Source organism: Cronobacter muytjensii ATCC 51329, from assembly GCF_001277195.1.
In the GTDB taxonomy this organism is placed as follows: Bacteria; Pseudomonadota; Gammaproteobacteria; order Enterobacterales; family Enterobacteriaceae; genus Cronobacter; species Cronobacter muytjensii.
This window is the reverse complement of the sequence record NZ_CP012268.1, coordinates 3,376,595-3,601,078: the sequence shown is the minus strand read 5'-3', so window position 1 is coordinate 3,601,078 and position 224,484 is coordinate 3,376,595. Positions and strand designations below refer to the sequence as shown.

Below are 224,484 nucleotides of genomic sequence, written 5' to 3'. Positions count from 1 at the left end.
GGCGTAAAGACGGCCACCCGTCGCGCCATACAGGCAGGTATTGCCAATTATGCTCGCTTCATAGCTTTTGAACGACGACCCTACCGGCGGACGAATCGCGAGCAGACCGCCCGCCATGCCTTTACCGACGTAGTCGTTGGCATCGCCGGTCAGGTGCAGCTCCACGCCGCCTGCGTTCCAGACGCCGAAGCTCTGACCTGCGGTGCCGGTGAAATACGCTTTAATCGGGTCGGACGCGAGGCCCTGATCGCCGTGCGACTGCGCGATATACCCCGACAGCAGCGCGCCTACAGAGCGGTCAGTATTGCGAATATCAAACCAGAACGTTTTGCTCTGGCGACTTTCCACATACGGTTTCGCCTGCGCCAGCAGTTGCGCGTTCAGGTCGCCTTTATCAAACGGCGGATTACTCTCGGTGCAGTAGACCGCTTTGCCTGGATGCGGCTCGGCGGTTTCCAGCAGTTTCGCCAGATCCAGCTTCTGCTGCTTCGCCGTAAAGCCTTCCAGCTCTTTCAGCAGGTCGGTGCGGCCAATCAGATCCACGAGGCGCGTCACGCCAAGCTGCGCCATGAGTTCGCGCGTTTCACGGGCAATAAATTCAAAGTAGTTGGTCACTTTGAACGGCAGGCCGTGATAGTGGTTTTTACGCAGTTTGTCATCCTGGGTCGCGACGCCGGTGGCGCAGTTGTTCAGGTGGCAAATACGCAGGTATTTACAGCCGAGCGCCACCATCGGGCCGGTGCCGAAACCGAAGCTTTCCGCGCCGAGGATGGCTGCTTTAATGATATCGAGGCCGGTTTTGAGACCACCGTCCACCTGGAGACGAATCTTATGACGCAGACCGTTCGCCACCAGCGCCTGCTGGGTTTCCACCAGGCCGAGCTCCCACGGACAACCCGCATATTTCACGGAAGAGAGCGGGCTGGCGCCCGTGCCGCCGTCATAACCGGCAATGGTAATGAGATCCGCATAGGCCTTCGCCACGCCGGTCGCGATGGTGCCAACGCCCGGCTCGGAGACCAGCTTCACGGAGATCATCGCCTTCGGGTTGACCTGTTTTAAGTCGAAAATCAGCTGCGCCAGATCTTCAATCGAGTAGATGTCATGGTGCGGCGGTGGGGAGATAAGCGTCACGCCCGGCACCGAGTAACGCAGTTTAGCGATGTACGGCGTCACTTTATCGCCAGGCAACTGACCGCCTTCGCCAGGTTTTGCGCCCTGCGCCACTTTAATCTGAATCACATCGGCGTTGACCAGATACGCTGGCGTCACGCCGAAGCGCCCGGAAGCCACCTGTTTGATGCGCGACACTTTGTTGGTGCCGTAGCGTGCCGGGTCTTCGCCGCCTTCGCCGGAGTTAGAGAAGCCGCCGAGGCTGTTCATCGCCTCCGCCAGCGACTCATGCGCTTCGGGGCTCAGCGCGCCGATAGACATCGCTGCGGTGTCAAAACGTTTAAACAGCTCGCTTGCCGGTTCGACATCCTCCACGCGAACGGCTTCGCCCTGCGGGTTCAGCGCCAGCAGATCGCGCAGCGTTGCCGCCGGGCGTTCGTTCACCAGCGCGGCATATTGCTGATAATCACTGTACTCGCCGCTCTGCACCGCCTGTTGCAGCGTGCGCACCACGTCCGGGTTATAGGCGTGGTATTCGCCGCCGTGCACATATTTCAGCAGCCCGCCCTGGGTAAGCGGCTTACGCGCAAGCCAGGCGCGTTTTGACAGGTTTTGCAGATCCTGCTCGAAATCCGCAAAGCCCGCGCCGCCGATGCGGCTGACCACGCCCTGGAAGCAGAGCTCAGAGACATCACGATGCAGACCGACGGCTTCAAACAGTTTGGAGCAGCGGTACGAGGCAATGGTCGAAATGCCCATTTTGGACATGATCTTGTACAGCCCTTTGTTGATGCCGTTGCGGTAGTTCAGCATCACGCTGCGGTAATCTTTTTCGATAGCGCCGGTATCGACCAGTTTCGCCAGCGTTTCGTAGGCGAGGTACGGATAGATGGCGGTCGCGCCGAAGCCGAGCAGTACGGCGAAGTGGTGCGGGTCGCGGGCGCTGGCGGTTTCCACAATGATGTTGGCGTCGCAACGCAGGCTCTGTTCCACCAGACGCGTCTGGATAGCGCCGACGGCCATCGGCGCCGGAACCGGCAGACGGTCTTTGGCGATATTACGATCCGACAGCACCAGCAGCACAGTGCCATTGCGTACCATCTGTTCCGCTTTATCGCACAGCGCTTTGACGGTCTCTTCGAGCGTCGTCTGCGCCGGTTCGAAGGTGATATCGAGCGTATCCGCGCGATAGTGCTCTTCTTCAAGCGTGGTGAGCTGTTTAAAGTCAGAGTAAAGCAGGATCGGTGATTTAAAGCTCAGACGATGCGCCTGACCTTCGGCTTCGCAGAAGACATTCATCTCGCGGCCAATGCTGGTGGCAAGCGACATCACGTGCGCTTCGCGCAGCGGATCGATAGGCGGGTTAGTCACCTGCGCGAACTGCTGGCGGAAGTAGTCATAGATAATGCGCGGCTGGCTGGAGAGCACGGCGAACGGCGTATCGTCGCCCATCGAGCCTACGGCTTCCTGGCCGTTTTCGCCCAGCACGCGGATGACGGCGTCCAGCTCTTCATTACTGTAGAAGAACTGTTTCTGATAGCTTTCCAGCAGCGCGTCGTCCATCTCACGCTGACCCACCTGATCGTCAGGCAGATCTTCAAACGGCACCAGACGGCGGACGTTTTTCTCCATCCATTCTTTATACGGATGGCGGCTTTTCAAATCGTTGTCCGTTTCCGCCGAGTGCAGAATGCGCCCGCCGCGGGTGTCGATAACCATCAGCTCGCCCGGCCCGACGCGGCCTTTTTCCACCACTTCGTCAGGCTGGTAATCCCAGATGCCCACTTCAGAGGCGCAGGTGATGAGCTTGTCTTTGGTGATCACATAGCGCGCCGGGCGCAGGCCGTTGCGGTCGAGGTTACAGGCGGCGAAACGGCCATCGGACATCACGATGCCCGCCGGGCCATCCCACGGCTCCATGTGCATAGAGTTAAAGTCGAAGAACGCACGCAGCTCCGGGTCCATATCCGGGTTGTTTTGCCAGGCCGGCGGCACCAGCAGACGCATGGCGCGCACGATATCCATCCCGCCCGCCAGCAGCAGTTCAAGCATGTTATCCATGGAGCTGGAGTCGGAGCCGGTTTCGTTAACAAACGGCGCGGCGTCGTGCAAATCAGGAATAAGCGGGGTCTGGAATTTATAAGTACGCGCGCGCGCCCACTGGCGGTTGCCCGTGATGGTGTTGATTTCACCGTTATGCGCCAGATAGCGGAACGGTTGCGCCAGCGGCCAGCGCGGCACGGTGTTGGTGGAGAAGCGCTGGTGGAACAGGCAGATGGCCGACTCCAGACGCAGATCCGCCAGGTCCAGGTAGAAGCGCGGCAGATCCGCCGGCATACAGAGACCTTTATAGATGTTCACCAGATTCGAGAGGCTACAGACGTAGAACTCTTTATCATCAACCAGACGTTTTTCAATGCGACGGCGAGCGATAAAAAGGCGGCGCTCCATATCGCGTGGACGCCAGCCTGCCGGGGCGTTCACAAAAATCTGTTCAATGCGCGGCATGGAAGAAAGCGCAATTTCACCCAGCACGCCTTCGTTGGTCGGCACGACGCGCCAGCCCACAATAGAGAGGGTTTCCCGCTGTAACTCTTCTTCCACGATACGGCGCGCGGCGCTGGCTTTCTCAGGATCCTGATTCAGGAACAGCATACCAACGGCATAATTCTTGGCTAAACGCCAGCCGAGCTCCTCGGCGACCATGCGGAAAAAGCGATCCGGTTTTTGCAGCAGCAGGCCGCAACCGTCGCCGGTTTTACCATCGGCGAGAATAGCGCCGCGGTGTTGCATGCGCGCCAGCGCATGGATCGCGGTACGCACTACCTTGTGGCTAGGTTCGCCTTCTATGTGGGCGATCAGGCCGAAACCACAGTTATCCCTCTCAAGGGATTTATCGTACAACATATCAGTGAACCTCCCCAGGCTCTGCGGGACTCCCTCCTGTACCGATGGCGCGCGGGCGCAAAAAGGGTGTGGCGACAGGGTATTGCGCGTCATTCGCATACCTTGCGTGTCGCCCTCCAGATATCCTTTTTCATCGGTACATCGTCGTTGAGGACTTACTTAAGAGGGAATCTCATTTACTGCATAAATATGATGAGCAGAACGCTCATCGAGAAAGCTTCCAGCGAATTTCCAACTTATCGGGAATCCGCACACAGGTCAAATGTCATTCTTATTTATTCAAAACTGTGCTAAAGCGAACTTATCGCTTTGAAAAACAAATACATTTAACCTTTTTTACATTGCCTTTTCCGGGTGATAAGCGGCGTTGATGTGTGATCTGACTCACTATAAGAAAGCGGCTATATGTGGATAGCACGCTGTTATTGCGTTTTAAAGCAGCACGATCTGTTGCTGAATGCCCGCGAGCCGCATAAACGCTCTGTTTTTTACGGTCCGTCATAATCCTTAAATAATCGCCGCGATCATAAGGAAAAGTAATTAGCATTTAGGTGACTAAATCGTCGGTTATGTTGAATGGTTATTCAACAGATAAAGGCAGGGCGAGGCGCTTGATCCATGTCATCGCCGGAAAGATATAAAAATGGCAGGCTGACGCCCTTTCGCTGGGCGGCTTTTCAGATTATGCAGTTACAAAAATTAGTCAATATGTTTGGCGGCAACCTGACGCGTCGTTACGGCCAAAAAGTTCATAAACTCTCTTTGCATGGCGGCTTCAGTTGTCCTAACCGCGACGGTACGCTCGGGCGCGGCGGCTGCACCTTCTGCAATGTCGCCTCGTTCGCCGATGAAACCCAGCAGCATCTCTCTATTGCCCAACAGCTGGCTCAGCAGGCCGTGCGGGTGGATCGCGCGCGCCGCTATCTCGCTTATTTTCAGGCCTATACCAGCACGTTCGCCGAGGTTAACGTACTGCGGGAGATGTATCAGCAGGCGATAAGCCAGGCGGATATCGTCGGGCTGTGCGTCGGCACCCGTCCCGACTGCGTGCCGGAAAGCGTGCTGGATCTGCTGGCGGGCTATTGTGAGCAGGGGTATGAAGTCTGGCTGGAGCTGGGGCTGCAAAGCGCACAGGATAAAACTCTGCACCGAATCAACCGCGGGCATGACTTCGCCTGTTATCAGCATACCGCGCGCCGGGCGCGGGCGCGGGGGCTGAAAGTTTGCACGCATCTGATTGTTGGCCTGCCGGGCGAAACCGGCGCCGACGCGCTGGCGTCGCTTGAACGCGTCGTGGAGACCGGCGTGGACGGCATTAAATTGCATCCGCTGCATATCGTCGAAAGCAGCATCATGGCGAAAGCCTGGCGGGCCGGGCGACTGGCCGGGATCGCGCTGGAGGAGTACGCCGTCACGGCCGGGGAGATGATTCGCCACACGCCGCCTGAAATCATCTACCATCGTATCTCGGCCAGCGCTCGCCGTCCGACATTGCTGGCGCCGCTGTGGTGCGAGAACCGCTGGACCGGTATGGTGGAAATCGATCGTTACCTTAATCAGCATGGCGTTCAGGGCTCGGCGCTCGGACGACCCTGGCGCGGCGCGCCTGACGCGCCTTAAGCGCTGCTTTTTCCGCCACTCGCCATTTTACCCCGCACTTTTTTGCCTGAATTGCCGCCTCAGGGGCGGATTTAGGTATTATTGAACGGAATATCAGTACAGGAATCCTTTATGAAACAGATCCGCATGCTGGCGCAGTATTACGTTGATTTGCTGGTAAAGCTTGGCCTGGTGCGCTTTTCGCTGCTGCTGGCTCTCGCGCTGGTGGTGCTGGCGATGGCGGTGCAAATGGCCGTGACGATGGTGCTGCATGGTCAGGTTGAGAGCATCGATGTTATCCGCTCAATTTTCTTCGGTCTGTTGATTACGCCCTGGGCGGTCTATTTCCTGTCGGTGGTCGTGGAACAGCTGGAGGAGTCGCGTCAGCGGCTCGCGAAACTGGTCGATAAGCTTGAAGAGATGCGCGAACGCGACCTGAAGCTTAATGTGCAGCTCAAGGACAATATCGCCCAGCTCAATCAGGAGATTGCCGATCGCGAAAAAGCGGAAGCCGAGCGTCAGCATATGCTGGAGCAGTTAAAAGTGGAGATGAAAGAGCGCGAAGTAACGCAAATTCAGCTGGAGCAGCAATCTTCCTTCCTGCGTTCGTTTCTCGACGCCTCGCCGGATCTGGTGTTCTACCGCAACGAAGATAAAGAGTTTTCCGGCTGCAACCGCGCGATGGAGTTGCTTACCGGTAAGAGCGAGAAACAGCTCATTGGCCTGAAGCCGCATGAGGTCTATGCGCAGGAAGCGGCGGAAAAAGTGCTGGAGACCGACGAAAAAGTCTTCCGCCATAACGTCTCGCTGACCTACGAGCAGTGGCTCGATTACCCGGACGGGCGCAAAGCCTGCTTTGAGATCCGCAAAGTGCCGTATTACGACCGCGTGGGCAAGCGTCACGGGCTGATGGGCTTCGGGCGCGACATTACCGAGCGTAAGCGCTACCAGGACGCGCTGGAGCGCGCCAGCCGGGATAAAACCACGTTTATCTCCACCATCAGCCATGAACTGCGCACGCCGCTCAACGGCATAGTGGGCTTAAGCCGCATTCTGCTGGATACCGACCTCAGCGCCGAGCAGGAAAAATACCTGAAAACAATCCACGTCTCCGCGGTGACGCTCGGCAATATTTTCAACGATATTATCGATATGGATAAAATCGAACGGCGTAAAGTGCAGCTCGACAACCAGCCTGTCGATTTCACCAGCTTCCTGGCGGATCTGGAAAACCTCTCTGGCCTGCAGGCGCAGCAGAAAGGGTTGCGCTTTGTGATGGAACCCGTTCGGCCAGTGCCGCATAAGGTACTGACTGACGGCACGCGTCTGCGTCAGATCCTCTGGAACCTCATCAGCAACGCGGTGAAATTCACCCAGCAGGGCCAGGTGACAGTGCGCGTCAGCTATAACGAAAACGAACAGCTACGCTTTGAGGTGGAAGATTCCGGCATCGGTATTCCGCAGGAGGAGCAGGACAAGATCTTCGCCATGTATTATCAGGTGAAAGACAGTCAGGGCGGCAAACCGGCCACCGGAACCGGGATTGGTCTTGCGGTATCGCGTCGCCTTGCGAAAAGCATGGGCGGCGATATCACCGTATCCAGCAAGCCAGGTCTGGGGTCGACATTTATCCTGACAGTGCAGGCGCCGCGCGTGGCGGAAGAAGTGGAAGACACGCTGACCGATGACGAAATGCCGCTGCCGGCGCTGCATGTGCTGCTGGTGGAAGACATCGAACTTAATGTGATCGTCGCAAGTTCGGTGCTGGAAAAACTCGGCTGTAGCGTCGAGGTGGCGATGACCGGCAAAGCGGCGCTGGAGATGTTCAGCCCCGGCGAGTTCGACCTGGTGCTGCTGGATATTCAGCTGCCGGACATGACTGGCCTTGATATCTCGCGCGAGCTGCATCGCCGCTACGCCCGCGAGGCGCTGCCGCCGCTGGTGGCGCTGACGGCCAACGTGCTGAAAGATAAAAAAGAGTATCTGGAGGCCGGCATGGACGACGTGCTGAGCAAACCGCTGGCGGTGCCGGCGCTCACGGCGACGATTAAAAAGTTCTGGGATACGCAACCTGACGATGAGGAGCATGACGTGACGACAAGCGATGACGGCAAGCAGGAGGCGCTGCTGGATCTCCCGATGCTGGAGCAATATCTGCAGCTGGTTGGCCCGAAACTCATCACCGATGGTCTGGCGATGTTCGAAAAAATGATGCCGGGTTACCTGAGCGTGCTGGAATCTAACTTCACCGCGCGCGATCAAAAGGGCATTGTGGAAGAGGGGCATAAAATCAAAGGCGCTGCCGGCGCGGTAGGGTTGCGTCATTTGCAGCAGCTGGCGCAGAAAATCCAGTCGCCCGATCTGCCGGCATGGTGGGATAACGTTGGTGAATGGATCGAAGAGCTGAAGCAGGAGTGGCCGCACGACGTAGAAGCGCTGAAAGCGTGGGTTGCCAGTGCCGGAAAAAAATGACCCCGGCTATACCGGGGTGCGCGAATACTGCGCCAACACCAGGGAAATCGTGGCCTCGCCATTGATTAGTGATGTTGATCTTTTTAACTACGTGGCGCGGCCTGAGTAATCAATGCGCTCGTACAATAAGATAGCAAATCTTAAATGATTTGTTATATGAATCAGTAAAATGTGTGAAGCATAGCGTTTAAATAACGTTTTAGTCACATTTTCAACGGTTTAACTTAAGGGTAAATCATGAAAAAAATCGGCGTGGTGTTAAGTGGGTGCGGCGTTTATGACGGATCGGAAATTCATGAGGCGGTAATTACCCTGCTTGCGCTGGCCCGCAATGGCGCGCAGGCAGTCTGTTTTGCGCCCGATAAACCACAAGCAGATGTGATTAATCACTTAACGGGCGAACCGACGGGCGAGACGCGCAACGTGCTGGCGGAAGCGGCTCGTATCGCACGCGGCAAAATAGCGCCGCTTGAGCACGCGCGCGCGGAAGACCTCGACGCGCTGGTCGTGCCTGGCGGATTCGGCGCCGCGAAAAACCTGTGCGACTTCGCAACGCGTGGCAGTGAATGCGCGGTCGATCCGGCGCTGCACGCGCTGGCGACGGCCATGCATGCCGCGGGCAAGCCGCTCGGCTTTATCTGCATCGCGCCCGCCATGCTGCCGAAAATTCTCGCTGCGCCGCTGCGCCTGACCATCGGCACTGATATCGACACGGCCGAGTTGGTGGAAGAGATGGGCGGCGAGCATGTGCCGTGCCCGGTGGACGATATTGTGGTCGATGAAGAGAACAAGGTTCTGACCACGCCCGCCTATATGCTGGCCGAAAGCATCGACGAGGCGGCGGCAGGGATTGAGAAGCTGGTGGCGCGTCTGGTGGCGATGTGCCCATGAGTAAAGCGCGTGGCTCGCTGTTTGCTCGCCTGCGGCCTCTGCTGCTGCGGGCGTTTCTTATCGTGGCGGGCGTCTGGCTTGCCGGTATTTTGCTGTTTAGCGTTATACCGGTGCCGTTTTCCGCGGTGATGGTCGAGCGGCAGCTCTCCGCCTGGTTTAGCGGCGACTTCAGCTATGTGGCGCACTCCGACTGGGTGGGCATGGATGAGATTTCGCCGTGGATGGGGCTTGCGGTGATCGCCGCGGAAGATCAGAAATTCCCGACGCACTGGGGTTTTGATATGGCCGCTATCCAGAAAGCCGTCTCTCATAACGAGCGCAGCAGCCGCATTCGCGGGGCTTCCACACTGTCGCAGCAAACGGCAAAAAACCTGTTTTTATGGGACGGGCGCAGCTGGTTGCGCAAAGGGCTGGAGGCGGGTTTAACGCTCGGCATCGAAATTGTCTGGAGCAAGCGCCGCATCCTGACGGTCTATCTGAATATCGCAGAGTTCGGCGAAGGCGTGTTTGGCGTGGAAGAGGCGTCGCAGCGCTATTTCAACAAGCCAGCCCGCCGCCTTAGCGCATCGGAAGCAGCATTGCTCGCGGCCGTTTTGCCTAACCCGATACGTTTTAAAGTGAGCGCGCCGTCAGGCTACGTGCGTACGCGTCAGCAGTGGATTTTGCGCCAGATGCGCCAGCTTGGCGGGGAGTCCTTTAGTCCGATCCTCATGAACCGCCAGTAGAGACGCCGGATAAGCCGGGCGGAATGAGGGAACGGCCATGGCTATCACCAGGCTGGAGCAAACACTTATTGACAATGCCCGCGCCCATCAAGAGGCGCTGGCTACCTAAAATTACCGACTCCAGCAACACCAGGATGCGACCTATGAAGAACATCGCCAATATCACCTTGCACGTCTCCGGCATCGTGCTGTTCGACCCTCTGACGCTGCAGGCTTTCCTGCAACGTGTCGGTTACCAGGGCAGCGATGTGTTCGACCTGTTCATCGACGATCAGGCGATAGGGGCTCAGGCCATCGGCGAAGGGGTAGTCTTCCCCATCTACCAGATACCCGACGACGACTACGCGGTATTTCTTGAGCAAGGCGCCCTGCCGCCCGCCGGCGCACAGCGGCATTTCACCTACCAGGGCGCGCCACTGCATATGACCTCGGGTGTGCTCGTTGCGGCGGACCTCGGCGCGCTGATGGACTGGGACGCAGCGTTCTTCTGCAACTACCTGGAGAACTACCCGCTACGGCTGAAGAACAACGACTACCTGGAGGTGGCTCCGGGCCGGTATCTGGTTGCCATCAGCGGATACAGCGCACTGGCAGCGCCCCTGAATCCATTCGGCTACGGCTTGCGATTGGAGGCGGTGCAGCAATTGCCCCCAGCCCTGCCAGACGAAGACTTCGACTTCTCGCTCGAGCGCGTGATGGGCAATCCGTGAACCGGCGATTGTACGAGGAAATGACCATGCACATCGATGAACTGATTACCCTGGCGCATTACCGCAGCTTTCTCGACAGGCTGGAGCAGCAACTGGGCCAGCCGGTCGGCAGGGTGCCGTTGGAAGAAGGTCTGAGCGACTTCTACGACCACTGCCTGGAACTGGCCGGATTCGACGCCAGCGCACTGCTGGCCATCACCGAGCAGCAGCGCGAGGCGAGCCTGCGCTACATTGGCGCTAAGCTCGAGATGTTCGCCGAGCCCGAAGGCGGCAAGGACAACATCGTCAACGAGCCTCTGCCGTTGACGCTCCCGCTCGGGCACTTGATCGAGTTTGCCCTGCTTGGGCAGGGCCATGAGATTGCCGCCTACCTCAAGCAGCTGCGCATCCCCAGGGCCCAGCAATACGGCAAGCAGATTAGCGCGCTGTTCGCCCAGTTACGCACACACGATCAGCCCACCTGACCCTGGCCAGGCATGAGGGCGTCGAAAATGGAACGCTTGAAGTGGGTTGCCGAGAAGGATTGTGAAGGCTGGCTGCTTGTTCTGCCTTTGATATGGGTTTTGTACGAATTTTGAGGGCGGTTTGGGTGAGCTGCCTGTCACTGGAAAACGACCATGAACACTATCACCGGAAGGACGTAATTTATGGCCCTGATCATTGCTCACGAAACCCCCACTGAGTACGCCCCGACAGTCTCTTACAACTATTGCGGCTGCATGCCGTAGAGCGGCCGACACGTCTCGGAATTTTCAGGAAATGAAGTCGTGGAACTACTGCAGTTCTGCGAGCAAGAAGGCCACCGCCAGGGCTTGAATGATGCCCTCTGTGACCGTGTAGGGCAGCGTGAACATGCACCATTTCACCCCGCGTTCATGGGAGGCTACCCCGAGCAGACCTGGCATGATGCCTGCTGGACAGGCGTTCAACAGAACGAAGACACAGCGCCCGAGGCAATTAACGCAGAAATTCAGGAGACGTTGGTCAACCCTGACACCAGCTTTGGGTTGCGCGATGCATTGACCAGTGTCCTTGAGCGCGACCGTGCAGATGCTGTCAGCGACGCTGACTTTCTCAACGACATTATGAAGTGTCAATTCACGCGTACGCACTCAACAATCACTGACATGGACGGTATTCTCGCACGCGAGAATTACCGGCACTGCACCTTCCATAGCTGCTGTCAGCTGGTCATATAGCTCGGGCTTAACAGAGCGCGGCGCAATAGCGCAGCACGCGCTGCGCTGAGAGTAGGGCGGTCAGTCTTCGTCAAAGCCGGCGTTAAACAGCGCGATGACGGCCGCCAGCGCTTCTTTTTCCTGCGGGCCGGTGGCTTCTATCTCAATATGGCCGCCCTGGGCGGAATCGAGCATCAGCAGGGCTATCACGCTGCTGGCTTCCGCTTCGGTGCCCGCTTCATTACGCAACAGCACTTCCGCGTCAAAGCTCTGCACCAGTTCAAACAGCTTCATCGCCGGGCGGGCATGCATCCCGAGCTTATTGGTGATTTCGACAGTCTGTTTTACGGTCATGATTTGCGTTTTTCCAGCGTGCGATGGCGGGACTGAACGTTTTTGCCGCGCGAGCGGAAGTAATCCGCCAGCTGTTCGGCGATGTAGACGGAGCGGTGTTTACCACCGGTACAGCCGATGGCGACAGTCAGATAACTGCGGTTGTTGGTTTCCAGCATCGGCAACCAGAGTTCCAGATAGCTGCGCGTCTGGTAGATGAAATTGTGCACTTCGGTGTGGCGGTCGAGAAACGCCGCGACGGGCTTATCGAGACCGGTCATCGGGCGCAGTTTCGGATCCCAGTGCGGGTTTGGCAGAAAACGCACGTCAAAGACGTAATCGGCATCGATCGGAATGCCGTGCTTGAAGCCGAAGGATTCAAACACCATCGTGAGTTCACGCTCGCGCTTGCCAAGCAAGCGGGTGCGCAGCATTTCCGCCAGTTCATGCACCGACATTTCCGAGGTGTCGACAATCAGATCCGCGCGCGATCGCAGCGGCTCCAGCAGATCGTTTTCTTCATCAATGGCGCTTTCGAGCGACAGGTTTTTGCTGGAGAGCGGATGCAGGCGGCGCGTGTCGCTGTAGCGGCGAATCAGCGTGTTGCGATCGGCGTCGAGGAACAGCAGTTGCGGAGAGAACGCGTCCGGCAGGTTATTCATCGCCTGCTCAAACACCTCCGGGGATTCCGGCATATTACGAACGTCGATGCTCACCGCGGCGGATATCTGCCTTTCTGAAAGCGTGCGCGCCAGTTCAGGCAGCAGCACGACAGGCAGGTTATCGACGCAGTAGAACCCCATATCTTCCAGTGCACGCAGGGCGACCGATTTCCCTGACCCTGAACGTCCACTGACGATCATCAGAACCATCTGCTGTTTCTCCACACTTCAGACCGGTTAACCGGCGCCTCCTGGATTGTGCCTTTCAGCACGGTCATTCACTCTCTTCACTGGTTTCAGTGATTATCTGGTAGAGCTCTTCATCGCTTTGCGCGGCACGCAGACGACGGCAAATCGTTTTGTCCGCCAGTCTTTTAGCCACCAGCGACAGCGTATGCAGATGCGTTTTGGTTTGATCCGCCGGCACCAGCAGCGCGAAGAGGAGATCGACAGGCTGGTTATCGATGGCGTCAAAAGCAATCGGCGTTTCGAGCTGGACGAAAACGCCTACGGCGCGCAGCGTATCTTCTTCAAGCTTGCCGTGCGGAATGGCGATGCCGTTGCCGATCCCGGTACTTCCCATCCGCTCACGGGTAAGGATCGCTTCAAACACTACCTGCGGCGGCAGGCTAAGCTGCTTTGCCGCCAGCTCGCTGATAATCTCCAGGGCGCGTTTTTTACTCTGGCAGTGTACGCCGCTGCGGGTGCATTCCTGGTTTAAAACATTGCTCAATGGCAGAGCGGAATCATTATTCATCATAATTTCACCTAAGCGTTCTCTGGTGCGACGACCCGCCAGACGGGCCGGGCCGTCGATGTCCCAGCGAAACGCCCGGACAATTAATGTTGTTTCAGTTTATCTTTGTGTTTAGTGAGCTGCCGCGCCAGTTTATCAATCAAACCGTCGATGGCGGCGTACATATCCTGGCCTTCCGAACTGGCATGCAGCTCCCCGCCGTTCACATGCAGGGTGGCGTCGGCGATTTGCGTCACCTTTTCCACCTTCAGCACAATATAGACCTGATTAATCCTTTCGAAATACTGCTCCAGCTTGGCGAATTTGGTGGTGACAAACTCGCGCAGCGCTTCGGTGATTTCGACGTTATGTCCTGTGATGTTGAGCTGCATAGTGTCTTCCTTATCGGTTGAGTCAGACCAGCTGTTTGCGCTGGTTTGACGGCGGTATGGATAAAGACTCTCGATACTTCGCAACGGTACGGCGGGCCACCATGATCCCCTGCTCTGACAGCATAGACGTCAGTTTGCTGTCGCTTAAGGGTTTCGCGGGGTTTTCCGCTGCAATCAACTTCTTCACCAGCGCGCGAATAGCCGTGGACGAGGCTTCGCCGCCGCCCTCGGTGTTCACGTGACTTGAGAAGAAATACTTCAATTCGAAAATGCCGCGCGGGCTGTGCAGATATTTTTGGGTAGTAACGCGGGAGATAGTGGACTCATGCATCTCCACCGCCTGGGCGATATCCGCCAGCACCATCGGCTTCATATACTCTTCGCCCTGTTCGAAGAACGCCTGCTGCTGTTCAACGATGCAGCGGCTGACGCGCAGCAGCGTGTCGTTACGGCTTTCCAGGCTTTTAATCAGCCATTTCGCCTCTTGCAGGTTGCTGCGGATGAACTGGTTGTCAGATTCATTACGCCCGCTATTAGACATCGCGGCGTACTGCTGATTGATTTTGAGCCGGGGAATGCTGTCGGAATTGAGTTCCACTACCCAACGGCCATTATGCTTGCGCACCAGCACGTCCGGGATGACATATTCCGGCTCGCCAGTCTGGATAGACTGGCCGGGACGCGGATCGAGCGACTGGATCAGGTTCACCGCTTCTTTCAGCACATCCTCTTTCAGGCGCGTGACGCGCATCAGGCTGCGAAAGTCATGATTGGCTAACAGGTCGAGGTGATCGCTGACTATCTGCCGCGCCTGCGCCAGAAAGGGCGTGTCGGCGCTGAACTGCGAAAGTTGTATCAACAGGCAGTCGCGCAGATCGCGGGCGGCGACGCCGACCGGATCGAAACGCTGCACGCGCTTGAGCACAGCCTCAATCTCTTCGGGGCCGATATCGTCATCGTTGTCGCCCATGCCGTCGAGAATATCCTGCACCGTGACGGTGAGGTAGCCGGTGTCGTCCACCGCGTCGACGATCGCTGTGGCGATCGCGCGGTCGGTATCGGAAAAGGGCGTCAGTTGCACCTGCCACATCAGGTAATCCTGAAGGCTCTGGGTCGTTTCGCCCTGATAGACCGGCAGTTCGTCGTCGATATAGTCGGTGCCCGTGCCTGACGGCGTGCCGGCGGTGTAGATTTCGTCCCAGCTGGCGTCAAGCGGCAGCTCGTCCGGCATCTCTTTTTGCTCCAGCGCTTCGGCGGTATCCAGCCCTTCGTTGTCCTGCGTTTCCTGAGTGGCAATTTCGTCGTGAATGTCGGTTTGCTCAAGCAGGGGATTAATTTCCAGCGCCTGTTGCAACTCCTGCTGGAGTTCCAGCGTGGACAACTGCAACAAGCGAATGGCCTGCTGCAACTGCGGCGTCATGGCGAGCTGTTGGCTAAGCCTTAGTTGCAAACCTTGCTTCATATTCAGAGCAAAAATCCTCAGGTGTAAACGTCAAATAAGACCTGTCGCGGCGGGGCGCGCTGGGTGGCGCGCCGTTTCTGCCTGTTGCTCTACCCTATCAGAGTCTGAACTCTTCCCCAAGATATACGCGTTTAACCTGTTCATCCTGCAGAATATCGTCGGGCGTGCCGTGGGCGATAAGGTGCCCCTGGCTGACGATATAGGCGCGCTCGCACACCGCCAGCGTTTCACGCACGTTATGGTCGGTGATAAGCACGCCAAGGCCGCTGTCGCGCAGATGCTCAATGATACGTTTGATATCGATAACCGAAATCGGGTCGACGCCCGCAAAGGGTTCGTCAAGCAGGATGAATTTCGGGTTCGCCGCCAGCGCGCGGGCAATCTCCACGCGACGGCGTTCGCCGCCGGAGAGCGACTGGCCGAGGCTGTCGCGCAGATGGTCGATATGGAACTCTTCCATCAGCTCTTTGGCACGATCTTCGCGCTGCTCGGCGCTGAGATCGTCGCGAATTTGCAGAACGGCCATCAGGTTGTCGTAGACGCTCAGACGGCGGAAAATGGACGCCTCCTGCGGCAGATAACCGATGCCGCGACGCGCGCGGGCGTGCAGCGGCAGCAAGCTGATATCTTCGTCATCAATAATGATGTTGCCGGCGTCGCGCGGCACAATGCCCACGACCATGTAGAACGTGGTGGTTTTACCCGCGCCGTTCGGGCCAAGCAGGCCGACAATCTCGCCTGAGTTCACCGTCAGGCTGACATCTTCCACTACGCGGCGGCCCTTGTAGGCTTTCGCCAGGTGTTTCGCAATGAGTGTTGCCATAAGGGTTTAGTTGCTCTTGTTCTGATTCGGCGCCTGAGCGGCGTTGTCTTTATTCTGCAGCTGCGACGGCACCAGTACGGTGGTCACGCGTTTGCCTTTCTCGCTGAACGCCTGCATTTTCTGCTCTTTCACGAGATAGGTGATTTTGTCGCCTTTGATATTGCTGTCGAGCTGCTCAAGGTAGGCGTTGCCGGTCAGCACGACGAAATCGTTTTGCAGCTCGTAGTGCATCGTTGAGGCATGGCCTTTAACCGGTTTGCCGTTGTCCTGCATCTGGTAGAAAGTGGCAGGATTACCGTAACCGTCAATCACCTCTTTGCCTTTCTCACCGCCAGGGCGCGTGACGACGACTTTGTCAGCGTTGATTTTAATCGTGCCCTGCGTCACCACGACATTGCCGGTAAACGTCACCACGTTGCCCTGCATGTCCAGCGACTGCTGGTCAGATTCTATATGGATAGGCTGTTCGGTATCGCCCGTCAGCGCGAACGCCGGGAAGCCTGCCGCCAGCAGCGTACTGGTCAGTACGACATTAAGGCTGAGTTTGTTTATTCTGGATTTCATAGGAGGTTCTAACCTTTTCAATCAGCTCGGCATTTTTGCTGCGAAGGTTCCCGCGCATTTTCAGGCCGCTGGAATTAAAGCTGGTGCCGTAAAGAGTGACAAGCGTATCAGAGGTAACATCCTGGGTGACCAGGTTGATCTCTGCCTTGTCGGTCGTAATTTTGCGCAACTGCGAATCCGGCGTCAGCGCGTTCACTTCCACATGACCGGTCAGGTAGAGCATTCTGTCATTGGTCAGTTTGGCACGATCCGCTTTGACCGACCAGGTCGGCACTTTGTTGGTATCAAAGGTGGTCATCACCGGCTGTGTAAACCAGGAGACGCCGTCTTCTGAGAAATACTCGACGTGCTGTGCGACTAAGCGATAGTTCAGCGCGCCTTCCGGGCTGTAAACCACCGTGTTTGACTGCTCGCTCTGGTATGTCGGCTCATTGCTGTTTACTGTCAGCGGGCCGCCTTCATCCTGATCGGCGAGGTTAATGCCAATCAGCACCAGCGCGGCCAGCGCCAGCAGGATGATTATCCAGCGTCTGGTCTTACTCATATGGATTGCCCTATGGCCTCATCTAATTTTCCCTGCGCCAGCAGCAGAAGATCGCAGACTTCGCGCACCGCGCCGCGGCCGCCCGGGATATGGGTGACGTAATCGGCCTTCGGCGTCAGCAGCGGATGCGCATCCGCTACCGCCACGCTCAGCCCGACTTGCGCCATCACAGGCCAGTCAATTAAATCATCGCCGACATAAGCGACATTTTCCGGAGCAAGCGCCAGTTTTTCCAGCAGTTGGCGGTAAGCGATGAGCTTATCGGACTGGCCCTGGTAAAGATGCGTAATGCCAAGCGTTTCACAGCGGTCTTCAAGCAATTTCGCTTTGCGCCCGGTGATAATCGCGACCTCAATGCCGGACGTCAGCGCGCAGCGTACGCCGTAACCGTCGCGCACGTTAAAGGCTTTCAGCTCTTCGCCGCTGTTGCCCATGTAAATGAGGCCGTCGGACATTACGCCGTCGACATCCAGGATCAGCAGGCGGATTTGCGCCGCCCGCTCAATGATCTGCGCGCTCACCGGCCCATAGCAGGTAGAGATGGCGCCATCAGGGTTACTCATTAAACCTTTCCTTTGTTACACCACGCCTGCGCGCAGCAAATCATGCATATGTATCACACCGCGCAACTGGTCGCCATCAGCCACCATGACGGAAGTAATGTGACGCGTCTGCATCAGGTTAAGCGCATCGACTGCGAGCGTGCCCGGACGCACGCGAATTCCGCCCGGCGTCATCACGTCGACAATCTTCATCTGATGCAGATCGCCGCCCATATCGAAGACGCGGCGCAGGTCGCCGTCGGTAAAAACACCCTCAATTTTCATCAGGTCGTCGCAAATCACCGTCATGCCGAGATTCTTGCGGGTGATTTCCAGCAGCGCATCACGCAGCGACGCCTCTTTGCTGACGTGCGGGATTTCATCGCCGGTGTGCATGATGTCATTGACGCGCAGCAGCAGCTTACGTCCAAGCGCGCCGCCCGGATGGGAGAGCGCAAAATCTTCAGGCGTAAAGCCGCGCGCTTTCAGCAGCGCGACCGCGAGCGCATCGCCCATCACCAGCGTCGCTGTGGTGCTGGTGGTCGGCGCGAGGCCGAGCGGGCAGGCCTCCTGTGGCACTTTCACACACAGGTGGATATCCGCCGCTTTCGCCATCGCGCTCTCCGGACGACCAGTAATGCAGATAAGCTGCACCTGGAGACGCTTAAGCACCGGGATCAGCGCCAGAATTTCGTTGGATTCGCCCGAGTTGGAAATCGCAATGACGATATCCTGCCCGCTCACCATGCCTAAATCGCCGTGGCTCGCCTCCGCCGGGTGCACAAAGAACGAGGGCGTGCCGGTGCTGGCGAACGTCGCCGCCATTTTTTTACCGATATGGCCCGATTTGCCCATTCCCATGACCACGACTTTGCCGCGGCAGTAGAACATGCTTTCGCAGGCGCGTGCAAAATCGGCGTTGATGTACTGATCCAACTGGGCCAGACCTTCGCGTTCAATGGTCAGGACATCCTTCCCTGCCTGTTCAAAGTCAAAACCCGGCGGTAAATCTAGTTGTGACATAAATGCGCTTCCGATTCATCCAACGAGACGCGGCGACGCCCAGAACAGCATCACCATCCAAACGATAAACCCACATAATAATCCGGCGCCGGTTTTTTTACCGAGATACTGCTCAGGACGCCAGCACAGCACCACGAAAATGACGCTGACCAGCAGCATCACGCCATAATCGCGTGTAAACGCCAGCGAATCGAAACGTCCGGGTGCCAGCAGCGCGGGCAAGCCAGGCACGATCGCCAGATTGTAAACATTCGAGCCGATAATATTGCCGATGGCGATATCGTCTTCGCCCTTGCGCGCCCCGGCAATGGCGGTAGCCAGCTCCGGCAGACTGGTGCCGATAGCGATGGCGGTCAGGCCGACGGTCAGTTCGCTGATGGCAAAACCGTGAGCGAGCACCGTGGCGTTATCGACCACCATGCGCGTCGCCATCGGCATAATGATTAGCGCAACGCCTAACCAGAGAAACGCCACCGAGCGACCGCCTTCTCGCGGCAGTTCGGCGAGCTGCTCGCGTGTCAGGCTGTCGTTGCCCTGACGTTCCGCCTGGCGCGCCATGCGGATGATAAACCATAAATACGCGGCGGCGATGAGCAACAGAAAGAGGCCTTCAGCGCGCGCGAGCACGCCATCCCACAGCACCAGCGCGGCCAGCGCGCTGACCAGCAACATGGCGGACAACTCGCGGCGCAGCATGGACGAGTGCGCCGCGAGCGGGCGGAGCAGCGCCGTTAATCCGGCTATCAGCAGAATATTGGTAATATTCGAGCCTATCGCCGTGCCGACAGCGAGACTGGTTTCGCCATGCAGCGCGGCGGCGACGGAGACGATGATTTCGGGCAGGGAGGTGCCGATACCGACCACGGTAATGCCAATCAACAGCGGCGGCACGCCAAGGCTACGGCAGAGAAGCGAGGCGGCGAAAACCAGACGATCGGCGCTGTATACCACCAAAAGCAAACCAATAATCAACAGCGCCGTAGCTAAAAGCATGCAAAGTCCTTTCTTCAGGTATAATCGCCGGTCCACTGTGCCTGAGTCGCTGGCCGCGCATACAGATCGTTAAAGAACGAAGTAAACTCTTAATTTTGACCAGATGCGCGCCAAAAGTAAAACAAATGCCAGCTTTCGCTAACCTCATCCGGGGATATTCTGTAAAAATAGCCCCTTTGCGGTGTCGACTGGCGCCATTATGAACAACTCTGCGAACGATAAAGGATGCGTTGATGAGCCAGATCGGTGACACATTGATTGACGTGCGTGGCGTGAGCTTTACGCGCGGCAACCGATCTATTTTTGACAATATCTCGCTTACCGTTCCGCGCGGTAAAGTGACCGCCATTATGGGGCCGTCGGGGATTGGTAAAACCACGCTGCTGCGCCTGATTGGCGGGCAAATCGCGCCGGACTGCGGCGAAATCCTCTTCGATGGTGAAAACATTCCCGCCATGTCTCGCTCGCGCCTCTATGAAGTGCGCAAACGCATGAGCATGCTGTTTCAGTCCGGTGCGCTGTTTACCGATCTGAACGTATTCGAGAACGTCGCCTATCCGCTGCGTGAACATACCCGTCTGCCGGAACCGCTGCTGCACAGTACCGTGATGATGAAGCTCGAAGCGGTGGGGTTGCGCGGGGCGGCAAAACTCATGCCGTCTGAACTCTCTGGCGGTATGGCCCGCCGCGCGGCGCTGGCGCGCGCGATTGCGCTGGAGCCGGAGCTGATTATGTTTGACGAGCCGTTCGTCGGTCAGGACCCGATTACCATGGGCGTGCTGGTGAAGCTGATTTCCGAGCTGAACAGCGCGCTTGGCGTCACCTGCGTGGTGGTGTCGCATGACGTGCCGGAAGTCCTGAGCATTGCGGATTATGCTTACATCGTCGCCGACAAACGGATTGTCGCGCAGGGCAGCGCGCAGGCGCTGCAAGAGAATACCGATCCGCGCGTGCGTCAGTTCCTCGACGGTATCGCCGACGGGCCGGTGCCTTTCCGCTATCCCGCCGGGGATTATCACCACGATCTGATTTCGCCAACAGGGAGTTAGTCTGCTCATGCTGTTAAATTTACTGGCGTCGATGGGGCAACGCGGACTGAAATTCAGCGCCTCCTTCGGTCGCGCCGGGCTGATGTTATTCAATGCCATCGTCGGCAAGCCGGAGTTTCGCAAACACGGCCCGCTGCTGATGCGCCAGCTCTATCATGTGGGCGTTCTGTCGATGATTATTATCATCGTCTCGGGGCTGTTTATCGGCATGGTGTTAGGGCTGCAGGGCTATCTGGTGTTAACCACCTACAGCGCCGAAACGAGCCTCGGGATGCTGGTGGCGCTGTCGCTGCTGCGCGAACTCGGGCCGGTAGTGGCCGCACTGCTGTTCGCAGGCCGCGCCGGATCGGCCCTGACCGCGGAAATCGGGCTGATGAAAGCGACCGAACAGCTCTCCAGTATGGAGATGATGGCGGTCGACCCGCTGCGCCGTGTGATTTCGCCGCGCTTCTGGGCGGGCGTGATATCGCTGCCGCTGCTGACCATTATTTTCGTGGCGGTGGGCGTCTGGGGCGGTTCGCTGGTGGGCGTCAACTGGAAAGGCATCGATGCTGGCTTCTTCTGGTCCGCCATGCAGGACGCCGTCGACTGGCGTATGGATCTGATTAACTGTTTGATAAAAAGCGTGGTGTTTGCCATTACGGTGACCTGGATTGCGTTGTTTAACGGTTACGACGCGATCCCGACATCGGCGGGAATTAGCCGGGCAACTACACGTACCGTTGTGCACGCTTCGCTGGCCGTGCTCGGCCTTGATTTTGTGCTTACCGCATTGATGTTTGGGAACTAACGCATGCAAACGAAGAAATTTGAGATTTGGGTTGGCGCTTTTATGCTGGTGGCGCTGCTGGCCGCGCTGTTCATCTGTCTGAAAGTGGCGGATGTCACCTCGCTGCGGGCCGAACCGACATACCGGCTGTATGCCACCTTTGATAATATCGGCGGCCTGAAACCGCATTCGCCGGTGCGCATCGGCGGCGTGGTGATTGGCCGGGTTTCCGACATTACGCTCGATCCGAAAACTTACCTGCCGCGTGTCGCGATGGATATCGAACAGCGCTACGATCATATCCCGGATACCAGCTCGCTGGCGATTCGCACGTCTGGTCTGCTGGGGGAGCAATATCTGGCGCTGAACGTCGGTTTTGAAGATCCTGAGCTGGGAACCACTATCCTTAAGGATGGCGGCACGATTCAGGACACGAAATCCGCCATGGTGCTTGAAGATCTGATTGGCCAGTTCCTCTATAAGAGCAACAGCGGCGACAACCAGAAAGAGGGTGGTGAGCAGGGCTCTGCCGCCGAACCGGATAACGCGACGCCGCCTGCCGGCGCGACGAACTAATCAGGAGAAACGGATATGTTTAAACGTCTTTTAATGGTCGCCATGCTGGTGATTGCGCCGCTCGCTACGGCGGCGGATCAGTCTAACCCGTATAAACTGATGAATGAGGCGGCGAAAAAAACGTTTGATCGCCTGAAAAACGAACAGCCGAAAATCCGCCAGAACCCTAACTACCTGCGCGATATCGTCGATCAGGAACTGTTGCCGTATGTGCAGGTGAAATACGCCGGTGCGCTGGTGCTGGGCCGCTACTATAAAGAAGCGACGCCGGCGCAGCGCGAAGCCTACTTCGCCGCGTTTCGTGAATACCTGAAACAGGCTTACGGCCAGGCGCTGGCGATGTATCACGGCCAGACATACCAGATAGCACCGGAGCAGCCGCTCGGCGATGCGAATATTCTGCCGATTCGCGTGACCATCGTCGACCCGAACGGCCGCCCGCCTGTGCGTCTGGATTTCCAGTGGCGTAAAAACAGCCAGACCGGCAACTGGCAGGCGTATGACATGATCGCCGAAGGCGTGAGCATGATTACGACCAAACAGAACGAGTGGAGCGATCTCCTGCGCCAGAAAGGCATTGATGGCCTGACCGAGCAGCTGAAATCTATCTCTCGTCAGCCGATAACGCTGGATCAGAAGCAGTAATGTCTGCGGAACTGCACTGGGAACGTCATGAGGCGCAGTTGCGCTTACGCGGTACGCTGGATCGCGAAACGCTGACGCCCCTGTGGGAGCAACGGCATCACGCGACCGATGGGCTGCAATGCATCGATCTTAGCGGTCTTATGCGCGTCGATACCGCCGGGCTGGCGCTGCTGGTGCAACTGGTCGCGCTGGCGCAGACCTGCGGGCGTCGTGTGACGCTTGAAGGCATGAGCGATAATCTGACGACGCTTGCGAAACTTTACAACCTGCCGGAAAGCCTGCTGCCGACCCCGACAAACTAATATTTTCAGCACGTTACTGACAAAGCCCCGTCCGGCTACACGGCGGGGCTTTTTTGCTTGTTTAAGACAGCGCCACTTTGCTCTAAGATGTTGGGCTGTTTTCACTGAATAATGAATAAAGCCCATGGAAAATCATGAAATTCAGACGGTGCTGATGAACGCACTGCCTCTCCAGGAAGTCCACGTCTCCTCCGGCGATGGCAGCCACTTTCAGGTCATTGCTGTGGGTGAGCTGTTTGCCGAGATGAGCCGCGTGAAAAAACAGCAGGCGGTCTATGGCCCGCTGATGGAGTTCATCGCCGATAACCGCATTCACGCGGTCTCCATCAAGACGTTTACGCCCCAGGAATGGGAACGCGAGCGCAAACTCAACGGTTTTTGAGCTGTGGGCGCTACGCCGGCAGCAAGTGATTGAATAACAGAGAACAGTTCTGATGGATAAATTTCGTGTGCAGGGGCCGAGCCGCCTTTCTGGCGAAGTAACGATCTCAGGGGCGAAAAACGCCGCCCTGCCGATCCTTTTTGCCGCCCTGTTGGCTGAAGAGCCTGTAGAAATTCAAAACGTACCGAAGCTGAAAGATATCGATACCACCATGAAGCTGCTGAGCCAGCTCGGGATGAAAGTGGAGCGTAACGGCTCCGTCTGGATCGATGCAAGCCAGGTGAATATCTTCTGTGCGCCATATGAGCTGGTGAAAACCATGCGCGCCTCTATCTGGGCGCTGGGCCCGCTGGTGGCGCGTTTCGGCCAGGGCCAGGTGTCCCTGCCGGGCGGCTGTGCCATCGGCGCGCGTCCGGTCGATTTACACATTACCGGTCTTGAGCAACTGGGCGCGGAAATCAAACTGGAAGAGGGCTATGTCAAAGCATCCGTCCAGGGCCGTCTGAAAGGCGCGCATATCGTGATGGATAAAGTGAGCGTTGGCGCGACCGTGACGATTATGTCCGCCGCGACGCTTGCTGAAGGCACCACCGTTATCGAAAACGCCGCGCGCGAGCCGGAAATCGTCGATACCGCGAACTTCCTGAATACCCTCGGTGCGAAAATTACCGGTCAGGGTACAGACAAAATCACCATCGAAGGCGTTGAGCGCCTCGGCGGCGGCGTTTATCGCGTGCTGCCTGACCGCATCGAGACCGGGACTTTCCTGGTGGCCGCAGCGATTTCCGGCGGTAAAGTGATGTGCCGCAATACCCGTCCTGATACGCTGGACGCCGTGCTGGCGAAACTACGCGAAGCGGGCGCTGATATCGAAACCGGCGAAGACTGGATAAGCCTTGATATGCATGGCAAACGCCCGAAAGGCGTTAACGTGCGTACCGCGCCGCACCCGGCGTTCCCGACGGATATGCAGGCGCAGTTCACGCTGCTGAACCTGGTGGCTGAAGGAACCGGCGTTATCACCGAGACCATTTTTGAAAACCGTTTCATGCACGTGCCGGAGCTTATCCGTATGGGCGCGCATGCGGAAATCGAAAGCAATACCGTTATCTGCCACGGCGTTGAGAAACTCTCCGGCGCTCAGGTGATGGCGACCGATCTGCGCGCTTCCGCAAGCCTGGTGCTGGCGGGCTGCATCGCGGAAGGCACTACGGTCGTGGATCGTATTTATCATATCGATCGCGGTTATGAAGGCATCGAAGATAAGCTGCGTGCGCTGGGCGCCAACATTGAGCGTGTAAAAGGCGAATAATCTTTTCTCCGCATCGCGGAGCAGAGCGTTAAGCCTGCCGGAAATCGCTGAGAATCAGCGGCTTCCTGCAGGCTTTTTTATTGGCTGGCACATGAACGTCATACTGTGACGAGCGCAGAACAACCGGGGCGAGACCCCGGCGCTGTCAGCGATGACGGATCAGACGTGAGCGATCGATAAATTCATGCGTGACCGGATCGTGATAGCGCGACGGCCAGATGATCCAGGGTTCGGTACCGAGCGCTTCGGCAATGATCTTCTCGCCTCTCGGCCAGGGGCGCGTTAGCGCATTGGCGAGCGTTGAAGAGCTAAGACCCGCTTTGCGGGATTCCGCTGCCAGCGATGACCCCTTTTTGCGTAGCGCGGCGACGATATCGGCGGGGTGCCAGTCGATAAACTTACGTTCCATGCTTCCTCCCTGTTACGGCATTGAGACCCCCTGAACAGCTCCTGCAGGAGCTGATTGATCATTTATAGCACAAAATTTTCTAAAACGTTCCAGTTACTTTTGGTTGTATCCAGAAGTGTGGCAGTAACCACAAAGCGAATGTAAGTGCTGTAACTGCCTGCGTCAGAGGCGATCCCTGACCGATCGTGTCGTGACGCAGGGATCGAGGCATTAAAAGAAGGCCAGAAAGAATAAGGTTATCTGGAAAGCAAACGGGCTACAGACATGCAAAACGCGCGAATAAGCGCAGAAACTTTCCGCGCCGACGGGCGCGGAGAAGGATTAATGGTCGCGCTGGACCGACATATGCGCAAGCGCGATCAGCGCGTCGCGCCAGGGGGAAGGGGGAATAATTTCAAGCGCGGCGATAGCTTTATCGGCCTCTTCTTCAGCACGGGTGCGTGTCCACGCGAGCGAGCCGCAGGCTGCCATCGTTTCGAGCACGGGATCCAGCAGATGTCGCCCGTTGCCCTGTTCGATCGCTTCGCGGATCATCTGCGCCTGCGCAGGCGTACCGTTATGCATCGCATGCAGCAGCGGGAGCGTCGGTTTGCCTTCGTTGAGATCGTCGCCCACATTTTTGCCCAGACGTTCGCCGTCAGCGCTGTAGTCCAGGAGATCGTCGATCAACTGGAAAGCGGTGCCGAGATAGCGCCCATAGTCCTGCAATGCGCGTTCCTGCGCCTCGCTGGCGCCTGCCAGGATGCCGGAACACTGCGCCGCCGCTTCGAAAAGCCGCGCGGTTTTGCTGTAAATCACGCGCATGTAGCTCTCTTCGGTGATATCGGGATCGTTGACGTTCATCAGCTGAAGGACTTCGCCTTCCGCGATGACGTTAACGGCTTCGGACATCACTTCAAGCACCTTAAGCGACCCCAGGCTTGTCATCATCTGAAACGCACGGGTGTAAATAAAATCTCCCACCAGAACGCTGGCGGCGTTGCCAAATGCGGCATTCGCCGTCGCTTTGCCACGACGCATATCGGATTCATCCACAACATCGTCATGCAGCAGCGTGGCGGTGTGAATGAACTCAATAAGCGCGGCGATAGTGATATGCGCTTTTCCCTCGTAACCGAGCGCGCGCGCAGCGAGCACCGCAATCATCGGGCGAATGCGTTTACCGCCGCCGCTGACAATGTAATAGCCCAGCTGATTGATAAGCTGCACGTCGGAATTGAGCTGTTCAAGGATGGTCGCGTTGACACCGGCCATATCTTGCGCGGTTAACTCATTAATTTTTTCTAAATTCATCGCAAAAGTCTGGCTATCGTCCTGTTTACCACAGTCTGTAAGGGAGAAGGTAAGGATAGTGGATTCTAAATGTAGTACAGATTGTACCGGAAAAACGCGGCAGATAAACGCCGCCGTCACGGTTGTGTTTTTTTTCCGCACTGAACAACAAACGGGCTTGTCAAAGGCTCGCAATTTGCGTAATATTCGCGCCCTATTGTGAATATTTATAGCGCACTCTGATCATGCAAAAGGCGTGCGCGGAAGCGGAGTTCTATATGTACGCGGTTTTCCAAAGTGGTGGTAAACAACACCGAGTAAGCGAAGGTCAGACCGTTCGCCTGGAAAAGCTGGACATCGCAACTGGCGAAACTGTTGAGTTCGCTGAAGTTCTGATGATCGCAAACGGTGAAGATGTCAAAATCGGCGTTCCTTTCGTTGATGGCGGCGTAATCAAAGCTGAAGTTGTTGCTCACGGTCGTGGCGAGAAAGTTAAAATCGTTAAGTTTCGTCGCCGTAAACACTACCGTAAGCAGCAGGGCCACCGTCAGTGGTTCACTGATGTGAAAATTACTGGCATCAGCGCCTAAGACCTGAGGAGAGATTTAAATGGCACATAAAAAGGCTGGCGGCTCCACACGTAACGGTCGCGATTCAGAAGCTAAACGCCTGGGCGTTAAGCGTTTCGGTGGCGAATCCGTTCTGGCGGGTAGCATCATTGTTCGTCAACGTGGTACCAAATTCCACGCTGGCAACAACGTAGGTTGCGGTCGTGACCACACTCTGTTTGCTAAAGCAGACGGTAAAGTGAAATTTGAAGTTAAAGGCCCGAACAACCGTAAATACATCAGCATCGTTGCTGAGTAAGGTTTTCTCGGTCCGGTAACGGATTAAAGCCCCGCAACCTGTTGCGGGGCTTTTTACATTGGAAACCCGGTAATTTTTCTGTAGGGAAACGGGCATGAAGCAGCAGGCCGGCATTGGTATTCTTTTGGCGCTCACGACCGCAATGTGCTGGGGTGCGCTGCCAATTGCAATGAAGCAGGTACTGGAAGTGATGGAGCCGCCTACAGTGGTGTTTTATCGTTTCCTGATGGCAGGCATTGGGCTTGGGCTGATCCTTGCTATCAAAGGCCGGCTGCCGCCGATGGGCTTATTTCGTAAACCGCGCTGGCTGGTGTTACTGGCGATAGCGACGGGGGGCCTGTTCGGCAACTTCATCCTGTTCAGTTCTTCCCTGCAATATCTCAGTCCGACGGCTTCCCAGGTGATAGGGCAGCTCTCGCCGGTCGGCATGATGGTGGCGAGCGTTCTGATCCTTAAAGAAAAGATGCGCGGTACGCAGATCATCGGGGCATTGATGCTGCTTTGCGGGCTGGTGATGTTTTTCAACACCAGCCTGATAGAGATCTTTACACGTCTGACCGATTACACCTGGGGTGTGATTTTCGGGGTGGGCGCGGCGACGGTCTGGGTCAGTTATGGCGTCGCGCAGAAGGTGCTGCTGCGCCGTCTGGCCTCGCAACAGATCCTCTTTTTGCTGTACACTTTATGTACTATCGCGTTGTTGCCGCTGGCGAAGCCGGGCGTGCTGTTCCAGCTCAGCTCATGGCAACTCGCCTGCCTTATTTTCTGCGGCCTGAATACCCTGGTGGGGTATGGTGCGCTGGCAGAAGCGATGGCGAGATGGCAGGCGGCGCAGGTTAGCGCCATTATTACGCTTACCCCACTGTTTACGTTACTGTTTTCAGATTTGTTATCTGTTGCCTGGCCCGATTTCTTCGCCAGACCGATGCTGAACCTGTTGGCTTATCTCGGTGCGTTTGTCGTGGTTGCGGGTGCGATGTATTCCGCCATTGGTCACCGTCTTTGGGGACGGTGGCGCAAAAGCGAAGCGGCAGGAGTACTCCCCCGCTCGGGCGAATGAATTACGGAGAAGTAAAATGAAGTTTGTTGATGAAGCTACGATCCTTGTCGTGGCAGGTGATGGCGGTAACGGCTGCGTAAGCTTCCGTCGTGAAAAATATATTCCGAAAGGCGGCCCGGACGGCGGTGACGGCGGCGACGGCGGCGACGTCTGGCTTGAGGCCGATGAAAACCTCAACACCCTTATCGATTACCGTTTTGAGAAATCCTTCCGCGCCGAGCGTGGTCAGAACGGCCAGAGCCGCGACTGCACCGGTAAACGCGGCAAAGATGTGACAGTCAAAGTGCCGGTCGGAACGCGCGTTATCGATCAGGGTACGGGCGAGACGATGGGCGACATGACCAAACACGGTCAGCGCCTGATGGTCGCCAAAGGCGGCTGGCATGGCCTCGGCAATACCCGCTTCAAATCTTCTGTTAACCGCACTCCACGCCAGAAAACTATGGGCACGCCGGGCGAGAAACGCGATCTGCAGCTGGAGCTAATGCTGCTGGCGGATGTCGGCATGCTCGGTATGCCGAACGCCGGTAAATCCACCTTCATTCGCGCAGTCTCCGCTGCGAAGCCGAAAGTGGCGGATTATCCGTTTACCACGCTGGTGCCAAGCCTTGGCGTTGTGCGTATGGATAACGAAAAAAGCTTTGTGGTCGCGGACATTCCGGGTCTTATTGAAGGCGCAGCGGAAGGCGCGGGCCTCGGTATTCGCTTCCTGAAGCATCTTGAGCGTTGCCGCGTACTGCTGCACCTGATCGATCTTGATCCGATCGATGGCTCCGATCCGGCAGAAAACGCCCGTATCATCGTGGGCGAACTGGAGAAATACAGCGAGAAGCTGGCCTCTAAGCCGCGCTGGCTGGTCTTCAATAAAATCGACCTGCTTGATCGCGATGTCGCTGAAGAGAAAGCGAAAGCCATCGCTGAAGCGCTGGGCTGGGACGATAAATATTATCTTATCTCTGCCGCAAGCCAGATGGGCGTGAAAGATCTCTGCTGGGACGTGATGCACTTCATCATTGAAAACCCGGTGGTTCACGAAGACGAAGCGAAGCAGCCTGAAAAAGTCGAGTTCATGTGGGATGACTATCATCGCCAGCAACTCGAAGAGATGGAAGCGGAAGCGGAAGAAGAGTGGGATGACGACTGGGACGAAGATGACGACGAAGGCGTCGAAATCGTGTATCAGCGTTAACAAAAAGGGCCGGGAAACCGGCCTTTTTTATTTCTGTTCTGAATGTTTGAGATGTATTTATTACTGATTCATTACCTCTGGCAGCCAGCATGACGCCGCCAGTCCTCCGTCAGGGGCATCTTCCAGCATTAACCTGCCGCGGTGCAAATGCACGATACGCTGCACGATACTGAGCCCCAGACCACTGCCACCGTATCGCTGATCCAGCCGCCGGAATGGTTCGGTGATGGCCTGACGCTGCGCCTGCGGAATGCCTGGCCCTTCATCAATCACGTTCAGGCGACTACCACTGGAATCAGGCACAAGCTCCACTACGATGCGGCTGTTCTCCGGGCTGTAACGCGAGGCGTTTTCCAGCAGGTTGCGCAGCATGAGGCGCAGCAGCACTGCATCTCCCTGAACATCCAGCGCCATCTCATCAGCGGGCCAAATGATATTCTGCCCGCGTTGTTCCGCCAGTTCGTCCAGCTCGCTGCGCAGCGGGGCAAGAATATCCTTGCACCAGCGTAGCGTTTCATAATGCCCACTGGCGAGCGCCTGGCCTGCGCGCGACAGCATCAGCAGCTGCTCAACGGTATGCATCAGCCGATCGATGCGGGCGAGCAGCGGCGTCGCCTGCGCGATACCTGACTGTTCCATTAGCTCCAGATGTAGCCGGATACCCGCCAGCGGTGTGCGCAACTCGTGCGCGGCATCGGCGGTGAACAGGCGTTCCTGCTGAATGGTGTGGTCGAGGCGTGAAAAGAGCTGATTAAGCGACAGCGTGACCGCGCTTATCTCTTCCATGGCAGAATCGACCGGGACAGGGGAGAGATTATCCGCTGAACGGTTAGCAAGCGTGCGGCTGAGCTGGCTGAGCGGACGTGTGATCCACGTTACCGCCCAGAAAGAGAAGAAGAGCGTAAACCCGACCATCACCAGCGAAGGCACCAGCAAAGAGGCGATAGCCTCGCGGATTTCTTTTTCGACATGAACGGTACGGGATTTTGCCGACAGCGTCTCATTTACCAGAAAACTGATTTGCTCGCGGCTTTCATGCCAGAGCCAGATAACGCTCACTAACTGACAGAAGAGAAGGATTAGCGCCAGCATCAGCATCAGCCGACGGCGCATACTGTTCATAACTGACGCTCCAGCCGGTAGCCTACGCCGCGAACGGTGCGGATGCGGGTTTTGCCGAGCTTGCGGCGCAAATTATGGATATGCACTTCGAGCGTGTTGGAACTGGGGTCGTCCTGCCAGCTATAAATATCCTGTTGTAAGGTTTCGCGGTGCACCGTCTGGTCGATACGCATCATCAGACGCGCTAACAGTGCGAACTCTTTCGGCGTCACTTCCACAGGCTGACCCCGCAGCAGTACCTGCTGGGTTTGCAGATTAAGCGTAATGTCGTCGTGCTGCAGCAGGTTATCGCTATGACCCTGATAGCGGCGGATCAGCGCCCGTACGCGGGCGTGAAGTTCCGCCAGCGCGAAGGGTTTAACCAGATAGTCGTCGGCGCCCGCATCAAGGCCGCTCACGCGATCCTCAAGCGCGTCGCGCGCCGTGAGGATAAGCACCGGCGTGCTGATGCCGCTGCGGCGCCACTGGCGTAACAGCGTCGCGCCGTCTTTATCTGGCAGGCCTAAGTCGAGGATAATCAGGCTGTATTCGCCACTTTGTAGCAGCGCATCGCCCTGCGCCGCGCTACCGGCGCAATCCAGCGCATAGCCCTCGTTGCCGAGCGCCATCGCCAGCCCTTCCTGTAACAGCAGATCATCTTCGACTATCAGCAGCTTCATCGTTAGTTATTCTGGTATAGATCGCGGTAGAGCCGGCTTTCGAAACGCACCAGCGGAATACGGCGGTTGCGCTGGTCGGCAGGCTCCACGGCGTAGCCGGAAAGATACTGAACGAACGCCATCCGTTGTCCGCTGGCCGTGGTAATAAAGCCTGCCAGGTTATAGACCCCCTGCAGCGAGCCGGTTTTTGCGGATACTTTGCCATCGACACCCGCCTCGTGCAGGCCTGCGCGATAAAGGAGCGAACCGTCGTGCCCTGCCAGCGGCAGCATGGAGATAAAATTCAGCTGACTGTCGTTGCGAGCGATGTACTGCAGCACCTGCATCATTGTCGCGGGCGCTATCAGATTATGGCGCGACAGGCCGGAACCATCCACCACGATAGTATTGCCTAACTCCACGCCCGCTTTCTGGCGAAGGATCTGACGGACCGCATCGGCACCCGCGCGCCAGGTGCCCGGCACGCCGTAAAAGTTACGTCCAATGGTACGAAACACCGTGTCGGCGATCATATTGTCGGATTTTTTTAACATGACGCGCAAAAGATCGTGCAGCGGCGGCGACTGTCGGCTGGCGATGACTGTACCCGGGTCGTTGGTTTGCGTCTGGCGCAGCAGCGTGCCGGTATAAGCGATGCCCGCTTGTTTAAGCTCCGCTTTGAGTATCGCGCCAGCATAGCCCGCGCCATCCTGGATTGCGAAAGCCAGCGGTAAAGGATCGGCGCGCTGCGTCATACAGCCCGTGAGCGTATAGCGGTTAAGATCGCCCGTCACGACGTCAAGCTCGCAATACTGGGCTTCCGAGGAGCCGCGCGGCAGGGTTTTTACCTGGCTGTAGACGTTAACAGGGTAATAAGACGCAATGCGCACAAATGCCGGTTCGCCCGCCTGCTGAGCGCTATAGAGCGACACGGAAAAACAGTTGCGGTCGACGATAGCGGCGGAGGGCGGCGCGCTGAAGCACTGGGTCATATCATTCCACGGCCAGCCCGGCGCTTTGTCGTGGCTGGCGAACGCAGAGGTGTCGATCAGCACGTTTCCTTTTATTTGCTGAACGCCTGCTTTTTTTAGCGTCGTCACCATATTGCGCATATCCTGGCGCTTAAAGGTGGGGTCGCCCGTGAAACGCGCGATCAGATCGCCATCAAGCACGCCATTCCGCACCTCGCCGCGGCTTTCCAGCGTCGTGGTGAAGCGATAGTCCGGGCCAAGCTGCAACAGCGCAGCCAGTGCCGTGATCACTTTTTGCGTACTGGCGGGCAACGCCATCTGCTGGCTGTGAAAATCAATCTCAGGGGAGCTGGCTCCGACTTTTTGCACCATCAGGGCGAGATTCGCGCCGGCGGGTAACTGATTGATATACTCTTCGACATTGGCGGCACTGGCATTCAGGGCTACACTGGTGGTCAATCCGACAGCAAATCTGGAAAATCGCATAATCTCGCGGTAACAGCTGGAAACGTGCCGTCATACTAAGGCGCATCACCCTGCAAAGTAAACGATGACCCTTCGGGAACTTCAGGGTAAAATACGTATCAAATTGCAAAATCGTTCCTGACCTGGGGCTTCGTCTCCGGGTCAGTTTTCTTTTGTTTGCCGTCCGGGGCTGGAAGGTTTTCCGGACTGGCGTGCAGCCGGAGCGGGCTGTGAACCGTTCTTAACAGGACAGTGAGAGGTATAACAAATGCAACCTATTCCGATGACCTTACGTGGCGCTGATAAACTTCGCGAAGAACTGGAGTTCCTTAAATCCGTTCGTCGCCCGGAGATCATTGCCGCTATCGCCGAAGCCCGCGAGCACGGCGATTTGAAAGAGAATGCGGAATACCATGCCGCTCGCGAGCAGCAGGGGTTCTGCGAAGGGCGTATTAAGGATATTGAAGCTAAGCTTTCGAATGCCCAGGTGATTGATATCACCAAAATGCCCAACAATGGTCGCGTGATCTTTGGCTCCACCGTGACGGTGTTGAATCTGGATACCGAGGAAGAGCTGACGTACCGTATCGTTGGCGACGACGAAGCGGATTTCAAACAGAATCTTATTTCTGTGAATTCGCCTATCGCGCGCGGTCTGGTAGGTAAAGAGCTGGACGACGTGGTGACCATAAACACCCCGGGCGGTCAGGTCGAGTTTGAAATTATCAAAGTCGATTATCTGTAAGAACGGCCGTTTTTGCGTTATGAGGCGCGTCTGACAGACAGATCCGCTCTGCAACGCGTTAAGCCTCAATCCGCATGACAGCCATGTCGTTCAGTTTGTAAAGAAAGGAAAAAGGCCGCTAAGCGGCCTTTTATCAACAAACGGAGCGTGGCATTTTGCTCCCTTGCCTGTAGTTTGCGACTTCTGCGATGGTTCGCAGAACCCACAGCTTAGCGGGGCAGCGAAATTTTACGTTCCTTTGACGGGCGGTAGAGCACCAGCGTTTTCCCGATGACCTGTACGTTACAGGCGCCGGTTTCACGCACGATGGCATCCACAATCAGGGTCTTGGTTTCGCGGTCTTCAGTGGCGATCTTCACCTTGATTAACTCATGGTGCTCAAGCGCTTGTTCAATCTCGGCCAGTACCCCTTCGGTCAAACCATTGTTGCCAAGCATAACCACCGGCTTGAGCGGATGGGCGAGACCTTTCAGGTGCTGTTTTTGTTTAGTACTCAGATTCATCGTATTTTTTGCTTACGTTGGGATTGAAAACGGGTCATTCTACCGCCATCTCCCAATTATCGCCAAATGGCAATACGTGGGTTTTTGAGCCTGCGGCTCACGATGAACCCGGATGGAATGTGAAATGACAGGTAAAAAGCGTTCTGCCAGCTCCAGTCGCTGGCTACAGGAACACTTTAGCGATAAATATGTTCAACAGGCGCAGAAAAAAGGGTTACGTTCCCGTGCCTGGTTTAAACTTGATGAAATACAGCAAAGTGACAAAATTTTTAAACCGGGAATGACTGTCGTCGATCTTGGCGCGGCACCCGGTGGTTGGTCACAGTATGTGGTCACGCAAATCGGAGGAGCAGGCCGTATTATCGCTTGCGATCTTTTACCAATGGATCCTATCGTTGGTGTGGACTTCCTTCAGGGCGACTTTCGTGATGAATTAGTTATGAAAGCGTTACTGGAACGCGTGGGCGACAGTAAAGTACAGGTTGTCATGTCAGATATGGCACCGAACATGAGCGGGACTCCGGCTGTAGATATTCCCCGCGCCATGTATCTGGTGGAACTGGCGCTCGAGATGTGTCGAGACGTGCTGGCACCGGGCGGTAGTTTTGTAGTTAAGGTGTTTCAGGGCGAAGGTTTCGATGAGTACCTGCGGGAAATTCGCTCCCTGTTTACGAAGGTGAAAGTTCGTAAACCGGACTCTTCTCGTGCCCGTTCACGTGAAGTGTACATTGTAGCGACCGGGCGCAAACTATAGTACCCTGACGCTGTTTGTTAACACAGTTGTAATATGAGGTTAATCCCTTGAGTGACATGGCGAAAAACCTAATACTCTGGCTGGTCATCGCGGTTGTGCTGATGTCAGTATTCCAGAGCTTTGGGCCCAGCGAGTCGAGTGGCCGTAGGGTGGATTACTCTACCTTCCTGCAAGAAGTTAACCAGGACCAGGTTCGCGAAGCGCGTATCAACGGACGTGAAATCAACGTTACCAAGAAAGATAGTAACCGATACACGACTTACATTCCCGTAAACGATCCCAAACTCCTTGATAACCTGCTGACCAAAAACGTAAAAGTGGTTGGTGAACCACCTGAAGAGCAGAGCCTGCTGGCCACTATCTTCATCTCCTGGTTCCCGATGCTGCTGTTAATTGGGGTCTGGATCTTCTTTATGCGCCAGATGCAGGGCGGCGGTGGCAAAGGCGCCATGTCGTTCGGTAAAAGCAAAGCGCGCATGCTGACCGAAGATCAGATTAAAACCACTTTCGCTGACGTAGCCGGTTGCGACGAAGCGAAAGAGGAAGTCGGCGAGCTGGTGGAATACCTGCGTGAGCCGAGCCGTTTCCAGAAACTGGGCGGTAAAATTCCGAAGGGCGTCCTGATGGTTGGCCCTCCGGGGACCGGTAAAACCCTGCTGGCGAAAGCCATCGCGGGCGAGGCGAAAGTGCCGTTCTTTACGATTTCCGGTTCTGACTTCGTTGAAATGTTCGTGGGTGTGGGCGCGTCCCGTGTTCGCGACATGTTTGAACAAGCTAAAAAAGCGGCGCCGTGCATTATCTTTATTGATGAGATTGATGCCGTGGGCCGTCAGCGTGGCGCCGGTCTTGGCGGTGGTCACGATGAACGTGAGCAGACGCTGAACCAGATGCTGGTTGAGATGGATGGCTTCGAAGGTAATGAAGGCATTATCGTTATCGCGGCGACTAACCGTCCTGACGTACTTGACCCAGCGTTGCTGCGTCCTGGCCGTTTTGACCGCCAGGTCGTGGTTGGGCTGCCGGATGTGCGTGGCCGTGAGCAGATCCTGAAAGTGCATATGCGTCGCGTACCGCTGGCGCCGGATATCGACGCGGCAATCATCGCGCGCGGTACGCCAGGCTTCTCTGGTGCGGATCTGGCGAACCTCGTCAACGAAGCGGCGCTGTTTGCCGCGCGCGGCAACAAACGTGTCGTTTCGATGGTGGAGTTCGAGAAAGCGAAAGATAAAATCATGATGGGCGCGGAACGTCGCTCCATGGTAATGACCGAAGCGCAGAAAGAATCCACCGCATATCACGAAGCGGGCCATGCGATTATCGGTCGTCTGGTGCCTGAGCACGATCCGGTCCATAAAGTAACGATTATCCCACGTGGTCGTGCGCTGGGTGTGACCTTCTTCCTGCCTGAAGGCGACGCAATCAGCGCCAGCCGTCAGAAGCTGGAAAGCCAGATTTCGACACTGTACGGCGGTCGTCTGGCGGAAGAAATTATCTACGGGCCGGAGCATGTCTCCACCGGGGCGTCCAACGACATTAAAGTTGCGACTAACCTGGCTCGTAACATGGTGACCCAGTGGGGCTTCTCCGACAAACTCGGTCCGCTGCTGTATGCGGAAGAAGAGGGCGAAGTATTCCTGGGCCGTAGCGTGGCAAAAGCCAAGCATATGTCAGATGAAACGGCGCGTATTATCGATCAGGAAGTGAAGTCCCTGATTGAGCGTAATTACAATCGTGCTCGTCAGATCCTGAACGATAACATGGACATCCTGCATGCCATGAAAGATGCGCTGATGAAGTATGAAACTATCGACGCGCCGCAAATCGATGATCTGATGGCTCGCCGTGATGTTCGCCCGCCTGCGGGCTGGGAAGATCCGGGTGCTAACAATAACTCTGACAGCAACGGTACGCCGCGCGCGCCGCGTCCGGTTGATGAACCACGTACGCCGAACCCGGGCAACACCATGTCTGAGCAGTTTGGCGATAAATAATTGCCTGCTGTAGTATCGCTGCATTAATTAAAACCCCGGCCTGTCCGGGGTTTTCTGTTTTCGTTCATTCAAGTTTATAAGGGAATGGCAATGAAACTTTTCGCTCAGGGCTCAACGCTCGAACTTTCTCACCCGCATGTGATGGGGATCCTGAATGTCACGCCTGATTCCTTCTCCGATGGCGGCCAGCACAATACGCTGGTTGAGGCGGTGAAACACGCGAATGCGATGATTAACGCTGGCGCGACAATCATCGATGTGGGCGGCGAATCGACTCGTCCGGGTGCGGCGGAAGTGAGCGTGGAAGAAGAGCTTTCCCGCGTGGTACCGGTTGTGGAAGCGCTGGCGCAGCGGTTTGAAGTCTGGGTATCGGTAGACACGTCCAAACCGGAAGTTATCCGCGAGGCGGCGCGGGCAGGTGCGCACATCATTAACGATATCCGCTCCCTGACAGAGCCCGGCGCGCTGGAGGCGGCGGCACAGACCGGCTTACCTGTTTGTCTTATGCATATGCAGGGCGAGCCGAAAACGATGCAGCAGGCGCCGCATTATGACGATGTGTTCAACGACGTCGCGCAGTTTTTTGAACAGCAGATCGCGCGCTGCGAGGCGGCCGGGATTGCAAAAGAAAAAATCATACTCGACCCGGGATTCGGTTTCGGTAAAAATCTGACCCACAATTATCAGCTTCTCGCCCGGCTTTCAGCGTTTCACCGCTTCGGAATGCCTTTGCTGGTGGGAATGTCGCGTAAATCGATGATTGGACAACTTCTTAACGTCGGACCCGACCAACGACTGCCCGGTAGTCTTGCCTGTGCGGTGATGGCAGCCATGCAGGGCGCGCAGATCGTGCGGGTTCATGATGTGAAAGAAACCGTCGAAGCGATGCGTGTGGTGGAAGCAACTCTTTCAGCGAAGGATAAAAAATACTATGAGTAACCGTAAATATTTTGGGACAGATGGCATTCGCGGCCGCGTAGGCGATGCGCCAATTACCCCTGATTTCGTCCTGAAGTTAGGCTGGGCGGCAGGCAAAGTGCTGGCGCGCCACGGTTCGCGTAAGGTCATCATTGGTAAGGACACCCGTATTTCCGGTTATATGCTGGAATCCGCGCTGGAGGCGGGCCTCGCCGCCGCCGGGCTTTCCGCGCTCTTTACCGGGCCAATGCCGACTCCTGCAGTGGCGTATCTGACGCGTACTTTCCGTGCTGAGGCCGGGATTGTTATCTCTGCGTCCCATAACCCGTTTTATGATAATGGCATTAAATTCTTTTCCATCGACGGCACCAAACTGCCGGACGACGTGGAAGAGGCTGTCGAGGCGGAGCTGGAAAAAGAGATCAGCTGCGTCGATTCCGCCGAGCTCGGTAAAGCGAGCCGTATCGTTGACGCCGCCGGGCGCTATATCGAATTCTGTAAAGGCACGTTTCCTAACGAACTGAGCCTGAACGGCCTGAAAATTGTGGTGGACTGCGCGAATGGCGCGACGTATCACATTGCGCCTAATGTGCTGCGTGAGCTGGGCGCGCGGGTTATTACCATCGGTTGCGAGCCTGACGGGCTTAACATCAACGAGAAATGCGGAGCAACCGATGTGCGCCTGTTGCAGGAGCGCGTGGTGGCCGAGAAAGCCGATCTGGGCATCGCGTTTGACGGCGACGGCGACCGCGTCATTATGGTTGACCATGAAGGCAACAAAGTCGACGGCGACCAGATCCTGTATATCATCGCACGTGAAGGGCTGCGTCAGGGCCAGCTGCGCGGCGGCGCTGTCGGTACGCTGATGAGCAATATGGGCCTTGAGGTCGCGCTGAAACAGCTTGGTATCCCATTTGCGCGTGCGAAAGTGGGCGACCGCTACGTGCTCGAAAAAATGCAGGAAAAAGGCTGGCGCATCGGGGCTGAAAACTCTGGCCACGTCATTCTGCTTGATAAAACGACAACCGGCGACGGCATCGTGGCTGCATTGCAGGTGTTAACGGCGATTGCCCGTAATCACATGAGCCTGCACGACCTCTGTAGCGGAATGAAGCTGTTCCCGCAGATTCTGGTCAACGTACGCTTTACGCCGGGCAGCGGCGATCCGCTGGAGCATGCGTCTGTCAAAGCTGTTACCGAAGAAGTCGAGCAGGCGCTGGGTAAACGCGGACGCGTGCTGTTGCGTAAATCGGGCACTGAGCCGCTGATTCGCGTGATGGTAGAAGGCGAAGACGAAGCGCAGGTGACGGATTTTGCGCATCGCATCGCAGATGCGGTGAAAGCGGTTTAATGACTCTGGTGCTTAAAAAGGCGACGAAAGTCGCCTTTAAAATCGCCATTTTAGCGCAATTTGCCGTTTTTTTCCGCAGTCAGCATTCGGCGTTAAAATTGCGCTTGCGCACCCAGAACACTTTCGTTAGTATTCACACCCGCTTCAGTAGGGAATGACAAATGCCCTGCTTTATTGGTTTGAAGCAATTGGCTGCGGTAGCCCCGCAAGGAACAGGTTGATTATGTACGAAGCTCTTTTAGTAGTTTTCCTTATTGTAGCGCTGGGCCTTGTTGGTCTTATTATGCTGCAGCAAGGTAAAGGCGCTGATATGGGAGCCTCTTTTGGCGCAGGCGCTTCTGCCACGCTGTTCGGTTCAAGTGGTTCTGGTAACTTCATGACCCGTATGACAGCTGTGCTGGCAACCCTGTTCTTCATTATCAGCCTGGTGCTGGGTAACATTAACAGCAACAAAACCAATAAAGGAAGCGAGTGGGAAAATCTGACTGCGCCAGCAAAAACTGAGCAGACTCAGCCCGCAGCGCCGGCTAAGCCGACCAGCGATATCCCGCGTTAATTTGTCAGCTTCGCGCAGTAAACAGAAACTGCGCACTATAGTGCCGAGGTGGTGGAATTGGTAGACACGCTACCTTGAGGTGGTAGTGCCCGATTGGGCTTACGGGTTCAAGTCCCGTCCTCGGTACCAAATCCCAGCAGAACTTGCAATTTAGACGTTTAAGGCGTAGTATTTGCCACGTTTTCGGACGCGGGGTGGAGCAGCCTGGTAGCTCGTCGGGCTCATAACCCGAAGGTCGTCGGTTCAAATCCGGCCCCCGCAACCACTTTCCCTGAGAGTTGTTTTTCAAATATACTGTGAAGTGCAGTGAATGCCTTCCTCTCCGTTTTGAAAGAAAATTCCCTGGAAGGTGTTCCGGACCGCGCATCGCGGTTTACAGGGTTCAGTTATTAAAAGCCCCGATTTATCGGGGTTTTTTGTTATCTGGCTAAAGAATAACTGGGCTTTATGCCCTTTTTTTATGTCCTGGGGGTGGGCTTGTCCACATTAGAGCAAAAATTAACAGAGATGATTACGGCACCGGTGGAAGCGCTGGGCTACGAACTCGTCGGCATCGAATTCATTCGCGGTCGCACATCGACGCTGCGCATCTATATTGATAGTGAAGATGGCATCACTGTTGACGATTGTGCTGATGTCAGCCACCAGGTTAGCGCCGTTCTTGATGTCGAAGACCCGGTTACGGTGGCTTATAACCTGGAAGTCTCCTCGCCTGGCCTCGACCGTCCTCTCTTCACTGCCGAACATTACGCCCGTTACACTGGCGAAGAGGTGACGCTGGTACTGCGTATGGCGGTACAGAATCGTCGTAAGTGGCAGGGGATCATTAAAGCCGTTGATGGTGAAATGATTACCGTTGCAGTTGACGGCAAAGATGAAGTGTTCGCGCTGAGCAACATCCAGAAAGCGAACCTGGTACCCCAATTTTAACAGTCTGGATTGAGGCGAAGGCCCCTGATGAATAAAGAAATTTTGGCTGTTGTCGAAGCAGTTTCCAACGAAAAAGCGGTTCCGCGCGAGAAAATCTTTGAAGCGCTGGAAAGCGCCCTGGCTACGGCAACCAAGAAAAAATATGAACAAGAGATCGATGTTCGCGTGAGCATCGACCGTAAAAGCGGTGATTTCGATACGTTCCGCCGCTGGGTAATTGTTGAAGAAGTCACCCAGCCTACTCGCGAAATCACGCTGGAAGCGGCGCGTTATGAAGATCCGAGCCTGAATGTCGGCGAATACGTGGAAGATCAGATCGAATCCGTAACGTTTGACCGCATCACGACGCAGACCGCCAAACAGGTCATCGTACAGAAAGTCCGTGAAGCTGAACGCGCGATGGTCGTTGACCAGTTCCGCGAGCATGAAGGTGAAATCATCACTGGCGTGGTGAAGAAAGTTAACCGCGAAAACATCACGCTGGACCTCGGTAGCAACGCCGAAGCTGTCATCCTGCGTGAAGACATGCTGCCGCGTGAAAACTTCCGTCCGGGCGACCGCATTCGCGGCGTGCTGTACGCTGTCCGCCCTGAGGCGCGCGGCGCTCAGTTGTTCGTCACTCGCGCCAAGCCGGAGATGCTGATCGAGCTGTTCCGCATCGAAGTACCGGAAATCGGCGAAGAAGTGATTGAAATTAAAGCGGCGGCTCGCGATCCGGGTTCACGCGCTAAAATCGCGGTGAAAACCAACGACAAGCGTATCGACCCGGTCGGCGCCTGCGTAGGTATGCGCGGCGCACGTGTTCAGGCGGTATCGACCGAGCTTGGTGGCGAGCGTATTGATATCGTGCTGTGGGATGACAATCCGGCACAGTTCGTTATCAACGCTATGGCGCCGGCAGACGTCGCGTCTATCGTGGTGGATGAAGATAAGCACACCATGGATATCGCCGTCGAGGCGGGTAATCTGGCGCAGGCTATCGGCCGTAACGGACAGAACGTGCGCCTTGCTTCACAGCTGAGCGGCTGGGAACTCAACGTGATGACCGTTGAAGACCTCCAGGCCAAGCATCAGGCTGAAGCGCATGCCGCCATTGATACTTTCACGAAGTATCTCGACATTGATGAAGAGTTCGCCACGGTTCTGGTGGAAGAAGGCTTCTCCACGCTCGAAGAACTGGCCTATGTGCCGATGAAAGAGCTGCTGGAAATCGACGGCCTGGATGAGCCGACCGTGGAAGCATTACGCGAACGCGCTAAAAACGCGCTCACCACCCTGGCGCTGGCTCAGGAAGAGAGCCTCGGCGATAACAAGCCGGCTGACGATCTGCTTAACCTCGAAGGTATGGATCGCTCGCTGGCTTACAAACTCGCTGCTCGCGGTGTGTGTACGCTTGATGACCTCGCCGATCAAGGCGTGGACGACCTCGCGGATATCGAAGAGTTGACCGATGAGAAAGCCGGTGAGCTTATCATGGCCGCTCGTAACATCCGCTGGTTTAGCGACGAAGCGTAATAAACTGTAGCAGGAAGGAACAGCATGACTGATGTAACCGTAAAAGCGCTGGCCGCAGAGATTCAGACCTCCGTGGACCGCCTGGTACAGCAATTCGCTGATGCAGGGATCCCGAAGTCCGCTGAAGACTCTGTGACGGCACAAGAGAAACAAGCCTTACTGGCGCACCTGAACCGCGAACATGGTTCAGGGCCGGATAAGTTGACTTTACAGCGCAAAACGCGCAGTACTTTAAATATTCAGGGTACCGGCGGGAAAAGTAAGTCGGTACAGATCGAAGTCCGCAAAAAACGCACCTTTGTAAAACGTGATCCGCAAGAGGCAGAGCGTCTCGCCGCGGAAGAACAGGCGAAGCGTGAGGCGGAAGAGCAGGCCCGTCGTGAAGCAGAGGAAGCTGCCAAACGCGAGGCAGAGGAAAAAGCCAAACGTGAAGCTGGCGATAAGGCTAAACGTGAAGCTGAAGAACAGGCTAAACGCGATGCCGCTGATAAAGCGAAACGTGAAGCTGCGGAAACGAGCAAAGTGAGCAATCAACAAACTGACGAAGTGAGCAAAGCTGCTCAGGCGGAAAAAGCCCGCCGCGAAGCCGAAGCCCTTGAACTTAAGCGCAAGGCCGAAGAAGAAGCGCGTCGCAAGCTGGAAGAAAATGCCCGTCGCGTAGCGGAAGAAGCCCGTCGTATGGCTGAAGAGAACGCGACAAAATGGGAAAGCGGCAGTGAAGAAGAATCTGAAGACAGCAGCGACTATCACGTCACTACTTCTCAGCACGCGCGTCAGGCAGAAGATGACAGCGATCGCGAAGTAGAAGGCGGCCGTGGTCGCGCGCGTCCGGCGAAAGTCGCACGCCAGAAGAAGAGCAACAAGCATTCCGAATCCAAAGCGGATCGTGAAGAAGCCCGTGCTGCTGTTCGCGGCGGCAAAGGCGGCAAACAGCGCAAAGGCAGCTCCCTGCAGCAGGGCTTCAACAAGCCGGCTCAGGCAGTTAACCGCGATGTCGTTATCGGCGAAACCATCACCGTCGCTGAGCTGGCTAACAAGATGGCCGTAAAAGGCTCTCAGGTTATCAAGGCGATGATGAAGCTGGGCGCGATGGCGACTATAAACCAGGTTATCGATCAGGAAACTGCGCAGCTGGTTGCTGAAGAGATGGGCCACAAGGTTATCCTGCGTCGTGAAAACGAGCTGGAAGAAGCGGTAATGAGCGACCGTGATATGGGCGCTCAGGCTGAGCCGCGCGCGCCGGTCGTGACCATCATGGGTCACGTTGACCACGGTAAAACCTCACTGCTCGACTACATCCGTTCTACGAAAGTGGCTTCGGGCGAAGCGGGTGGCATTACCCAGCACATCGGCGCGTACCACGTACAGACCGATAACGGCATGATCACCTTCCTGGATACCCCGGGCCACGCCGCGTTTACCGCAATGCGTGCTCGTGGTGCGCAGGCTACGGATATCGTGGTTCTGGTTGTCGCGGCGGACGACGGCGTGATGCCGCAGACCATCGAAGCAATCCAGCACGCCAAAGCGGCGAAAGTGCCGGTTGTTGTGGCAGTGAACAAAATCGATAAGCCAGACGCCGATCCGGATCGTGTTAAAAACGAACTGTCTCAGCATGGCATCATCCCGGAAGAGTGGGGCGGCGATTGCCAGTTCGTCCACGTTTCGGCGAAAGCGGGCACCGGTATCGATGAGCTGCTGGACGCCATCCTGCTGCAATCCGAAGTACTGGAACTGAACGCTGTGCGTAAAGGTATGGCGAGCGGCGTGGTCATCGAATCCTTCCTGGATAAAGGTCGTGGGCCGGTCGCTACCGTTCTGGTTCGCGAAGGTACGCTGAACAAAGGCGACATCGTGCTGTGTGGCTTTGAATATGGCCGTGTACGTGCGATGCGTAACGAACTGAACCAGGAAGTCCAGGAAGCGGGTCCGTCCATTCCTGTCGAGATTCTGGGTCTCTCCGGTGTACCTGCCGCGGGTGATGAAGTGACTGTCGTCCGTGATGAGAAGAAAGCGCGTGAAGTTGCTCTCTATCGTCAGGGCAAGTTCCGCGAAGTAAAACTGGCGCGTCAGCAGAAATCCAAACTCGAGAACATGTTTGCGAACATGACCGAGGGCGAAGTTCACGAAGTCAACATCGTGCTGAAAGCCGACGTTCAGGGCTCCGTAGAAGCGATCTCCGACTCCCTGCTGAAGCTCTCCACCGACGAAGTGAAGGTGAAGATTGTGGGTTCGGGCGTGGGTGGCATCACCGAAACCGACGCGACGCTGGCTGCCGCATCCAACGCGATTCTGGTTGGCTTCAACGTTCGTGCCGACGCCTCTGCGCGCCGCGTGATCGAAGCGGAAAGTCTGGATCTGCGTTACTACTCCGTCATCTATAATCTGATCGACGAAGTAAAAGCGGCTATGAGCGGCATGCTGTCGCCTGAGCTGAAACAGCAGATTATCGGTCTGGCCGAAGTTCGTGACGTGTTCAAATCGCCGAAATTCGGCGCTATCGCGGGCTGTATGGTTACCGAAGGTACAATTAAGCGTCACAACCCGATCCGCGTTCTGCGCGACAACGTGGTTATCTATGAAGGCGAGCTGGAATCCCTGCGCCGCTTCAAAGATGACGTTAACGAAGTCCGTAACGGCATGGAATGTGGTATCGGCGTGAAGAACTACAACGACGTTCGCGTTGGCGATATGATCGAAGTGTTCGAAATCATCGAGATCCAGCGCAGCATCGACTAATCCTCTCACGCCCTGCGCATGGCGTCGCAGGGCTGGGGGCAGGCGCACATTTGTAGGCCGGGTTAGCGAAGCGCCACCCGGTATGAATATTCAAAAGGGGCTAATAGCCCCTTTTTTGTCTGGAGAATTTATTATGGCGAAAGAATTTGGTCGCCCTCAGCGTGTCGCGCAGGAGATGCAAAAAGAGATTGCCATCATCCTGCAGCGCGAAATCAAAGATCCGCGCGTAGGTCTGATGACCACCGTATCGGGCGTAGAAGTCTCCCGCGATCTGGCGTATGCCAAAGTGTTCGTAACGTTCCTGAACGATAAAGACGAAGCGGCTGTAAAAGCGGGCATCAAAGCGCTTCAGGACGCGTCAGGCTTCATCCGCTCTCTGCTGGGCAAAGCGATGCGCCTGCGCATCGTGCCGGAATTGACCTTCTTCTACGATAACTCGCTGGTGGAAGGGATGCGCATGTCCAACCTGGTCAGCAGCGTAGTAAAACACGACGAAGAGCGTCGCGTGAATCCGGACGACAACAAGGAGGAATAATGAGTCGTCCTCGTCGTCGCGGTCGCGATGTGCATGGCGTATTGCTGTTGGATAAGCCGCAGGGGCTCTCCTCCAACGACGCGCTGCAAAAAGTAAAACGTCTCTATAACGCCAATCGCGCCGGACATACTGGCGCGCTGGATCCGCTGGCGACCGGCATGCTGCCTGTCTGCCTCGGCGAAGCGACCAAATTTTCCCAATACCTGCTTGATTCAGATAAGCGTTACCGGGTGGTTGCGCGGCTTGGGCAGCGCACCGACACCTCTGATGCTGACGGCACCGTAGTGGAAGAGCGTCCGGTCACGTTTAGCGAGCAGGCGCTGCAGGATGCGCTGGAAAGCTTTCGCGGCGACACCCTGCAGGTGCCGACCATGTTCTCGGCGTTGAAGTATCAGGGTAAACCGCTCTACGAATATGCGCGTCAGGGCATCGAGGTGCCGCGTGAAGCGCGCCCGATAACCGTCTATGAACTGCTGTTTATTCGCCATGAGGGCAATGAGCTGGAGCTTGAGGTGCACTGCTCAAAGGGCACGTACATTCGCACCATTATTGACGATTTGGGCGAAAAGCTCGGCTGCGGCGCGCATGTAACCTATCTGCGCCGTCTGACGGTCAGCAAGTATCCGGTTGAGCGCATGGTAACGCTGGAGCAGCTTAACGCGCTGCTTGAAGAGGCGCAGCAGCAGGATATCGCGCCCTCTGAGCTGCTTGATCCGCTGTTGATGCCGATGGACAGTCCCGCTTCGGACTATCCGGTCGTGAATCTTCCGCTTACGTCATCCGTTTACTTTAAAAACGGCAACCCGGTGCGTACCAGCGACGCCCCTTCGGAAGGCCTGGTGCGAGTGACGGAAGGCGAAGCGCAGAAGTTTCTCGGCATGGGGGAAATCGACAGCGAAGGCCGCGTAGCGCCCCGCCGCCTGGTGGTGGAATATCCGGCTTAACCCTCGTCGCTACCTTGCGATAACAGGCCGTGACAGGTAGAATATTGCGGCTTAACACTACGCCCGTCATCTCTATGCAGGCGTAGCCCCGGGTGGCTGAATTAGAGATCGGCACCCTTATTTTTTATAAACTGGAGTTGAAAATGTCTCTAAGCGTTGAAGCTAAAGCTAAAATCGTTTCTGAGTTTGGTCGTGGTGAGAACGACAGCGGTTCTACCGAAGTTCAGGTTGCTCTGCTGACTGCGCAGATTAACCACCTGCAGGGCCACTTCGCAGAGCACAAAAAAGATCACCACAGCCGTCGTGGTCTGCTGCGTATGGTTTCTCAGCGTCGTAAACTGCTCGACTACCTGAAACGTAAAGATGTAGCACGCTACACTGCGCTGATCGAGCGCCTGGGTCTGCGTCGCTAATCATTGCGAGTTTCAGAAAAGGGGGCCTTTACGGCCCCTTTTTTCGACCAGACGGCAGCAATTGCGAGTAAACTCATGTATTGTTGCTGGGTATGATCTTCGTTGCAGAGGTTCGCGCGGCTAATGAGAGGCTTTATCCGCATAAGCGGGTCAGGGTTGTCATTAGTCGCGAGGATGCAAAGAGGATCGGGTACTGTCAGCACGGCTTTGGGCGTGCTGTTCTTCATTTAGAAAGGGTATAATTTTGCTTAATCCGATCGTCCGCAAATTTCAGTATGGTCAACATACTGTCACTCTTGAAACCGGTATGATGGCTCGTCAGGCCACGGCTGCCGTTATGGTAAGCATGGATGACACCGCCGTATTCGTGACCGTGGTAGGCGCTAAAAAAGCGAAACCGGGTCAGGACTTTTTCCCGCTGACCATTAACTATCAGGAGCGTACCTACGCTGCTGGCCGTATCCCTGGCGGTTTCTTCCGTCGTGAAGGTCGTCCGAGCGAAGGCGAAACGCTGATCGCGCGTCTGATTGACCGCCCGCTGCGTCCGCTGTTCCCGGAAGGCTTCGTTAACGAAGTTCAGGTTATTGCGACCGTCGTTTCCGTTAACCCGCAGGTTAACCCGGATATCGTGGCGATGATTGGCGCTTCCGCTGCGCTGTCTCTGTCTGGTATCCCGTTCAACGGCCCGATTGGCGCCGCGCGTGTGGGTTACATCAACGATCAGTACGTACTGAACCCGACTCAGGATGAACTGAAATCCAGCAAACTGGATCTGGTCGTTGCCGGTACCGAAAGCGCCGTGTTGATGGTGGAATCCGAAGCTGAACTGCTGAGCGAAGATCAGATGCTGGGCGCCGTAGTGTTCGGCCACGAGCAGCAGCAGGTTGTTATCCAGAATATCAACGACCTCGTGAAAGAAGCGGGCAAACCGCGCTGGGACTGGCAGCCAGAAGCCGCTAACGAAGCGCTGAATGCGCGCGTTAAAGCGCTGGCAGAGTCTCGCCTGAGCGACGCTTATCGCATCACTGACAAACAAGAACGTTACAGCCAGATCGACGCTATCAAAGCGGACGTTATCGCGGCACTGCAGGCTGAGCAGGCAGAAGGCGATCAGCTTGACGAAAATGAGCTGGGCGACATCCTGCACGCTATCGAGAAAAACGTTGTACGTTCTCGCGTGCTGGCGGGCGAACCGCGTATCGACGGTCGTGAAAAAGACATGATTCGTGGTCTGGACGTGCGCACTGGCGTACTGCCGCGTACTCACGGCTCCGCGCTGTTCACCCGTGGTGAAACCCAGGCGCTGGTTACCGCGACCCTCGGCACCGAGCGCGACGCGCAGAACATCGACGAGCTGATGGGCGAGCGTACTGACCGCTTCCTGTTCCACTACAACTTCCCTCCGTACTCTGTCGGCGAAACCGGCATGGTCGGTTCTCCGAAGCGTCGTGAAATCGGTCACGGTCGTCTGGCGAAGCGTGGCGTACTGGCAGTTATGCCGGCAGCCGATCGCTTCCCGTACACCGTACGTGTCGTGTCTGAAATCACCGAATCCAATGGTTCTTCTTCCATGGCTTCCGTGTGTGGCGCTTCTCTGGCGCTGATGGACGCAGGCGTGCCGATTAAAGCCGCAGTCGCCGGCATCGCGATGGGTCTGGTGAAAGAAGGCGAAAACTTTGTCGTACTGTCCGACATTCTGGGTGACGAAGACCACCTGGGCGACATGGACTTCAAAGTGGCAGGCTCTCGTGAAGGTATCACTGCGCTGCAGATGGATATCAAAATCGAAGGCATCACCAAAGAGATCATGCAGGTTGCACTGAACCAGGCTAAAGGTGCGCGTCTGCACATCCTTGGCGTAATGGAACAGGCTATCAACGCGCCGCGTGGCGATATCTCCCAGTTCGCACCGCGTATCCACACCATCAAGATCAGCCCGGACAAGATCAAAGACGTGATCGGTAAAGGCGGTTCTGTGATTCGTGCGCTGACCGAAGAAACCGGCACCACCATCGAAATCGAAGATGACGGTACCGTGAAAATCGCAGCGACCGACGGCGAGAAAGCGAAACATGCTATTCGTCGTATCGAAGAGATCACCGCAGAAATCGAAGTGGGCCGTATCTACAACGGTAAAGTGACCCGCATCGTTGACTTCGGCGCCTTCGTCGCTATCGGCGGCGGTAAAGAAGGTCTGGTGCACATCTCTCAGATCGCTGACAAACGCGTTGAGAAAGTGACCGACTATCTGCAGATGGGTCAGGAAGTACCGGTTAAGGTACTGGAAGTTGACCGCCAGGGTCGCGTCCGCCTGAGCATCAAAGAAGCGACCGAGCAGACTCAGGAAGCAGCAACCCCTGCTGCGCCGGAAGCCGAGTAAGGTTTGCCATTTAGCTCTCCGTGGCGACACGGAGAGCCATTTGATACGGGGCAGGATGTCCCGTTTGCAGCCGGGGGACAGGACGTTCATCCAATTGTTGTCTTCGGGAGTGGGAAATGAAGCCTTTATTGCGCTGGTGTTTCGTTGCGACAGCACTCACGCTGGCAGGATGCAGCAACTCTGCCTGGCGTAAGAGTGAAGTCCTGGCGGTGCCATTGCAACCGGCCTTGCAGCAAGAAGTGATCCTCGCACGCATGGAGCAGATCCTCGCAAGTCGGGCTTTAACCGATGATGAACGCGCGCAGCTTTTATATGAGCGCGGAGTGTTGTATGATAGTCTTGGTTTGCGGGCACTGGCGCGGAATGATTTTTCACAAGCGCTGGCTATCCGCCCCGATATGCCTGAAGTATTCAACTACTTAGGCATTTATTTAACGCAGGCAGGCAATTTTGATGCTGCCTATGAAGCGTTTGATTCTGTACTAGAGCTTGATCCAACTTACAACTACGCGCATTTAAATCGCGGTATCGCCCTCTACTACGGCGGACGTTACCGATTAGCGCAAGATGATCTGCTGGCGTTTTATCACGACGATCCCAATGATCCTTTCCGTAGTCTGTGGCTCTTCCTTGCTGAAAGCAAACTGGATGAGAAACAGGCCAAAGCGGCCTTGCAAGAACGCTTTGAGAAATCGGACAAAGAACAGTGGGGATGGAACATTGTCGAATTCTGGCTCGGCGACATTAGCGAAAAAACGTTAATGGAACGCCTGAAGGCAGACGCAACGGATAACACCTCGCTCGCTGAGCATCTCAGTGAAACCAACTTCTATTTAGGTAAGTACTACCTAAGTCTGGGGGATAAGGACAGCGCCACGGCACTGTTCAAATTAGCGGTTGCTAACAACGTACACAACTTCGTTGAGCACCGTTATGCATTGTTGGAATTAGCGCTCTTGGGCCAGGAGCAAGATGACCTGGCAGAATCGGACCAGCAATAGCTGACGAACATTTCAGCCCACGGATTTTTTACTAAAAAGTCATCACCTTAGCAGGTGAGGGCTTGTTTGTTCGTTAATACACCTACTTTGAGCCGGTTCACACTTTTAATGAAAATTGCAGAAAATTTTCACGATGAGTTATGTAGACTGGCCGCCATTAATTCTGAGGCACTCGTACTACATGGCTGAATTCGAAACCACTTTTACTGATCTGGGCCTGAAGGCTCCTATCCTTGAAGCCCTTAACGATCTGGGTTACGAAAAACCATCTCCAATCCAGGCAGAATGTATTCCGCATCTGCTGGGTGGTCGCGACGTTCTGGGTATGGCCCAGACCGGTAGCGGCAAAACCGCGGCGTTCTCTCTGCCGCTGCTTAACAACATTGACGAAACTCTGCGCGCGCCGCAGATCCTCGTGCTGGCACCGACCCGCGAACTGGCGGTTCAGGTTGCCGAAGCGATGACGGATTTTTCTAAACATATGCATGGCGTAAACGTCGTGGCCCTGTATGGCGGCCAGCGTTATGACGTGCAGCTGCGCGCACTGCGCCAGGGCCCGCAGATTGTGGTCGGTACGCCGGGCCGTCTGCTGGATCACCTCAAGCGCGGTACGCTGGATCTTTCTAACCTGAAAGGTCTGGTACTGGACGAAGCCGATGAAATGCTGCGTATGGGCTTCATCGAAGATGTCGAAACTATCATGGCGCAGATCCCGGCTGAACATCAGACCGCGCTGTTCTCCGCGACCATGCCGGAAGCGATTCGTCGCATCACCCGCCGCTTTATGAAAGAGCCGCAGGAAGTGCGCATCCAGTCCAGCGTTACCACGCGCCCGGACATCAGCCAGAGCTACTGGTCTGTATACGGTATGCGTAAAAACGAAGCGCTGGTGCGTTTCCTCGAAGCGGAAGATTTTGATGCGGCGATCATTTTCGTGCGCACCAAAAACGCGACCCTGGAAGTGGCTGAAGCGCTGGAGCGCAGCGGTTACAACAGCGCCGCGCTGAACGGTGACATGAACCAGGCGCTGCGTGAGCAGACGCTGGAGCGTCTGAAAGACGGTCGTCTGGATATCCTGATTGCAACCGACGTTGCGGCACGTGGTCTGGACGTTGAGCGTATCAGCCTCGTGGTGAACTACGACATCCCGATGGATTCCGAGTCTTACGTTCACCGTATCGGCCGTACCGGCCGTGCAGGTCGTGCTGGCCGCGCGCTGCTGTTCGTTGAGAACCGCGAGCGTCGTCTGCTGCGCAACATCGAGCGCACCATGAAGCTCACCATTCCGGAAGTTGAGCTGCCGAACGCAGAGCTGCTGGGCAAACGCCGTCTGGAAAAATTCGCCGCGAAAGTACAGCAGCAGCTGGAAAGCAGTGATCTGGATCAGTACCGCGCGCTGCTGACCAAGCTTCAGCCGGAAGGCGAGCTGGATGTGGAAACGCTGGCTGCCGCGCTGCTGAAAATGGCGCAGGGCGAACGTCCGCTGATCCTGCCGCCGGATGCGCCGATGCGTCCGAAGCGCGAATTCCGCGATCGCGACGATCGTTTCGAGCGCCGTGGCGACCGCAACGACCGTGGCCCGCGCAGCGATCGTAACGGTGAAGACCGTCCGCGTCGCGAGCGTCGTGACGCAGGCGATATGGAACTGTACCGCATCGAAGTGGGCCGTGATGATGGCGTTGAAGTACGTCACATCGTGGGCGCAATCGCCAACGAAGGTGATATCAGCAGCCGTTACATTGGTAACATCAAGCTGTTTGCGTCGCACTCTACGATCGAACTGCCGAAAGGCATGCCGACCGAAGTGCTGCAGCACTTCACCCGCACGCGTATTCTGAACAAGCCGATGAATATGCAGCTGATGGGCGATGCACAGCCGCGTGGCGATCGTCGTCCTGCTGGCGGCGGCCGTGGTTTCGGCGGTGAACGTCGTGAAGGCGGCGAGCGTCGTGAAGGTGGTCGTGGCGAAGGTCGTCGTTTCAGCGGCGAACGTCGCGAAGGCGGTCGTAGCTTCGGCGGCGAGCGTCGTGAAGGTGGCCGTGGCCCGCGTCGTGATGACGCAACCGGCCGTCGTCGCTTCAGCGATGCATAAGCACCGTTAATCTGATAAAAAGCCCCGACACGTTCGGGGCTTTTTTTATGGGTGCTATTTTATAAAATGCATTTTACTGAACGATTTTAAGCTGACATTGTTCTTTTGTGGAATCAGTCACGGATAAATATCCATTAACGGATATTTTTAACAGACCTGTAACCCGCAGAGGACGATGTAATGAATGTGTTGTCTCTGTCGTATCGCCTCATTCAGCGAGGCGGTTTGAACGCCTGGTATAATCTCGATCACCGCATTTCTGACGACTTCCCGCGTTAATTCTTCTCCGCATTTTTTATACCTCTCTTTTTTAAAATTATTGCCCTTGCGGGTAAGGTCTTTCTGACGCTGTTATTCGGACCACCTGCGGGCGACGTATGCCGGAGAATTAACATGAAACGTATTCCTGAGCCTTTTCGTATTAAAATGGTCGAAACCATCCGCATGACCACCTGGCAGGATCGCGTAAACGCGCTGGAAGAGGCGGGTTACAATCCCTTTTTATTAAACAGCCAGGATGTCTATATTGATCTGCTGACTGATTCCGGCACCGGCGCCATGAGCGACCGCCAGTGGGCCGGGTTGATGATGGGCGACGAAGCCTACGCCGGGTCGCGAAACTATCAGCATCTGTGCGAAAAAGTAAAAGAAATCATCGGTTATCCATACACTATCCCCACCCACCAGGGGCGCGGCGCAGAGCAGATCCTTTTCCCGAGCCTGATAGCCAGAACGCAGTCCCGCCGCCCGGTATTTATTTCTAATTTCCATTTTGATACTACCGCCGCGCATGTGGAATTAAACGGCGCACGCGCTATTAACGTCGTGACACCGAAAGCCTTTGATACCGTCTCCTGGTACGACTGGAAAGGCAATTTCGATATCGACCAGCTTAAAGCCACCATACAGGAGCACGGCGCGGAAAACGTGGCGGCCATTATTACCACGGTTACCTGTAATAGTAGCGGCGGGCAGCCGGTCTCGATGCAGAATATGCGCGAAGTCTATGAGATTGCGCGCAAGCATAATATTCCGGTGGTCATCGATTCGGCGCGGTTTTGTGAAAATGCCTGGTTTATTAAGCAGCGCGAGCCGGGCTATGAAAATAAAAGCGTGAAGGAAATTATTCGCGAGATGTACCAGTATGGCGACATGCTGACGATGTCCGCCAAAAAAGATCCGATGGTGAATATCGGCGGCCTGTGCTGCTTCCGGGAAGATGAAGCGCTGTTTAACGATGTGCGTATTCGCTGCGTGCCGATGGAGGGCTTTGTCACCTACGGCGGGCTGGCCGGCCGTGATATGGAAGCGCTGGCGATTGGGCTGGAAGAGGGCACCAACGAAGATTTCCTCGCCTACCGCATTAATCAGGTGGAGTATCTCGGCGAGCGGCTGCGCGCGGGCGATATTCCGATCCAGTACCCCACCGGTGGACACGCGGTGTTCGTCGACGCGAAGCTCCTGCTGCCGCACATTCCACCCGAGCAATTTCCGGCGCACGCGCTTAATAACGAACTCTATCTGGAAGCGGGAATACGCAGCGTGGAAATCGGCTCGCTACTGCTGGGGCGCGACCCGCAAACCGGTCTTCAGAAGCCATCGCCGATGGAATTGCTGCGCCTGACCATTCCCCGCCGCGTTTACACCAATGATCACATGGACTACATCGCTGATGCGTTGATAAGCGTGAAGCAACGGGCGAGCAAAATCAAAGGACTGACCTTCACTTATGAGCCGCCCGTGTTGCGCCACTTCGTCGCGCGGCTCAAACCGGTCGCCTGACTCTCACCGGGCGCGCGTCGCGCGCCCTCTGTACCGTCGCGACAATCAACGTGCTGCGCCAGGAAATACTGGCTGATTAATACGCTGTTGTACTGCGACAACCCAGCGAAATACATCACGATTCGTGTGAGGCGTAATTTTTTCTCCTCTGCGTACTATTGTACTGGTACAATGAATCGTTCGGGTAACATTTTTCACAGGAAAACATTATGGCCACACTTATTGCCCGCAGCGCCTCGCCTTCTCTGGTCAGCGGCGTTGTGATTATCGCCGGTACAATCATCGGCGCGGGAATGTTCTCCCTGCCCGTGGTGATGTCCGGTGCGTGGTTTTTCTGGTCGTTGCTCGCATTGCTGTTTACCTGGTTTTGCATGCTCCATTCCGGGCTCATGCTGCTGGAAGCCAATCTCAACTACCACATCGGCGCCAGCTTCGACACCATGACTCGCGACCTGCTCGGCAAAGGCTGGAACGTGGTTAACGGCGCGGCGGTCGCTTTTGTGCTCTATATCCTGACGTACGCCTATATCTCGGCGAGCGGCTCGGTGATCCACCACACGCTTGCCGGCATGGCACTCGACGTACCGGCGCGTCTGGCAGGGTTTGGCTTCGCGCTCGTCGTCGCGTTTATCGTCTGGCTCTCTACCCACGCGGTCAGCCGGATGACGGCGATTGTGCTTGGCGGCAAGGTCATTACCTTTTTCCTGACGTTCGGCGGCCTGCTGGGCCATGTCGAACCCGCTACGCTAATGAACACGCTGGAGGCGAGCCCGAGCTACACGCCGTACGTCCTGATGACGCTGCCATTTTGTCTGGCGTCGTTCGGCTACCACGGCAACGTGCCGAGCCTGATGAAATACTACGGCAAAGAACCCGGCACAATTATTCGCTGTCTGGTCTGGGGAACGCTGATCGCGCTGGCGCTGTACGCCGTCTGGCTACTGGCCACCATGGGCAATATTCCGCGTCCGGAATTTATCGGCATCGCGAAAGCGGGCGGCAATATTGACGTGCTGGTGAGCGCGCTGAGCGACGTGCTGAACAGCCGGACGCTCGACGTACTGCTGATCGTGTTTTCTAACTTTGCAGTGGCGAGCTCGTTTCTTGGCGTGACGCTGGGGTTGTTTGACTATCTGGCCGATCTTTTCGGGTTTGACGATTCACCGCGCGGACGGCTGAAGACGGCGCTGCTGACCTTTTTGCCGCCGATGGCGGGCGGCCTGCTTTGGCCAAACGGGTTTCTGTATGCGATTGGTTATGCGGGGCTCGCCGCGACGATCTGGGCGGCCATCGTACCGGCGTTGCTGGCGCGCGCGTCACGTCAGCGCTTCGGCAGCCCGCGTTTTCGCGTCTGGGGCGGCAACGGCATGATTGCGCTGATCCTGCTCTTCGGGCTGGGCAACGCGCTGGTGCATTTGCTTTCAAGCTTCGACCTGCTGCCGGTCTATCAGTAACTCGCGTTTTTCGCCCTCTCCTGCGGGAGAGGGCGGGGTAAGGCTATGAGTTTAGTAAATCCTCTCTCACCTGCATGGCGAGATCGAACGAATGCAGACGCGCGTCGTGGTCGAAAATCTGACCGTTAACCATGATTTCGTCCGCATCGGTTTCACGCAGCACCGACATCAACCCGTGGCGGATTTTCGCTTTATCGCCTACCAGCGACATGCTGAGCGCCTGCTGAACCCCGTACTGCTCCGCCGGGCTCCAGAAGCTCTCCATCGAGTCAATCGGCGGCGGCAGTTGACCGGTTTCGCCACGGCGCAGCTTCACAAACGCCTGTTGCATCGAGGTAAAGAGAAACTCCGCGTCGCGGTTGCTGTCGGCGGCGACGATATTGATGCATACCATCGCGTACGGTTTCTCCAGCCGTTCAGAAGGCTGAAAATGCGTACGGTAGAGATGCAGCGCCTGGAACAGCATATCCGGCGCGAAATGCGAGGCGAATGCGAACGGCAGCCCCATCTGCGCGGCGAGTTGCGCGCTGTAGAGGCTGGAGCCCAGCAGCCATACCGGCAGTTTCGCGCCGTAGCCTGGCACCGGGCGCACCGCCGGGTGCGGATCGCGGGCGTCGAACCAGTCTGTCAGCTCTTTCACATCGCGCGGGAAGTTGTCGATGTCATTATTCATATGGCGGCGCAGCGCCATCATGGTGCGCTGATCGCTGCCCGGCGCGCGGCCCAGGCCCAGTTCGATACGGCCCGGATAGAGCGCGTCAAGCGTGCCGAACTGCTCGGCTATCACCAGCGGGGCATGGTTCGGCAGCATCACGCCGCCAGAGCCCAGGCGCAGCGTCGTGGTGTTAGCGGCCAGATAACCAATCAACACCGACGTCGCCGCGCTGGCGATGCCGGTCATATTGTGGTGCTCCGCCAGCCAGTAGCGATCATAGCCGCGCTTTTCTGCGAGGCGCGCTAAATCGAGCGAGTGATGGAACGCCTCACGGGCGGAGGCGCCTTGCGGGATCGGCGCGAGATCGAGCACCGAGAAAGGCACAACAGATTTATCAGACATAACGGCTCACTTAATTACAGCATAGCTATCAGATTGAAGGTCTTCTTCCAGCCTGGCGCATTTGGGGAATTTTGCCCGCGGGCCAGCCGGAAAGCTGTCCATTCATACTGCATGAACCCGCGCGAAATGCTGTTAACAAAGTGAGCCTTTTCTTACGCCTGAAGCGCCATCCCGGCGAGCCTGCGCCAGTAGCCGTTGCAGTCGCTGTGCGCGGCCAGCGGCAGCGGGGCGGTGCCGTTTTCATTGGCCCGGAACGTGTCGAGCATCGTGAGCGTCTCCATGCCCATCGGCGAGAGGCGCACCATATCCACCAGCCCCGCCATTGAGGCGAGTTCATTGCCGAGGTTATAGACATAGCCGCTCATGGTCTGGATGCCGTTTAGCACAAACACCTGGCTATTCTCCTGCGAGCGCATGCTGCGTCCGGTGGGGTATTTAATGCAGCAGGTTTCGCACTCGTCTTTCGGGCGGTCTTCCGAACGTGCGGTAAAACAGCGCGCGGAGTAAGCGAGCGGCAGATGGCCATAGCTCAGCACTTCCACTTCAAACGCATTGCGGATACCCAGCGTATCGCACTGATCGAGCAGGTTTACCAGCCAGTCGCGCGACAGCTCCACCGGCATACACCAGCGCGTCATGCCCTCTTTTAGCAGCAGGCGCAGCGTGACGGCGTTGTAGCAGTTCAGCGCATGGCCGGCCACGAACGGCAACCCACGCTCCGCCGCCAGCCCGACGGCGCCAAAATCATTAGCTTCAATCAGAAACTCGCCATTGTCGATATACCGCTTCAGTTCGTTCAGTTCAGACGGCGCCTGTACCAGCGCCAGCGTTGAGAGCACCACCTGTTTGCCGCTGGCGGCGAGCGTTCTGGCGAGCGCCAGCCAGTCGGCGGCTTTGGTTTCGCGTCGTTTGCTGCACACCGCTTCGCCGAGATAAATCACATCGGCGCTGCTCTTCGCCGCCGCTTCATAAAAGCTCTCCAGCGTGGCTTTCGGCCAGTAGTACAACACTGGTCCTAACGAATATTTCACTCTGCTCTCCTTACTGCCATTTGCGGTGATACGCGCCAAGCGTCGTCTGCGTGCCTTCGGCCATCGCGCCGAGCGCATCCATCCAGGCCGGTTGCGGCGCAAAATGTTGCGGGTCGTCTTTGCAGCGGTCGATGGCCTGACGCCAGACCTTCGCCACCTGGCTTACATAAGCCGGGCTGCGCTGGCGCCCTTCGATTTTCACCGAGGCGATATTGGCCGCCAGCAGCTCCGGCAGCAGTTCCAGCGTATTCAGGCTGGTGGGCTCTTCAAGCGCGTGATAGCGCTGCCCGTCCACCACATACCGGCCTTTGCACAGCGTCGGATAACCGGCGTTTTCGCCTTCCTGATAACGGTCGATCAACACGTCGTTAAGGCGCGATTCCAGCCCGTTGTTCGTCTGCTGCCAGCGCACGAAGCGGGCAGGCGAACAGGCGCCCACGGTATTGGGCGATTCGCCGGTCAGGTAAGACGAGAGATAGCAGCGGCCCTCCGCCATAATGCACAGGCTGCCGAAGGCGAATACTTCCAGCGGCACCGGCGTGACGCGCGCTAACTGTTTCACCTGATGAATGGATAACACCCGGGGCAGCACCACGCGGGCCACGTCGAAATGACGCTGATAAAAACGGATGGCGGCTTCGTTAGTGGCGGATGCCTGCACCGACACATGGCGCTCCACATGGGGGTAGCGCGTCGCGGCGTATTCCAGCATCGCGATATCGGCGAGGATCAGCGCATCGGCGCCGAGCTGCGCGGCCATATCCACCGCGCGCTCCCAGCGGTCATAACCGTCCGGGTGGGCGAAGGTATTGATGGCGATATGCAGTTTGCGGCCATGCTGATGCACATAGCTCACCGCATCCTGTAGTTTTTTCTCGGTAAAATTCAGGCCGGCGAAGTGGCGGGCGTTGGTATCGTCTTTCAGACCGATATAGACCGCATCCGCGCCATTATCGATGGCCGCCTTCAGAGCCGGAAGGTTACCGGCGGGGCAAAGCAACTCCATAGCGTGTCCTGAAAATAAAGCAGGCCATGTCTGGCCTGCACGCTGCGCAAAGGCAGCGGAATTGTTAACGAACGGCGATTTTAGTTAACCCGTCCGCGACAATTTTTGATTTAAGGCAGCTAATGTCGTATTGATGGCATCTATAAAGGGGTACCTGCGAAGGCGCAAAGCTTGATTTGAGCCGCTATCTCATCTGGTTGATATGGCACAATAACGGCCACTGTGATTTGGCAAGGAGAAAAGCCCGTGTTGAAGAATCTGCGTTCCTGTCTGGTACATCTTGGCCCTTCGCTTCTCAGAGCGCCGGTTGCGCTGACGCCGTTCGCGCTCAAGCGTCAGGCGCTGGAGCAACTGCTCGGCTGGCAATTCCGTCAGGCGCTGGCGGACGACGAGCTGGCATTTCTCGAAGGCCGCTGGCTCGGCATTGAAGTGCGCGACATCGGCCTGCGCTGGTTCACGTCAGTGGAAAACGACGCGCTTATCGTGCGCGAACAGGCCGAAGCAGATGTCATGTTCCGCGCCGACGCCGCCGATCTGCTGATGATAGCCGCGCGTAAGCAGGATCCCGACACGCTTTTCTTCCAGCGTCGTCTGGTGATTGAAGGCGATACTGAATTAGGGTTATATGTGAAGAATCTGATGGACGCCATTGAGCTCGACGCCATGCCAAAACCGCTGCGCGTGCTGCTGCTGCAACTGGCGGACTTCGTTGAAGCCGGGCTTAATGTCTCGCCGCTAACCAAAGCAACTTCCATAGGTGAACCATGCTGATTCGTGTAGAAATCCCCATTGATGCGCCGGGCATCGACGCTTTACTTCGCCGCGCGTTCGGCCGCGACGGCGAGGCGGAGCTGGTGCACGCGCTGCGTGAAGACGGGCTGCTGACTCTGGGGTTAGTCGCGACAGACGATGAAGGTCAGGTCGTCGGTTACGTCGCCTTCAGCCCCGTCACCGTGGCGGGCGAAGAGCGTCAATGGCTGGGCCTTGCGCCGCTGGCGGTCGACGACGGCTGGCGCGGGCAGGGGATTGGCCGACAGTTAGTTTACGAAGGGCTCGATTCGCTGAATGAATTCGGCTACGCGGCAGTGGTGACGCTGGGCTCGCCGGAGTTTTACAACCGTCTGGGCTTTGAGCCCGCCGCACGCTACGATCTCCATTGCCGCTGGCCGGGCGCCGAAGCGGCATTCCAGGTGCATCGTCTCGCGGATGACGCGCTCGACGGCGTGCATGGCCGCGTGGAATACCACGACCACTTTAACCGCTTCTGATTTCACGGCGTTTGCGGCGCGTCAGTCATCGCTTCAAACGCCAGCTCCCCCGCGACCAGTTGCTCTTTCTGCCGTTTTGTCAGCTGCTTGATGCGGTATTCGGCGCGCAACGCCGCGGAGCGAGTGCCCGCAGGCGCGCTGAACACCAGCGTCAGCTCGCCTTTGCCGCGCAACGCTTTAGCCCCCTTACCGCGTTGATGCTGGGCGAAGCGGCGCGCCACATCGGTGGTAATGCCGGTATAGAGCCGGTTATCGGGGCTGCGGATCAGATAAAGAAACCATTCTTCCATAATGAATATCAGCGACAGTCACAACTGGGCGCACCTTAGCACGATTATTCCTGACAGGAGAACCAATGGACGCTCTCGACGCCATCAGCAAATGGCTGGCTAAGCAACATGTCGTCACCTACTGTGTTGGCCGTGAAGACGCGCTCTGGTGCGCGAACGCGTTTTATATCTACGATCGCGAGCGGGTAGCCTTTTATCTGTTAAGCGATACCAAAAGCCGACATGGTGAAATGGCCGGGCGGCTGGCGCGCGTGGCGGGCACGGTCAACGGACAAACCAAAACCGTGGCGCTGATACGCGGCGTGCAATTTGCAGGTGAGTTACGGCTGGTGGAAGAGCCGGAAAGCGAGGCTTTGCGCGAGCGCTACAACCGCCGCTTTCCGGTCGCCAGGGTGATGTCCTCCCCGCTGTGGGAGATCCGTCTTGATGAAATCAAGTTCACTGACAACACTCTGGGCTTCGGTAAAAAGCTCGTCTGGCTACGCGCCGAGCAGGCGTAACGCCTCACGGTTAAACGCAGGCAGGTCTTCCGGCGTGCGGCTGGTCACCAGCTGATCTTTATCCACTACCACTTCCTGATCGTGGAACTCCGCCCCGGCGTTTTTCACGTCGATAACAATCGGCTTCACGGCGGTGAGCTTACGCCCGCGGATCACATCAGCGCTGATCAGCAGTTGCGGCCCGTGGCAGATGGCGAATACCGGTTTACCGCTGTTAACAAAATCACGGGTGAAGGTGACGAAACGATCGTCGCCGCGCAGGCTGTCCGGCGAATGGCCGCCAGGCAGCAGCAGGGCATCAAAGTCTGCCGGGCTCACCTCATCGATTGCCTTATCTATGGTGACTTTCGCCTCGCCCTGTTTGCCGGTGACGGTTTTACCGGCCTCTTTCTCGATGGTTATCACTTCATGACCGGCCTTGCGGTACTCGGCTGCGGGGGATGTGAATTCTGAATCCTCAAATTCATCAGTAATTAAGACTGCGATCTTCTTGCTCATTACGCCTCCCTTGGTGTCTTTGCAGAACGGTGATGTGCAGTAATGGCTTTTGCCAGAAATGGTAAATACTTAAACCACACAGACTATTAAGCTTGGTTCAGGGCGCTGACATTGCAAGGCAGAAGATTCTGCAAAGGAGCGATCATGAGTCGAGTACTGATAACCGGCGCCAGCGGGCTGGTAGGCAGCCATCTGCTGCGTATGCTGGTTGACGAGCCGCGCGTCTCGTCGATTATTGCGGCGACCCGCCGCCCGTTACAGGTGCCGCTGCGCAAAGTGGAAAACCCTCACGATCCGCAGCTGTCCGATGTGCTGACGCAGCTCAATACGCCGCTGGACCTGGTGTTTTGCTGTCTGGGCACTACGCGGCGCGAGGCGGGCACCAAAGAGGCGTTTATCCTGGCCGATTACACGCTGGTGGTGGATACCTCGCTTGCCGGGCTGCGGCTCGGCGCAAAGCATATGCTGGTGGTCAGCGCCCTCGGGGCAAACCCCAATTCGCCCTTTTTCTACAACCGGGTGAAAGGCGAAATGGAGGCGGCGTTAAAGGCGCAGGGTTGGCCGCGGCTTACCATCGCTCGCCCGTCGCTGCTGACCGGCGAGCGTGAAAAGCGCCGCGCCGGGGAATCTTTCATGGCGCCGCTCTTTCGCCTGCTGCCGGGTAAATGGAAGGCCATTGAGGCGCAGACCGTGGCGCAGGCGCTGGTGAATGCGGCGCTGTCGCCCGCGAAAGAGGACATCGCGGTGCTCGACTCCGCGCAATTACGTGAAATAGCCGCACAAAGGGTGCGCTGAACGCCGTTTCAAAAAACGTATCGCGGGCGTAGTATTGACCGGCAAAAATTTACCCCTTGTTTCCCAGAGGAATGTTATGACTGGTCAGTCTTCATCTCTGGCGCCGAAATCCCCCGCATGGTGGAAGCCCGCGCTGTTCTTTCTCGTTCTGTTTATCGGCTTATGGTATGTCAAATGGCAGCCTTATTACGGCAAAGCCTTTAGCGCCGCGCAAACACACAGCATCGGCAATTCGATTCTCGCTAACGCCCAGGATAACCCGCTGCGCGCGGCGCTTGATTACGCCGCCGTCTATTTTCTTGCCGTCTGGAAAGCCGCCGTGCTCGGCGTGCTGCTGGGCTCGCTGATCCAGGTGCTGATCCCGCGCGACTGGCTGCTGCGCACGCTGGGTCAGCCGCGCTTTCGCGGCACGCTCCTGGGCACGCTGTTTTCGCTCCCCGGCATGATGTGTACCTGCTGTGCCGCGCCGGTGGCCGCGGGCATGCGTCGTCAGTCGGTGTCGATGGGCGGCGCGCTGGCGTTCTGGCTCGGCAATCCGTTGCTGAACCCGGCGACGCTTATGTTTATGGGCTTTGTGCTGGGCTGGGAGTTTACGCTTATCCGCGTCGCGGCGGGGCTGGTGACGGTGGTCGGTATCGCGTCGCTGGTGCAGCGCTTTGTGGCCGATACGCCAGCGCCTGCGCTCCCGGAGGCCGCACAGCCTGCCGAAGCCCCGCAGGGCGGCTTTATGGCGCGCTGGGGACAGGCGCTCTGGGCGCTGTTCTGGAGCACGATCCCGGTCTATCTGCTGGCGGTGCTGGCGCTGGGTGCCGCGCGCGTCTGGCTGTTCCCGCATGCCGACGGCGCGGTGGGCAATACACTGTTCTGGGTGCTGGCGATGGCGATTGCCGGTTGCCTGTTCGTTATCCCGACCGCCGCGGAAATTCCGATTGTGCAGACCATGATGCTGGCGGGCATGGGCCTTGCCCCGGGGCTGGCGCTGCTGGTGACGCTCCCTGCGGTGAGCCTGCCGTCGCTTATCATGTTGCGTAAAGCGTTTCCGGCCAAAGCGTTATGGATGACCGGCGGCATGGTGATGCTCGCAGGTACCGTGACGGGCGCGCTGACGCTGTTGTAATTTTTGGCCCGAATGTGACGGGGCGGGTGCGGTGCGCTGATCCGCCCGACACGGTCTGTTTTGCCTCGACGCACGTATACGCAGGGTGCGTAAACGCCGCGCCAGTCGCCCTGAGAAAAGTGTGAAGGTGTGGCAGAAACCCTCTCCCCGTGGGGAGAGGGTCAGTGTGAGGAATTACTTGATGTAGGTAAACGCGGTGGTGACGTGCTTCACCCCGCTCACGCGGCTCGCGGTATCTGCCGCCGCGCGGCCTTCACGCTCCGTGACCAGACCGAGCAGGAACACTTCGCCGTTCTCGGTCGTCACCTTCACGTTAGACGATTTCACCTGATCGCTGCCGAGCAGCTGCGAGCGCACCTTGGTGGTTATCCAGGTATCCGACGACGCGGTGCCAAGCCCAATCGGCTGGCCGTTGCGGATCTCGTTAAACACTTCCGTCGCGCCTTCCACGCCCATCGCTATCTGTTTCGCGCGGGATGCCAGCTCCGGGTTCGGCGACTGGCCGGTCAGCAGCACTTTGCCCTGATACGCGGTCACATTGATGCGCGCCTCTTTCTTCAGCTGCTCATCTTTGCCAAGCGCGGTATTTACGCGCAGCTCCAGCGTACCGTCATCAACCTGAGTACCCACGCTGCGCGGATCGGTTGCGGCTTTGGTGCCGACCGCCGCCGTTCCGACGACCGCCGCCGCGACGCAGCCCTGTAGCACAAGCGCGGTCATCACCACCGCGAGGGGTTTAATGGCCTTCATGAGCACTCCTTAGTCATCCTGGTGTGGAAACAATGTGTTATCGATTAAATCGCACAGGCAGTTTACCGTCAGCATATGCATTTCCTGAATGCGCGCGCTGCGATGGGAAGGTATACGGATCTCCACATCCTGCGGGCCCAGAAGCCCGGCCAGCTCGCCGCCGTCGTAACCCGTCAGGGCCACGATAGTCATATCGCGAGTCACCGCGGCTTCCACGGCTTTGACGATATCCCGGCTGTTGCCGCGAGTGGAAATCGCCAGCAGCACATCGCCGGCATGGCCCAGCGCACGCACCTGTTTGGCATACACTTCGTCATGCAGCCTGTCGTTGCTTATCGCCGTTAAGACCACATTATCGGTATTAAGTGCAATGGCAGGTAAACTGGGCCGCTCGGTTTCAAAACGATTAATCATGCTGGCCGCGAAATGCTGCGCGTTGGCGCCGGACGTGCCGTTGCCGCAGCAGAGGATTTTGTTGCCGTTAAGGAGAGACTGAACCAGGGTCATGGCCGCACGAGAAATCGCATCCGGGAGTGCTTCCGCCGCCGCAATCTGGGTTTGAATGCTTTCCGTAAAGCAGACTTTGATTCTTTCTAGCACGATTATCCTTTGAGCGTTGCGTCAGTTCAGGCGTGGAGCGAAAAGGCGTTCGCAATCCACTCGATTTCATTGCCGGTGAAGGCTAACACATCGAACCGGCAATCCACAGTATCAAAGCTCCCATTATGGCGCGCGAGCCACAACCGGGCGGCATGTAATAATTTCTGCTGTTTGCTGCGGGTAACGCTGGCGGCCGCGCCGCCGTAGAGGCTGGCGCGCCGGTAGCGGACCTCGACGAAAACCGTCACGCCGCGGTCATCCATAATGAGATCGATTTCGCCGCCGCGCTCATGCGCGTTGGCGGCGATAAAACGCAATCCCTTGCGCTCCAGAAAGGCGCGCGCCTGTGCTTCAAAGGCGGCGCCGGTCTGTCTGCGACTCAGTTGGCCGGAACCAACTGTCCCTGCTGGTATTTGAGCCACGTTAACTTCCTGTTAATCACGCAGTCCTGCGTCGCGCTGAGCGCGCCGGTGTTGCCGCTGAGCTGGAAGCCGGGCACCTGACGCATCTGGGAGAAATGATTCGCCAGCGACCAGGCATCCACGCCCATCGCATACAGGCGCGCCAGCGAGTAGTCATTATTCACTGCCGAAAGCGCCTGCTGCATCAGCGCCGGGTTGCTGCCCGCGAGCATCGGGATATCACTGAACTCCAGGCCTTCCATCTCGAGACGGAAATCCGGGCCCGCGCCGCCCTGGGCGCTGCGGGAGCTGGCGTACAGCGCCGCGCCGCTATGGCTGCCCGCACGCATGGCGATCATCGGCTTGATCAGCGCGATTTCCGATGGCGTGGCGACGATGTAGACCGCGTCCACGTTGCCGCTCGTTCCTGAGGTTATCTGTGCGTCGGTCGGCGGGGCCGGAATAGTGAGACCGCCAATCGTCACCGGCTGCTGCTGAGGCAGGCTGGCGGCGACAGGCGTGCCGGTCAGCGCGATGCCGGTGCCGCCGTTGATGTTCATTTTCAGCTCATTAACCGAGCCGAATTTCTGCTGCAACACTGTACCGCCGCCAAGCTGCGCCCAGCGGTCGGCGAAGGCTTTAGTGACGCGCTCGCCGAGCGCGCTGTACGGCACCAGCAGCAGCGGCGCGCGTTTGCCTTCCTGCCAGATGTGCGCCGCGGCGTCGGCGGCTTCATCTTCCGGCGACAGGGCGAAATAACAGACGTTCGGGCGGTTTTGCACGGTTTCCGGCTGGTTAAGCGCCAGCACGTTCAGCGGCGTGCCGCTCTTAAGCAGACCGTCGACGCTCTCTTTCAACAGCGGGCCGACCACCAGGCTTGCGCCGTCCTGCTGGGCCTGCGCGAGGATCTGCGTAATGGGCTGCTCGCTGGTGTCATAGACCTTAATTTCGGCGGACGGATTCGCAGGCGCGGCAGCCACAGGCGTCGCGTCGACAGGCGGCTGCGCCGGGGGCGCAGTTTCCTGGGCGGCAGGCTGTGCGGCCAGATCGTCGACCGGCGCGGCTGCCGGGCTTGCGACGCCATCGGCGGCGGTGGTCTGCGTTTCCGGTGCGGCCTCACTGTTCTGCGCGGCGTTACCTGCCGGTGTCTGGGCCGGCGTCTGCATTGCAACCGGGCTGGTGCCCGCGTTTTTCGCCGCTTCGAACCCCTGCTGAATGGCGCGGCTGAAAACGGCCGCCTGGCCGTTCAGCGGCAGCAGCAGCGCGATTTTATCGGCGGAGGCAGGCTTGTAGTTTTGCAGGTTGGCGAGCTGGGTTGGCAGCATTTTCGCGCCCGGGTTTTGCGGGTAGCGGGTCTGCCAGTCTTTCACGCCGGCCTGGAGCATTTTCGGATCGTTGCGGTTATCGAACCAGACTCGCTGGAGATCAAGCCAGCCTTGCAGCGTATTTTCATCGGCGTTGATAACCAGCGCCTTCGCCTGATCCTGCGACATCTGCGACAGCGCCTGCCAGGTGGCGTCGATGTTTTTCTGCTTCGACGGCCCCTGCAGCAGCGGCTCCTGGGCTATCAGCGCGCGTAGCAGTTCCAGCGACGGGCGGCCCTGGCTGGCGTCGATTTTCGCCTGCCAGTATCGGGCTTTCTGCTCGTCATTGAGATCCGCCGCGTTGATTTTCTCAAGCAGCCCCGCTGCCCCCTGATAATCCTGCTGCGCCAGTTTGATCTGCGCTTCAAGCAGCGACGCTTCACGGCGCTGCGCATCCGTCAGGTTTTGCGGCAGCTCGCCGTAGAGCGTAATAGCGCGCTCGCGTTTGCCTTCGCCGAGCAGTGCACGTATGGCGAGTAATTGCCAGTTGGTCTTGCTATCATCACTGCTTTGTTCCATCTGGTGCAGATAAAAGCCGGAATCCGCTTTGGCTTCGCCCTGCATATGCGCAGTGCTCTGGTCATGCGTCTGCGTGCCGCAGCCTGCGAAAAACAAGGCTGCCAGCAGGACAGGCAGACAACGCGCGGCTTTAGAGCCGGAAAATTTAGAAGGTACCATGCTGTATCCAGTGGTTTTTTCTGGTGAATGTTCAATTTTAAATCGGCAATACGGACGAAACAATGAAACATAACGATTCGGCGCAGAATTCTCAGGGCCAGCTCTATATCGTCCCGACGCCTATCGGCAATCTCGGCGACATTACGCAACGCGCCCTGACAGTATTGCAGTCCGTCGATCTTATCGCCGCTGAGGATACCCGTCATACCGGTCTGCTGCTGCAACATTTTGCTATCAGCGCCCGGCTTTTTGCGCTGCACGACCATAATGAACAGCAAAAAGCGGAAACCCTGATAGCCAAACTGCGCGAAGGGCAAAATATCGCGCTGGTCTCTGACGCCGGCACGCCGCTGATTAATGATCCTGGCTACCATCTGGTGCGCGCCTGCCGCGAAGCCGGGCTGCGCGTGGTGCCGCTGCCGGGGCCATGCGCCGCTATCGCCGCGCTGTCGGCCGCCGGTCTGCCTTCCGACCGCTTCTGTTATGAAGGCTTTCTGCCTGCGAAATCCAAAGGCCGCCGCGACGCGCTGAAAGCCCTCGAGCAAGAGCCGCGCACGCTGATTTTCTATGAGTCTACTCATCGCCTGCTGGAAAGCCTGGAAGATATGGTCGCGGTCTGGGGCGAGTCCCGTTATGTAGTGCTGGCGCGCGAACTTACCAAGACCTGGGAGACTATCTACGGCGCGCCGGTAGGCGAATTGCTCGCCTGGGTGAAGGACGATGAAAACCGCCGCAAGGGCGAGATGGTGCTGATCGTCGAAGGGCATAAAGCGCAGGAAGACGCGTTGCCGCCGGACGCGCTGCGCACGCTCGCGCTGTTGCAGGCCGAGTTGCCGCTGAAAAAAGCCGCAGCGCTGGCGGCGGAAATCCACGGCGTGAAAAAGAACGCGCTGTATAAATATGCGCTGGAGCAGCAGGGGTGAGGCCGTAACGGACTCGCTTGCCGTCGCGCCCGTCAGCGCGACGGCGTTACCTGCCCGACATCACACGATCTTTAGTTCCACGCCGGTTTTCCTCAGTGAGGCTTTGTCTTTTTCGCCGATACCTTCATCGGTGATGACACAGTCTATTTCGGACATCGGCAGGACCTGGTTAAACCCGCGACGGTTAAATTTCGTCGCGTCCAGAACGGCGATCACCTTATGGGCCGCCGCTGCCATCGCACCGCTGACTGAATAGCCTTCGTTAAAGGTGGTTATGCCGTTAGTGGCGTCAATGCCGTCAGCGCCAACAAACATCAGATCCGCGCTGATGCCCTGCAGTGAATGCTGCGCAATCACGCCATGCATGGAGAGCGTCTTATGTCGCACCGTGCCGCCGCAGACCACCAGCGTAATATCTTTATTATTCGCAAGGGCGGAAGCTGCCGGCAGGCTGTTAGTGATGACCGTAATGTTCGCCATCTTCACCAGTTCGTGCGCGATGAGCAGGGTAGTGCTGCCGCTATCAAGAATGATGGTCATCCCTTCGTTGATCATCGCGGCGGCGGCCTGTGCGATGCGTTTTTTAGGATCGCTCGCCAGTTGGTAGCGTTCCTCCAGCCTGACCTCCTGATTGTCGTTTTCTGCAAGATTGCTGCCCGGCTTGCCGGCCCCGCCGTGAAAGCGCGTCACCAGCCCTTTTTCTTCCAGAAAGCGCAGATCGGCGCGGATGGTGACTTCAGAAATGCCAAAAGTATTCGAAAGATCCAGTACCATCACGCTACCTTGCGTATTAACCAGATCGAGAATTCTGTTCCTTCGCTCAAAAGAGTTCATATCGATTTGCCTGATAATTAACTGCCGTCAGTGTAAACGAAGGAATGTGAAAGATGAACGTCGGATTTCGAAAGCAAATGTGAGCCAGCTCAGGTTGCTGGCTCATTGTTTCAGGCGAATCGCAGCAGGATTTTGCCCTGCATCGGTGCGCCGTTCAGCGCCTGGACTGCGCCGACGAAGCTTTCAGCATCTCCCTGATGCGCAATCAGCGGCTTGAGCGACAGCCGCTTTTCGGTAAGCAGCCGCGCGGCGGTTTCCCATTCTTCACCTGGCCAGGGCGCAGAATAGTTCATCCAGCTACCGAGTAACGTCAGTTCATTGCGCAAAATTTTGCCAAAAACCGTGGCGGAGAGTGCAAGGTCATGATGCAGCGTGCCGACCAGAGCGACCTGCGCGCGTGGCCCGGCGATTTCTATCGCCAGTGATACCGTCTGCGGAGTACCCGCGGTTTCCAGCACCAGTTGATCGAAGCGCTGCGTCTCCAGCGCAGCGGAGATGGCCTGCGAAGACAGCTCCCGGCTGTTCAATACCCGATCCGCCCCGAGCGCGTGCGCCAGGCGGAGCTTTTCCGGGTTGATATCAATGGCCGTCACGCTGTTCGCGCCCAGCGCCTGCGCGCACTGCATCGCCAGCAGACCAATCGTGCCGGCGCCAACGATCACAACGTTTTTGCCTTCACATCCCTGGGCCTGATGAAAGGCGTGTAGCCCGACGGTGACAGGTTCGATAAACGCGCCGTCTTCAACCGGCATCTCTGGCGGCAGAAGAAACAGGCTGGCGCGCCTGACCACAATATATTCGGCGTGGCCGCCCTCGCTGCGGGAGCCTACAAACTGATAGTGCCGACACAGTGAATAGTAACCGCGGGCGCAGGCTTCACATTCAAAGCAGGGCTGTAGCGGAACGCAGGCCACCGCATCGCCAGGCGACAGATCGCTCACGCCCTTGCCGCAGCGCTCCACATAGCCGCTAAACTCATGGCCCAGCGTGATGGGATAGTAGTGCGCGCCGCGGGCGAAAATGCGGGGAATGTCCGAGCCGCATAAACCTGAGCTAACGACTTTTACCAGCACCTCGTCGTCCGCATTGACAGTGGGCACAGGGCGTTCTTCAACGCGCACGCTGCCCTCAGCATCAATTACCACTGATTTCATTATTCCTCCAGAAAATGAAGGGAGAGCCACGCTCTCCCGTTGTCATGAAATGGTCGGGCCTGCCTCGCTGACAGCGGCTTTTTCCACCGCGACAAACGCCCGCGCCCGACGCCAGGTGAGTAACACGCCGGTAAAATAAATGACGCCGATAACGGCAAACCCCGCCACGTTCTGCCAGGTGCAGAGCTGAATGAGCAGCCACGTCACCGGCGAGCCGCCCTGATCCATTGAGGCCACCTGACCGCCAGCTTTAAGCGCGCCCGCGTTGGCGGCAAGCTGCGTGTGCAGGCCGATGGTTTGTGTCGCTATCCAGAGCGTAATGCTCATGATGATGACGCCGGAAATCAGTGTGCGGAACAGGTTCCCCTGGTGCACCGCGACGGCCATCGCCACAAAGAACCCGATGGTGGCCAGATCGCCAAACGGCAATACCTGATTCCCCGGTACGACAACCGCAATAAGGATCGTTAAAGGAATAAAGATCAGGCTCGCGGAAACGACCGAGGTATGACCCAACAGCAGGGCCGGATCGAGGCCAATCAGAAACTCCTGGCTGCCGAATTTCGCCTGTAGCCGTTTACGCGCCTGCTTCGCGATGGGCGTCAGGCCATCCATGATAGGTTTAATGACACGCGGCATCAGGAGCATCACCGCTGCGGTTTTAACCGCCAGTTGCAGTACACCTTTGACGTCATAACCGGCCAGCAGCCCGATGGCGAGCCCCATGACAAACCCCACGGTGACCGGCTCGCCAAAAGGCCCGAACCGCTTCTGCACATCGTCGGCGCTGAAATGAATGCGGTTAAGCCCCGGAATTTTATCAATAACGGTATCCACCAGTACCGCGATGGGACCAAGATAAGCGGACGTGCCGTGAGGGATAGCCATCCCTTCCAGGCCAAAATAGTCGCGGGTATCTTTGGCAAACCAGTCGCCAAGTTTGTAGACAAAGGCGGCATGGGCTACCACGCCCAGAATGCCAATCCAGTAGGAACCCGTGGCGAGATGCAACAGGGCGCCGGTAAATGTCATATGCCAAATATTCCAGATATCGACATTCACCACGCGCGTCATACGCGTCAACAGCATGGCGATATTGACGACAATAGCGACAGGGATCGCCACCAGCGCGATTTGCGACGCCCAGGTCATAGGCGAAGAGCCCGGCCAGCCGACATCCACTACATGAAGATTAATTTCAAACTGCTCCGCCATTGCCTTGGCCGCCGGCCCAATCGAATCCAGCATCAGGCCAATGACGAGCCCGATACCCACGAACCCGATGCCAATATGCAGGCCAGACCGGAAGCATTCGCCTGCCTTCATTCCCAGCAGCTTTGAGAAGATGATAATGACCACCGGCAGCATGACCGTTGGGCCGAGATCGAGAATGTAACGCATGATTTCGCTAAACATGGCGTCACCCCATCAGTACAGTCAGGATTTTCTGCTGGAGCGCCTCAATGCCGACGCCGGAAACGAAGGGCATGCCGTGCACCACAGGAATATCGCCAAACGCGCGTTCGACTTTTGCCGTGGTGCAGATAAGATCGGCGCCATCCATATAGGTTTCAATCTCGTTGACCCTGCACTGCACCAGATCCAGCTCAATGTGGTGAGCTTCGCACAGCTCTTTGATCTCTTCTGCCGCCATTGTCGACGTGGCGACCGCGCCGCCGCAGGCCACGATGATTTTTCGTTTCATAAGGTATTCCTTTTATTATCAGTGGATCATGAAGCCTGGTCGCAGTGTTCAGGCTCAAGGATGGTCTGCTGAAACCGCGTGGCCAGCTCCGCTTCGGAGGCCTGCAACAGCTCGTCCAGCACGTCAGGGTCTTGCAACTTGCCAAAGAGACGGCGCAGCAGAGTCAGTTGCGCCGTCGGGTTGTCGACAATCAGCGCGATAATGAGGGAGACCGCTATTTCTCCCTCGTCGTCTGCGCGCTGGAACCGTACCGGAGAGTCAGGACGGATAAGGTAAATCGCTGGCGACACGGCATGTATCGCCTCGCAGTGCGGGATGGCGACCGCATGACGCTCAAGCGCAATGCCTGTCGGGAATGCCGCCTCTCGCGCCAGTAGCGCGGCGGGATAGGTGTCACGCACCACCCCTTTAGCCAGCATGGTTTCGCCAATATGCGCCAGCGCATGCTGACAGTCGGAAAAGGCGATGCCGGTACGTACGAATAATTGGCTCATGGGTTCCTCTGTGTTATTCGGCGCAGGGGGAGCAGCCGTAACGGTAGGCGCGCAGCACATCCTGAATTTTGTCGATAATCAGGTTGTACGGCGTGGCTGCCAGCGTCCCGGTGTTGACCCGCTCAAACTGCCCCGGCAGAAACTGGCTGATAAGACCGGGCGGAAGCGGTGTCTCTTCCAGATTGGCGATAAGTTTGCCGACGCTCTGGCTGATGCGCGGGTGCGGCCAGTAGTAACGGATGCGATCGGAGAGGCTGAAATGAATATCGACCATCGCCTGGCTCCAGGTGGGGCGGTAATACTTTTTCCAGTACTCCGGCTCGTTCAGCATCACTTCGTCAATGACGTCCCGCACGTGGCTGCGACGTTCCGGCGGCATCAGCGCGTCTTCCATATAGGCCAGCCCGAAAAGGGCTTCGCGCAGCGCGAAGGTGAGCGCAGGGCCTACTTTAAGAATGGCAAAATGGTCATGAACCAGCGCCCGGTATGCCTGGCGGGACTGGTAGTCAGTTGAGTGGGCCTCATACACCAGCGGCGTCTGGTTAATCCATGCCGAAAGCGACTGTGCTTGTTGCGGCTGATAGTGAACGATCTGGGTATGGTCAAACTCCACGCCGGGCTGCACCACCATGGCGATGACTCTGGCGAATGCTTCCTCCAGCCCCAGCCGGTAAAACGCCTCGCGGTGGGTTTCAAGCGTCAGCGAGGCGTCTTCCACGCGCGTGACGTGAACACTGCCGATAGTCGTGGCCTCGCCGCCCGGCACGGGCACTTCCGTACCGATGACATACGTTAACCGTTGCCGTTGCTCTGCGGTGGCAGCGCGCTCCGCCGCCTCACACAGCCGGGCTGCACGCTCGGCCACCGTATGCGGCGCAAGCGGCACAGGATCGCCTTCGCAGGACATCGATGCGTCGAGATGAATTTTGCTGAAACCCGCCTTCACATACGCGGCGACCAGCACGACAGCTTTTTCCATTGCCGCTTCTGCGCTTTCGTTTTGCCAGCAGTTAGGCCCCAGGTGATCGCCGCCCAGAATGAGGCGCTGGTGGGGAAAGCCAAGCCGATCCGCTATCTCATGGACAAAATCGCGAAACTGGTGAGGCTGCATACCGGTGTAGCCGCCAGTTTGATTCACCTGGTTTGAGGTGGCTTCGATCAGCACCTTTCTGTCAGTGTGAAGATCGAAACGCAGCGCCGCTTCTATTACCAGCGGATGGGCGGAGCAGACGGAACATATCCCATAATGTTCGCCAGCTTTGTGTCGGGCTATCAGATCCTGCATATTCCCTCCATTTTCATTTAATTTCATAAAGTGTTGTTTGCGTGACAAAGGCCATGCTTCGCTTTCGCGAGCTGCCTCGTGAATATTTCGAAAATTGTCAAAAAGCGCTTATGGCAGGGCGCGCCGGACGTAGCCCGAAACGCCTGCGCGTGTTGTCAAAGCTTCCCTTCGCAGCCGCAACGATGAATCACCTGACGCACGACCTCTTTCATTGCGGCTTTAGCGGGTTGCATGTAATGGCGGGGATCGCTCGCGTCGGGGTTGTCGTGAAAATAGCGCTTAAGCCCGGCGGAGAAGGCTGCCTTAAGCTCCGTCGCAACATTGACTTTGCAAACGCCCAGAGAGATCGCTTTTTGAATATCGCCTGCGGGTAACCCGGAGGCGCCATGCAGCACCAGCGGGATGTCAACCACAGCGCGGATATCAGCGAGCCTTGCGAAATCGAGCCGGGGCTCCGCGTGATAGAAACCGTGCGCGGTGCCTATGGCGACGGCAAGGGAGTCGATACCGGTCTGCTCAACGAAATCGCGGGCCTGCGCCGGATCGGTGTACAGCGCGTCGTTATCGCCGACGACCAGATCGTCCTCCTGGCCGCCGAGCCGCCCCAACTCTGCCTCGACGCTGGCGTCATAGCGGTGACAAAACGCGGTAACGCTTTTCACCAGCCCGACGTTTTCTTTGAAGGGGAGATGTGAACCGTCAATCATGACGGAGCGCGCGCCTGCTACTACCTTATTCTCGATATCCGGCAGCGTTTCGTGGTGGTCGAGATGCACCGCCAGCGGATGGTTATAGTGCCGCGCCATCGCGGCGGCGAGCGCGAGCAGATTACCCGTTCCGGCACTGGAGAATGTGCCCGGCGTACCTGCGACAATCAGGGGAGCGCGCATGTCGCAGGCGGTTTCCACCACTACTTGCAGGGTTTCGAGGTTATGAATGTTAAAAGCCGGCACCGCATAGCCTTCCCGCTGCGCCTTAAGAAGCTGGTTTTTACTGGAAATAATAAACATCTTTTACGCCTTTCTTTCGGAATGTTTTGTTTGAAAGGAATGTATATATTATCGAAAGTTTCGGTTGTGATTTCGATCGCAAAAGGGATATTTCGAAGGCTATCGAAAGGAATCGAAGGAAAGATTGCGAGGAAGGTTCTAAGAATGCGGGCTACGCGTGACAGGCGAGCATAAACCCTCTATACTCCGCGCCGAAGCTGACCAGACAGTCGCCGCTTCGTCGTCGTCCTTTCGGGGAGACGGACGGAGGGGAGGAAAGTCCGGGCTCCATAGGGCAGGGTGCCAGGTAACGCCTGGGGGGCGCAAGCCTACGACCAGTGCAACAGAGAGCAAACCGCCGATGGCCCGCGCAAGCGGGATCAGGTAAGGGTGAAAGGGTGCGGTAAGAGCGCACCGCGCGTCTGGCAACAGTTCGCGGCACGGTAAACTCCACCCGGAGCAAGGCCAAATAGGGGTTCACAAGGTACGGCCCGTACTGAACCCGGGTAGGCTGCTTGAGCCAGTGAGCGATTGCTGGCCTAGATGAATGACTGTCCACGACAGAACCCGGCTTACCGGTCAGCTTCACACATTAGAAAACCCCGCTCCGGCGGGGTTTTTGCTTTTTGGGCATAGCCCAAATGTATGACTTACCACGACGCTTTCTGTGAAAAGCACGCGGCTTACCGGTCAGCTTCACACTTTAGAAAACCCCGCTCCGGCGGGGTTTTGCTTTTTGGGCAGGGCGAAGATGAATGACTGTCCACGACGCTCTCTGTGAAAAGCACCCGGCTTACCGGTCAGCTTCACACATTAAAAAACCCCGCTCCGGCGGGGTTTTGCTTTTGGGGCAGGGCGAAGATGAATGACTGTCCACGACGCTCTCTGTGAAAAGCACGCGGCTTATCGGTCATCTTCACACTTTAAAAAACGCCGCTCCGGCGGGGTTTTGCTTTTTGGGCAAAGCCCAAATGTATGACTTACCACGACGCTCTCTGTGAAAAGCACGCGGCTTATCGGTCATCTTCAACATCGTTAAGTAAGAACTCCGCTTTATGCGGGGTTTTTGCTTTGAGAGCAGAAGATCGATTGCTTAAAGGTGCTCTACGGAAACGGTCAGGGACGACTGCACCTTACCGGTAGTGGGGGTATCATTGACTTTGACCATTCCGATAAAGAAGGGGAACTGGCCATCACTTAAAGGGATATTTCTGTTGATTTTAAACCGAACGCCCTCGATCGTATACAGACCAACGGCGATACCTTTTGCGGCGGTGTCATCACTGGCTGTATTGGCAAGAACGGTGCTGTCATTGCTGTCTGCAACGCCGCTAAACTGGATCGCCGTACGCGCGTAGTAATTCTTGATATTGGTGTAATCTTTACAGCCTGCGCCAGTAATGGAGGCTACCACCAGGACGGACGACGTCGTGTTTATTGGGCTGGTTGCGACTTTAGGTATTCTTCCAATTGCCTGGGTCTTTAAATCGACCGCAGGGCGGCTCAGGGAAACGGTACAACTTAAGGACCGATGCACTAATCCGTTGACAGACAGGGTAGCCGCTTTATCCTCCGCTGCGAGGCAGGTTGTGCTCAACAGCGTTAACCCCAGGAGTACGATTTTTTTCATATTTTACCTCTGATAATCCTCATCATCTTTTCCATAATCCAGATCGTGTCCGGCATGAGAGGCTATTTTCATGCGCGGCGCAAAGGACGTTATGCTTTTGATGCGAAGAGCCGGTAAACGAGGGGAAAATCGGAAACTGACAGGGTAAAGATATTTTTGTGGACGCGAATCTGCTGGCGTGGATGGCGCCCGGTATGTTAGCAGACGGCAGGATAATTTTCGTCAGACCGGGAGAATTACGCTGCGGCAAATAAGGGGGGGCAGGAGCAGGCGAGCCATAAGGCCCGCCCGGAGAGCGTACGTCAGGCGGCTTCTTCCTCGGCCAGACGGACTTCGGCTTCAGCGATAATGGCTTCCAGCTCGCTGAGCATACAATCGTAGGTAAACTCTGAATGCGCTCCGGCGCGTGTAGACGCTTCCTGCGGGGCGGGTGAAACAGTCAACTTCGTGACTTTATTTTGCTGTGTGATAGTACTCATTTTATGACTCCTGGTGCAGCGATCCGCACCTTCTTGTTACACCGGCAAATCTACCAGTAAAGCGCGCAGCGGCGAATCGGCGATGAGGGTTATGTTAGCCTCGTCACGAATAAAAGCGCCGTCTCCGCAGGTTAATGCCTCTTTGCCTTCCGTTTCGGTCTTCGCGTGCACCGTGCCGTGGATCGACTGCAGATACGCGCGCGGCCCGTTCAGCGACATGCTCACGGATTCTCCTTCGTTGAGGGCTATATGCCATAACCAGACCTGCTGACGCAACTGCAGGCTGCCCTCGGCGCCGTCCGGGGAGGCGAGGAGCTGGCGCGCCTGCGGGCCGACCGCGATTTTCTGCACCGCCGGGTTTTCGCGCTCAGGGCAGGCGTCGAGCCAGAGCTGCATCCGCGTCAGCGAATGGTCTTTGCTCAGGTTGTGTTCGCTGTAGCTCACGCCCGGCTGAGTGGACAGCAGCAGCGCCTCGCCCGCTTTCGCGCGCAGGTGGTTGCCCTCGCTGTCGCGGTATTCCGCTTCGCCATCGAGGATCAGATTGAGGATATCCACTTTGGGATAGGTACGCGGCTGGAACGCGGCGCCGGGCGCCAGCACTTCCTGGTTCAGCACGCGCAGCGAGGCGTAGCCCAACAGTTTCGGGTCGAAGTAGTGTCCAAAGGAAAAGGTATAGCGAGCCTGCAGCCATCCATAGTCAGCTTGCCCACACTGTTTGGCTGTTCTCGTAATAATCATAATTTTACCTCTCTTGACAGGCTTTTATGTTAAGGGTGTGGACGCTGCATTGTTAGCCAGTTAATCTGCTTGGTATATTCAAATTTACTGAACGAGAACCTGATGGCTAAAGAAAGGGCATTGACGCTGGAGGCGTTGCGCGTCATGGACGCTATCGACCGGCGCGGCAGTTTCGCCGCCGCCGCTGACGAACTCGGCCGCGTGCCGTCGGCGCTGAGCTACACCATGCAGAAGCTGGAAGAGGAGCTGGATGTAGTGCTGTTCGACCGCTCCGGCCACCGCACCAAATTCACCAATGTGGGCCGAATGCTGCTGGAGCGCGGGCGCGTGCTGCTGGAGGCGGCGGATAAACTCACGACGGACGCCGAGGCGCTGGCGCGCGGCTGGGAAACGCACCTGACGATTGTCGCTGAGGCGCTGGTGCCCACGCCGTGCCTGTTCCCGCTGGTGGATAAACTTGCCGCGAAAGCCAACACGCAGCTCTCGTTCATCACCGAAGTGCTGGCGGGCGCCTGGGAGCGGCTTGAGCAAGGGCGCGCCGATATCGTCATCGCGCCGGATATGCATTTTCGCTCGTCCTCAGAGATAAACTCCCGCAAGCTCTATACGCTGATGAACGTCTATGTCGCGGCGCCGGATCACCCCATCCATGACGAGCCGGAACCGCTTTCCGAGGTGACGCGCGTGAAATATCGCGGCGTGGCGGTGGCGGATACCGCGCGTGAGCGGCCGGTGCTGACGGTGCAGTTGCTCGATAAACAGCCGAGGCTGACGGTGACGTCCATTGAAGACAAGCGCCAGGCGTTGCTCGCCGGGCTTGGCGTGGCGACGATGCCGTATCCGCTGGTGGAAAAAGATATTGCCGAAGGGCGTCTGCGCGTGGTGAGCCCGGAGTCCACCAGCGAGGTGGACATCATCATGGCCTGGCGGCGCGACAGCATGGGCGAGGCGAAAGCCTGGTGCCTGCGCGAAATACCGAAACTCTTTAACGTGAAGCGTTAATCCGCCGGATGACGCCATTGCAGCGTGGCCGGGAGGTAGCGCTGCAGCGGCGTCGGTTCATTGTCATCCACCAGTTGAGTGATCATCTCAAAGCAGTCGAGCGCCAGCTGGCGGCAATCCTGCTGCACGGTATCGATGCGTACCGACAGCGAATCATACAGATAGTGATCGTCAAAGCTCGCCAGATGGATGTCGCTTTCCAGCAGGCGATGCTGGCTCATATAGCGCAACACCCCTTCCAGCAGGCCGCAGGCGGCGGTAAATAACGCCTTCGGCGGACGGCCCAGACGGGCGCAGAGCGCGGCGAACATCTCATAGCCGCTGCTCGGATGATAATTCCCGTGAATGATCCACTCGGGGCGCAGCGCAACGCCCGCCTGCGCCAGCCCTTGTTTAAAGCCTTCCAGCCGGTCGCGTGTGGGAGAGAGGCGTGGCTGCCCGCCGAGAAAATAGAATTCGTCCGGGTGCTGGCGCGCGATGCGCTCGACCAGTTCCGCCGTCGGCGTGATGGAATCGGTGATCACCAGCGGCAGCGCGGTGTCGTTCATATGACGGTCGAACAGCACCACCGGGAGCTGTTCGCTGAGCTTCACATAGTCGCTGTCGCTCAGCATGCTGGAGGCGACAATAAGCCCGTCCACCTGGCGTGATACCAGGTTATTGACCACGACGGTCTCCTGGCCGGGGTTTTCATCGGTACAGGAGATAAGCAGTTGAAGCCCCGCCTCGCGGCACAGCGTCTCCAGCTCATATGAAAACACGGCGAAACCGTAGTTGGTAATCTCCGGCACCACCAGCCCCAGCGTATGGCTGCGGTTATCGCGCAGCAGGCGGGCGTGAATGCTCGGCTGATAATGATGCTGCGACGCGATAGCCAGAACGCGCTCGCGCGTCTCCTGCGCCACGCGCAGCTCTTTGCCTCGTCCATTAAGCACCAGACTGGCGGTGGCCTTCGAGACCCCCGCCAGGGCGGCGATATCACTGATGGTAACGCGTTTGGTTTTTCGCACGGCTTCGGTTCGGTTAGTGGTCAAACCCTCATTCTACCATGCAAGGGCGCAACGACCAGTAGCGCAGCCGGAGTTGCGCGCCGCCGTCAAAGGCGAGCATCGCGCTGGCCGCCGGGAAATAGCGGCTGCTCATGACGCCTTCGCCGTCGTTGATGAAGATCTCGACGCTGGAGCTGTCGCACAGAATGTGCAGGCGTTTCGCCTCGCCCTGCCAGTAGCGGTAGAGCCACTCGCCGCTTTTCAGGCTGCGGCGCGAAAGGCGCAGGCCGTCCCGTGTCCATTCAAGGCGCAGGGTTCCGGCGAAATCAAGCGTGACGTCGCCCTGGGCCTCCAGCATCAGCTCCAGGCTTTGCGCCGCAATGGGCGCAAGCGCCGATGCCGCGCCCTCGACGCGCTGTTCATCGCCGCGCAGCGCGGCCAGTTCGCGCGCTGGCTGCTGGCAGAGCAAGCCGTCGCGAAGTGAGAGTTCGCGCGGGCAGGTCATCTGATGGATCCAGCCCTGCGCCACGGTCGGTTGCAGCATCTCCTCGCCGTCCGGCACGCCCATCCAGCCGATAAGCAACCGGCGGCCATCTTCTGCAAGCGTCGTTTGCGGCGCGTAAAACTCAAAACCCGCGTCCAGCTCCACCAGCGGGCCGTGGCGGTATTCCGGCTGTTCGTAATCGAGTTCGCCGCACAGATACGCGCTCGGGTACGTATTAAGAAAGCGTTTCTCTTCGCGCGCCACGCCCTGCGGGCAGCAGAGCAGAATGGCTTTGCCGTCCAGCATAAAGAGATCCGGGCACTCCCACATGTAACCCGCATCGCCGAGTCCGCCGAGCGTGCTGCCCGCTATCTCGCCGAGATTTTCCCAGTTCCACAGGTTTACGGAGCGTAGCAGCAACACTTTGCCTTGCAGCTCCAGGTCCTGCGCGCCCAGCACCATGTACCAGTGTTCTGCGTGACGCCAGACTTTCGGGTCGCGCACGTGGCCGGTGTAGCCGCCGGGCAGCGGCATCACCGGGCCGAGCTTGTCAAAGCCGCCATCGGCGTTCTGTACCGCCAGACACTGCCACGCGGTGCGCGTGCCGTCGTCAAACTTCACGTTGCCGGTGTAGCAGAGCGTCAGTTTGCCGGCATCATCCACCGCGCTGCCGGAATAGCAGCCGCTGCGGTCATACTCTTCATCCGGCATCAGGGCCAGCGGCTCGTGACGCCAGTGCGTCAGATCCGCCGAGCTCCAGTGCCCCCAGCACTTATGCTGATGCTGACAGCCCAGCGCATTCCACTGATAAAACAGGTGATAACGCCCCTGAAAATGGATAAAACCGTTCGGGTCGTTCATCAGGCCCGTAACGGGCGCCAGATGCCAGCGCGGGTAGTGGCGATCGCTAAGCGCGACCGGCTGGCCTTTCATCACGGCCTGTAAAATGGCGGGCAGCAGCGTACGGGTAGTCATTATTCAGCGTCCGTTTTGTATTTCCACAGGTAAGAGACCGCAAAAGCGATGCAGAAAGCGATAGCCATGCCGATGGCGTAGTTCAACAGAGAGCTGGCCTGAACAATCGCCATGCCAGGAATGCCGGTCAGGCCGACCGCGGTCATGCCCACATGCGTGGAGACAACCCATGCGCCGCCTGCCGCGCCGCCAATAAGCCCGGAGATAAACGGCTTCACGAAGCGCAGGTTTACCCCGAAAATCGCCGCCTCGGTAATGCCGAGCAGCGCCGAAAAGCCTGATGGCAGCGTAATCGCTTTCACTTTCGGATCTTTGGTTTTAAACCACACCGCGAGGCATGCGCCGCCCTGCGCTACGTTCGCCATCGCCCAGATGGGCAGCAGGAAATTCACGCCGATAGACGGGTTGCCGAGCAGCCCGGCTTCAATCGCATGGAAACTGTGGTGCACGCCGGTAATCACAATCACCGAGTAAAGCCCGCCGAACAGCAGCCCCGCCAGCCAGCCGGCGTGCGCGATAAGCGTGCTTAACACCAGTGAAATGCCGTCACCGAGCGCGCGGCCCGCCGGGCCAATCACCAGCAGCGCCACGAAACCAGAAATGATCACGGTAAAGAACGGCGTCAGGATCAGATCCAGCGCGTCCGGGATAATCCGGCGCAGCTGTTTTTCAAGAAGGCTCATGAACCACACCGCCAGCAGCACCGGGAATACGGTGCCCTGATAGCCAATCATTGCGACTTCGATCCCGAAGAAATTCATCGTGTGGAAGCCTGCCGCCACGCCCCAGGCGTTGGTCAGCGCCGGGTGGGTGAGGATGCCGCCAAGCGTCGCGCCCAGGTACGGGTTACCGCCGAACTCACGCGCGGCGGTAAAGCCTATCAGGATAGGCAGAATGATAAACGCCGCCGAGCTGCACATATCCAGCATGATATAGAGCGCGTTATCCGGGCTTACCCAGCCGTAGGTCTTCACCATGCCGAGCAAGCCCATCAGCAGGCCGGACGCCACAATCGCCGGAATAATCGGCACGAAAATGTTGGAGAGCAGGCGGGCGATGCGCTGGAACGGGTTCAGCTTGCGGGCGGCGACGCTCGCCGCTTCCGATTTGCTGGATTCGCTGATCCCGGCGACCGCGATAAACGCGGCATACACTTTGTTGACCACGCCGGTGCCGAAAATTATCTGTAGCTGTCCGGCGTTGCGAAAGCAGCCTTTGACGCCTTCGACATTGCCGATGGCGGCGGTGTCGGCTTTGGCGTCCTCCACCAGCACCAGCCGCAGACGCGTGGCGCAGTGGGCGGCGCTGGCGATATTCTCTTTGCCGCCAAGCAGCGGCAGGAGCGAGCGGGCAATCTGTTCAAAATCCATAACAACCTCAGTCTTGTGGTTTTTGTATTGTCAGCAAAGCGCAGTCCCCCGCGCGGCGGGGGCCGTTATCATCAGAACCAGGTTTCCATCTGGACGCCGAAGTTCCACTCGCCGCCAGCGGTGAAACCGCTGCTGCCGAAGGAATCGCTGCTGGCGTAGTTATCCAGACGGTGATCCCAGTCCATCCAGGTAGCGAACAGACGCAGCTCAGGACGCTTGAGGAATTCGCCGACGTCGCCCGCTTTCAGCGTGGGCGCGAAGGTCAGCTTATAGAAGTTACCGCTGACCGCGTTGCGGTTGTTATAGCCTTCCGGGCGCAGGTCCATGTACTGATAACTGCCTTCATACTGCAATTCGAAGTTCTGGTTAATCTCCTGGATAAGGCGCAGGTTAGCGGTCGCCCACTGGTAGCTGTCGCCTTTCACGTAGCGATCCTTACTGCTTTGGGCCAGCAGCGCCGGCGCGATATGCCAGCCGCCGCCAAGCGGGGTCATGCCGTAGCTCGCAAAACGCCAGGTGTCCGCCTGCGACAACAGCGCGCCGTCGGAGCCGATAGATTTCACTTCCGCGCCAAGACCGTGACCATACAGCAGCGCGGTTTTCGACGAGCCTTCGCGCAGGCCGTAGAAGCTGTCGTTATGCAGGCCGAGCAGCGCGTGCACGCCATCTTCCGCCGCATCTTTCTTCACGCGGTTGCCCTCGATATCCACGCGGTCTTCGTTATCTTTGGCGCGCATCCCGCTCACCATCAGCTGCACCGGCCCGACATAGTTGTTCAGGGTCAGCACATAGTTCTGCGCCGTGTTTTCGCTGTTTTCGATATCGCCGAACGTGCGGCCATAGAGCGAGAAGTTGCTGCGCGCGTTATCGCTCCAGCGCATGTCATAAATCCCCGCGCCGGTGCCCGCCAGGAATACGACGTCGGAGTCTATCCAGTGGATATCGAAGTTATCACGATCGAAGCGTTTACCGGCCCAGACGGTGGCATCTTTAAACGCGCCGGTGAAGGTCGGCAGGTGACCAAGCTCAGTAAACGCCTGGCGCACGTTGAGATCGCTGGTGTCGGCAGTCCAGTCGTTATAGCTGCGCTGCCCGTCGGCCACCATCACTTTAAAGCGCGTAGTGGCGCCGTTGGCCAGCGTCTGTTTGTGCTCCAGGTTCATCTCAAGGTAGGTGTCCGGCTCATTGCCAAGACGGCCCACATGGCCGCCGGTTTCACCGGCAGGCGTAAAGGACGGGCCACCCTGGGTTTTGGCGGCGGAGTCGCTCATCAGCAGGCCGGAACGGGCGTAGCCGTGGAATTCAAACCCGTCGGTGCTCGCTGCCTGCGGGGCGGGCTTTGCGGCGCTTGCTGCGACCGGCTGCGCCGCCGCCTGCATTTTTTGCTGTGAGGCGGCCAGGTCGCGGGCCTGACGCTCGGCGGCTTCTGCGCGCGTCTCAGCGGCGCTGGCGCGCTGCTCTGCGGCTTGCAGACGCTGTTCAAGCGCCGCCAGACGCGCTTCGATGCTGGTCATATTGCTGTCGGCAAAGGCGGCGGGCGCACCGGCCAGTAAGCCAATGGTGAGGGCAAGAGTGCTTTTTCTAATCATGGTATGGCATCCCTGAGAAGGCGTTATCATCATTTTGCTAACTTGCTAAACCGGTTTAGTGCGCAATCATAATCACGGCCCATTTTTACTCGCAATAAAATTAGCTAAACCGGTTTAGTGATTGTGATGAGGTTCGCAAAACGGGCCGCGGGCGCGGCCCGCAGGATCAGGCGAGGCGTTGCTGAAGATCGTTCAGGCGAGGCAGGGCTGTCATGGCGCCTTTGGCGGTTGTGGCGAGCGCGCCGCAGGTCTGGGCGTCCGCCAGCCGCGGCGCGAGCGCGGCGGCGTTATCCGGCAGGCCATGCGCGGCAAGGCCCCACAGCAGCCCGGCGACAAAGGCGTCGCCCGCGCCGGTCGTGTCGACGCATTCAACCGGCACCGCCGGGTAATGATGCAGCTCCCCGTTAAAGCAGGCGTCGACGCCTTCTGCGCCGCGGGTGATCAGCAGCAGCGGGATCCCGTGGCGGCGCGCCAGCGCCAGGGCATCTTCTTTATCATCGCCGCCGGTCATAAACGCCAGCTCTTCCAGCGAGAGCTTCACCACATCGGCCTGCGCCAGCGCGCGCGCCACGCATTCACGCAGCAGCGCGGCGTCCGGCCAGAGATCTTCACGGATGTTCGGATCGAAGCTGACAAAGCCGCCCGCGCGTTTTATCCGTGCCATCGCTTCAAACGCGGTATCGCGCGACGGCTGGGCGCAGAGCGCAATCGAGCAGACGTGCAGCCATTCTCCCGCAGAGAATGCCGGGAGATCGTCCTCGGTGAGAAAAAGATCTGCCGACGGGCGCACCATAAAGGTAAACGAGCGTTCGCCGCGATCGTCGAGCGCGACGACCACCGTCGAAGTGCGATGCGCGGGATCCTGATGCATCGCGCCCGTATCCACGCCTTCCTGGCGTAGCGTCTGGGTCATAAATTCCCCGAACGGATCGCGCCCGACGCGGCCAATAAACCCGCTCACGCCGCCGAGCCGCGCCACGCCCACCGCCACGTTGGCCGGCGCGCCGCCTGGGCATTGCAATAACCGGCCCTGGCCGTCGGGCAGCAGATCGACGACCGCGTCCCCCAGAGCCCATACTTTTGCTGACATGCATATCTCCTTCGATTCATCCTGCGCTAAACAATAATTAAACCGGTTTAGCTAATCAACAGACTTTGTGCGCTTATGGTGTTTGCGACGGGAAAAGGAAAGGGCGACGCCGCGCCGGAGCGCGGCGAAAGATCAGTGGTGGTGCTTTGAATCCGGGCCGAAGCGGTTTTCGCCGTGGGTGCCTTCCTGGCAGTTGAAAATCAGAATGACCAGCCAGCCGATAACCGGCACCAGGAGCAACAGCAGCCACCAGGCGGTACGATCGGTGTCATGCAGACGGCGAAACTGCACCGCCCAGGTGGGCAGCAGCACTATCAGCCCATAAAGCGCACTAAGGAGGCCGCGTTCATCGGTGATGCGCAGCCCGAGCATTTTATCAAGCGCCACCATCACGCCCGCCAGGATGAAATTCACCAGCGCGAACATCCAGTACTCTTTACGACGCGCCCGGCCAGTGAAACCGAGGTAATTTTTGAACGCTTTGATGTACCAGTACATACGTGTTCGCCTCCCTTGCCATCAATCACTTGTTTTTAAAGCGATCTGCTTGTGTAAATGCTAGCTGTCGGCGGGCGAAACGACCTGGGGGAAAACAGAAAATGTGAGCGCCGTCGGAACGGCGCATTTTTCAGAAGAGGCTTAGGGCGAAGCGGATTAGCGGAAGCGCTCGTCGCGCCCGTGCGGCTCATCAAGATCCTGCCACGGGCCGATAGAGATTATCCCGGTGGGGTTGATAGTTTTGTGGCTGCAATAATAGTGGTGGCGGATGTGCCCGAAATCGACCGTCTCCGCGATGCCCGGCATCTGGTAGATCTCGCGCATAAAGCCATGCAGGTTCAGGTAATCGCTGATGCGGTGCTTATCGCACTTAAAGTGCGTGACATAGACCGGATCGAAACGCACCAGCGTCGTCCAGAGACGAATATCGGCTTCAGTAAGCTTATCGCCAGCCAGATAGCGCTGCTGGCCGAGGATCTGCTCCAGCCGTGACAGCGAGGCGAACACCTGTTCCACCGCTTCATCATACGCCTGCTGGCTGGTGGCGAAGCCCGCCTTATAGACGCCGTTATTGACGGTGTCATAAATCCAGCCGTTCAGCTCGTCGATCTCCGCGCGCAGCGCCTGCGGGTAGTAATCGCCGGCACGCGCGCCCAGGGCGTCAAACGCGGTGTTAAACATGCGGATGATATCTGCGGATTCATTGCTCACGATGGTCTGGCGCTCTTTATCCCAGAGCACCGGCACGGTCACGCGCCCGGAGTAGTGCGGATCGGCCTGGAGGTAGAGCTGATAGAGAAAATCGTGCTGATACAGCGTGTCGCCGGTCGCCGCCGGGAAATCGTCGCCAAACGTCCAGCCATTTTCCAGCATCAGCGGATGCACGACCGAAACGGAGATAAACGGCTCAAGACCTTTGAGCTTGCGCATAATGAGCGTGCGGTGCGCCCAGGGGCAGGCGAGTGATACATAGAGATGGTAGCGATCTTTTTGCGCGGCAAAGCCGCCTTCGCCCGTCGGGCCCGGCTCGCCGTCAGCGGTTACCCAGTTACGGTAGGCCGCTGAGGTGCGCTTAAAGCGCCCGCCGGTAGATTTGGTGTCATACCAGGTGTCGTGCCAGACGCCGTCGATCAGTTGTCCCATGATGTTCTCCTGTTAAATAACTTCCCTGAGTATGGCAAAAAGCAGGCGGTGAAGGCCGCCTGCCGGGTCATCAATTACCAGTTCTTTTTCAGAAGGCGATCCAGGCTGTATGCGCCAGGCCCCATCAGCGCCAGCAGCAGATAACCGCCTGCGATGGAGAAGTTCTTCATGAACATAATGGAGTTAGCGCCTTCCGCGAAGTTGCTGTGGAACAGGAACGCCGTCAGCAGGGTAAAGACCGCAGTGATGAGCGCCGTAGTGCGGGTCAGGAAGCCGAAGATAATCGCCAGGCCGCCGCCGAACTCAAGCAGGATAACCAGCGGCAGCATAAAGCCCGGTACACCCATTGCTTCCATATACTGCTGCGTGCCCGCATAGCTGGTAATTTTGCCAAAGCCCGCCACGATAAACAGAATCGGCATCAGAATACGTGCCACCAGTACGCCAGCATCTTCGAATTTTTTCATTTTACTCTCCAGGAAAACCCGCTTCATGACGAAACGCTATCAGTGTTTAAAGGGTTGCTTTGCGCGGGGTTATCCGCGTTCCGCTGTTGATGGAGAGAATCATAGGGCGACTGTGATGGGAATGTAAGCAAGGAAAACTGGCAAACTTATTCAAAAATAATGAAGGATATGGAAGGGATAAAAAAACGCCTCTCCGGGGAGAGGCGTGAGCGTCAGGGAAGCTGTTGTCGCATTGTGGTCTTCACCAGGCGCCAGGCGCTCCAGGCGGCGAAGGCGCGCTTGCCCCAGCGCATCAGGAAGTTCGGGTTACGAACGGTCCAGATGGCCATGATGCTACTGCCGACCACGGCCCATGAACGCAGGCTAATTAACGTATTCCAGCTGCGGTCGTAGGAGCCGGTGACAGCCAGCCAGTCGCGACGACTGGCGGCCATATCCAGCCGCTGCTGCTGGATTTGACTGAGCAGCAGCGCTTTGCGCCTTTCGCGCTCGGCTTTGCTCATGCTCATGACTTGTCATCCTCCAGCAACTGGCGGTCGTTAGAGAGCTCATGTCGCGTATGGCGCAGAAGCGTCGACTGACGCGATTTCTTAAGCGTCCAGATACCGCCAATCAGCGCCAGTACGAACAGCGTGACGGTGGTGCCTATCATGACGTTAAGGCGATACTGCGGATCCACTGCCCAGATGAGCAGCACCATCAGACTCATCAGTCCAAAGGCGGCAAACAGCATCGTCAGGCCAGTCATCAGCAGCAACTGAAAGAGATTCGCTTTCTCCTCTTCCAGCTCCACCACGGCGAGCCGTAAACGGGTTTCCACCATCTCAACAAGCACGGTGACGATACGTTGTCCGATGCCGAGAACGCTTTTACCCGGCCCTTGCGCGTGACGAGGCTCCGTCATAATCAGCGCCGCGTCAGCAGTACGCCCAGCACGACGCCGATGGCCGCACCGATACCTACGCCGGTCCACGGGTTTTCACGCACGTAATCTTCCGCACGCGCCGCGGCTTCACGGGTCTGTTTGGCAATCACATCGCCGGTTTCGGTTAAGTGATAGCGAGTGTCTTTCAGCGCGCGCTCTGCTTTATTGCGCAGTTTGCTCATCTCTTCCTTCGATTTATCCCCGGAGGCGGTCAGCACTTCTTCCAGCGTATCGGCAAGCGATTTCAACTCAGCGCGCAGGTGATCGGAATTTTCTTTTGACATAATGCTCTCCTGATAAGTGAGGGTTATCCATAAGCTCAGTAATCTTGAGCTTTCAGCGCCTTAAGCTCTTGCTCAGCTTCCGCAAGCTTGTGGCGACGTTTGGCAATTTTATCGGCATCGCCTTTTTGCGTTGCCTCATGCAATTCGGCGCGGCGCTCGGCCACTTCCGCTTCCTTCTCTGCCACTTTCTGTCGATGCGCGGCGATAACGTCGCCGTCGCGGCAGTTGTTGCGTACCTGACTTAGCGCTTTTTTCAGCCCGTCAATGCGGCCCTGGTTCTGATGCTGCTCCGCGTAGCGGATCTCTTTTTCAATCTCCTGCGCTTTTTCTTCGCAGGGAGAGGCGGCCAGTGCCGCGGCGTTCCAGGAAAAAAGGGCTAAGGCCAGTACTGTGCGGTAATTCATGGTCATACCTTCCATTGTGTTGCGTCAGACGCAGGCCAGACGCGGTTCCGGTGTTAATAGCGCGGACAAGACAATGGGTTGCGCTTACTCAAGCATAGTAAGTAATGACGCAAACCCCAAAGTCTGTGAAAAGATTCAGATTCCTGGAAGGGTTATCCCAGGCGCTGAAAATCGTGGCGCAGGCGTGAGAGCCAGGCGGGGGTGAGGCTTTTTTCTTCCTGCTGGGCGATAACAAAGCCGCGCGGCAGCGAGCGGTAGAGCACTTTGCGCGCGGCTTCGCTCTGATCGCTGGAGTCAAACTTAATCAGCAGGATGTTATCCTGGGGCGTAATGCTTTTAAAACGAATGCCATTGGCGTCGAGATGGTGCCAGACGGAAAAGCCGTCCGGGATCATGGCGCCCTGCGACACCGCGCGGATCTCAAGCGTGGTTTCATGCTTTTGCAGCGCAGCCCAGCAAAGCAGCGCTGCCGCCAGCAGCGTACCTGCCGCAAGCGTCAGCGTAAGACGACGGGAAAGTGGGGGGGTGAACGCCATCCTTTAGCTCCGGTTTCCGTGTTTTTTCTTCCATAGCACAACAAGCGAGCCGACCAGGCCAATCACCAGCAATACTACCGGCAGCAGCATCAGGCAGGACATCAGGGCGTCTTCATATTTCAGGAATACCGGCGTTTTGCCGAGCAGATAACCGAGCGTGGTAAGAATCAGCACCCACAGCAGGCCGCTCATCCAGTTGAAGAACTGGAAACGGGCGTTATTGAGGCCGGAGAGACCCGCGATGGTGGGCAACAGCGTGCGCACAAACGCGATAAAGCGGCCAATCAGCAGCGCCGACAGCCCGTGTTTATGGAACAGATGATGTGCCCGCTGGTGATAATGCGCGGGCAGATGCGACAGCCAGTTCTGTACAATGCGCGTGTTGCCAAGCCAGCGCCCCTGGATGTAGCTCACCCAGCAGCCGAGGCTTGCGGCGGCCGTCAACAGCAGCACCGTTTGCGGATACCCCAGCGCGCCTTTGGCGATAAGCACGCCCACCAGCACAAGCAGGCTGTCGCCCGGCAGAAAGGCGGCGGGCAGCAGACCGTTTTCCAGGAACAGGATCATAAACAGCACAAAGTAGAGCATGCCGATCATGCCAGGGTTGGCCAGCGTTTCGAAGTCCTGGCTCCAGAGCGCGGTGAGTAATTGTGTCAAAAGTTCCATTCAGTGATCCTGGCACATCGGTTAAAGCCAATGGGGTAGAACAGATAGCATTGCGACATTTCTGAGGTATGAAGGACGTCAACAGCGCTCTGTGCATTCCTGGTACCAGCACGGCTCCATGTGCGATGAGAGAAGTTAGCAAGTGCTAACTTTTTAACCAGGAAATGCGTCTAATTGTAACAAAGCTCTGCCTGATGCGTCACAGAAATCATGCTTTGTTGAAGAATGATTTTGCTTTCCGACAGTAACGCTGGCGAGGGTATTTACACACGCTGACACTATATATGGTTTGCTTACCCTCGCGCCAGGAAGGGATTACTTTTCGCTGTTTGCCGCCGCGTCGAGGTGAACCACCGGATTTTCCGCAAAAAGGTAGCGGTCGGCGTTGAATTCAAAGTCGTCGCTGGTTTCGTTAAACAGCATCTGTTTGGTGTTCTCAAGATGTTGCCACATGGCGAGTTTGGCGCCGTGCGGGTCTTTACGAATCAGCGCCTTAAGGATGTTATCGTGATCGTCGCACCAGTTATCGACGGTGCGCAAATCGATATGTTCGTGCAGTTTTTTCCAGTACGGGTTATGAACGCGCTGCGTCCACATTTTTTCGACAATCGCTGCGAGCGCGCTGTTCTGCGTCGCGAGCGCCACCTGAACGTGAAACTGCAAATCCCATTCGGAGTCGCGGAAGAATTTCTCATTACGCGCTTTCTCCTGGATCTCCATCAGTTTGATAATGTCCTGCTTGGTGACCTGCGTGGCGGCGAATTCGGCGATATTGCTCTCGATAAGCTGGCGGGCCTGTAACAGTTCAAACGGGCCATAGCTTGCGAATTCAAACTCCTGCTCGGGGGCGGACGCATGGTGTTTGGCCTGGTTTGCAATCACATGAATACCGGAGCCTTTACGCACCTCAACGTAGCCTTCGACTTCCAGCATGATGATGGCTTCACGCACCACGGTGCGGCTGACGTTTTTCTCATCGGCGATAACGCGCTCGGCAGGCAGTTTTTCACCCACCTGATAAACGCCGTTTTCAATGCGTTGCTTAAGCTCGGCGGCGAGTTGTTGATACAGACGACGCGGTTCTGCGATTTCCATGTGCGACTCCAGTGAACACAATACTGCTTAGATTTGTTATACCACTTTTCCGGTGTACCCTCCACTCGACGCCCATGAAAAAGCCGCCCGCAGGCGGCTTTCAGAAAGATTAATCAGTGTTGTGTGACGGGGGTGCCACTTCGCGCTTCTTGTTCAAGCTCGCTGGCGGGTTTGTTTTTCAGTACCGTCCAGATAACCAGCGCGCCCAGCAGGTCGAACACCGCCAGAACGGCGAACAGCGGGCTGAAGCCAAGCGTATCGGCAAGCGCGCCGACCACCAGAGCGAACAGGGTGCTTGCCGTCCAGGCGGCCATGCCGGTCAGGCCGTTGGCGGTCGCTACTTCGTTACGGCCAAATACGTCGGAAGAGAGCGTAATCAGCGCGCCGGAGAGCGACTGGTGCGCGAAACCGCCGACGCACAGCAGCGCAATCGCGACATACGGGCTCGTAAACAGGCCAATCATGCCAGGGCCAATCATCAGCACCGCGCCCATGGTGACGACCAGTTTACGGGAGACAATCAGGTTCACGCCAAACCAGCGCTGGAACAGCGGAGGCAGGTAGCCGCCGACGATACAGCCGAGATCCGCGAACAGCATTGGCATCCAGGCGAACATGGCGATCTCTTTCAGGTTGAAGCCGTACACTTTAAACATAAACAGCGGGATCCAGGCGTTGAATGTGCCCCAGGCCGGTTCCGCCAGGAAGCGCGGCAGCGCGATGCCCCAGAACTGCCGGGTGCGGACTATCTGCCACGGCGACATTTTTTTGGAATTGTTGGTCTGATGCTGCGCTTCCTGACCGCCAATGATGTATTCGCGCTCTTCTTCCGTCAGTTTTTTCTGATCGCGCGGATGTTTGTAGAAAATCAGCCAGGCCATCGCCCAGGCGAAGCTCAGCACGCCGGAGATAATAAAGGCCATTTCCCAGCTGTGCATGACGATGGCCCACACCACCAGCGGCGGCGCGATCATGGCGCCAATAGAAGAACCCACGTTGAAATAACCCACCGCGATGGAGCGCTCTTTCGCCGGGAACCACTCAGAACTGGCTTTCAGGCCCGCCGGGATCATCGCCGCTTCGGCCGCGCCCACTGCGCCGCGCGCCAGCGCCAGGCCGCCCCAGCTGCCTGCCAGCGCGGTTGCGCCGCAGAACACCGCCCAGGTGACAGCGAAGAAGGCGTAGCCGATTTTGGTGCCGAGGATATCCAGCACGTAACCTGCCACCGGTTGCATGACGGTGTACGCTGCGGAATAGGCCGCAATGATATAAGAGTATTGTTGCGTGGAGATGTGCAGCTCTTCCATCAGGGTTGGCGCTGCGGCCGCCACGGTGTTACGGGTCAGGTAGCCCAGCACGGTGCCCAGCGTCACCAGTGCAATCATGTACCATCGTAACCCTTTAATTTTACGCATTGGAAACCTCATCGTTTAATCGTTCGCCCCGCAGGCCAGCGTGTCGCCAGGTTTACGGGCTACTCATTCAGTAACGGGAGGCGCGCCGGAGGTGTTATCGGTGCCGCCCACGCCTTGCCATTCAGTATTCATGGGATCAATCCGGTATCCGTTCCGGCTAATGGGATGAATGCTCATCCCTCAATACATTCCGTGGGTTTATATGTTGCGACGGCAGAAAGATAACTTGTCATACAGCTTTAAAAGTTGAGAGCCATCACAAAAGCATCTTTCTTTGTAGGGTTACGTCAGGGGCGGCGCGAAGCCAGAGGTGGCGCGGGCTGGGGCGGTGTTTACTCCGAAAAGGGTACTTTATTTGTGTGCTTTTATTGATCTGACTCACGAAAATAGCTTCGGTCACTGGAAATTGGTGTGATAACTTTGTCAGCATCATGCTAACGCATCTGAAATACTGGCTCAGAGGAAGCATAAAATGACCCCGTTTATGACCGAAGATTTCCTGCTCGATACTGAATTTGCCCGCCGCCTGTACCACGACTACGCTAAAGACCAGCCAATTTTCGACTATCACTGCCACCTGCCGCCGCAGCAGATTGCCGAAAATTACCGTTTTAAAAACCTGTATGACATCTGGCTGAAAGGCGACCACTACAAATGGCGCGCGATGCGCACCAACGGCGTGCCGGAGCGTCTGTGTACCGGCGATGCGAGCGACCGCGAGAAGTTCGACGCGTGGGCCGCCACCGTGCCGCATACCATCGGCAACCCGCTCTATCACTGGACCCATCTGGAGCTGCGCCGTCCGTTTGGTATCACCGGCAAACTGTTGTCGCCGAAAACCGCGGATGAAATCTGGGAGCAGTGCAATGACCTGCTGGCGCAGGACGCGTTCAGCGCGCGCGGCATCATGCAGCAGATGAAGGTGAAAATGGTCGGCACCACCGACGATCCGGTGGATTCGCTGGCGCATCACGCGACCATCGCGCAGGACAGCAGCTTCAGCGTCAAAGTGCTGCCGAGCTGGCGTCCGGATAAAGCGTTCAACATTGAGCAGCCGACCTTTAACGATTACATGGCGAAGCTCGCTGAAGTCTCCGATACCGAGATTCGGCGCTTCACCGACCTGCAAACCGCGCTGACGAAGCGTCTCGATCACTTCGCCGCCCACGGCTGTAAAGTGTCGGACCACGCGCTGGATGTGGTGCTGTTTGCCGAGGCGAACGAAGCTGAACTCGACAGCATTCTGGCGCGCCGTCTGGCGGGCGAGACGTTAAGCGAGCATGAAGTGGCGCAGTTTAAAACTGCCGTGCTGGTCTGGCTGGGGGCGGAATATGCCCGTCGCGGCTGGGTGCAGCAGTACCACATCGGCGCGCTGCGCAATAACAACCAGCGCCAGTTCCAACTGCTGGGGCCGGACGTCGGTTTTGACTCCATTAACGACCGTCCGCTGGCGGAAGCGCTGTCAAAACTGCTGAGCAAACAGAACGAAGACAACCTGCTGCCGAAAACCATTCTTTACTGCCTGAACCCGCGCGATAACGAAGTGCTCGGCACCATGATCGGCAACTTCCAGGGCGAAGGGATGCCAGGCAAGATGCAGTTCGGCTCCGGCTGGTGGTTTAACGATCAGAAAGACGGCATGGAGCGTCAGATGACCCAGCTCGCGCAGCTTGGCCTGCTGAGCCGCTTCGTCGGCATGCTGACCGACAGCCGCAGCTTCCTGTCCTATACCCGTCATGAATACTTCCGCCGCATTCTGTGCCAGATGATCGGCCGTTGGGTGGAAGCCGGCGAAGCGCCCGCGGATATCGACCTGTTGGGCGAGATGGTGAAAAACATCTGCTTCAACAACGCCCGCGACTACTTCGCCATTGAACTCAACTAAGGCCCTTTGAGGTTGATATGCAATACATCAGGATCCATTCGCAGGATAACGTTGCGGTAGCGCTGGCGGATCTGGCCGAAGGCACGGTCATCGTCATTGACGGGATCTCCGTCATGCTGCTTCAGCCAGTGACGCGCGGGCATAAGTTTGCGCTGCTGCCCATCGCGCAGGGAGAGAACGTCATTAAATATGGCCTGCCGATAGGCCATGCGCTGGCGGATATCGCGCCAGGCGAACATATTCACTCCCATAATACCCGCACCAATCTCAGCGATCTGGACGAGTATAGCTATCAACCCGAAGCGCCCCACACCAGCCAGCAAATGGGCGACCGCGAGGTGCAAATCTACCGCCGCGCAAGCGGCGAAGTGGGCATTCGCAACGAACTCTGGATCCTGCCGACCGTGGGCTGCGTCAACGGCATCGCGCGGCAGATCCAGAACCGTTTCCTTAAAGAAACAAACGACGCCGAAGACATCGACGGCGTATTTCTCTTCAGCCATACCTATGGCTGTTCGCAGCTTGGCGACGACCACATTAATACCCGCACCATGCTGCAAAACATGGTGCGTCACCCGAACGCCGGGGCGGTGCTGGTGATTGGTCTGGGCTGTGAGAACAATCAGGTGGACGCGTTTCGCGACACGCTGGGCGCTTTCGACCCGGCGCGCGTGCATTTTATGGTTTGCCAGCACCAGGACGATGAAGTGGAGGTGGGCCTTGAGCATCTCCACGCGCTGTATGAGGCGATGCGTCATGACCGACGCGAGCCGGGTAAACTCAGCGAGCTGAAGTTTGGGCTGGAGTGCGGCGGCTCGGACGGCCTGTCCGGCATCACTGCCAACCCGATGCTGGGGCGTTTCTCCGACTACGTGATTGCCAACGGCGGCACCACGGTGCTGACCGAAGTACCGGAGATGTTCGGCGCGGAGCGTATTCTGATGAGCCACTGCCGCGATGAAGCGACGTTTGAGAAAACCGTCACCATGGTGAACGACTTCAAACAGTACTTTATTGCCCACAACCAGCCGATTTACGAAAACCCGTCGCCGGGCAACAAAGCCGGGGGCATCACCACGCTTGAAGAGAAATCGCTCGGCTGTACCCAGAAGGCCGGGGCAAGCCAGGTGGTGGACGTGCTGCGCTACGGCGAGCGTCTGCATACCCCGGGGCTTAATCTGCTGAGCGCGCCGGGTAATGACGCCGTCGCCACCAGCGCGCTGGCGGGCGCAGGCTGCCATATGGTGCTGTTCAGCACCGGACGCGGCACGCCTTATGGCGGCTTTGTGCCGACGGTGAAAATTGCTACCAACAGCGAGCTGGCGGCGAAAAAACCGCACTGGATAGACTTCGACGCGGGTCAGTTGCTGCACGGCACCGCGATGCCGCAACTGCTGGAGAAATTTGTCGACAGCATTGTGGAGATTGCCTCCGGCAAGCCGACCTGTAACGAGAAAAATGACTTCCGCGAGCTGGCTATTTTTAAAAGCGGCGTCACTTTGTAGCATGCCTTCGCTCTGCTAAGATAAAACGGCGTTTCATTATTTGAAGCGCCGTTTCTTTTTTCGACAAGGATCCTTCATGACCGCGTATTGGCTTGCCCAGGGCGTTGGGGTCATCGCCTTTCTTATCGGCATCACCACCTTTTTCAACCGCGACGAGCGGCGCTTCAAGCTGCAACTGGCGCTCTATAGCGCCGTTATCGGCGGTCACTTTTTTCTGATGGGCGCAACGCCTGCCGGAATGAGCGCGGAGCTGAACGCGCTGCGAACGGTGATTTCGCTGCGTACCCGCAGCCTGTGGGTGATGACGCTGTTTATCGTCCTCACCCTGACGCTCGGCCTCGTAAAGCTGCATCATGTCATCGAACTGCTGCCTGTCATCGGCACCGTCGCCAGCACCTGGGCGCTGTTTCGCTGTACGGGGCTGACCACCCGCTGCGTGATGTGGTGCTCCACCGCCTGCTGGGTCACGCACAACTTCTGGATTGGCTCCATCGGCGGCACGCTGATTGAAGGCAGTTTTCTTATCATTAACGGCCTGAACATCATTCGTTTCTGGCGGATGAAAAAACGCGGCATCGATCCGTTTAAGGTCGAAAAAGAGGTAGTGGAGAAGGGGTAAAACACCGGCGGCCCGCAGACCGCCGGCGAGGCGTCAGTTACGCAGCGCGTTGCTTGCGAGACGCGCATCTTCCGCCTGGCACGCGGCCGCGGTGAAGATGACGTCGGTGGAGGAGTTCAGCGCGGTTTCGCAGGAATCCTGCAATACGCCGATGATAAAGCCCACCGCCACTACCTGCATGGCGACGTCGTTCGGGATGCCGAACATATTGCACGCCAGCGGGATCAGCAGCAGCGAACCGCCCGCCACGCCCGACGCGCCACAGGCGCACAGCGACGCCACCACGCTCAGCAGCAGCGCGGTCGGTACATCCACTGCAATACCGAGCGTATGCACCGCCGCGAGCGTCAGCACCGTAATGGTGATCGCCGCGCCTGCCATATTGATGGTCGCGCCAAGCGGGATCGACACCGAGTACGTATCGCGATCCAGATTGAGCTTCTCGCACAGCGCCATATTAACCGGAATATTCGCCGCCGAGCTGCGGGTGAAGAACGCCGTCACGCCGCTTTCACGCAGGCAGGCGAACACCAGCGGATACGGGTTGCGGCGAATTTTCGCAAACACGATCAGCGGGTTTATCACCAGCGCCACCAGCAGCATACAGCCGACCAGCACCACCAGCAGCTGCGCATAGCCCCACAGCGTGTCGAAACCGGTGGTGGCGAGCGTGGACGCGACCAGGCCGAAAATACCGATGGGAGCGAAGCGGATCACCAGCTTCACCATAAAGGTGACCGCGTCGGACATATCGTTGACCAGGTTTTTGGTCGTCTCATTGCCGTGGCGCAGCGCGAAGCCGAGACCCACAGCCCAGACCAGAATGCCGATGTAATTGCCCTTCAGCAGCGCGTCTACCGGGTTTGCCACCATGCTGAGCAGCAAGTCACGCAACACGCCCACGATGCCTGTCGGCGGCGTGATTTCCGTCGCGCCCGCCACCAGATGCAGCGTCGAGGGGAAGAGGAAGCTGAACAGCACGGCGGTCAGGGCCGCGGAGAATGTGCCCAGCAGATAGAGCCAGAGGATCGGGCGGATATTGGTTTTCTGCCCGTGCTTGTGGTTGGCGATGGACGCCATCACCAGCATCAGCACCAGCACCGGAGCCACGGCCTTCAGCGCGCCGACAAACAGCGTGCCGAGCAGCCCGACGGCGACGGCGGCGGGTTTAGAAACCCAGGCGAGCAGAATACCGAGCACCAGGCCCACCAGGATCTGTTTTACCAGACTGCCCTGCGCCAGGCGGCGCAGCAGACCGCCGCCCTGAGATTGCGTCGTCATACCTATTTCCTTCAGAAGTGATGTGGTTGCATCCACGTCGTGTTCTTAAGCCACGTTTATTCAGGATGTAACAAAAGTTTGCACGGACGAGTATAGGGATTTGTCGGCCCGGAGGAAGGGGATAGTGCTGGATTTTCTGAAGTGCTCCCGTTTTTTAACTATCTATTAACGGTATTGTGACAAAATCAACAATTCCATCATGGCGCGCATTGCAAAAGCGCGGGCAGTACTCACTGATAAAAAAACGCCGCCCGCGTCATCACGGGCGGCGTCGTTAGCCTCAGCGCAGCGAATTACTCCGCCAGTTTTTTCCTGTCATTGCGATGGTTCACCCAGGCGTTAATCAGCAGCGTCACGACCAGAATGCCGCCCACCACGCTAAGCGAAATCGCGATCGGGATGTGGTAGAAGTCGACAATCAGCATCTTGATACCGATAAACACCAGGATGACCGACAAACCATATTTCAGCATTGAGAAGCGCTCCGCCACGCCCGCCAGCAGGAAGTACATGGCGCGCAGACCGAGGATGGCGAACAGGTTAGAGGTCAGCACGATAAACGGGTCGGTCGTGACAGCAAAGATAGCCGGGATGCTGTCCACCGCGAAAATCACGTCGCTCAGTTCGACCATTATCAGCACCAGCAGCAGCGGCGTGGCGTAGAGCAGGCCGTTTTTACGCACAAAAAAGTGCTCGCTTTCGATGCTGTCCGTCATGCGCAGATGCCCGCGCAGCCAGCGCACCAGCGGCTTATCGCCGATTCCGCCTTCATCTTCTTTCGCCAGCGCCATTTTCACGCCGGTAAAGAGCAGGAACGCGCCGAAGACGTAGAGCAGCCATTCAAACTGCGTGATAAGCCAGCTGCCGGCGAAAATCATAATGGTACGCAGCACGATAGCGCCCAGTACGCCGTAAATCAGCACCCGGCGCTGCAATGCAGGCGGCACGGCGAAATAGCTGAACAGCATCAGCCAGACAAAGACGTTATCCACCGCGAGGGCTTTTTCGATGAGATAACCGGTCAGGAAGGCAAGGGCCTGCGTATCCGCAACCTCACGTCCGGCGGTGCCGGTGAGATACCACCAGAACGCGGCGTTAAACAGCAGAGAAAGCGATACCCAGACGATAGACCAGGCGGCCGCCTGCTTCATGGTCATAGCGTGCGCGCCGCGACGCCCCTGAAGCAGAAGGTCGATAGCCAGCATAATCACCACGACGACGGCGAAACCGCCCCACAGCAAGGGAGTGCCGACAGTATTCATAAGCTAAATCCTCAAAAACAAAAAAGGCTAACGTCAGAAGACGTCAGCCGCTTTGCTTAAGAGCACCGCACAGACCTCGCCTTCCGGCAAGGTCTCACTTACAGCCGCCGCGTTATCCGCGCGTCGCAAGCATTGCTGCCAACGTGCTGATAACGGACTCGCTGCCCGACGACCGGATGCATGGCATCGTAATGACGACCGTCGACAATGAAGTTACTCCCCTTTGCAAGTAACAAAATATTACAGGACATTTATGCGGTCAATGTCTTGCCGGGGCGCTTTTACAAAGCTTTACGCCGGGAGCGGCGCGCTGACGTCATCGGCCGGGAATCTTACGCCGGTCTGGGCGCGAATTTCCGTGAGCAGTTTGGCTGTCGTACGGCTGACCGCAAGGCCCGGATGATTGACTTCGTGCTCTTCCACCAGGCGGGCGAACGTTTCTGCTTCATACAGCATAGTATTAATATGCTGCGGCAGGGTCAGTTCCTGCGGTTTTCCGCCGCGCGGAATAAAGGTAATGCGCTGGCATTCTGAGAGTTTTTCAATGACCAGCGCGCCCGCTTCGCCCTGAATTTCGCTCGGCAGCGTCGAGTCGCTCACTTTGGAGTGCAGCAGCGTGACGCCGAAATCGCCGTAGTTCATCTGGACGGTGCCGTGCGCGTCTACGCCGCTCTCCAGCAGGCTGGCGGTGGCTTTCACGTCATGCGGTTCACCCCACAGCGCGACGGCGCTGGCGAGCGTATAAAAACCGATATCCATGACAGAGCCATTTGAAAACGCCGGGTTAAAGGTATTCGGGTTTTCGCCATCAAGATAGCGCTGGTAGCGCGAGGAATACTGGCAGTAGTTAAACAGCGCCTTGCGCAGTTTGCCCACTTTCGGCAGCGCCTGTTGCAGCGCGATAAAATTCGGCAGGCTGGCGGTTTTGAACGCCTCGAACAGCACCACCTGATTTTCACGCGCGCAGGCGATAGCCGCTTCCACTTCCCGCAGGTTAGAGGCCAGCGGCTTTTCGCAAATCACATGCTTTTTATGGTTCAGAAACAGGCACGACTGCGAAAAGTGCAGCGCGTTGGGGCTGGCGAGGTAGACCGCGTCGACGGCGTCGCTCTGCGCCAGGGCCTCAAGCGAGGTGAAGAGATGCTCCACCGGGTAATCGCTGGCGAACGCCTGCGCCTGTTCGAGGCTTCGGGAGTAGACGGCGGTCAGCGTGAATTTGCCCGTCTCGTGGGCGGCATCGACAAACTGGCGGGTGATCCAGTTCGTTCCAACAACGGCGAAACGTATCATAAAGGCGTGTCTTCTCCGGCAGTGAATATCTTTTCAGAGTAACACGCGTAAATGACAAAACCAGTGCGCGCGAGCGCAGAACGCTACGGCGTGGCGGCGTAAATATTGCACCCGCGCGGCGCGTCGTTGGGGCCTATCGCCACCTTCGGGCCGAGAAAATGCGGCTCGCGGCGAAGCCAGCGCGCATCCAGCACCGCACGCACGCGGGCGAACCGTTCGCGCAGCAGCGTGTACTGAGTATGCCGGAGTGCCGGATCTTCGGCGTTAAAGCCGATGGCGTCGATGCCGTAATGTTGCGCCAGGTAAACCGCGCGCGCGTTATGAAACGCCTGCGAGATAATCGTGATGCGGGTCTCCTGAAACACTTCGCGGGCGCGCACCACCGAGTCGAGCGTCGAAAAACCGGCGTAGTCGCAGAAAATCGCCGTGGCAGGCACGCCGCGACGGTTCAGCGCTTCGGCCATCGCCGTCGGTTCGTCGTAATCGGCGCGGCTGTTATCGCCGCTTACCAGCAGCCAGGAGACTTTCCCCGCGTGGTAGAGCGCCGCCGCAGCCTCGATGCGTCGGTTGAAAAAACGGTTGTCGGGGCGGGCGCCCAGCACCAGCCCGACCTTGCGGGCCGGCGTGTTCGCGACCGCTTCATACAGCCTGCCGTCAGCGGCGCGTGTGACCGTGCGGTCGGCGGCGATAATCGCGATAACCGACAGCAGCGCGCCGGTGAACGCCAGCAGGGCGGTCACGGCGAAAAAGCGTTTCCAGCGGGAAGGGATTGTCATGATGCATCCTTGCAAAAAAGTTCGCGCTACGGCGTCTGGCCGCCGCTTTGCGCAAGCGTCAGTTGAGTCAGCCACAGGCGGGTGTCGAATTCGAGCTGATGATACTGCGGCTCCATATGGCAGCAAAGCTGATAAAAGGCTTTGTTATGCGCTTTCTCTTTAATATGCGCCAGCTCATGCACCACGATCATCCGCAGAAAATCCTCCGGCGCCTGGCGAAACACCGTAGCGACGCGAATTTCCGCCTTCGCTTTCAGCTTCCCGCCCTGCACGCGTGAGATGGCGGTATGCAGCCCGAGCGCGTGTTTCATCACGTGGATTTTGTTGTCATAGGCCACTTTATTCAGCGGCGGAGCGCTGCGCAGATAGCGGTTTTTCAGCCCCTGCGCGTAGTCGTACAGCGCTTTATCGGTGGTAATCAGATGCTTGTGCGGATAACGCTTTTCCAGCACCTCGCCGAGGCGATTCTGGTCTATCAGCGTGCGCACCTGGGCAAGCAGCGATTCCGGGTAGCCCTGGAGATACGTCAGTGTGGTCATCACGGCCTCAGCGGGTGAAAAAAAGGTTTACTCAGGGGTGTAATTAAGGGATAAAACGCGCGGATTTTACCATTCGGGAGGGCCGATGAGCCAGGTGGAGTTACTTAATCAAACACTGACGCTGCAGCGTTTTCCGCCAATGCCGGAAGAGACGCCGCTGCAGGCCTGGGAAGCGGCGGATGAATACCTGCTGCAACAGGTTGAACAGCCTGGCGGCCCGGTGCTGATTTTCAACGACAGCTTCGGCGCGCTCGCCTGCGCGCTTGCGCACACCCGCCCGGTCAGCATCAACGACTCCTTTATCGCGCATCAGGCCACGCGCCATAACCTGCGCCTGAATGATATCGACGAATCACGGGTGACGATGCAGGACAGCCTGAGCCCGCTGCCCGCCGCGCCGGCGCTGGTGTTAATAAAAATCCCCAAACAGCTCGCGCTGCTGGAGCAACAGTTGCGTGCGCTGCGTAAGGTTGCGACGCCGCAAACGCGCATTATCGCGGGCGCCAAAGCGCGCGATATTCATAACTCTACGCTTGCGCTGTTTGAGAGCATTTTAGGGCCGACGACCACGACGCTCGCCTGGAAAAAGGCGCGTCTGATCCATTGCGCGTTCAATGCCCCGGCGCTTGACGACGCGCCCGAGACTTTAAGCTGGAAACTCGACGGCACCCCGTGGACGATTCATAACCACGCCAGCGTGTTTTCCCGCGCATCCCTGGATATTGGCGCGCGCTTCTTTATGCAGCATCTGCCGGAAGCGGTGGAAGGGGAGATGGTGGATCTCGGCTGCGGCAACGGCGTTATCGGTATGACGCTCCTGGCGCAGAACCCGCAGGCGCGGGTGCGGTTTGTCGACGAGTCGTATATGGCCGTGGCCTCAAGCCGACTGAATGTTGAAAGCAACCAGCCGGACGCGCTCGCGCGCTGCGATTTCCAGGTCAATAACGCGCTGACGGGCGTTGAGCCGGAAAGCTTTCACGCGGTGCTCTGCAACCCGCCGTTTCATCAGCAGCACGCCATTACCGATCATATCGCCTGGCAGATGTTTCAGGATGCCCGCCGCTGCCTGAAATGGGGCGGCGAGCTGCGCATCGTCGGCAACCGCCATCTCGATTATTTCCGCAAGCTGAAGAAGATTTTCGGCAATTGCACGACCATCGCGACCAACAATAAGTTTGTGGTCTTGAAAGCGGTGAAGCTGCGTAAGAGCCGGTAAGGGCACGCCCGCCGTTGTGGCTCTGTAGGCGGGTAAGCGAAGGCGCATCCGCCGTGTCGGAGTGAAGGAAATATGTGCGCGCGGTGAACACGTTCCGTTCGCCATCACGCCGCGTTTCTATGTGCGCTTCTCTCACGCGAACGTGCAAAGGGGGCTCGCCGCCGCCCCCTTTGCAATCCCGGCTCCCGGCGGAAATCGGCCCTCATGGGCCGATTTTTTTAGCCGGAGTAAAACCATCGGTTTAAAGTCAGCTTCGCCAGAGCTAAAAATGGTGGGTGCGCATTCGCTTACCCACCCTACAACGTAATGTCTGCTTCGCCTGCGCAAATAAAAGGTGGGTGCGCTTCGCTTACCCACCCTACATCCTATGAGGGAGCCTCAATCGTAGGGCGGATAAGCGCAGCGCACCCGCCGTCACAGAACGTAAGAGGACCGGCGAGGCAGGGTAAATATATGAGGGTCGTGAACACGTTCCGTTCGCCATCACGCCGCGTTTCTATGCGCGCTTCTCTCACGCGAACGTGCAAAGGGGGCTCGCCGCCGCCCCCTTTGCAATCCCGGCTCCCGGCGGAAATCGGCCCTCATGGGCCGATTTTTTTTAGCCGGAGTAAAACCATCGGTTTAAAGTCAGCTTCGCCAGAGCTAAAAATGGTGGGTGCGCATTCGCTTACCCACCCTACAACGTAATGTCTGCTTCGCCTGCGCAAATAAAAGGTGGGTGCGCTACGCTTACCCACCCTACATCCTATGAGGGAGCCTCAATCGTAGGGCGGATAAGCGCAGCGCACCCGCCGTCAGGTTTTCCCTTAAATCTCCAGCGCCAGCTCGGTGCCCTGGGCGATGGCGCGGCGGGCGTCAAGCTCCAGCGCCACATCGCAACCGCCAATCAGATGCACCGGTTTCCCTGCCGCGCGTAGCGGCGCCGCCAGCGCCTGCTGCGGCTCCTGACCGGCGCAGATAATGACGTTATCCACTTCCAGCAACTGCGGCTCGCCGTTGACCAGAATATGCAACCCGCGCTCGTCGATACGCTCATAGCTCACCGCCGCGACCATCTTCACGCCGCGCGCCAGCAGCGTCGCGCGATGGATCCAGCCGGTGGTTTTACCGAGGCCGTCACCGGGTTTGCCCGCCCGGCGCTGCAACATCACTATCTGTCGTGGGCTTTTCGGCAATACCGGCCCTTCCGGGCGCAGGCCGCCAGGCGCGTTCAGGCTGGTGTCGATGCCCCATTCCACGCAAAACTCGGTGATATTCTGGCTGGTGGCTTCCCCCGGCTGGCTCAGGTACATCGCGGTATCAAAGCCGATACCGCCGCAGCCGATAATCGCCACCCGCTGGCCTACCGGGGTTTTATCGCGCAGCACATCGAGATACGTCAGCACCTTCGGGTGAGCAATGCCCTCTATCTGCGGCACGCGCGGCACAATGCCCGTCGCCAGCACGATTTCATCAAACCCCGCCAGCGTCTCAGGCGTGGCCCATTCATTCAGGCGCAGCGTCACGCCGGTCACCTCCAGCATCCGCCGAAAATAGCGCAGCGTCTCGTAAAACTCCTCTTTGCCGGGGATCTGCTTCGCGATATTAAACTGCCCGCCTACCTCCGCACTCGCGTCAAACAGCGTCACCTGATGGCCGCGCTGCGCGGCATTCACCGTGAACGCGAGCCCGGCGGGGCCGGCACCCACCACCGCCAGCCGTTTCGGGGCGCGGGCAGGAGCGGCTATCATTTGCGTCTCATGGCAAGCGCGCGGATTCACCAGGCACGAGGTCACTTTGCCGGCGAAAATCTGGTCGAGGCACGCCTGGTTGCAGCCGATGCACGTGTTGATCTCCGCCTCGCGCCCGCTGGCGGCTTTGGAGAGCAGTTCGGCATCGGCGAGAAACGGACGCGCCATCGACACCATATCGGCATCGCCCGCCGCGAGGATCGCCTCGGCGACGTGCGGATCGTTAATGCGGTTGGTTGTCACCAGCGGCAGACCAGTCTGCCCGCGCAGTTTACGCGTCACCCACGTGAAGGCGCCGCGCGGCACCGGCGTGGCGATGGTTGGAATACGCGCCTCGTGCCAGCCGATACCGGTATTGAGCAGCGTCGCGCCTGCCGCCTCGACGGCTTTTGCAAGCTGCACGGTTTCGGCGAACGTCGACCCGCCTTCGACCAGGTCCAGCATCGACAGGCGGTAAATGATGATGAAATCCTGGCCCACGCGCTCGCGCACCGCGCGCACGACCTCGACGGCAAAACGCATCCGGCGCGCGTAATCGCCGCCCCATTCATCCTCGCGCTGATTGGTGCGCGCCGCAAGAAACTGGTTTATCAGGTAGCCTTCCGAGCCCATGATCTCCACGCCGTCGTAACCGGCCTCACGGGCCAGAGACGCACACTGCGCGAAATCCTCGATTAAGCCGAGGATCCCGTCATGAGAGAGTTCATGGGGCGTAAAACGGTTAATCGGCGCCTGAAGGGGCGAGGGGGCGACGGGATGCGGCTGATAGCTGTAACGCCCGGTGTGCAGGATTTGCAGCGCGATCTTGCCGCCCTCGCGGTGCACCGCGTCGGTAATGATACGGTGATGAGGGAGAAGGCTTGCGTCGTTAAGCACCGCGCCGCCCTGTATCGCCACACCGGAAGGCGAGGGCGCCACGCCGCCGGTGACAATCAGCGCCACGCCGTGACGGGCGCGCTCGGCATAGAACGCCGCCAGCCGCTGTGCGCCGTCCGGATGCTCCTCAAGCCCCGTATGCATGGAGCCCATCAGGACGCGGTTTTTAAGCGTGGTGAAGCCCAGATCGAGCGGGGCGAACAGCGACGGGTAGCTCATAATTGCACTCATCCAGTGTAAAATAATTGTTATGTGGTCGGATGAGTTAATGATTAAGCGATCGCCGGGCAAAAGGGAAAAAGACAATCTGCTGATTGTGATGGCAATCAAATTTCCGGGGCGCGGGAAAGGCGTCGCGTCGTCGGCCCTTGTGGGCGACGACGCGCTGCCTGCGGGTTAGCTTTCGACAGCGATGGCCGCGTCGCTTGGCGTGGTGCTGAGGGTTTTCAGCGCCGTGCGGGCGGCGGCGAGCACCTGTTCGCACTGCTCGATAGTGAGCGTCAGCGGCGGCTCAATGCGAATGGTTTTGGCATTATTGAGCGTGCCTGCCACCAGCACGCGCTGGCGGAACATCTCGCTCGCGAAACGGTAGCCGGTTTCGTTATCGACAAATTCAATCGCCATCAGCATGCCTTTACCGCGCGCTTCCTGTACCAGCTGCGGGTATTCACGTCCGAGCTGGCGGAAGCCGTCCAGCAGCATGTCGCCTTTCTGCTCCGCCTGGGCGGGCAGGTTCTCTTCCAGCAGCACATGGATAGTGGCGAGCGCCGCCGCGCAGGCGAGCGGGTTGCCGCCAAACGTGGTGGTGTGCAGAAACGGGTTATCGAACAGTACCGAGAACACCTCTTCCGTCGCGACCGTCGCGCCAATCGGCATCACGCCGCCGCCCAGCGCTTTGGCGAGACACAGAATGTCCGGCTGCACATTTTCATGCTCGCAGGCGAACATCTTGCCGGTGCGGCCCATACCGGTCTGCACTTCATCAAGGATCAGCAGCGCGCCATACTCATCGCACAGTTTACGCACCGCAGGCAGGTAGCCCGGCGGCGGCAGGATCACCCCGCCTTCGCCCTGAATCGGCTCCAGGATCACGGCCGCCACGTCATCGCCGGTTTTTTTGCATTCACTCAGCAGCTCGCGCAGCGCGTCGATATTGCCGAAGGGCACATGGCGAAAGCCTGGCAGCAGCGGCATAAACGGTTTGCGAAATGCCGCTTTCGCGGTGGCGGAGAGCGCGCCGAGCGATTTACCGTGAAAGGCACCGCTGGCCGCTACAAAGGTGAATTTACCGCGCGGCGACTGATACGCTTTGGCGAGTTTGATCGCCGCCTCGACCGATTCCGTACCGCTGTTGCAGAAGAAACTGTATTTGAGTTTGCCGGGCGTCAGCGCGGCGAGGGTTTTGGCGAGCATGGCTCTTAGCGGATCGAGCAGTTCCTGGCTGTGCAGAGGCTGCTTGGCGAGCTGATTCTCTACGGCGGATACGACAACTGGATTACGGTGCCCCACGTTAAAAATGCCAAACCCACCCAGACAATCGAGGAACTCCTGTCCCTGGGTGTCGACAAGCGTATTAAGACCTCCCGCCTGCCACTCTACGGCTCCGTAATCCCCGCCAGCGGTGACTGATTTTCGATACTCTAAGAACCCTGGATTCACATGCTGCTGGAAGTAGTCGTGCACCTCCCGGTTAAGTGCTTTCATCTCCTCATGCGTCAGCGTGCGCTTTTCGATGAGATTCAGTGCGTGCGCGGTACAGGCAAGAGCCGAGGCGCTGTTAGGTAACCTGTTCAAAATGAGCCCCTTTGGATCGCGTATCACATGATACCGATGATAAGTATTGCAGCCTTTGCGCCACCCCGGCATAAAGCGCGAAAATCGGGATAAACCGCTGTGAAGCCTCAGGGGGCGCGGCATGAAATCATTCTTAAAAATGCCTTGCGGCGCTTCATGCTGCCGCTGACGCAGGCGTCGCAGGCGGGTTCGAGCCGCATTGCACCAGAATGGGGCGACGGCGCGCTGTCATCGCGCATCCGCGGGGCGGATATTTCACCCGATGCGTTTCTTTATATAATTCCTTGAAATCAGGTCGCCCCGGAACTATCGCGCTATTTACTGATTTATCGCCAGGCGGCTTTTAGCGTCATTTATTATGCTCTGACGCTTTCGGATAACGCCGGCGATTTTGGATTGACGAGGTCAGCATGGATTTAGAACAGATCGATTTATCATTAAAAGAATTAAACCAGGCCGTTAAATTACATTATGCGTGGACGGGTAAATTCCTGGAGCTGGCATTATTAGGCAGCGAGCCGGATGATGCTTTTATTCATCCGCAGTCTCATCACTATTGTCGCTTTTGTCAGTGGTTAACCTCACGGGATAATATTGCGGCCCGGCACACCCGATTTATCGATACCATTAACGACACGCATAAAAACATGCACGGCAAAGCGCGCGTGTTAATACAGGCTATCGCCGATAAACAGGTCGATTCCGCTTCTCTGTATGCTTATCACGCGGCGCAGCAGCAGTTCGTGGCGAGCGTGGATGACTACCGCCAGCAGCTGATCTCGCTGCGTAACCTGCATGACGCGCTGACCGGCCTTCCGTTGCGCCACCTGTTGTATGACGATTTCGCGTTTCTCCATGTCCGCGCGCGTGAAGAGACGCTGTGGCTGCTGATTATTGATATCGACCGCTTCAAAAAGGTGAATGACACACTCGGGCATAACGCCGGTGACGATGTGTTGCGCCAGGTAGCCCAGCGCCTGAAAAGCGCCGCGCGCCCTGGCGAGCGGGTGTATCGCTTCGGCGGCGAAGAGTTTATCGCACTGCTGGAGGCCGAAACCCCGCACGCTGCAGCCCGTGCGGGTGTCCGTTTTTGCGACAGCCTGCGTTGCCAGCCGCTCGCTGTTAACGGCGACACGCTATGCGTTACGGCGACCGGCGGCCTTACCCGCGTCCTGGCGCAAGAGACATTGCATGAGGCGATAGGTCGTGCAGATAAAGCCATGTATTTCGGAAAAAATAGTGGTCGCAACCGCTGTATCCTGGCGCATAACGATATTGCGCTGGAAACGCTGGAATAATAAAAACGCACTATTCACTTAAGTAAATTATCGCGATGGTAAATTATCGACGGGGGACATAAAAAATAACGGGCAAACGCGCAAATTGCGAGCTGAATCGAATTTAACAGCTAAAGATAATTTATATATCGCCGACATAACAAAGCAGAAAAAAGAGTAACAATTGGATAACCTGCCTAAGGACGCCGTTATGTCTTCTCAGCCGTTCGTTACGCAGCGCGATGTTGCGCTCGCTAACGACACCACGCTCATGTCCACCACCGATCTGCAAAGCTATATCACGCACGCTAACGACGATTTCGTTGACGTCAGCGGCTATACGATTCAGGAGCTCACCGGCAGCCCACACAATATGGTGCGCCACCCGGATATGCCGAAAGCCGCGTTCGCCGATATGTGGTTCACGCTGAAACAGGGCGAGCCCTGGACCGGGATCGTGAAAAACCGCTGCAAAAACGGCGATCACTACTGGGTGCGCGCCAACGTCGCCCCGATGGTGCGCGGCGGCAAAACGACGGGCTATATGTCGATTCGCACCAAAGCCAGCGCGCAGGAGATAGCGGCAGTGGAGCCGCTTTATAAAGCCCTGCGTGAAGGCCGCAAGCCGCGCCGCCTGTTTAAAGGACTGGTGCTGCGTAACGGCTGGTGGGGCAAACTGCCCGCGCTGCCGCTGCGCTGGCGTCTTCGCGGCGTGATGGCCGCGCTGTTTATCGCCTGGATGGCGGTGATGGCGTGCACCGGCACGCCGCTGCTGGCGCCGGTACTGACGGCGGCGGTGATGCTGCTTATCGGCGGCGCGGCGCTGGAGTGGCAGATTGTCCGCCCGGTGGAGGACGTTGCGCGACAGGCGCTGCGCATCGCCACCGGGGAGTCGCAAAGCATTGAGCATCGTCACCGCATCGATGAAGTTGGCGTGACGCTGCGCGCTATCGGTCAGCTTGGATTAATGTGCCGCTGGCTGATGAATGACGTGTCAGGCCAGGTCAACAACGTACGCAGCGGCAGTGAAACGCTGGCGCGCGGCAATGACGATCTTAACGAGCGCACCCGTCAGACGGTGGTCAATGTGCAGCAGACCGTCACCACCATGAACCAGATGGCGGCGTCGGTGCAGAACAACTCCGCCACCGCGGCGGCGGCGGATAAGCTCTCCAGCGAGGCGAGCGACGCGGCGCGTCTCGGCGGACAGACGATGGAAACCGTGGTTAACACGATGGATGAGATTGCCGACAGTACTCAGCGCATCGGCTCCATCACCGCGCTGATTAACGATATCGCGTTTCAGACCAATATCCTGGCGCTCAATGCCGCCGTGGAAGCGGCGCGCGCGGGCGAGCAGGGCAAGGGCTTTGCCGTGGTGGCAGGCGAGGTGCGTCATCTGGCGAACCGCAGCGCCAATGCCGCCAATGATATCCGCAAGCTTATCGATGCCAGCGCCAGCAAGGTGGAATCCGGTACGGTGCAGGTGCATGAGGCGGGCCGCACGATGCAGGATATCGTCAACCAGGTGGAGAACGTCACGCGCTTAATCGGCCAGATAAGCCAGGCGACCACTGAACAGGCCGACGGGCTTTCCGATCTCACCCGCGCCGTCGCGGAGCTGGATGCCATTACCCGCAAAAACGCGGCGCTGGTGGAAGAGAGCGCGCAGGTGTCGTCGATGGTGAAACATCGCGCCGGCCGTTTGCAGGACGCGGTGACGGTATTGCATTAATGTCGCGGTAAAAGGCGGCGCAGAGCCGCCTTTTTTTGCATGTCCCTCACTTTAAATTTGTCTTTTTGTGCGCTTTTGGCTGCTGGCAATAATGTTGATTTATTGTTAATAATTAATTAAGTAAATGTTTTTAAATTAACCCTTATTTTTCAATAACTTTTCCCATCTTCCTGAACCCCTTCAAAAAACCGCGGCAGGCACCCTGTAATTAATTGCGCGATTAAGTGATCTGGCGCACATTTGGCCGATCAATCCCCGCTTATTAATAGTTAATGGCTATTGTTTATTGGGTTTATCAAAGAGAAAAACGATCAAACTCATAAAGTTACAAAACGGGCGGACGATAACGACTTTTGTCGATCCACGGAGGTTCGGTGGGTCACGTTATCCATTGCTGCGATTTCCGTTTCGCCAGCGTTAAATAACCCGTTCAACGGAGTGAATATGTCCATCCGCGATATAAAAATCCGCACCAAGCTTATTTTCGCTTTTGCTTTCTTTATTGTTCTTCTACTCATCAGCGCCAGTTTATCGCTCGGTAGTCTTAGCCAGGCGAATAATAATATTCAGCAGATTGTGGTTAAGGATTATCCCACTACCGTCAAAGCCAATCAGCTTATTGAGAATTTCCAGAGCTTCGTCAGCACGCAGCAATTAATGCTGATGGACGAGAATCAGCGCTGGACGCAGCAGTCGCAGGCGCAACTGAGCGCGATTAGCGGTCGTATCAGCGCGCTGCTGACGGATCTGAATAACACGCTGACCGATGACGCCTCGCGTCAGGCGCTGGCGCAGATTGCCGATGTGCGTAAGCAATATCTGGCCTCGCGCTTTCGCATTCTCGATGCGGTGAAGCGTAACGACCGCAATGCGGCGATGGAGGAGATGATGTCCACCACGCTGCAACTCCAGGAAGAGTACAAATCGCGGGTGCAGGCGCTGATTAAGATTCAGGACAGCCATATGCGTGAGGCGGGCGTGACGGTCGCGAAAGATTTCCGCAGCAACCGCGCCATGCTGGTTGGGCTGACGCTGCTGTGCGTCGTGCTGGGCTCGCTGATGGGCTGGCTTATCGTGCGCGCGATTACGCGCCCGCTCGGCCAGGCGGTGCGCTTTGCCGGCGCGATTGCCGAAGGCGATCTGACCCATTCGGTTGAGGTGAAGAGTCGCGACGAAACGGGCGTGCTGCTGCACGCGCTGATGGACATGAAGCAGCGTCTGCAGGCGATTGTGCAGGAGGTGCAGTACAGCGCTGAAAGCATCTCCAGCGCCGCGTCGCAGATTGTCGCGGGCAACCAGGATCTGGCGGCGCGTACCGAAGAGCAGGCAAGCTCCGTAGAGCAGACCGCCGCCTCGATGGAGCAGATCACCTCGACCGTTAAAAACACCGCTGATAACACCAGCGAAGCGACGCGGCTCTCATCCGACGCGGCGAGCGTGGTGAAACGCAACGGCGAAATGATGCAGCAGGTGACGGATAAAATGCGCGTCATTCGCGGCACATCGGATCGGATGTCTGACATTATCAATCTGATTGATGCCATTGCGTTCCAGACCAACATTCTGGCGCTGAACGCTGCGGTGGAAGCGGCGCGAGCAGGCGAACACGGGCGCGGTTTTGCCGTGGTGGCGGGGGAAGTGCGCCAGCTTGCGCAGAAGAGCGCGTCATCGGCGAGCGAAATTCGCGCGCTGATTGAAGACTCTACCGGCCAGACGCGTGAGGGGATGGAACTGGTCGAGAAGGCGAGCGGCTTGCTAAACGGCATGGTGACAAACGTTGACGAAATGGACGCCATCCTGCGCGAAATCGCTCAGGCGAGCCGCGAACAGACCGACGGCATTTCGCAGATCAACAGCGCCATCGGCATGATTGACACCACCACGCAGCAGAACTCCGCGCTGGTGGAAGAATCCGTAGCGGCGGCATCCTCCCTGAATGACCAGGCGCATAACTTAAAAGAGATGGTTAAAGTGTTCCGTCTCAGCGCCTGATGACCCGACGGCGGTGGCCTGCCACCGCCGTTTTCCTTAATCGAGCTGCGAAATCTCCAGCGCCGCGCGGTCGATAATCCCGATAATCTGCTTTAACGTCTCCGGGCTGATTTGCGCCTGGTTCACTTTTAAATCCAGCACCGCTTTCATATTGTCGAGCGCCCGTTTCATCTGCGGATCTTTACGCAACTGATGACCAATGGCGCGCGCCCGTATGCGCGTCTGAATATGGGTAAGCGCCTCGCGGTTTTCTGCAAGCCACGCGCGGCCCGCATCGGTGATCGCTATCTTCTTGCGGCCATTTTCCTCTTCATGCAGCACGATAAACCCCTGCGCCTCCAGCGCATCGAGCGTCGGGTAGACCACGCCAGGGCTTGGCGCGTAGTGACCGGCGGTGAGCGTTTCGATGGCTTTGATCAGCTCATAGCCGTGGCTTGCGCCGCCGCACAGGATATCCAGCATCACCAGGCGCAGCTCGCCATTGCCAAAAAAACGGGGGCGGCGGTGACCATCCGAGCCGTGCCGGCCTTCGCGGCGGGCGTGTGAAGCGGGGCGATCGTCTGAGCGCATGGCAGGTTCTCCGGTAATAACAGATATATCTTAACTATATCTTTTTTAGCGACAGGAGTCTCAAAAAGAAAATATGATTTTTTAATTATTTGATTATTAATGGTTAAAAAGGTTTTTTTGGCGCGCTGTGCGCTTTTTGCACGGAGTATCTAAAAATCACTTGCCATTTCCGTTGTTGGCAATCATTATCATTTACGAAAATTTAGATATATCGAATTTACCGTTTACGTTGGCAGGTTGATGATGAATCAGAGAACTCAATTTCCGCAGCGCGTCCGTAACGAGCTGCGTTTTCGTGAACTTACCGTGCTTGAGAGCGAACGCGTCAGTGGTTTTCAGCGTGTCGTGTTCGGCGGCGAATCGCTCGCGGGCTTCAGCTCTCGCGGTTTCGACGATCATGTCAAAGTGTTCTTCCCGCAGGACGGCGTGCCGTTTGTGCCGCCAGAGGTGACGGATGAGGGCATCGTCTGGGCAGGCGACGTGCGTCCGCCGTCACGCGACTACACGCCGCTCTTTGACGAGGCGCGCCAGCAGCTGACGCTCGATTTTTATGTGCACGAATCCGGCGTGGCGAGCGACTGGGCCGTGGCCGCAAAGCCTGGCGACACGCTGTTCATCGGCGGGCCGCGCGGCTCGCTGGTGGTGCCGGAAGATTACGCCTGGCAGCTTTATGTGTGCGATGAATCCGGCATGCCGGCGCTGCGCCGTCGTCTGGAAGCGCTCCGCGCGCAGCCCAAACCGGTACATGTCGAAGCGATGGTGACAGTGTCTGACGAATCGCTGAAGGGCTACCTGGCGCACCTCGACGAATTTAATATTCAGTGGGTTATCGGCCATGACACCCAGGCGGTCGCAACAAAACTCGCCGCGCTGACCGTGCCGCAGGAGGATTATTACCTGTGGATAACCGGCGAAGGCAGAGCCGTTAAGCAGTTAAGCGAGCCGTTTGAAGGGCGCGTCAACGCCCAGCTGATGCGCGCGGCAGCCTACTGGCACAGTAAATAAGCGAGCCTCACTGCGGGAACGGGCGCGATGCTTTTTTCCGCAGAATAACCCTTCTTTTCTTGTTGCTTTCGGACGTATAATCGCCGCCCTTTGTCGATTTTTTGCCATTTTCCGGAAGCACTATGAGTTCCCTGAGCCTGATCCAGCCGGATCGCGATCTGTTCTCCTGGCCCCAGTATTGGGCGGCCTGCTTTGGGCCTGCGCCCTTTTTACCGATGTCGCGCGAGGAGATGGATCTGCTCGGCTGGGACAGTTGCGACATTATTCTTGTCACCGGCGACGCCTATGTTGACCACCCCAGTTTCGGCATGGCCATTTGCGGCCGTATGCTGGAGGCGCAGGGCTTTCGCGTCGGGATCATCGCGCAGCCGGACTGGAACACCAAAGACGACTTCATGCGGCTTGGCAAACCGAACCTGTTTTTCGGCGTGACCGCCGGGAATATGGATTCGATGATCAATCGTTACACAGCGGATCGCAAACTGCGCCACGACGACGCTTACACGCCGGATAACGAGGCGGGGAAGCGCCCGGATCGCGCCACGCTGGTCTATACCCAGCGCTGCAAAGAGGCCTGGCGCGATGTGCCGGTTATCCTGGGCGGTATTGAAGCGAGCCTGCGCCGCACCGCGCATTACGATTACTGGTCTGATACGGTGCGCCGCTCGGTGCTGGTGGATTCCAAAGCCGACATGCTGATTTTCGGCAACGGCGAGCGCCCGCTGGTGGAAGTGGCGCACCGTCTGGCGATGGGCGAGCCGATCAGCGCGATCCGCGAGGTGCGCAATACGGCGATTATGCTCAAAGAAGCGCTGCCGGGCTGGGCAGGAGTGGACTCAACCCGCCTCGACACGCCGGGGCGAATCGATCCGATCCCGCATCCTTACGGCGACGATCTGCCCTGCGCCGACGGCAACAAACCAGAGAAACCGACGGCGAAAAGCGTCACCGTACAGCCGCCGCGCCCGAAGCCGTGGGAGAAAACCTACGTGCTGCTGCCGTCTTATGAAAAAGTGAAGGGCGACAAAGTGCTGTACGCGCACGCCTCACGCATTCTGCACCACGAAACCAACCCCGGCTGCGCGCGTGCGCTGATGCAAAAGCACGGCGACCGCTATATCTGGATCAACCCGCCCGCCATTCCGCTCTCGACCGAAGAGATGGACAGCGTGTTCGCGCTGCCGTACCAGCGTGTGCCGCACCCGGCCTACGGCAAAAAGCGCATTCCGGCGTATGAGATGATCCGTTTTTCGGTGAATATCATGCGCGGCTGCTTCGGCGGCTGTTCGTTCTGCTCCATCACCGAGCATGAAGGGCGCATCATCCAGAGTCGCTCGGAAGACTCCATCATTAATGAGATCGAGGCGATCCGCGATGCGGTGCCCGGCTTTACCGGCGTGATTTCCGATCTCGGCGGGCCGACGGCCAACATGTATATGCTGCGCTGCACCTCGCCGCGCGCTGAGCAGACCTGCCGCCGCCTGTCGTGCGTCTACCCGGATATTTGCCCGCATATGGATACCGATCATACGCCGACGATCAATCTGTACCGCCGCGCGCGCGATCTGAAAGGTATTAAGAAGATCCTGATCGCCTCCGGCGTGCGTTACGATCTGGCGGTGGAGGATCCGCGCTATATCAAAGAGCTGGCGACGCACCACGTCGGCGGTTATCTGAAGATAGCGCCGGAGCACACCGAAGCGGGGCCGCTGTCGAAAATGATGAAGCCGGGTATGGGGAGCTATGATCGCTTTAAACAACTCTTCGATACCTACTCGAAACAGGCGGGAAAAGAGCAGTATCTGATCCCGTACTTTATCTCAGCGCACCCCGGCACGCGCGACGAAGACATGGTGAATCTGGCGCTGTGGCTCAAACAGCGCCGCTTCCGGCTCGATCAGGTGCAGAACTTTTATCCGTCGCCGCTCGCCAACTCGACCACCATGTATTACACCGGTAAAAACCCGCTCGGGAAAATCGGCTACAAGAGCGAAGAGGTGGTAGTACCGAAAGGCGACCGCCAGCGCCGCCTGCATAAAGCGCTGTTGCGCTATCACGATCCGGCCAACTGGCCGCTTATCCGCGAGGCGCTGGAAGCGATGGGCAAAAAGCATCTGATAGGCGGGCGTCGCGACTGTCTGGTGCCTGCGCCGACGATAGAGGAGATGCGCGCGGCGAAGCGTCAGTACCGCAAAACCCAGCCGGCATTAACCACACACACGCCGGTCAGCCATCAGCGTCAGGCGCTGGCGAAAACGAAAAAAGCGGCGCGCTAAGGCCATAAAAAAAGCACCGCTCGCGGTGCTTTTTCTTTTCACGGCAGCGGCGCTTAGCGACGAACGGCGATCGCTTCGATTTCGATTTTCACATCTTTCGGCAGACGGGCCACTTCCACGCAGGAACGCGCCGGGAAGGTGGCGTTATGCTCGGTGAAAAACGCTTCATAAGTCGCGTTAACCGTGGCGAAATCGTTCAGATCTTTCACGAATACCGTGGTTTTCACGATATCGCCCACCTTCAGGCCCGCGGCTTCGATAATCGCTTTCACGTTATCGAGCGACTGGCGCGCCTGAGCGGCGATGTCGTCCGGCACGCTGCCGGATTTCGGATCAACCGGGATCTGCCCGGAGGTGATAACCATGTTGCCCAAATCGACAGCCTGAACGTAAGGGCCGATAGCGGCGGGTGCATTTTCCGTGGCGATAGTGCGGGACATAATTTCTCCTGAAGTTAACAGCGGTAAGGCTCCCGCTCATTATAGGGAGCCGTAAGGCCTTTGCCAGCCACAATTAATCCGCCAGCACGACGTGGCGGGCGAACTCTTTCTCGCAATATTTGCACTTCAGCTGCACCGCCTCGCCGCGGGTTTTTACCGCGAAGCTCGACGACACCGGCTCGATGCGGCTGATGCAGTTGCCGTTCGGGCAGACCAGCACATTTTCGATGCGATCCGGCAGGCTCGGTTTGCTCTTGCCCACCACCTCGTAATCGTCGATGCGGTTCACCGTCGCCTGCGGCGCGTAGAGCGCGAGCTGGTTGACCTGCTCCTCGGTCAGGAAGGTGTTTTCAATCTTAATCAGATCTTTACGCCCCATCTCGCCGGAGGGCAGGTTCAGACCGATGGTGATGCGCTGATCCGTTTCGGTAAGCTTAAACAGGGAAAGCAGCTTGAAGCCAACCTGCGCCGGGATATGGTCAATCACCGTACCGCGGCGAATGGCTTCTACCTGAAGTTTGTTGTCATGGGTCATGGGCTTCTCCTTACAGATCTAAATCGCGATTCAGTACCAGCGCCAGCAGCGCCTGACGGGCGAAAATGCCGTTGCCCGCCTGCTGGAAATACCAGGCGTGCGGCGTTTTATCCACGTCGGTCGTAATTTCATCGATGCGCGGCAGCGGGTGCAGCACTTTCATGTTGGCGCGCGCCCCCTGAAGATCGGCGGCGCGCAGCACAAACTGCGCCTTCACGTTGGCGTATTCGGACGGGTCGAGGCGCTCTTTCTGTACGCGAGTCATGTAGAGGATATCTACCTCCTGCACCACATCCTCAATGGCGCCGTGCTGGCTCCAGGCGATGCCTTTTTCATCCAGCATATCGAGGATATATTGCGGCATCGCCAGCGCGTCCGGCGCGATAAAGCAGAAGCGGTTGCCGTTGAATTTCGCCAGCGCCTGGGCCAGTGAATGGACCGTGCGGCCATATTTCAGATCGCCGACCATCGCGATGGTAAGGTTTTCCAGCCGCCCCTGAGTCTCCTGAATGGTAAAGAGATCAAGCAGCGTCTGCGTCGGGTGCTGATTGGCGCCGTCGCCCGCGTTCAGCACCGGCACGCCGCCGGAAAACTCAGTGGCGAGACGCGCCGCGCCCTCCTGCGGGTGACGCATCACGATGGCATCCACATAGGTGCTGATAACCGAAATCGTGTCCGCCAGGGTTTCGCCCTTTTTGCCAAGCGACGTGTTGCTGCTGTCGGAGAAACCGACCACCGCCGCGCCCAGGCGGTGCATGGAGGTTTCAAACGACAGGCGGGTGCGGGTGGAGGCTTCGAAGAAGCAGCTGGCGATCACTTTATGCTTCAAAAGCTCCGGCTGCGGGTTCGCCTTGAGCTTCGCCGCCGTCTCCAGCACCAGCTCAAGCTCGGCGCGGCTGAGATCGTTGATGGAAATAATGTGTTTTTGATAAAGCGGATTAGCCATTTCTGTCTCCTCTTCAGGCCGGCGGACAAACGCTGGACAAAAAAAAGCCCCTCATTGAGGGGCTTTTATCAGCAATTCTGGAACGGAAAGAGCAACGGCCTGGCCGTCAGCTTTCTGACGACGCGGTAAGACAAATTGTCGAACACACTGGACCATGCTTCCCTCCGGCAAATTGCCCGGCATTATACGCAAGTGCGATTGGCTGACAAGCAGGAAATGCACGCTTTGTCGCCAGGAATCGATTGCTGTGAATATTAATGCATTCCAAGTAAGTAATTAATGCGCTTGTGTATCAGCGCCGTGCGCTTCACGTCGCGCGGCGCTATCCAGACGATACTGCTGCCCGCCACCACGCCCAGGATCTCCGGCAGCGCATGATAATCCAGCACTTTCGCTACCGCGCGACCGTAGCCCGCCACCGTATGGACAAGGATAAACTCGCTGTTATGTTCCACGCTCACCACCATTTCCGAGATAGCGCGCGCCGCGTCAGGCGCGGGCTGCAACAGGGGGTTCAGGGAATAAATTTTTTGTCCTTTGGCGTTGCGGATTTTAATCACACCCAGCAGTTTCAGCAGGCGTGAGACCGAGGACTGGCTGATATTGTTAAACCCCTGGCGCTGCATATCGCGCCGGATCTCCTCCTGAGAGCAGTAGGTTTTATTGCTGATAAGCCGCTGGCACACCGCCATCTGCTGCTGCTCTTTCCCGGAATAATCACCGTAATCCTTCATGGACCATCACTCCTTACCTTGTTGAAAGCTGAAGAAAAACGATATTGTTTTCCCGGCCCGTCGCCGGGGGAACCATAACAGACGGATAAACAACGGGCTTTTACAAAAATGGGAGGCGTTTCATGCGGCGCGACGCCCGCGATTGACACCGCCGCGACGCCATGAATCGCTAAAACAGCGCGCCGAGGCTGAGCGCGGCCATGTTCAACACCGTCAGGATGAGAATGAGCGGGGCGACCCATTTCAGATAACGCACATACGGCACGCGGGCGATAGCGAGGCCGCCCATCACGACCGCTGACGTCGGCGTAATGAGATTGACGATGCCGGAGGCCGACTGATAGGCTGTAACCACCAAGTCGCGGCCCACGTGGGCGAAATCGGCGAGCGGGGCCATGATGGGCATCGTCAGCACCGCGAGGCCCGATGACGACGGCACCAGGAACGAGAGCAGCACTTCGAGCCAGTACGTGACATTGATAAAAACCGTGGTGGAGAGCCCGGTCACCAGGTTTTCGGCGCTGTGCAGAATGGTGTGCGTGATCATGCCGTTATCCATCACCACCACGATGCCGCGCGCAATCCCGATAATCAGCGCCACGCCGAGCAAGTCCCGCGCGCCATCGATAAAGGTGCTGGTAAAAGCCTCTTCGCTCATGCGCGCCACGACGCCGGTAATAATGGCCGCGGCGAGGAACACGCCGGAAATTTCGCCCATCCACCAGCCGCGCACCGCTACGCCGTAAATCATCACGGCAAACGAGGCGGCGAAGATCACCAGAATAACTTTGCGTGTGGCGGTGAACGGGATCCTGTCGCCGGATTGGTTACCCAGAAAATGCGCGCGGTTGCTCTCAATCAGATCCGCCACGACAGACGAAGATGGCTCCTGGCGCACGCGCCGCGCGTAGCGCATCACCCACACCACGCAGATAACCCAGCCGATAACCAGCAGCGCCACGCGCAGCCCGATTCCGCTGGTGAACGGAATGCCTGCGGCGTTGGCGGCGATCACCGTCGCGAAGGGGTTAATGGTGGAGCCGAGCGTGCCGATGCCTGCGCCAAGCAGCACGGTGGCGGCGGCGACCAGCGGATCAAAACGCGCGGCCATCATTACCGGCACCAGCAGCGTATAAAACGGCAGCGACTCCTCCGCCATACCATAGATGGTGCCGCCTGCGGCGAACAGCGCCATCAGAATGGGGATCATCCACTCTTCTTTGCCGTGCAGGCGCTCGGTGACGCGCTCGATCCCGGCATCAATGGCGCCGGTTTTATTCACCACGCCCAGAAAGCCGCCGATGATCAGCACAAACAGCGCCACGTCGATGGCGCCTGCGGCGTAGGTGACGTGGTTGTAAAGGCCATCCACTGGCGCCAGCAGAACGGCGGTAATGCCCTGCGGATGCGCCTCGACAGGGGCGTACGTGCCCGCGACCGGCACCTCTTTGCCGAGCGTGTCGTTCATTGCCATCTGATATTTTCCGGCGGGCACTACCCAGGTCAGCGCCGCCACCAGCGCGATAAGCACAAATAAAATCGTATAAGCGGAAGGGAATTTAAACCTGTGCATGAGATCTCTCCGAAGCAACGGGCGCGCGGGCGGCGCGCCCGCAGGGGTTATTCGCCAAGCGTCGCCACCATCACGGCTTTGATGGTGTGCATGCGGTTTTCCGCCTCGTCAAACACGATGGAGCAGGGCGACTCGAACACCTCTTCCGTCACCTCCAGCCCTTTCAGGCCGTAGGCGGCTTCAATCTCGCGGCCCACGGTGGTGTGCTCGTTATGAAACGCCGGCAGGCAGTGCATAAATTTGACGTTCGGGTTGCCGGTCGCTTTTATGACCGCCTGATTGATCTGGTAGGGCTTCATCAGCGCGACACGCTCGGCCCAGGCCTCTTTCGGCTCGCCCATCGATACCCAGACGTCGGTATAAAGAAAATCGACGCCGTCCACGCCTTCATCGACATGTTCCGTGAGGATGATGCGCGCGCCGGTTTGCGCGGCGATGGCGCGGCACTGTTCGACTAACTCCTCTTCCGGCCAGAAGGCTTTTGGGGCCACGAGGCGGATCTCCATGCCCATTTTCGCGGCGCCCACCATCAGCGAGTTGCCCATGTTGTTGCGCGCGTCGCCGAGATAGGCGAAGCGGATCTGCGGGAGCGTTTTGCCTGGCGAATGTTCCAGCATGGTCATTAGATCCGCCAGAATTTGCGTCGGGTGAAATTCGTTGGTAAGGCCATTCCACACCGGCACGCCCGCGAATTCGCCCAGCTCCTCGACAATCGTCTGACCGTAGCCGCGATATTCGATACCGTCATACATGCGGCCCAGGACGCGCGCGGTATCTTTCATCGACTCTTTATGGCCTATCTGCGAGCCGCTCGGCCCGATGTAGGTCACCTGCGCGCCCTGGTCGAACGCGCCGACTTCAAACGCGCAGCGGGTGCGGGTGGAGGTTTTTTCGAAAATCAGCGCGATATTTTTGCCGACCAGCGTTTTCTTTTCGCGTCCGGCTTTTTTGTCGGCTTTGAGTTGCATAGCGAGATCGATGAGGTACTGGATCTCCGCCGGGGTGTAATCAAGCAGCTTCAGGAAATTACGGTTTTTCAGGTTGATAGTCATGAGGAAATCCTTTTTGTGTCAAAGAGAGAGGCGCCATTTACTGGCGGATCAGCGTGCCTTTATCGCCCGCGAGTATCGCCGGGCCGTCAGCCAGCGCGCCGATCCCGGCGATACCGCCGCACTGCCGGACAAAGGCGCAGCACGCCGCCACTTTCGGCCCCATCGAGCCTGCATCGAAGCGCAGCTCAGCAAGCTGCGCGGGCGTGACGTGCGTCAGCGGCCGCTGGGTCGGTTTGCCCCAGTCGTGATACACCGCGTCAGCGTCGGTCAGGATCAGCAGCGCGTCGGCGTGAAGCTGGCGCGCCAGCAGGGCGCTTGAGAGGTCTTTATCGATAACGGCTTCGACGCCGTGGTAACCGTCGGCTTTCTCCACCACCGGCACGCCGCCGCCGCCATTGCAAATAACCAGATGATCGCGGGCGATAAGCGCCTCAATGGCGTCGCTCTCGACAATCCGTTGCGGCTGCGGCGAGGGCACCACGCGGCGGAAATACGCGCCGTCGGCTTTCATCGTCCAGCCTTTTTCCGCGGCAAGCCGGTCCGCCTGGGCTTTGTCATACACCGGGCCGATGTATTTGGTCGGGTTTGCAAACGCCGGGTCGGCGTCGTCTACCTCCACCTGAGTCAGCAGCACGCTCACCTCGCGTTCCGGCAGCGCATTTTTCAGCGACTGCTGGAGCAGATAGCCGATCATCCCCTGGCTTTCGGCGCCCAGAATATCGAGCGGATAGGGCGTGACGTTAAGGTAGGCGCTGTTTTGCAGCGCCAGCAGTCCGACCTGCGGCCCGTTGCCGTGCACCAGCACCACGCGCCACTGACGGGTGAGCTGCGCGATGGTGCGCGCCGCAAGCTCGACGTTATGGCGCTGAATATCGGCTTCCAGCGGTTCGCCGCGTTTCAGCAGCGCGTTGCCGCCAAGCGCCACGACCAGCGTGGGTTTCATTTCCATGGTGTTCTCCTTAAATGCCATCGCGTTCCAGCGGGCAGCTCATGCAGCGGGCGCCGCCGCGTCCACGGCCCAGCTCGTCGCCGGGAATGGGCAGCACGGTGATGCCGGCCTTGTCATATTTCTCGTTGGTCCAGATGTTGCGCTCATAGCCAATCACGACGCCGGGGCGCACGGTCAGCACGTTATTGGCGTCGTTCCACTGCTCGCGCTCGGCTTCAAAGGCGTCGCCGCCAGTGGTGATAAGCGTGATGCGATCGACCCCGAGCGCCTGCTCCAGGGCATGCACCAGACTTTTCTCCTCCCGGCGCGCGAGACCGCCGCGCCCGTCCGGCGTTAAGGTCCAGCATTTCACGTCGGGACGTACCACTTCGGGGTAAACGGAGAAGGTATCGACATCGATATGCGTCATCACGGTATCGAGATGCATACAGGAGCGGTGTTTTGGTAACTCCACGGCAATCACGCGCGTCGCCTGCTGGTGGTTAAACAGGGCGCTGGCCAGGAATTCCACACCCTGCGGCGTAGTGCGCTCAGACATGCCGATTAACACCGCGCCGCGACCAATCACTAATACATCGCCGCCTTCCAGCGTGGCGTGGTCGTAATTAATGTTCTGGTCGCCAAAATATTTTATAAATTCGCCGTCAGCGAAAGCCGGATGCCAGCGATAAATCGCACGAAGATTATTGGTCTCGCGCTGGCGTGCCTGTTTGGCCATTGGGTTAATCGACACGCCGTTATATATCCAGCAGGAGGTGTCGCGAGTGAATAAATGATTAGGCAGCGGCTCCATAATAAAATCATGGGCGCCGTGGGTATCCACCACCATATTATGAATAGAGGCGGGGATTTCGCTGAATGTCAGACCGCCGCTTAAGCGCCGCGCCAGCTCCCGGTGGGGTAAATCGGCAAGCCAGCCGCGCACGTCCGAGGCGAAAGAAGGGCCGAGGCGGTACTCGGAAACCTGGGTCTCCAGCAGCCAGGCTTTGGCCTCAGGGATATCCAGCGTGTGGGTAAGAAGATCCGTCAGTAATAATACTTCGACGCCCTGGTCACGCAATGTGCGGGCGAAAATGTCATGTTCTTCGCCCGCACGCTCTACCGATAATACATCATCAAAAAGTAATTCCTGACAATTAGATGGCGTCAGTCGTTTCAGACTCAAATTAGGTCGGTGCAACATCACGCTGCGTAACTGGCCAATTTCCGATCCCACGTAATGCTTTTCCATATTTATCCCTTGCTGATTTCAGAATAAAAAAGGTGGCGTTATGCGACAGGTGTTCGCATAACCGGTTACCGTGCAGATTGAATTCGGAATAAATAGTAATAGAGCACAGGTTTAACTTTGTGATGAAAGTCACGTCAATTAAGGTTTGGCCATTATTCCGCCGTAATGATGATTTATTTCATGGAAACTTTAATTAATTCATCGGGTGATATGAATCGCTACGCAGAAAATGCAGGTCTTATGCAGGCGTGTTAATAAATTGTTTGTGATTAATTCGCATTCAATAATTTAAATTTTTGATAAATAATGATTTTTATTAACGCTGAATATTATTATGCGATAACGGCGCAAGTTTATTTGTGGCTATGAAAAATAGGACAAATAATTATGGCGCCATCGCGCCTGCCTGCACGGTAAGCAAAACGTGACGGCATCGCCTTTTTTATCATAAACGCTGTTAAAACAAGGGCCTGTAATGAAGCTGCAAATTATATTCGTCAGGGTTATGCATAAATGCTGCATAAATGTCGGGCGCGCATTAACAAGCCCGTAACGGCTGGTGCGATAACTATGCGTCAGAGCAGGTTTCCTCGATAAAGCGGTGGCGAACCGACGCGATTCCTCGTATAACACGTAAAAATGAAACGCTGTTTTACATAAGGAGTTGGCGATGATTATCGGTAATATTCACGCGCTGGGCGCCTGGCTGCCTGCGCCGTTCCGCGAGGCTATTGAGCGGGTGAAGCAACAGGTCACGACGCAGACCGCGCCGGGTAAATACGATCTTGATGGCAACCGGCTGTTCTTCCTGCTTTCGGAAGATACGACAGAGCCGCTGGTGGACCGCCGCGCCGAGTATCACGCGCGTTATCTGGATATCCAGATTGTGCTGGCGGGCCGCGAGGGGATGACTTTCAGTACCCTGCCGCCGGGCGTACCCGAGACCGACTGGCTTGCGGATAAAGATATCGCCTTCCTGCCCGCAGGCGCGCAGGAGAAGACGGTGGTGCTGGAAGAGGGCGATTTCGTGATTTTCTGGCCGGGCGAAGTACACAAGCCGCTGTGCGCGGTTGGCGATCCAGCGCCGGTACGCAAAGTCGTGGTGAAAATGTTAATGGAGTAAGGGGTTTCCAGAGGGTAAGCGCCAGAAGTCAACCAGGCGGGGGCGCGTGCGCTTACCCGCCGTCATTATAGTGCGTTCCGGTGTGTCGTTTTGCAGAAGGGTAAGCGCGTCGCATCCACCATTGGGCTATCGCGGGTGCGTTTACTGCGAAAGCGTCGCGACCATCACCGCTTTGATCGTATGCATCCGGTTTTCGGCCTGATCGAACACGATACTGTGGGGCGACTCAAACACCTCGTCGGTCACTTCCATGCCGCCTTTGAGGCCATATTCCTGTGCCATCTGCTTACCGAGCGTCGTCTGATCGTCATGAAACGCCGGCAAACAGTGCAGGAATTTGACGTTCGGGTTGCCGGTAAGCGCCAGCATCTGGCTGTTAACCTGATATGCGCGCAGCAGCGCGATACGCTCCGCCCATTTTTCCTTTGCCTCGCCCATCGACACCCAGACATCGGTATAGATGAAATCCGCGCCTTTCACACCTGCGGCGATATCTTCGGTGAGCGTAATACGCCCGCCAGTCTCTTTCGCCAGCGCCTGGCACTCGGTCACCAGCTCCGGCGCAGGCCAGCAGCTTTCCGGGGCGACAAGACGTAAATCCAGGCCCATCAGCGCAGCGGCTTCCAGCATTGAATTGCCCATGTTGTTGCGCGCGTCGCCTGCGTAAACCAGCGTCATCTCATTGAGCGTTTTCCCCGGCAGATGCTCCTGCATGGTGAGCAGATCCGCCAGCAGTTGCGTCGGGTGAAACTCGTCGGTCAGGCCGTTCCACACCGGCACCCCAGCATATTGCGCCAGCGTTTCGACGATTTCCTGACCAAAACCGCGATACTGAATGCCGTCATACATCCGGCCCAGCACGCGGGCGGTATCCTTAATTGATTCTTTATGCCCAATCTGGCTGCCGCTCGGGCCAAGATAAGTCACGCGCGCGCCCTGGTCATATGCGGCAACTTCGAAAGAGCATCGCGTGCGGGTCGAGTCTTTTTCGAAGATGAGCGCAATATTTTTTCCGGTAAGTTTTTGAACTTCAATGCCGTTTTTCTTATCGTTTTTTAGCTTTGCAGAAAGCGCCAGCAATGAATGGATCTGAGCGGGCGTAAAATCGAGCAGTTTTAAAAATGATTTTTGATACAAGGCGGTCATGTTTCCCTCGCTGGCTGACGCCACTTATTGAATTAAAATTCAACATATATGTATGAATATGCATTTGCAACCCCTCGGGTTAAAACTTTGCGGGGAAAGGTGGAGGCATTCCCGATGGTGTGTGAAAATAGAAGGTATCTGCCGACACACTGAGGAACGAGCCATGGCAAACCCGGAATTACTGGAAGAGCAGCGCGAAGAGACGCGTCTGATTATTGAAGAGCTGCTTGAAGATGGCAGCGATCCTGACGCACTGTACACCATTGAACACCACTTCTCGGCAGACGATTTCGATACGCTGGAGAAACTGGCGGTTGAAGTCTTTAAGCTTGGCTATGAAGTGACAGACCCGGAAGAGCTGGAGCTGGAAGAGGGCGGCGAAACGGTGATCTGCTGCGACGCGCTGAGCGAATGCGCGCTGAACCCGGAGCTTATCGACGCGCAGGTTGAACAGCTGATGAACCTCGCGGAAAAATTCAATGTCGAATATGACGGCTGGGGCACCTATTTCGAAGACCCGGACGGCGAAGACGAAGACGACGAAGGCATGGATGAAGACGACGACGGCGTTCGTCACTAAGTCGCATTATGCGGCAGCGCTGCGCTGCCGCATTTCAGGAACCCCGCATGAATTACGACGCACTCCTTCTCCCCGTTAAAAATTTCCTTCACTGCGCCACCCCGCAAGCCTGGATAGATGAAGCCAGAGCGCCAGAAAACCTGCCGCTGCTGCTGACCGACCACATGATCTGCGAGCTGAAAGCCGCGCAAACCGCGATGCTGCTGATTCGCCGCTATGTCGCGGATAAGAGCGGTTCTGACGAACTCCTCGGCTGGCTGAAGCCGTATGAAGATTTTACCTACCGCGAAGGGCCGGAGCCGGATTTTCTGGCGTTGCATAAGCGCATCGGTAAAAGCGTGATGCCGCAGACTGACGACCCGTGGGGTCAGACGCTTATCGACAGCATGGTGCTGCTTATCAAAGAAGAGCTACACCACTTCTGGCAGGTGCGCGAAGTGATGCAGGCGCGTAACATCCCCTACGTGAAAATTACCGCCAGCCGCTACGCGCGCGGGCTGCGGCGCGAAATGCGCACGTACGAGCCTGCGACGCTTGTCGATAAGCTGATTTGCGGCGCGTATATCGAAGCGCGCTCCTGTGAGCGCTTCGCCGCGCTGGCGCCGTATCTGGATGACGATTTGCAAAAGTTTTACCTGTCGTTGCTGCGTTCGGAAGCGCGCCACTATCAGGATTACCTGGATCTGGCGCAACGAATTTCACCGGAAGATATCGCGCCGCGCGTACAGGCGCTGGGCGAAGCGGAAGCACGGCTGATTAACCAGCCCGACGCCGAATTTCGTTTTCACAGCGGCATACCGGCGCAAGCGTAAGCGCGCGGGATATATAAAAACTATCAATACCAAAGGGATAAAAAATGAACTGGCATCATGTCTGGCTTTCCGCTGTGGTTGGCGTTGCGCTCGCGGGCGTCGCCTCGACGCTCTATAAAAAAGGCAAAGTCAACAAACTCGCCGCAATTGCGATATTTGTCGTCGGCATTGCGCTGTGGAATGTCGCAGATATCGCCTGGCTTAAAGGCAGCAAGGCAACCTCGCCGGAGCAGGGCTTTGATGAAGCGTTCAACAGCATGCCGCTCTATAAGCTGATTAAAGAAAACGATCCGGCGTTTTATGCGCGCATGCGTAACCAGGCCGTGGAAATGGCGAAGCAGGGCAAAACGCAGCAGGATATTATCGACACGATGCAGGCGCAGATGGCGGAACTGGAGATGCAGCGCATTCAGTTCGCGCCGGACAGGGACGTGATGGCGTATATGCGCGTCAATATGGAGCAGACCCGCGAAATGCAGCAGCACAGCGACGACGCCTGTTTCCGTTTCCTGATGCCGCAGGTGAAAGGCGGTGTAAACCCGGTACAGATGCTGTCGAAAGAGGTTATCGCGAAGCGGATGGACGTAGAGATGAAGCTGCTGTCAGCAAGCTACGGCCCGAACCAGCATAAGGTGACGAGCGAAGAGCAGAAACTGGCTGAAGAGACGCTGGCCCCGATTGGCCAGGCGCTGGCGGCAAAATATGGCGACACGATTGACGTCTTTACCGATCCGCAAAAAGGCGTTGGCCAGGAAAAACAGGTCTGCAACATGGTGCAGGAACTCTGGCGCGACGTGCTGGCACTGCCGCCGGAAAAAGCGGGGCCGGCTATTCGTATCTCCATGCAACAATAAAAAAAAGCCGGGTTAGCCCGGCTTTTTTATTTCATTCTTTCAGAGCGTTTTTAACATACGGACTTCGCAATCTACATGCCCCGTACAGCCCAGCGGCTCGGAAATATGCGTAAAACCGAGACGTTCATACAGCGCGATCGCCTCTTTTAAAAACGCGGTGGTTTCCAGGTAGCAGCGGCGATACCCCTGAGCGCGGGCGAATTCCAGCGCCTGCAGCGCCAGCTTTTTGGCAAGCCCTCTGCCGCGCGCGACGGGCAGAAAATACATTTTTTGCAGCTCGCAGATATCCGTCTGGCTACACGCCAGCGGCGCGATACCGCCGCCGCCCACCACGTCGCCATCGAGTTCCACGACCCAATACGCGTGGCCCGGCTTGCTGTATTGCGTGTAAAGCACGTCGAGATTCGGGTCCGCGACGGTGTAGCCTTTGTCGGCGGTCAGGCCATATTCTGCGGAAACCTGGCGGATCACCCGGGCGACAGTCGCGTTATCCGCGGCCGTCATCCGGCGCATGATAATGTCAACCGGCGCCTCAACATTCATTTTCTGCTCTGATGTCATATATTCAACATAATGTTGTGCTTAATACCATTACCAGAAGAGACACGCAAGCCCAGGAATATTGGTTGCTATTATTCTTCTTTGGCCTTTATTACACTAAAGTACGCACTGAATTAACCCTAAGAAGTTAAAGGTTATAACGGCGCTTTTTTTCTTTTTTACAGAATAAGGATTGTTATGTCAGACGATAATAAATTCCTGGCAGGGAATAAGACACACGCATTCTCGTTTCAGGGCAGCGGCGGTGGTTATTTCCCCGTCTGGCTGGTCAACATACTGTTAACGGTATTCACCGCCGGGCTGTTTTTACCCTGGGCAATGGTGCGTGCGCGCCGTTATTTCTATGAAAATACGGAGCTTGCTGGCGCGCGTTTTTCTTACCACGCCACGGGCCGCGCGATTTTCGTCGGCTGGCTGTGCCTCGCTATCCTCTACGTCGTGTTCCTGATTAACGCGGTGCATGAGAATACCTTTTTAACGCTGTGCATGGTGGTGCTGTTTATCGCCTTCGCGCCGTTCCTGATTATGCAGGGCCTGCGCTACCAGCTGCTGATGACCCAGCTTAACGGGATGCGTTTTAGCTTTAAAGCGAGCCCGCTGCGCGCCTGGTGGGTGATGCTCGGCTGCCCGCTGCTGATTGCCGTGCTTATCTTTGTAGTTATCTCTCTGGTGTTTACCCTCGCGGGCTCCAGCGCCAGCCTGACCGGCATTATCGTCGGCATTGTGCTCTCCACCGTTGTTGGCCTTGGCGGTACCGCGCTGATGCAGGGGATTTACGCCGCCCAGTGGTACGGGCTGCTGGTCAATAACCTGCAATACGGTAAACACCGTTTCGCCATTAACCTGAACATCAAAACCTGCACCTTCATCTACCTGAAAGCGATGCTGCTGTTTGTGCCGTTTATCGTTATCGTGATGGTGATGGTCGTTCCGATGATGACCCAGGTTTTACAGCTAAGCCTGTACGGTGGAGCAAGCGAAGAAGCCATGCTGAGCGCGGGCTTGTCGATGTTCTCCACTATGTTCATGGCCTATATGGTTTATCTTGTCGGCATCCTGGTCTGCTTTAGCTTCGCGTTCGTTAAAGTGCGTAACTACGCTTATCAGCAGATGTCCCTCGAAGGCGGTATCAAATTCCGCTCCACCGCGAGCGTCGGCACCTTTGTGTGGCTGATCCTGAGCAATTTCATCGTCTGCGGTATTACCGCTGGCCTGGCGTGGCCGTGGGCGAAAGTGCGCCTGACCCGCTACCTGCTGGAAAATACCCATGTGGATGGCGAGCTGGATAACCTGGCGCTGGTCGATCACGACGAGCAGCCGCGTAACGATCCGGCAAGCGTGCTGGGCCGCGGTTTCTCCGTTCTGCCTTTCGCACTCTGAAAAATACGTCTCCGGGCCTCGCGTCCGGGTAAATAAAAACGGCGCTCTCAGGAGCGCCGTTTTTTTATATTTTACGTCCGCCAGAATAAACGGGCAGGGGATAATGTCGCCCGTTGGTATTAAGGGAAATTAATCGCCGCGTGCAGTAATAAAAAAAGCCGGGTCGCCCCGGCTTTTTCATTAAACACAGCAATTAAAGCGCGCTAATCACGCCCTGCTGTTCAATCAGTTTCGCTTTCGCTTCGTGATAGCCCGCGAGTTTTTCACGTTCTTTCGCGATCACGGCTTCCGGCGCGCGAGCCACAAAGCCTTCATTACCGAGTTTGCTTTCGATGCGCCCGATTTCACCTTCAATTTTGGCGACTTCTTTAGCCAGACGCGCTAGCTCGGCGTCTTTATCAATAAGCCCCGCCATTGGGATCAGCAGTTCGGCGCCGTCGATAATTTTGGTCACGGATACCGGACCTTTGTCATCGGCAGGCAGCACGGTGATGCTTTCGAGGCGCGCCAGCGTCTGCAGGAAGCCGCGGTTGTCGTTCACACGACGCGCAGCGTCAGCGCTGCAACCACGCAGCAGCAGTTCCAGCGGTTTGCCCGGCGCGATGTTCATCTCGGCGCGGATGTTGCGCACGGCGATGATGGCCTGCTTCAGCCACTCGGTATCGGCCAGCGCCGCGTCGTCCACGCGTGAGGCGTCAAACGCCGGGAACGGCTGCAGCATGATGGTGTCGGCATTGATGCCCGCAATCACTTTCACACGCTGCCAGATGGTTTCCGTGATAAACGGAATGATCGGGTGCGCGAGACGCAGCAGGCCTTCCAGCACGGTGACCAGCGTGTTGCGGGTGCCGCGCAGCTCGGCTTCAGAGCCGCCGTTCATGACCGGCTTGGTGAGCTCCAGATACCAGTCGCAGAACTGGTTCCAGGTGAATTCGTACAGGATGCCCGCCGCGATATCGAAGCGGAAGTTATCCAGCGCCTCACGGTACGCTTTCACGGTCTGGTTGAATTCCGCCAGGATCCAGCGGTCCGCCAGCGACAGCACTTTCTCGCCGCCGTTGAAGCCGCAGTCCTGCTCTTCGGTATTCATCAGCACGAAGCGGCTGGCGTTCCACAGTTTGTTACAGAAGTTGCGGTAGCCTTCGAGACGCTTCATATCCCAGTTGATATCGCGACCGGTCGAGGCCAGCGCCGCCAGAGTGAAGCGCAGGGCGTCGGTGCCGTGCGGCTCGATGCCGTCCGGGAACTGCTTCTCGGTGCGCTTGCGGATTTTCTCCGCCAGCTGCGGCTGCATCATGTTGCCGGTGCGCTTGGCAAGCAGGTCCGGCAGGGAAATGCCGTCAACCATATCCAGCGGGTCAATCACGTTGCCCTTGGATTTGGACATCTTCTGGCCTTCGTCATCGCGGATAAGCCCGGTCATGTAGACGGTGTGGAACGGCACCTGCGGCTTGCCGTTTTCATCTTTGATGAAGTGCATGGTCATCATGATCATGCGGGCAATCCAGAAGAAAATGATGTCGAAGCCGGAGACCATCACGCTGGTCGGGTGGAACTGACGCAGCGCGTCGGTGTTGTCCGGCCAGCCGAGGGTGGAGAATGTCCAGAGCGCGGAGGAGAACCAGGTGTCGAGCACGTCGTCGTCCTGGCGCAGCGCCACATCCGCGCCGAGATTGTTTTCCTGGCGCACTTCGTCAACGCTGCGGCCAACGTAGACGTTGCCCTGCTCGTCGTACCACGCCGGGATGCGATGACCCCACCAGAGCTGACGGGAGATACACCAGTCCTGAATATCGCGCATCCAGGAGAAGTACATGTTCTCGTACTGCTTCGGCACAAACTGGATATCGCCGTTCTCAACCGCTTCCACCGCCGGCTTCGCCAGCACATCGGCGCGCACATACCACTGGTCGGTCAGCATCGGTTCGATAACCACGCCGCCGCGATCGCCATAAGGCACGGTCAGGTCATGCGGTTTGATCTCTTCGAGCAGGCCGAGTTCATCAACGGCCGCCACGATTGCTTTACGCGCGGCGAAACGCTCCATTTTCTGGAACTGCGCCGGGATCTCGTTTGAGTAAACGTCAGATTCGTTGCCTTTGGTGTCGTAGACTTCCGCGCTTTCGCGAATATCGCCGTCAAAGGTCAGGATGTTGATCATCGGCAACTGATGACGACGACCCACTTCGTAGTCGTTGAAATCGTGCGCTGGCGTTATCTTCACGCAGCCGGTGCCTTTTTCCATATCGGCGTGTTCATCGCCGACGATCGGAATGCGGCGGTTCACCAGCGGCAGCACGACAAATTTACCAATCAGATCTTTATAACGAGGATCTTCCGGGTTAACGGCAACGCCGGTATCGCCCAGCAGGGTTTCCGGACGCGTGGTGGCGACCACCAGGTAATCTTTGCCGTCAGCGGTTTTCGCGCCGTCCGCCAGCGGGTAGCGGATGTGCCACATGGAGCCTTTCGACTCGCGGTTTTCCACTTCGAGGTCAGAGATGGCGGTACGCAGTTTCGGGTCCCAGTTCACGAGACGCTTGCCGCGATAGATCAGATCTTCTTTATAAAGACGGACGAAGACCTCTTTCACCGCGTTGGAAAGACCTTCATCCATAGTGAAGCGTTCGCGCTCCCAGTCGACCGAGTTACCCAGACGACGCATCTGGCGGGTGATGGTGCCGCCGGATTCCGCTTTCCACTCCCAGATTTTGTCGATGAACGCGTCGCGACCGTAATCGTGGCGGGTTTTGCCCTCTTCAGCGGCGATTTTACGCTCAACCACCATCTGGGTGGCGATACCGGCGTGGTCAGTACCGACCTGCCACAGGGTGTTTTTTCCCTGCATGCGCTGGTAGCGGATCATGGTGTCCATGATGGTTTGCTGGAAGGCGTGACCCATATGCAAACTGCCGGTGACGTTTGGCGGCGGGATCATGATGCAGAAGCTTTCCTGGCTCTCGTCGCCGTTGGGTTTGAAATAGCCCTGCTGCTCCCAGTGCTCGTAAAGCGGCTGTTCGATATCTTGGGGGTTATATGTCTTTTCCATTTCTACTGTGTCGTTCCGGGCGCCGTGAAGGTGGCCGTGGTCAAGTGGAAACCGGCGGCGCGATAGGCTTTGTAGCGTTCGCGCGCCAGTTGTTTCTGGGATTCGTCGTAAGGTACGAAGTCTACCACTTCATAGAAAGCAGTGGCAAAAGCTGCGAAATCCGGCAGCAGGCTTATCAGCAGCTCGCGCGGGCTGCTGCCGCGTTTTTGCGGCCAGGCTATCTCTACCGGCGCGCCGCCTCGCGGCCCTTCGCCCGCCAGGTTATGCGGCACGAAGCTGTCCGGATCGCGCTTCCAGAGCGCCTCGTCGATGCGGGTCGCCTGGGCTTCATCGACGCAGGCTATCAGGATACGTTTCCCCGCGCGCCAGCGTTCTGCGGCAACGTCGCACACCAGCGCTTCTTGTGCGCTCAGCCCGTCGACGGGCGTGTCGTTGTCAAGCAGGTAGAACGTTGCGTTTTTCATAAGCTAAACCCGTGATCTTTCACGTTGCCTCGTTGTTGGCTGCCTGGGAATGGCGGGTGGCGCTGCGCTGACCCGCCCGGCGGGGAAGTGCCTCGCCGCCGTCGTGCATGTAGGGTGTTGGCAGGGTGGATAAGCGACGCGCATCCACCGTTAATATTTGCGGCGGGCGCGCCGCGCTGACTCGCCCTGCGGACAGTTGTTACGGCCGGGTAAGCCCCGGCCTTTAACATCACTCTTCGCCGTTAAACCCGGCGCGGTTCAGCAGGAACTGCGACAGCATCGCTACCGGGCGGCCAGTCGCGCCTTTGGCTTTGCCAGAGCGCCACGCGGTACCGGCGATATCCAGGTGCGCCCAGTTATATTTGCGGGTAAAGCGCGCCAGGAAGCAACCCGCCGTTATCGCCCCGCCAGGACGGCCGCCGATGTTCGCCATATCCGCGAAATTGGACTCCAGCTGTTCCTGGAACTCATCCGCCAGCGGCAGACGCCACGCGCGGTCGCCCGCCTGTTCCGAAGCGCCGATAAGCTCATGCGCCAGCGGATTGTGGTTCGACATCAGCCCGGTGATGTGATGACCAAGCGCGATAACGCACGCGCCGGTCAGCGTCGCGACGTCAATCACCACTTCCGGCTCGAAGCGCTCGACGTACGTCAGCACGTCGCACAGCACCAGGCGGCCTTCAGCGTCGGTGTTCAGCACTTCAACGGTCTGGCCAGACATGGTGGTCAGCACGTCGCCTGGACGATATGCGCGTCCGCCAGGCATATTCTCGCAGCCCGCCAGCACCCCGATGACGTTCACCGGCAGGTTCAGCTCGGCTACCATGCGCATCACGCCGTAAACCGCCGCCGCGCCGCACATGTCATATTTCATCTCGTCCATCCCTTCGGAGGGTTTGATCGAGATGCCGCCGGAGTCAAAGGTCAGCCCTTTGCCCACCAGGACAATCGGACGGGCGTCTGGCTCGCTGCTGCCTTTATATTCAATAACCGACATCAGAGATTCGTTCTGAGAGCCTGCCCCGACCGCGAGGTACGAATGCATGCCCAGCTCTTTCATCTGCTGCTCGCCGATGACGCGAGTGACGACGTTTTTACTGAACGCGTCCGCCAGCTGGCGGGCCTGGGAGGCGAGGTAAGCGGCGTTGCAGATATTCGGCGGCATGTTGCCCAGATCTTTGGCCGCTTTAATGCCGGAGGCAATCGCCAGGCCATGCTGGATAGCGCGTTCGCCGCTGGTGAGTTCACGGCGCGTCGGCACGTTGAATACCATTTTACGCAGCGGGCGACGCGGCTCGCTCTTGTTGGTCTTGAGCTGATCGAAGCTGTATAGCGTCTCTTTCGCGGTTTCAACCGCCTGGCGCACTTTCCAGTAGGTATTGCGGCCCTTGACGTGCAGCTCGGTCAGAAAGCAGACCGCTTCCATCGACCCGGTATCATTCAGGGTGTTAATGGTTTTCTGAATCACCTGTTTGTACTGGCGCTCATCCAGCTCGCGTTCTTTGCCGCAGCCGATCAGAAGGATACGTTCTGACAACACATTCGGAACGTGATGAAGCAACAAGGTCTGGCCCGGTTTGCCCTCCAGCTCGCCGCGACGCAGCAGGGCGCTGATATAGCCGTCGCTGATTTTATCGAGTTGTTCGGCGATGGGAGAGAGACGGCGCGGTTCGAAAACGCCTACCACAATGCAGGCACTGCGCTGTTTTTCCGGGCTCCCGCTTTTTACACTGAACTCCATGCACTACGCTCCTGAATCTTAAAGACAACGGCGGCGGCTACAGATAGAATTGACCACTTCGTAACTCTTGCTCCGCTGTTGCGATGACTTCGTGTTAATCTTAACGAATGTTGTTTTGGTTTCGGCTCGTCAGCAACGCTTGAAGCGCGAAGCCGTTAAGATATGTAATCTTAGCGATCTTTTCGACGACTCAAGAGAATAAATGACGTTTAAGCCATGAAACAAGCGATTTTCCTGCAAAAAGACTCGTATTCACAGGCGTATTTAATGTGATAATCATAAGATATCTGGTTCGGGAGACGCTCAAAAGCCAACTGGCGATTTTGTTCATCCTGCTGCTGATCTTCTTCTGCCAGAAGCTGGTGAGAATTCTTGGCGCGGCGGTGGACGGCGATATCCCGACTAACCTCGTGCTCTCTCTGCTTGGCCTGGGCGTGCCGGAAATGGCGCAGCTCATCCTGCCGTTAAGCCTGTTCCTCGCGCTCTTGATGACGCTCGGCAGGCTCTATACCGAAAGCGAAATCACCGTGATGCATGCCTGCGGGCTGAGCAAAGCGGTGCTGGTGAAGGCCGCGATGGTGCTGGCGCTGCTGACTGGCATTGTCGCTGCGGTGAATGTGATGTGGGCCGGCCCCTGGTCGTCGCGTCATCAGGACGAAGTGCTGGCGGAGGCGAAAGCCAACCCTGGCATGGCGGCGCTCGCGCAGGGCCAGTTCCAGCAGGCGACCGACGGCAACGCGGTGCTGTTCATCGAAAGCGTGGACGGCAGCAAATTCAAAGACGTGTTCCTGGCGCAGTTGCGCCCGAAAGGCAACGCGCGTCCTTCCGTGGTTGTCGCGGATTCCGGCGAGCTCTCCCAGCGTAAGGACGGCTCGCAGGTGGTGACGCTCAATCAGGGCACCCGCTTTGAGGGCACCGCGCTGCTGCGCGATTTCCGCATCACCGATTTTAAAGATTACCAGGCGATTATCGGGCATCAGGCCGTGGCGCTGGATCCGGACGATGCCGAGCAGATGGACATGAAAACGCTCTGGCAGTCCGATTCCAAATCGGCCCGCGCCGAGTTTCACTGGCGCCTGACGCTGGTGTTCGCGGTCATTGTGATGGCGCTGATGGTTGTGCCGCTCTCGGTGGTCAACCCGCGTCAGGGCCGCGTGCTCTCAATGCTGCCCGCGATGCTGCTCTACCTTATCTTCTTCCTGCTCCAGACCTCGCTGCGCTCTAACGGCGCGAAAGGCAAGCTTGATCCGATGATCTGGATGTGGGCCGTCAACCTGCTTTATCTGGCGCTGGCCGTAGCGCTGAACCTGTGGGACACCGTGCCGGTGCGCCGCATTCGCGCCCGTTTTGCGCGTCGGGGAGTGATCGATGCTGGGATTTAGCGTTCTCGACCGGTACATCGGCAGAACAATTTTTAACACCATAATGATGACGCTGTTCATGCTGGTGTCGCTGTCGGGCATCATCAAGTTCGTGGATCAGCTGAAAAAGACTGGCGAAGGCAGCTATACCGCGCTTGGCGCCGGGACCTATACGCTGCTGAGCGTGCCGAAAGATATTCAGATCTTCTTCCCGATGGCCGCGCTGCTCGGCGCGCTGCTGGGCCTCGGGATGCTGGCGCAGCGCAGCGAGCTGGTGGTCATGCAGGCGTCCGGCTTTACGCGTATGCAGGTGGCGGCGGCCGTGATGAAAACCGCCATTCCGCTGGTGATCTTCACGATGGCCATCGGCGAATGGGTGGCGCCGCAGGGCGAGCAGATGGCCCGTAACCTGCGCGCGCAGCAGATGTATGGCGGCTCGCTGCTTTCGACCCAGCAGGGCATGTGGGCGAAAGACGGCAGCAACTTCGTCTATATCGAACGCGTAAAAGGCGAGAACGAGCTTGGCGGCATCAGCATCTATTCGTTTAATGATAAGCGACGCTTGCAGTCGGTGCGCTACGCCGCCAGCGCGAAGTTCGATGCTGAACACAAGTTGTGGCGCCTGTCGCAGGTGGATGAATCGAACCTGAAAGATCCGCAGCAAATTACCGGCTCCCAGACGCTGACCGGCACCTGGAAAACCAACCTGACGCCGGACAAACTTGGCGTTGTGGCGCTCGATCCGGATGCGCTGTCGATTAGCGGCCTGCGCAACTACGTCACGTATCTGAAGGCGAGCGGTCAGGACGCCAGCCGCTACCAGCTCAATATGTGGAGCAAAATCTTCCAGCCGCTCTCGGTGGCGGTGATGATGCTGATGGCGCTGTCGTTTATCTTCGGGCCGCTGCGCAGCGTACCGATGGGCGTGCGCGTAGTTACCGGCATCAGCTTCGGTTTTATCTTCTACGTACTGGATCAGATCTTCGGCCCGCTGAGCCTGGTGTACGGCATTCCGCCGATTATCGGCGCGCTGCTGCCGAGCGCCAGTTTCTTCCTGATAAGCCTCTGGCTGCTGATGAAACGCGCCTGACGCCTGCCGCACTCCCTCACGCCTGGGGGAGTGCGTTTTGCTCGCTTTTCACGTTTGCAGGGATGCCATGAAAAGACTCGCCTCGCTGTTACTGCTGTTTGTCTCTTATCTTGTCTTCATCCCGGAAGTGCTTGTGCTGGCGGTGATAGCGGGTACTTACTTTTATTTTCGCGATGCGCTGTCATGGCTCCTGTGCGAAGCCGGGTTGTTTGCCCTGCTGGCGCTGTTCTTCGTGCTGCTCGCACGGCATGTCGATAGCCGCAGCCTGGCGGTGGGCGTCGTGACGGCAGGTTCCGCCCAGGAGGCGGATGCCGATGACGTGCTGCGCCTGTTTACCCTCGGCGAGCATCTGCTGCTGGCGACAGCGGTCGCCACGCTGCCGTATTTCATTATCAGCTTCTTTATTTTTGACGGGCGCGTCGCCTTCTGGCTGCACACGGCGTGCCTGGCTGTGGTGTTAGTGGGCGTTCACTTCGCTGGGCGCTGGCTGGACCGCCTGCAACAGCGGCGCGGCTACGGCGAATACGGGCGCTGAGTGCCGCCTGCCTGTGAAACGACTATGCTTTGCATACCGTTCACTGACTCGCAGGAAATCATGTCCAGATTCTTCTTTGACGACCGTAAACACCTCATTAATGACGCCGTTGACGGCCTGATCCTCTCCGCTCGCCATCAAAACCTTACCCGCCTTGATATCGACCCCGCCATCCGCGTTGTGGCTCGCCGCGACTGGGATAAAAGCAACGTGGCGGTTATCTCCGGCGGCGGCTCCGGCCATGAGCCTGCCCATGCCGGATTTGTCGGTAAGGGAATGCTCACTGCGGCGGTATGCGGCGACCTCTTTGCCTCGCCGAGCGTGGAGGCGGTGCTGAACGCCATCGTGGCGGTTACCGGCGATCGCGGCTGCCTGCTGATTGTTAAAAATTACACCGGCGACCGGCTGAACTTCGGGCTGGCGGCGGAAAAAGCCAAACGCCACGGGCTGAACGTGGAGATGGTGATTGTCGCGGATGACGTGGCGCTCGCGGATAACAAGCAGCCGCGCGGCATCGCCGGGACGGCGCTGGTGCATAAAATCGCCGGTTTCGCCGCCGAACAGGGGAAATCGCTGAGTGACGTGCGCGCGCTGGCGCAGCAGGCGAGCGACGCGGTAAAAAGCCTCGGCGTGGCGCTGCAAACCTGCAATCTGCCGGGCAGCAGAGACGAGGACGGGCGCATCAAACCCGGTGAGGCGGAGCTGGGGCTTGGCATTCATGGCGAACCGGGAGCGAGCACCATTAGCACTCAGAACAGCCGGGAAATCGTCGATATGCTGGTGGAACGCCTCGCGCCGCATGTGCCCGCCGACGCGCGCCTCGCGGTGCTGATCAATAACCTCGGCGGCACCTCAACGCTTGAAATGTCGCTGCTGACCCGTGAGCTATCGCGCTCGGCGCTGAAAGACCGCATCGACTGGCTTATTGGCCCGGCGCCGCTGGTGAGCGCGCTGGATATGAAAGGCTTTTCGCTCTCGTTGCTGCCGCTTAACGACACCTTTGAACAGGCGCTCACCGCGCCGGTAGAGACCGCAGGCTGGCTGCCGCCGGTGCCGTCTGGCGAAGTGCATACCGAGCCGCATCCGCGGGTGCGAGACAGCGTGGAGGCCGTGGCGTCTGATAATTCGCATGCCCGGGCGCTGGTGGACAACGCCACTTCGACGCTTATTGCGCTGGAGGCGCGGCTGAATGCGCTCGACGCAAAGGTGGGCGACGGCGATACCGGCTCCACTTTTGCCGCAGGCGCGCGCGATATTGCGCAGAAGCTGGCGCAAAACCAGTTGCCGCTGAACGACACCGCCGCGCTGTTACAGCTTATCGGTGAGCGGCTCGCCACTGTGATGGGCGGCTCCAGCGGCGTGCTGATGTCGATATTTTTCACCGCCGCCGGGCAGAAGGTGGCCGAGGGGGCGCCGTTACCCGACGCCTTGCTGGTGGGCCTTGCGCAGATGAAACATTACGGCGGCGCGGCGCCTGGCGACCGCACGCTTATCGACGCCCTGCAACCGGCGCTGGAGGCGTTGCAGCGCCACGATCTCGCCGCCGCCGCACAGGCCGCAGAGCAGGGGGCAAAGGCCACCGCGCAGATGGGCAAAGCCAGGGCCGGGCGCTCGTCCTATATAGGGCGCGATAACCTCGAAGGAGTGGAAGACCCGGGCGCGGTCGCCATCGCCGAAGTGTTTAAGGCGATGACATAGCGATGCTGCAGGGGGGAAGCGCACCCACCTTTATGATTATTCACGTCTGATGGCGGGGGCGCTTGCGCTTACCCGCCCTGTAAAGCCCTGAACCCACCGCGCCACCTCATGCTCTGATGTAGTGTAGGTGAGCCTTGCGCGTCCACCACGCCACTATGACTACACCACGTACCTCGCCGTATCCCCACCAGAATCAGGAGCATAGCCTTCTCCCGCGCTATGCTACCATTCCGCCTTTTCCCCCTTTAAAACGCGATGAGCGGCCCACTCTGACGGCGGCCTGCATTTTGACGGGCTATTTCGCCTGAGGAGACATCATGAAAGACGCCTGGCTTGCCGCCTGCGATACCACCATCCAGAACTTCGTTCGCGACTCCACGCGCCTTGAGCCGGGCGAGCTTAGCGTCGTGCCTGTCGACTATATCGATTTCCACTACCAGATAAGCCTGCGGCTGATTTTTAACGTCCGCACCGACACGGCAAGCCAGGCCGGGCGGGTTTCCGCAGGGCGGGATATCGATGTCTGCCACTCGCGCACGGAGTATGAGCGTGCTTTACAGGCGCAGACCAGCGCCATACTCGCACGCGACAAAACGCTGGATGACGCGCGGGCATCGCTGCTCTCGCGCCCTTATGGCGACTGGCAAAGTGAAGAGGTGGTCTACTTTCACCCGATGCGCGTCTGCCTTACGGAAAACTGTAATAACTGCCACGGCAGAGGCTCGGTGAACTGCGGCCAATGTCACGGCTCCGGGAAAATTTCCTGCTATGGCTGCGGCGGCAGCGGGCAGGTGATGCGCCAGCGCAGTTATTACGATCATTACACCAAACAAAACCGTATCGAAAACTACTACGAGAGCTGCCCCACCTGTTACGGCGGCAGGGTGACCTGTAACGGCTGCGGCGGCTCCGGTAAAAAACAGTGTGTACCCTGTAGCGGCACAGGGGTGATTTCACACATTACCTCACTGAAAGCGACCGCCACGCCGGACTATCAACTGGTCTACCCGCAGGCCGACGTGCCGGAGTATATCCGCGAGGGGCTATATAAGGCGGGCGTGCCGTCGCTCGGCAGTTACGGCCCGGTTGCGCTGACATATAATGATGTGGATTACGCGCGTCGCGACGTGCATGTCATTTATGACGCGAACGTACCTTTTGGCCGGCTGGAAAGCCCGCTCCCGGAAGCGGGCGACGAGCCCATCCGCTGGATCCTCTACGGCGTGACGCCGCACATCCTCGATGCCGGGCACGTATTACAGGCGCTGCTCAAAAACGATCTCGATATGCTGGTGCGCCAGGCGACGCCGGGCAAACGCCGCAACCCGTGGGTAGGGGCCGCCAGCCGTAAAACGGTGCAGACGTTTATGGAATCAGAAGCGCACCAGGCGATGCTTATCGAACATAGCCGCGGCAAGCGGGGCGACGCGCTTCGCGAGGCGCTGAACCGGGCGTTCGCCACGCCGTATCTCAACGAGGCGATCGCAAGCCTCGGCAATATCGTCAGCGCGGTGCAGCGCTGGTCGATGGCGAAGTGGAGCCTGTTCACGGCGCTGATGATGTATCTGTTGCTGCCGGTGGTAACGACCTGGCAACGGCAGGGAATGATGAACGTCGATACCGGGCGTATATACCTGACAGCCCCTGGCCATATTGATGGCGTGTGGAATGTGCAGGCGGGGCTACAGGGTATCGCCCTGGCGCATGGCATACCGATGGTCTGTATTGCGCTGGTCGGCACGCTGGCGGGTTATCTGTGGCGAAGCAACTGGCTCCGCCGCCAGTTTGGCAAGCCGCTCACCGCATGGAGCAAGCAGCAGGGAAGGCTGCGCAGCCGCTGGCTGCTCGGCTCGCTGCTGGCTATTGCTATCGCCACCGCGCTGCTGCTGGCGGCCCCGGTCTGGATTTCGCAGGACGAGATGCTCTATGGCGTGGTGCCGGTGCATGAGGTGATTCAGAAAGTGGTGCAATGGCGTACCTGAGAAAAGGAGAACCGCGCCATGAGTGAGCCACCTTCTACCTTGCACGAGACGCTCTCGCAGTTCTTTGACGCGTTTGCGCGGGTTCGCACGGTTGAACCTTCTCCCCGCGCTCGCAAGGAAGCTGCGCCGTATGATTCCGCGGCGCTCATCTCATTTATGGATAGCCTGGCGCAGGCGTTCGACACCCATAAGGCCAGCGCTCCGCTTTTCGACCCATGGGCCGTGGCGGGGCTTTCTCGCAAGGAAGTCGCGAATACGCGGGTGCTGGCCTGGCTGCTGGATCCCAAAGGCAGCCATGGTTTCGGCGCGCTGGCGCTTCAGGCGTTACTGGCCCATGTCCTGCCGGTAGAATTTCATACCTGTCGTGTAAAAGCCGAAGCGCTTCCCGATGGCAACAGCAGCGAACGGGTGGATATCGTGATTGATGCCGATACCTTTTATCTGCTCATTGAAGCCAAAATCGATGCCGGTGAACAGCCGGATCAACTGGCACGTTACGCCGCTGCGGCGGCCCGCCGCGCGGGTAAACGGGCTTCAGCCATTTTGTTTCTGACGCCTGACGGCAGGCCACCTCGCACCTGTTCCTCCAGCGACAATACACGCTGTATCAGCTGGAAGACCCTGGCTCGCGTGCTGGAGCATGGTCTGCGCCCGCACTTCAGGGAGCCAGTTGAGAAACCGCCCACACGCCATATGGCTGAACAGGCGGCACGCCGCTTTCTTCATCATATCCGCCAGTTTTAATGTTAATGAGGCCCATGATATGCCGGATACACAACGAGACGCTGGCGCGCTGATTTTCTCCCGGCTCGCGATGTTCAACGAGGCAGTAACGCTGTTTGAAACGCAGCTCGACCCGGCTTTCTGGACAGGTTTTTCGCAGTGTCTGGAAACTTTTGCAGAAGCGACGGGTTGGCAGGGGGAGTTTGATCTGCAGAAGCGGGGCAGTTGCTGGATGACCTGGGCTATGGAAGAGGAACCCGTTCGTGCCTGGTTTGACGTTGGGCCGGTTGAGGATAGTGGCAACGATTACTATCTCGCTTTATTAACGGATGATGGCGTGAGCCGTAGCCCTTATGGGTTTCGTTTTGTTCCTGATTACCGACGCTTTGGCGGCCAGAGAGCGGTGAATGAAAAGCTACGCACTGCCCAGCAGGCGTTGCTTAACGCACTGGATGAGCTCGGTTTTCGTAAAAATAGCCGTGGCGTTTTATTTCTGCCTGTCACGCTGGATGCGCAGTTGCTGGCGCAAACCTGGCAGAAGTATGGCGAATTTGCGCCAGACGATGAGGTCTTTGCGCCGTTGCGTAGCGCGCTGGAGACGCTTAAACAGGCGGTACCGTGGTTTGATCAACTACTGGCGTCGATAAGCGCAAAGTAACACACCTGCAGTTGCTGGGGGCGGTAAGCGCAGGCATCACCATTTAAAACCCGTTACCCCATGCGACAAACCATAAAAAAAGGCGCCCGTGGCGCCTTTGCTTTTACTCTTAACTTCAGAAATCCGCTTTCAGCACCACGCGGTAGCGGGCTTTGCCGTCACGCACGTGTTGCAGCGCCTCGTTGATGCGCGACATCGGGAACTCTTCGGTTTGCGGGGCCACTTTGGCGCGCGCCGCGAGCTTCATCAGCGAGCGCAGCTCGTGCGGGGAGCCGGTCGCGGAGCCGGTCACGCTGCGGTCGCCCATAATGAGCGAGAACGCCGGCACTTCGAACGGCTTCATCACCGCGCCGACCGTGTGGAAATTCCCGCCCCAGGCCAGCGCCTGGAAATAGGGCATCCAGTCGAGCGACACGTTCACGGTGTTGATGATCAGATCGAACTGGCCGGCCAGCGCTTCCAGCGCTTTCGGGTCGCGGCTGTTCACCACTTTATCCGCGCCCATCGCCAGGATCTCTTGCTCTTTTGACGGGTTCGAGCTGAACGCTGTCACTTCGCAGCCCATCGCGCGCAGCAGCTTGATGGCGATATGGCCGAGGCCGCCAATGCCGATAACGCCGACACGGCTGGTGGCGGTGATGTGATGCATCAGCAGCGGTTTGAACACCGTAATGCCGCCGCACAGCAGCGGGCCGGCGGAGGCGGCGTCGATATTTTCCGGCATCGGGATCACCCACTGCCAGTTCGCGCGAATTTTATCGGCGAAACCGCCGCGGTTCAGGATAGTCGGCACGCTGCCGTGCTGGCAGTTCACCTGATTGCCGCTGATACACGCGTCGCAGTGCTCGCAGCTCGACGCCGTCCAGCCGATACCGACGCGCTGGCCCACTTTCAGGCCCTTGTTCTGCGCGCTGGCGCCCAGTGAACTCACGCGGCCAATCACCTCGTGGCCCGCAACCAGCGGATACGCCGAAATGCCCCATTCGTTGTCGATCATCGAGAGATCGGAGTGGCAGATGCCGCAGTACTCAACCTCAACCTCCACATCCTCAGGCTTCAGCTCGCCTGCGTCGTACTCATAGAGCTCAAGCTCTGCGCCAGCTTCGTGCGCGGCGTAACTTTTGATGATGGTCATCGCGGTTTCCTTTGTTGTGGACACTGACAAGGAGTGTAGAGCATTCCGCTATGGCGGCGCAGCACCCTCCGGCGCCAACCGCTCATATCGTTAACATTCGAAGGATTAAGCGGGACTATTCCCAATGTCCTGGGCCATTTTCCCTCGTCGTCCTCCGTCATCAGGCGACTATTTCGCCTATTTCCCGCCCGGTAATGTGACTCCTGCGAATTCGCATCGCGACGTTCTTACACACTCACAGGAGTAAGCATTATGGATTCTCAATTTATTGGATCGGTCATTAATGCGCTGCCGCTGGAACACATGATTGGCGGGCCGCTGCAGGCGATGATCAAAGCGCAGGTGCAGGCCAGCAAAGCGTATGCCGACTTCCTGCTTTCCGTCTGTATCAAAGACGGCAAGGCGGAGGCGGTGCAGTTCGACTACGACGAAACCGTGGTGGATGAAAAAGGCGTAATTCAGGGCGTGGTGAAAAAGACCATGCGCATCCCGCTGCTGGCGGCGATTTCTCACCCGAACATCAGCATCGAAGAAGGGACCATCGACTTCGAGCTGGAAGTCTCGCAGAGCGAATCCAGCAACAGCGAAACCGCGGCGGAAGCTTCACTTGAGGCGTCGGTGGGCTGGGGGCCGTTCAGCGTGAAGATCAGCGGACGCGTTTCGCATAAAGCGCAGCAAACCCGCTCCACCGACACGCGCGCGAAATACAGCATTCACACCCAGGTGAAGCGCCAGCCGCCGCCGGAAGCGCTGATGCGTGTGATCGACTTCCTGACCGATGCGGCCACGCGCCCGGCCATTCTGCCGTCCGAGGCCAAAAAGCTGGACGACAAAACGCTCGACACGTACCCCGTCACGCCGGTCGCTCCTGCTAACGCCAATGCCAACGCTGGCGGTACGGGCGCGGCCAATCCTCGCTGACCTTTAACCCTGAGGCTGCCTGGCAGCCTCATTTCTCACGGAGCGCACTATGTCACTGAAAGACTGGATACGCGGCAACCGGGAAACGGGGGCGGGCGGCGGGCAGGCGCCGTTAACGACGGCGTCCACCCAGGGTACGGCAGCGGTGGACCCGCCGGACGAGCCCGTACAGCGCCGTGCCGCCGCGGATATCACACCGCCCGACCCTGTGCCGCCGGGCTCGCCGCCGTCAGGCTCGCCACCCCCCGGCAGCGGGACGCCGCCGCCGTCAGGGCCGCCGCCGCGCGGTATGCCCGTTACGCTCGCGGATATCACCCGCGGGATGCAGCACGCGGCGACCTCGGCGAACCAGCTCATCGCCCATCAGTATATGCAGGCGCTGGACCCGTTCTTCGAGCACAGCGACGACGGGCGGCTGGTGCCGAAAGTCATCGAAATGCAGCTTGATGACAACCACCACTTCAAACTGCCGCTGGTGGCGCTGGCCACGCCGCGCGGGCTGATGCTCGAAAAGATGAAAGTGTTCCTGACGGTGCGCACGGATGCGGTTGAACAGCAAAGCGCGCCGGCAGGCGTGTCCGACGATGCGGTAGGGCGTTTTCACGTCAGCATGTCGCCGCAAAGCCGGGATAACAACGGGCGCGACAGCGACCATGTGGACATTGAAATGCAGTTCACCGTACTGGAGCCGCCTGAAAGCGTGATGCGCCTGATTGAAGAATATACCAATCAGGTTCTCCCTAAACCGACAGACAGGAGTAATGACAATGGCTAATATTCCCGTTAATACCGGCGTGCCCGGCGTGGAATTAATTAAATCCTTTGAAGGAATGCGGCTGGAGAAATATCGGGACGCGGTCGGCAAATGGACTATCGGTTACGGCCATCTTATTTTACCGGATGAAAACTTCACCCGCGCATTAACGCTTCAGGAGGCGGAAGATCTGCTGCGCGCGGATTTGGGCATGACCGAGCGCGGCATTCGTAAGCTGGTGATGGTTGATCTTAACCAGAATCAATTTGACGCGCTGGTGAGCTTTGCGTTTAACGTCGGGCTCGGCAACCTGCAAAGCAGTACGCTGCTGCGGTTGCTGAATCAGGGCAGTTATCGTGAGGCGGCGGATCAGTTTTTACGCTGGAATAAAGCGGGCGGTAATGTGCTCGCCGGTTTAAGCCGTCGCCGTGAAGCCGAGCGCCTTTTATTTCGGACCGCGCTCTGACCCATTAATTTAAGGAATAACTCATGAAACGTTTTAAATACATGCCGCTCGGCATGGGGCTCGCTGCATGCTTATTTATCCTGCCGGGGTATGCCAGTTTGCCGCAATGCGATCTGGTGGTAAATAACGCGAATCAGGAACTGGTGCAGCAAAATAAAAAGCCCGTTAAGGATGTCGCTAAACTCACCGGGTTATTACGCGCGCTGAATAAGGACGACGTGTTGCCCCGTGAATATGTGACGCGCGAGCAGGCACGGCAGCAGGGCTGGAGCGGCAATCCGCAGGATTCGCTGTGGAACGTCTGGTCGCTCAATAAAAAACAGCTCGGTGGGGATCGCTACACGGGCGTAACGCTGCCGGAGCCGGGTGAGTGGTACACCGCCGATATCGACAGCGTGCGGGGCATCAGCAGCGGTCGGCATCTTATCTACAGCGCGCAGAATATGACGCGTTATCTCTCGACCGATAATGACGCCAGCGTGGTTGCGCTGCCTCCCTGTCAGTAACCGCCGCAGCCCCGGCACGCTGCTCCGGGGCTGCTTCACTGAGGTGTCGCTATGGCGGATCAAAACATTCATGAGCTGTTAAGCCAGTGCCTGGCGGCGCTCGCCGGATTGTTCGGCGGGCTGAGCGTCTCTTTTTTCTGGCAGCCTAAAAAACTGCATCAGCATGGCCGGCTCGCCGCCGGGATCATTATTGGCGCGATCAGCGTCACCACGACGTTTACGCTGGGCGGATTTATTTCGCACTGGCTCGGCATGAACTTCCGGGACAGCGATATCGCGATGGGTATCGGGTATTTCGTCGGCGCGCTGAGCGTCGGGATGATCGCCTGGCTTGCCAATTTTTTTAACCGTCGCGAAGGGCACGACATTTTGCAGGTGGCGGGCGAGCTTAAGCGCGTCGCTCGCGGCGTGGCGAAACGCGCGCCTGCGCGCAAGCGCTCGCCCCGACGCCCGAAATCAGGAGAGTCGTAATGCCATTGATAAAATTACTGTTCTGGGCCGTCACGCTTATCGATATCACTGTCGCTATTGTGATTTTTATCAGCGCGCTGAACACCCGAATGCTGTTAATCCCGCTCTGGTATCGGCTCGGGTTATTAGTGGCGGCGTTTGGCTTTGCGGCCCAGAGCGGGCTAAATCTTCCTTATTTACTGCTGGATAAAAATATTATGGCGCAGACGCTGCCTTTCTGGATCTTAAAAGATATGGGGGTGGGGCTGGTGGCGATGTATTATTTCTGGAGCGCAATGATAAGCCGTAAAAGCGCAGCGCCTTTGCCAAAACCTAAAAAAGCGATTACCCCTGCCCGTAAAAAATCTCCGACACGTTCGCCACGTAAAAAGACCACGCCATAATTTTCCCGCAATAGCGCAATGCGTTATTCCGGGAAATGGCCCAGGCTAAACGGCGATAATTTCCTGCCACCTGGCGAATATTCCTGATGCCCGCCTGAATTTATTTTATCCCTGCGAGTTCGCATTCCCTTTTATTTACGTGCAGGAGAGAGATATGTTTATTTCAGGTATCACCAAAAACCGCGTAATGTCTGGCGCTGTTGCCGCCACGTTAATGGCGTTTTCTTTCAGTAGCTGGGCGTTGAATGGCCCCGCGTGTAACGTTCCGCAGCCGGGGGGTGAAGCCGCCTGGGCAGCGGCGCAGGATAACGCGGGCGGGCATCTGGTGCAGTGCCATATTGGACAGGGCCAGGCCTGGCTTGCACAGCGCGTGAACGGCGGTCAACCGGGCTGCCAGCAGACACCGACCGCATCCGCGTGGCTTTCGGCGCAGGCGATGTGGGCGCAGGTGGGAGCCGATATTCAGGCGTTCTGCGCGCGACAGGCGCTTAATCAGAACCGCTTTGTGATTAATACTCAGATGAACGGCAATGGCGCCGCCAACGTGGGCCTGGGGGTTAATAATAACGGCGCGTTTAATATTGCCAATAACCGTACCGCGATCACCGTCATGCAAAATGTTAACGGTCAGTGGCACGTATTAACCAGCTATCCGCAGTAAATAAACAGGGGCGTTATGCCGCGCATAATGCCCCTTAATCATTGGTAAATACTCATCGTGTGTAGACAGTCAACACATCAACAGAGCGTTATTCATCCCCGGAATACATCATTGCCGCCTGGGTGCGATTCGTGACGTTAAGGCGGCGGAATATCGATTCCAGATGGGCCTTCACGGTGCCGGCGCTGATATTCAGATGGCGGCTGATCTGCTTGTTCGATTCTCCCGCCGCCAGCAGCTTAAGGATTTCACGCTGGCGTTCGCTCAGCCGCGCCAGCGCGCTCGGGCCGCTGTCCAGCAGCGATATACTCTCCTGCGGGAAGCAAAGCATCCCCATCGCGGCGGCGCGCAGCGTCTGGACAATCGCTTCTGGCGGCGAATCGCGCCGCACGAATGCCGCCACGTGATGACGCAGAAACAGCCGCAGCAGCGCTGGCTGGCACTGATTAACCAGCAACACCACCGGAATGGCCGGGTGGCGCTGCGCTAAATCATCCAGCAGATCAATGTTTACGCTTTTCCCCGCGTCACCGTCCAGTAAAATCAACGAGGCCGGAAAATAACGCAGTGTCGTATCTATCTCATTCGGATTATTTAATCCGCAGACGGTTATTTCTGGAATAAACTGCTTCAACACCGATGCCATTCCTTCAATAAATATCGATTGCTTATCAATCATTAACACATTCATTGTTAATCTCCATGCAGTAGCGCTCGTTGGGAAGTCTATTAGCAGAAAGAGTATTCAATGAGATGAAAAAAATAAAAGAGGCTATTTGCCATAGGTCTTTTTGCCGATGGCATCAATGGCATAATTAAAAAGGGTAAGAATAATAAAGAAAATATCATATATAGCGAGATATGATTTTATGTCTGTTTATTTGTGGCTGATTTTTATAGAAAGATAAAAATGACGTTTAGCGGTTTTCAGGTTATTAACCAAACCGCCTGAACCTGTTTAAAGCCTGAAATATTTTTTAGCGTGCGCAGACATTGATCCCGACGTGTGAATAGCGTCACAACCTGCGCATGAAACCGGGTTCAACGCTTTACAAGCAACCCATTCAGCCACTGCTCGCGGCGCTCTGGTCGTTTATCCTGCGTGACCCACAGCGCGAGCGGCGACAGGGCCGGAAACGCGGCCAGCAGCGCCGTCAGGCGGGTTTCGTTCATATCGGTAAAACGACGCCCCTGCTGTTCGCGCTCGCCCTCGCCATATTTAAACGAGAGATACCAGACGCCGCCGGGCCTGAGAGCATTGGAGAGCTTTTGCATGGCGCCGGGGAGTTCATCATGCGAGAGATGCAGCAGCGACGCGCAGCACCAGATGCCGTCGTAGCGTTCAACGGCGTCCACGTCGTGAAACGTCATCTCCTTTACCGGCAGGCCGCTGTGGGCGCGTGCCAGCACGACCAGCTCGCGGCAGGCATCGAACGCGTCGACGTCATAGCCCATGCGATGGAACGCGAGCGCGTCGCGCCCGGAGCCGCAGCCCGCGTCCAGAACGCGCGCGCCCGCAGGCAGGTGCGGCGTGAAGGCGGCATACAGCGAGGACATATCGACCGCGACGGTGCCGTCGAAAAAGGCCTGCGAGTGCGTCTGGTAATAGTTTTGCGTCATCAGAAAATCAGCTCCTGTTGCAGCGCGGGCTCCCACTGTTGCAGACGGTTCGCGAAGGCGGCGTTCCAGGCGTCCTGCAGGAAGGTTTTACGCAGGCGTTCATTATTACCCGTCTGGTTAATGATTGCCTCATGCAGCGGCAGACGGCTGTTGATAAAGTATTCGTTACGGGCGTGCAGCCGCGCGAGCAGCGTAAGCGTCGGGACGCGGGCGGATTTGCCGTTTTCGCCGCGGTTACAGCTGCGACAGGCGAGCACCAGATTCCAGACGCCATTCAGGTTAATGCCCGGTAGCTGTGCCGCGAGCGGCAGGAAGTGGTCGACATCGGCAAGCGTCGCGTCATGCGTCTCAAGGCTGATGGGCGCGTTGCAGTAAAAACAGTGGCCCTTCTGGTAGCCGTTCAGGCTGTTGCGACAGCTCGTCAGCGTGATGCGCGATGAGCTCAGGCGGGTGAAGAGCGTTTCCTGCTCCGCGTCGTAATGGACATCCAGCAGTTGCGGCGGCAGATTCATCTGCCAGGCTTTTTCGACCAGCCGCCAGCGCGCGTCCGTTTCCTGCGTGAGATTCGCGAACTGCGCGCTTTCCGTGAGGCGATAAAAGTCATCGGTCAGGCGGATGGCTTTATGGCCGCGCGGTTCGTTGCTGAAAAACGGCTTCGCCACAGGCCCGCCGCTCACGTTGTGAAAGGCGCTGAGCACCACGTTAAAGCCGTGCCGGACCGTGGCTTCAATCAGTTGCCCGTGAGTTATCGCCTGCTCGTTAAACTGCTGACAGGCAATGATGAACTGACCGGGGCGCTTAACGTTGAGGATTTGCTTCGGCGCTTCTTTCAGGTGAGCGCAGATATGTGCGCTGAACGGCAGCGCCAGATCTTCAAGCTTTACGAGGCTGTTCTCGCGCTTTACCTCACAGAGTGCCTGCGCCAGCGCGAATTTGTACGTGGCGAAGTTGTTTCCAAAAAGGATCACGCCGCGCCAGTAGTTTTCCGGCGTGGGATCTTTCTCGAAAAAATCCATAATTTGTCCTGTCAGGGAGCGAGGAGGGCGAGCCGCGCAAGTAGTGGAACCCGTAACGGGATCACATACCAAATGAAAGGTGATGTAAACCTGCAAATGATTGTTTTGGTGAATTTATGAGCGAGAGAGCGGCGGCAGGGCGGGAGAGCGGGCGATGCACTATGATGAAATTTTCAGCACTCAACAGGACGGCGCAAGAGCGCTGCTTGCATGGCGGGCCCTGACAGGTATAATCGCAACGTTTTCCGCATCCCTTCCGTGCCGGAGTGGCGAAATCGGTAGACGCAGTTGATTCAAAATCAACCGTAGAAATACGTGCCGGTTCGAGTCCGGCCTTCGGCACCATAAAGCGTTGCGAAAAAAGAAGCTGCCCACTGAGGCGGCTTTTTTTGTGTCTGAAACTCGGGCTTAACAAAATGTTGAATTTCCAGACACCAACCAAATACCCCATCTGTCTTTTGCAAACGCCTGAAAACGGCGCGTGAAGCGAAGGGCCTTTCTCAGAAGAAGCTTGGCATCCTGGCCGGGATAGATGAGTTCGTCGCGAGTGCACGTATCAACCGCTACGAAAAGGGCGTTCATCAGGCAAGTATCGAAATCGCCCGCAAGCTGGCGGACGCTTTAGCGGTTCCACTGGCTTACTTTTACACTGAAGATAATGAGCTTGCCGAATTGCTGCTTCGCTGGAAGCTGCTTGATCAAGACGTTAAAGATGCCATCCTGAGTCATATTAAATAAGTTTTTCAGCTGAATTAAAGCAACCCTTAATTAATTATCCGAAAATGAAAACTTCAGATTTTATCTAATGAATGAATTTTTCATTTGATTAATAAGGGATTACGACTTTTTGCGATGGTTCTTTATTGAATGAATTAATATCCCCCCCGTTACTTCTCTCTCTTGTCTGATAAATAATAAAAGCAAAATCATATTTGCGTTTCAGGGACAAGACGATGCAAAACGATGTTGAAGGATCATTACGGCTGATGACGCCTGGTGAAATTGCGATGGCGAAGCGTGTGTTTGGGCATAGCATTGTGTATAGCCGGGTATGGATTCATTGCGATAGTTATTTACCTTTTGGGTTGCAAAGTACCAGGTTTGCAATGACGCCAAACGGTGAATTGTGGTTCAGAAAAGAGAAATATGCAGCCGACTACTCAGACGTATCGGTTACTCCAGGCTCTAGACACATATTTATTCACGAGATGGGACATGTCTGGCAGCACCAGACCGGCAGATGGGTTAGATTGCGCGGGTCGTTTAACTGGGCTGATGATTATACGTACAGGCTTGATAAAGAGAAAATTACGGACTATACCCTCGAACAGCAGGCAGCAATAATCGCAGACTACTGGTTTTTATTAACCTACGGAATGAAAGTTTGGCGGGATAATCAAGGGCCAAATCGATTAGGGAATTACAGGGGAGTAGACCTTTTAAAAGATGTGCCAATGCTTTACAGGAAAATTATTTATGGACGCGGATAAGATGACTAAATATACGTTAGTTGCAATGGCATTTCTGTTAAGTGGCTGCCCAGGCCCAATGGATCCTGTCCCTGTTGAGGAGCCTGCGCAGGTCAGACTGCTCGGCAATCGGGTATGTATTACTACGCCAGCCGGTACGGGTGAAAAAATATTTTCTGTACATATAAGCAACGGGGCCGGGCAGGAGATATATAAAACTTTTAGTCGTTATGCGCAGCAGCCCGTCGTTGCTCACGGGGAGTGCCTTCCCACCTTTGGTTTTGAGTTTAATCCTGGCAACAGGTATGCGGCTTTTTATCAAACAGAAAAGAACGCTACTGAGCCGGGGAAGACGTATGCTGTGAGCTTCTCACTGGAGCAGAATGAGAATGGTAGCTTCAGGTTGACCTCATATAGGCGCAATGGCTGACTAACTATTGAGAGTCACTGACTGCGGTGTTTTTCTTTTCGCGCCACGACTATTTTCATGCCAGCCAGCCAGATTAACAACATGACCATGTACTTATACGCCGTGGACAGCGCGCCGGGTGATGGTTCGTAACATCGCCCCTTTCATTGGCCGGACGATTCCTTTGCCCGGTGTTATTATTTTGTCGGCAGATGTATCACTAATTGTTTTCTGTACGATACGCGATTACAACGCTATCGCCAGAGGAGATGACAAAATATGGTAGACAACCTCGAAAAGCAGATCTACGACCTTATTCGGCCTTACGCCGGTACGTATCTCTTCACGGGTAAGGACGTTCCGCTAACGCCGGAAACGGATTTAGATACCGATCTGCAAATAGACGAGGCGGAAATAGAAGATTTAATGGATGCCTTTTTTACCACATTTAACGTTGATCGCGCCGGGTTTACGATTAAAACCTATTTTCCTGATTCACCTTTCTCATGGAATATTTTTAAGAAACCTGAACCCATTCCAGTGCCAGATTTCACCATAGGGATGTTAATCGCCTCTGCCAGAGCAGGTCGCTGGTTGTATGATTAAACGCTAAATATGTTTATTCCATTTATCAGCGCCTTTCAGGCATAGATGCCCCTGTCGGAATCAATACATGGATAAGCTTTCATGCGCCAAACTGTCAGGGCCGGTATAGCGGAAATGACAACCTGCGTGACATACCGCGGTTGTATCGCAAAATCGTAACGGGAAGAGATTAAGTGATAAGAAAAACTGTAACGTTATTTTCGCTTTTCCTGCTGACGGGATGCCCTGGCCCAGGCGATCGCCTGCCGGATAAGGTGCCTGCGCAGGTGACGCTTTCTGGCAACAACATCTGCATTACCTACCCGGTGACGCCAGGCGACTATATTACGTCTGTCCAGATTGGTAGCGAACAGAATGATTTCGTCTATGAAGTATTTAACGATAAGCCGGTTCATCCGGCGGATGACCAGTGTTTGCCTGTCTTTGGATATCACTTCAAAGCGAACAAAAACTACACGGTATATTATGGCCTGAATAACAAAGAATACGACTTCCAGAAGCTTATTCACGCTGCATTCGTATTTCCTGAAAACCGTGCTGTGAATACCGATAAAAATAACCAGCACAAGTAATTCACAAAAATCCCCGCCGCGGCGGGGATTTTCCAGTTAACACGCTTCAAAACACGACTCGCCGCGCTTACTCCCACTCCTGCAAAAAGCGCTGGCCGTACTGGTCGGCGACCAGCAGCGCGGCATAGACCTGATCGGGCGAGACCTCACCCGGCATATTGTGAATGGTTTCGCCCTTCGCGCACGCCGCCTGCGCCACCAGGCGCATTTTGGTTTTCACATCCTCTTTAATATCGAGCTGCGCGAGCGTAATCGGCAGCCCGACGCTGTGGCACAGCGCGGCAACCGTTTCAATTTCCTCTGACGGCGCATTTTCCAGTACCAGCTGGGTGAGCGTGCCGAAGGCGACTTTCTCGCCGTGGTAGTAATGATGCGCGTCCGGAATGGCGGTAAGCCCGTTGTGGATGGCATGCGCCGCCGCGAGGCCACCGCTTTCAAAGCCGACGCCGCTGAGGTACGTGTTGGCCTCGATGATGCGTTCGAGCGCCGGGGTGACGACGTGCTGCTCAGCCGCCAGCATCGCTTTTTCTCCCTGTTCAAGCAGCGTGTTGTAGCACAGCTCTGCAAGCGTCAGCGCGGCCTGGGTGCATTTGCCGCCCGCCATGGTGGTCGCGCCGCTACGCGAGCAGGCGCGCGCTTCAAACCAGGTGGCCAGCGCATCGCCAATCCCGGCCGCCAGCAGGCGCGCCGGGGCGCCCGCCACGACCTGCGTGTCGACGATAACGATATTGGGGTTGTGCGGCAGCATCAGGTAGCGGTCAAACTCGCCGTTGTCGGTGTAGATAACGGAAAGGGCGCTGCAGGGCGCGTCGGTAGAGGCGATGGTTGGCGCGATAGCGACCGGCACCGCCATAAAGTGCGCCAGCGCTTTTGCCGTATCGAGCGTTTTACCGCCGCCGATGCCGAGCACGGCGGCACAGCGGGCGTTGTCGGCGAGCTTGCGCAGGCGGTCGATTTCATTGTGTGAGCATTCGCCGCCAAAGGGCGCGATTTCGACGTTAAGTTCGGCCTGTTTAAAACTCTGGCGCAGCGTCTCTTCTGCAAACCCGAGCACGAATTTATCGCCGACGACCAGCCAGCGTTCGGCCAGCGGTTTTAAATAGTCGCCGATGCGGGTGAGCACGCCTGCGCCCTGAATGTATTTACCGGGTGACTGAATAATACGATCCATACCATTTCTCCTTCAGAGTGAGTTAACGGATGTGTTTCCTTGTCCTGCTCAGACTTCTCAGTCCCTGACTCTACCGCCGGGTGGGTGCGCATTTGTTGCGCTACATCTAAGGAGATGCGATTGCGCCAGGCCTGCAGGCAGGGATTAAAAACGAGAAAGCGTTTTTATTAAACGTTACTGCCATCATCACTTAATTATTTGGCGCTGCGTTTTGTTGATGAAGCGCTGCAAGATATTTTATGCCGCTTTCTGAAACAGAATAGTAGTCCATACCCGCCGGGTTCGCCGGTATTATGTCGACAAATTGTGCCTGGTATAAATCATTTAAGAGACTGGCGACATTACCCACGCCTTCCATTTTCCGCCGGGTCATGGCGCGATCGAGATTATACCTGGTCCAGTTGACTTATTTTTGAGAGGCTAACAGCCTGAGAATATTTAACTCGGCATTGTCAACTGTCATGGGGTTTTCTTAATAACTGGTGACCTTGTCCTGATACACGATAACGAGGCTTTGAGGTACTCTCGTCATACACCGTATCAACCATTTCCATATTTACAAGGCGGGTAACTATATTCGCAACATTGCCAAACCCTGCAATGCCGCGGATGGCAAGAGTGCGATCCAGCATCATCCATGTCCAGGCGATGTCTTTTTCAGCCATGACTCTCAGGACATTAACTTCCGTATTTCTTAATTTCATTTCAGTGCGTCCGGACTGAACCATATGCCACTGCAGTTAAATATTTTGCTTCTGGATTTCTTTTAGAAGGCGTATGCCTTTCGCTGAAATATGGTAGCAATCCATGCCAGCAGGCGTTGAGGGTGTTATGTCGACTAATCCGGCTGCATGTAAATTCCTTACAAGCCTGGCGACGTTACCTACTCCCTCCATTTTTCGCTGTGACATGGCGCGATCAAGACTATACCAGGTCCATTTCACATCGTCTCTTGACGCTAAGAGCGTCAGGATGTTGAATTCAGTATTGTTTACCATAATGGTGCATCCGGGTGATAAAGGTCATCACCAGTTATTCTGTAATCTTCCAGTGTAGCCGTATGCGTATTATTCCATAAATCATAGGCTTTCGCATCATCGGCTGGTCTTCCAGTTTCCCAACCTAAATTGCAATAACGCTGATATTCCCGACACTCATGAGTATAGTAATTCAGATCCACCTTTTCTGCTGGTAATTCACCGTCAGCAATTTTTTTCAATCTGGCCAACATAAAATCGTTACCTGGATCGGGAGCGAATCGTGACAAATGTTTTTCCACTATTTGAACCCCCTCATGAGTGATTTCCACGCCATCCGTTGTCAGATTTTCAATCGGCCCGCCGGCCAGTTCAGGATCAAATTGTCTGCCTGATGAAATGCCTTTGGCACCAAAATACTCAAGATCCTCTACCTCAGTAAATTTCATCTTCCCCATTGTCAGCCCGACGGTAACAGACGCTGCAGCAATAAGTAACCCTTTGTTACTCATGACCTGGTTATAACCGTCGAGAGCCTGACCGCCGAGATCCTCTGCGGTTTTCCTGAACCCTTCGTTGTTACCGTTATAAATACCACCTGCGGCCAGAAGCCTGCCTGCACCTTCGCTATTGATCGTTTTTGTGACCTCGGCATGTTCTGTGGGGGCTGCGGGCGTCACGGGTTTTAACTGATGCGATATCAGGTAATTGAGCCGGGAGTAAAGAAACAAAGGAAGGTCATGTTGCAGGCTTCCGGAGGATGTCAGAACGCCGGTAATCGTATTTTCGAGGAGACTTTTTCTCAGCAAAACGACCTTACCGGATTTGATATCGGCAAGCACATCCCTGTACGCCATCCACGGATATTGATGATGGATTTGTCGACAGGGATTGACGAACTCGCTATAGCCTAAGGGCAGATCCCACTCGCTGATGAGCCGGTTTTGCTGCGCGGTAAAGGCAAGCTCATGCGCTGCTGAATTCGGATGAAGAATATGGAGAATATCCTCGTAACGAAGATTGTCAATTGATCTTGCCTGATAGCGATGAAGCATAATATTCCTTTAACACCACCGTAGCGGACCATGAAAATAACTAAATGTAAGAGATCCTCTCGATGCTCAATACTCATCTGGTATGAATAGCCGCCTTTTATTTCTAAATGGGTAATTAAAGAGGTTTTATTATGGCGGTGAGCAAGTCCTGGTGTCTCGAAGAAAGATACTCCTGATTTTCTTATCTTGAAAATAGAAAGTGATGAGATGGCATCAGTTTGAAATGCATTCCTTTGAATTCTGATGTTATATTATGAGTTTCGTTAAAGCGTTCAATGAACAGATGGTTGATGGCTTAACTGATTGAATAAATTAAAATTTGCGCGCTTTTAATTTCAAGCGATACATTGCTACGCATAATCAATTACAGTAATTTCTAATCCTTTTTCTGAATTTAATATTCACACCAGAAAAGCAGCCAAATTGACTACAGGTAAGAGCCGAACGTCTACTGAATCCTGCTTCCTTAACCCTTACCTTATCACTTACGCGCAGAAATAATGATGGCACGATGCCCATCCATTAACCAATCCACGCATTAATCCCCTTCGCCACGCTCTTCGCTTGCGTTATGCTACCCGTAGTCTCTCATTATTACGTCGCGATTTTTTGATTTAAGTGAAATTAACAGGGAAAGAAAATGAAGTGTATCCAGTGCAATGAAAATGAGCCAAACAAAGCGTCGGGGTTATGCCACGCATGCGAAGAAACTGAAGCCTGTAAAATTAACGGGTTGCTGTATCTGCCAGCCGCCGGGCTTATTTTCAGCCTTATTTTTTTGCCGGTAGAGCTGTTTGACCTGGTCAGCGCGATAAGTGAATATTTCAGCCGCTCGGGCATTATTACGTGGTATGCCGCAGGCGCGGTAGCGTTGCTATTTGCGCTTATTGGCATCACGGCGTATGCAAGCTGGCAGTTCTTTCAGCGTAAACGCCAGACGCGCCGCGCGATGGTCATCTACTATCTGGCAGGTGTGGTGAGCGCGCTGTGGTTCGCCGTGCTGCCAGTGAGTCTGTTCGGCGCGGCCTGGGATAACGCCAGCATCCGCAGCGTACTGACGGCGGTCATCGGCGTCACGTGCTGGCTCCCGTACTTTTTGAAATCGCCGCGCATCGGTCAGGTGTTCGTGCGCTAAGCAGGCTTACAGCAGATGCGGTATCTGCGACAGCAAATACAGCACCAGCCCGATGGTGCCGCCGACCAGCGTGCCGTTGATGCGGATAAACTGTAAATCTTTGCCGATGTTTAGCTCTATCTGCTGCGACATCTCGCGCGCGTCCCAGCTCTTCACTGTGTCGCTGATATGGCGCGTGAGGAATGTCGCGAACTCCGGCGCGACGCTGGTGGCGGCCTGTTCGAGATGCTCATTGAACGAGGCGCGCAGGGCGTCGTCGTTCATCAGCGATTCGCCGAACCACTGTCCTGCATCGGCGATACGCTGGCGCGTGCGGGAATCTTCGGCCTGCATGTCGTTCTTCAGCCAGCCGCGCAGGTCGCCCCACAGCTCTGCAAGGTAGCGGTTAAATGCCTCGTCCTCTTTCAGGTACGCTTTGATGCCATCGGCGCGGGCGGCCATCTCCGGGTCGCTTTTCAGTTTTTCAATAAACTCGACGGTGATGCGGTCAAAGGCGAGGCGTAGCTGGTGCGCCTGATCGTGGCTGATGTCGTCGAGCATCGAATTGACGGCGCTGGAAACCAGTTCGGCGCTGTGTTCGCCAAGCCACTCGGTCGGCAGAATTTTCGCCTTGCGCGGATGCTCGGTCTGTAACCAGTGGACAATCTGGCGGGCGATAAAGTCGCGCGTGCTCTGCTTTTGTACCAGACGAATTAACCTGCCGATGAGCGCGTCCAGCAGCACCTGATGTCGGTTGTTTTTGGTCATGCTCTCCAGCATCAGCGCGCTGGTCTGGGTGAGGTCGACCTTATCTATCGCCTTATGTACCGCCCGCTTTAACAGGCCCTGAATGCGGCTGTCGTCGGTCAGCTCCAGAAAGCCGCTCATCACCTGTACCAGGTTCTGGCCCACGCGCTGCGCGTTCGCGGGCTGGCTGAGCCACTGGCCCAGCAGCTGCGCCGGTTCATGGCGACGGATAAGCGCCACCAGCGAGTCGGTATCGAGGAATTTCTCCTGGACAAACTGCCCGAGGTTTTCGCCGATGCGGTCTTTCTTGCGCGGAATAATCGCGGTGTGGCGCGAGATAAACGGGATAGGCACCCGGCGAAACAGCGCCACTACGGCGAACCAGTCCGCCAGCGCGCCGACCATCGCCGCCTCTGCGATGGCCTTAACGCCGCTGACCCAGAAGCCGGGCGGCAGAAACAGCGTGGTGACAAAGGTGGCCGCTGCCGTCAGCAGCAGCGCGAGCGCAATACGCTTGGCGCGCTTAAGTTCAGCTAATTTTTCCATGCGTTAAGCATATAACCCGTCAGGATGTTGCGACAGGAGATTTATCCAAAGCTTAGCTCTCTTCCATCGCATGATGCAGCGCCTCGCCGACCTGCTTCAGCGCCTGCTGGTGACGCTCGCTTGTCGGTAGCGCGCAGTTGATGCGCAGGCAGTTGCGGTATTTGCCCGAGGCGGAAAAGAGCGAGCCGGGGGCCACGCGGATCTTCAGGCGCGTGAGCTGGCGCGCGACACAGACCATATCGACGCTCTCCGGCAGCTCTATCCAGAGCATAAACCCGCCTTTAGGCCGCGTGACGTAAATTCCGCACGGGAAGTATTCGCGCACCCAGCAGGTGTAGATCTCCATCTGCCGCTGATAGTGCAGCCGCATACGGCGCAGATGCCGGTGATAGTGACCTTCGCGGATAAACGCCGCCACCGCAAGTTGTGTCGCGGGCACGTTGGTGCCGCTGGCGGCATATTTCATTTGCAGCACGCGTTCGCGATAGCGCCCTGGCGCTATCCAGCCGACCCGCAGGCCGGGGGCGAGCGTTTTCGTAAATGAGCTGCACAGTATGACGCGCCCGTCGATATCCCAGGATTTTATGGTGCGGGGCCGTGGATAATCGATGGCGAGCTCGCCGTAGATATCATCTTCAAAAATCACAATGTCGTGGCGCTGAGCGAGCGCCAGCACCGCGCGTTTGCGTGGCTCGGGCATGATAAAACCGAGCGGGTTATTGCAGTTCGGCACCAGGATCACGCCTTTAATCGGCCACTGTTCCAGCGCCAGTTCCAGCGCTTCGACGCTGATGCCGGTCTGCGAATCGGTCGGTATTTCAATCGCTTTGATATCAAAGCTTCGCAGCAGTTGCATGGTGCCGTAATAACAGGGCGATTCCACGGCAACGATGTCGCCGGGCTTGCAGACCGCCAGCAGGGCGACGGAGAGCGCATTGTGGCAACCGCTGGTGATGATAAGCTCATCGGCGGTGATATTCGCGCCGCCATCCAGCATCAGGCGCGCTATCTGCTGGCGCAGCTCCAGCCTGCCCGCGAGATCGTCATAGCTGAACACCTCCTGAAGATTATGCTGCACCACGCGGCTCATCTCCCGCCACAGCGGTTTGAGCGTGGGCTGCGAGATATCCGGCGCGCCGCCGCCGAACGTCGTCAGGCTTTTATCACCGCGTCCGTCCAGCAGCATCATTACTTCATCCCACTGGGTGACTTCAACCGGTCGCTGTACCGGGCGTGTCATCGCGGGCACCGGCGGCTGCATTTTGCGCGGCGCGACAAAATACCCCGAACGCGGGCGCGGCACGATGAGCTGCTGGTTTTCCAGCACCTGGTATGCCTGCTGCACCGTGCTGATGCTCACGCCATGCTCCTGGCTCAGGCTGCGTACCGACGGCAGTTTTTCTCCGTGGCGATAAAGGCCCTGCTCGATACGCTCCGCCAGCAGGCTGGCCAGATGCTGATAACGCGTCATGCTGTATGCTCCATTAATACAGTACAGATACTTAAACCAGTACAGATAACGGCAGAATACGCCTTTCAGCCGCCTGTGTCGCTATTCTGTATGGTCAAAAAAGATATTCTCTGAATCTGTATTGCAACCGGCGATCGCGACCATCATAAGGCTCTGCGTTAAACAGGAGAGCGACGATGGAATTTCATGAGAACCGACCCCGCCGGCCGTTTATCGGCTTTACGCTGTTGTGGCGCGCCTGGAAAGCCTGGCGGCTGCGCGCCCGCACGCGTCAGGTACTGACCCGAATGAGCGACGAGCAGCTGCGCGATGTCGGGCTGCGACGTGATGACATGCGCTAAACCTGCGACGCGGCGGCTGCGCGCGCGTTCATTCTGCCTTTTTACGCTTACTGGCGACGACGTCGATAAACTCCTGCACCTGCTGCTGCTTGCGGGCAGACAACTTGCAAACGCGGCGCAGGGATTTCATCACCGGTGGCTCTTCTGGCTCCGGCGGGCGCGCCGTAATAACAATACAGCCAGGCATCACCCTTACGTCGGCGTCGGTGCCGGTAGGGAACCCTGCTTCTTCCAGCCACCGACCGCGCAGGGTGAGCGCCGCCAGATTCACCCCGTCGTGAAAACGACTGGCGTAGCTCACGCGAATGCGGCGCGGCTCTGGCAGCTCGACGGGCGCAGGCGCGGGTTGCGCGGGGGCACTGGTGAAGGGATTGGTAACGGATAACGATAATGTCGACATGGTTCCTCCTTAAACGGATGACAGGTCAGCGCGTAAATCACTGGTATTATATACAGTAATCAGGGGAGGGGATCTTTGTGAAATCCGAAAAGCGGGGCGTAAAGGCAGGAAAACACCGGCCCGTTGCGGGCCGATGCGGAGCGTGATTAATGCGCGTGCGGCACGTCCGTCTGCGCGCTGATGCGCAGGCCGTCTGCGTCAAACACCATACAGTCGCGCGGGCTGAAGCCCACCTCGACAGCCTGCCACGGGCGAAAATGCACGTCGCCGGGCAGCAAAATCTTCACATTGTCATGCCCGTAACACTGACCGAACAGATAGGTGTTGTTGCCGAGCCGTTCCACCACCTCGCAGTTAAAGGTGAGGGTGACGTCTGCCTGCGCGTTAGTCGAGAGATGCTCCGGGCGAATACCGAGCGTGACGGCATCGCCGGGCTTCAGCGGCGCGGTATCGAGCGCCAGACGCAGCGTTTTACCCTGCGAGAGCGTCACGTCCAGCGCGCCTTTTTCCCAGTGCGCGACGGTCGCGGGCAGAAAATTCATCTTCGGCGAGCCGATAAATCCGGCCACGAATTTATTCACCGGGTTGTAGTAGAGCTCCATCGGCGAGCCCATTTGCTCCACTTTGCCGTAGTTCATCACCACGATTTTATCGGCGAGCGTCATCGCCTCGACCTGATCGTGGGTGACATAAACCATCGTGGTTTTCATCTCCTGATGCAGCCTTGCGATATGCAGGCGCATCTCCACGCGCAGTTCGGCGTCAAGGTTTGAAAGCGGCTCGTCGAACATAAACACCTGCGGGTTACGCACAATCGCGCGGCCAATCGCCACGCGCTGACGCTGACCGCCGGAAAGCTGCTTCGGTTTGCGATCCAGCAGGTGCGAGAGTTGCAGCGTTTTCGCCACCATCTCCACCTGATGACGAATCTGATCTTTCGGCACTTTGTTGACCTTCAGCCCGTAGCCCATGTTCTCCGCCACCGTCATATGCGGGTAGAGCGCGTAGGACTGAAACACCATCGCCACGCCGCGGTGCGCGGGCGCCACGTCGTTCATGACTTCATCGCCGATCAGCACTTCGCCGTCGCTCACCTCTTCCAGGCCCGCGATCATGCGCAGCAGCGTGGACTTTCCGCAACCGGACGGCCCGACGAACACCGCAAATTCGCCATCGGCAATATCGAGATTGATATTGTGCAGGGTTTCGGTTTTCCCGAACCGTTTGGTGACATTCCTCAGTCTTATGCTGGACATCAGGGTTCCTCGAAAGTGTAAGCCGTGGTGGCCGCTGGCGTGACAGACGGGCGCTGAACTTCTTTTTGTATTACGTGTAACAATTCAGCGGAATGATGCGCAACGGCTTTAAATCAGTGCCATGACTATAACTTCCCCGGATTTCGCCCCCTATCGCCGCTTTTCATTTCTGTAATGACGATCACACAACGCACAGTTTTTTGTAGAGTTATCAGGGTTGGCAGCGTAGCGTATAACAAAATGAACTCTCGCTAAGCTGTCCTTCTCAGGCTGCGTGGTGACAGCGATCGGGTTTTAAAACAGAACGACCACATTCAATAAAAACCGCCTGTTTGTTATACCTTCACATGAGGTTGATAATGAAAAAGAACATACTTACCGCCCTGGTGCTTTCCGCCCTGATGACCGGCTCGCTGACCAGCGCCAGCGTCCAGGCGGCGGCCCGACAGCTTAACGTCTGGGAAGACATTAAAAAATCCGCCGGAATTAAGGATGCCGTGGCGGATTTTGAAAAGCAGTACGACGTGAAAGTGAATATGCAGGAGATGCCGTTCGCCCAGCAGCTTGAAAAGCTGCGCCTCGATGGCCCGGCGGGGATCGGCCCGGATGTGCTGGTGATCCCAAACGATCAGCTGGGCGGCGCGGTGGTGCAGGGGCTGTTAACGCCGCTCAGCATCGATAAAAAACAGACCGACGCGTTTACGCCGTCTTCCATCGCCGCGTTCCGCATGGATAACGCGCAGTACGGCGTGCCGAAAGCCGTCGAAACGCTGGTGCTTATCTACAACAAAGATTTGGTCGAAAAACCGTTCGACAGCCTGCAAGCCTGGTATGACTTCTCTAAAGCGCAGCGCGCGAAGAACCAGTACGGCCTGCTCGCCAAGTTTGACCAGATCTACTACAGCTGGGGCGCTATCGGCCCGATGGGCGGCTACATCTTCGGTAAAAACGACAAAGGCGGGTTCAATGCCACCGATGTGGGCCTGAACAAACCCGGCGCGGTGGGAGCCGTCACCTTCCTGAAAAAATTCTACGCCGACGGAGTCTTTCCGGCGGGCATCATCGGTGATAACGGCCTGAACGCCATTGATTCGCTGTTTACCGAGAAAAAAGCGGCGGCGGTGATTAACGGCCCGTGGGCGTTCCAGCCTTACGAAGCCGCTGGCATTAACTACGGCGTGGCCCCGCTGCCGACGCTGCCGGACGGCAAGCCGATGAGCTCGTTCCTCGGCGTGAAAGGTTATGTCGTCTCCACCTGGAGCAAAGACAAAGCGCTGGCGCAGCAGTTTATCGAGTTTATCAACCAGCCGAAGTACGTGAAAACGCGCTACATCGCGACCCGTGAGATCCCGCCGCTGGTGTCGCTGATGGAAGATCCTGTGATTAAAGACGATCAGAAAGCGAGCGCCGTCGCGGTACAGGCGGCCCGCGCCAGCGCGATGCCGGGCATTCCTGAAATGGGTGAAGTCTGGGCGCCGGCCAACGCCGCGCTGGAGCTGAGCGTCACCGGCAAGCAGGAGCCGAAAACCGCGCTCGATAACGCGGTGAAACAGATAACCATGCAGATAGAAGCGATGCAGGCCAGTAATCAGTAAGCCGTACCTGGCGGCGCCTGCGGGCGTCGCCGGATGAACAGTCAAAAGCGGGAGGGGCGCCTCCCGTTTTCAGAAGGAGCCGTGTGTGATTATCAGTCCCAGCGAAAAGATGCCCGTTGCCAGAGGGGCGGGCCGACACGCCTGGTGCGCGCTGCTCTGCGCTCTGCTGCCGGGCGTGGGCCAGTTTTATAACCGTCAGTGGCTAAAAGGCGTCACCTTCCTGGTGCTGCTGGCAAGCTTTCTCGGGGTGTTTCACGATTTCCTGCGTGTCGGGCTGTGGGGGCTCTACACGCTGGGTGAAGAGGTGCCGCGCGATAACTCCATCTTCCTGCTGGCGGAAGGCATTCTGAGCCTGCTTGTCGTGGGCTTTGGGGTGACGGTCTATTACTTCTCGCTGCGCGATGCCTGGGTGAACGGCAAGCGACGCGACGAGGGGCTGACGCTCAGCAGCGTGCGCAAACAGTATCAGCTGCTGCTCTCGGACGGCTTTCCGTATCTGATGATTGCGCCCGGCTTTATCCTGCTGGTGTTTCTGGTGGTATTCCCGATCCTGTTTGGGTTTGCGATAGCCTTCACCAACTACAACCTCTACCACACGCCGCCTGCAAAGCTGGTGGACTGGGTGGGCTTGAAGAATTTCGTCAATATTTTCACGCTCTCCATCTGGCGCTCGACATTCTTTGACGTGTTGCAATGGACGGTGGTCTGGACGCTGCTCGCCACTACGTTCCAGTGCACCGTAGGCGTGCTGCTGGCGATTCTGGTAAACCAGAAAGATCTGCGCTTCAAGCCGCTTATCCGCACCATTTTCATTCTGCCGTGGGCGGTGCCGGGCTTTGTCACCATTCTGGTGTTCGCCGGGATGTTTAACGACAGCTTCGGGGTGATTAACAACGCGATCCTGGCGTTTTTTAACATCGCGCCGAAACCCTGGATGACCGATCCGTTCTGGACCAAAACCGCGCTCATTATGATGCAGACCTGGCTCGGCTTCCCGTTTGTGTTCGCGATGACCACCGGCGTGTTGCAGGCGATCCCGGACGATTTGTATGAAGCGGCGAAGATGGACGGCGCCAGCACCTGGACGCGTCTGCGCACCATTACGCTGCCGCTGGTGCTCTACGCGATTGCGCCCATCATCATCACGCAATACACGTTCAACTTTAACAACTTCAACATCATCTATCTGTTTAACAACGGCGGCCCTGCGGTGGCCGGCTCGAACGCAGGCGGCACCGATATTCTGGTCTCCTGGATCTACAAGCTGACGATGTCTTCGTCCCAGTACGCCATCGCCGCGACGATAACCATTCTGCTCTCCATTTTTGTGGTAGGGCTGGCGCTGTGGCAGTTCCGCGCCACGAAGTCGTTCAAAAATGACGAGACGGCATAAGGAGACGTCATGGCCAAAAGACAAAGCATGAAACAGGAAAAGTGGCTGCGGCTCTCGCTCTCGTGGCTACTGATCCTGACCGTGAGCGTGATTATTATTTATCCGCTGATCTGGACCATCGGCGCGTCGCTGAATGCGGGCAACAGCCTGCTCAGCAGTTCAATAATCCCGGAAAACCTGTCGTTCCAGCATTATGCGGATCTCTTTAACGGCCAGGTGAATTACCTCACCTGGTACTGGAACTCGATGAAGATAAGCTTTATGACGATGGTGCTGACGCTTATCAGCGTTAGCTTCACCGCCTACGCGTTCTCGCGCTTTCGCTTTAAAGGACGCCAGAACGGGCTGATGCTGTTCCTGCTGTTGCAGATGATCCCGCAGTTCTCGGCGCTGATTGCCATTTTCGTGCTCTCACAACTGCTCGGGCTGATTAACAGTCATCTGGCGCTGGTGCTGATCTACGTCGCCGGGATGATCCCGATGAATACGTATCTGATGAAGGGCTATCTCGACGCGATCCCAAAAGATCTCGACGAATCCGCGCGCATGGACGGCGCCAGCAATTTCCGCATTTTCATCGAAATCATCATGCCGCTCTCGAAACCCATCGTGGCGGTGGTGGCGCTGTTCTCCTTCACCGGGCCGCTCGGCGATTTCATTCTCTCAAGCACGATTCTGCGCACGCCGGATAAATACACGCTGCCTATCGGGCTCTATAACCTGGTGGCGCAGAAGATGGGCGCGAGCTACACCACCTACGCCGCAGGCGCAGTGCTGATTGCCGTACCCGTCGCCATTCTCTACCTGGCCTTACAGAAATACTTCGTCTCCGGCCTGACCTCCGGCAGTACCAAAGGATAATCTGATGAAACTGTGTAAACCCGCACTGCTTGCCGCCTCGCTGGCCTGCTGTTTTTCCGCTTTCGCCGCCAGTACGACGCAGATAACGCCGAAGCCGCTCTCTCTCCCGGCCGATTTTATTAAGGGCGCGGATATCTCCACGCTGCCGGAGCTGGAGCGCCAGGGCGCGACGTTCTACGATGCGAACCACAAACCGCAGGACGCGCTGACTATTCTGCGTGAGAACGGCGTCAACTACGTGCGTCTGCGCCTGTGGGTCGACCCAAAAGACAGCGCGGGCGCGCCTTACGGCGGCGGCACCAACGATCTCGCTACGACGCTTGCGCTGGCCAAACGTGTTAAAGCGCAGGGCATGCGGCTGCTGCTCGATTTCCACTACAGCGATTTCTGGACCGATCCGGGCAAACAGTTCAAGCCGAAAGCCTGGGAAAACCAGAATTACGACCAGCTCAAAACCACGATCCATGACTACACCCGCGACACGATCGCTGCATTTAAAAAGGCGGGCGTGCTGCCGGATATGGTGCAGATCGGCAATGAAATCAACGGCGGCATCCTGTGGCCGGAAGGCAAAAGCTGGGGGCAGGGCGGCGGCGAGTTTGACCGTCTCGCGGGCCTGCTAAACGCGGCCATCAGCGGCCTGCGTGAAAATCTCACCCAGGGCGAGCAGGTGAAAATCATGCTGCATCTGGCCGAAGGCACCAAAAACGACACCTTCCGCTGGTGGTTCGATGAAATCACCAAACGTCAGGTGCCGTTCGATGTCATCGGGCTGTCGATGTACACCTACTGGAACGGCCCCATCAGCGCGCTCAAAGCCAATATGGACGACATCAGCAAGCGCTACGACAAAGACGTGATCGTGGTGGAAGCTGCCTATGCGTACACGCTGGAGAACTGCGATAACGCCGAAAACAGCTTCCAGCAGAAAGAAGAAAAAGATGGCGGCTACCCGGCGACGGTACAGGGCCAGTACGACTACGTGCATGACCTGATGCAGAGCGTGGCGAATGTCGAGAACCATCGCGGCAAAGGCATTTTCTACTGGGAACCGGCCTGGATTGCCGTGCCCGGCAACACCTGGGCGACGCCGGCGGGCATGAAGTATATCCACGACGAATGGAAAACCGGCAACGCCCGCGAAAACCAGGCGTTTTTCGACTGCCACGGGCAGGTTCTGCCCTCGGTGAACGTCTTTAACTAATCCTTATTATTCCCTTTATACCCCGATGCATTGACCCGGCAGGCCATGACGCCTGCCGGGGGAAACCGGACGGGTATGCGGTATCAGGAAGCTTAACATGAACAAATTTGCGCCTTTAAGTCCGAAGGTCAGCGCCCTTTTGCACGGCGCGGACTACAACCCGGAGCAGTGGGAACACTATCCCGGCACCGTTGAGAGCGATATCGCCATGATGCAGCAGGCGAAATGCAACGTCATGTCGGTCGGCATTTTCAGCTGGGCGAAGCTTGAGCCGGAAGAGGGCGTGTTCCGCTTCGAGTGGCTCGATGAGATTATCGACAAGCTCTATCAGGGCGGCGTGCATGTCTTCCTCGCCACGCCGAGCGGCGCGCGTCCTGCATGGATGTCGCAGAAATACCCGCAGGTGCTGCGCGTCGGGCGCGACCGCGTACCGGCGCTGCACGGCGGTCGCCATAACCACTGCATGAGCTCGCCGGTCTATCGGGAAAAAACCGCGACCATCAACCGCCTGCTGGCGGAGCGTTACGCGCACCATCCGGCGGTGCTCGGCTGGCATATCTCTAACGAATATGGCGGCGAATGCCACTGCGGGTTGTGCCAGGAGAATTTCCGCGGCTGGCTGAAGGCGCGCTACGGCACGCTCGACAAACTCAACGAGGCCTGGTGGAGCACCTTCTGGAGCCACACCTTTACCGACTGGTCGCAGATTGAATCCCCGGCGCCGCAGGGCGAAAACTCCATTCACGGCCTGAATCTGGACTGGCGGCGCTTTAACACCGCGCAGGTGACCGATTTCTGCCGTCACGAACTGGCCCCGCTAAAGGCGGTGAACCCGGAATTACCTGCGACCACTAACTTCATGGAGTATTTCTACGATTACGACTACTGGCAGCTTGCCGAACCGCTCGATTTTATCTCCTGGGACAGCTACCCAATGTGGCACCGCGATAAAGACGAAACCGAGCTCGCCTGCTACACGGCCATGTATCACGACCTGATGCGCACCTTAAAACAAGGCAAACCGTTTGTGCTGATGGAGTCGACGCCGGGCACCACCAACTGGCAGCCCACCAGCAAACTGAAAAAGCCGGGGATGCATATTCTCTCTTCACTCCAGGCGGTGGCGCACGGCGCGGATTCTGTGCAGTACTTCCAGTGGCGTAAAAGCCGCGGCTCGGTAGAGAAATTCCACGGCGCGGTGGTGGATCATGTCGGCCATATCGACACCCGCATCGGGCGCGAAGTGGCGCAGCTTGGCGATATCTTAAGCCAGCTCGATCCGGTGGTCGGCGCGCGGGTGGACGCGCAGATGGCGGTGATTTTCGACTGGGAAAGCCGCTGGGCGATGGACGACGCGCAGGGCCCGCGCAACCTGGGGCTGGAGTATGAAAAGACGGTCGCAGAACACTACCGGCCTTTCTGGGAGCAGGGGATCGCGGTCGATATCATCAACGCCGACGCCGATCTCAGCCGCTATAAACTCGTTATCGCCCCGATGCTCTATATGGTGCGCGACGGGTTCGCGCAGCGCGTTGAGGCATTTGTCGAACAGGGCGGCCACTTTGTGACGACCTACTGGAGCGGCATCGTTAACGACACCGATCTCTGCCATCTGGGCGGGTTCCCCGGCCCGCTGCGTAAGCTGCTGGGCATCTGGGCCGAAGAGATAGACTGCCTTGCCGAAGGCGAACGCAATCTGATTCAGGGGCTGGCGGGCAATGAAGCGGGGCTACAGGGGCCGTATCAGGTGCGCCATCTGTGCGATCTGATCCACACCGAAGGCGCGACGGCGCTTGCGACGTATCGCGATGATTTCTACGCCGGACGCGCGGCGGTGACCGTTAACGCGTTTGGCGCGGGCAAGGCCTGGTATGTGGCCTCGCGTAACGACCTCGCCTTCCAGCGCGATTTCTTCGCCAACATTATTAACGAGCTGTCGCTGCCACGCGCGCTGGAGGCGGACTTCCCGCCAGGCGTCACGGCGCACGCCCGTCAGGATGGCGAATCGGCGTTTATTTTCGTTGAAAACTACACCGGCGCGCCGCAGTCGGTGACGCTGCCGGAGGGCTGCGCCGATATGCTGACCGGCGACGCCGTCAGCGGCAAGCTGCCGCTCGCCCCGTGGGGGTGCCGCATTCTGCGCCGCCGCCTCGCCTGAAACCTCTCCCTGCGCGCCCGTTCAGCCGAACGGGCGCTTTTTTATTCTCTGCCTGAACAAGGAGCCGCTATGGTTAGCCTGAAATCGTTTCTTCACCACGTTACCCGCCCGCAGCCCGCCAGCACGATTGCCTTAAGCGACGAGGAGCGAAAGCAAATCGCGCGCCTGGTGGCGGATTTCGGCGGGCAGGACAATATCGACAGCGTTGACGCCTGCATGACGCGCCTGCGCGTAAAGGTAAAGGATTTAACCCGCGTCGATTCGCAGGCCTTACAGGACGAAGGGGCGCTGGGCGTGATTATTCTCGGTCAGGAGGTGCACGCGATTTTCGGCAAGCAGTCTGACGCGCTGCGAAAACTGCTGGATGAGCGCTTTACGGGCAGGTAAAAAAAGCGGGATAACCCTGCATAAAAGGTTATCCCGCAAAAGGCAACGAGGGTGCATCAGCGGCTTACGCCTTGATGGATGTGCCAGACTTCTCAGAGATACAACGCTTGTCCTGCATTACCGCAGTAAACAGCGCCTGGCGACGGCGGTTTCGGGCCGCTGCCGCCTGCGCTACCTGACGCGCGGTTAGCGTCAGGAGACAACGACTTACCACCAGGCCTCCACCTGAACGCCGAAGTTCCAGGTATCGTCAGCGGTGCCGTCCTGCAACGATTTGCCGTTCTGCGAATCGTTCAGATAAGAGGCGAATACGCGCAGTTCCGGGCGCGACATGAAATCCGGGCCGTCGGCGAGACCCAGCGCGACCGTGTATTTTTCGCCGCTCTGTTTGAAATCCGTGCCGTTGTTGTAGGTCTCTTTCTGCCAGAACCCGCCCACTTCCCCGATGAGACGCACGTACTGGGTAAACTGATACTGGCCGCGGCCCACCAGCGAGAAGAGACGGGATTTATCGGTCGTGGCGGTGATGTCGTCCGCCGAGCCCCAGGTCAGGACATGGTTAAAGGAGAACTTGTCGGTGATCGGGATAAGGCCCGTGTTGATCACGCGATACCCGCTGGCGTCATTGACATAGTTCCACATGTCATACCAGCCGCCGCCCTGAGACACCATATTCTGCGCAAGCCCTTTGTTGGCGTACTGCAACACCAGTTTGTTATAGCCGCCGAGCATGTCCTGGCTGATTTCGCCGGTCAGCATCACGCCGTTATCGGCTTCATAGAGACCGCCGTACTCTTTCTGTTTGTCGGTCGGGTTGGGCATCGCGTAATCAATACCGAACTCTGTCCAGGCGCCCGCCCATGGCTTCCAGCCCGCATAACGCAGATCGAGGTAGTTGATGTTGACGTCGTTATCGCCGTCCACGCGGTAGTCGAGATCGTTAGCGTCACCGCGGATCCAGGCGAATGAGACGGCACCCGGCCCGACGGTGTAGTTTTCAATCCCCGCGCCGGAGCCGGAGATGTTCCAGTATTTGGTATCGATGATGTGCAGATCGTGGCGCTGATAGTAGCGTTTACCGCCCCAGATCACGGCGTTCGGATCGCCCGGGACAAGCCCTTTGATTTGCAGGTTTAACTGACGCAGGCCAAACTCGGCATCGTCATTCAGCGTGCTTTCATTATCATTGGAGCCGTCAGACACCATGCTGACCATACTGTCGACATAGAAACTGACTTCGTCTTTTTTATACACTTCGGAGCCCAGCTCCACTTCGCCGTAGGTGTCGGTTTCGTTACCGAGACGCCCCAGCTTATTTTTCTGCCACTCTTCCTGGCCGCCGTCTTGCGAGACGCCCACGCCGCCACGCAAATAGCCATGAAAATCAATAGGTACAGAGGATGAGGCTGCCATCAGGCAGGGTGAAGTCAGCGCGGCGGCTAACGCAACGGCCACTGTGCGTAGCGTAGTGTTCATAGTAACCTCTTTTATTGTTTTGTATTACGTTCACATAACCGCAGCCATAAAACGCCTTTACGAAATATCAGGCAAATTTGATCTTAATTAATTGTGACTCAGTGCAAAGAAATCAGGCTATTTTGTAACGAACGGTGATGTTTCTCACGAGTTTTATGTATTGTGAACGTAGTACTTATTGCAGCGTAAGGATAACGAGGATTTGTGCAGAAAAGGTTTTTCCGGCTGGCCCCTGTTACAATCAGCCCAGCCCACGAAAAAGGAACCGGAAGATGAAGTCTAAAAGCGCCACACTGGAAGATGTCGCCCGCCATGCGGGGGTTTCCTACCAGACGGTGTCCCGTGTACTGAATAAGTCGGCGAATGTCTCTGAAGCCACGCGCCGCAAGGTCGAAGAGGCGATCGCTCATTTGCGTTACGTGCCAAACCGGCTGGCGCAGCAACTGGTCGGCAAGCAGAGTATGACGCTCGGGCTGGTAACCACGTCGCTGGCGCTGCATGCGCCTTCGCAGGTGGCTGCGGCGGTGAAACGTTACGCAAATCTGGATGGCTACCAGGTGTTGATCTCAATGATTGATGAGAACGTCAGCCAGGGAATTCAGGATTCTATCAACGAGCTCAAGTCACAGCTGGTGGATAAGGTTATCATTAACGTGCCGCTGGAGACCGAGGAAGCCGAGAAAATCGCCGCTGAGAACGACGACATTTTGTGCCTTTTTCTGGATGTGGACCCGTACAGCTCTGTGTTTAACGTCTCTTTTAATCCGGCTGATGGCACGCGCGCGAGCGTGAAGTATTTATACGAACTCGGGCATCGCGATATCGCGCTGCTGGCTGGCCCGGAGCACTCGGTCTCCGCGCGCCTGCGTCTGAAAAGCTGGCTTGAAACGCTGGAAAGCTACGGCTTAAAACCGGTCACGGTGCTGCACGGCAACTGGGATGCCCGGAGTGGTTACGCGGGCGCGCTGCAAATGCTGCGCGAGGCGCCGCATTTTACCGCCGTGCTGGTGGCGAACGATCAGATGGCGCTCGGCGTGCTGAGCGCCTTTCACCAGCAGCAGCTCTCTATTCCAGGCCAGAAATCGGTGATTGGCTACGATGACACTTATGAAAGCTCGTTTTTCTACCCGGCGCTGACGACCGTATCGCTCGATCTCGATATGCAGGGCAAAGAGGCGGTGCGCCGTCTGCTGGAGGCGAGCGAAAGCGACGTCTCAAGGCTCTCATCGATCCTGCCCGCGCGGCTGGTTATCCGCCACTCGACGGGCCCGCGTGCGGACGACACGCCGGATATGCGTAAAATCGCCGATGAACTGCGGCTTATCGCAAGCCGTCTTAGCCAGTAACCCTGCCGGTTTTTCGGGCCGCCTGCCCCGCACGGCGGCCCGCGCGTTTCGCAATCCATGCCTTTTCCCCGCCCGTTTCTTGATACTTACCCTGATAAGTATTAATTTGCCCTCCCGCTGACTGAAGGGAGCCTCCGATGACTGAAGATGAACGCTTCGCCCGCCGTCCGATGGGCATGCGCATGGCGATGATTGTCCGCCAGTGGCGCGCGATTATCGACAATGCCATTACCGACACCGGCCTGACGCAATCGGGCTGGACGGTGCTGATGCAGCTTGATCAACAGGGGGATAACATTTCGGTCAGCGAACTGGCGCAGGTGCAGGGCATTGAGCTGCCGCCGTTGATGCGCACGCTGGCATGCCTTGAAAGTAAAGGCTATCTGGCGCGTAGCACGTCGCCGTACGACAAACGCATTCGCCTGTTGTCGCTCACCGAAGAAGGCAGGGCGGTGCTCGCCACGCTAAACGCGGTGATTGCGCGTTACCAGGCGCGCGTGTCGCAAAATATTCCCGCGCAGGATATGGACATCTTCAGCGAAACGTTAAATCACATCGCGCGTAATCTGCGAACGATCCGCGAAGAAGACCTCGATAACACACAATAATTATGATGACTCCGGAACAAAAATTTGCCCGCTGGGTAAGGGTAAGTATTGCCACTTTCCTGGCGATGTTTGTGTACTTTATCCTCGCCGATATCTGGATCCCGCTGACGCCGGATTCCACCGTGATGCGCGTCGTGACGCCGGTCTCCTCGCGCGTGTCGGGCTATGTGGCGGCAGTGCATGTCGCCAATAACAGCCACGTGAAGAAAGGCGATCTGCTGTTTGAACTCGACGCCTCGCCGTTCGCCAACCGCGTCGAGGCGGCGGAAATCGCCCTGCGTCAGGCGAAACTCGCCAACAGTCAGCTTGATGCGCAAATCGTCGCCGCCAGGGCGAACCTCAATACCGCCCGTCTGACGGCCCGCAACGATAAAGTCACCTTTGACCGCTATCAGCGCCTGAGCGCGCTGCAAAACGTCTCGCAGCAGGATCTTGATAAAGTGCGCACCACCTGGCAGACCAGCGAACAGGCGGTGGCGCAGCTTGAGGCGAAAATCAGCGAGCTGACCATCGAGCGCGGCGAGCGCGATGATGAGCGCAACGTCACGCTGCAAAAATACCGTAACGCGCTGCAGGACGCGCAGCTGAATCTCGGCTGGACGCAGATCCGCGCCGAGGCCGACGGCACCGTCAGTAACCTGCAGTTAAGCCCCGGCTGGTACGCCGCCGCCGGTACGCCCGCGCTGGCGCTGGTGAGCGAACAGACGGACATCGTCGCTGACTTTCGTGAAAAAAGCCTGCGCCATACCCATGCCGGGACGGATGCCGCCGTGGTGTTCGACGCGCTGCCGGGGCAGGTGTTTCACGCTCATGTGACCAGCCATGACGCCGGGATACTGGCAGGGCAGGAGGCAGTCAATGGTCAACTGTCTCAGCCGGAGGAGTCGAACCGCTGGGTGCGCGACGCACGCCGTATGCGCATTCACGTGGCGCTCGACGAGCCGTTGCCGCAGCCGCTGCCGACCGGCGCACGCGCCACGGTACAGCTCTACAACAGCGAAGGCCCGTTCGCCCGTTTCTTCTCCGGGCTGCAAATTCACCTGATAAGCCTGCTGCATTATGTCTATTAATACGCTGGCGCGGGTTTTTACGCCGCACGGCAACATTGTCTACACGGCGAATGATTTTCGCCAGACGCTGCGCATCATGGCGGCGGGCGTCACGGCGCTCAGTATTTCAAGCTTTTACAACACCAGTTACGGCGTTTTTTTCGTTATCTACCCAATCATGCTGCTGTCGCTGGTGCCCGTTTTCAACCGCCACGTCGCGAAACAGTTTATCTTCAGCGCGGCCCTGAACTGCGTCGAAATGGTGATTATCGTCGGCTACCTTTCGCAATGGCCGGTGATTATGACGGCCGTGGTTTTTTTGCTTTACGTGATGCGTTTTCGCTTTATGAGCAAAGGACCGCTGTTTCTTTTCGGTTCAATGGGCGTGGTCTGTCAGAGCGTAATGCTCAACTTTATGAGCTACCCGACCAGCGACTGGCACACGCTGCTGTTTTCCAACATGGAAGCGAGCGTGATGGCCGTGGGCTTAAGCGCGCTGATGCATTATCTGCTGCCGGACGTGGAGCCGCGTAAGCCGCCGCCGCTGATTGAAAAAGACGCCGCGCGGGTGCGCCATGAATATCTGCTCTCCGGCACGGTGGCGACGCTGAATTTTGTCGTGTTTCAGATGGCGGACCTGAGCGATTCGCTCTCGGCGCTGATGGCGGGCATTCTGATCCTGTTCCCCATGCACTATCGCGGCGCGGTGTTAAGCTCGCTGTGGCGCGTGGTGGGCGTGGTGATTGGCTGTCTTTACGTGCTGCTGGTCCAGCTGGTGCTTTACGATCACAGCAGCCATATGGTGCTGATGATGCCGCTTATCGCGCTCGGTTTTGCGTTCAGCGCCCGACTGCACGTGATGGAAAAGGTCGGCGCGGGCGTCGGCTTCGCCAGCATCACCACGCTCGGCATTATGTTCGGTCAGAATCTGCATCCCGACACCGATCTGGTCTTCAGCGATCTCTATCGCATCAGCTCCGTCACCGTGTCGCTGCTGATAACCCTCACGATGGTGTTTTTAGTGCACCTCATCTTAAACCGCTTCGCCGCCACCCGTTACGTGGTGAAAAGCGAGCCGTAAGGCGACCAGGTATTCCGCCGCGCGGGCGGCGGGGTGCCGGTGCCGGTTATTTGTGGTCAGAGTAAGGCCCGTTGCCTACGGAATCACGCAGGATAAGCTCAGAAACAAACAGGTTGTCGCGCGAGAGGTAGCCACCGTCGAGCATAGAAATCAGCCGATTTATCGTTTCGTGAACCATATCGGTTACCGGATCTTTCACGCTTGCGAGCGCCGGGCTTAAAAACGGCGCGGTCGGGCTGTTGTCGAAACCTATCAGCGACACCTGTCGCGGTACGTTAAGGCCCGCGTCGGTCAGCGCTTTCAGCGCGCCAACGGCCATATCGTCATTGCTGGCGACAACCGCGCTGAAGGCCACGCCCCGCTCCAGCAGGTTTTTTATTGCCGCAGCGCCGCTCGCGGGCGTCCATTTCCCTTCTGACACCAGCGACGGCGCAGGCGTGATGCCGTGCTGGCGCAGCGCCTCTTTGTAACCCGCCAGACGTTCCAGCGCAGTAGGGGAATCCGGTGAGCCAGTAATAAACGCGATATCGCGATGTCCGCGCGCAATCAGCGCGCTGGTGGCGTTAAGGCTGGCGCCTTTGTGGTCGCAGCAGACGCAGTGACTCTGGTGTTTACGCAGTTTGCGGTTCACCACCATCACCGGCTGGCGGGTCTGGCTGATGATGTCATCAATCTCATCGACGCCGAGAAAGCGCGGGTAGAGGATAATGGCGTCGCAGCGCAGATCGAGCAGAAACTCAATGGCGTCGCGCTCTTCGCGGGCGCTGTGCTTACCATCCACCAGAATCAGCTGACGGCCATTTTCTTCGAGCTTTTTCGCCGCGCGGGAGAGGATTTCGCTAAAGTAGCTGCCGCTGTACAGCGTGTTGGTAACGACCATCCCGATGCACTGGGATTTGTTGGTGGCAAGGTTGCGCGCCAGCAGGTTTGGGCGGTAGCCGGTCGCTTCAATGGCGTCGAACACCTGTTTGCGCGTCTCTTCGCTCACATACCCTTTGCCAGACAGCACGCGAGAAACGGTGGCCTTTGACACGCCCGCTTTTTTGGCCACTTCCTGCATTGTCGACATCTTCTCCCTCCGGCTCGGCTTAAGTGCCGCACATTCTACACATTTCCCGCCAACGCGGCAGGACATGGCGCACGCTTGCGCCGGTTTCATGGCGATCTGCATCACAGATTTTAAAGCTCAATAAAATTTCAGTTGATCTGTTTTATTCATGCAATCACTCTAATGTGGAACCGGTTACCTATTACATCATCCTGCCAGCGCAACGGGGCGTTTAACGCCATATTGGCTGGCAAGTACCTGAATTTAAAATAATAAACGCGCAGGGGCGGGTGTTGCGCCACGGCGTGTGATAACAAGAGATTTCACCATCATGTCAAAGAATTATGTGGCGCTGGCGCGCTCGATAGTCGATGCGATTGGCGGTGGCGGTAACGTGGCGGCTGTCACGCACTGCATGACGCGCCTGCGTTTTGTGCTTAATGATGACAACGCGGTCGATACCGCGCGCCTGAAAACGATCCCCGGCGTGCTGGGCGTGGTACGTAACGATAACCAGTGTCAGGTCATCGTCGGCAATACCGTTTCCCAGGCGTATGCAGAAGTCCTGAAGCTGCTGCCGGAAGGCGCGCGGGTCGAGCGCGCGCTGCCGCGCAACGACAAAATCACGCTGCGGCGCATCGGCGCGGGCATTCTTGACGCGCTGATAGGCACCATGTCGCCGTTGATCCCGGCTATCATCGGCGGCTCAATGGTGAAACTGCTGGCGATGGTGCTGGAGATGTCGGGCGTGGTGGAGAAGGGCGCTCCGACGCTGACCATTCTTAACGTCATCGGCGACGGCGCGTTTTTCTTCCTGCCGATTATGGTGGCCGCCTCCGCCGCCGTGAAGTTCAAAACCAATATGTCGCTCGCTATCGCCATCGCGGGCGTGCTGGTGCATCCAAACTTCGTCGACCTGATGGCCAAAGCCGCGCAAGGCCAACCCGTCGATTTCATTGGCATTCCGGTCACGGCGGTAAAATATACCTATACCGTGATCCCGGCGCTCTGCATGACCTGGATACTCTCTTATATTGAACGTTGGGTGGACAAAATCACGCCAGCGGTGACCAAGAACTTCCTGAAGCCGATGCTGATCGTGCTTATCGCCTCGCCCATCGCCATTATGTTGATAGGCCCCATTGGGATCTGGATTGGCAGCGGCATTTCGTCGGTGGTGTACACCATCCATGACTATCTGGGCTGGCTGTCGGTGGCGATCATGGGCGCACTCTGGCCGCTTCTGGTGATGACCGGCATGCACCGCGTGTTTACGCCGACCATCATCCAGACCATCGCGGAAACCGGCAAAGAGGGCATGGTAATGCCGTCGGAAATCGGGGCCAATCTGTCGCTCGGCGGCTCATCGCTGGCGGTGGCGTGGCGCACCCGCAACCCGGAACTGCGCCAGACGGCGCTTGCCGCGGCGGCCTCCGCGATTGTGGCGGGCATCTCCGAGCCTGCGCTTTATGGCGTGGCGGTGCGGCTGAAGCGTCCGCTGGTAGCGAGCCTTATCAGCGGCTTTATCTGTGGCGCGGTCGCCGGTCTTGCGGGGCTCGCCAGCCATTCAATGGCGGCGCCGGGGCTTTTTACCAGCGTGCAGTTCTTTGATCCGGCGAATCCGATGACGATTGTCTGGGTCTTCGGCGTGATGGCGCTGGCGGTGGTGCTGTCGTTCATCCTGACGCTGATGCTGGGCTTTGAGGATATTCCTGTCGAAGAGGCGCAGCCCGCCCGCGACAACGCGCAGCCTGCCGCATTCACCCCGCAGGCGCCCGCAGTAAAAACGAATTAAACAGAGGATGCGTATGGACAACAACACTTTTCCCGATGGATTTTTATGGGGCGGCGCCATTGCGGCAAACCAGGCCGAAGGCGCCTGGCGCGAGGGCGGCAAAGGGCCGACGACGGTAGATATGCTGCCGCATGGTCCGAATCGTCTGGCGGTGAAACTCGGGCAGGATAAGCGCTTTGAGTGGCGCGACGAGGAGTTTTATCCAGGCCACGAGGCGATCGATTTTTACCATCGCTATAAAGAAGATATCGCGCTGATGGCCGAGATGGGCTTTACGGTATTCCGTACTTCCATCGCCTGGAGCCGCCTCTTCCCGAACGGCGACGAACAGACGCCGAACGAAGAGGGCATCGCCTTCTACCGCGCGCTGTTCAGCGAGTGCAAAAAGTACAACATTGAGCCGCTGGTGACGCTCTGCCACTTCGACGTGCCGATGCATCTGGTAAAAGAGTATGGCTCCTGGCGCAGCCGCAAGATGGTGGAGTTTTTCACCCGCTACGCGCGCACCTGCTTTGAAGCCTTTGACGGGCTGGTAAAGTACTGGCTCACCTTTAACGAGATTAACATCCTGCTGCACAGCCCGTTCTCAGGCGCGGGTCTGGTGTTTGAACCGGGCGAAAACCAGGAGCAGGTAAAATATCAGGCTGCGCACCATGAGCTTATCGCCAGCGCCATCGCTACCCGCATCGCCCATGAGGTGAACCCGCAAAACCAGGTCGGCTGCATGCTGGCGGGCGGTAACTTCTACCCTTACTCCTGCAAGCCGGAAGATGTCTGGGCGGCGCTGGAGAAAGACAGGGAAAACCTGTTTTTCATCGACGTGCAGGCGCGCGGGGCATACCCGGCGTACACGCAACGTCTGTTCCGCGAAAAAGGCATCGTGATTGAAAAAGCGCCGGAAGATGACGAGATCCTCAAAGATACCGTTGATTTCGTCTCTTTTAGCTATTACGCCTCACGCTGCGCCTCGGCGGATATGAACAGCCAGGTCACCAGCGCGGCGAATATCGTTAAATCGCTGAAAAACCCTTATATCGAAGCCAGCGAATGGGGCTGGGGCATCGATCCGCTGGGGTTGCGCATCACCATGAACATGATGTACGACCGCTACCAGAAGCCGCTTTTCCTGGTGGAAAACGGCCTCGGCGCGAAAGACGCCTTTAACGAACACGGTGAAATCGAAGACGACTATCGCATCAGCTACCTGCGCGAGCATATCATGGCGATGCGCGAAGCCATCGAAGACGGCATTCCGGTGATGGGCTACACCACCTGGGGCTGCATCGATCTGGTTTCTGCCTCCACGGGCGAAATGAGCAAGCGCTACGGTTTTGTCTGGGTGGATCGCGACGACCAGGGCCGCGGCACGCTGGAGCGCAAACGCAAGAAATCGTTCTGGTGGTACAAGAAAGTGATCGCCAGCAACGGCGCCGATCTCGACTGATCTTAAGCATCATCGCCACGCGCGGCGTCTTTCGGGGCGGCGCGCGTTTTTTTATCTCCCGCCCGTGGTGCAGGGCGCGACACTCTGCACAATTACGGGGCGTATGGCTCCCGTTTCCCGCCGCAATATGTGCATGCTGCACACCGTTTTGTAGCCGTTCTGCCCGACAATTTCTGGCACATAACTTGCTCAATCCCTGCGCAATCGCGTTTTTACTTTTTCGCAGAGGACACGTTATGTCAGCGAACACCGAATTCCCGTTAAGCGAGGCGCCCGCCGCCGGGCGCAAGGGCCTGCTTTCCATCTCAATGGTGCTGTTCAGCTTTACCTTTTTCACCGGCACGATGTTCGCAGGCGGCAAGCTGGGCGTCGCCTTTCCTGTCGTCGAGATGCTCTGGATAGCCGTTATCGGCAACCTCCTGCTGGCGCTCTACGCGGCAGCGCTCGGCTGTATAGCCGCCCGCAGCGGGCTTAACACCGTGCTGATGGGCCGCTTCTGCTTTGGCGAAATGGGCAGCAAACTCTCTGATTTCCTGCTCGGCTTCGCGGAGCTGGGATGGTATGCCTGGGGCACCGCCACGGTCGCTATCACGCTGGTGAAACTGCTCGCGCTGCCGGAGTGGATCACGACGCCGCTGATGGTGTTTTTCGGCCTGGCCTTCTGCGTAACCGCGCTGGTGGGCTACCGCGGGCTGGATCTGCTTTCGCGCGTCTCGGTGCCGCTGATGTTTATTCTGCTGGTGGTCTCAATGTGGATGGCGACCCGCCACGCAGGCGGCTGGCAGGGGATGCAGAGCATCGCGCCGACCCAGACGCTGGGCTGGTCGGCGGCGATCACGATGGTCTTCGGCACCTTCGCAAGCGGTGCGACCCAGGCCACCAACTGGACGCGCCTGGCGCGCAGCAGTGGCACCGCCATTACCGGCAGCCTGATAAGCTTTCTGCTCGGCAATGGGCTGATGGTGGTGGCAGGCGCGTGGTGCGCGGTGGTTTATCAGCAGGCGGATATCGTGGCGGTGATGATATTACAGGGGCTGTCGGTGGCGGCGGTGATTATGCTGTGCCTCAACCTGTGGACCATCCAGGGGCCGACGATTTATAACGTTTCCGCCGCCGCCTGCCATCTGCTGCGCAGCGAGCGCCGCCGCACGCTGACCGTCGCCAGCGCGGGCATTGGCATTCTGCTCGCCATCGGCGGCATGTATGAAATGCTCATCCCGTTCCTGGTGCTGCTTGGCAGTATTATTCCGCCGGTCGGCGGGGTGATTATCGCTGACTACTGGTTCCACCGCCGCGGGCGCTACCCGGCGCTGCGCGAGGCTCACCTGCCGCGTTTCAACTACGCCGGGCTTGCCGCCTATGCGCTTGGCGCGCTGACGGCGTACTTTTCGCCGTGGATAGCGCCGCTGGTGGGCATCGCCGTCTCGGCGGCGAGTTATCTGGTGCTGGCGCGTCTCACACGTAAGGCGAATGCAGGCCGTGCGATGGCGGAGCCGCAGCCGTGAGCCTGACGGTGCGCGAGATCCTGGCGCTGGAGGGGCTTAACGCGTTGCGCCTGCGGGCGGGCGACGCGGGGCTGCATCGCCCGGTGCGCTGGTATTACGTGGCGGAGAATGAGGGCATCGCCGAATGGGTGATGGGCGGCGAGCTGGTGTTTATCACCGGTATCAACCACCCGCGCGATGAAGCAAACCTTCTGCGGCTGCTTGAAGAGGGAAAACAGAGCGGCATCGCGGGCATGGTTATCCTTACCGGCGAGGCGTTTATTCATACCATTCCGCCTGCGGTTATCGCGCTGGCGCAAACGCTCGGCATTGCGCTTATCGAACAGCCCTACCACCTGAAAATGGTGATTGTCACCGAGCTTATCGGCACCGCGCTGGTGCGCCGTGAAACAGAGCTGCGCTCGCGACGGGATATTCTCCAGCAGCTCCTGACTGGCGATTACCCGGATCTCGCGCTGCTCGGCCAGCGCGCCCAGCACCAGCAGCTCGATATCGCGGCCAGCGTGCGGGTGGTGGCGCTACGGCTGCATGGCGCGCCCGCGCTGTTTCAGAAACTGCCCGCAGGCCAGGCCGAAGGCGCGCTGCAACAGGCCAGACGGCAGGCGCGCCAGCAGCTTGAGGCGGCCTTAAGCCAGCGTCGCAATCCCTGGCCGCTGCTGGAAGTGGGCGAGCGGCTGATCCTGCTGCTGCCGGACGGCGACGATTTCAGCGCGCAGCAGGCGTGGCTGAAGGAGTGGCTCGACGCGCGCCGGTTTCCCGCGCCGCTGGCGCTGCTGGGCGGTATCTCCGGCCCGGTATCCGCGCCGCAGCAGTACGCACGGGCGCTGTCCCAGGCGCGCAAGGCGCTGGATATCGCCGAAAGCCTGCAACCCCGCCAGCGTCTGTGCGACTATCAACAGCTCGGGTTTATCCGGCTGCTGTCGGCCATTAACGATCCCGGGTTGCTTAATGACTTTTTCCAGCAGACGCTCGGCGCGCTGGTGGAGCCGGGGCGCAAATCGCCGTCGCTGCTGCTTGAAACGCTCGATGCGGTGCTTCAGGAAAACAGTAATCTTATTAAAGCCGCCCGACGGCTGAATATTCATCGCAATACGCTGCACCAGCGCCTGCAACGGATTGAGAAACAGACCGGCTACCCGGTCGATAACCCCCAGTTCCGGCTGAACGCCTCGGCCGCGCTGGTTATCTGGCGCATGTCGCAGTCTCATTTACAGGAGCCGTTATGAATATCGTTAATGCCCGTTTACGCCGCCGCGAAGGCTGGTTCACGCTCGTGCTGGAGGGCGGCCTCATCAACGCCATCACGCCGCAGACGGCAATGCAGGCGCCCCGTGAGGGCGACCTCGACGCGCAGGGCGGGCTTGTTATTCCGCCCCTGGTGGAACCGCATATTCATCTGGACGCCACCCTGACGGCGGGCGAGCCGGAATGGAACATGAGCGGCACGCTGTTTGAAGGCATCGAGCGCTGGGGCCAGCGCAAGGCCACCATCACCCATGAAGACACCAAACGCCGCGCGCATACGACCATCGGTATGCTGCGCGACCACGGGATCCAGCATGTACGCACCCATGTGGATGTGACTGACCCGACGCTTGCCGCGCTGAAGGCGATGCTGGAGGTAAAAGAAGAGGCGCGCGCGCTGATTGATCTGCAAATCGTCGCGTTCCCGCAGGAGGGCATCGAGTCGTTTCCGCAGGGCCGGGCGCTGATGGAACAGGCCGTGGAGATGGGCGCGGACGTAATAGGCGGCATTCCGCATTTTGAAAATACCCGCGAGCAGGGCGTCAGCTCGGTGAAATTTCTGATGGATCTCGCCGAGCGTACCGGTTGCCTGGTGGATGTGCATTGCGATGAAACCGACGATGCGCAGTCGCGCTTTCTCGAAGTGCTGGCCGAAGAAACACGGGTGCGCGGCATGGGCGCGCGCGTGACGGCGAGCCACACGGTGGCGATGGGTTCTTACGACAACGCGTATTGCTCAAAACTCTTTCGCCTGCTGAAGCGCGCAGGGTTGAGCTTTGTCTCCTGCCCGACCGAAAGCATTCATTTGCAGGGGCGTTTTGATACCTGGCCGAAACGGCGCGGCGTGACGCGCGTGGCGGAGCTGGATCGCGCCGGCATGAACGTCTGTTTCGGCCAGGATTCGATTAAAGATCCGTGGTATCCGCTCGGCAACGGCAACATCCTGCGCGTGCTCGACGCCGGGCTGCATATTTGCCACATGATGGGCTATGAGGATTTGCAGCGCAGCCTGGATTTTGTCACTGACAACAGCGCGCGGGCGCTTAACCTCGGCGACAACTATGGCATCGGCGAAGGCCGTCCGGCGAATCTGGTGGTGCTGGATGCCCCGGATGATTACGAAGTGGTGCGCCGCCAGGCCAAAGCGCGCTATTCGGTGCGTCACGGCGAGGTTATTCTGCGCCGCGAGCCGGAGACGCTGCGCTATTCGTGACTCGCCCTGCGTGACGACGGTTATTTCACCAGCGCCTGCGGGCGCTTTTTTTATAGCTGGCCGGCGATACTGCGGGAAATAAACACACGCTGATTATTTTTCGTGCGTTTTTGAGAAACATCCTAAAAGCGAAAAAATGCGCCATAGGCTTTTTTAATTTTTATTTATACATAATTGAGAAATACGTCGGAAATATTATGTCAGGGACTTTCCGGTTTTTATGTTTGCCATCCTGTATTATTATATTGCTTATAGTTTACTAATGGTAATCTATTAATATATCACTGTTTTTATTCGCGACGCGGAAATAAGCGAAGCGGTAAATTCCCTTTTACGCGACAACGTTATTATCTGCGCGCTGTTTTAACGCCATGAATCGACAGAATCGATAGAAAAATAATATGACGCAGGTCACTTTTTTAAATTTTCTGCGCTTTTTACGGGGCTGGCGAAAATAAATAAATTCTGCTTAACCTTTATATCCGCGACGGCCCCGGTGGCCGCGCGTCATACCTATGACTATAAGGGCTGGCACGTCTGGCCCCTTGCAAACTAACAATGGACGGTCTCTGGGATGATCAACAGAAGCAGAGCAGTGGAACCTGTTCAGGCGGGATATTCGCCTGCACGGGGCGGGCGTCGTATTCGCATGAGCGCGGTGGCGATAGCCTTAGGCCTGGCCGGTATCGGGCAGGCGGCGGCCAGTAATTATATCGAGCAGGGTAAAGCGGGCGACGCCGCGAGCTGGCGCAGCAGCGAATATAATGCCGAATGGGGCCTCGGCGCGATCCACGCTGATGAAGCTTACGCGGCGGGATATACCGGCAAAGGGATTAAGCTCGGTATTTTCGATCAGCCGGTATACGCGTTACACCCCGAATTCTCCGGCGCCAATAAAGTCATTAACCTGGTGACGGAAGGTATTCGTGAATATACCGACCCCTATATCCCGGTGAAAAAGGGCGATGCCTTCCGCTATGACGGTACGCCGTCTGTGGATTCCGACGGCGAACTGGGCGCGCACGGCACCCACGTCGGCGGCATCGCGGCAGGCAGCCGCGACGGCGGAGCGATGCATGGCGTGGCATTTAACGCCCAGATAATCAGCGCCGAGAACGGCGACCCCGGCCCGGAAGACGGCATTATTCTCGGCAATGACGGCGCGGTGTACGAGGCGGGCTGGCATGCGCTGATGGACAGCGGCGCGCGCATCATCAACAACAGCTGGGGCATCGGTATTACCGAGAAATTCGATCAGGGCGGGAAAGATCCGGCCTATCCGCACTTCACCGTCGCTGACGCGCAGGCGCAGTTCGATCAGATAAAACAGATCCTCGGCACCAAACCAGGCGGCGCGTATCAGGGCGCCATCGACGCGGCCCGCAGCGGCATCGTCACCATTTTCGCCGCCGGTAATGACTACAACCTCAACAACCCCGATGCGATAGCAGGCCTGGCGTACTTCGTGCCGGATATTGCGCCGAACTGGCTGACGGTGGCGAGCGTGATGAAAGATCCGGCTTCCGCCAACAGCATTCCTTACACCCTCAGCACGTTCTCTTCGCGCTGCGGCTACACCGCGAGTTTCTGCGTCTCGGCGCCGGGCAGCCGTATCTACAGCTCGGTGATTGAAGGCACCAGCCCTGAGACGCTGACTACCGACTACGCCAACTACAGCGGCACCTCGATGGCCGCGCCGCATGTGGCGGGCAGCGTGGCGGTGCTGATGGAGCGCTTCCCATACATGACCGGCGAGCAAATCGCCCAGGTGCTGAAAACCACCACGGTGGATATGGGCGATCCGGGCATTGACGCGCTGTACGGCTGGGGGATGATCGATCTCAGCAAGGCGATTCATGGGCCGGGCATGTTTTATACCGTGGAAGATATTCCTGAAGAATTCCGCGTGCCGGATCCGGACGGCGTCGCCTACGGCTCGTCGCAGTTTATCGCCGATATCCCCGGCATCGGCGAAGAAGTCGAAGCGGGCACCAACCTGGCGCGCACCTGTAACGATATTCAGTGCGCGATGGATCTGTGGTCGAACGATATCTCCGGCCACGGCGGCCTGACCAAGCAGGGCGCGGGCGCGCTGTGGCTGACCGGCGCGAGCACATACACCGGCCCGACGCTGGTGAACGATGGCCTGCTGGTGGTCAATGGCTCCCTGACCTCTGACGTGACCGTACAGCAGCAGGGCGTGCTGGCGGGTAACGGGACGGTCGGCTCGCTGACGGCGGCGCGCGGCGGGACTGTCGCGCCGGGCAACTCCATCGGCACGCTGAACGTCAATGGCGATGTAACCTTCCAGCCGGGCTCGCGCTACGCGGTGGAAGTCTCGCCGGACGGGCGCAGCGACGTGATTAACGCCACTGGCGCTATTGCGCTGAACGGCGGCGAAGTGGCGGTCTCGCTTGAGAACAGCAGCAATCTGCTAAGCCAGGCGGAAGTGCGCAGCCTGCTGGGCCAGCAGTACAACATTTTGTCGGCAACCAACGGCGTGACCGGTCAGTTCGACACCGTGGCGCCGGATTATCTGTTCCTCGGCACCTCGCTGGGCTACGCGGGCGGGCAGGTGACGCTGGATGTGGCGCGTAACGACACCGCGTTTGCCAGCGTGGCAGATACGGCCAACGGCCGCGCTGTCGCCGGCGCGCTGGAAACGCTCGGCGCAGGCAATCCGGTGTACGAGAGCCTTCTCGCCACCGGTTCGGTCGCGCAGGCGCGTCAGGCGTTCCGCCAGCTCGGCGGGCAGATCCATGCGGATATCGCCTCGGCGCAAATTAATGACAGCCGCTATCTGCGCGATACGCTTAACGAGCGTCTGCGTCAGGCGGAAGGGCTGACCAGCGTCTCGCCGGTGGCGGCGGATGACGGCGGTGCGTGGGCGAAGCTGCTGGGCGCGTGGGATCACGCCTCCGGCGATGAGAACGCCACCGGGTATCAGGCTTCCACGTACGGCGTGCTGCTGGGGCTGGATTCCGCTTACGCCGACGACTGGCGCATGGGCGTCGCGACCGGCTATACCCGCACGTCGCTGGACGGCGGCTACGGCGCGAACGCGGACAGCGATAACTACCATCTGGCGGTCTATGGCGGCAAACAGCTTGGCGAACTGGCCCTGCGCGCAGGAGCGGGCTACACCTGGCACCGCTTCGACACCAGCCGCTCGGTGCGCTACGGCGCGCAGTCGGATCACGCCGACGCGAAATATAACGCCCGTACCGAGCAGTTCTTCGCGGAAGCGGGTTATCAACTGGCGGCGGGGATGGTTAGCGTTGAGCCGTTCGCTAACGTCTCTTACGTGAACTTTGAAAACAACCGCATCAACGAGCAGGGCGGGGCAACGGCGCTGCGTGCCGACAAACAGCACACCGACGCGACGTTCTCCACGCTCGGCCTGCGTTCGGGCCTGGAGTGGGACGCCACCGCCGAAACGACCGTGGCGCTGCGCGGCGAAGTGGGCTGGCAGCACCAGTATGGCGAGCTCGATCGCGCCACCGGCCTGAAATTCCAGGGCAGCAGCACGCCGTTTGTGACCAACAGCGTGTCGGCATCGCGCGACGGCACCGTGCTGAAAGCGAGCGCCGACGTGGCGCTGAACCGCAACGCGCATCTGTCGCTCGGCTACAGCGGGTTGATTTCAGAGAACTATCAGGACAACAGCGTCAACGCGGGCTTTAGCTGGAACTTCTGATAAACCGGCATCTTTGCGGTAATGAATAAAGGCGCCCTCCGTGGCGCCTTTATTATTAACGGCGGGCAGCACTGGCCGCCGTTATTATTTCCGGGAATGTTTTCCGGTATATTGGCCGCTAACGATACGGTTGTTAAAGGAACAAAGAGATGAGCACGGAGAGTGACAAGATAAAAGCGCTGGTGAAGCAAGTCAGTAAATATTTCGTCGCGTTATTACCTTATTCAACCCTGTTGTCTGGCGCGATTATCTGGAGTTATCTGGTCAGTATCGGACGTCTCGATCTTCTGATGGGCGCGTTTTCCTTTAATATCGGCCTGATCTCGCTGCTGGTCTCCGCCGCCGCGTTTTCACTGGCGACAGCGCTTACGCTGGTTCTGCCCAGCGCGATTTTACTGGCGCATCGCGAAGTGAACCCCGGCGACCCTGAGCAGCCGTTTAATAAAAAGCTGCCCTGGATCTGCTTTGCCGTCTCGTTTGTTTACCTGACGCTGGTTTTCCTGCCGCATACCACGCTTGTGAAAAAACTGACCGGCCAATATGACTTTAGCGTTCAGAAAGTGCTTATCCTTACAGTTATCACCGCGACCTTACTGGTGATTTATTTTAATACCGGGTTTCTTTTGCGCACGCTGAAACCTGGCAAATGGCAGAGAGTCTGGTTGATATTAATGTGGCTGGGATTAATCATCGCCAATACGCTTTTTATCCTGTTACCTGCTCTGTCTGTATCCATACCTGCGGGTTTTCTTATTCACTCCAGCCGCGGCGAAGGCTCCTGGGCTATGGTTTTCGCCTGGGTATTTATCAGCCTGTTCGCCTTTCTGGCGTTTTTGCCGGCCATTGTGCATTACTCGCATAAAGGCGGCGAGCACAAGAGCGGCGGGGCCATTAAAAAATTTTTAGTGACGGCTTGTGCAGCGGTGGTCTTTATCGTCCTGCTGTTTCCTACCGTCTGGAGCACATTGGTTTATGGCTCGCTGGTCTCCATTGGGCTGGTGGACCCACAACCGCACTACTACCGGGTCGATGACGAGAGATTTTCAACGGCGATGTTTCCCGAAGCGGTCTGGCACACACAGGAGATGCCGGGCCGTGATGAGAAAGCCTTCTTTATCCACGGAGTGAACCTGTTTTCGACTGGCAGCGTGGAGCTTATCTGCCCTGTTTATATTGTGAAGCTGCGCGCGCGTGCGACGGCGCGCGATTACGCAAATTTCGTGCCCGGCAATAATGAAGCCTCGGTACGCTATTTTCGCCAGATGATGAAAGGCTGCCTCACCTTTGAAACCGGCGAGATCCGCCGGTGGGATACGCTGTTTGACGCGAACGGTTCGATAAAAAAATAAATAAATGCTTTGTGAAACAGGCGATTTGCCTGTTTCACTCTTTTCGCTCCACTTTCGAGCAAACGGCTGACGCTTTGCACTTAAGCGCTATTTCGTGATGCTGAAGTCGGAAATTAAGCTGTGCTTAATTTGTTTTCCTCAAAGTCACAATATGACCTGCGTCACACACTGCGTATTTATGGTGCTTTCCCCACCAAAATTAGTACAAAAATCGGCCTTTTAGGGCGCTTATCTATATAAAGTTTTTGGGGGTAATGCCGAAACTCTCTCCATCTGTCGTATCGGGAAGAGAAACCATGTTAAACCGCATAAAAGTTGTAACCAGTTTGCTGTTTGTTCTGGCCCTGTTTGGCCTGCTGCAAATGGCTTCGGGTGGCCTGTTCTTTAACGCCATTAAAAGTGACAAGGAAAATTTTACGGTTCTGCAAACCATTCGCCAGCAGCAGTCCACGCTGAACGGCAGCTGGGTTGCGCTGATTCAGACCCGTAATACCTTAAACCGCGCCGGCATCCGCTACATGATGGACGCCAGCAACATGGGCAGCGGCGCGACGGTGCAGGATCTGATGCAGATAGCCAGCACCTCGCTGAAGCAGGCGGAAACGCACTGGGCGGATTATCAGGCCCTGCCGCGCGACCCGCGCCAGAGCGAAGAGTACGCGCAGGAAATTAAGCGTAACTACGACATCTACCACGGCGCACTGGCGGAGCTTATCCAGCTGCTCGGCGCCGGGAAAATCAACGAATTTTTCGACCAGCCGACCCAGAAATACCAGGACGGTTTCGAGAAAGCCTATACCACCTACATGGCGCAGAATGACCGCCTGTATGAGCTGGCAGTGGAAGACAGCAACAGCTCCTACAGCATGGCTATCTGGATCCTGGTTGGCGTGCTGGCCGTAGTGCTGGGCGTGATTGTCTGCGTCTGGTTCGGGATTCAGAACACGCTTATCACGCCGCTTAACCGTCTGATTGACAGTATTCGCCATATCGCGAGCGGCGATCTGGCGCGCCAGATTGAAGTGGACGGCACCAACGAAATGGGCCAGCTGGCCGCCAGCATTAAACATATGCAGGGCGAACTGGTGCGCACCGTGGGTGAAGTGCGTAACGGCGCGGACGCGATTTACAGCGGCGCCAGCGAAATCTCCGCCGGTAACAACGATCTCTCTTCCCGTACCGAAGAGCAGGCGGCGTCTCTGGAAGAGACCGCCGCCAGCATGGAAGAGCTGACCGCGACCGTGAAACAGAACGCCGAAAACGCCCGTCAGGCGAGCCAGCTGGCGTTAAGCGCGTCGGAAACCGCCCAGAAAGGCGGCAAAGTGGTGGACAACGTGGTGCAGACGATGCGCGATATCGCCGGCAGCTCCCAGAAGATTGCCGATATCACGAGCGTGATTGACGGCATCGCCTTCCAGACCAACATCCTGGCGCTGAACGCGGCGGTAGAAGCGGCGCGTGCCGGTGAACAGGGCCGCGGCTTCGCCGTAGTGGCCGGTGAAGTTCGTAACCTGGCGCAGCGCAGCGCGCAGGCGGCAAAAGAGATTAAGGGGCTTATCGAAGACTCCGTAAGCAAAGTGGACGTGGGCTCGACGCTGGTGGAAAGCGCAGGTGAGACCATGGGCGAGATCGTGAGCGCCGTTACCCGCGTGACCGACATCATGGGTGAAATCGCTTCTGCTTCTGACGAGCAGAGCCGCGGTATCGACCAGGTGGGCCTGGCCGTCGCCGAGATGGACCGTGTAACCCAGCAGAACGCCTCGCTGGTAGAGCAGTCGGCCGCCGCCGCCGCCGCACTGGAAGAGCAGGCGAGCCGCCTGACGCAGTCTGTCGCGGTGTTCCGCATCAGCCAGGACGCGCGCGAAAAGCCGCGTGAGGTCAGCCCGGTGCTGGCAAGCGTCGCGCCGGTCGCGCCGCGTAAGCCGGTGGTCGCGCAGGGCAGCGATAACTGGGAAACGTTCTAAGCGTTTTCGGGTAACAGGCCCCCGTCGCTCTCGCGGCGGGGGCTTTTTTTATGGCGTCGATTTTTATCGGCGTCAGGCGCGTAGCCCTTTCGATTCATTTATATAAAGAATCGATTAACAGTCTCTATAATTTATCTGTTCAGACCGAGGATAAAACCGACGCGATCCTGGCAGTGCCCGCCGCGCGGTAACGACTGACATGCTTTACAACCAACAGGATCTTTTGTGCGCATCGCAACGATTACCAACTTTGCCTATGGCGTGACGGTCGCGCTGACTCTCGCCTCCGGCGTGGTGCTGATGATGGCTTCCGGCGCTGATAAGGAGGAGCGGGCGGCTGTGCGGCAAAGCGCGGTATTCGACAGGCTGACGGAAGAGATTGAAAAGGAAGTCTACTCCCTGACTGAGATTGCCCGCCTCTACGCGGTGACCCGCCAGGCGGAAGATCTACAGGCATGGAAAGATAAGCTGGCGACGGCGACCCGCGATGAAAATCAGCTGGCGTCATTGCAGGATGTCGGGGCCACGCTTGAAGAGATTGAGCATTTACGCCAGGGCCTGGCTCAGGCGCGCGAGCTGGAAGATGAGCAGCAGGAGGCAATGCAGGCTATCGCCAGTGGCGACAGTCAGCGCGGCATTCATCTGCTTTTCAGCGCAGACTATGAACATCAGCTCAATCAGGTCGATTTTCAGTTCGCGCATTTTCGAAGCCTTCTTGACCAGCGCACCCGCGCCACAATCCAGGCAGCCACCGACGCCTCAATGCGGCTGCGAACGCTCTCCGAAATCATGGTGGCGCTGACCGCATTGCTGTTCCTGTTTGTGCTGGGGTTTGTGCTCAAGCGCCGCATTCTGCAACCGGTGGTGAAGCTGAGCGATGTCGTGAACCGGCTGGCGACGCAGGACTACGCGGTGGAAGCGCCGCTGTTGCAGCAGGTGGATGAAATCGGCGATATGGCGCAGGCGGTGCATATCTTTCGGGAAAATGGTCTTGCGCGTCAGCGACTTGAGCAGGAGCGCGACGCGGACTGGGCCATCCGGCGGCTGCTGTCGCGCATGACCCAGCGATTACAGGGCAGCGAAACGCGCAACGATATTATCGAGCTGACGCGGCTGTTCGCGCCGCAAATCGCGCCGGGGCTGGCGGGCCGGTTGTATGTGCTCGACGCGCACGAAAGCCTGATGACCTGCGTCGCCCGCTGGCTTGACGTCTCCGGCGGCGACGCGGCTTTTACGCCCGACGAGTGCTGGGCGCTGCGCCGCGGACAGATGCACAGTCCTGGCCGTGACCTGGTGGATATTCCCTGTAAACATCTCTCGACATTCGCCGCACCGAAGGCGATCTGCGTGCCGCTGATCGCCCAGAATGAAACCATCGGGCTGCTGTCGTTTGAGAAAATTAATGAAGAGATTGAACCGCCGTATGTCTATCTGGAGCTGATGGCCGAGACGCTGGCGCTGGCGCTGGCGAACCAGAAGCTGCGCGATGAACTGATCGAAAAAGCGATGTACGACTCGCTGACGGGCATGCGCAACCGCTATCACCTGGAAGATGCGCTGCACGCCTGCATCAGCCAGGCGGAGGCGTCCGGCTCGCCAGTGAGCTGTCTGATGATTGATATCGACCACTTTAAAACGCTTAACGACCAGTATGGTCATGACGCGGGCGATACGGCGCTCAAAGAAGTTGCCCGTGTTATTCGGGCCACGCTTAGCGACACGGCGCAGGCGTTTCGCTATGGCGGCGAAGAGTTTCTGGTGCTGCTGCCCGGCATGGGAGAAGCGCAGGCGCACGCGCTGGCGACGCGCATTCTGACGCAGGTCAGCGGGCTGTCGCTGCGTTATAACGGCGCGGAGATTGGCACGGTGTCGGTATCCATTGGTCTCGCCACCTGGCCCGATCACGCGCGCCGTGACAATCTGGTGAAAAACGCCGATATCGCGCTCTATCTCGCCAAAGAGATGGGCCGCTCGCGTATCGTGGTGGCGAACCGGCTGAAACCGAACGCCTGACGACGCAGCCGTTGCCGCACCCGGGGCTTTCCTTCGGGGCGGCGCGCAAACCAGAGTTTTCCGTTTCGTAAACCCGCTGGTTTTCCGCCTATACTCCGTGCTTTGGCAGCATATATTTTCTGGCACACTGGCTTTTCAACAACAGAAGGGCGCTGCCATTGAGCGGAGGTAAACGATGAAATTTCCTGGTATTCCGGAGAACGAAGAAGAGCGACTGAAATCGCTGTATATGATGGATCTGCTCGATACCAGGGATGACGAGCGTTTCGAGCGCCTGACGCGCGTGGCGAAAAAACTCTTTCATGTGCCGGTGGCGCTGATAAGCCTGCTGGATCGCGACCGTCAGTGGCTGCTGGCCTGCCAGGGGCTGAACACGCGCGAGACCACGCGTGACGTGTCATTTTGCGGGCATGCGATTTTGCAGGAGGGGCCGTTTATCGTGAACGACGCCCGTCTTGACGAGCGCTTTCACGACAACCCACTGGTGACCGGCGAGCCGTTTATCCGGTTTTACGCGGGCTACCCGGTGCGTCTGCCGGATGGCGCGGTGGTCGGCACGCTCTGTCTTATCGACGCCACGCCGCGCGATTTTAGCGATGACGATATCGCGAGCCTTAAAGATCTGGCGTTTATCGTAGAGGATGAGTTTCACGTGATCAGTATGGCGATGACAGACAGCCTGACCGGCATTCCCAATCGCCGCGGCTTTTACCGCAGTGGTGAAAAGCGCTTTACCCTGCTGAAAGATAATCCCGAGCCGTTCAGCATCCTCTATTTTGATCTCGATAAGTTTAAGCCTATTAACGATCTGTGGGGCCACGCCGAAGGCGATGAGGTACTGAAAGTGTTCTCAGCGCAGCTGCGCCAGCATCTGGGCCCGAAAGATATCGCCGGACGGTTGGGGGGCGATGAGTTCGCCGTGTTGCTGACCCGCAAGAGCGATGTCCAGCCGTTCCTTGAAAAGCTGCGCGCAAGCCTTGACGCGCATAACCAGCATGCCGGCAAGCCTTATAACATCAACTATTCCTATGGAATGCTCAACCGGGATGACGGCAGGTTTGAGTCGCTGCTGGAGATGATCAAAGAGAGCGACAACGTGATGTATTCCGAGAAACGCAGAAAGCGGCTCGGGTAACGAGCGGGATCACCCGCTCGCGTTAACCACCTTAATCGACACCATGCCGATGCCGAGACGGCGCGGCGAATGGCCGAGAATGTTCCCTTCGTTGGTGGACTGCGGATCCGGCGGCACAATGACCAGCGTATTGCTGCGCGTCGGATTGTCGAAATGCAGCGTGGTCGTCGATACTTCGTTGCCGAGCGTCAGCGTTTGCTGGCTGTCGCCCACTTTCACCGGCACCGGTTTTCCCGCGTTCGGGCCATAGGCTTTGGCGGTGATGACCAGAGCGAATTTCTCTGGCAGAGGCTTGCGATATTCGATTTTCACCTCCTCGCCAAGCTGCGCGTTGGACCAGCGCCCCCAGGACTCCGGGCGTGAAATGCCGGAGAACTGTTTGACCTCTTCCGGCGCGCCCGCCACGTTGAAGATAAAGCTGTCGGCCTGATAGCGGATGTCGTTATCCATCACTTTGAGCGTCTCCACGTTGCGCTGGTAGCGCGCAGTGTCGATGACCGTATCGCGAAACGCCGCTTTACCCTGCCATGTCGCTTTATCGACCCGCTGTACGCGCTGCTCGCCGCCAAGCTGGCCCTGCGAGACGCAGTAGTCGGTAGAGAGCGCCAGCTCCGGTGCCCACAGTCGCGCCATTTTGTAGCAGTTATCCACCCACAGGAAGTTATCGCGCGGGGCGAAGTCCGCCAGCTGAAAGCGCAATGGGGCGGAATATTCGCTCTCCGGTAGCGGCTCGATGCGCTTATCGGCCACACGCAGCAGCAGCGGCAGACGGAAATGGCTACCGGAGAACGCGATAGTCTGTTTTTGCGTATCGACAGTGAAATCGTTTATCGCCGACGGGAATTTCCACAGGCTGATGATATCGGGTTTCCACGCGAGCACTTTCGATTTCATGTTCAGGAAGACCGTCGAGAGCGACTGGCCGGAAAGGCTGCTGCGCCCGAGTCCGAGATAGTTATCGCCGCCAAGAATATCCAGCACCGTGGCGCCGTTATCCATTGTGTTACGCTTCACCGCGACCAGATCCTGCTGCGGCTGGTCGCCACGCAGAATAAAGAACAGATTATTGCGGTCCTGCTTGCTGAGATATTTATACGCGGTGTTGTTCATCGCCAGATGATCGGACGAGACCACGATGACGGTATTTTTAAAATAAGGCGAGGCTTTGATTTTATTAATCAGCGCCGCGATGTGCTCCTGGCTGCAACTTACCGCGCTAAAGGACTGGTTCGGTTTGCCGTCGAACAAATAGCTCTTGCGCTTGCAGGTGCGCGACACGAAACCGTCCGGGTGGTGCGTATCCACGGTGAGCGTAAAGAGCGAAAAGCGTTTGCCCGCTTTCGAGAGCGCTTCGTACTTTTTCCAGACCTCGTCCAGCACCGTATCGTCGTAAAAGCCCCAGTCGTTGCGGTAGGCCGGGTCCGCCACCACGCTTTTCAGCTCTTCAGCCCCGTAGAGATGATCGAAGCCGTGAGATTTCAGAAACACGTCTTTACCGGCGAAGCGCAGATTGGCGCCCTGAATAAAGTAGTTTTCATAGCCGGAGTTTTTCAGGATATCGCCCAGGCAGAGGTTCTGCGGGAAGAAGCTCGACATCGACGCGGAGGCGTTGCCCTCGAACGGCGCGAACAGCGGAATGCCGCACTGGGACGCGACCATGCCCGCGATGGTGTAGTCGGTGCCGGGAAGTTGTGCGGTATGGCTGAAATCAATACCTTCGTTTTTCAGCGCCCCAAGCTCCGGCGTCAGGTCCGCAAACGCCTGGTCGTCAAAATAGGTGCGCTCCAGGCTTTCGCCGTAGATATAGACCAGATTGAGCTGCGGATTATCGATACGCTTTTGCGGCTCTTTATAGTACGCCGCGAAATCCGGATCGCCCTCGGCGGTCTGGGATTTCACCAGCTCGGTTATCTGGCGAAACGCCGGACTGGCATCCACCGAGGCAAGCGCCAGCAGCAGCGCCGCAAAGCTATAGCCGAAGTGATACGGCAAGTGACGACGGCGGCGCAGGATCCAGGTGAGCAGCCCGAAGACCGCCAGCAGCGCCGCGGCAAGCCCGAGGCCCGGCAGAATGTATTTACTGACGCCCGCGCCGGTGAGGCTGTTGGTCAGCGTATAAAGCACCGCGTCGTTGATGCCGTCGCCGGTAAAATAGTTACTGGCGAGCAGCGTCAGGTTCAGAATAACGAACAGGCCTAACACCACCAGCGTCGCGATGAACCACCAGGTGTTACGGCCAGCCTTGAAGGCGTATATCGCCACCGAGGCGATAAATAACAGTACGGAAAGCCACTCTGACAACACCACATCCTCGCAGCGAAGGCGCCAGGCCCGTTGGGGTTAAACCGGTTTTTTTACGGTGAAATATAACTTTGCTGTCACATTCCTACAATTTTAGCGTCATCTTTCTGTGGATCAGTTCAGATAAGGTTTAGAAACGCGGTTTTTTGAACCCGGTCTCATCCCCTGTGGCGGGGCATGGCGTAACGCGCAGCGTAAAAAGAGGTGTTTATTAATGGACCGCTAGCGGAAGGGGTGAAAAGCAGCTTCTTTTATGAAAATTTTATTACAGAGCAGATTTAACCAGAAAAGGGCGCAATAAAAGCGAGACGGGAGGAGGGAGACCGGGGCGCTGCGCATATGCCCCGGTTGACGCGTTTAGTACTCTTTACCGGTGACGCGGCTGCGGTAGCTGTCCCAGTTGAAATTCACCCACAGGCTGTTGCCAAGCCGCATGCGATCCATAACGCGCTCGCCCAGCAGCTTGGTCATTTCATCCATGTTCTGGTTGGTCAGCATTCCGGTCGGCCGTTTCGATGACGAGCGGCGATCCACCAGCTGGTTGATGATCACTTTTTCGTAGCGCGATTCGCTCTGCATGCCGATCTCATCGATCACCAGCAGATCGACGCTGCTGAGATCTTTTAGCAACTGCTCTTCACTGGTTTCCCGGCTGCTGAACGTGTCTTTCATGGCGGACATGATATCGGCCACGGTAATGATCATCACCGATTTTCCGCGCAGCAGCAGTTCATTGCAGATGGCGGCGGCAAGGTGGTTTTTACCGGTGCCAGGTTTGCCGGCGAAGACAAAACTCGCGATATTGCCGTCGAATGCCTCGACATACTGTCGCGCTTTGTTAACGGCGTTCATCTGCCCGTCGTTTTCCACGCGGTAGTTATCAAAAGAACAGTTCTGGTGCAGCGGGCGAATGCCGGAGCGGTTAAACGTGCGCTGCATTTTCATCGCCCGGTTCTCGCGCTCGATAGCCTCCGAGCGAAGACGCCCCTGCTCCTGTTGCCAGGCGAGAAGCTCTTCGCCGGTTTTAAAGGCGGGCTTTACATCAGGCGGCATCAGCCGCTTCAGGCGCATCATCAGGTCAGTGACGTTTTTCATCGTTACCCCCGGAATCCGTCAGGAATCTGGTCGTCCGGCTGCGGGATAGCGTTCACGTCGCGCCGCGCGGAAGACGTAAAAGTGGCGCGGTTCATCTGAATGCTGCGCGCCAGCTTTTGCTGCCACTGGATATGGTGAAAGACTTTTCCTTCCGCCTGCCAGTAGGCGACGAATGAGGCCAGCTCTTCGCTGGTGACCGGCTGCGACAGTGGAATGCCCCACAGCGCGGCCATTCGCTGGAACTCCGGATCGGGCTGCCAGCCCGGATACATGGCGAATTTACCCATCGGCACCGGTATGGGCTGGGCGACATCGTTCCCTTCGTCAAATAACTGCGCTTCCAGCGCGACATCGGAGCGGGGCGCGGCCAGCTGTTTTTCCAGGGCCAGCAGTTCCGCCATGCGCGCCGGCGTGACGGCATAAAATGCGGGCGCATTGTTATCAAACACCGCCACGGCCCCACGTTCGGCATGCGCCAGCGCGCCGCCGGGATTGCGCCGGAAGGCGTCAATATCAACGACATCAGGGGTCAGGATTCTGGAAGACATAAAACGTTCTCAATCAAAGCGTTATCAGACACTGGCGAATAAATGGCCAGCAGAGGCGATAATTCCTTCATAGTAGCATAACCCGGGGCGAGGTTTGAGCTTATTGGCGCGCGGACGGACGGGTAAAAAAAGAGCGCGCCATGACATCTGGCGCGCTCCGGGTCCCCTGGTGAGGGCAGTTTCGTTTTTTATTTTAAGCTTCCCCGTTGGCGGGGATAGCGTCAGGCAATAATGTTCAGCGTTACGTCGATGTTGCCGCGAGTCGCGTTAGAGTACGGGCAGACGATATGCGCCGCATCGACCAGTTTCTGCGCTTCTGCCGCGTCCATCCCCGGCAGGTGAATATTCAGTTTCGCTTCGATGCCAAAACCGGTCGGCAGCGGGCCGATCCCTACTTCGCCTTCGATAAACGCGTCTTTCGGCATGGTGATTTTGTCGCGAGCGGAGACAAATTTCATCGCGCCCAGGAAGCAGGCGGAGTAGCCTGCGGCAAAGAGCTGTTCCGGGTTAGTGACGTCGCCGCCCATGCCGCCCATCTCTTTCGGTACGCCCAGTTTCACGTCAAGCACGCCGTCAGAAGAGGTGGCGCGGCCGTCACGGCCTCCGGTGGCTTTTGCTTTGGCGCGGTAGATAACATTTTCTAAAGACATGCAATATTCCTTTTTGAGTTTTAGACGATTTAATCGTGCGCTACTTATATTTTGCATAAACACCGTTTAAGAGCGACGCTTATGGCTGATGCAGGTTATCGCGTAAATTTTCCAGCTGCGCTTTAAGGCTCATCAGGGTTTCTCTGTCGCACGCGGTAGCGCAGAGCACTGACCCCGGAATGCCGTGAGCCTCGGCCTTTAACGCCCGGCCTGCGTCGGTGAGGGTGACGATCACTTGTCTCTCATCCTGACGCGAGCGCTGACGCATCAGCAGACCTGCGGTTTCCATCCGCTTTAACAGCGGCGTGAGCGTGGCGGAATCGAGATACAACCGCTCGCCGATTTCAGACACGGTTATGTCGTCTTGCTGCCACAGCACCATCATCACCAGATACTGCGGGTAAGTCAGGCCGAGCGGCGTCAGCAACTGGCGATAAATTTTATGCAGCGCCAGGTTTGCCGAGTAGAGCGCGAAGCAGAGCTGGTTATCTAAACTCAGCGAGAGGCCCGTGCTTTGTTGTTCTTTTGTTTTCATGTTTTCAATATAAATAGTGCACGATTTAATTGCAAGTGAACTTCTGGCTGTTGCTGCAATAGCTGTCCCTTTACACCCGGGGCCGTTTACGATAAAGCCACAGTCCCGGCAGCGACAGCCCAATCGACAGCGCGCCGACGGTAGACGCCGCCTTGAGAAAATGCGTCACCAGCGAGACCATTAACGGATCGCTGTAGCCGAAATGGCTGATTTTCACTGCCGAGATCATCGCCGAATAGGCGGAGATGCCGGGAAACATGGGGATCACCGCCGCGACGGTAAAGACTTTCGGGTGCGCGAGATACCAGCGCGACCACTGGATACCGATGCAGCCCACCAGCATCGCGGCGAGAAATGTTCCCCACTCGATATTCAACCCAAGCATTGTCATTACGGTACGCGAGCCGTGACCGACCGCGCCCAGCAGCGCGCACCAGAGCAGCGCGCGGCGCGGGACGTTAAAGACCATCGCAAAGCCCGCCGCCGGAATCGCCGAGAGCAGCATATCTTCCAGAACCAGCGTAATAATACGAATTACATCCATCCCCGCAGCCCCCATAACGCCATGGCCATAATCACGCCGATGCAGGTCGCGAGCGTCAACAGGCTCGCCATCGCCCAGCGGGCGAGGCCGGTATTCACATGGCCTTTAAACATGTCCGCCACGGCATTGATAAGCGGAAACCCCGGCACCAACAGCAGGACGCTGGCGGCCATCGCCACGGCGGAAGTGCTGGCGAACGGCGGCAATGCAAGCAGCAGACCGGAGACTGTCGTTGCCATAAATGCGGTCAGGCAGAAGTTAATTTGTGGATGCAGATGGCGCTGCGTCAGCGTCTGGCGGACATACATCGCGAGCGTGCTGGCGATAAACGTCACCAGCGCGCCGTCCCAGCCGCCTTTATTCATTTTGCAAAAACAGGCGCAGGAGAGCCCCACCATTAACACCACCTGCCAGCGCGGATAACGCAGGGGCTTGAGTTGCGAGAAGCGTTTTTCGACATCGTCGCGACCGAGCAGCTTATGCTCGGCCATAATGACGATATGCTGCACTTCGGTCACCATATGCATATTGATGCCGCGATCGATGTTTTTTCGCGTGGTGGTAAGGCAGTGGTGATCTTTAATCGTGGTCAGCACAATCGCGTTGGCGGAAATCGAGCTTTCCACGCTGTCCATGCCCAGCGCGACGCCAAGCCGTGACGTCAGCTCATCTATCAGCGCGCTTTCCGCGCCGTGCTGCAATAAGTAAAGCCCGCACTGAATACACAAACGGGTGACGTCCCGCTGCGCTAAAGCATCCGCTTCCATATACATTCCTGGTGAAAGAGGGCGTCGACGCGCCAGAAGTGTCCATTATTAACATGCGTCGTGAAACGCAGCCGTGGGGACAGATCAAGCTTGCTGCATTTTTCATTGCGCTTAAGCGCTGTGCGCCTTCGCGTGCTGCACGCGGCGACGCAGCGGCGTCGTATTAATTATCCATATATAGATAAATAAAAAAGACGTCGCGCGGTGCGATAAAGCTTATTTATTATGTAAAGCCGTAATGTCTATAAATAGACATTTTTTATCTTTTTACGATGAGAATATCCTTTAATTTTGCGCGGCGTATTTTTAGCTTTTTTTGTCGTTGACAGTAAAATAAAGGGTTCATAGAATGCCGACGTTTACCCGGACAGGAAATTCTTTCTGTCTATTTATATACACCATCTGCTTTTGCTGTCTGCGCTATTGTTTTTTCTTTTTAAGTTTTTTAATGGTTTTTTACATTATTCCATAAGTGAGTTTTAAAAAATATGTTTGGCCGGAAGGATATAACCGGAGGAAATATGTTACCAGGACGTTGCAAACAAGGCATTATCATTAGCCAAATCCCTGTCATGCATACCGGGCTGGAGGTCATTATGCGCCGCCATTTCCCGGAGACGGAACTGTACCATTATAAAAGCAGCGCCGAGATGTCGCTGCCGCTGCTGAATCCGGTCGATATGGTGCTGGCGGAGCTGCCCTGCGCGCCCGATGACGCGCGCCGCGAGTGCGAGGCGTACTATTCGCTGGTGGCACAGGCACCTGGCGTGCACTGGATTTTTCTCGTTCCCGCTGCCACGTTCAGCCTGGCGGTGCAGTTACTGATGCGCCCGGAAACTACGCTGCTGTCTACGGCGGAGTCGGTGAATGGTGTCGTCAACGCGGTGCGGCTTGGCCGCGAAAAAGCCGAGCGCGTCAGCCAGATGTTAGTCACGCCGCGCCAGCCGCAGGAGAGCGAGCCTGCCTCAACGGTCATGCTGACCTCGTCAGAGAGACAGGTATTACGCCTGCTCGGCAAAGGCTGGGGAATAAATCAAATCGCCCAGATGCTGAAAAAAAGCAATAAGACGATCAGTGCGCAGAAAAACAGCGCCATGCGGCGCTTATCGTTGCGCGGAAATGCAGAAATGTATGCATGGATCAGCAGCCTGCAGGGATTAAAAGAATTAAATTTGATTTCATTACATAAGGAACAGGCCGAATGGAACACGGAGTCGAAAAACGAAGCATTGCGCTAATTGAAAAATGCGTAATGAGCGGTGAAGGAATACGTTCGCTGTTGAAGGGCCATCATTCGATATCATGCCGTCTGGAAATATTTGTCGATCACCATGCCTTTATTCAGACGCTGGGAAACCGGCATTTTTCTGTCGTTATCTTCTCACTTGATGGTACGCGTGAGCACCGGCGTGATTGTCTGCAATTCGTCAGCGAAATGGCGAAAGCCTTTCCGCGTATGAAACGCATCGTGATGGTGAATAACGTCAATGAGGCGAAACTGATAAGCCAGCTCTCACCGACGCCGTTGCAGGGAATTATCGATAAATCGGAAACGCTGGCGCGTTTTACCGATGAGCTGATGTCTGCGATGAATGATTCGGCCCGCGTCAGTGAGTCGCCAAATAAAGTCTGGTACGCAAGCCAGGGATCGCGGCTGCTGAGCCCGACCGAGCGGATTATTCTGCGTTACCTGACGGACGGTTATTCGGTGTCGCAAATTGCCTGCCATCTCGAGCGCAACATTAAAACCATTCGTGCGCATAAGTTTAACGCGATGCTGAAGCTCGGGGTGCATACGGATGCCGGCTTGCTGAACGCGGCGGATATTCTCAGACACCGGGCAGGCTTGTTCTGAGCCTGCGGCGGCGGCGCGTTTGGGGAGGTAACGTAACGACGTAGCACGCGAGCCAGGCCGTTACGCTAAAGGCTTACAGGCAGACATCCACCCATTGCGCCTGCGTCAGTTCCGCCAGACGACTCGGCGAAATACGTACCGCGCTGTGAATGGCGCCTGCGGCAGGGAGCACTTCGTCATACTGGCGCAGCGAAACGTCACAATAGACCGCCAGCGCATTTTCCAGCCCAAACGGGCAGACGCCGCCGACCGGATGACCGGTCCAGGTCACCACTTCGTCGCTGCTGAGCATGCGCGCTTTGGCGCCGAACGTGGTTTTCAGCTTTTTGTTATCAAGACGCGCGTCGCCCTTAGCGACAACCAGAATCACCTGATCTTTCACTTTTAGCGAAAGCGTTTTGGCTATCTGACCGGGCTCAACCTGATGAGCGGCGGCAGCCAGAGCGACGGTAGCGGTGCTTTGGTTCAGTTCGATGATTTCAATATCGGGGGCGTTTTCGACAAAAAATTGCCGCACGGATTCCAGACTCATTTATTTCTCCTGAAAATAGCTGTCCTAATCTGGCATACAGGGCCATGTTTTGTAAATTATCTGAAAAGGGCTTTCCGGCGGCTATCCGGTGTTTTCTGGATCTCCTTCACAATCAAAGAAACCGGTTACTGTAACCGGTTGCAGAGCCTCTCAGGCGGATTAATACTGGTTACGTAACCTCCCTCTGTAACCAATAATAAGAGCCGTCTATGAAACCTTATTTTCTCAGTTACGCCGCTGGCAAGGCGGTAAGCCACCGTTGCAGCCCGGATGATTTCACTGCGCAGGAAGCAGAGCGACATACCCGGTTACGGTTTTCAGTTCAATGGATTATGGGATGATGCGCGACGGCCACTCGCCGCGTATTCACGTTGATTGCCTGACAGGAGAACCGCCATGTCTGCCAACCATGCTGCATTTAATGTGATTTTTCGCTTTGTTGAAAATTATGTCAGCCCGATAGCTTCCCGCATTTCCGCGCAACGTCACGTGATGGCGATCCGCGACGGTTTTATCTCTGCCATGCCGTTTATGATTGTCGGCTCTTTTTTGCTGGTGTTCGCCTATCCGCCGTTTTCGCCGGATACCACGCTCGGCTTTGCCCGCGCGTGGCTGGATATGGCAAAACAGTTCGAAGGGCAGATCCTCACCCCGTTTGATATGACGATGGGGATTATGTCGATTTATATCTGCGCCGCCATCGCCTATAACCTCGGCAAACATTATGTGAAGTCGCATCAGCTGGACCCGTTCATGTGCGCCATGCTGTCGCTGATGGCGTTTCTGCTGGTGGCTGCGCCGAAAACTAAAGGCACGCTGCCGGTAGACAGCCTGGGGGGCACCGGGATTTTCACGGCGATTCTGGTGGCGATTTACTGCGTGGAGATGATGCGTTTTCTGAAGGCGCATAACATCGGCATCCGTTTACCGGACCAGGTGCCGCCGATGATTAAAAACTCGTTCGACCTGTTAATCCCGGTGCTGGTAGTGGTACTCACTCTCTACCCACTGAGCCTGCTGATTCAGTCGCAATTCGACATGCTGATCCCGCAGGCGATTATGTCAGTTTTCAAGCCGCTGGTGTCCGCTGCGGATTCGCTACCGGCGATTCTGCTGGCAGTGCTGATTGGCCATCTGCTCTGGTTTGCGGGCATTCATGGCGCGGCGATTGTTTCAGGAATGCTGCAGATGTTCTGGCTGACGAATCTTGGGCTTAACCAGACCGCGCTGGCGCAAAGCGCGCCGCTGCCGCACATCTTTATGGAAGCATTCTGGACGTTCTTTATTGTTATCGGCGGCTCCGGCGCGACGATGGGGCTGGTGTTCTGCTATCTGCGTAGCCGTTCTGCGCATCTGCGCTCGATAGGCCGCCTGAGCGTAGTGCCAAGCCTTTTTAACATCAACGAGCCGGTGATTTTCGGCACGCCTATCGTAATGAACCCGGTGTTCTTTATTCCGTTCCTGATGGCCCCGATGGTGAATGCGGTGCTCGCCTGGGCGGCGATGAAGTTCGATTTGATTGGACGCGTGATTTCCGTTGTGCCGTGGACTGCGCCGGCGCCGGTTGGCGCCGCCTGGGCGCTGGGCTGGGATTTCCGGGCCGCGCTGTTGGTCATTGTGCTGGCGGTCGTCTCGGCCATCATTTACTTCCCGTTCTTTAAAGTCTACGAGAAGCAACTGCTGGCTCAGGAAGCGGAAGAGGCGCTGAAAGAGGGGCAGGGGGCTGGCGAACAGGCCGCCTGATAACAAAACGGCGGGGAAACCCGCCGTTCACTATTTCAGGGTGCAGTCGCCACATTGCTGCACGTCGGGCAGCTTGTAGCGCTGACAGCAAGTGCGACGCACCAGCAATCCTTCACGCAGAACAACGGTGCGGAACAGCGGATTTTCCTGGCCGTTCAGCAATGTTTTTTCGAAAAAGCAGCTCTGGCGCAGCGCGCTCACGGTCTCTTCGCCGAGCCAGTCGCGCCATTCGCCGAAGCACCAGTTAATTAAATAACCGGTGTTGCTCCAGATAAGCTTGCCGTTGATATCACCAGAGGCTTCCAGCGCTTCGACGACCGGCGTCATCACGTCCACTAACAGCTTCTCCAGCCGCTCGCGCGCTGAAAGGGCGCTGGCGCGGCAGTCTTCTTCCACCGTCACATAGAAGCAGGCCGCGCGGCCCGTTTCATGAAATTCCACTGCGATATTGTCATCGCTGATATCCAGCGCCTGTGGTTGCGTCAGCAGCGCCAGCATCAGCGGCGGCACGAGCAGGCCGAGATACCACTGCGCCCAGAGCGATTTCAGCGGCTTATTTTCACGCGCGACAGGGGGAGCGTTGCGATAGATGTGATCGGAATAGAGCGCCATTAACGAGGCGAGCGCAGCAGGCTGCGACCATTCGCTGAAGGTCAGCGCCGTGGCGGGCGGGGTGTCGTCCAGCTTCATGATGTCGTGAAAATGCGCGCGGTGCGTCGTAAACGCTTCACGCAGGCGAACCGCGAGCGTCGAAGACGGACGATGCAGCGGAGCGCGCCAGATAAGTTCATCAACAGAATGAAGAGAGCGATAAGCCATAGCGTAGTCTGAATAGCAAATCTAAATGATAATGATTGCCAATCCTAACTATAGGCGGAAACGATAGCAAGCGGTTTGACCATAAAAACGACGCGTCTGGCGTGGCGGCATAAATCTCAGGCGGCGCGCCGGGCCTCATAATACAGAATGTGGTTACGGCCTTTGTTTTTCGCGGCGTAGAGCGCCTCATCGGCGCAGCGTAGCGCGTCGTCAATATTACCGCTTTCCAGCGGGGCGATGCCGATGGAAAGCGTCACGTTAGTCGCCACGCTTTCATTGAAAATATGTGGAATACGCAGATCGAAAACCCGCTGGCGAATACGCTCGGCTGTCATTCGCGCGCTTTGTTCATCGGCGTGGGTCAACAACACCATAAACTCTTCGCCACCGTAGCGGGTGACTATATCCCGCGAACGTACACAATCACGGATCGCCGCCGACACGCGTGTCAGCGCCTGATCGCCCATCATATGGCCGTAGTGATCGTTATAAGCTTTAAAATGGTCGATATCCATCAGCAGCACAAACTGCTGCCCCGCGTCCGGCGGCAGGTTAGCCAGGCGGTTCTGAAAACCGCGGCGGTTACAGAGACCGGTAAGCGGGTCCATCATGCTCAGGTCGGTTAATGTGGCTTTTTCTTCTATTAGCCGCTGCATCATCTGGCGCGCAAAAATATCGCTGCGTCGGGCGATCAGATGCTGAATAACCAGCCCAATTAACGGTAGCGTCAGCGTGTACCCAAATAGCGCCGGATGCTGGCCTTTATCCAGCAACAGGATCGTGGCGGTAATGGGCAGACAAAAACGGCTGAATGCGGCAAGCATATTTATAAATGAAAGCGTGGCGATAAACAGCGCGCCGAGCAGAGTAATAAGCAGACAGGTGCCGTCGTGAAAAACGCACCACGGGCTTTTCAACGCGATATTCCACGACCAGAGCGCGCCTGCCAGGAGCGCCGTCAGGTTGATGGCTTTCAGGCTGAAGGCGCGGAACTGCGCGCGCAACAGCAGCGCGCCGCTTAGCGCAATCACGCTTAACGCAGGCCAGGGAATATGCGGATAGTCATAAAGCGGATCCACGAGATTAAACAGCGCGGAAAACAGATTAAGAAACAGAAAGAGTTTCAGGGAGAGCTGATATTTTTCTTCCGTCAGGGCTCGCCAGTTATTTGCAGTCATATCCGTTGGTGACTTATTTAGCGCTATCAGGTTTTTATAAAAGCCAGATAAAGGATGGGCTCATTGTGCCTTGTTACTGAGAATGAGAATTTTCTTAAGCATGGCGGACAATTTATCACCTTCACCCCGTTATGTCATTACCTCTTAACTAAAGTAAAGCGCCGCTAAATTGATTTTCGCTGACAAATAAGAATTTTTATCATATGATATTGGTTATCATTATCGATACAAGAGGCGAAACGATGTTGTACAGACGACTGGAAAGTGGTTGGGCCGTCCTTTTGCCGGGCGCGCTGGTAGCGATGCTGGCGTGGAGTGAGCTGAATTGGGCGCAGTGGCGGGTCATCATTGTGCTGGCGCTGCTGACGACGGTCGGTATGCTTTACCATCCCCGTCTGCGGCATTTTGTTCTGCTGCCGTCATGCATCGCTTTCGCCAGCGGTTTAATGCTGATCGTATCGCATCTGCACATGGCGCTGAATTAACGCAAGAGGGTGGCACTGGATACAGAAAACAGGGGAATAAAAGATAAGACAGGAAGCACCGAAGAATAAGAAGCGATAAAAGAAGTGGTGCGAGGGGGGGGACTTGAACCCCCACGTCCGAAGGACACTAACACCTGAAGCTAGCGCGTCTACCAATTCCGCCACCTTCGCACTGTCTCTTTTATCGTATCGCCATCGCATTGGTGCGAGGGGGGGGACTTGAACCCCCACGTCCGAAGGACACTAACACCTGAAGCTAGCGCGTCTACCAATTCCGCCACCTTCGCGCAGTGCGAGCGATACTTTCTTGCGTGGTTTTTGGTGCGAGGGGGGGGACTTGAACCCCCACGTCCGAAGGACACTAACACCTGAAGCTAGCGCGTCTACCAATTCCGCCACCTTCGCATACCAGCAATACCGGGAAGTATTGCAACCACGGAGGCGCATTCTAGATGTTTTCTGGACTTCGTCAATACTTAATTGCATGCCGCTTTTCTGAATGGTGCAAAAAGCGGCATTTCGCGCATGAATACCGTTAACGCTTCGCGTTGCGGCCCATCACGGCGCGGTAGACTTTGAAGCGTCCGGTCTGCGCCAGAACTTCATGGTTGCCAAAGGTTTCATCCAGTACATTCGGATACGGCAGGAACGCGTTCGCCACGATCCGCAGCTCGCCGCCGATGTTCAGGTGGCGCACGGCGCTGCGGATCAGCGTCTGCGCGGCTTCAAAATTAGTCTCCATCCCGTCATGGAACGGCGGGTTAGAGATAATCATGTCGAAGCGGCCTGTGATTTCCGAGAAGACGTTACTGGCGACCACTTCGCCTTCAAAGCCGTTCGCGGCAAGCGTCGCGCGGCTCGCTTCCACCGCTGGCGCGCTCACATCGCACAGGGTCAGACGCACTTTCGGCGAGTGGCTCGCCAGCACGGCCGCCAGCACGCCTGCGCCGCAGCCGACATCCAGCACTTTGCCTTTGGTATGCGGCGAGAGGGTGGAGAGCAGCAGATCGCTGCCGACATCCAGCCCGTCGCGGCTGAAAACGCCGGGCAGCGTTTTGATAGTCAGCCCGTCAACGTCATATTCGTTCCACCAGCCGTCAGGATTGAACGCGGGTTGTTTTTCGAGACGACCATGATAGAGGCCGCAGCGGCGCGCGCTGTCGATTTTGTTCAGCGGGCAGTACTCTGCGAGCATCGCTTCGGCGCTGCGCACGCCGCTGCGGTTTTCGCCCACCACGAAAATATCGGTGCCCACTGGCAGCAGCGACAGCAGGTTCATCAGCTGGAACTGCGCTTCGGGTTTGTTTTTGGGCCAGTAGTAGATAAGCGTATCGCTGTCCGCCACGATCTCGGCGTCGGCCACCAGACCGTAGCGCGCGTTATCGCCCATCGGCTTGCTCAGCACCTGCCAGTGGTGGAACTGCTGCGTATGCGCGCGGCTTTGCGCGGTGTCAAAACGCGCAGGCAGGTCATCCTGCATATCGCCGGCAAACAGAACGCGGCTTTCGGTAAAATCATCACTGTGGCGCAGCAGAACTTCGCTTGCCGGGGAAAAACCAGACATGAAACACTCCTTCGGAAACTTGAGGGGCGATTATAGTGGTTTGTTGGCGCATGTTCGACGGATTTGCTATATTTGCGCCCCTTCGGCACTGATTCAGGCATCCCTATGACATCCCGACGAGACTGGCGATTACAGCAACTGGGCATTACCCAGTGGGTATTGCGTCGCCCCGCCGCGCTGCTGGGTGAGATAGCTATCGTGCTGCCTTCTCATATCCGCCTGGTGATGGTGGCCGCCGAGCCGCCGCCGCTCAGCCTGCCGTTCATTCAGGATGTGCTGCGCGCGCTGGCGCTCGATGCCGATCAGGTGATGCAGTTAACCCCCGACCGCGTGGCGATGCTACACGATGCCCACTGCAATAGCTGGTGTTTGGGCGTGGACGCGGCGCCTGAGCTGCCCGGTGTCCGGCTGGTAACGCCGGGCCTGGAAACGCTACAGCGCAGCGGCGCGGCGCGCGCCGATCTCTGGCAACAAATTTGCGAGCATGAAGATGATTTCCTTACTCCAGCCCGCTGATCTGGCGGCGGCTTTCGCCATTGAACAGCGCGCTCACGCCTTTCCGTGGAACGAGAAGACGTTCGCCAGCAATCAGGGCGAGCGCTATCTGAACCTGCGGCTCGACGTGGACGGCGCGATGGCGGCGTTCGCGATAACGCAGGTCGTGCTGGATGAAGCCACGCTGTTTAATATCGCGGTCGACCCGGCGTTTCAGCGTCGTGGTCTGGGCCGGGCGCTGCTGGAGCATCTTATCGAGGCGCTTGAAGCGCGCGACGTGCTGACGCTCTGGCTGGAGGTTCGCGCGTCTAACCACGCGGCGCGCGCGTTATATGAAAGCCTGGGCTTTAACGAGGCGACGATTCGCCGCAACTATTATCCGACGCCCGACGGACGCGAAGACGCCATCATCATGGCGTTGCCGCTGGGTTAATTATCAATAAAGGTGACGTAATGAAGTGGGACTGGATTCTTTTTGACGCTGACGAAACGCTGTTTACTTTCGACGCCTTTGGCGGCCTGCAGCGCATGTTCCTGGACTACAGCGTGACCTTTACCGAGCAGGATTACCACGACTACCAGGCGGTCAATAAACCGCTGTGGGTCGACTACCAGAACGGCGCCATCAGCGCGCTGCAGCTCCAGCATCAGCGTTTTCAGGGATGGTCTGAACGTCTGAGCGTGCCGGCAGGCGATCTGAACAGCGCGTTTTTAAACGCGATGGCGGAGATCTGCGCGCCGCTGCCGGGGGCGGCCTCTTTGCTGGCATTCCTGAAAGGCAAAGTGAAGCTTGGCATCATCACCAATGGCTTTACGGCGCTCCAGCAGATCCGTCTTGAGCGCACCGGATTTCGGGACTATTTTGACTTACTGGTTATCTCAGAGCAGGTCGGCGTCGCGAAACCCGCGCCGGAAATCTTCGACTACGCCCTCGCGAAAATGGGTAATCCCGACCGCTCGCGCGTGTTGATGGTAGGCGATACCGCGGAATCCGATATTCTCGGCGGCATCAATGCGGGACTGGCGACCTGTTGGCTGAACAGCCACGGCCGCACGCTGCCAGAAGATATCGCCCCGACCTGGCAGGTCACCTCGTTAAGCGAACTGGAGCAATTGCTGTGTAAACAATGATTGTCTGACCCTTTCGGATGGGTAAAATAGCCGCATTTTTCGCTCACTCGCCGCGTGGCGCCTGCCCGCGCGCTTACACAGAAGATTTTGATTATGACGTTGTCTCCTTATTTGCAAGAGGTGGCTAAGCGCCGCACCTTCGCGATTATCTCGCACCCGGACGCCGGTAAAACGACGATCACCGAAAAGGTACTGCTGTTCGGACAGGCGATTCAGGTCGCCGGGACGGTAAAAGGCCGCGGCTCCAGCCAGCACGCGAAATCGGACTGGATGGAGATGGAAAAGCAGCGTGGTATTTCTATTACCACCTCCGTGATGCAGTTCCCTTACCATGATTGTCTCGTCAACCTGCTGGACACCCCCGGCCACGAAGACTTCTCGGAAGATACCTACCGTACGCTGACGGCGGTGGACTGCTGCCTGATGGTTATCGACGCCGCGAAAGGCGTTGAGGATCGCACGCGTAAGCTGATGGAAGTCACCCGTCTGCGCGACACGCCGATCCTGACCTTTATGAACAAACTCGACCGCGACATCCGTGATCCGATGGAGTTGCTGGATGAAGTGGAAAGCGAGCTGCGGATCGCCTGCGCGCCGATCACCTGGCCGATTGGCTGCGGCAAACTGTTCAAAGGCGTTTATCACCTTTATAACGACGAAACCTACCTCTATCAGACCGGTCAGGGCCACACCATTCAGGAAGTGCGCATTGTTAAAGGTCTGGACAACCCGGAGCTGGATCAGGCGGTGGGTGAGGAGCTGGCCGCGCAGCTGCGTGACGAGCTGGAGCTGGTGAAAGGCGCGTCGCACGAATTCGACAAAGAACTGTTCCTGAACGGCGAACTGACGCCGGTGTTCTTCGGGACCGCGCTCGGCAACTTCGGCGTCGATCATATGCTGGATGGTCTGGTGGAGTGGGCGCCTGCGCCGATGCCGCGTCAGACCGACGGCCGCGTGGTCGAGGCGAGCGAAGAGAAATTCTCCGGCTTCGTGTTTAAGATCCAGGCCAATATGGACCCGAAACACCGTGACCGCGTGGCGTTTATGCGCGTGGTGTCCGGTAAATATGAAAAGGGCATGAAGCTGCGCCAGGTGCGTACCGGGAAAGATGTCGTCATCTCCGACGCGCTGACCTTTATGGCGGGCGACCGCTCGCATGTCGAAGAGGCGTATCCGGGCGACATTATCGGCCTGCATAACCACGGCACTATTCAGATTGGCGACACCTTTACCCAGGGTGAATCCATGAAGTTTACGGGTATCCCGAACTTTGCCCCGGAACTGTTCCGCCGCATCCGCCTGAAAGACCCGCTCAAGCAGAAACAACTGCTCAAAGGGCTGGTGCAGCTCTCGGAAGAGGGCGCGGTGCAGGTGTTCCGCCCGCTCTCCAACAACGATCTGATCGTGGGCGCGGTGGGTGTGCTCCAGTTTGACGTGGTCATGTCGCGTCTGAAGACCGAGTACAGCGTTGAGGCGATTTACGAATCGGTTAACGTATCAACGGCCCGCTGGGTAGAGTGCGACGACGTGAAGAAATTCGAAGAGTTCAAGCGTAAGAACGAGATCCAGCTGGCGCTGGACGGCGGCGATAACCTTACCTACATCGCGCCGACCATGGTCAACCTCAATCTGACGCAAGAGCGTTACCCGGATGTGACCTTCCGGAAAACGCGCGAGCACTAATCCCTTTCAGGACGCGGCAAAGCCGCGTCCTGCCTCGCGTTACCGCCCTTTCTCCGCGATGCGGAATGTTCTTAAATTCCTGCTTTCCCTGCTGTTTTGGCGTTTTTTCCCGCCGCTGCCCAGGCGTTTTTGCGAACGTGATCTATATTTAACAATGTGATGACGCTGTCGTCGGGATGAAATGCCGTTAAGTGCTTCCAACCCGGTGATTCATCATCATAAACGTTATTATTGCCATATTAATAACTGAGTTTTCGCAACGTAACGGCTGAGTGTCTGACTAACCCTCTGAACATGCCTTGCCGGTACGGCGCGACTAACTCATCAGCAGCGCGAAAGCCTGCTGTTAGGAAAAGCCGCTGATGTGGCGGCTTGCGGCTCAAATTCTGAGCAAACCACAGGAACGAATCGATGAACAAGACTAAGATTTCAAAAACTCTGCTGGCTGTTGTGTTGGGTTCTGTCATGGCGTCCTCTTCTGCGTTCGCAGAAAACTCCGCCGTTGAAAGCACCAAATCCACCGCGGATAGTGCAGGGCAAAAAATCGATAGCTCTATGAATAAAGTCGGTAACTTCATGGACGACAGCGCCATCACCGCCAAAGTGAAAGCCGCGCTGGTAGATGACGAAAAGATTAAGAGCACCGACATCTCTGTGAAAACCGAGAAAAGCGTAGTGACGCTGAGCGGCTTTGTTGAAAGCCAGGCCCAGGCCGAGGAAGCGGTGAAAATCGCCAAAGGCATTGAGGGCGTCGCTTCCGTAAGCGACAAGCTGCACGTACGCGACGGTAAAGATCAGTCGGTGAAAGGTTATGCGGGCGACGCGGCCACCACCAGCGAAATCAAAGCGAAACTGCTGGCGGATGAAATCGTGCCTTCGCGTAACGTGAAAGTCGAAACCACCGACGGTGTGGTGCAGCTTTCCGGTACCGTCGAGTCTGAAAAACAGTCTCAGCGCGCCGAAAGCATCGCAAAAGCGGTTGATGGCGTGAAAAGCGTCAAAAACGATTTAAAAGTGAAGTCGTAACAGGCAAACCGCTCTCCCGGCTACGGCCGGGAGGAATGGTAAGCAACAACAGCTGGATAACACCGCCAGTGGACGCTGCGTTCATTAAGAAGCGGTATAAAGATTAACTATGGTAAAGGAGAGTCTTATGTTTCGTTGGGGCATTATCTTTCTGGTTATCGCGTTGATTGCGGCCGCTCTGGGCTTTGGTGGCCTGGCAGGTACCGCAGCAGGCGCAGCGAAAATCGTATTCGTCGTTGGTATTATTCTGTTCCTGGTTAGCCTTTTTATGGGCCGTCGACGCCCGTAGTGTGATAAAAAGATAACTGACAGACGGCAAAGCCAGTCCCTGTGACTGGCTTTGCTCGTTTAGGGCATCGGACACGTTCGCGCGGCGCGCGACGAATTAAAACAGGAAAGCAGGGTGGGGCAACGTATTCCCGTAACGCCAGGCAACATAGCGCCTCTGGCGGTGAAACCGTTTCGTCCCGGCAAGCTGGCAATTGTCTGCGAAGGGGGCGGCCAGCGCGGGATCTTTACAGCTGGCGTGCTGGATGAATTCATGCGTGCGCAGTTCAACCCGTTCGATTTCTTCCTCGGTACGTCAGCCGGGGCGCAGAACCTCTCGGCTTATGTCTGTAACCAGCCCGGTTATGCCCGGCGCGTCATCACCCGCTTTACTACCTCACGTGATTTCTTCGACCCGGTGCGCTTCGTGCGCGGCGGCAACCTTATCGATCTCGACTGGCTGACCGAAGCCACCTCTGCCCGCATGCCGCTTGAAATGGGCAACGCGATGCGGCTCTTTGACGCCGGCAAGGCATTCTATATGTGCGCCTGCCGCCGCGATGACTACTCGCCGGGCTATTTCGCGCCGCAGGAACATAACTGGCTCGATATTATTCGTGCGTCCAGCGCTATACCAGGTTTTTACCGCCCAGGCGTAGCTCTCGACGGCATCAACTATTTTGACGGCGGCGTCAGCGACGCCATCCCGGTGCGGGAGGCGGCGCGCCTCGGCGCCACGACGCTGGTGGTTATCCGCACCGTGCCGTCGCAGATGTATTACACCCCACAATGGTTCAAACGCATGGAGCGCTGGCTCACCGACAGCAGTCTTCAGCCGCTGCTGAACCTGGTGCAGCATCATGAGACGACCTATCGCGCGATTCAGGAATTTATCGAAAAGCCGCCCGGCAAGCTGCGCATTTTTGAGATCTCTCCGCCTCGCGCCTTGACCAGTATGGCGCTCGGCAGCCGCCTGCCTGCGCTGATGGGGGATTACAAGCTGGGCCGCCTGTGCGGGCGCTATTTCCTGGCCACCGTCGGCAGGCTGCTGGTGAGTCAGCCGCCGCTGCGCCGCTACCGCACGCCGCCTGTGGTGCCGGTCGCTGTACCGAACGAGACGACGGCCGCTGCGCCTGCTGAAATCCTGGTGCCTGTCGCGCCGGAGGCAACGATTGTCGTGCCGCCTGCGACCGTCGCGAATGACGCGCTCGACGCCCCGCTGGTCAAAACCGAACAGGCCAACGACGCGACGTTTAACGATGAGGATCTGGCATGACGCGACGCTTTATCGATACCCACTGCCATTTCGATTTCCCGCCCTTTACCGGCGCAGAAGCGGCGAGTCTCGCGCAGGCCGCCGGGGCGGGTGTCGAACAGATCATCGTGCCCGCGATTGAAGCCGCGCGTTTTGCGACCGTGCTTGAGCTGGCTGCGCGCTACCCGGCGCTGTGGGCAGCGATCGGCCTGCATCCGATTGTTATCAGCAACCATAACGACGCGAGCCTGGCGTTGCTTGAGCATCATCTGCAACAGCAGGCGGATAAACTGGTGGCGATAGGCGAAATCGGGCTCGATCTCTATATGGACAACCCGCTTTTCGAACGCCAGGAGGCGATCCTCGACGCCCAGTTACGGCTCGCGAAGCGCTATGAACTGCCGGTTATCCTGCATTCACGCCGCACCCACGATAAACTCGCGATGCATTTAAAGCGCCACGCGCTGCCCTGTACCGGCGTGGTACACGGCTTCGCGGGCAGTCTGCAACAGGCGCAGCGCTTTATCGAGCTCGGCTATCGCATCGGCGTGGGTGGCACCATCACCTATCCACGCGCGCAGAAAACCCGCGACGTCATGGCGAAACTGCCGCTTTCCTCACTCCTTCTGGAAACTGACGCGCCAGATATGCCGCTGAACGGCTGGCAGGGAGAGCCAAACCGGCCTGAGCGCGTTAACGGCGTGTTTGATGTTCTGTGCGAGCTGCGCCCCGAGCCACCTGATGTTATCGCCCATGCCATTCTTGAAAACACCCGCACGCTCTTCCCGCGCCTCAAAATGTGACCGCCGGTCCACGGTTGTTTAAAAAAGCGTAAAACGTCTGGATTTACGTGGATTCTCTGTCGTTAAATCGCCCCGCCTGCGCGCGCGGGACAATCATAATTCACTCATTACACAGGGATACTGTATGCAAATACTGATGGGGCTGGTGGGGATGCTGGCGCTGCTGGCGATAGCAGTCGCGCTTTCCAGTAACCGTAAAGCGATAAATCTGCGCACCGTGGTGGGGGCCTGGCTGATTCAGGTCGCCATCGGTGCGCTGGTGCTCTATGTACCGGCGGGCCGCCGGGTACTGCTGGCGATGTCCGAAGGCGTGGCGAACGTAATCGCTTACGGCAATAACGGCATCTCGTTTTTATTTGGCGGCCTGGTGTCAGACAAAATGTTCGAGGTGTTCGGCGGCGGCGGGTTTATCTTCGCGCTGCGCGTGCTGCCGGTCATTGTCTTTTTCTCCTCGCTGATCGCGGTGCTCTACTATCTCGGCATTATGCAACTGGTGATCCGCCTGCTGGGCGGCGCGCTGCGTAAAGTGCTGAAAACCTCCCGTACCGAATCGCTTTCGGCCACTGCCAATATTTTCGTCGGCCAGACCGAAGCGCCGCTGGTGGTGCGTCCTTATATCGCCACCATGACCCGTTCTGAGCTTTTCGCGGTGATGTGCGGCGGGCTGGCGTCAGTGGCGGGCTCGGTGCTGGCAGGTTACGCGCAGATGGGCGTGCCGCTGGAATACCTTATCGCCGCCTCCTTTATGGCGGCGCCCGGCGGTCTGCTGTTTGCGAAAATCATTATTCCGGAAACCGAAAAGCCCAACGACGCGCCGCATCTGGAAAGCGCGCAACACGATCCGGATCGTCCGTCGAACGTGCTGGATGCCGCGGCGTCTGGCGCATCCGCCGGGATGCAGCTGGCGCTGAACGTCGGCGCGATGCTGCTGGCGTTTGTGGCGCTGATTGCGCTACTGAACGGTATGCTCTCCGGCATTGGCGGCTGGTTTAACCATCCGGAACTGTCGTTGCAGCTTATCCTGGGCTGGGTATTCTCGCCGGTGGCGTGGCTGATTGGCGTGCCGTGGGACGAGGCGATGGTGGCGGGGTCCTTTATCGGCCAGAAGCTTATCATCAACGAATTCGTGGCCTACATGAACTTCGGCGAATACCTGAAAGAGGATGCAACCGTGGCGGCTGCCGGTCTTCAGGTACTCTCGGCGCACACCAAAGCGATTATCTCTTTCGCGCTCTGCGGATTTGCTAACCTTTCTTCTATCGCCATCCTGATTGGCGGGCTGGGCAGCATGGCGCCGAGTCGTCGCCATGACGTCGCGCAGCTCGGGCTGAAGGCCGTCGCCGCCGGTACGCTCTCGAATCTGATGAGCGCGACCATCGCTGGTGTGTTTCTGGCGCTGTAACCCGGTGTGAAAATGTTATAATTTTCACATTTTTTGTGACCTTCAGGCTGGCAGTGCGCCAGCCTTTTTTGTTTCCGGGGCGGGCATCAGGCTGTCATAATGTTGTGTTAATCACATATAATGGCTGAAAGTATGCAACCATTACTTTGTAATTTGTGAAACAAGACACAAAATCATCCCGCCTGGGAGTGTTAGAATTTTAACATTGATGGCAATGATGTGCGGTGAGACGGATCTCAGCGTGACGGCGGTCGACGCCGCTCTTCTTCATGGACCACGACCGCTCCAACGTGTTGAGTTTCTCATCCGAGATGCATTTTTTTGTTGGAGAAAGTTATGACCGATTTAACCAAAAGCAGCCTGCGTGCGCTGCAACTGATGGACCTCACCACCCTGAATGACGACGACACCAATGAGAAAGTCATCGCATTGTGTCATCAGGCGAAAACCCCGGTCGGCAACACCGCCGCAATCTGTATTTATCCGCGCTTCATCCCGATTGCCCGCAAAACGCTGAACGCGCAGGGCACGCCGGATATCCGTATCGCCACGGTCACCAACTTCCCGCATGGCAATGATGATATTGACATCGCGCTTGCGGAAACCCGCGCGGCTATCGCCTACGGTGCAGATGAAGTGGACGTCGTTTTCCCGTATCGCGCGCTGATGGCGGGCAACGAGCAGGTCGGTTTTGATCTCGTGAAAGCCTGTAAAGACGCCTGCGCGGCGGCTAACGTGCTGCTGAAAGTCATCATCGAAACCGGCGAACTGAAAGAAGAAGCGCTGATTCGCAAAGCCTCTGAAATCTCTATCAAAGCCGGCGCAGACTTTATCAAAACCTCTACCGGTAAAGTGCCGGTTAACGCGACCCCTGAAAGCGCGCGCATTATGCTGGAAGTGATCCGCGATATGGGTGTGGCGAAAACCGTTGGCTTTAAACCGGCAGGCGGCGTACGCACCGCGGAAGACGCGGCGAAATACCTGGCGGTTGCCGACGAACTGCTGGGCGCTGACTGGGCCGATGCGCGTCACTACCGCTTCGGCGCTTCAAGCCTGCTGGCAAGCCTTTTACAGGCGCTCGGCCACGGCGACGGCAAAAGCGCCAGCAGCTATTAATCCGCCTTGTGCCTGATAGTGCTTTGCTATCCGGACTCAGGATTGTAATGCGGGCGGTCCTCACGCTGCCCGCCATTATTCACCCTAATTCACGGGGGTTACCGTGTTCCTCGCTCAGGAAATTATTCGTAAAAAACGCGACGGCCACGCGCTTAGCGACGACGAGATCCGCTTTTTTATTAACGGCATTCGCGATAACACCGTTTCCGAAGGACAGATCGCCGCGCTGGCGATGACCATTTTCTTTCACGACATGACCATGCCGGAGCGGGTATCGCTGACGATGGCGATGCGCGATTCCGGCACCGTGCTGGACTGGAAAAGCCTCAACCTGAACGGCCCGGTCGTGGACAAACACTCCACCGGCGGCGTGGGCGACGTCACGTCGCTGATGCTCGGCCCGATGGTGGCGGCATGCGGCGGCTACATCCCGATGATTTCCGGGCGCGGACTGGGCCATACCGGCGGTACGCTCGATAAACTCGAAGCTATTCCAGGGTTTGATATTTTTCCGGACGACCATCGTTTTCGCGACATTATTAAAAACGTCGGCGTCGCCATTATCGGCCAGACCAACTCGCTGGCGCCGGCGGATAAACGCTTTTACGCCACGCGCGACATTACCGCGACGGTGGATTCCATTCCGCTCATCACCGCCTCGATCCTCGCGAAAAAGCTCGCCGAAGGGCTGGATGCGCTGGTGATGGACGTGAAAGTGGGCAGCGGGGCGTTTATGCCGACTTACGCGCTTTCTGAAGCGCTGGCGCAGGCGATTGTCGGCGTGGCCAACGGCGCGGGCGTGCGCACCACGGCGCTGCTGACGGATATGAACGAAGTGCTCGCCTCCAGCGCAGGCAACGCGGTGGAAGTGCGCGAAGCGGTGCGGTTCCTGACCGGCGATTATCGCAATCCGCGCCTGCTGGAAGTAACCATGGCGCTGTGCGTCGAGATGCTGCTCTCCGGCGGGCTTGCGAAAGATGACGCCGACGCCCGCGCGAAGCTGCAAACCGTGCTGGATAACGGCCGTGCGGCGGAGATTTTTGGCCGTATGGTGGCCGCGCAAAACGGCCCCGCAGACTTTGTCGAAAACTACGATCGCTATCTGCCAGCCGCCACGCTCAGCAAAGCCGTTTATGCCGACCGTGCCGGTTTTATCACCGAGATGGACACCCGCGCGCTCGGCATGGCGGTGGTGTCGATGGGCGGCGGTCGTCGCCAGGCGTCCGACAGTATCGATTACAGCGTCGGTTTAACCGATATGGCGCGTCTCGGCGAGCAGGTGGATGGCGAACGGCCACTCGCCATCATCCACGCGAAGAGCGAAGCAAGCTGGCAGGAAGCGGCGGCAGCAGTCAAAGCGGCCATTAAGGTTGACGATACGGCGGCGAAAGCGTCACCGGTTGTCTATCGCAGAATTAGCCAATAAGTGGCATACTGATCTGATCACTTTTTTACAGCGCAAAAGGTACGGAGAAAATATGAAACGTGCATTTATTATGGTGCTGGACTCCTTTGGTATTGGCGCGACGGAAGATGCGGAACGCTTCGGCGACGCGGGTTCTGACACGCTCGGCCACATCGCCGAGGCCTGCGCCAAAGGTGAGGCGGATATCGGTCGTAAAGGCCCGCTGCATCTGCCGAATCTGACGAAGCTGGGCCTTGCGAAAGCGCATGAAGGCGCCACGGGCTTTATTCCTGCCGGCATGGACGGCAATGCGGAAATCACCGGAGCGTACGCCTGGGCGCACGAGCTCTCTTCTGGTAAAGATACGCCGTCAGGTCACTGGGAAATCGCTGGCGTGCCGGTTCTGTTCGACTGGGGCTACTTCACCGACGAGAAAAACAGCTTCCCGCAGGAGCTGCTCGACAAGCTGGTGGCGCGCGCAAACCTGCCGGGCTATCTCGGCAACTGCCACTCTTCCGGTACGGTGATTCTGGATGAACTGGGCGAAGAGCATATGAAAACCGGCAAGCCGATTTTCTACACCTCTGCTGACTCTGTGTTCCAGATTGCCTGCCACGAAGAGACGTTCGGCCTGGACCGCCTCTATGAGCTGTGCGAAATCGCGCGTGAAGAGCTGACCGAAGGCGGCTACAACATCGGCCGCGTTATCGCGCGTCCGTTTATCGGCGACAAAGCGGGCAACTTCCAGCGTACCGGCAACCGTCACGACCTGGCGGTCGAGCCGCCGTCACCGGTCGTGCTCAAAAAGCTGGTGGATGAGAAGGGCGGCCATGTCGTTTCCGTCGGTAAAATCGCGGATATCTACGCCAATATGGGCATCACCAAAAAAGTGAAGGCCACCGGGCTGGATGCGCTGTTCGACGCCACCATCAAAGAGATGAAAGAAGCGGGCGACAACACGATTGTGTTCACCAACTTCGTGGATTTCGACTCCTCGTGGGGGCATCGCCGCGATGTCGCAGGCTACGCGGGCGGCCTTGAGCTGTTCGACCGCCGCATGCCGGAGCTGCTGGAACTGGTGGGCGAAGATGACATCATCATCTTTACCGCTGACCACGGCTGCGACCCGACCTGGAAAGGCACCGACCACACCCGTGAGCATATCCCGGTGTTGATTTACGGCCCAAAAGTGAAACCGGGTTCGCTCGGTCATCGCGAGACGTTCGCCGATATCGGCCAGACCGTCGCCAAATATTTTGGCCTGTCTGACATGGAATATGGCAAAGCGATGTTCTGATCCCTGTTCTTTTTCGCGTGGCCACGTGTTGGCTGCGCGATCCATACGGGATTTTTATAACAAGTTGTAGGCCGGGCAAGGCGCAGCCGCCGCCCGGCGAGATAAAAGATTAAAAAGGAAAATAAGATGGCAACCCCACATATTAACGCCGAGATGGGTGATTTCGCAGACGTCGTGCTGATGCCGGGCGACCCGCTGCGCGCTAAACACATTGCAGAAACTTTCCTGGAAGACGTGCGCGAAGTAAACAACGTGCGCGGCATGCTGGGTTTCACCGGCACCTACAAAGGCCGCAAAATTTCCGTGATGGGCCACGGCATGGGCATCCCGTCCTGCTCCATCTACACTAAAGAGCTGATCACCGACTTCGGCGTGAAGAAAATCATTCGCGTAGGCTCCTGCGGCGCGGTGCGTGCAGATGTGAAACTGCGTGATGTGGTTATCGGCATGGGCGCGTGCACCGACTCCAAAGTGAACCGTCTGCGTTTTAAAGATCACGACTTTGCGGCCATCGCGGATTTCGACATGGTGCGTAACGCGGTTGACGCGGCCAAAGCGCTGGGCGTTGACGCGCGCGTCGGCAACATTTTCTCCGCTGACCTGTTCTATACGCCAGACCCGTCGATGTTCGACGTAATGGAAAAATACGGCATTCTCGGCGTGGAGATGGAAGCGGCGGGCATCTACGGCGTGGCAGCGGAATTTGGCGCGAAAGCGCTGACCATCTGCACCGTGTCCGACCATATTCGTACCCACGAGCAGACCACCGCGGCAGAGCGTCAGACCACGTTTAACGACATGATCAAAATCGCGCTGGAATCCGTGCTGCTGGGCGATAAAGAGTAAGTTTTCACTGATATAAAGTGAAAAGAAAAGGGCGCTGCGGCGCCCTTTTTATTGGGCCTGGTCAGTTATGTCAAAAGGCAAACGAAACGGTGGATAGCGTTGCGCTTACCCGCCTTATCTGTAAAAAGTGTTGTGATTTCGGCGGGCGGGTAAACGACGCGCGCCCGCCGGAGTTTTTTAGCCTCACTCTGACAGGGTGGCAGGGCGAGGAGAAAAATTTAACGCACCGCCTGCGCCATCCACGCGCCCACTTCGCGAAGCTCTGCCGCCTGCGCCGGGAATTCTGCGGCTAACGCCTCGCACGTTTGCTGTAGCGCGTCGGCCTGATATACGCAGCCCTGCAACCGGCTCGCCAGCGCCTCAAGCGGCGCGGGGTTGAGGCTGTCCGTAAAAAGCTGTGTGCGGGTGATATGTCCTTTTTCCACGTCGAAATGCAACTCCACGCCGCCCCAGACAAAACGCTCGTCGAGCTGATGTGTAAACGCGGGGGCCTGGCCGAAATTCCACTCCCAGCTGCTCTGACGGGCGAAGGTTTCCGCAAAACCCGGCAAATCCGGAAACGCGTCGGGTGAAATCACCTCGGCGGGGACATGCTCGCCGTAATAGGCGAAAAACGCGTCTATTACCGCCTCGCACACCTGGGCATGCGTAATGCCTGGTTTCAGATCGTTGAGATTCGCGACGCGCCCGCGCACCGACGTTATCCCTTTCGCCTGGAGCTTTTTCTTATCCGGGTTAAGGTAATTCGCCAGCCGGCTTAAATCGGCATTCAGCAGCAGCGTGCCGTGATGAAAGCCGCGATCCATCGTCTCGCGGTAGGCGGAGCCGGATATTTTGCGCGGCCCTTCGGCAGTCTCTACCACTAAATCGTTGCGCCCGGATGCCGACGCCTGAATGCCAAGCTGCGCCAGCGCATTAATCACAATCGTCGTGGAGACGCTTTTGTCATACTCCGGCTTGCCCGCCATAAAGGTAAAACAGGTATTGCCGAGATCGTGGAACACCGCGCCGCCACCGCTGCTGCGCCGGGCCAGACGCACGTTATCTTCATCCATACGGCGGGTATTGCACTCTTTCCACGGGTTCTGCGCCCGGCCAATGACAACGGTATCGGCGTTGCGCCAGAGGAACAGAACGCGCTGGGTGGCGGGCATCTGGCGGAAGATGCACTCTTCCACTGCCAGGTTAAACCAGGGATCGTAAGAATCGGAAATAAGCAGGCGTAGAGAGGACACGGGCGTTTCCCTTAAGCAATGAAGAACGCCCATTATATCACGCGATGTCAGGCGCGTTTGTCGTCCGCAGGCGCGTCGGGCTCGCTCTCTTCTTCGGGCACCGATTTGCTGGCGGTCAGCAGGAACGGCGACTGCTGCCAGCGGGTGCGTTTGCCCTGTAAAAGCGTACGCGTCAGCACAATGCCGATGGCGAGCGACAACAGCATCATCAGGCGCAGAATATTGGTGGTGTTGTCCACCTGGCGCGCTTCGGTGGGCAGACTGTGGGTGTCGAGCGTGAGCCGCAGGTAGCCGATGGGCCCGCTTTTATCCTGCACCGGCTGGACAATCTGCTCGTTAAAGTAGCTGCCCGCTTTTTTTCCGTCGAGCGCCAGCCGGTCGCGCACGTTGACGCTTTCACCGGCGCGCGCGATTAGCTCGCCCTGTTGATCATAAACGCTGGCGTCCAGAATACGGCTCTCTTCCGTCAGCTGGCGCAGGAGGGCGCCTACGCGCTTTTCATCCGGGTTTTCACCTTTAATCAGCGGCACCAGACTGTAACTCACCTGGCGGGCCAGCGTGCGGGCGAGATCTTCCATCTGAATATTGCGGGACTGCTGATGGCTCTGGCTGAACCACGACGCGCCCTGCATCAGCGCCACCAGCAACGCCAGACAGATAAGTACAATCACTGCGCGATGCAGCCGAAATTTGAGTTTTGCCCGGGCCATAAAGTACCTGCTTAAATTTTGAAGCTTAATGTTGCCAGAAGCGCCGCAGACAAGGTAGCCTCATGCGTTGTTTTGTCCCGCCCCGATACTATTTACAGGAGCCTGAATGCCGAACAGTCTTACCTGGTGCGACCTGCCGAACGAGGTTTCTCTCTGGCCTGGATTGCCCCTTTCTTTGAGCGGTGACGAAGTGATGCCGCTGGATTATCACGCCGGTCAGAGCGGCTGGCTTCTGTACGGACGGGGTTTAAATAAGCAAAGCCTGACCCAATATCAGCATAAGCTCGGCGCGGCGATGGTTATCGTCAATGCATGGTGCGTGGAAGATTATCAGGTGATCCGCCTCGCGGGCTCGCTGACGCCGCGCGCGACGCGTCTGGCGCATGATTCCGGCCTCGATGTCGCGCCGCTCGGCAAAATCCCGCATCTGAAAACGCCCGGCCTGCTGGTGATGGATATGGATTCCACCGCGATCCAGATCGAATGCATTGATGAAATCGCGAAGCTTGCCGGTACGGGCGACGAAGTGGCGGAAGTGACCGAGCGCGCCATGCGCGGCGAGCTGGATTTCACGGCCAGCCTGAAAGCGCGCGTCGGCACGCTTTCAGGCGCGGATGCCGACATTCTGCGCCAGGTACGTGACGTGCTGCCGCTGATGCCGGGCCTGACCTCGCTGGTGCTGAAACTGCACGCGCTGGGCTGGAAAGTGGCTATCGCCTCTGGCGGTTTCACCTATTTCGCGCAATATCTGCAGGACAAACTCCACCTGGATGATGTGGTCGCCAATGAACTGGCGGTGGAAAACGGCCGGCTGACCGGCGAGGTTACCGGGCAGATCGTCGACGCCCAGTTCAAGGCGCAAACCTTACAGCGCCTGGCTGAAAAATATGCGATCCCGACA

At 57.4% G+C, this 224,484-nt stretch carries 221 protein-coding genes, 6 tRNA genes, 1 other RNA gene and 1 pseudogene (2 of these 229 only partly in view); 124 read left to right on the top strand and 105 right to left on the bottom strand.

The genetic code is table 11. From position 1 onward, the window contains the following. Positions 1-4,020, bottom strand: partial view of a glutamate synthase large subunit gene (gene gltB / locus AFK63_RS16560; protein ID WP_144420912.1) — the 5' portion only. It extends 441 nt beyond the left edge of the window; only the first 4,020 of its 4,461 coding nucleotides appear in the window; the start codon lies at positions 4,018-4,020; its stop codon lies off the left edge, out of view. A 684-nt stretch (positions 4,021-4,704) separates the two neighbouring features. Between gltB and AFK63_RS16550 the strand changes: the two genes are divergently transcribed. From AFK63_RS16550 to AFK63_RS16520, 7 genes are all read left to right on the top strand, one after another. Next, on the top strand, positions 4,705-5,640 hold the full coding sequence (locus AFK63_RS16550; RefSeq protein WP_038865641.1) for a TIGR01212 family radical SAM protein: 936 nt from the start codon (positions 4,705-4,707) through the stop codon (positions 5,638-5,640). Positions 5,641-5,751: 111 nt separating this feature from the next. Next, positions 5,752-8,091, top strand: a complete 2,340-nt coding sequence (gene arcB / locus AFK63_RS16545; RefSeq protein WP_038865556.1) for an aerobic respiration two-component sensor histidine kinase ArcB — start codon at positions 5,752-5,754, stop codon at positions 8,089-8,091. 237 nt (positions 8,092-8,328) lie between these two features. Continuing rightward, positions 8,329-8,982 (top strand): isoprenoid biosynthesis glyoxalase ElbB, encoded by a 654-nt coding sequence (elbB, locus tag AFK63_RS16540; protein ID WP_038865554.1) that lies wholly within the window; start codon positions 8,329-8,331, stop codon positions 8,980-8,982. After that, positions 8,979-9,707: a monofunctional biosynthetic peptidoglycan transglycosylase gene (gene mtgA / locus AFK63_RS16535; protein ID WP_038865552.1), complete on the top strand. Its 729-nt coding sequence runs from the start codon at positions 8,979-8,981 to the stop codon at positions 9,705-9,707. Before elbB ends, mtgA begins: the two co-directional genes overlap by 4 nt. 143 nt (positions 9,708-9,850) lie before the next feature. Continuing rightward, positions 9,851-10,417, top strand: coding sequence for a hypothetical protein (locus AFK63_RS16530; protein WP_038865550.1), 567 nt, complete (start codon positions 9,851-9,853; stop codon positions 10,415-10,417). Positions 10,418-10,443: 26 nt separating this feature from the next. Next, positions 10,444-10,881, top strand: a complete 438-nt coding sequence (locus tag AFK63_RS16525; protein WP_038865548.1) for a hypothetical protein — start codon at positions 10,444-10,446, stop codon at positions 10,879-10,881. A gap of 303 nt (positions 10,882-11,184) precedes the next feature. Then, positions 11,185-11,616: a hypothetical protein gene (locus AFK63_RS16520; protein ID WP_038865540.1), complete on the top strand. Its 432-nt coding sequence runs from the start codon at positions 11,185-11,187 to the stop codon at positions 11,614-11,616. Positions 11,617-11,676: 60 nt separating this feature from the next. Here the strand turns inward: AFK63_RS16520 and npr are convergent, their stop codons facing one another. From npr to AFK63_RS16465, 11 genes are all read right to left on the bottom strand, one after another. After that, complete coding sequence (npr, locus tag AFK63_RS16515; RefSeq protein WP_007704900.1) at positions 11,677-11,949, bottom strand: PTS phosphocarrier protein NPr; 273 nt, start codon at positions 11,947-11,949, stop codon at positions 11,677-11,679. Next, positions 11,946-12,800, bottom strand: coding sequence for an RNase adapter RapZ (gene rapZ, locus AFK63_RS16510; protein WP_004385096.1), 855 nt, complete (start codon positions 12,798-12,800; stop codon positions 11,946-11,948). The genes npr and rapZ overlap by 4 nt, the downstream gene beginning before the upstream one ends. 64 nt (positions 12,801-12,864) lie before the next feature. Beyond that, entirely contained in the window at positions 12,865-13,350 is a 486-nt protein-coding gene (ptsN, locus tag AFK63_RS16505; protein ID WP_007714766.1) for a PTS IIA-like nitrogen regulatory protein PtsN, read from the bottom strand. Between the two features lie 80 nt (positions 13,351-13,430). Next, the gene (gene hpf / locus AFK63_RS16500) at positions 13,431-13,718 is read right to left on the bottom strand and encodes a ribosome hibernation promoting factor (RefSeq protein WP_007714769.1); all 288 of its coding nucleotides are present in this window, start codon (positions 13,716-13,718) and stop codon (positions 13,431-13,433) included. A 22-nt stretch (positions 13,719-13,740) separates the two neighbouring features. Then, positions 13,741-15,180 (bottom strand): RNA polymerase factor sigma-54, encoded by a 1,440-nt coding sequence (gene rpoN, locus AFK63_RS16495; RefSeq protein WP_038865537.1) that lies wholly within the window; start codon positions 15,178-15,180, stop codon positions 13,741-13,743. Positions 15,181-15,277: 97 nt separating this feature from the next. After that, on the bottom strand, positions 15,278-16,003 hold the full coding sequence (lptB, locus tag AFK63_RS16490; protein ID WP_038865534.1) for an LPS export ABC transporter ATP-binding protein: 726 nt from the start codon (positions 16,001-16,003) through the stop codon (positions 15,278-15,280). A gap of 6 nt (positions 16,004-16,009) precedes the next feature. Beyond that, positions 16,010-16,567 (bottom strand): lipopolysaccharide ABC transporter substrate-binding protein LptA, encoded by a 558-nt coding sequence (gene lptA / locus AFK63_RS16485; RefSeq protein WP_038865533.1) that lies wholly within the window; start codon positions 16,565-16,567, stop codon positions 16,010-16,012. Then, complete coding sequence (gene lptC, locus AFK63_RS16480; RefSeq protein ID WP_038865530.1) at positions 16,536-17,111, bottom strand: LPS export ABC transporter periplasmic protein LptC; 576 nt, start codon at positions 17,109-17,111, stop codon at positions 16,536-16,538. Before lptC ends, lptA begins: the two co-directional genes overlap by 32 nt. Beyond that, a complete protein-coding gene (gene kdsC / locus AFK63_RS16475; protein ID WP_038865528.1) occupies positions 17,108-17,674 on the bottom strand; it encodes a 3-deoxy-manno-octulosonate-8-phosphatase KdsC in 567 nt (188 codons plus the stop codon). The genes lptC and kdsC overlap by 4 nt, the downstream gene beginning before the upstream one ends. Before the next feature lie 15 nt (positions 17,675-17,689). After that, the gene (gene kdsD, locus AFK63_RS16470; RefSeq protein WP_038865526.1) at positions 17,690-18,676 is read right to left on the bottom strand and encodes an arabinose-5-phosphate isomerase KdsD; all 987 of its coding nucleotides are present in this window, start codon (positions 18,674-18,676) and stop codon (positions 17,690-17,692) included. Positions 18,677-18,691: 15 nt separating this feature from the next. After that, positions 18,692-19,669 carry a calcium/sodium antiporter gene (locus AFK63_RS16465; protein WP_038865525.1) on the bottom strand — a complete coding sequence of 326 codons (978 nt, stop codon included), beginning with the start codon at positions 19,667-19,669 and terminating at the stop codon, positions 18,692-18,694. Positions 19,670-19,902: 233 nt separating this feature from the next. Between AFK63_RS16465 and mlaF the strand changes: the two genes are divergently transcribed. The 7 genes from mlaF to murA all read left to right on the top strand — a co-directional run bounded on the left by mlaF (position 19,903) and on the right by murA (position 24,704). After that, complete coding sequence (mlaF, locus tag AFK63_RS16460) at positions 19,903-20,718, top strand: phospholipid ABC transporter ATP-binding protein MlaF (protein WP_038865524.1); 816 nt, start codon at positions 19,903-19,905, stop codon at positions 20,716-20,718. Between the two features lie 7 nt (positions 20,719-20,725). Beyond that, positions 20,726-21,508 (top strand): lipid asymmetry maintenance ABC transporter permease subunit MlaE, encoded by a 783-nt coding sequence (mlaE, locus tag AFK63_RS16455; protein WP_038865523.1) that lies wholly within the window; start codon positions 20,726-20,728, stop codon positions 21,506-21,508. 3 nt (positions 21,509-21,511) lie between these two features. Continuing rightward, complete coding sequence (gene mlaD / locus AFK63_RS16450; protein ID WP_038865522.1) at positions 21,512-22,063, top strand: outer membrane lipid asymmetry maintenance protein MlaD; 552 nt, start codon at positions 21,512-21,514, stop codon at positions 22,061-22,063. 15 nt (positions 22,064-22,078) lie between these two features. Continuing rightward, positions 22,079-22,708, top strand: coding sequence for a phospholipid-binding protein MlaC (mlaC, locus tag AFK63_RS16445; protein ID WP_038865521.1), 630 nt, complete (start codon positions 22,079-22,081; stop codon positions 22,706-22,708). Then, a complete protein-coding gene (gene mlaB / locus AFK63_RS16440; RefSeq protein ID WP_038865519.1) occupies positions 22,708-23,010 on the top strand; it encodes a lipid asymmetry maintenance protein MlaB in 303 nt (100 codons plus the stop codon). Before mlaC ends, mlaB begins: the two co-directional genes overlap by 1 nt. 124 nt (positions 23,011-23,134) lie before the next feature. After that, a complete protein-coding gene (gene ibaG / locus AFK63_RS16435) occupies positions 23,135-23,392 on the top strand; it encodes a BolA family iron metabolism protein IbaG (RefSeq protein WP_038865517.1) in 258 nt (85 codons plus the stop codon). Between the two features lie 52 nt (positions 23,393-23,444). Continuing rightward, positions 23,445-24,704: a UDP-N-acetylglucosamine 1-carboxyvinyltransferase gene (gene murA, locus AFK63_RS16430; RefSeq protein WP_038865515.1), complete on the top strand. Its 1,260-nt coding sequence runs from the start codon at positions 23,445-23,447 to the stop codon at positions 24,702-24,704. A gap of 145 nt (positions 24,705-24,849) precedes the next feature. On the opposite strand, the gene sfsB is transcribed toward murA, so the two are convergent. Both sfsB and ispB read right to left on the bottom strand, forming a co-directional pair. Next, positions 24,850-25,113, bottom strand: a complete 264-nt coding sequence (sfsB, locus tag AFK63_RS16425; RefSeq protein ID WP_007673194.1) for a DNA-binding transcriptional regulator SfsB — start codon at positions 25,111-25,113, stop codon at positions 24,850-24,852. Positions 25,114-25,434: 321 nt separating this feature from the next. Further along, on the bottom strand, positions 25,435-26,406 hold the full coding sequence (gene ispB / locus AFK63_RS16420) for an octaprenyl diphosphate synthase (RefSeq protein ID WP_038865513.1): 972 nt from the start codon (positions 26,404-26,406) through the stop codon (positions 25,435-25,437). Positions 26,407-26,663: 257 nt separating this feature from the next. Here ispB and rplU point away from each other — a divergent pair, with 257 nt between their 5' ends. The 4 genes from rplU (at position 26,664) to cgtA (ending at position 29,501) form a co-directional block, all read left to right on the top strand. Continuing rightward, the gene (gene rplU, locus AFK63_RS16415; RefSeq protein ID WP_004385077.1) at positions 26,664-26,975 is read left to right on the top strand and encodes a 50S ribosomal protein L21; all 312 of its coding nucleotides are present in this window, start codon (positions 26,664-26,666) and stop codon (positions 26,973-26,975) included. 19 nt (positions 26,976-26,994) lie between these two features. Then, a complete protein-coding gene (rpmA, locus tag AFK63_RS16410) occupies positions 26,995-27,252 on the top strand; it encodes a 50S ribosomal protein L27 (protein ID WP_004385076.1) in 258 nt (85 codons plus the stop codon). A 94-nt stretch (positions 27,253-27,346) separates the two neighbouring features. Beyond that, positions 27,347-28,312: a DMT family transporter gene (locus tag AFK63_RS16405; protein ID WP_038865511.1), complete on the top strand. Its 966-nt coding sequence runs from the start codon at positions 27,347-27,349 to the stop codon at positions 28,310-28,312. A 16-nt stretch (positions 28,313-28,328) separates the two neighbouring features. Beyond that, positions 28,329-29,501 (top strand): Obg family GTPase CgtA, encoded by a 1,173-nt coding sequence (gene cgtA / locus AFK63_RS16400; RefSeq protein WP_038865509.1) that lies wholly within the window; start codon positions 28,329-28,331, stop codon positions 29,499-29,501. 60 nt (positions 29,502-29,561) lie between these two features. On the opposite strand, the gene pmrB is transcribed toward cgtA, so the two are convergent. From pmrB to dacB, 3 genes are read right to left on the bottom strand one after another with little or no spacing between them, the layout of a single operon-like run. Beyond that, positions 29,562-30,623: a two-component system sensor histidine kinase PmrB gene (gene pmrB / locus AFK63_RS16395; protein WP_038865507.1), complete on the bottom strand. Its 1,062-nt coding sequence runs from the start codon at positions 30,621-30,623 to the stop codon at positions 29,562-29,564. Beyond that, positions 30,620-31,282 (bottom strand): two-component system response regulator PmrA, encoded by a 663-nt coding sequence (gene pmrA, locus AFK63_RS16390; RefSeq protein WP_038865505.1) that lies wholly within the window; start codon positions 31,280-31,282, stop codon positions 30,620-30,622. The genes pmrB and pmrA overlap by 4 nt, the downstream gene beginning before the upstream one ends. A 2-nt stretch (positions 31,283-31,284) precedes the next feature. Then, on the bottom strand, positions 31,285-32,718 hold the full coding sequence (dacB, locus tag AFK63_RS16385) for a serine-type D-Ala-D-Ala carboxypeptidase (protein ID WP_038865503.1): 1,434 nt from the start codon (positions 32,716-32,718) through the stop codon (positions 31,285-31,287). Positions 32,719-32,965: 247 nt separating this feature from the next. On the opposite strand from dacB, the gene greA reads away from it, so the two are divergent. After that, the gene (gene greA / locus AFK63_RS16380) at positions 32,966-33,442 is read left to right on the top strand and encodes a transcription elongation factor GreA (RefSeq protein ID WP_038865501.1); all 477 of its coding nucleotides are present in this window, start codon (positions 32,966-32,968) and stop codon (positions 33,440-33,442) included. Positions 33,443-33,651: 209 nt separating this feature from the next. On the opposite strand, the gene yhbY is transcribed toward greA, so the two are convergent. Then, positions 33,652-33,945, bottom strand: coding sequence for a ribosome assembly RNA-binding protein YhbY (yhbY, locus tag AFK63_RS16375; protein WP_004385067.1), 294 nt, complete (start codon positions 33,943-33,945; stop codon positions 33,652-33,654). A gap of 124 nt (positions 33,946-34,069) precedes the next feature. Between yhbY and rlmE the strand changes: the two genes are divergently transcribed. From rlmE to mtr, 20 genes are all read left to right on the top strand, one after another. Further along, a complete protein-coding gene (gene rlmE / locus AFK63_RS16370; protein ID WP_004385066.1) occupies positions 34,070-34,699 on the top strand; it encodes a 23S rRNA (uridine(2552)-2'-O)-methyltransferase RlmE in 630 nt (209 codons plus the stop codon). A gap of 56 nt (positions 34,700-34,755) precedes the next feature. Further along, a complete protein-coding gene (ftsH, locus tag AFK63_RS16365) occupies positions 34,756-36,690 on the top strand; it encodes an ATP-dependent zinc metalloprotease FtsH (protein WP_038865499.1) in 1,935 nt (644 codons plus the stop codon). A 90-nt stretch (positions 36,691-36,780) separates the two neighbouring features. Beyond that, positions 36,781-37,629: a dihydropteroate synthase gene (gene folP, locus AFK63_RS16360; protein WP_038865497.1), complete on the top strand. Its 849-nt coding sequence runs from the start codon at positions 36,781-36,783 to the stop codon at positions 37,627-37,629. Further along, on the top strand, positions 37,622-38,959 hold the full coding sequence (glmM, locus tag AFK63_RS16355) for a phosphoglucosamine mutase (protein ID WP_038865495.1): 1,338 nt from the start codon (positions 37,622-37,624) through the stop codon (positions 38,957-38,959). The genes folP and glmM overlap by 8 nt, the downstream gene beginning before the upstream one ends. Before the next feature lie 223 nt (positions 38,960-39,182). Then, entirely contained in the window at positions 39,183-39,515 is a 333-nt protein-coding gene (gene secG / locus AFK63_RS16350; RefSeq protein WP_004385062.1) for a preprotein translocase subunit SecG, read from the top strand. A 42-nt stretch (positions 39,516-39,557) separates the two neighbouring features. Further along, positions 39,558-39,644 (top strand) — tRNA-Leu (locus tag AFK63_RS16345). A gap of 59 nt (positions 39,645-39,703) precedes the next feature. Beyond that, positions 39,704-39,780: transfer RNA gene (locus AFK63_RS16340), tRNA-Met, on the top strand. A 212-nt stretch (positions 39,781-39,992) separates the two neighbouring features. Beyond that, positions 39,993-40,445, top strand: coding sequence for a ribosome maturation factor RimP (rimP, locus tag AFK63_RS16335; RefSeq protein ID WP_007673151.1), 453 nt, complete (start codon positions 39,993-39,995; stop codon positions 40,443-40,445). A 27-nt stretch (positions 40,446-40,472) separates the two neighbouring features. Then, complete coding sequence (gene nusA, locus AFK63_RS16330; protein ID WP_038865493.1) at positions 40,473-41,960, top strand: transcription termination factor NusA; 1,488 nt, start codon at positions 40,473-40,475, stop codon at positions 41,958-41,960. A 24-nt stretch (positions 41,961-41,984) separates the two neighbouring features. Beyond that, complete coding sequence (infB, locus tag AFK63_RS16325; protein WP_038865491.1) at positions 41,985-44,699, top strand: translation initiation factor IF-2; 2,715 nt, start codon at positions 41,985-41,987, stop codon at positions 44,697-44,699. A 133-nt stretch (positions 44,700-44,832) separates the two neighbouring features. Further along, a complete protein-coding gene (rbfA, locus tag AFK63_RS16320) occupies positions 44,833-45,234 on the top strand; it encodes a 30S ribosome-binding factor RbfA (protein ID WP_038865489.1) in 402 nt (133 codons plus the stop codon). Further along, positions 45,234-46,178 carry a tRNA pseudouridine(55) synthase TruB gene (gene truB / locus AFK63_RS16315; RefSeq protein WP_038865487.1) on the top strand — a complete coding sequence of 315 codons (945 nt, stop codon included), beginning with the start codon at positions 45,234-45,236 and terminating at the stop codon, positions 46,176-46,178. Before rbfA ends, truB begins: the two co-directional genes overlap by 1 nt. Positions 46,179-46,321: 143 nt before the next feature. Further along, complete coding sequence (gene rpsO / locus AFK63_RS16310; protein ID WP_004385056.1) at positions 46,322-46,591, top strand: 30S ribosomal protein S15; 270 nt, start codon at positions 46,322-46,324, stop codon at positions 46,589-46,591. Positions 46,592-46,835: 244 nt separating this feature from the next. Then, positions 46,836-48,971 carry a polyribonucleotide nucleotidyltransferase gene (pnp, locus tag AFK63_RS16305; RefSeq protein ID WP_038865485.1) on the top strand — a complete coding sequence of 712 codons (2,136 nt, stop codon included), beginning with the start codon at positions 46,836-46,838 and terminating at the stop codon, positions 48,969-48,971. Between the two features lie 116 nt (positions 48,972-49,087). Then, positions 49,088-49,972 carry a lipoprotein NlpI gene (gene nlpI, locus AFK63_RS16300; protein ID WP_038865483.1) on the top strand — a complete coding sequence of 295 codons (885 nt, stop codon included), beginning with the start codon at positions 49,088-49,090 and terminating at the stop codon, positions 49,970-49,972. Positions 49,973-50,080: 108 nt separating this feature from the next. Then, on the top strand, positions 50,081-50,161 hold the full coding sequence (gene yrbN, locus AFK63_RS21325) for a protein YrbN (protein WP_097563900.1): 81 nt from the start codon (positions 50,081-50,083) through the stop codon (positions 50,159-50,161). Continuing rightward, complete coding sequence (locus tag AFK63_RS16295) at positions 50,154-52,064, top strand: DEAD/DEAH family ATP-dependent RNA helicase (protein WP_038865479.1); 1,911 nt, start codon at positions 50,154-50,156, stop codon at positions 52,062-52,064. Before yrbN ends, AFK63_RS16295 begins: the two co-directional genes overlap by 8 nt. Positions 52,065-52,244: 180 nt before the next feature. Next, complete coding sequence (gene tnaC, locus AFK63_RS20730; protein ID WP_071603743.1) at positions 52,245-52,343, top strand: tryptophanase leader peptide; 99 nt, start codon at positions 52,245-52,247, stop codon at positions 52,341-52,343. 114 nt (positions 52,344-52,457) lie between these two features. Next, the gene (gene tnaA / locus AFK63_RS16290; RefSeq protein WP_038865476.1) at positions 52,458-53,846 is read left to right on the top strand and encodes a tryptophanase; all 1,389 of its coding nucleotides are present in this window, start codon (positions 52,458-52,460) and stop codon (positions 53,844-53,846) included. A 209-nt stretch (positions 53,847-54,055) separates the two neighbouring features. Beyond that, the gene (gene mtr, locus AFK63_RS16285) at positions 54,056-55,300 is read left to right on the top strand and encodes a tryptophan permease (RefSeq protein WP_038865473.1); all 1,245 of its coding nucleotides are present in this window, start codon (positions 54,056-54,058) and stop codon (positions 55,298-55,300) included. 43 nt (positions 55,301-55,343) lie between these two features. Here mtr and AFK63_RS16280 read toward each other — a convergent pair whose 3' ends face one another. The 3 genes from AFK63_RS16280 to ubiU all read right to left on the bottom strand — a co-directional run bounded on the left by AFK63_RS16280 (position 55,344) and on the right by ubiU (position 58,394). Continuing rightward, the gene (locus tag AFK63_RS16280; RefSeq protein WP_038865470.1) at positions 55,344-56,357 is read right to left on the bottom strand and encodes a luciferase-like monooxygenase; all 1,014 of its coding nucleotides are present in this window, start codon (positions 56,355-56,357) and stop codon (positions 55,344-55,346) included. Positions 56,358-56,509: 152 nt separating this feature from the next. After that, positions 56,510-57,388 carry a U32 family peptidase gene (locus tag AFK63_RS16275; protein WP_038865468.1) on the bottom strand — a complete coding sequence of 293 codons (879 nt, stop codon included), beginning with the start codon at positions 57,386-57,388 and terminating at the stop codon, positions 56,510-56,512. A gap of 10 nt (positions 57,389-57,398) precedes the next feature. After that, positions 57,399-58,394, bottom strand: coding sequence for a ubiquinone anaerobic biosynthesis protein UbiU (gene ubiU, locus AFK63_RS16270; RefSeq protein WP_038865466.1), 996 nt, complete (start codon positions 58,392-58,394; stop codon positions 57,399-57,401). A gap of 246 nt (positions 58,395-58,640) precedes the next feature. Here ubiU and ubiT point away from each other — a divergent pair, with 246 nt between their 5' ends. Together ubiT and AFK63_RS16260 are read left to right on the top strand one after the other, a co-directional pair. Then, positions 58,641-59,165, top strand: a complete 525-nt coding sequence (gene ubiT / locus AFK63_RS16265; protein WP_038865465.1) for a ubiquinone anaerobic biosynthesis accessory factor UbiT — start codon at positions 58,641-58,643, stop codon at positions 59,163-59,165. After that, on the top strand, positions 59,159-59,662 hold the full coding sequence (locus tag AFK63_RS16260) for a GNAT family N-acetyltransferase (RefSeq protein WP_038865464.1): 504 nt from the start codon (positions 59,159-59,161) through the stop codon (positions 59,660-59,662). The genes ubiT and AFK63_RS16260 overlap by 7 nt, the downstream gene beginning before the upstream one ends. Positions 59,663-59,664: 2 nt before the next feature. Here the strand turns inward: AFK63_RS16260 and AFK63_RS16255 are convergent, their stop codons facing one another. After that, positions 59,665-59,952 carry a GIY-YIG nuclease family protein gene (locus tag AFK63_RS16255; RefSeq protein ID WP_038865463.1) on the bottom strand — a complete coding sequence of 96 codons (288 nt, stop codon included), beginning with the start codon at positions 59,950-59,952 and terminating at the stop codon, positions 59,665-59,667. 65 nt (positions 59,953-60,017) lie between these two features. Between AFK63_RS16255 and AFK63_RS16250 the strand changes: the two genes are divergently transcribed. Further along, positions 60,018-60,452: a YhbP family protein gene (locus AFK63_RS16250; protein WP_038865462.1), complete on the top strand. Its 435-nt coding sequence runs from the start codon at positions 60,018-60,020 to the stop codon at positions 60,450-60,452. Here AFK63_RS16250 and AFK63_RS16245 read toward each other — a convergent pair. After that, complete coding sequence (locus AFK63_RS16245; RefSeq protein WP_038865461.1) at positions 60,432-60,950, bottom strand: type 1 glutamine amidotransferase domain-containing protein; 519 nt, start codon at positions 60,948-60,950, stop codon at positions 60,432-60,434. The genes AFK63_RS16250 and AFK63_RS16245 overlap by 21 nt on opposite strands. Before the next feature lie 144 nt (positions 60,951-61,094). On the opposite strand from AFK63_RS16245, the gene AFK63_RS16240 reads away from it, so the two are divergent. Both AFK63_RS16240 and AFK63_RS16235 read left to right on the top strand, forming a co-directional pair. Then, entirely contained in the window at positions 61,095-61,745 is a 651-nt protein-coding gene (locus tag AFK63_RS16240; protein WP_038865458.1) for an NAD(P)H-binding protein, read from the top strand. Between the two features lie 76 nt (positions 61,746-61,821). Continuing rightward, positions 61,822-62,862, top strand: coding sequence for a permease (locus AFK63_RS16235; protein WP_038865457.1), 1,041 nt, complete (start codon positions 61,822-61,824; stop codon positions 62,860-62,862). A 174-nt stretch (positions 62,863-63,036) separates the two neighbouring features. On the opposite strand, the gene dolP is transcribed toward AFK63_RS16235, so the two are convergent. From dolP to AFK63_RS16215, 4 genes are read right to left on the bottom strand one after another with little or no spacing between them, the layout of a single operon-like run. Next, the gene (dolP, locus tag AFK63_RS16230; RefSeq protein WP_007673092.1) at positions 63,037-63,612 is read right to left on the bottom strand and encodes a division/outer membrane stress-associated lipid-binding lipoprotein; all 576 of its coding nucleotides are present in this window, start codon (positions 63,610-63,612) and stop codon (positions 63,037-63,039) included. Positions 63,613-63,621: 9 nt separating this feature from the next. Beyond that, positions 63,622-64,212 carry a DnaA initiator-associating protein DiaA gene (diaA, locus tag AFK63_RS16225; protein ID WP_007673089.1) on the bottom strand — a complete coding sequence of 197 codons (591 nt, stop codon included), beginning with the start codon at positions 64,210-64,212 and terminating at the stop codon, positions 63,622-63,624. A 26-nt stretch (positions 64,213-64,238) separates the two neighbouring features. Then, entirely contained in the window at positions 64,239-64,634 is a 396-nt protein-coding gene (locus AFK63_RS16220; protein ID WP_032966702.1) for a YraN family protein, read from the bottom strand. Further along, positions 64,592-66,655: a penicillin-binding protein activator gene (locus AFK63_RS16215; RefSeq protein WP_038865455.1), complete on the bottom strand. Its 2,064-nt coding sequence runs from the start codon at positions 66,653-66,655 to the stop codon at positions 64,592-64,594. The genes AFK63_RS16220 and AFK63_RS16215 overlap by 43 nt, the downstream gene beginning before the upstream one ends. Before the next feature lie 62 nt (positions 66,656-66,717). Here AFK63_RS16215 and rsmI point away from each other — a divergent pair, with 62 nt between their 5' ends. Then, complete coding sequence (gene rsmI / locus AFK63_RS16210) at positions 66,718-67,578, top strand: 16S rRNA (cytidine(1402)-2'-O)-methyltransferase (RefSeq protein ID WP_038865453.1); 861 nt, start codon at positions 66,718-66,720, stop codon at positions 67,576-67,578. Positions 67,579-67,638: 60 nt separating this feature from the next. Here the strand turns inward: rsmI and AFK63_RS16205 are convergent, their stop codons facing one another. From AFK63_RS16205 to AFK63_RS16175, 7 genes are all read right to left on the bottom strand, one after another. Beyond that, positions 67,639-68,412, bottom strand: coding sequence for a DeoR/GlpR family DNA-binding transcription regulator (locus tag AFK63_RS16205; protein WP_038865451.1), 774 nt, complete (start codon positions 68,410-68,412; stop codon positions 67,639-67,641). A 110-nt stretch (positions 68,413-68,522) separates the two neighbouring features. After that, a complete protein-coding gene (gene gatD, locus AFK63_RS16200) occupies positions 68,523-69,566 on the bottom strand; it encodes a galactitol-1-phosphate 5-dehydrogenase (RefSeq protein WP_038865449.1) in 1,044 nt (347 codons plus the stop codon). A 42-nt stretch (positions 69,567-69,608) separates the two neighbouring features. After that, the gene (locus AFK63_RS16195; protein WP_038865447.1) at positions 69,609-70,982 is read right to left on the bottom strand and encodes a galactitol-specific PTS transporter subunit IIC; all 1,374 of its coding nucleotides are present in this window, start codon (positions 70,980-70,982) and stop codon (positions 69,609-69,611) included. Between the two features lie 4 nt (positions 70,983-70,986). Continuing rightward, positions 70,987-71,271, bottom strand: a complete 285-nt coding sequence (gene gatB, locus AFK63_RS16190; protein ID WP_038865445.1) for a PTS galactitol transporter subunit IIB — start codon at positions 71,269-71,271, stop codon at positions 70,987-70,989. Positions 71,272-71,297: 26 nt separating this feature from the next. Continuing rightward, the gene (gatA, locus tag AFK63_RS16185) at positions 71,298-71,765 is read right to left on the bottom strand and encodes a PTS galactitol transporter subunit IIA (protein WP_038865439.1); all 468 of its coding nucleotides are present in this window, start codon (positions 71,763-71,765) and stop codon (positions 71,298-71,300) included. Positions 71,766-71,778: 13 nt separating this feature from the next. Further along, positions 71,779-73,050: a tagatose-bisphosphate aldolase subunit GatZ gene (gatZ, locus tag AFK63_RS16180; protein ID WP_038865438.1), complete on the bottom strand. Its 1,272-nt coding sequence runs from the start codon at positions 73,048-73,050 to the stop codon at positions 71,779-71,781. Positions 73,051-73,205: 155 nt separating this feature from the next. Continuing rightward, on the bottom strand, positions 73,206-74,060 hold the full coding sequence (locus AFK63_RS16175; RefSeq protein WP_038865436.1) for a tagatose bisphosphate family class II aldolase: 855 nt from the start codon (positions 74,058-74,060) through the stop codon (positions 73,206-73,208). 193 nt (positions 74,061-74,253) lie between these two features. Between AFK63_RS16175 and rnpB the strand changes: the two genes are divergently transcribed. Further along, an RNA gene (rnpB, locus tag AFK63_RS19920) (RNase P RNA component class A) lies at positions 74,254-74,630 on the top strand. Between the two features lie 502 nt (positions 74,631-75,132). Here the strand turns inward: rnpB and AFK63_RS16170 are convergent. The 3 genes from AFK63_RS16170 to AFK63_RS16165 form a co-directional block, all read right to left on the bottom strand. Beyond that, a complete protein-coding gene (locus AFK63_RS16170; protein WP_236613122.1) occupies positions 75,133-75,669 on the bottom strand; it encodes a fimbrial protein in 537 nt (178 codons plus the stop codon). Positions 75,670-75,971: 302 nt separating this feature from the next. Next, positions 75,972-76,148 (bottom strand): hypothetical protein, encoded by a 177-nt coding sequence (locus tag AFK63_RS21510; protein ID WP_165688844.1) that lies wholly within the window; start codon positions 76,146-76,148, stop codon positions 75,972-75,974. A gap of 36 nt (positions 76,149-76,184) precedes the next feature. After that, the gene (locus AFK63_RS16165) at positions 76,185-76,886 is read right to left on the bottom strand and encodes a pirin family protein (protein WP_038865434.1); all 702 of its coding nucleotides are present in this window, start codon (positions 76,884-76,886) and stop codon (positions 76,185-76,187) included. Between the two features lie 102 nt (positions 76,887-76,988). On the opposite strand from AFK63_RS16165, the gene yhaJ reads away from it, so the two are divergent. Further along, positions 76,989-77,888, top strand: coding sequence for a DNA-binding transcriptional regulator YhaJ (gene yhaJ / locus AFK63_RS16160; RefSeq protein ID WP_004385839.1), 900 nt, complete (start codon positions 76,989-76,991; stop codon positions 77,886-77,888). Here yhaJ and AFK63_RS16155 read toward each other — a convergent pair. The 16 genes from AFK63_RS16155 to AFK63_RS16080 form a co-directional block, all read right to left on the bottom strand. Next, positions 77,885-78,898: a substrate-binding domain-containing protein gene (locus AFK63_RS16155; protein WP_038865637.1), complete on the bottom strand. Its 1,014-nt coding sequence runs from the start codon at positions 78,896-78,898 to the stop codon at positions 77,885-77,887. The genes yhaJ and AFK63_RS16155 overlap by 4 nt on opposite strands. A 28-nt stretch (positions 78,899-78,926) precedes the next feature. Next, positions 78,927-80,336 (bottom strand): sucrose-6-phosphate hydrolase, encoded by a 1,410-nt coding sequence (locus AFK63_RS16150; protein WP_053531585.1) that lies wholly within the window; start codon positions 80,334-80,336, stop codon positions 78,927-78,929. Further along, positions 80,336-81,706 (bottom strand): sucrose-specific PTS transporter subunit IIBC, encoded by a 1,371-nt coding sequence (locus AFK63_RS16145; protein WP_038865425.1) that lies wholly within the window; start codon positions 81,704-81,706, stop codon positions 80,336-80,338. Before AFK63_RS16145 ends, AFK63_RS16150 begins: the two co-directional genes overlap by 1 nt. 71 nt (positions 81,707-81,777) lie before the next feature. After that, entirely contained in the window at positions 81,778-83,295 is a 1,518-nt protein-coding gene (locus tag AFK63_RS16140; protein WP_038865421.1) for a carbohydrate porin, read from the bottom strand. Between the two features lie 166 nt (positions 83,296-83,461). Further along, on the bottom strand, positions 83,462-84,385 hold the full coding sequence (locus AFK63_RS16135; protein WP_038865417.1) for an aminoimidazole riboside kinase: 924 nt from the start codon (positions 84,383-84,385) through the stop codon (positions 83,462-83,464). Positions 84,386-84,517: 132 nt separating this feature from the next. Beyond that, positions 84,518-84,883, bottom strand: a complete 366-nt coding sequence (locus AFK63_RS16130; protein ID WP_038865413.1) for a DUF805 domain-containing protein — start codon at positions 84,881-84,883, stop codon at positions 84,518-84,520. A gap of 156 nt (positions 84,884-85,039) precedes the next feature. Further along, positions 85,040-86,026, bottom strand: coding sequence for a glutathione S-transferase family protein (locus AFK63_RS16125; RefSeq protein ID WP_038865408.1), 987 nt, complete (start codon positions 86,024-86,026; stop codon positions 85,040-85,042). A gap of 74 nt (positions 86,027-86,100) precedes the next feature. Beyond that, positions 86,101-86,493: a DoxX family protein gene (locus AFK63_RS16120; protein ID WP_038865404.1), complete on the bottom strand. Its 393-nt coding sequence runs from the start codon at positions 86,491-86,493 to the stop codon at positions 86,101-86,103. A 212-nt stretch (positions 86,494-86,705) separates the two neighbouring features. Continuing rightward, positions 86,706-87,002, bottom strand: a complete 297-nt coding sequence (locus AFK63_RS16115; protein WP_038865398.1) for a YqjK-like family protein — start codon at positions 87,000-87,002, stop codon at positions 86,706-86,708. Then, a complete protein-coding gene (locus tag AFK63_RS16110) occupies positions 86,999-87,397 on the bottom strand; it encodes a phage holin family protein (RefSeq protein ID WP_038865394.1) in 399 nt (132 codons plus the stop codon). Before AFK63_RS16110 ends, AFK63_RS16115 begins: the two co-directional genes overlap by 4 nt. Positions 87,398-87,399: 2 nt before the next feature. Then, on the bottom strand, positions 87,400-87,702 hold the full coding sequence (locus tag AFK63_RS16105) for a DUF883 family protein (RefSeq protein ID WP_038865390.1): 303 nt from the start codon (positions 87,700-87,702) through the stop codon (positions 87,400-87,402). 35 nt (positions 87,703-87,737) lie between these two features. Next, positions 87,738-88,106: a DUF1090 domain-containing protein gene (locus AFK63_RS16100; RefSeq protein ID WP_038865429.1), complete on the bottom strand. Its 369-nt coding sequence runs from the start codon at positions 88,104-88,106 to the stop codon at positions 87,738-87,740. 152 nt (positions 88,107-88,258) lie between these two features. After that, entirely contained in the window at positions 88,259-88,642 is a 384-nt protein-coding gene (gene mzrA, locus AFK63_RS16095; protein WP_038865386.1) for an EnvZ/OmpR regulon moderator MzrA, read from the bottom strand. A gap of 3 nt (positions 88,643-88,645) precedes the next feature. Next, positions 88,646-89,308, bottom strand: a complete 663-nt coding sequence (yqjA, locus tag AFK63_RS16090; RefSeq protein ID WP_038865379.1) for a DedA family general envelope maintenance protein YqjA — start codon at positions 89,306-89,308, stop codon at positions 88,646-88,648. 315 nt (positions 89,309-89,623) lie between these two features. Further along, positions 89,624-90,403, bottom strand: a complete 780-nt coding sequence (exuR, locus tag AFK63_RS16085) for a transcriptional regulator ExuR (protein WP_038865378.1) — start codon at positions 90,401-90,403, stop codon at positions 89,624-89,626. 113 nt (positions 90,404-90,516) lie between these two features. Beyond that, positions 90,517-91,818: an MFS transporter gene (locus AFK63_RS16080; RefSeq protein WP_038865377.1), complete on the bottom strand. Its 1,302-nt coding sequence runs from the start codon at positions 91,816-91,818 to the stop codon at positions 90,517-90,519. A 472-nt stretch (positions 91,819-92,290) separates the two neighbouring features. Between AFK63_RS16080 and uxaC the strand changes: the two genes are divergently transcribed. The 3 genes from uxaC (at position 92,291) to AFK63_RS16065 (ending at position 95,827) form a co-directional block, all read left to right on the top strand. Continuing rightward, positions 92,291-93,703, top strand: a complete 1,413-nt coding sequence (gene uxaC / locus AFK63_RS16075) for a glucuronate isomerase (RefSeq protein ID WP_038865376.1) — start codon at positions 92,291-92,293, stop codon at positions 93,701-93,703. Between the two features lie 17 nt (positions 93,704-93,720). Beyond that, positions 93,721-95,208, top strand: coding sequence for a UxaA family hydrolase (locus AFK63_RS16070; protein ID WP_038865375.1), 1,488 nt, complete (start codon positions 93,721-93,723; stop codon positions 95,206-95,208). A gap of 76 nt (positions 95,209-95,284) precedes the next feature. Then, on the top strand, positions 95,285-95,827 hold the full coding sequence (locus tag AFK63_RS16065; protein ID WP_038865374.1) for a YgjV family protein: 543 nt from the start codon (positions 95,285-95,287) through the stop codon (positions 95,825-95,827). Positions 95,828-95,860: 33 nt separating this feature from the next. Here the strand turns inward: AFK63_RS16065 and sstT are convergent, their stop codons facing one another. The 5 genes from sstT to AFK63_RS16040 all read right to left on the bottom strand — a co-directional run bounded on the left by sstT (position 95,861) and on the right by AFK63_RS16040 (position 100,975). Continuing rightward, complete coding sequence (sstT, locus tag AFK63_RS16060) at positions 95,861-97,108, bottom strand: serine/threonine transporter SstT (protein WP_038865372.1); 1,248 nt, start codon at positions 97,106-97,108, stop codon at positions 95,861-95,863. A gap of 293 nt (positions 97,109-97,401) precedes the next feature. Next, entirely contained in the window at positions 97,402-98,370 is a 969-nt protein-coding gene (locus tag AFK63_RS16055) for a TerC family protein (protein WP_038865370.1), read from the bottom strand. A 291-nt stretch (positions 98,371-98,661) separates the two neighbouring features. Continuing rightward, the gene (locus tag AFK63_RS16050) at positions 98,662-99,660 is read right to left on the bottom strand and encodes a Gfo/Idh/MocA family protein (protein WP_038865368.1); all 999 of its coding nucleotides are present in this window, start codon (positions 99,658-99,660) and stop codon (positions 98,662-98,664) included. 83 nt (positions 99,661-99,743) lie between these two features. After that, the gene (locus AFK63_RS16045; protein WP_038865366.1) at positions 99,744-100,436 is read right to left on the bottom strand and encodes a SanA/YdcF family protein; all 693 of its coding nucleotides are present in this window, start codon (positions 100,434-100,436) and stop codon (positions 99,744-99,746) included. Positions 100,437-100,462: 26 nt separating this feature from the next. Then, a complete protein-coding gene (locus AFK63_RS16040) occupies positions 100,463-100,975 on the bottom strand; it encodes a M48 metallopeptidase family protein (RefSeq protein WP_038865365.1) in 513 nt (170 codons plus the stop codon). Between the two features lie 85 nt (positions 100,976-101,060). Here AFK63_RS16040 and rlmG point away from each other — a divergent pair, with 85 nt between their 5' ends. Next, positions 101,061-102,191, top strand: a complete 1,131-nt coding sequence (gene rlmG, locus AFK63_RS16035; RefSeq protein ID WP_038865363.1) for a 23S rRNA (guanine(1835)-N(2))-methyltransferase RlmG — start codon at positions 101,061-101,063, stop codon at positions 102,189-102,191. An 806-nt stretch (positions 102,192-102,997) separates the two neighbouring features. Here the strand turns inward: rlmG and AFK63_RS16030 are convergent. Beyond that, positions 102,998-105,016: an NADPH-dependent 2,4-dienoyl-CoA reductase gene (locus tag AFK63_RS16030; RefSeq protein WP_038865356.1), complete on the bottom strand. Its 2,019-nt coding sequence runs from the start codon at positions 105,014-105,016 to the stop codon at positions 102,998-103,000. A 49-nt stretch (positions 105,017-105,065) separates the two neighbouring features. Here AFK63_RS16030 and AFK63_RS21735 point away from each other — a divergent pair, with 49 nt between their 5' ends. After that, positions 105,066-105,197 carry a hypothetical protein gene (locus AFK63_RS21735; RefSeq protein ID WP_263656816.1) on the top strand — a complete coding sequence of 44 codons (132 nt, stop codon included), beginning with the start codon at positions 105,066-105,068 and terminating at the stop codon, positions 105,195-105,197. On the opposite strand, the gene ygjG is transcribed toward AFK63_RS21735, so the two are convergent. Next, complete coding sequence (ygjG, locus tag AFK63_RS16020; RefSeq protein WP_071603741.1) at positions 105,194-106,591, bottom strand: putrescine aminotransferase; 1,398 nt, start codon at positions 106,589-106,591, stop codon at positions 105,194-105,196. The genes AFK63_RS21735 and ygjG overlap by 4 nt on opposite strands. Before the next feature lie 99 nt (positions 106,592-106,690). On the opposite strand from ygjG, the gene AFK63_RS21435 reads away from it, so the two are divergent. The 4 genes from AFK63_RS21435 to AFK63_RS16005 all read left to right on the top strand — a co-directional run bounded on the left by AFK63_RS21435 (position 106,691) and on the right by AFK63_RS16005 (position 111,595). Further along, complete coding sequence (locus tag AFK63_RS21435) at positions 106,691-106,879, top strand: hypothetical protein (protein WP_155884339.1); 189 nt, start codon at positions 106,691-106,693, stop codon at positions 106,877-106,879. A gap of 122 nt (positions 106,880-107,001) precedes the next feature. Further along, on the top strand, positions 107,002-107,889 hold the full coding sequence (locus AFK63_RS16015; protein ID WP_038865354.1) for a diguanylate cyclase: 888 nt from the start codon (positions 107,002-107,004) through the stop codon (positions 107,887-107,889). A gap of 190 nt (positions 107,890-108,079) precedes the next feature. Beyond that, positions 108,080-109,603 carry a methyl-accepting chemotaxis protein gene (locus AFK63_RS16010; protein WP_038865352.1) on the top strand — a complete coding sequence of 508 codons (1,524 nt, stop codon included), beginning with the start codon at positions 108,080-108,082 and terminating at the stop codon, positions 109,601-109,603. 444 nt (positions 109,604-110,047) lie between these two features. Continuing rightward, positions 110,048-111,595 (top strand): methyl-accepting chemotaxis protein, encoded by a 1,548-nt coding sequence (locus AFK63_RS16005; protein ID WP_038865350.1) that lies wholly within the window; start codon positions 110,048-110,050, stop codon positions 111,593-111,595. Positions 111,596-111,631: 36 nt separating this feature from the next. Here AFK63_RS16005 and AFK63_RS16000 read toward each other — a convergent pair whose 3' ends face one another. Further along, positions 111,632-112,165: a PadR family transcriptional regulator gene (locus AFK63_RS16000; protein ID WP_038865348.1), complete on the bottom strand. Its 534-nt coding sequence runs from the start codon at positions 112,163-112,165 to the stop codon at positions 111,632-111,634. A 240-nt stretch (positions 112,166-112,405) separates the two neighbouring features. On the opposite strand from AFK63_RS16000, the gene AFK63_RS15995 reads away from it, so the two are divergent. Then, complete coding sequence (locus AFK63_RS15995; RefSeq protein WP_038865346.1) at positions 112,406-113,170, top strand: siderophore-interacting protein; 765 nt, start codon at positions 112,406-112,408, stop codon at positions 113,168-113,170. Positions 113,171-113,292: 122 nt separating this feature from the next. Next, positions 113,293-115,446 carry a YgiQ family radical SAM protein gene (locus AFK63_RS15990; RefSeq protein WP_038865344.1) on the top strand — a complete coding sequence of 718 codons (2,154 nt, stop codon included), beginning with the start codon at positions 113,293-113,295 and terminating at the stop codon, positions 115,444-115,446. Positions 115,447-115,499: 53 nt separating this feature from the next. Here the strand turns inward: AFK63_RS15990 and ridA are convergent, their stop codons facing one another. The 8 genes from ridA to arcA form a co-directional block, all read right to left on the bottom strand. Then, positions 115,500-115,886: a 2-iminobutanoate/2-iminopropanoate deaminase gene (ridA, locus tag AFK63_RS15985; RefSeq protein ID WP_004388683.1), complete on the bottom strand. Its 387-nt coding sequence runs from the start codon at positions 115,884-115,886 to the stop codon at positions 115,500-115,502. 73 nt (positions 115,887-115,959) lie between these two features. Beyond that, a complete protein-coding gene (pyrI, locus tag AFK63_RS15980; RefSeq protein WP_038865342.1) occupies positions 115,960-116,421 on the bottom strand; it encodes an aspartate carbamoyltransferase regulatory subunit in 462 nt (153 codons plus the stop codon). A gap of 10 nt (positions 116,422-116,431) precedes the next feature. Next, on the bottom strand, positions 116,432-117,367 hold the full coding sequence (pyrB, locus tag AFK63_RS15975; protein ID WP_038865340.1) for an aspartate carbamoyltransferase: 936 nt from the start codon (positions 117,365-117,367) through the stop codon (positions 116,432-116,434). Positions 117,368-117,621: 254 nt separating this feature from the next. Next, positions 117,622-118,101, bottom strand: coding sequence for an arginine repressor (locus AFK63_RS15970; protein ID WP_038865338.1), 480 nt, complete (start codon positions 118,099-118,101; stop codon positions 117,622-117,624). Positions 118,102-118,270: 169 nt separating this feature from the next. Continuing rightward, a complete protein-coding gene (locus AFK63_RS15965; RefSeq protein ID WP_038865336.1) occupies positions 118,271-119,674 on the bottom strand; it encodes a YfcC family protein in 1,404 nt (467 codons plus the stop codon). A 47-nt stretch (positions 119,675-119,721) separates the two neighbouring features. Next, positions 119,722-120,726: an ornithine carbamoyltransferase gene (argF, locus tag AFK63_RS15960; protein ID WP_038865334.1), complete on the bottom strand. Its 1,005-nt coding sequence runs from the start codon at positions 120,724-120,726 to the stop codon at positions 119,722-119,724. A 37-nt stretch (positions 120,727-120,763) separates the two neighbouring features. Next, positions 120,764-121,675, bottom strand: a complete 912-nt coding sequence (locus AFK63_RS15955) for a carbamate kinase (RefSeq protein WP_038865332.1) — start codon at positions 121,673-121,675, stop codon at positions 120,764-120,766. A gap of 10 nt (positions 121,676-121,685) precedes the next feature. Beyond that, entirely contained in the window at positions 121,686-122,906 is a 1,221-nt protein-coding gene (gene arcA / locus AFK63_RS15950) for an arginine deiminase (protein WP_038865329.1), read from the bottom strand. Between the two features lie 670 nt (positions 122,907-123,576). On the opposite strand from arcA, the gene AFK63_RS15945 reads away from it, so the two are divergent. After that, a complete protein-coding gene (locus tag AFK63_RS15945) occupies positions 123,577-124,029 on the top strand; it encodes a YhcH/YjgK/YiaL family protein (protein ID WP_038865327.1) in 453 nt (150 codons plus the stop codon). Positions 124,030-124,170: 141 nt separating this feature from the next. Here the strand turns inward: AFK63_RS15945 and argF (AFK63_RS15940) are convergent, their stop codons facing one another. Next, complete coding sequence (argF, locus tag AFK63_RS15940; RefSeq protein ID WP_038865325.1) at positions 124,171-125,175, bottom strand: ornithine carbamoyltransferase; 1,005 nt, start codon at positions 125,173-125,175, stop codon at positions 124,171-124,173. A 163-nt stretch (positions 125,176-125,338) separates the two neighbouring features. On the opposite strand from argF (AFK63_RS15940), the gene rraB reads away from it, so the two are divergent. From rraB to AFK63_RS15925, 3 genes are read left to right on the top strand one after another with little or no spacing between them, the layout of a single operon-like run. Next, the gene (gene rraB / locus AFK63_RS15935) at positions 125,339-125,755 is read left to right on the top strand and encodes a ribonuclease E inhibitor RraB (RefSeq protein WP_038865322.1); all 417 of its coding nucleotides are present in this window, start codon (positions 125,339-125,341) and stop codon (positions 125,753-125,755) included. A 47-nt stretch (positions 125,756-125,802) separates the two neighbouring features. Further along, on the top strand, positions 125,803-126,567 hold the full coding sequence (miaE, locus tag AFK63_RS15930; protein ID WP_038865320.1) for a tRNA isopentenyl-2-thiomethyl-A-37 hydroxylase MiaE: 765 nt from the start codon (positions 125,803-125,805) through the stop codon (positions 126,565-126,567). A gap of 44 nt (positions 126,568-126,611) precedes the next feature. After that, entirely contained in the window at positions 126,612-127,421 is an 810-nt protein-coding gene (locus AFK63_RS15925; RefSeq protein WP_038865318.1) for a hypothetical protein, read from the top strand. Between the two features lie 39 nt (positions 127,422-127,460). Here the strand turns inward: AFK63_RS15925 and AFK63_RS15920 are convergent, their stop codons facing one another. Then, a complete protein-coding gene (locus tag AFK63_RS15920; protein ID WP_038865317.1) occupies positions 127,461-127,964 on the bottom strand; it encodes a GNAT family N-acetyltransferase in 504 nt (167 codons plus the stop codon). A gap of 195 nt (positions 127,965-128,159) precedes the next feature. On the opposite strand from AFK63_RS15920, the gene AFK63_RS15915 reads away from it, so the two are divergent. Continuing rightward, positions 128,160-129,362 carry a YjgN family protein gene (locus AFK63_RS15915; RefSeq protein WP_038865315.1) on the top strand — a complete coding sequence of 401 codons (1,203 nt, stop codon included), beginning with the start codon at positions 128,160-128,162 and terminating at the stop codon, positions 129,360-129,362. 193 nt (positions 129,363-129,555) lie between these two features. On the opposite strand, the gene AFK63_RS15910 is transcribed toward AFK63_RS15915, so the two are convergent. The 3 genes from AFK63_RS15910 to pepA all read right to left on the bottom strand — a co-directional run bounded on the left by AFK63_RS15910 (position 129,556) and on the right by pepA (position 134,616). Further along, the gene (locus AFK63_RS15910; protein ID WP_038865314.1) at positions 129,556-132,411 is read right to left on the bottom strand and encodes a valine--tRNA ligase; all 2,856 of its coding nucleotides are present in this window, start codon (positions 132,409-132,411) and stop codon (positions 129,556-129,558) included. A 2-nt stretch (positions 132,412-132,413) separates the two neighbouring features. After that, positions 132,414-132,875, bottom strand: a complete 462-nt coding sequence (locus AFK63_RS15905; protein WP_038865312.1) for a DNA polymerase III subunit chi — start codon at positions 132,873-132,875, stop codon at positions 132,414-132,416. 229 nt (positions 132,876-133,104) lie between these two features. Further along, a complete protein-coding gene (gene pepA / locus AFK63_RS15900) occupies positions 133,105-134,616 on the bottom strand; it encodes a leucyl aminopeptidase (protein WP_038865310.1) in 1,512 nt (503 codons plus the stop codon). Positions 134,617-134,885: 269 nt separating this feature from the next. Here pepA and lptF point away from each other — a divergent pair, with 269 nt between their 5' ends. From lptF to AFK63_RS15865, 7 genes are all read left to right on the top strand, one after another. Next, positions 134,886-135,998, top strand: a complete 1,113-nt coding sequence (lptF, locus tag AFK63_RS15895; RefSeq protein ID WP_038865308.1) for an LPS export ABC transporter permease LptF — start codon at positions 134,886-134,888, stop codon at positions 135,996-135,998. Further along, positions 135,985-137,067, top strand: coding sequence for an LPS export ABC transporter permease LptG (gene lptG / locus AFK63_RS15890; protein ID WP_038865306.1), 1,083 nt, complete (start codon positions 135,985-135,987; stop codon positions 137,065-137,067). The genes lptF and lptG overlap by 14 nt, the downstream gene beginning before the upstream one ends. 67 nt (positions 137,068-137,134) lie before the next feature. After that, a complete protein-coding gene (locus AFK63_RS15885; RefSeq protein WP_038865304.1) occupies positions 137,135-137,602 on the top strand; it encodes a hypothetical protein in 468 nt (155 codons plus the stop codon). Positions 137,603-137,662: 60 nt separating this feature from the next. After that, positions 137,663-139,300, top strand: coding sequence for a glycerone kinase (locus AFK63_RS15880; RefSeq protein ID WP_038865302.1), 1,638 nt, complete (start codon positions 137,663-137,665; stop codon positions 139,298-139,300). A 317-nt stretch (positions 139,301-139,617) separates the two neighbouring features. Then, a complete protein-coding gene (locus tag AFK63_RS15875) occupies positions 139,618-141,282 on the top strand; it encodes a DnaJ-like cysteine-rich domain-containing protein (RefSeq protein WP_038865300.1) in 1,665 nt (554 codons plus the stop codon). Between the two features lie 18 nt (positions 141,283-141,300). Continuing rightward, the gene (locus AFK63_RS15870; RefSeq protein ID WP_038865298.1) at positions 141,301-142,026 is read left to right on the top strand and encodes a PD-(D/E)XK nuclease family protein; all 726 of its coding nucleotides are present in this window, start codon (positions 141,301-141,303) and stop codon (positions 142,024-142,026) included. A gap of 19 nt (positions 142,027-142,045) precedes the next feature. Next, the gene (locus AFK63_RS15865; protein WP_038865295.1) at positions 142,046-142,663 is read left to right on the top strand and encodes a hypothetical protein; all 618 of its coding nucleotides are present in this window, start codon (positions 142,046-142,048) and stop codon (positions 142,661-142,663) included. Positions 142,664-142,778: 115 nt separating this feature from the next. On the opposite strand, the gene ahr is transcribed toward AFK63_RS15865, so the two are convergent. Then, a complete protein-coding gene (gene ahr, locus AFK63_RS15860) occupies positions 142,779-143,798 on the bottom strand; it encodes an NADPH-dependent aldehyde reductase Ahr (protein ID WP_038865293.1) in 1,020 nt (339 codons plus the stop codon). Positions 143,799-144,050: 252 nt separating this feature from the next. Between ahr and AFK63_RS15855 the strand changes: the two genes are divergently transcribed. The 7 genes from AFK63_RS15855 (at position 144,051) to AFK63_RS15825 (ending at position 147,960) form a co-directional block, all read left to right on the top strand. Next, positions 144,051-144,719, top strand: a complete 669-nt coding sequence (locus AFK63_RS15855; RefSeq protein WP_038865291.1) for a DUF2589 domain-containing protein — start codon at positions 144,051-144,053, stop codon at positions 144,717-144,719. Between the two features lie 49 nt (positions 144,720-144,768). Next, positions 144,769-145,494, top strand: coding sequence for a DUF2589 domain-containing protein (locus AFK63_RS15850; protein WP_053531584.1), 726 nt, complete (start codon positions 144,769-144,771; stop codon positions 145,492-145,494). Then, entirely contained in the window at positions 145,487-145,939 is a 453-nt protein-coding gene (locus tag AFK63_RS15845; RefSeq protein ID WP_038865279.1) for a lysozyme, read from the top strand. Before AFK63_RS15850 ends, AFK63_RS15845 begins: the two co-directional genes overlap by 8 nt. A gap of 23 nt (positions 145,940-145,962) precedes the next feature. Next, the gene (locus AFK63_RS15840) at positions 145,963-146,445 is read left to right on the top strand and encodes a ribonuclease (protein ID WP_038865277.1); all 483 of its coding nucleotides are present in this window, start codon (positions 145,963-145,965) and stop codon (positions 146,443-146,445) included. A gap of 51 nt (positions 146,446-146,496) precedes the next feature. Further along, positions 146,497-146,916 carry a hypothetical protein gene (locus tag AFK63_RS15835; RefSeq protein WP_038865274.1) on the top strand — a complete coding sequence of 140 codons (420 nt, stop codon included), beginning with the start codon at positions 146,497-146,499 and terminating at the stop codon, positions 146,914-146,916. Then, entirely contained in the window at positions 146,916-147,299 is a 384-nt protein-coding gene (locus tag AFK63_RS15830; protein WP_038865272.1) for a hypothetical protein, read from the top strand. Before AFK63_RS15835 ends, AFK63_RS15830 begins: the two co-directional genes overlap by 1 nt. A 154-nt stretch (positions 147,300-147,453) precedes the next feature. After that, positions 147,454-147,960 (top strand): RNase A-like domain-containing protein, encoded by a 507-nt coding sequence (locus tag AFK63_RS15825; RefSeq protein WP_038865269.1) that lies wholly within the window; start codon positions 147,454-147,456, stop codon positions 147,958-147,960. A gap of 88 nt (positions 147,961-148,048) precedes the next feature. Here the strand turns inward: AFK63_RS15825 and AFK63_RS15820 are convergent, their stop codons facing one another. From AFK63_RS15820 to AFK63_RS15810, 3 genes are all read right to left on the bottom strand, one after another. Continuing rightward, positions 148,049-148,651 (bottom strand): response regulator transcription factor, encoded by a 603-nt coding sequence (locus tag AFK63_RS15820; RefSeq protein WP_038865267.1) that lies wholly within the window; start codon positions 148,649-148,651, stop codon positions 148,049-148,051. A 350-nt stretch (positions 148,652-149,001) separates the two neighbouring features. After that, positions 149,002-149,580: a class I SAM-dependent methyltransferase gene (locus tag AFK63_RS15815; RefSeq protein ID WP_038865266.1), complete on the bottom strand. Its 579-nt coding sequence runs from the start codon at positions 149,578-149,580 to the stop codon at positions 149,002-149,004. Then, on the bottom strand, positions 149,580-150,596 hold the full coding sequence (locus AFK63_RS15810) for an HNH endonuclease domain-containing protein (protein WP_038865264.1): 1,017 nt from the start codon (positions 150,594-150,596) through the stop codon (positions 149,580-149,582). Before AFK63_RS15810 ends, AFK63_RS15815 begins: the two co-directional genes overlap by 1 nt. Positions 150,597-150,856: 260 nt before the next feature. Here AFK63_RS15810 and AFK63_RS15805 point away from each other — a divergent pair. The 7 genes and pseudogenes from AFK63_RS15805 to AFK63_RS15785 all read left to right on the top strand — a co-directional run bounded on the left by AFK63_RS15805 (position 150,857) and on the right by AFK63_RS15785 (position 153,652). Then, positions 150,857-150,941 (top strand) — tRNA-Leu (locus tag AFK63_RS15805). 78 nt (positions 150,942-151,019) lie between these two features. Then, positions 151,020-151,334, top strand: a complete 315-nt coding sequence (locus AFK63_RS20710; RefSeq protein ID WP_071603739.1) for a helix-turn-helix domain-containing protein — start codon at positions 151,020-151,022, stop codon at positions 151,332-151,334. A gap of 215 nt (positions 151,335-151,549) precedes the next feature. Further along, a complete protein-coding gene (locus tag AFK63_RS15800; protein WP_038865263.1) occupies positions 151,550-152,086 on the top strand; it encodes a hypothetical protein in 537 nt (178 codons plus the stop codon). Beyond that, positions 152,073-152,495, top strand: coding sequence for a putative T6SS immunity periplasmic lipoprotein (locus AFK63_RS15795; RefSeq protein ID WP_038865261.1), 423 nt, complete (start codon positions 152,073-152,075; stop codon positions 152,493-152,495). The genes AFK63_RS15800 and AFK63_RS15795 overlap by 14 nt, the downstream gene beginning before the upstream one ends. Positions 152,496-152,589: 94 nt before the next feature. Beyond that, a pseudogene (locus AFK63_RS21805) lies at positions 152,590-152,760 on the top strand (STM2901 family protein); the annotation flags it as partial. Next, positions 152,754-153,080: a DUF1493 family protein gene (locus AFK63_RS15790; RefSeq protein ID WP_038865259.1), complete on the top strand. Its 327-nt coding sequence runs from the start codon at positions 152,754-152,756 to the stop codon at positions 153,078-153,080. The pseudogene AFK63_RS21805 and the gene AFK63_RS15790, both read left to right, overlap by 7 nt. A gap of 173 nt (positions 153,081-153,253) precedes the next feature. Beyond that, on the top strand, positions 153,254-153,652 hold the full coding sequence (locus AFK63_RS15785) for a putative T6SS immunity periplasmic lipoprotein (protein ID WP_236613120.1): 399 nt from the start codon (positions 153,254-153,256) through the stop codon (positions 153,650-153,652). A 67-nt stretch (positions 153,653-153,719) separates the two neighbouring features. Here AFK63_RS15785 and gldA read toward each other — a convergent pair whose 3' ends face one another. The 4 genes from gldA to AFK63_RS15770 all read right to left on the bottom strand — a co-directional run bounded on the left by gldA (position 153,720) and on the right by AFK63_RS15770 (position 156,855). Continuing rightward, positions 153,720-154,823: a bifunctional L-1,2-propanediol dehydrogenase/glycerol dehydrogenase gene (gene gldA / locus AFK63_RS15780; protein ID WP_038865257.1), complete on the bottom strand. Its 1,104-nt coding sequence runs from the start codon at positions 154,821-154,823 to the stop codon at positions 153,720-153,722. A 452-nt stretch (positions 154,824-155,275) separates the two neighbouring features. Continuing rightward, positions 155,276-155,527: a MarR family transcriptional regulator gene (locus AFK63_RS20700; protein WP_071603738.1), complete on the bottom strand. Its 252-nt coding sequence runs from the start codon at positions 155,525-155,527 to the stop codon at positions 155,276-155,278. 36 nt (positions 155,528-155,563) lie between these two features. After that, positions 155,564-155,821: a hypothetical protein gene (locus AFK63_RS15775; RefSeq protein ID WP_038865255.1), complete on the bottom strand. Its 258-nt coding sequence runs from the start codon at positions 155,819-155,821 to the stop codon at positions 155,564-155,566. Further along, positions 155,815-156,855, bottom strand: a complete 1,041-nt coding sequence (locus AFK63_RS15770; protein ID WP_038865253.1) for a hypothetical protein — start codon at positions 156,853-156,855, stop codon at positions 155,815-155,817. The genes AFK63_RS15775 and AFK63_RS15770 overlap by 7 nt, the downstream gene beginning before the upstream one ends. Before the next feature lie 640 nt (positions 156,856-157,495). Here AFK63_RS15770 and AFK63_RS15765 point away from each other — a divergent pair. Continuing rightward, positions 157,496-157,990: a DUF2569 domain-containing protein gene (locus AFK63_RS15765; protein WP_038865250.1), complete on the top strand. Its 495-nt coding sequence runs from the start codon at positions 157,496-157,498 to the stop codon at positions 157,988-157,990. A 6-nt stretch (positions 157,991-157,996) separates the two neighbouring features. On the opposite strand, the gene AFK63_RS15760 is transcribed toward AFK63_RS15765, so the two are convergent. Together AFK63_RS15760 and AFK63_RS15755 are read right to left on the bottom strand one after the other, a co-directional pair. Further along, entirely contained in the window at positions 157,997-159,262 is a 1,266-nt protein-coding gene (locus AFK63_RS15760; protein WP_038865248.1) for a DUF445 domain-containing protein, read from the bottom strand. Between the two features lie 52 nt (positions 159,263-159,314). After that, complete coding sequence (locus tag AFK63_RS15755) at positions 159,315-160,733, bottom strand: aminotransferase-like domain-containing protein (RefSeq protein ID WP_038865246.1); 1,419 nt, start codon at positions 160,731-160,733, stop codon at positions 159,315-159,317. Positions 160,734-160,909: 176 nt separating this feature from the next. On the opposite strand from AFK63_RS15755, the gene AFK63_RS20695 reads away from it, so the two are divergent. Next, entirely contained in the window at positions 160,910-161,074 is a 165-nt protein-coding gene (locus AFK63_RS20695) for a DUF1127 domain-containing protein (protein ID WP_071603737.1), read from the top strand. Positions 161,075-161,102: 28 nt separating this feature from the next. On the opposite strand, the gene symE is transcribed toward AFK63_RS20695, so the two are convergent. Both symE and AFK63_RS15745 read right to left on the bottom strand, forming a co-directional pair. Then, a complete protein-coding gene (gene symE / locus AFK63_RS15750; RefSeq protein WP_038865244.1) occupies positions 161,103-161,474 on the bottom strand; it encodes an endoribonuclease SymE in 372 nt (123 codons plus the stop codon). Positions 161,475-161,620: 146 nt separating this feature from the next. Beyond that, on the bottom strand, positions 161,621-162,730 hold the full coding sequence (locus tag AFK63_RS15745; RefSeq protein ID WP_038865242.1) for an ABC transporter ATP-binding protein: 1,110 nt from the start codon (positions 162,728-162,730) through the stop codon (positions 161,621-161,623). A gap of 359 nt (positions 162,731-163,089) precedes the next feature. On the opposite strand from AFK63_RS15745, the gene AFK63_RS15740 reads away from it, so the two are divergent. The 6 genes from AFK63_RS15740 to AFK63_RS15715 all read left to right on the top strand — a co-directional run bounded on the left by AFK63_RS15740 (position 163,090) and on the right by AFK63_RS15715 (position 170,328). Next, positions 163,090-164,325: an extracellular solute-binding protein gene (locus AFK63_RS15740; RefSeq protein WP_038865240.1), complete on the top strand. Its 1,236-nt coding sequence runs from the start codon at positions 163,090-163,092 to the stop codon at positions 164,323-164,325. 109 nt (positions 164,326-164,434) lie between these two features. Continuing rightward, positions 164,435-165,718 (top strand): carbohydrate ABC transporter permease, encoded by a 1,284-nt coding sequence (locus AFK63_RS15735; RefSeq protein WP_108695681.1) that lies wholly within the window; start codon positions 164,435-164,437, stop codon positions 165,716-165,718. A gap of 9 nt (positions 165,719-165,727) precedes the next feature. Continuing rightward, a complete protein-coding gene (locus AFK63_RS15730; RefSeq protein ID WP_038865231.1) occupies positions 165,728-166,579 on the top strand; it encodes a sugar ABC transporter permease in 852 nt (283 codons plus the stop codon). Positions 166,580-166,583: 4 nt separating this feature from the next. Further along, entirely contained in the window at positions 166,584-167,783 is a 1,200-nt protein-coding gene (locus tag AFK63_RS15725) for a glycoside hydrolase family 53 protein (RefSeq protein ID WP_038865230.1), read from the top strand. A 97-nt stretch (positions 167,784-167,880) separates the two neighbouring features. Next, positions 167,881-169,941 carry a beta-galactosidase gene (locus tag AFK63_RS15720; protein ID WP_053531583.1) on the top strand — a complete coding sequence of 687 codons (2,061 nt, stop codon included), beginning with the start codon at positions 167,881-167,883 and terminating at the stop codon, positions 169,939-169,941. Positions 169,942-170,010: 69 nt separating this feature from the next. Next, positions 170,011-170,328, top strand: a complete 318-nt coding sequence (locus AFK63_RS15715) for a glucose PTS transporter subunit EIIB (protein ID WP_038865220.1) — start codon at positions 170,011-170,013, stop codon at positions 170,326-170,328. A 64-nt stretch (positions 170,329-170,392) separates the two neighbouring features. On the opposite strand, the gene AFK63_RS21425 is transcribed toward AFK63_RS15715, so the two are convergent. Together AFK63_RS21425 and AFK63_RS15710 are read right to left on the bottom strand one after the other, a co-directional pair. Then, the gene (locus tag AFK63_RS21425; RefSeq protein WP_155884336.1) at positions 170,393-170,542 is read right to left on the bottom strand and encodes a hypothetical protein; all 150 of its coding nucleotides are present in this window, start codon (positions 170,540-170,542) and stop codon (positions 170,393-170,395) included. After that, positions 170,536-171,804: a maltoporin gene (locus AFK63_RS15710; RefSeq protein WP_038865218.1), complete on the bottom strand. Its 1,269-nt coding sequence runs from the start codon at positions 171,802-171,804 to the stop codon at positions 170,536-170,538. The genes AFK63_RS21425 and AFK63_RS15710 overlap by 7 nt, the downstream gene beginning before the upstream one ends. A 272-nt stretch (positions 171,805-172,076) precedes the next feature. Between AFK63_RS15710 and AFK63_RS15705 the strand changes: the two genes are divergently transcribed. The 4 genes from AFK63_RS15705 to AFK63_RS15690 all read left to right on the top strand — a co-directional run bounded on the left by AFK63_RS15705 (position 172,077) and on the right by AFK63_RS15690 (position 175,888). Beyond that, positions 172,077-173,150 carry a LacI family DNA-binding transcriptional regulator gene (locus AFK63_RS15705; protein WP_038865216.1) on the top strand — a complete coding sequence of 358 codons (1,074 nt, stop codon included), beginning with the start codon at positions 172,077-172,079 and terminating at the stop codon, positions 173,148-173,150. 137 nt (positions 173,151-173,287) lie between these two features. Beyond that, positions 173,288-173,758, top strand: coding sequence for a MarR family winged helix-turn-helix transcriptional regulator (locus AFK63_RS15700; RefSeq protein ID WP_038865214.1), 471 nt, complete (start codon positions 173,288-173,290; stop codon positions 173,756-173,758). 2 nt (positions 173,759-173,760) lie between these two features. Further along, entirely contained in the window at positions 173,761-174,828 is a 1,068-nt protein-coding gene (locus AFK63_RS15695; protein ID WP_038865212.1) for an HlyD family secretion protein, read from the top strand. Next, on the top strand, positions 174,818-175,888 hold the full coding sequence (locus AFK63_RS15690) for a DUF2955 domain-containing protein (protein ID WP_038865210.1): 1,071 nt from the start codon (positions 174,818-174,820) through the stop codon (positions 175,886-175,888). The genes AFK63_RS15695 and AFK63_RS15690 overlap by 11 nt, the downstream gene beginning before the upstream one ends. Positions 175,889-175,934: 46 nt before the next feature. On the opposite strand, the gene AFK63_RS15685 is transcribed toward AFK63_RS15690, so the two are convergent. Then, positions 175,935-176,957: a LacI family DNA-binding transcriptional regulator gene (locus AFK63_RS15685; RefSeq protein WP_038865208.1), complete on the bottom strand. Its 1,023-nt coding sequence runs from the start codon at positions 176,955-176,957 to the stop codon at positions 175,935-175,937. A 310-nt stretch (positions 176,958-177,267) separates the two neighbouring features. Between AFK63_RS15685 and ascF the strand changes: the two genes are divergently transcribed. From ascF to AFK63_RS15635, 10 genes are all read left to right on the top strand, one after another. Continuing rightward, entirely contained in the window at positions 177,268-178,731 is a 1,464-nt protein-coding gene (gene ascF / locus AFK63_RS15680) for a PTS cellobiose/arbutin/salicin transporter subunit IIBC (protein ID WP_038865206.1), read from the top strand. A gap of 13 nt (positions 178,732-178,744) precedes the next feature. Beyond that, positions 178,745-180,175 carry a 6-phospho-beta-glucosidase gene (locus AFK63_RS15675; protein WP_038865204.1) on the top strand — a complete coding sequence of 477 codons (1,431 nt, stop codon included), beginning with the start codon at positions 178,745-178,747 and terminating at the stop codon, positions 180,173-180,175. Positions 180,176-180,411: 236 nt separating this feature from the next. Continuing rightward, positions 180,412-181,680, top strand: a complete 1,269-nt coding sequence (gene codB / locus AFK63_RS15670) for a cytosine permease (RefSeq protein ID WP_038865202.1) — start codon at positions 180,412-180,414, stop codon at positions 181,678-181,680. Then, positions 181,677-182,906, top strand: coding sequence for a PucR family transcriptional regulator (locus tag AFK63_RS15665; protein WP_038865200.1), 1,230 nt, complete (start codon positions 181,677-181,679; stop codon positions 182,904-182,906). The genes codB and AFK63_RS15665 overlap by 4 nt, the downstream gene beginning before the upstream one ends. Beyond that, positions 182,903-184,138, top strand: coding sequence for a cytosine deaminase (gene codA / locus AFK63_RS15660; RefSeq protein WP_038865198.1), 1,236 nt, complete (start codon positions 182,903-182,905; stop codon positions 184,136-184,138). The genes AFK63_RS15665 and codA overlap by 4 nt, the downstream gene beginning before the upstream one ends. A gap of 649 nt (positions 184,139-184,787) precedes the next feature. Further along, on the top strand, positions 184,788-187,835 hold the full coding sequence (locus AFK63_RS15655) for an autotransporter serine protease (RefSeq protein ID WP_038865196.1): 3,048 nt from the start codon (positions 184,788-184,790) through the stop codon (positions 187,833-187,835). Positions 187,836-187,984: 149 nt separating this feature from the next. Beyond that, entirely contained in the window at positions 187,985-189,184 is a 1,200-nt protein-coding gene (locus AFK63_RS15650; protein WP_038865194.1) for a hypothetical protein, read from the top strand. A 296-nt stretch (positions 189,185-189,480) separates the two neighbouring features. Further along, positions 189,481-191,148: a methyl-accepting chemotaxis protein gene (gene tsr / locus AFK63_RS15645; RefSeq protein ID WP_038865192.1), complete on the top strand. Its 1,668-nt coding sequence runs from the start codon at positions 189,481-189,483 to the stop codon at positions 191,146-191,148. A gap of 225 nt (positions 191,149-191,373) precedes the next feature. Continuing rightward, positions 191,374-193,161, top strand: coding sequence for a sensor domain-containing diguanylate cyclase (locus tag AFK63_RS15640; protein WP_038865190.1), 1,788 nt, complete (start codon positions 191,374-191,376; stop codon positions 193,159-193,161). A gap of 175 nt (positions 193,162-193,336) precedes the next feature. Further along, positions 193,337-194,296 carry a sensor domain-containing diguanylate cyclase gene (locus AFK63_RS15635; RefSeq protein ID WP_038865188.1) on the top strand — a complete coding sequence of 320 codons (960 nt, stop codon included), beginning with the start codon at positions 193,337-193,339 and terminating at the stop codon, positions 194,294-194,296. 9 nt (positions 194,297-194,305) lie between these two features. Here the strand turns inward: AFK63_RS15635 and opgB are convergent, their stop codons facing one another. The 7 genes from opgB to AFK63_RS15600 form a co-directional block, all read right to left on the bottom strand. After that, a complete protein-coding gene (gene opgB, locus AFK63_RS15630; RefSeq protein ID WP_038865186.1) occupies positions 194,306-196,597 on the bottom strand; it encodes a phosphatidylglycerol--membrane-oligosaccharide glycerophosphotransferase in 2,292 nt (763 codons plus the stop codon). Between the two features lie 357 nt (positions 196,598-196,954). Beyond that, the gene (dnaC, locus tag AFK63_RS15625) at positions 196,955-197,692 is read right to left on the bottom strand and encodes a DNA replication protein DnaC (protein WP_038865184.1); all 738 of its coding nucleotides are present in this window, start codon (positions 197,690-197,692) and stop codon (positions 196,955-196,957) included. 2 nt (positions 197,693-197,694) lie between these two features. Next, on the bottom strand, positions 197,695-198,240 hold the full coding sequence (gene dnaT, locus AFK63_RS15620) for a primosomal protein DnaT (RefSeq protein WP_038865183.1): 546 nt from the start codon (positions 198,238-198,240) through the stop codon (positions 197,695-197,697). Positions 198,241-198,461: 221 nt separating this feature from the next. Continuing rightward, positions 198,462-198,890 (bottom strand): organic hydroperoxide resistance protein, encoded by a 429-nt coding sequence (locus tag AFK63_RS15615; RefSeq protein WP_038865181.1) that lies wholly within the window; start codon positions 198,888-198,890, stop codon positions 198,462-198,464. 79 nt (positions 198,891-198,969) lie between these two features. Continuing rightward, a complete protein-coding gene (locus AFK63_RS15610; protein WP_038865172.1) occupies positions 198,970-199,425 on the bottom strand; it encodes a MarR family winged helix-turn-helix transcriptional regulator in 456 nt (151 codons plus the stop codon). 70 nt (positions 199,426-199,495) lie between these two features. Continuing rightward, on the bottom strand, positions 199,496-199,969 hold the full coding sequence (locus AFK63_RS15605) for a threonine/serine exporter (protein WP_038865168.1): 474 nt from the start codon (positions 199,967-199,969) through the stop codon (positions 199,496-199,498). Next, positions 199,960-200,736, bottom strand: a complete 777-nt coding sequence (locus AFK63_RS15600) for a threonine/serine exporter family protein (RefSeq protein WP_038865165.1) — start codon at positions 200,734-200,736, stop codon at positions 199,960-199,962. Before AFK63_RS15600 ends, AFK63_RS15605 begins: the two co-directional genes overlap by 10 nt. 521 nt (positions 200,737-201,257) lie before the next feature. On the opposite strand from AFK63_RS15600, the gene AFK63_RS15595 reads away from it, so the two are divergent. Together AFK63_RS15595 and bglJ are read left to right on the top strand one after the other, a co-directional pair. Beyond that, positions 201,258-201,974 carry a helix-turn-helix transcriptional regulator gene (locus tag AFK63_RS15595; RefSeq protein ID WP_201764742.1) on the top strand — a complete coding sequence of 239 codons (717 nt, stop codon included), beginning with the start codon at positions 201,258-201,260 and terminating at the stop codon, positions 201,972-201,974. Then, the gene (gene bglJ / locus AFK63_RS15590; protein ID WP_038865163.1) at positions 201,938-202,591 is read left to right on the top strand and encodes a DNA-binding transcriptional activator BglJ; all 654 of its coding nucleotides are present in this window, start codon (positions 201,938-201,940) and stop codon (positions 202,589-202,591) included. Before AFK63_RS15595 ends, bglJ begins: the two co-directional genes overlap by 37 nt. A gap of 73 nt (positions 202,592-202,664) precedes the next feature. Here the strand turns inward: bglJ and AFK63_RS15585 are convergent, their stop codons facing one another. Next, the gene (locus AFK63_RS15585) at positions 202,665-203,123 is read right to left on the bottom strand and encodes a YbaK/EbsC family protein (RefSeq protein ID WP_038865153.1); all 459 of its coding nucleotides are present in this window, start codon (positions 203,121-203,123) and stop codon (positions 202,665-202,667) included. Between the two features lie 396 nt (positions 203,124-203,519). Here AFK63_RS15585 and AFK63_RS15580 point away from each other — a divergent pair, with 396 nt between their 5' ends. Next, positions 203,520-204,866 carry a PTS sugar transporter subunit IIC gene (locus tag AFK63_RS15580; protein WP_038865150.1) on the top strand — a complete coding sequence of 449 codons (1,347 nt, stop codon included), beginning with the start codon at positions 203,520-203,522 and terminating at the stop codon, positions 204,864-204,866. Positions 204,867-204,896: 30 nt separating this feature from the next. On the opposite strand, the gene fhuF is transcribed toward AFK63_RS15580, so the two are convergent. Continuing rightward, complete coding sequence (gene fhuF, locus AFK63_RS15575; RefSeq protein WP_038865148.1) at positions 204,897-205,685, bottom strand: siderophore-iron reductase FhuF; 789 nt, start codon at positions 205,683-205,685, stop codon at positions 204,897-204,899. Positions 205,686-205,801: 116 nt separating this feature from the next. After that, a complete protein-coding gene (locus AFK63_RS15570; RefSeq protein ID WP_038865144.1) occupies positions 205,802-206,863 on the bottom strand; it encodes a GGDEF domain-containing protein in 1,062 nt (353 codons plus the stop codon). A 203-nt stretch (positions 206,864-207,066) separates the two neighbouring features. On the opposite strand from AFK63_RS15570, the gene AFK63_RS15565 reads away from it, so the two are divergent. Then, positions 207,067-207,348 carry a DUF1435 domain-containing protein gene (locus AFK63_RS15565; RefSeq protein ID WP_038865141.1) on the top strand — a complete coding sequence of 94 codons (282 nt, stop codon included), beginning with the start codon at positions 207,067-207,069 and terminating at the stop codon, positions 207,346-207,348. Between the two features lie 85 nt (positions 207,349-207,433). Here AFK63_RS15565 and AFK63_RS15560 read toward each other — a convergent pair. The 4 genes from AFK63_RS15560 to rsmC all read right to left on the bottom strand — a co-directional run bounded on the left by AFK63_RS15560 (position 207,434) and on the right by rsmC (position 208,912). Beyond that, positions 207,434-207,519: transfer RNA gene (locus AFK63_RS15560), tRNA-Leu, on the bottom strand. A 30-nt stretch (positions 207,520-207,549) separates the two neighbouring features. Next, a tRNA-Leu gene (locus tag AFK63_RS15555) sits at positions 207,550-207,635 on the bottom strand. A gap of 32 nt (positions 207,636-207,667) precedes the next feature. After that, a tRNA-Leu gene (locus AFK63_RS15550) sits at positions 207,668-207,753 on the bottom strand. A 130-nt stretch (positions 207,754-207,883) separates the two neighbouring features. Then, on the bottom strand, positions 207,884-208,912 hold the full coding sequence (gene rsmC, locus AFK63_RS15545; protein WP_038865138.1) for a 16S rRNA (guanine(1207)-N(2))-methyltransferase RsmC: 1,029 nt from the start codon (positions 208,910-208,912) through the stop codon (positions 207,884-207,886). 105 nt (positions 208,913-209,017) lie between these two features. Between rsmC and AFK63_RS15540 the strand changes: the two genes are divergently transcribed. From AFK63_RS15540 to deoD, 13 genes are all read left to right on the top strand, one after another. Beyond that, entirely contained in the window at positions 209,018-209,428 is a 411-nt protein-coding gene (locus AFK63_RS15540) for a DNA polymerase III subunit psi (RefSeq protein WP_038865134.1), read from the top strand. After that, positions 209,397-209,840, top strand: coding sequence for a ribosomal protein S18-alanine N-acetyltransferase (gene rimI / locus AFK63_RS15535; protein ID WP_038865131.1), 444 nt, complete (start codon positions 209,397-209,399; stop codon positions 209,838-209,840). Before AFK63_RS15540 ends, rimI begins: the two co-directional genes overlap by 32 nt. A 20-nt stretch (positions 209,841-209,860) precedes the next feature. After that, positions 209,861-210,538: a pyrimidine 5'-nucleotidase gene (gene yjjG / locus AFK63_RS15530; protein WP_038865128.1), complete on the top strand. Its 678-nt coding sequence runs from the start codon at positions 209,861-209,863 to the stop codon at positions 210,536-210,538. A gap of 93 nt (positions 210,539-210,631) precedes the next feature. Further along, entirely contained in the window at positions 210,632-212,221 is a 1,590-nt protein-coding gene (prfC, locus tag AFK63_RS15525) for a peptide chain release factor 3 (protein ID WP_038865126.1), read from the top strand. A gap of 411 nt (positions 212,222-212,632) precedes the next feature. Then, a complete protein-coding gene (gene osmY / locus AFK63_RS15520) occupies positions 212,633-213,247 on the top strand; it encodes a molecular chaperone OsmY (protein WP_038865123.1) in 615 nt (204 codons plus the stop codon). A gap of 127 nt (positions 213,248-213,374) precedes the next feature. Continuing rightward, complete coding sequence (locus AFK63_RS20690; protein ID WP_002437547.1) at positions 213,375-213,536, top strand: DUF1328 domain-containing protein; 162 nt, start codon at positions 213,375-213,377, stop codon at positions 213,534-213,536. A 114-nt stretch (positions 213,537-213,650) separates the two neighbouring features. Beyond that, the gene (locus tag AFK63_RS15515) at positions 213,651-214,790 is read left to right on the top strand and encodes a patatin-like phospholipase family protein (RefSeq protein WP_038865119.1); all 1,140 of its coding nucleotides are present in this window, start codon (positions 213,651-213,653) and stop codon (positions 214,788-214,790) included. Next, complete coding sequence (locus tag AFK63_RS15510) at positions 214,787-215,572, top strand: TatD family hydrolase (protein ID WP_038865117.1); 786 nt, start codon at positions 214,787-214,789, stop codon at positions 215,570-215,572. The genes AFK63_RS15515 and AFK63_RS15510 overlap by 4 nt, the downstream gene beginning before the upstream one ends. Positions 215,573-215,696: 124 nt before the next feature. Further along, positions 215,697-216,974: a NupC/NupG family nucleoside CNT transporter gene (locus AFK63_RS15505; protein WP_038865115.1), complete on the top strand. Its 1,278-nt coding sequence runs from the start codon at positions 215,697-215,699 to the stop codon at positions 216,972-216,974. 336 nt (positions 216,975-217,310) lie between these two features. Continuing rightward, positions 217,311-218,090, top strand: coding sequence for a deoxyribose-phosphate aldolase (gene deoC / locus AFK63_RS15500; protein WP_038865113.1), 780 nt, complete (start codon positions 217,311-217,313; stop codon positions 218,088-218,090). A gap of 103 nt (positions 218,091-218,193) precedes the next feature. Then, complete coding sequence (deoA, locus tag AFK63_RS15495) at positions 218,194-219,516, top strand: thymidine phosphorylase (protein ID WP_038865111.1); 1,323 nt, start codon at positions 218,194-218,196, stop codon at positions 219,514-219,516. Positions 219,517-219,568: 52 nt separating this feature from the next. Next, complete coding sequence (gene deoB / locus AFK63_RS15490) at positions 219,569-220,792, top strand: phosphopentomutase (protein WP_038865109.1); 1,224 nt, start codon at positions 219,569-219,571, stop codon at positions 220,790-220,792. A gap of 126 nt (positions 220,793-220,918) precedes the next feature. Further along, entirely contained in the window at positions 220,919-221,638 is a 720-nt protein-coding gene (gene deoD / locus AFK63_RS15485) for a purine-nucleoside phosphorylase (protein ID WP_007767260.1), read from the top strand. 218 nt (positions 221,639-221,856) lie between these two features. On the opposite strand, the gene lplA is transcribed toward deoD, so the two are convergent. Beyond that, positions 221,857-222,873, bottom strand: a complete 1,017-nt coding sequence (lplA, locus tag AFK63_RS15480) for a lipoate--protein ligase LplA (RefSeq protein WP_038865107.1) — start codon at positions 222,871-222,873, stop codon at positions 221,857-221,859. Between the two features lie 47 nt (positions 222,874-222,920). Continuing rightward, positions 222,921-223,583 (bottom strand): YtjB family periplasmic protein, encoded by a 663-nt coding sequence (locus AFK63_RS15475; protein WP_038865105.1) that lies wholly within the window; start codon positions 223,581-223,583, stop codon positions 222,921-222,923. A gap of 106 nt (positions 223,584-223,689) precedes the next feature. Here AFK63_RS15475 and serB point away from each other — a divergent pair, with 106 nt between their 5' ends. Beyond that, positions 223,690-224,484: the 5' portion of a phosphoserine phosphatase gene (gene serB, locus AFK63_RS15470; protein ID WP_038865101.1), read on the top strand. It continues 177 nt past the right edge of the window; only the first 795 of its 972 coding nucleotides appear in the window; it begins with the start codon at positions 223,690-223,692; its stop codon lies beyond the right edge, outside the window.

What these genes read in the sequence shown, in the direction of transcription:
- AFK63_RS16550 (WP_038865641.1), top strand. Translation starts at nt 4,705, where the DNA reads ATGCAGTTACAAAAATTAGTCAATATGTTTGGCGGCAACCTGACGCGT.
- arcB (WP_038865556.1), top strand. Translation starts at nt 5,752, where the DNA reads ATGAAACAGATCCGCATGCTGGCGCAGTATTACGTTGATTTGCTGGTA.
- elbB (WP_038865554.1), top strand. Translation starts at nt 8,329, where the DNA reads ATGAAAAAAATCGGCGTGGTGTTAAGTGGGTGCGGCGTTTATGACGGA.
- mtgA (WP_038865552.1), top strand. Translation starts at nt 8,979, where the DNA reads ATGAGTAAAGCGCGTGGCTCGCTGTTTGCTCGCCTGCGGCCTCTGCTG.
- AFK63_RS16530 (WP_038865550.1), top strand. Translation starts at nt 9,851, where the DNA reads ATGAAGAACATCGCCAATATCACCTTGCACGTCTCCGGCATCGTGCTG.
- AFK63_RS16525 (WP_038865548.1), top strand. Translation starts at nt 10,444, where the DNA reads ATGCACATCGATGAACTGATTACCCTGGCGCATTACCGCAGCTTTCTC.
- npr (WP_007704900.1), bottom strand. Translation starts at nt 11,949, where the DNA reads ATGACCGTAAAACAGACTGTCGAAATCACCAATAAGCTCGGGATGCAT.
- rapZ (WP_004385096.1), bottom strand. Translation starts at nt 12,800, where the DNA reads ATGGTTCTGATGATCGTCAGTGGACGTTCAGGGTCAGGGAAATCGGTC.
- ptsN (WP_007714766.1), bottom strand. Translation starts at nt 13,350, where the DNA reads ATGATGAATAATGATTCCGCTCTGCCATTGAGCAATGTTTTAAACCAG.
- hpf (WP_007714769.1), bottom strand. Translation starts at nt 13,718, where the DNA reads ATGCAGCTCAACATCACAGGACATAACGTCGAAATCACCGAAGCGCTG.
- rpoN (WP_038865537.1), bottom strand. Translation starts at nt 15,180, where the DNA reads ATGAAGCAAGGTTTGCAACTAAGGCTTAGCCAACAGCTCGCCATGACG.
- lptB (WP_038865534.1), bottom strand. Translation starts at nt 16,003, where the DNA reads ATGGCAACACTCATTGCGAAACACCTGGCGAAAGCCTACAAGGGCCGC.
- lptA (WP_038865533.1), bottom strand. Translation starts at nt 16,567, where the DNA reads ATGAAATCCAGAATAAACAAACTCAGCCTTAATGTCGTACTGACCAGT.
- lptC (WP_038865530.1), bottom strand. Translation starts at nt 17,111, where the DNA reads ATGAGTAAGACCAGACGCTGGATAATCATCCTGCTGGCGCTGGCCGCG.
- kdsC (WP_038865528.1), bottom strand. Translation starts at nt 17,674, where the DNA reads ATGAGTAACCCTGATGGCGCCATCTCTACCTGCTATGGGCCGGTGAGC.
- kdsD (WP_038865526.1), bottom strand. Translation starts at nt 18,676, where the DNA reads ATGTCACAACTAGATTTACCGCCGGGTTTTGACTTTGAACAGGCAGGG.
- AFK63_RS16465 (WP_038865525.1), bottom strand. Translation starts at nt 19,669, where the DNA reads ATGCTTTTAGCTACGGCGCTGTTGATTATTGGTTTGCTTTTGGTGGTA.
- mlaF (WP_038865524.1), top strand. Translation starts at nt 19,903, where the DNA reads ATGAGCCAGATCGGTGACACATTGATTGACGTGCGTGGCGTGAGCTTT.
- mlaE (WP_038865523.1), top strand. Translation starts at nt 20,726, where the DNA reads ATGCTGTTAAATTTACTGGCGTCGATGGGGCAACGCGGACTGAAATTC.
- mlaD (WP_038865522.1), top strand. Translation starts at nt 21,512, where the DNA reads ATGCAAACGAAGAAATTTGAGATTTGGGTTGGCGCTTTTATGCTGGTG.
- mlaC (WP_038865521.1), top strand. Translation starts at nt 22,079, where the DNA reads ATGTTTAAACGTCTTTTAATGGTCGCCATGCTGGTGATTGCGCCGCTC.
- mlaB (WP_038865519.1), top strand. Translation starts at nt 22,708, where the DNA reads ATGTCTGCGGAACTGCACTGGGAACGTCATGAGGCGCAGTTGCGCTTA.
- ibaG (WP_038865517.1), top strand. Translation starts at nt 23,135, where the DNA reads ATGGAAAATCATGAAATTCAGACGGTGCTGATGAACGCACTGCCTCTC.
- murA (WP_038865515.1), top strand. Translation starts at nt 23,445, where the DNA reads ATGGATAAATTTCGTGTGCAGGGGCCGAGCCGCCTTTCTGGCGAAGTA.
- sfsB (WP_007673194.1), bottom strand. Translation starts at nt 25,113, where the DNA reads ATGGAACGTAAGTTTATCGACTGGCACCCCGCCGATATCGTCGCCGCG.
- ispB (WP_038865513.1), bottom strand. Translation starts at nt 26,406, where the DNA reads ATGAATTTAGAAAAAATTAATGAGTTAACCGCGCAAGATATGGCCGGT.
- rplU (WP_004385077.1), top strand. Translation starts at nt 26,664, where the DNA reads ATGTACGCGGTTTTCCAAAGTGGTGGTAAACAACACCGAGTAAGCGAA.
- rpmA (WP_004385076.1), top strand. Translation starts at nt 26,995, where the DNA reads ATGGCACATAAAAAGGCTGGCGGCTCCACACGTAACGGTCGCGATTCA.
- AFK63_RS16405 (WP_038865511.1), top strand. Translation starts at nt 27,347, where the DNA reads ATGAAGCAGCAGGCCGGCATTGGTATTCTTTTGGCGCTCACGACCGCA.
- cgtA (WP_038865509.1), top strand. Translation starts at nt 28,329, where the DNA reads ATGAAGTTTGTTGATGAAGCTACGATCCTTGTCGTGGCAGGTGATGGC.
- pmrB (WP_038865507.1), bottom strand. Translation starts at nt 30,623, where the DNA reads ATGAACAGTATGCGCCGTCGGCTGATGCTGATGCTGGCGCTAATCCTT.
- pmrA (WP_038865505.1), bottom strand. Translation starts at nt 31,282, where the DNA reads ATGAAGCTGCTGATAGTCGAAGATGATCTGCTGTTACAGGAAGGGCTG.
- dacB (WP_038865503.1), bottom strand. Translation starts at nt 32,718, where the DNA reads ATGCGATTTTCCAGATTTGCTGTCGGATTGACCACCAGTGTAGCCCTG.
- greA (WP_038865501.1), top strand. Translation starts at nt 32,966, where the DNA reads ATGCAACCTATTCCGATGACCTTACGTGGCGCTGATAAACTTCGCGAA.
- yhbY (WP_004385067.1), bottom strand. Translation starts at nt 33,945, where the DNA reads ATGAATCTGAGTACTAAACAAAAACAGCACCTGAAAGGTCTCGCCCAT.
- rlmE (WP_004385066.1), top strand. Translation starts at nt 34,070, where the DNA reads ATGACAGGTAAAAAGCGTTCTGCCAGCTCCAGTCGCTGGCTACAGGAA.
- ftsH (WP_038865499.1), top strand. Translation starts at nt 34,756, where the DNA reads ATGGCGAAAAACCTAATACTCTGGCTGGTCATCGCGGTTGTGCTGATG.
- folP (WP_038865497.1), top strand. Translation starts at nt 36,781, where the DNA reads ATGAAACTTTTCGCTCAGGGCTCAACGCTCGAACTTTCTCACCCGCAT.
- glmM (WP_038865495.1), top strand. Translation starts at nt 37,622, where the DNA reads ATGAGTAACCGTAAATATTTTGGGACAGATGGCATTCGCGGCCGCGTA.
- secG (WP_004385062.1), top strand. Translation starts at nt 39,183, where the DNA reads ATGTACGAAGCTCTTTTAGTAGTTTTCCTTATTGTAGCGCTGGGCCTT.
- nusA (WP_038865493.1), top strand. Translation starts at nt 40,473, where the DNA reads ATGAATAAAGAAATTTTGGCTGTTGTCGAAGCAGTTTCCAACGAAAAA.
- infB (WP_038865491.1), top strand. Translation starts at nt 41,985, where the DNA reads ATGACTGATGTAACCGTAAAAGCGCTGGCCGCAGAGATTCAGACCTCC.
- rbfA (WP_038865489.1), top strand. Translation starts at nt 44,833, where the DNA reads ATGGCGAAAGAATTTGGTCGCCCTCAGCGTGTCGCGCAGGAGATGCAA.
- truB (WP_038865487.1), top strand. Translation starts at nt 45,234, where the DNA reads ATGAGTCGTCCTCGTCGTCGCGGTCGCGATGTGCATGGCGTATTGCTG.
- rpsO (WP_004385056.1), top strand. Translation starts at nt 46,322, where the DNA reads ATGTCTCTAAGCGTTGAAGCTAAAGCTAAAATCGTTTCTGAGTTTGGT.
- nlpI (WP_038865483.1), top strand. Translation starts at nt 49,088, where the DNA reads ATGAAGCCTTTATTGCGCTGGTGTTTCGTTGCGACAGCACTCACGCTG.
- yrbN (WP_097563900.1), top strand. Translation starts at nt 50,081, where the DNA reads ATGAAAATTGCAGAAAATTTTCACGATGAGTTATGTAGACTGGCCGCC.
- AFK63_RS16295 (WP_038865479.1), top strand. Translation starts at nt 50,154, where the DNA reads ATGGCTGAATTCGAAACCACTTTTACTGATCTGGGCCTGAAGGCTCCT.
- tnaC (WP_071603743.1), top strand. Translation starts at nt 52,245, where the DNA reads ATGAATGTGTTGTCTCTGTCGTATCGCCTCATTCAGCGAGGCGGTTTG.
- tnaA (WP_038865476.1), top strand. Translation starts at nt 52,458, where the DNA reads ATGAAACGTATTCCTGAGCCTTTTCGTATTAAAATGGTCGAAACCATC.
- mtr (WP_038865473.1), top strand. Translation starts at nt 54,056, where the DNA reads ATGGCCACACTTATTGCCCGCAGCGCCTCGCCTTCTCTGGTCAGCGGC.
- AFK63_RS16280 (WP_038865470.1), bottom strand. Translation starts at nt 56,357, where the DNA reads ATGTCTGATAAATCTGTTGTGCCTTTCTCGGTGCTCGATCTCGCGCCG.
- ubiU (WP_038865466.1), bottom strand. Translation starts at nt 58,394, where the DNA reads ATGGAGTTGCTTTGCCCCGCCGGTAACCTTCCGGCTCTGAAGGCGGCC.
- AFK63_RS16260 (WP_038865464.1), top strand. Translation starts at nt 59,159, where the DNA reads ATGCTGATTCGTGTAGAAATCCCCATTGATGCGCCGGGCATCGACGCT.
- AFK63_RS16255 (WP_038865463.1), bottom strand. Translation starts at nt 59,952, where the DNA reads ATGGAAGAATGGTTTCTTTATCTGATCCGCAGCCCCGATAACCGGCTC.
- AFK63_RS16250 (WP_038865462.1), top strand. Translation starts at nt 60,018, where the DNA reads ATGGACGCTCTCGACGCCATCAGCAAATGGCTGGCTAAGCAACATGTC.
- AFK63_RS16245 (WP_038865461.1), bottom strand. Translation starts at nt 60,950, where the DNA reads ATGAGCAAGAAGATCGCAGTCTTAATTACTGATGAATTTGAGGATTCA.
- AFK63_RS16240 (WP_038865458.1), top strand. Translation starts at nt 61,095, where the DNA reads ATGAGTCGAGTACTGATAACCGGCGCCAGCGGGCTGGTAGGCAGCCAT.
- AFK63_RS16235 (WP_038865457.1), top strand. Translation starts at nt 61,822, where the DNA reads ATGACTGGTCAGTCTTCATCTCTGGCGCCGAAATCCCCCGCATGGTGG.
- dolP (WP_007673092.1), bottom strand. Translation starts at nt 63,612, where the DNA reads ATGAAGGCCATTAAACCCCTCGCGGTGGTGATGACCGCGCTTGTGCTA.
- AFK63_RS16215 (WP_038865455.1), bottom strand. Translation starts at nt 66,655, where the DNA reads ATGGTACCTTCTAAATTTTCCGGCTCTAAAGCCGCGCGTTGTCTGCCT.
- rsmI (WP_038865453.1), top strand. Translation starts at nt 66,718, where the DNA reads ATGAAACATAACGATTCGGCGCAGAATTCTCAGGGCCAGCTCTATATC.
- AFK63_RS16205 (WP_038865451.1), bottom strand. Translation starts at nt 68,412, where the DNA reads ATGAACTCTTTTGAGCGAAGGAACAGAATTCTCGATCTGGTTAATACG.
- gatD (WP_038865449.1), bottom strand. Translation starts at nt 69,566, where the DNA reads ATGAAATCAGTGGTAATTGATGCTGAGGGCAGCGTGCGCGTTGAAGAA.
- AFK63_RS16195 (WP_038865447.1), bottom strand. Translation starts at nt 70,982, where the DNA reads ATGTTTAGCGAAATCATGCGTTACATTCTCGATCTCGGCCCAACGGTC.
- gatB (WP_038865445.1), bottom strand. Translation starts at nt 71,271, where the DNA reads ATGAAACGAAAAATCATCGTGGCCTGCGGCGGCGCGGTCGCCACGTCG.
- gatA (WP_038865439.1), bottom strand. Translation starts at nt 71,765, where the DNA reads ATGAGCCAATTATTCGTACGTACCGGCATCGCCTTTTCCGACTGTCAG.
- gatZ (WP_038865438.1), bottom strand. Translation starts at nt 73,050, where the DNA reads ATGCAGGATCTGATAGCCCGACACAAAGCTGGCGAACATTATGGGATA.
- AFK63_RS16175 (WP_038865436.1), bottom strand. Translation starts at nt 74,060, where the DNA reads ATGTTTATTATTTCCAGTAAAAACCAGCTTCTTAAGGCGCAGCGGGAA.
- AFK63_RS16170 (WP_236613122.1), bottom strand. Translation starts at nt 75,669, where the DNA reads ATGAAAAAAATCGTACTCCTGGGGTTAACGCTGTTGAGCACAACCTGC.
- AFK63_RS21510 (WP_165688844.1), bottom strand. Translation starts at nt 76,148, where the DNA reads ATGAGTACTATCACACAGCAAAATAAAGTCACGAAGTTGACTGTTTCA.
- AFK63_RS16165 (WP_038865434.1), bottom strand. Translation starts at nt 76,886, where the DNA reads ATGATTATTACGAGAACAGCCAAACAGTGTGGGCAAGCTGACTATGGA.
- yhaJ (WP_004385839.1), top strand. Translation starts at nt 76,989, where the DNA reads ATGGCTAAAGAAAGGGCATTGACGCTGGAGGCGTTGCGCGTCATGGAC.
- AFK63_RS16150 (WP_053531585.1), bottom strand. Translation starts at nt 80,336, where the DNA reads ATGACTACCCGTACGCTGCTGCCCGCCATTTTACAGGCCGTGATGAAA.
- AFK63_RS16145 (WP_038865425.1), bottom strand. Translation starts at nt 81,706, where the DNA reads ATGGATTTTGAACAGATTGCCCGCTCGCTCCTGCCGCTGCTTGGCGGC.
- AFK63_RS16140 (WP_038865421.1), bottom strand. Translation starts at nt 83,295, where the DNA reads ATGATTAGAAAAAGCACTCTTGCCCTCACCATTGGCTTACTGGCCGGT.
- AFK63_RS16135 (WP_038865417.1), bottom strand. Translation starts at nt 84,385, where the DNA reads ATGTCAGCAAAAGTATGGGCTCTGGGGGACGCGGTCGTCGATCTGCTG.
- AFK63_RS16130 (WP_038865413.1), bottom strand. Translation starts at nt 84,883, where the DNA reads ATGTACTGGTACATCAAAGCGTTCAAAAATTACCTCGGTTTCACTGGC.
- AFK63_RS16125 (WP_038865408.1), bottom strand. Translation starts at nt 86,026, where the DNA reads ATGGGACAACTGATCGACGGCGTCTGGCACGACACCTGGTATGACACC.
- AFK63_RS16120 (WP_038865404.1), bottom strand. Translation starts at nt 86,493, where the DNA reads ATGAAAAAATTCGAAGATGCTGGCGTACTGGTGGCACGTATTCTGATG.
- AFK63_RS16115 (WP_038865398.1), bottom strand. Translation starts at nt 87,002, where the DNA reads ATGAGCATGAGCAAAGCCGAGCGCGAAAGGCGCAAAGCGCTGCTGCTC.
- AFK63_RS16110 (WP_038865394.1), bottom strand. Translation starts at nt 87,397, where the DNA reads ATGACGGAGCCTCGTCACGCGCAAGGGCCGGGTAAAAGCGTTCTCGGC.
- AFK63_RS16105 (WP_038865390.1), bottom strand. Translation starts at nt 87,702, where the DNA reads ATGTCAAAAGAAAATTCCGATCACCTGCGCGCTGAGTTGAAATCGCTT.
- AFK63_RS16100 (WP_038865429.1), bottom strand. Translation starts at nt 88,106, where the DNA reads ATGAATTACCGCACAGTACTGGCCTTAGCCCTTTTTTCCTGGAACGCC.
- mzrA (WP_038865386.1), bottom strand. Translation starts at nt 88,642, where the DNA reads ATGGCGTTCACCCCCCCACTTTCCCGTCGTCTTACGCTGACGCTTGCG.
- yqjA (WP_038865379.1), bottom strand. Translation starts at nt 89,308, where the DNA reads ATGGAACTTTTGACACAATTACTCACCGCGCTCTGGAGCCAGGACTTC.
- exuR (WP_038865378.1), bottom strand. Translation starts at nt 90,403, where the DNA reads ATGGAAATCGCAGAACCGCGTCGTCTGTATCAACAACTCGCCGCCGAG.
- AFK63_RS16080 (WP_038865377.1), bottom strand. Translation starts at nt 91,818, where the DNA reads ATGCGTAAAATTAAAGGGTTACGATGGTACATGATTGCACTGGTGACG.
- uxaC (WP_038865376.1), top strand. Translation starts at nt 92,291, where the DNA reads ATGACCCCGTTTATGACCGAAGATTTCCTGCTCGATACTGAATTTGCC.
- AFK63_RS16070 (WP_038865375.1), top strand. Translation starts at nt 93,721, where the DNA reads ATGCAATACATCAGGATCCATTCGCAGGATAACGTTGCGGTAGCGCTG.
- AFK63_RS16065 (WP_038865374.1), top strand. Translation starts at nt 95,285, where the DNA reads ATGACCGCGTATTGGCTTGCCCAGGGCGTTGGGGTCATCGCCTTTCTT.
- sstT (WP_038865372.1), bottom strand. Translation starts at nt 97,108, where the DNA reads ATGACGACGCAATCTCAGGGCGGCGGTCTGCTGCGCCGCCTGGCGCAG.
- AFK63_RS16055 (WP_038865370.1), bottom strand. Translation starts at nt 98,370, where the DNA reads ATGAATACTGTCGGCACTCCCTTGCTGTGGGGCGGTTTCGCCGTCGTC.
- AFK63_RS16050 (WP_038865368.1), bottom strand. Translation starts at nt 99,660, where the DNA reads ATGATACGTTTCGCCGTTGTTGGAACGAACTGGATCACCCGCCAGTTT.
- AFK63_RS16045 (WP_038865366.1), bottom strand. Translation starts at nt 100,436, where the DNA reads ATGACAATCCCTTCCCGCTGGAAACGCTTTTTCGCCGTGACCGCCCTG.
- AFK63_RS16040 (WP_038865365.1), bottom strand. Translation starts at nt 100,975, where the DNA reads ATGACCACACTGACGTATCTCCAGGGCTACCCGGAATCGCTGCTTGCC.
- rlmG (WP_038865363.1), top strand. Translation starts at nt 101,061, where the DNA reads ATGAGCCAGGTGGAGTTACTTAATCAAACACTGACGCTGCAGCGTTTT.
- AFK63_RS16030 (WP_038865356.1), bottom strand. Translation starts at nt 105,016, where the DNA reads ATGAGCTACCCGTCGCTGTTCGCCCCGCTCGATCTGGGCTTCACCACG.
- AFK63_RS21735 (WP_263656816.1), top strand. Translation starts at nt 105,066, where the DNA reads ATGATTAAGCGATCGCCGGGCAAAAGGGAAAAAGACAATCTGCTGATT.
- AFK63_RS16015 (WP_038865354.1), top strand. Translation starts at nt 107,002, where the DNA reads ATGGATTTAGAACAGATCGATTTATCATTAAAAGAATTAAACCAGGCC.
- AFK63_RS16010 (WP_038865352.1), top strand. Translation starts at nt 108,080, where the DNA reads ATGTCTTCTCAGCCGTTCGTTACGCAGCGCGATGTTGCGCTCGCTAAC.
- AFK63_RS16005 (WP_038865350.1), top strand. Translation starts at nt 110,048, where the DNA reads ATGTCCATCCGCGATATAAAAATCCGCACCAAGCTTATTTTCGCTTTT.
- AFK63_RS16000 (WP_038865348.1), bottom strand. Translation starts at nt 112,165, where the DNA reads ATGCGCTCAGACGATCGCCCCGCTTCACACGCCCGCCGCGAAGGCCGG.
- AFK63_RS15995 (WP_038865346.1), top strand. Translation starts at nt 112,406, where the DNA reads ATGATGAATCAGAGAACTCAATTTCCGCAGCGCGTCCGTAACGAGCTG.
- AFK63_RS15990 (WP_038865344.1), top strand. Translation starts at nt 113,293, where the DNA reads ATGAGTTCCCTGAGCCTGATCCAGCCGGATCGCGATCTGTTCTCCTGG.
- ridA (WP_004388683.1), bottom strand. Translation starts at nt 115,886, where the DNA reads ATGTCCCGCACTATCGCCACGGAAAATGCACCCGCCGCTATCGGCCCT.
- pyrI (WP_038865342.1), bottom strand. Translation starts at nt 116,421, where the DNA reads ATGACCCATGACAACAAACTTCAGGTAGAAGCCATTCGCCGCGGTACG.
- pyrB (WP_038865340.1), bottom strand. Translation starts at nt 117,367, where the DNA reads ATGGCTAATCCGCTTTATCAAAAACACATTATTTCCATCAACGATCTC.
- AFK63_RS15970 (WP_038865338.1), bottom strand. Translation starts at nt 118,101, where the DNA reads ATGAAGGATTACGGTGATTATTCCGGGAAAGAGCAGCAGCAGATGGCG.
- AFK63_RS15965 (WP_038865336.1), bottom strand. Translation starts at nt 119,674, where the DNA reads ATGCACAGGTTTAAATTCCCTTCCGCTTATACGATTTTATTTGTGCTT.
- argF (WP_038865334.1), bottom strand. Translation starts at nt 120,726, where the DNA reads ATGACTATCAACCTGAAAAACCGTAATTTCCTGAAGCTGCTTGATTAC.
- AFK63_RS15955 (WP_038865332.1), bottom strand. Translation starts at nt 121,675, where the DNA reads ATGGAAATGAAACCCACGCTGGTCGTGGCGCTTGGCGGCAACGCGCTG.
- arcA (WP_038865329.1), bottom strand. Translation starts at nt 122,906, where the DNA reads ATGGAAAAGCATTACGTGGGATCGGAAATTGGCCAGTTACGCAGCGTG.
- AFK63_RS15945 (WP_038865327.1), top strand. Translation starts at nt 123,577, where the DNA reads ATGATTATCGGTAATATTCACGCGCTGGGCGCCTGGCTGCCTGCGCCG.
- argF (WP_038865325.1), bottom strand. Translation starts at nt 125,175, where the DNA reads ATGACCGCCTTGTATCAAAAATCATTTTTAAAACTGCTCGATTTTACG.
- rraB (WP_038865322.1), top strand. Translation starts at nt 125,339, where the DNA reads ATGGCAAACCCGGAATTACTGGAAGAGCAGCGCGAAGAGACGCGTCTG.
- miaE (WP_038865320.1), top strand. Translation starts at nt 125,803, where the DNA reads ATGAATTACGACGCACTCCTTCTCCCCGTTAAAAATTTCCTTCACTGC.
- AFK63_RS15925 (WP_038865318.1), top strand. Translation starts at nt 126,612, where the DNA reads ATGAACTGGCATCATGTCTGGCTTTCCGCTGTGGTTGGCGTTGCGCTC.
- AFK63_RS15920 (WP_038865317.1), bottom strand. Translation starts at nt 127,964, where the DNA reads ATGAATGTTGAGGCGCCGGTTGACATTATCATGCGCCGGATGACGGCC.
- AFK63_RS15915 (WP_038865315.1), top strand. Translation starts at nt 128,160, where the DNA reads ATGTCAGACGATAATAAATTCCTGGCAGGGAATAAGACACACGCATTC.
- AFK63_RS15910 (WP_038865314.1), bottom strand. Translation starts at nt 132,411, where the DNA reads ATGGAAAAGACATATAACCCCCAAGATATCGAACAGCCGCTTTACGAG.
- AFK63_RS15905 (WP_038865312.1), bottom strand. Translation starts at nt 132,875, where the DNA reads ATGAAAAACGCAACGTTCTACCTGCTTGACAACGACACGCCCGTCGAC.
- pepA (WP_038865310.1), bottom strand. Translation starts at nt 134,616, where the DNA reads ATGGAGTTCAGTGTAAAAAGCGGGAGCCCGGAAAAACAGCGCAGTGCC.
- lptG (WP_038865306.1), top strand. Translation starts at nt 135,985, where the DNA reads ATGCTGGGATTTAGCGTTCTCGACCGGTACATCGGCAGAACAATTTTT.
- AFK63_RS15885 (WP_038865304.1), top strand. Translation starts at nt 137,135, where the DNA reads ATGAAAAGACTCGCCTCGCTGTTACTGCTGTTTGTCTCTTATCTTGTC.
- AFK63_RS15880 (WP_038865302.1), top strand. Translation starts at nt 137,663, where the DNA reads ATGTCCAGATTCTTCTTTGACGACCGTAAACACCTCATTAATGACGCC.
- AFK63_RS15875 (WP_038865300.1), top strand. Translation starts at nt 139,618, where the DNA reads ATGAAAGACGCCTGGCTTGCCGCCTGCGATACCACCATCCAGAACTTC.
- AFK63_RS15870 (WP_038865298.1), top strand. Translation starts at nt 141,301, where the DNA reads ATGAGTGAGCCACCTTCTACCTTGCACGAGACGCTCTCGCAGTTCTTT.
- AFK63_RS15865 (WP_038865295.1), top strand. Translation starts at nt 142,046, where the DNA reads ATGCCGGATACACAACGAGACGCTGGCGCGCTGATTTTCTCCCGGCTC.
- ahr (WP_038865293.1), bottom strand. Translation starts at nt 143,798, where the DNA reads ATGACCATCATCAAAAGTTACGCCGCGCACGAAGCTGGCGCAGAGCTT.
- AFK63_RS15855 (WP_038865291.1), top strand. Translation starts at nt 144,051, where the DNA reads ATGGATTCTCAATTTATTGGATCGGTCATTAATGCGCTGCCGCTGGAA.
- AFK63_RS15850 (WP_053531584.1), top strand. Translation starts at nt 144,769, where the DNA reads ATGTCACTGAAAGACTGGATACGCGGCAACCGGGAAACGGGGGCGGGC.
- AFK63_RS15845 (WP_038865279.1), top strand. Translation starts at nt 145,487, where the DNA reads ATGGCTAATATTCCCGTTAATACCGGCGTGCCCGGCGTGGAATTAATT.
- AFK63_RS15840 (WP_038865277.1), top strand. Translation starts at nt 145,963, where the DNA reads ATGAAACGTTTTAAATACATGCCGCTCGGCATGGGGCTCGCTGCATGC.
- AFK63_RS15835 (WP_038865274.1), top strand. Translation starts at nt 146,497, where the DNA reads ATGGCGGATCAAAACATTCATGAGCTGTTAAGCCAGTGCCTGGCGGCG.
- AFK63_RS15830 (WP_038865272.1), top strand. Translation starts at nt 146,916, where the DNA reads ATGCCATTGATAAAATTACTGTTCTGGGCCGTCACGCTTATCGATATC.
- AFK63_RS15825 (WP_038865269.1), top strand. Translation starts at nt 147,454, where the DNA reads ATGTTTATTTCAGGTATCACCAAAAACCGCGTAATGTCTGGCGCTGTT.
- AFK63_RS15820 (WP_038865267.1), bottom strand. Translation starts at nt 148,651, where the DNA reads ATGAATGTGTTAATGATTGATAAGCAATCGATATTTATTGAAGGAATG.
- AFK63_RS15815 (WP_038865266.1), bottom strand. Translation starts at nt 149,580, where the DNA reads ATGACGCAAAACTATTACCAGACGCACTCGCAGGCCTTTTTCGACGGC.
- AFK63_RS15810 (WP_038865264.1), bottom strand. Translation starts at nt 150,596, where the DNA reads ATGGATTTTTTCGAGAAAGATCCCACGCCGGAAAACTACTGGCGCGGC.
- AFK63_RS15800 (WP_038865263.1), top strand. Translation starts at nt 151,550, where the DNA reads ATGCAAAACGATGTTGAAGGATCATTACGGCTGATGACGCCTGGTGAA.
- AFK63_RS15795 (WP_038865261.1), top strand. Translation starts at nt 152,073, where the DNA reads ATGGACGCGGATAAGATGACTAAATATACGTTAGTTGCAATGGCATTT.
- AFK63_RS15790 (WP_038865259.1), top strand. Translation starts at nt 152,754, where the DNA reads ATGGTAGACAACCTCGAAAAGCAGATCTACGACCTTATTCGGCCTTAC.
- gldA (WP_038865257.1), bottom strand. Translation starts at nt 154,823, where the DNA reads ATGGATCGTATTATTCAGTCACCCGGTAAATACATTCAGGGCGCAGGC.
- AFK63_RS20700 (WP_071603738.1), bottom strand. Translation starts at nt 155,527, where the DNA reads ATGAAATTAAGAAATACGGAAGTTAATGTCCTGAGAGTCATGGCTGAA.
- AFK63_RS15775 (WP_038865255.1), bottom strand. Translation starts at nt 155,821, where the DNA reads ATGGTAAACAATACTGAATTCAACATCCTGACGCTCTTAGCGTCAAGA.
- AFK63_RS15770 (WP_038865253.1), bottom strand. Translation starts at nt 156,855, where the DNA reads ATGCTTCATCGCTATCAGGCAAGATCAATTGACAATCTTCGTTACGAG.
- AFK63_RS15765 (WP_038865250.1), top strand. Translation starts at nt 157,496, where the DNA reads ATGAAGTGTATCCAGTGCAATGAAAATGAGCCAAACAAAGCGTCGGGG.
- AFK63_RS15760 (WP_038865248.1), bottom strand. Translation starts at nt 159,262, where the DNA reads ATGGAAAAATTAGCTGAACTTAAGCGCGCCAAGCGTATTGCGCTCGCG.
- AFK63_RS15755 (WP_038865246.1), bottom strand. Translation starts at nt 160,733, where the DNA reads ATGACGCGTTATCAGCATCTGGCCAGCCTGCTGGCGGAGCGTATCGAG.
- AFK63_RS20695 (WP_071603737.1), top strand. Translation starts at nt 160,910, where the DNA reads ATGGAATTTCATGAGAACCGACCCCGCCGGCCGTTTATCGGCTTTACG.
- symE (WP_038865244.1), bottom strand. Translation starts at nt 161,474, where the DNA reads ATGTCGACATTATCGTTATCCGTTACCAATCCCTTCACCAGTGCCCCC.
- AFK63_RS15745 (WP_038865242.1), bottom strand. Translation starts at nt 162,730, where the DNA reads ATGTCCAGCATAAGACTGAGGAATGTCACCAAACGGTTCGGGAAAACC.
- AFK63_RS15740 (WP_038865240.1), top strand. Translation starts at nt 163,090, where the DNA reads ATGAAAAAGAACATACTTACCGCCCTGGTGCTTTCCGCCCTGATGACC.
- AFK63_RS15735 (WP_108695681.1), top strand. Translation starts at nt 164,435, where the DNA reads ATGCCCGTTGCCAGAGGGGCGGGCCGACACGCCTGGTGCGCGCTGCTC.
- AFK63_RS15730 (WP_038865231.1), top strand. Translation starts at nt 165,728, where the DNA reads ATGGCCAAAAGACAAAGCATGAAACAGGAAAAGTGGCTGCGGCTCTCG.
- AFK63_RS15725 (WP_038865230.1), top strand. Translation starts at nt 166,584, where the DNA reads ATGAAACTGTGTAAACCCGCACTGCTTGCCGCCTCGCTGGCCTGCTGT.
- AFK63_RS15720 (WP_053531583.1), top strand. Translation starts at nt 167,881, where the DNA reads ATGAACAAATTTGCGCCTTTAAGTCCGAAGGTCAGCGCCCTTTTGCAC.
- AFK63_RS15715 (WP_038865220.1), top strand. Translation starts at nt 170,011, where the DNA reads ATGGTTAGCCTGAAATCGTTTCTTCACCACGTTACCCGCCCGCAGCCC.
- AFK63_RS15710 (WP_038865218.1), bottom strand. Translation starts at nt 171,804, where the DNA reads ATGAACACTACGCTACGCACAGTGGCCGTTGCGTTAGCCGCCGCGCTG.
- AFK63_RS15705 (WP_038865216.1), top strand. Translation starts at nt 172,077, where the DNA reads ATGAAGTCTAAAAGCGCCACACTGGAAGATGTCGCCCGCCATGCGGGG.
- AFK63_RS15700 (WP_038865214.1), top strand. Translation starts at nt 173,288, where the DNA reads ATGACTGAAGATGAACGCTTCGCCCGCCGTCCGATGGGCATGCGCATG.
- AFK63_RS15695 (WP_038865212.1), top strand. Translation starts at nt 173,761, where the DNA reads ATGATGACTCCGGAACAAAAATTTGCCCGCTGGGTAAGGGTAAGTATT.
- AFK63_RS15690 (WP_038865210.1), top strand. Translation starts at nt 174,818, where the DNA reads ATGTCTATTAATACGCTGGCGCGGGTTTTTACGCCGCACGGCAACATT.
- AFK63_RS15685 (WP_038865208.1), bottom strand. Translation starts at nt 176,957, where the DNA reads ATGTCGACAATGCAGGAAGTGGCCAAAAAAGCGGGCGTGTCAAAGGCC.
- ascF (WP_038865206.1), top strand. Translation starts at nt 177,268, where the DNA reads ATGTCAAAGAATTATGTGGCGCTGGCGCGCTCGATAGTCGATGCGATT.
- AFK63_RS15675 (WP_038865204.1), top strand. Translation starts at nt 178,745, where the DNA reads ATGGACAACAACACTTTTCCCGATGGATTTTTATGGGGCGGCGCCATT.
- codB (WP_038865202.1), top strand. Translation starts at nt 180,412, where the DNA reads ATGTCAGCGAACACCGAATTCCCGTTAAGCGAGGCGCCCGCCGCCGGG.
- codA (WP_038865198.1), top strand. Translation starts at nt 182,903, where the DNA reads ATGAATATCGTTAATGCCCGTTTACGCCGCCGCGAAGGCTGGTTCACG.
- AFK63_RS15655 (WP_038865196.1), top strand. Translation starts at nt 184,788, where the DNA reads ATGAGCGCGGTGGCGATAGCCTTAGGCCTGGCCGGTATCGGGCAGGCG.
- AFK63_RS15650 (WP_038865194.1), top strand. Translation starts at nt 187,985, where the DNA reads ATGAGCACGGAGAGTGACAAGATAAAAGCGCTGGTGAAGCAAGTCAGT.
- tsr (WP_038865192.1), top strand. Translation starts at nt 189,481, where the DNA reads ATGTTAAACCGCATAAAAGTTGTAACCAGTTTGCTGTTTGTTCTGGCC.
- AFK63_RS15635 (WP_038865188.1), top strand. Translation starts at nt 193,337, where the DNA reads ATGAAATTTCCTGGTATTCCGGAGAACGAAGAAGAGCGACTGAAATCG.
- dnaC (WP_038865184.1), bottom strand. Translation starts at nt 197,692, where the DNA reads ATGAAAAACGTCACTGACCTGATGATGCGCCTGAAGCGGCTGATGCCG.
- dnaT (WP_038865183.1), bottom strand. Translation starts at nt 198,240, where the DNA reads ATGTCTTCCAGAATCCTGACCCCTGATGTCGTTGATATTGACGCCTTC.
- AFK63_RS15615 (WP_038865181.1), bottom strand. Translation starts at nt 198,890, where the DNA reads ATGTCTTTAGAAAATGTTATCTACCGCGCCAAAGCAAAAGCCACCGGA.
- AFK63_RS15610 (WP_038865172.1), bottom strand. Translation starts at nt 199,425, where the DNA reads ATGAAAACAAAAGAACAACAAAGCACGGGCCTCTCGCTGAGTTTAGAT.
- AFK63_RS15605 (WP_038865168.1), bottom strand. Translation starts at nt 199,969, where the DNA reads ATGGATGTAATTCGTATTATTACGCTGGTTCTGGAAGATATGCTGCTC.
- AFK63_RS15600 (WP_038865165.1), bottom strand. Translation starts at nt 200,736, where the DNA reads ATGGAAGCGGATGCTTTAGCGCAGCGGGACGTCACCCGTTTGTGTATT.
- AFK63_RS15595 (WP_201764742.1), top strand. Translation starts at nt 201,258, where the DNA reads ATGTTACCAGGACGTTGCAAACAAGGCATTATCATTAGCCAAATCCCT.
- bglJ (WP_038865163.1), top strand. Translation starts at nt 201,938, where the DNA reads ATGGAACACGGAGTCGAAAAACGAAGCATTGCGCTAATTGAAAAATGC.
- AFK63_RS15585 (WP_038865153.1), bottom strand. Translation starts at nt 203,123, where the DNA reads ATGAGTCTGGAATCCGTGCGGCAATTTTTTGTCGAAAACGCCCCCGAT.
- AFK63_RS15580 (WP_038865150.1), top strand. Translation starts at nt 203,520, where the DNA reads ATGTCTGCCAACCATGCTGCATTTAATGTGATTTTTCGCTTTGTTGAA.
- fhuF (WP_038865148.1), bottom strand. Translation starts at nt 205,685, where the DNA reads ATGGCTTATCGCTCTCTTCATTCTGTTGATGAACTTATCTGGCGCGCT.
- AFK63_RS15570 (WP_038865144.1), bottom strand. Translation starts at nt 206,863, where the DNA reads ATGACTGCAAATAACTGGCGAGCCCTGACGGAAGAAAAATATCAGCTC.
- AFK63_RS15565 (WP_038865141.1), top strand. Translation starts at nt 207,067, where the DNA reads ATGATATTGGTTATCATTATCGATACAAGAGGCGAAACGATGTTGTAC.
- rsmC (WP_038865138.1), bottom strand. Translation starts at nt 208,912, where the DNA reads ATGTCTGGTTTTTCCCCGGCAAGCGAAGTTCTGCTGCGCCACAGTGAT.
- AFK63_RS15540 (WP_038865134.1), top strand. Translation starts at nt 209,018, where the DNA reads ATGACATCCCGACGAGACTGGCGATTACAGCAACTGGGCATTACCCAG.
- rimI (WP_038865131.1), top strand. Translation starts at nt 209,397, where the DNA reads ATGAAGATGATTTCCTTACTCCAGCCCGCTGATCTGGCGGCGGCTTTC.
- yjjG (WP_038865128.1), top strand. Translation starts at nt 209,861, where the DNA reads ATGAAGTGGGACTGGATTCTTTTTGACGCTGACGAAACGCTGTTTACT.
- prfC (WP_038865126.1), top strand. Translation starts at nt 210,632, where the DNA reads ATGACGTTGTCTCCTTATTTGCAAGAGGTGGCTAAGCGCCGCACCTTC.
- osmY (WP_038865123.1), top strand. Translation starts at nt 212,633, where the DNA reads ATGAACAAGACTAAGATTTCAAAAACTCTGCTGGCTGTTGTGTTGGGT.
- AFK63_RS20690 (WP_002437547.1), top strand. Translation starts at nt 213,375, where the DNA reads ATGTTTCGTTGGGGCATTATCTTTCTGGTTATCGCGTTGATTGCGGCC.
- AFK63_RS15510 (WP_038865117.1), top strand. Translation starts at nt 214,787, where the DNA reads ATGACGCGACGCTTTATCGATACCCACTGCCATTTCGATTTCCCGCCC.
- AFK63_RS15505 (WP_038865115.1), top strand. Translation starts at nt 215,697, where the DNA reads ATGCAAATACTGATGGGGCTGGTGGGGATGCTGGCGCTGCTGGCGATA.
- deoC (WP_038865113.1), top strand. Translation starts at nt 217,311, where the DNA reads ATGACCGATTTAACCAAAAGCAGCCTGCGTGCGCTGCAACTGATGGAC.
- deoB (WP_038865109.1), top strand. Translation starts at nt 219,569, where the DNA reads ATGAAACGTGCATTTATTATGGTGCTGGACTCCTTTGGTATTGGCGCG.
- deoD (WP_007767260.1), top strand. Translation starts at nt 220,919, where the DNA reads ATGGCAACCCCACATATTAACGCCGAGATGGGTGATTTCGCAGACGTC.
- AFK63_RS15475 (WP_038865105.1), bottom strand. Translation starts at nt 223,583, where the DNA reads ATGGCCCGGGCAAAACTCAAATTTCGGCTGCATCGCGCAGTGATTGTA.